Annotated in this window: 231 protein-coding genes and 16 pseudogenes (2 of these 247 only partly in view); 99 read left to right on the top strand and 148 right to left on the bottom strand. The window is 63.1% G+C overall.

Features of this window, described 5'->3' with window-relative positions; genetic code table 11:
• Nucleotides 1–1,304: the 3' portion of a cation:proton antiporter gene (locus H8F26_RS14030; RefSeq protein WP_197154902.1), read on the top strand. Its footprint begins 817 nt before the window's first position; 1,304 of the gene's 2,121 nt are visible here — the last part of the coding sequence; the start codon falls outside the window, past its left edge; the stop codon is at nt 1,302–1,304.
• 88 nt (nt 1,305–1,392) lie between these two features.
• Nucleotides 1,393–1,839, top strand: a complete 447-nt coding sequence (locus H8F26_RS14025) for a universal stress protein (RefSeq protein ID WP_197154896.1) — start codon at nt 1,393–1,395, stop codon at nt 1,837–1,839.
• 29 nt (nt 1,840–1,868) lie between these two features.
• Here H8F26_RS14025 and H8F26_RS14020 read toward each other — a convergent pair whose 3' ends face one another.
• Nucleotides 1,869–2,834, bottom strand: a complete 966-nt coding sequence (locus H8F26_RS14020; protein WP_197154894.1) for a GDP-L-fucose synthase — start codon at nt 2,832–2,834, stop codon at nt 1,869–1,871.
• A 1-nt stretch (nt 2,835) separates the two neighbouring features.
• Nucleotides 2,836–3,996, bottom strand: a complete 1,161-nt coding sequence (gene gmd, locus H8F26_RS14015; RefSeq protein WP_197154887.1) for a GDP-mannose 4,6-dehydratase — start codon at nt 3,994–3,996, stop codon at nt 2,836–2,838.
• Between the two features lie 89 nt (nt 3,997–4,085).
• On the opposite strand from gmd, the gene cysS reads away from it, so the two are divergent.
• From cysS to H8F26_RS14000, 3 genes are all read left to right on the top strand, one after another.
• Nucleotides 4,086–5,570, top strand: coding sequence for a cysteine--tRNA ligase (gene cysS, locus H8F26_RS14010; protein ID WP_197159220.1), 1,485 nt, complete (start codon nt 4,086–4,088; stop codon nt 5,568–5,570).
• Entirely contained in the window at nt 5,570–6,571 is a 1,002-nt protein-coding gene (locus H8F26_RS14005) for an N-acetylmuramoyl-L-alanine amidase (protein WP_197154885.1), read from the top strand. The genes cysS and H8F26_RS14005 overlap by 1 nt, the downstream gene beginning before the upstream one ends.
• 113 nt (nt 6,572–6,684) lie before the next feature.
• Nucleotides 6,685–7,125, top strand: a complete 441-nt coding sequence (locus tag H8F26_RS14000) for a hypothetical protein (protein WP_197154884.1) — start codon at nt 6,685–6,687, stop codon at nt 7,123–7,125.
• A 5-nt stretch (nt 7,126–7,130) separates the two neighbouring features.
• Here H8F26_RS14000 and H8F26_RS13995 read toward each other — a convergent pair whose 3' ends face one another.
• Together H8F26_RS13995 and H8F26_RS13990 are read right to left on the bottom strand one after the other, a co-directional pair.
• A complete protein-coding gene (locus H8F26_RS13995) occupies nt 7,131–7,433 on the bottom strand; it encodes a nucleotidyltransferase domain-containing protein (protein WP_231605224.1) in 303 nt (100 codons plus the stop codon).
• A gap of 35 nt (nt 7,434–7,468) precedes the next feature.
• Complete coding sequence (locus H8F26_RS13990; RefSeq protein ID WP_231597843.1) at nt 7,469–7,771, bottom strand: HEPN domain-containing protein; 303 nt, start codon at nt 7,769–7,771, stop codon at nt 7,469–7,471.
• Between the two features lie 81 nt (nt 7,772–7,852).
• On the opposite strand from H8F26_RS13990, the gene H8F26_RS13985 reads away from it, so the two are divergent.
• On the top strand, nt 7,853–8,053 hold the full coding sequence (locus H8F26_RS13985; RefSeq protein WP_197154882.1) for a hypothetical protein: 201 nt from the start codon (nt 7,853–7,855) through the stop codon (nt 8,051–8,053).
• Between the two features lie 77 nt (nt 8,054–8,130).
• Here the strand turns inward: H8F26_RS13985 and H8F26_RS20245 are convergent.
• The 24 genes and pseudogenes from H8F26_RS20245 to H8F26_RS13870 form a co-directional block, all read right to left on the bottom strand.
• Nucleotides 8,131–8,232, bottom strand: a pseudogene (locus tag H8F26_RS20245) (hypothetical protein); the annotation flags it as partial.
• 38 nt (nt 8,233–8,270) lie between these two features.
• Nucleotides 8,271–8,891: an asparagine synthase C-terminal domain-containing protein gene (locus H8F26_RS13975; protein WP_197154881.1), complete on the bottom strand. Its 621-nt coding sequence runs from the start codon at nt 8,889–8,891 to the stop codon at nt 8,271–8,273.
• A 47-nt stretch (nt 8,892–8,938) separates the two neighbouring features.
• Nucleotides 8,939–8,983: pseudogene (locus tag H8F26_RS19560) on the bottom strand (hypothetical protein); the annotation flags it as partial.
• A gap of 94 nt (nt 8,984–9,077) precedes the next feature.
• Nucleotides 9,078–9,467, bottom strand: coding sequence for a PIN domain-containing protein (locus H8F26_RS13965; protein ID WP_197154880.1), 390 nt, complete (start codon nt 9,465–9,467; stop codon nt 9,078–9,080).
• Nucleotides 9,467–9,724: an AbrB/MazE/SpoVT family DNA-binding domain-containing protein gene (locus H8F26_RS13960; RefSeq protein WP_197154874.1), complete on the bottom strand. Its 258-nt coding sequence runs from the start codon at nt 9,722–9,724 to the stop codon at nt 9,467–9,469. Before H8F26_RS13960 ends, H8F26_RS13965 begins: the two co-directional genes overlap by 1 nt.
• 190 nt (nt 9,725–9,914) lie before the next feature.
• Nucleotides 9,915–11,957 carry a nucleoside-diphosphate sugar epimerase/dehydratase gene (locus H8F26_RS13955; protein WP_197154872.1) on the bottom strand — a complete coding sequence of 681 codons (2,043 nt, stop codon included), beginning with the start codon at nt 11,955–11,957 and terminating at the stop codon, nt 9,915–9,917.
• Nucleotides 11,957–13,018: a glycosyl transferase gene (locus H8F26_RS13950; protein WP_197154870.1), complete on the bottom strand. Its 1,062-nt coding sequence runs from the start codon at nt 13,016–13,018 to the stop codon at nt 11,957–11,959. The genes H8F26_RS13955 and H8F26_RS13950 overlap by 1 nt, the downstream gene beginning before the upstream one ends.
• Complete coding sequence (locus H8F26_RS13945) at nt 13,018–13,950, bottom strand: hypothetical protein (protein ID WP_197154868.1); 933 nt, start codon at nt 13,948–13,950, stop codon at nt 13,018–13,020. The genes H8F26_RS13950 and H8F26_RS13945 overlap by 1 nt, the downstream gene beginning before the upstream one ends.
• Entirely contained in the window at nt 13,950–14,816 is an 867-nt protein-coding gene (locus tag H8F26_RS13940; protein WP_231605221.1) for a glycosyltransferase, read from the bottom strand. The genes H8F26_RS13945 and H8F26_RS13940 overlap by 1 nt, the downstream gene beginning before the upstream one ends.
• Nucleotides 14,817–14,830: 14 nt before the next feature.
• Complete coding sequence (locus H8F26_RS13935; RefSeq protein ID WP_197154866.1) at nt 14,831–15,247, bottom strand: type II toxin-antitoxin system death-on-curing family toxin; 417 nt, start codon at nt 15,245–15,247, stop codon at nt 14,831–14,833.
• On the bottom strand, nt 15,244–15,453 hold the full coding sequence (locus H8F26_RS13930; RefSeq protein WP_197154864.1) for an AbrB/MazE/SpoVT family DNA-binding domain-containing protein: 210 nt from the start codon (nt 15,451–15,453) through the stop codon (nt 15,244–15,246). The genes H8F26_RS13935 and H8F26_RS13930 overlap by 4 nt, the downstream gene beginning before the upstream one ends.
• Before the next feature lie 39 nt (nt 15,454–15,492).
• A complete protein-coding gene (locus H8F26_RS13925; protein ID WP_197154856.1) occupies nt 15,493–16,044 on the bottom strand; it encodes a WcaF family extracellular polysaccharide biosynthesis acetyltransferase in 552 nt (183 codons plus the stop codon).
• Entirely contained in the window at nt 16,041–16,433 is a 393-nt protein-coding gene (locus H8F26_RS13920) for a nucleotidyltransferase domain-containing protein (RefSeq protein WP_197154855.1), read from the bottom strand. Before H8F26_RS13920 ends, H8F26_RS13925 begins: the two co-directional genes overlap by 4 nt.
• A gap of 155 nt (nt 16,434–16,588) precedes the next feature.
• Nucleotides 16,589–17,422 (bottom strand): IS3 family transposase, encoded by an 834-nt coding sequence (locus tag H8F26_RS13915; RefSeq protein WP_231598221.1) that lies wholly within the window; start codon nt 17,420–17,422, stop codon nt 16,589–16,591.
• A 49-nt stretch (nt 17,423–17,471) separates the two neighbouring features.
• Nucleotides 17,472–17,759, bottom strand: coding sequence for a transposase (locus H8F26_RS19555; RefSeq protein ID WP_231597691.1), 288 nt, complete (start codon nt 17,757–17,759; stop codon nt 17,472–17,474).
• A 98-nt stretch (nt 17,760–17,857) separates the two neighbouring features.
• Nucleotides 17,858–19,000: a glycosyltransferase gene (locus H8F26_RS13910; RefSeq protein WP_231605636.1), complete on the bottom strand. Its 1,143-nt coding sequence runs from the start codon at nt 18,998–19,000 to the stop codon at nt 17,858–17,860.
• Nucleotides 19,001–19,005: 5 nt separating this feature from the next.
• Complete coding sequence (locus H8F26_RS13905; RefSeq protein ID WP_197154853.1) at nt 19,006–20,016, bottom strand: acyltransferase; 1,011 nt, start codon at nt 20,014–20,016, stop codon at nt 19,006–19,008.
• A gap of 29 nt (nt 20,017–20,045) precedes the next feature.
• Nucleotides 20,046–20,675, bottom strand: a complete 630-nt coding sequence (locus H8F26_RS13900; protein ID WP_197154852.1) for a GDSL-type esterase/lipase family protein — start codon at nt 20,673–20,675, stop codon at nt 20,046–20,048.
• Between the two features lie 91 nt (nt 20,676–20,766).
• On the bottom strand, nt 20,767–22,140 hold the full coding sequence (locus tag H8F26_RS13895) for a hypothetical protein (protein ID WP_197154851.1): 1,374 nt from the start codon (nt 22,138–22,140) through the stop codon (nt 20,767–20,769).
• The gene (locus tag H8F26_RS13890) at nt 22,140–23,303 is read right to left on the bottom strand and encodes a glycosyltransferase family 4 protein (RefSeq protein ID WP_231605220.1); all 1,164 of its coding nucleotides are present in this window, start codon (nt 23,301–23,303) and stop codon (nt 22,140–22,142) included. The genes H8F26_RS13895 and H8F26_RS13890 overlap by 1 nt, the downstream gene beginning before the upstream one ends.
• 164 nt (nt 23,304–23,467) lie before the next feature.
• Complete coding sequence (locus H8F26_RS13885; RefSeq protein WP_197154850.1) at nt 23,468–25,018, bottom strand: IS5 family transposase; 1,551 nt, start codon at nt 25,016–25,018, stop codon at nt 23,468–23,470.
• Between the two features lie 63 nt (nt 25,019–25,081).
• On the bottom strand, nt 25,082–26,224 hold the full coding sequence (locus tag H8F26_RS13880) for a glycosyltransferase family 4 protein (RefSeq protein WP_197154849.1): 1,143 nt from the start codon (nt 26,222–26,224) through the stop codon (nt 25,082–25,084).
• A 58-nt stretch (nt 26,225–26,282) separates the two neighbouring features.
• A complete protein-coding gene (locus tag H8F26_RS13875) occupies nt 26,283–27,068 on the bottom strand; it encodes a bifunctional 2-polyprenyl-6-hydroxyphenol methylase/3-demethylubiquinol 3-O-methyltransferase UbiG (RefSeq protein ID WP_197154848.1) in 786 nt (261 codons plus the stop codon).
• A gap of 135 nt (nt 27,069–27,203) precedes the next feature.
• Complete coding sequence (locus tag H8F26_RS13870) at nt 27,204–27,404, bottom strand: hypothetical protein (protein WP_197154846.1); 201 nt, start codon at nt 27,402–27,404, stop codon at nt 27,204–27,206.
• A 219-nt stretch (nt 27,405–27,623) separates the two neighbouring features.
• Here H8F26_RS13870 and H8F26_RS13865 point away from each other — a divergent pair, with 219 nt between their 5' ends.
• Both H8F26_RS13865 and H8F26_RS19550 read left to right on the top strand, forming a co-directional pair.
• Entirely contained in the window at nt 27,624–27,797 is a 174-nt protein-coding gene (locus H8F26_RS13865) for a hypothetical protein (protein ID WP_197154844.1), read from the top strand.
• A gap of 145 nt (nt 27,798–27,942) precedes the next feature.
• Nucleotides 27,943–28,017 (top strand): annotated as a pseudogene (locus tag H8F26_RS19550) (type II toxin-antitoxin system VapC family toxin); the annotation flags it as partial.
• A 214-nt stretch (nt 28,018–28,231) separates the two neighbouring features.
• Here the strand turns inward: H8F26_RS19550 and H8F26_RS13855 are convergent.
• Nucleotides 28,232–29,353, bottom strand: coding sequence for a glycosyltransferase family 4 protein (locus tag H8F26_RS13855; protein WP_231605635.1), 1,122 nt, complete (start codon nt 29,351–29,353; stop codon nt 28,232–28,234).
• A gap of 95 nt (nt 29,354–29,448) precedes the next feature.
• On the bottom strand, nt 29,449–30,303 hold the full coding sequence (locus H8F26_RS13850) for an FkbM family methyltransferase (RefSeq protein ID WP_197154840.1): 855 nt from the start codon (nt 30,301–30,303) through the stop codon (nt 29,449–29,451).
• A gap of 105 nt (nt 30,304–30,408) precedes the next feature.
• Between H8F26_RS13850 and H8F26_RS13845 the strand changes: the two are divergent.
• From H8F26_RS13845 to H8F26_RS13835, 3 genes and pseudogenes are all read left to right on the top strand, one after another.
• Nucleotides 30,409–31,524 (top strand): annotated as a pseudogene (locus tag H8F26_RS13845) (IS630 family transposase).
• Nucleotides 31,525–31,580: 56 nt separating this feature from the next.
• On the top strand, nt 31,581–32,717 hold the full coding sequence (locus H8F26_RS13840; RefSeq protein ID WP_197154839.1) for an IS5 family transposase: 1,137 nt from the start codon (nt 31,581–31,583) through the stop codon (nt 32,715–32,717).
• A gap of 237 nt (nt 32,718–32,954) precedes the next feature.
• Nucleotides 32,955–34,091: an IS5 family transposase gene (locus H8F26_RS13835; protein WP_197153730.1), complete on the top strand. Its 1,137-nt coding sequence runs from the start codon at nt 32,955–32,957 to the stop codon at nt 34,089–34,091.
• A gap of 317 nt (nt 34,092–34,408) precedes the next feature.
• Here H8F26_RS13835 and H8F26_RS13830 read toward each other — a convergent pair whose 3' ends face one another.
• The 27 genes from H8F26_RS13830 to ltrA all read right to left on the bottom strand — a co-directional run bounded on the left by H8F26_RS13830 (nt 34,409) and on the right by ltrA (nt 57,640).
• Entirely contained in the window at nt 34,409–35,542 is a 1,134-nt protein-coding gene (locus tag H8F26_RS13830) for a glycosyltransferase family 4 protein (protein WP_231605219.1), read from the bottom strand.
• A complete protein-coding gene (locus tag H8F26_RS13825; protein ID WP_197154838.1) occupies nt 35,530–36,387 on the bottom strand; it encodes an FkbM family methyltransferase in 858 nt (285 codons plus the stop codon). Before H8F26_RS13825 ends, H8F26_RS13830 begins: the two co-directional genes overlap by 13 nt.
• Nucleotides 36,384–37,502, bottom strand: a complete 1,119-nt coding sequence (locus H8F26_RS13820) for a glycosyltransferase (protein WP_197154837.1) — start codon at nt 37,500–37,502, stop codon at nt 36,384–36,386. The genes H8F26_RS13825 and H8F26_RS13820 overlap by 4 nt, the downstream gene beginning before the upstream one ends.
• Before the next feature lie 101 nt (nt 37,503–37,603).
• Entirely contained in the window at nt 37,604–38,275 is a 672-nt protein-coding gene (locus H8F26_RS13815; protein WP_197154836.1) for an FkbM family methyltransferase, read from the bottom strand.
• Entirely contained in the window at nt 38,272–39,414 is a 1,143-nt protein-coding gene (locus H8F26_RS13810) for a glycosyltransferase (RefSeq protein ID WP_231605634.1), read from the bottom strand. The genes H8F26_RS13815 and H8F26_RS13810 overlap by 4 nt, the downstream gene beginning before the upstream one ends.
• Nucleotides 39,411–40,103, bottom strand: coding sequence for a sulfotransferase (locus H8F26_RS19545; protein WP_231605218.1), 693 nt, complete (start codon nt 40,101–40,103; stop codon nt 39,411–39,413). Before H8F26_RS19545 ends, H8F26_RS13810 begins: the two co-directional genes overlap by 4 nt.
• Nucleotides 40,100–41,404, bottom strand: coding sequence for a glycosyltransferase (locus H8F26_RS13805; RefSeq protein ID WP_197154833.1), 1,305 nt, complete (start codon nt 41,402–41,404; stop codon nt 40,100–40,102). Before H8F26_RS13805 ends, H8F26_RS19545 begins: the two co-directional genes overlap by 4 nt.
• Nucleotides 41,401–42,510 carry a hypothetical protein gene (locus H8F26_RS13800; protein WP_197154832.1) on the bottom strand — a complete coding sequence of 370 codons (1,110 nt, stop codon included), beginning with the start codon at nt 42,508–42,510 and terminating at the stop codon, nt 41,401–41,403. Before H8F26_RS13800 ends, H8F26_RS13805 begins: the two co-directional genes overlap by 4 nt.
• Before the next feature lie 17 nt (nt 42,511–42,527).
• A complete protein-coding gene (locus H8F26_RS13795; protein ID WP_197154830.1) occupies nt 42,528–43,418 on the bottom strand; it encodes a sulfotransferase in 891 nt (296 codons plus the stop codon).
• A gap of 118 nt (nt 43,419–43,536) precedes the next feature.
• On the bottom strand, nt 43,537–44,523 hold the full coding sequence (locus tag H8F26_RS13790) for a hypothetical protein (RefSeq protein ID WP_197154828.1): 987 nt from the start codon (nt 44,521–44,523) through the stop codon (nt 43,537–43,539).
• 138 nt (nt 44,524–44,661) lie between these two features.
• A complete protein-coding gene (locus tag H8F26_RS20240; RefSeq protein WP_197154826.1) occupies nt 44,662–44,889 on the bottom strand; it encodes a DapH/DapD/GlmU-related protein in 228 nt (75 codons plus the stop codon).
• A 329-nt stretch (nt 44,890–45,218) separates the two neighbouring features.
• On the bottom strand, nt 45,219–45,992 hold the full coding sequence (locus H8F26_RS20235; protein ID WP_370594710.1) for a DUF5672 family protein: 774 nt from the start codon (nt 45,990–45,992) through the stop codon (nt 45,219–45,221).
• A gap of 209 nt (nt 45,993–46,201) precedes the next feature.
• Nucleotides 46,202–47,284 (bottom strand): glycosyltransferase, encoded by a 1,083-nt coding sequence (locus H8F26_RS13780; RefSeq protein WP_197154824.1) that lies wholly within the window; start codon nt 47,282–47,284, stop codon nt 46,202–46,204.
• A gap of 371 nt (nt 47,285–47,655) precedes the next feature.
• On the bottom strand, nt 47,656–47,922 hold the full coding sequence (locus H8F26_RS13775) for a hypothetical protein (protein WP_197154822.1): 267 nt from the start codon (nt 47,920–47,922) through the stop codon (nt 47,656–47,658).
• Complete coding sequence (locus tag H8F26_RS13770) at nt 47,923–48,249, bottom strand: hypothetical protein (protein WP_197159368.1); 327 nt, start codon at nt 48,247–48,249, stop codon at nt 47,923–47,925.
• Nucleotides 48,250–48,411: 162 nt separating this feature from the next.
• Complete coding sequence (locus H8F26_RS13765; RefSeq protein WP_370594624.1) at nt 48,412–48,681, bottom strand: hypothetical protein; 270 nt, start codon at nt 48,679–48,681, stop codon at nt 48,412–48,414.
• Nucleotides 48,682–48,926: 245 nt separating this feature from the next.
• Entirely contained in the window at nt 48,927–49,079 is a 153-nt protein-coding gene (locus H8F26_RS13760) for a hypothetical protein (protein ID WP_197154821.1), read from the bottom strand.
• Entirely contained in the window at nt 49,076–49,294 is a 219-nt protein-coding gene (locus H8F26_RS13755) for a PIN domain-containing protein (RefSeq protein WP_197154812.1), read from the bottom strand. Before H8F26_RS13755 ends, H8F26_RS13760 begins: the two co-directional genes overlap by 4 nt.
• A complete protein-coding gene (locus tag H8F26_RS13750) occupies nt 49,284–49,511 on the bottom strand; it encodes a type II toxin-antitoxin system Phd/YefM family antitoxin (RefSeq protein ID WP_197154799.1) in 228 nt (75 codons plus the stop codon). Before H8F26_RS13750 ends, H8F26_RS13755 begins: the two co-directional genes overlap by 11 nt.
• 217 nt (nt 49,512–49,728) lie before the next feature.
• Nucleotides 49,729–50,382: a Uma2 family endonuclease gene (locus tag H8F26_RS13745; protein ID WP_197154792.1), complete on the bottom strand. Its 654-nt coding sequence runs from the start codon at nt 50,380–50,382 to the stop codon at nt 49,729–49,731.
• 256 nt (nt 50,383–50,638) lie between these two features.
• Nucleotides 50,639–51,688 carry a UDP-glucose 4-epimerase GalE gene (galE, locus tag H8F26_RS13740; protein WP_197159214.1) on the bottom strand — a complete coding sequence of 350 codons (1,050 nt, stop codon included), beginning with the start codon at nt 51,686–51,688 and terminating at the stop codon, nt 50,639–50,641.
• Entirely contained in the window at nt 51,688–53,010 is a 1,323-nt protein-coding gene (locus H8F26_RS13735) for a glycosyltransferase (RefSeq protein WP_197154790.1), read from the bottom strand. Before H8F26_RS13735 ends, galE begins: the two co-directional genes overlap by 1 nt.
• A complete protein-coding gene (locus H8F26_RS13730; RefSeq protein ID WP_197154788.1) occupies nt 53,007–53,684 on the bottom strand; it encodes a bifunctional 2-polyprenyl-6-hydroxyphenol methylase/3-demethylubiquinol 3-O-methyltransferase UbiG in 678 nt (225 codons plus the stop codon). Before H8F26_RS13730 ends, H8F26_RS13735 begins: the two co-directional genes overlap by 4 nt.
• A 330-nt stretch (nt 53,685–54,014) precedes the next feature.
• Entirely contained in the window at nt 54,015–54,632 is a 618-nt protein-coding gene (locus H8F26_RS13725; RefSeq protein ID WP_197154786.1) for a sulfotransferase family 2 domain-containing protein, read from the bottom strand.
• A 44-nt stretch (nt 54,633–54,676) separates the two neighbouring features.
• Nucleotides 54,677–55,645 carry a glycosyltransferase family 2 protein gene (locus tag H8F26_RS13720; RefSeq protein WP_197154778.1) on the bottom strand — a complete coding sequence of 323 codons (969 nt, stop codon included), beginning with the start codon at nt 55,643–55,645 and terminating at the stop codon, nt 54,677–54,679.
• 136 nt (nt 55,646–55,781) lie between these two features.
• Nucleotides 55,782–56,105 carry a type II toxin-antitoxin system VapC family toxin gene (locus tag H8F26_RS13715; RefSeq protein ID WP_197154776.1) on the bottom strand — a complete coding sequence of 108 codons (324 nt, stop codon included), beginning with the start codon at nt 56,103–56,105 and terminating at the stop codon, nt 55,782–55,784.
• 284 nt (nt 56,106–56,389) lie between these two features.
• Nucleotides 56,390–57,640: a group II intron reverse transcriptase/maturase gene (gene ltrA, locus H8F26_RS13710; RefSeq protein ID WP_231597922.1), complete on the bottom strand. Its 1,251-nt coding sequence runs from the start codon at nt 57,638–57,640 to the stop codon at nt 56,390–56,392.
• Nucleotides 57,641–58,220: 580 nt separating this feature from the next.
• On the opposite strand from ltrA, the gene H8F26_RS13705 reads away from it, so the two are divergent.
• Nucleotides 58,221–59,432 carry an IS256 family transposase gene (locus tag H8F26_RS13705; RefSeq protein WP_197158913.1) on the top strand — a complete coding sequence of 404 codons (1,212 nt, stop codon included), beginning with the start codon at nt 58,221–58,223 and terminating at the stop codon, nt 59,430–59,432.
• Nucleotides 59,433–59,800: 368 nt separating this feature from the next.
• Here H8F26_RS13705 and H8F26_RS13700 read toward each other — a convergent pair whose 3' ends face one another.
• The 6 genes from H8F26_RS13700 to H8F26_RS13675 all read right to left on the bottom strand — a co-directional run bounded on the left by H8F26_RS13700 (nt 59,801) and on the right by H8F26_RS13675 (nt 64,049).
• A complete protein-coding gene (locus H8F26_RS13700) occupies nt 59,801–60,007 on the bottom strand; it encodes a hypothetical protein (protein ID WP_197154775.1) in 207 nt (68 codons plus the stop codon).
• A 48-nt stretch (nt 60,008–60,055) separates the two neighbouring features.
• On the bottom strand, nt 60,056–60,217 hold the full coding sequence (locus tag H8F26_RS13695; RefSeq protein ID WP_197154773.1) for a hypothetical protein: 162 nt from the start codon (nt 60,215–60,217) through the stop codon (nt 60,056–60,058).
• 359 nt (nt 60,218–60,576) lie between these two features.
• A complete protein-coding gene (locus H8F26_RS13690) occupies nt 60,577–61,812 on the bottom strand; it encodes an IS256 family transposase (RefSeq protein WP_197154771.1) in 1,236 nt (411 codons plus the stop codon).
• Nucleotides 61,813–62,243: 431 nt separating this feature from the next.
• Nucleotides 62,244–62,753 (bottom strand): ISAs1 family transposase, encoded by a 510-nt coding sequence (locus tag H8F26_RS19935; protein ID WP_255518229.1) that lies wholly within the window; start codon nt 62,751–62,753, stop codon nt 62,244–62,246.
• Nucleotides 62,753–63,370: an ISAs1 family transposase gene (locus H8F26_RS19930; protein ID WP_197154769.1), complete on the bottom strand. Its 618-nt coding sequence runs from the start codon at nt 63,368–63,370 to the stop codon at nt 62,753–62,755. Before H8F26_RS19930 ends, H8F26_RS19935 begins: the two co-directional genes overlap by 1 nt.
• A gap of 70 nt (nt 63,371–63,440) precedes the next feature.
• Nucleotides 63,441–64,049, bottom strand: coding sequence for a hypothetical protein (locus H8F26_RS13675; protein ID WP_197154767.1), 609 nt, complete (start codon nt 64,047–64,049; stop codon nt 63,441–63,443).
• Nucleotides 64,050–64,189: 140 nt separating this feature from the next.
• On the opposite strand from H8F26_RS13675, the gene H8F26_RS13670 reads away from it, so the two are divergent.
• Entirely contained in the window at nt 64,190–65,224 is a 1,035-nt protein-coding gene (locus H8F26_RS13670; RefSeq protein WP_197154765.1) for an IS5 family transposase, read from the top strand.
• A 119-nt stretch (nt 65,225–65,343) separates the two neighbouring features.
• Here the strand turns inward: H8F26_RS13670 and H8F26_RS13665 are convergent, their stop codons facing one another.
• Nucleotides 65,344–65,934 (bottom strand): hypothetical protein, encoded by a 591-nt coding sequence (locus H8F26_RS13665; protein ID WP_231605217.1) that lies wholly within the window; start codon nt 65,932–65,934, stop codon nt 65,344–65,346.
• Nucleotides 65,935–66,502: 568 nt separating this feature from the next.
• Here H8F26_RS13665 and H8F26_RS19535 point away from each other — a divergent pair.
• Nucleotides 66,503–67,099: a transposase gene (locus tag H8F26_RS19535; RefSeq protein WP_231605216.1), complete on the top strand. Its 597-nt coding sequence runs from the start codon at nt 66,503–66,505 to the stop codon at nt 67,097–67,099.
• 9 nt (nt 67,100–67,108) lie between these two features.
• Entirely contained in the window at nt 67,109–67,537 is a 429-nt protein-coding gene (locus tag H8F26_RS19530) for a transposase (RefSeq protein WP_370594709.1), read from the top strand.
• Between the two features lie 149 nt (nt 67,538–67,686).
• Here the strand turns inward: H8F26_RS19530 and H8F26_RS13655 are convergent, their stop codons facing one another.
• The 14 genes from H8F26_RS13655 to H8F26_RS13595 all read right to left on the bottom strand — a co-directional run bounded on the left by H8F26_RS13655 (nt 67,687) and on the right by H8F26_RS13595 (nt 76,493).
• Complete coding sequence (locus tag H8F26_RS13655; RefSeq protein ID WP_197154761.1) at nt 67,687–68,640, bottom strand: IS1595 family transposase; 954 nt, start codon at nt 68,638–68,640, stop codon at nt 67,687–67,689.
• Between the two features lie 61 nt (nt 68,641–68,701).
• Nucleotides 68,702–69,673 (bottom strand): DUF563 domain-containing protein, encoded by a 972-nt coding sequence (locus H8F26_RS20230; RefSeq protein ID WP_370594708.1) that lies wholly within the window; start codon nt 69,671–69,673, stop codon nt 68,702–68,704.
• A complete protein-coding gene (locus H8F26_RS19525) occupies nt 69,637–69,969 on the bottom strand; it encodes a polysaccharide biosynthesis protein (protein ID WP_231605215.1) in 333 nt (110 codons plus the stop codon). Before H8F26_RS19525 ends, H8F26_RS20230 begins: the two co-directional genes overlap by 37 nt.
• A 6-nt stretch (nt 69,970–69,975) precedes the next feature.
• Complete coding sequence (locus H8F26_RS13640) at nt 69,976–71,877, bottom strand: ABC transporter ATP-binding protein (RefSeq protein ID WP_231605214.1); 1,902 nt, start codon at nt 71,875–71,877, stop codon at nt 69,976–69,978.
• Nucleotides 71,878–72,018: 141 nt separating this feature from the next.
• Nucleotides 72,019–72,147, bottom strand: a complete 129-nt coding sequence (locus H8F26_RS19925) for a hypothetical protein (protein WP_255518572.1) — start codon at nt 72,145–72,147, stop codon at nt 72,019–72,021.
• Nucleotides 72,148–72,176: 29 nt separating this feature from the next.
• The gene (locus H8F26_RS13630) at nt 72,177–72,413 is read right to left on the bottom strand and encodes a hypothetical protein (RefSeq protein ID WP_197154758.1); all 237 of its coding nucleotides are present in this window, start codon (nt 72,411–72,413) and stop codon (nt 72,177–72,179) included.
• Between the two features lie 285 nt (nt 72,414–72,698).
• Nucleotides 72,699–72,794 carry a hypothetical protein gene (locus H8F26_RS20225; RefSeq protein ID WP_370594707.1) on the bottom strand — a complete coding sequence of 32 codons (96 nt, stop codon included), beginning with the start codon at nt 72,792–72,794 and terminating at the stop codon, nt 72,699–72,701.
• A gap of 123 nt (nt 72,795–72,917) precedes the next feature.
• Nucleotides 72,918–73,226 (bottom strand): BrnT family toxin, encoded by a 309-nt coding sequence (locus tag H8F26_RS20220; RefSeq protein ID WP_197159212.1) that lies wholly within the window; start codon nt 73,224–73,226, stop codon nt 72,918–72,920.
• 246 nt (nt 73,227–73,472) lie between these two features.
• The gene (locus H8F26_RS13615) at nt 73,473–73,907 is read right to left on the bottom strand and encodes a type II toxin-antitoxin system VapC family toxin (RefSeq protein ID WP_197154754.1); all 435 of its coding nucleotides are present in this window, start codon (nt 73,905–73,907) and stop codon (nt 73,473–73,475) included.
• Nucleotides 73,904–74,152: a type II toxin-antitoxin system Phd/YefM family antitoxin gene (locus H8F26_RS13610; protein WP_197154750.1), complete on the bottom strand. Its 249-nt coding sequence runs from the start codon at nt 74,150–74,152 to the stop codon at nt 73,904–73,906. Before H8F26_RS13610 ends, H8F26_RS13615 begins: the two co-directional genes overlap by 4 nt.
• A 58-nt stretch (nt 74,153–74,210) precedes the next feature.
• Complete coding sequence (locus tag H8F26_RS19920) at nt 74,211–74,342, bottom strand: hypothetical protein (RefSeq protein ID WP_255518571.1); 132 nt, start codon at nt 74,340–74,342, stop codon at nt 74,211–74,213.
• 30 nt (nt 74,343–74,372) lie between these two features.
• Nucleotides 74,373–74,771: an ABC transporter permease gene (locus tag H8F26_RS13605; RefSeq protein WP_231605211.1), complete on the bottom strand. Its 399-nt coding sequence runs from the start codon at nt 74,769–74,771 to the stop codon at nt 74,373–74,375.
• A gap of 134 nt (nt 74,772–74,905) precedes the next feature.
• Nucleotides 74,906–75,370 carry a dual specificity protein phosphatase family protein gene (locus H8F26_RS13600; protein WP_197154749.1) on the bottom strand — a complete coding sequence of 155 codons (465 nt, stop codon included), beginning with the start codon at nt 75,368–75,370 and terminating at the stop codon, nt 74,906–74,908.
• A 13-nt stretch (nt 75,371–75,383) separates the two neighbouring features.
• Complete coding sequence (locus H8F26_RS13595) at nt 75,384–76,493, bottom strand: polysaccharide biosynthesis/export family protein (protein ID WP_197154748.1); 1,110 nt, start codon at nt 76,491–76,493, stop codon at nt 75,384–75,386.
• Nucleotides 76,494–76,556: 63 nt separating this feature from the next.
• Here H8F26_RS13595 and H8F26_RS19985 point away from each other — a divergent pair, with 63 nt between their 5' ends.
• Both H8F26_RS19985 and H8F26_RS13585 read left to right on the top strand, forming a co-directional pair.
• A complete protein-coding gene (locus tag H8F26_RS19985; protein WP_197154747.1) occupies nt 76,557–79,043 on the top strand; it encodes a polysaccharide biosynthesis tyrosine autokinase in 2,487 nt (828 codons plus the stop codon).
• A 25-nt stretch (nt 79,044–79,068) separates the two neighbouring features.
• A complete protein-coding gene (locus H8F26_RS13585; RefSeq protein ID WP_197154740.1) occupies nt 79,069–80,364 on the top strand; it encodes a hypothetical protein in 1,296 nt (431 codons plus the stop codon).
• Nucleotides 80,365–80,366: 2 nt separating this feature from the next.
• Here the strand turns inward: H8F26_RS13585 and H8F26_RS13580 are convergent, their stop codons facing one another.
• Together H8F26_RS13580 and H8F26_RS13575 are read right to left on the bottom strand one after the other, a co-directional pair.
• A complete protein-coding gene (locus H8F26_RS13580) occupies nt 80,367–83,306 on the bottom strand; it encodes a glycoside hydrolase family 99-like domain-containing protein (protein ID WP_197154739.1) in 2,940 nt (979 codons plus the stop codon).
• Nucleotides 83,303–85,204: a glycosyltransferase gene (locus H8F26_RS13575; RefSeq protein ID WP_197154737.1), complete on the bottom strand. Its 1,902-nt coding sequence runs from the start codon at nt 85,202–85,204 to the stop codon at nt 83,303–83,305. The genes H8F26_RS13580 and H8F26_RS13575 overlap by 4 nt, the downstream gene beginning before the upstream one ends.
• Nucleotides 85,205–85,228: 24 nt before the next feature.
• On the opposite strand from H8F26_RS13575, the gene H8F26_RS13570 reads away from it, so the two are divergent.
• The 4 genes from H8F26_RS13570 to H8F26_RS13555 are packed head-to-tail and all read left to right on the top strand — an operon-like array spanning nt 85,229 to nt 90,924.
• A complete protein-coding gene (locus tag H8F26_RS13570; protein ID WP_197154735.1) occupies nt 85,229–86,143 on the top strand; it encodes a hypothetical protein in 915 nt (304 codons plus the stop codon).
• A 26-nt stretch (nt 86,144–86,169) separates the two neighbouring features.
• Nucleotides 86,170–86,877 carry a hypothetical protein gene (locus H8F26_RS13565; RefSeq protein WP_197154734.1) on the top strand — a complete coding sequence of 236 codons (708 nt, stop codon included), beginning with the start codon at nt 86,170–86,172 and terminating at the stop codon, nt 86,875–86,877.
• A 1-nt stretch (nt 86,878) separates the two neighbouring features.
• Nucleotides 86,879–89,827: a peptidase domain-containing ABC transporter gene (locus tag H8F26_RS13560; RefSeq protein ID WP_197154732.1), complete on the top strand. Its 2,949-nt coding sequence runs from the start codon at nt 86,879–86,881 to the stop codon at nt 89,825–89,827.
• Nucleotides 89,824–90,924 (top strand): HlyD family secretion protein, encoded by a 1,101-nt coding sequence (locus tag H8F26_RS13555; RefSeq protein WP_197154731.1) that lies wholly within the window; start codon nt 89,824–89,826, stop codon nt 90,922–90,924. Before H8F26_RS13560 ends, H8F26_RS13555 begins: the two co-directional genes overlap by 4 nt.
• An 11-nt stretch (nt 90,925–90,935) precedes the next feature.
• Here the strand turns inward: H8F26_RS13555 and H8F26_RS13550 are convergent, their stop codons facing one another.
• A complete protein-coding gene (locus H8F26_RS13550; RefSeq protein ID WP_197154729.1) occupies nt 90,936–92,033 on the bottom strand; it encodes a GNAT family N-acetyltransferase in 1,098 nt (365 codons plus the stop codon).
• Nucleotides 92,034–92,127: 94 nt separating this feature from the next.
• Between H8F26_RS13550 and H8F26_RS13545 the strand changes: the two genes are divergently transcribed.
• Nucleotides 92,128–93,363: a hypothetical protein gene (locus H8F26_RS13545; protein WP_197154727.1), complete on the top strand. Its 1,236-nt coding sequence runs from the start codon at nt 92,128–92,130 to the stop codon at nt 93,361–93,363.
• A 3-nt stretch (nt 93,364–93,366) separates the two neighbouring features.
• Here the strand turns inward: H8F26_RS13545 and H8F26_RS13540 are convergent, their stop codons facing one another.
• Genes H8F26_RS13540 through H8F26_RS13530 form a run of 3 tightly spaced genes read right to left on the bottom strand, consistent with a single transcriptional unit; the run spans nt 93,367 to nt 95,948 of the window.
• Nucleotides 93,367–93,606 carry a hypothetical protein gene (locus H8F26_RS13540; RefSeq protein WP_231605209.1) on the bottom strand — a complete coding sequence of 80 codons (240 nt, stop codon included), beginning with the start codon at nt 93,604–93,606 and terminating at the stop codon, nt 93,367–93,369.
• A complete protein-coding gene (locus H8F26_RS13535; RefSeq protein ID WP_197154726.1) occupies nt 93,606–94,940 on the bottom strand; it encodes a sodium-dependent transporter in 1,335 nt (444 codons plus the stop codon). The genes H8F26_RS13540 and H8F26_RS13535 overlap by 1 nt, the downstream gene beginning before the upstream one ends.
• Before the next feature lie 3 nt (nt 94,941–94,943).
• Nucleotides 94,944–95,948, bottom strand: coding sequence for a DUF368 domain-containing protein (locus tag H8F26_RS13530; RefSeq protein ID WP_231605208.1), 1,005 nt, complete (start codon nt 95,946–95,948; stop codon nt 94,944–94,946).
• Nucleotides 95,949–96,748: 800 nt separating this feature from the next.
• Between H8F26_RS13530 and H8F26_RS13525 the strand changes: the two genes are divergently transcribed.
• Both H8F26_RS13525 and murC read left to right on the top strand, forming a co-directional pair.
• Complete coding sequence (locus H8F26_RS13525) at nt 96,749–97,342, top strand: YdcF family protein (RefSeq protein ID WP_197154724.1); 594 nt, start codon at nt 96,749–96,751, stop codon at nt 97,340–97,342.
• A complete protein-coding gene (gene murC, locus H8F26_RS13520; protein WP_197154722.1) occupies nt 97,335–101,234 on the top strand; it encodes a UDP-N-acetylmuramate--L-alanine ligase in 3,900 nt (1,299 codons plus the stop codon). The genes H8F26_RS13525 and murC overlap by 8 nt, the downstream gene beginning before the upstream one ends.
• 10 nt (nt 101,235–101,244) lie before the next feature.
• Here murC and H8F26_RS13515 read toward each other — a convergent pair whose 3' ends face one another.
• The 5 genes and pseudogenes from H8F26_RS13515 to H8F26_RS13505 all read right to left on the bottom strand — a co-directional run bounded on the left by H8F26_RS13515 (nt 101,245) and on the right by H8F26_RS13505 (nt 104,659).
• Nucleotides 101,245–102,162, bottom strand: a complete 918-nt coding sequence (locus H8F26_RS13515; RefSeq protein WP_197154720.1) for a class I SAM-dependent methyltransferase — start codon at nt 102,160–102,162, stop codon at nt 101,245–101,247.
• Nucleotides 102,163–102,380: 218 nt separating this feature from the next.
• Nucleotides 102,381–103,526, bottom strand: a complete 1,146-nt coding sequence (locus H8F26_RS13510; RefSeq protein ID WP_231605207.1) for an IS3 family transposase — start codon at nt 103,524–103,526, stop codon at nt 102,381–102,383.
• Nucleotides 103,490–103,951, bottom strand: coding sequence for a helix-turn-helix domain-containing protein (locus tag H8F26_RS19510; protein ID WP_231605206.1), 462 nt, complete (start codon nt 103,949–103,951; stop codon nt 103,490–103,492). Before H8F26_RS19510 ends, H8F26_RS13510 begins: the two co-directional genes overlap by 37 nt.
• 196 nt (nt 103,952–104,147) lie before the next feature.
• Nucleotides 104,148–104,288, bottom strand: a pseudogene (locus H8F26_RS19505) (IS5/IS1182 family transposase); the annotation flags it as partial.
• Between the two features lie 179 nt (nt 104,289–104,467).
• Complete coding sequence (locus H8F26_RS13505) at nt 104,468–104,659, bottom strand: hypothetical protein (RefSeq protein WP_197154718.1); 192 nt, start codon at nt 104,657–104,659, stop codon at nt 104,468–104,470.
• Here H8F26_RS13505 and H8F26_RS19500 point away from each other — a divergent pair.
• The 13 genes and pseudogenes from H8F26_RS19500 to H8F26_RS13450 all read left to right on the top strand — a co-directional run.
• A complete protein-coding gene (locus H8F26_RS19500) occupies nt 104,643–104,930 on the top strand; it encodes a transposase (RefSeq protein WP_231597691.1) in 288 nt (95 codons plus the stop codon). The two genes, H8F26_RS13505 and H8F26_RS19500, sit on opposite strands and share 17 nt — an antisense overlap.
• Before the next feature lie 10 nt (nt 104,931–104,940).
• The gene (locus H8F26_RS13500; RefSeq protein ID WP_231598222.1) at nt 104,941–105,813 is read left to right on the top strand and encodes an IS3 family transposase; all 873 of its coding nucleotides are present in this window, start codon (nt 104,941–104,943) and stop codon (nt 105,811–105,813) included.
• Between the two features lie 103 nt (nt 105,814–105,916).
• A complete protein-coding gene (locus tag H8F26_RS13495) occupies nt 105,917–106,177 on the top strand; it encodes a type II toxin-antitoxin system Phd/YefM family antitoxin (RefSeq protein ID WP_197154716.1) in 261 nt (86 codons plus the stop codon).
• Nucleotides 106,168–106,587, top strand: coding sequence for a type II toxin-antitoxin system VapC family toxin (locus H8F26_RS13490; RefSeq protein ID WP_197154714.1), 420 nt, complete (start codon nt 106,168–106,170; stop codon nt 106,585–106,587). The genes H8F26_RS13495 and H8F26_RS13490 overlap by 10 nt, the downstream gene beginning before the upstream one ends.
• Nucleotides 106,587–107,150: a hypothetical protein gene (locus H8F26_RS13485; RefSeq protein WP_197154712.1), complete on the top strand. Its 564-nt coding sequence runs from the start codon at nt 106,587–106,589 to the stop codon at nt 107,148–107,150. Before H8F26_RS13490 ends, H8F26_RS13485 begins: the two co-directional genes overlap by 1 nt.
• 506 nt (nt 107,151–107,656) lie before the next feature.
• Nucleotides 107,657–107,950, top strand: a complete 294-nt coding sequence (locus H8F26_RS20215) for a hypothetical protein (RefSeq protein WP_370594623.1) — start codon at nt 107,657–107,659, stop codon at nt 107,948–107,950.
• Nucleotides 107,923–108,225: a type II toxin-antitoxin system RelE/ParE family toxin gene (locus tag H8F26_RS13475; RefSeq protein WP_231605205.1), complete on the top strand. Its 303-nt coding sequence runs from the start codon at nt 107,923–107,925 to the stop codon at nt 108,223–108,225. Before H8F26_RS20215 ends, H8F26_RS13475 begins: the two co-directional genes overlap by 28 nt.
• A 44-nt stretch (nt 108,226–108,269) precedes the next feature.
• On the top strand, nt 108,270–108,524 hold the full coding sequence (locus tag H8F26_RS13470) for a HigA family addiction module antitoxin (RefSeq protein ID WP_231605204.1): 255 nt from the start codon (nt 108,270–108,272) through the stop codon (nt 108,522–108,524).
• A 396-nt stretch (nt 108,525–108,920) separates the two neighbouring features.
• Nucleotides 108,921–109,052 (top strand): annotated as a pseudogene (locus H8F26_RS13465) (sugar phosphate nucleotidyltransferase); the annotation flags it as partial.
• A gap of 296 nt (nt 109,053–109,348) precedes the next feature.
• Nucleotides 109,349–110,692: an IS110 family transposase gene (locus H8F26_RS13460; protein WP_231597702.1), complete on the top strand. Its 1,344-nt coding sequence runs from the start codon at nt 109,349–109,351 to the stop codon at nt 110,690–110,692.
• A 99-nt stretch (nt 110,693–110,791) separates the two neighbouring features.
• Entirely contained in the window at nt 110,792–111,301 is a 510-nt protein-coding gene (locus tag H8F26_RS19495; RefSeq protein WP_231605203.1) for a transposase, read from the top strand.
• Nucleotides 111,298–112,356 carry an IS3 family transposase gene (locus H8F26_RS13455; RefSeq protein ID WP_231605202.1) on the top strand — a complete coding sequence of 353 codons (1,059 nt, stop codon included), beginning with the start codon at nt 111,298–111,300 and terminating at the stop codon, nt 112,354–112,356. The genes H8F26_RS19495 and H8F26_RS13455 overlap by 4 nt, the downstream gene beginning before the upstream one ends.
• A 202-nt stretch (nt 112,357–112,558) precedes the next feature.
• Nucleotides 112,559–113,060 (top strand): annotated as a pseudogene (locus tag H8F26_RS13450) (sugar phosphate nucleotidyltransferase); the annotation flags it as partial.
• A 150-nt stretch (nt 113,061–113,210) separates the two neighbouring features.
• Here H8F26_RS13450 and H8F26_RS13445 read toward each other — a convergent pair.
• The gene (locus H8F26_RS13445; protein WP_231605201.1) at nt 113,211–113,420 is read right to left on the bottom strand and encodes a type II toxin-antitoxin system HicB family antitoxin; all 210 of its coding nucleotides are present in this window, start codon (nt 113,418–113,420) and stop codon (nt 113,211–113,213) included.
• Nucleotides 113,421–113,502: 82 nt separating this feature from the next.
• Here H8F26_RS13445 and rfbD (H8F26_RS13440) point away from each other — a divergent pair, with 82 nt between their 5' ends.
• The 4 genes and pseudogenes from rfbD (H8F26_RS13440) (at nt 113,503) to H8F26_RS13420 (ending at nt 116,753) form a co-directional block, all read left to right on the top strand.
• Nucleotides 113,503–114,402 carry a dTDP-4-dehydrorhamnose reductase gene (rfbD, locus tag H8F26_RS13440; RefSeq protein WP_197154707.1) on the top strand — a complete coding sequence of 300 codons (900 nt, stop codon included), beginning with the start codon at nt 113,503–113,505 and terminating at the stop codon, nt 114,400–114,402.
• Nucleotides 114,399–114,914, top strand: coding sequence for a hypothetical protein (locus tag H8F26_RS13435; RefSeq protein WP_197154705.1), 516 nt, complete (start codon nt 114,399–114,401; stop codon nt 114,912–114,914). Before rfbD (H8F26_RS13440) ends, H8F26_RS13435 begins: the two co-directional genes overlap by 4 nt.
• A 40-nt stretch (nt 114,915–114,954) precedes the next feature.
• Nucleotides 114,955–116,071, top strand: a pseudogene (gene rfbB, locus H8F26_RS13430) (dTDP-glucose 4,6-dehydratase); the annotation flags it as partial.
• A gap of 379 nt (nt 116,072–116,450) precedes the next feature.
• Nucleotides 116,451–116,753 (top strand): hypothetical protein, encoded by a 303-nt coding sequence (locus H8F26_RS13420; RefSeq protein ID WP_231605200.1) that lies wholly within the window; start codon nt 116,451–116,453, stop codon nt 116,751–116,753.
• 58 nt (nt 116,754–116,811) lie between these two features.
• Here H8F26_RS13420 and H8F26_RS13415 read toward each other — a convergent pair whose 3' ends face one another.
• Together H8F26_RS13415 and H8F26_RS13410 are read right to left on the bottom strand one after the other, a co-directional pair.
• A complete protein-coding gene (locus H8F26_RS13415; RefSeq protein ID WP_231605199.1) occupies nt 116,812–117,216 on the bottom strand; it encodes a type II toxin-antitoxin system VapC family toxin in 405 nt (134 codons plus the stop codon).
• A complete protein-coding gene (locus H8F26_RS13410; RefSeq protein WP_197154703.1) occupies nt 117,213–117,476 on the bottom strand; it encodes a type II toxin-antitoxin system Phd/YefM family antitoxin in 264 nt (87 codons plus the stop codon). Before H8F26_RS13410 ends, H8F26_RS13415 begins: the two co-directional genes overlap by 4 nt.
• Before the next feature lie 276 nt (nt 117,477–117,752).
• On the opposite strand from H8F26_RS13410, the gene H8F26_RS20210 reads away from it, so the two are divergent.
• From H8F26_RS20210 to H8F26_RS13370, 8 genes and pseudogenes are all read left to right on the top strand, one after another.
• Nucleotides 117,753–118,157, top strand: a complete 405-nt coding sequence (locus H8F26_RS20210; protein WP_370594622.1) for a hypothetical protein — start codon at nt 117,753–117,755, stop codon at nt 118,155–118,157.
• Between the two features lie 280 nt (nt 118,158–118,437).
• Nucleotides 118,438–119,328, top strand: coding sequence for a glucose-1-phosphate thymidylyltransferase RfbA (gene rfbA, locus H8F26_RS13400; RefSeq protein ID WP_197159206.1), 891 nt, complete (start codon nt 118,438–118,440; stop codon nt 119,326–119,328).
• The gene (gene rfbC, locus H8F26_RS13395) at nt 119,318–119,908 is read left to right on the top strand and encodes a dTDP-4-dehydrorhamnose 3,5-epimerase (RefSeq protein ID WP_197154701.1); all 591 of its coding nucleotides are present in this window, start codon (nt 119,318–119,320) and stop codon (nt 119,906–119,908) included. The genes rfbA and rfbC overlap by 11 nt, the downstream gene beginning before the upstream one ends.
• Entirely contained in the window at nt 119,905–120,786 is an 882-nt protein-coding gene (gene rfbD, locus H8F26_RS13390; protein ID WP_197154693.1) for a dTDP-4-dehydrorhamnose reductase, read from the top strand. Before rfbC ends, rfbD (H8F26_RS13390) begins: the two co-directional genes overlap by 4 nt.
• Entirely contained in the window at nt 120,783–121,304 is a 522-nt protein-coding gene (locus tag H8F26_RS13385) for a hypothetical protein (protein WP_197154692.1), read from the top strand. The genes rfbD (H8F26_RS13390) and H8F26_RS13385 overlap by 4 nt, the downstream gene beginning before the upstream one ends.
• A 10-nt stretch (nt 121,305–121,314) precedes the next feature.
• A pseudogene (gene rfbB, locus H8F26_RS13380) lies at nt 121,315–122,453 on the top strand (dTDP-glucose 4,6-dehydratase).
• On the top strand, nt 122,450–122,758 hold the full coding sequence (locus tag H8F26_RS13375) for a ribbon-helix-helix protein, CopG family (protein WP_197154690.1): 309 nt from the start codon (nt 122,450–122,452) through the stop codon (nt 122,756–122,758). The pseudogene rfbB (H8F26_RS13380) and the gene H8F26_RS13375 overlap by 4 nt, the downstream one beginning before the upstream one ends.
• Nucleotides 122,755–123,099 (top strand): type II toxin-antitoxin system PemK/MazF family toxin, encoded by a 345-nt coding sequence (locus tag H8F26_RS13370; protein WP_231605198.1) that lies wholly within the window; start codon nt 122,755–122,757, stop codon nt 123,097–123,099. Before H8F26_RS13375 ends, H8F26_RS13370 begins: the two co-directional genes overlap by 4 nt.
• A 180-nt stretch (nt 123,100–123,279) precedes the next feature.
• On the opposite strand, the pseudogene H8F26_RS13365 reads toward H8F26_RS13370, so the two are convergent.
• Nucleotides 123,280–124,395: pseudogene (locus H8F26_RS13365) on the bottom strand (IS630 family transposase).
• A gap of 187 nt (nt 124,396–124,582) precedes the next feature.
• Here H8F26_RS13365 and H8F26_RS13360 point away from each other — a divergent pair.
• The 8 genes from H8F26_RS13360 (at nt 124,583) to H8F26_RS13325 (ending at nt 127,495) form a co-directional block, all read left to right on the top strand.
• On the top strand, nt 124,583–124,924 hold the full coding sequence (locus H8F26_RS13360) for a type II toxin-antitoxin system RelE/ParE family toxin (protein ID WP_304623225.1): 342 nt from the start codon (nt 124,583–124,585) through the stop codon (nt 124,922–124,924).
• Nucleotides 124,925–124,932: 8 nt separating this feature from the next.
• Entirely contained in the window at nt 124,933–125,226 is a 294-nt protein-coding gene (locus H8F26_RS13355; protein ID WP_231605197.1) for a HigA family addiction module antitoxin, read from the top strand.
• Nucleotides 125,227–125,339: 113 nt separating this feature from the next.
• Nucleotides 125,340–125,645 (top strand): hypothetical protein, encoded by a 306-nt coding sequence (locus H8F26_RS13350; protein ID WP_197154686.1) that lies wholly within the window; start codon nt 125,340–125,342, stop codon nt 125,643–125,645.
• Between the two features lie 120 nt (nt 125,646–125,765).
• On the top strand, nt 125,766–126,221 hold the full coding sequence (locus H8F26_RS13345; protein WP_197154684.1) for a nucleotidyltransferase domain-containing protein: 456 nt from the start codon (nt 125,766–125,768) through the stop codon (nt 126,219–126,221).
• Nucleotides 126,175–126,396: a hypothetical protein gene (locus H8F26_RS13340; RefSeq protein ID WP_370594621.1), complete on the top strand. Its 222-nt coding sequence runs from the start codon at nt 126,175–126,177 to the stop codon at nt 126,394–126,396. The genes H8F26_RS13345 and H8F26_RS13340 overlap by 47 nt, the downstream gene beginning before the upstream one ends.
• An 87-nt stretch (nt 126,397–126,483) precedes the next feature.
• On the top strand, nt 126,484–126,762 hold the full coding sequence (locus H8F26_RS13335; protein ID WP_231605196.1) for a hypothetical protein: 279 nt from the start codon (nt 126,484–126,486) through the stop codon (nt 126,760–126,762).
• A gap of 167 nt (nt 126,763–126,929) precedes the next feature.
• Entirely contained in the window at nt 126,930–127,154 is a 225-nt protein-coding gene (locus tag H8F26_RS13330; RefSeq protein WP_197154681.1) for an AbrB/MazE/SpoVT family DNA-binding domain-containing protein, read from the top strand.
• A complete protein-coding gene (locus tag H8F26_RS13325; protein WP_197154680.1) occupies nt 127,151–127,495 on the top strand; it encodes a type II toxin-antitoxin system PemK/MazF family toxin in 345 nt (114 codons plus the stop codon). Before H8F26_RS13330 ends, H8F26_RS13325 begins: the two co-directional genes overlap by 4 nt.
• 4 nt (nt 127,496–127,499) lie before the next feature.
• Here H8F26_RS13325 and H8F26_RS13320 read toward each other — a convergent pair whose 3' ends face one another.
• The 8 genes from H8F26_RS13320 to H8F26_RS13285 all read right to left on the bottom strand — a co-directional run bounded on the left by H8F26_RS13320 (nt 127,500) and on the right by H8F26_RS13285 (nt 133,243).
• Nucleotides 127,500–127,655 carry a hypothetical protein gene (locus H8F26_RS13320; RefSeq protein ID WP_197154679.1) on the bottom strand — a complete coding sequence of 52 codons (156 nt, stop codon included), beginning with the start codon at nt 127,653–127,655 and terminating at the stop codon, nt 127,500–127,502.
• Complete coding sequence (locus H8F26_RS13315) at nt 127,655–127,822, bottom strand: AbrB/MazE/SpoVT family DNA-binding domain-containing protein (protein WP_231605195.1); 168 nt, start codon at nt 127,820–127,822, stop codon at nt 127,655–127,657. Before H8F26_RS13315 ends, H8F26_RS13320 begins: the two co-directional genes overlap by 1 nt.
• Before the next feature lie 144 nt (nt 127,823–127,966).
• Complete coding sequence (locus H8F26_RS13310; RefSeq protein ID WP_197154678.1) at nt 127,967–128,161, bottom strand: PIN domain-containing protein; 195 nt, start codon at nt 128,159–128,161, stop codon at nt 127,967–127,969.
• A complete protein-coding gene (locus tag H8F26_RS13305; protein WP_231605194.1) occupies nt 128,161–128,382 on the bottom strand; it encodes an AbrB/MazE/SpoVT family DNA-binding domain-containing protein in 222 nt (73 codons plus the stop codon). The genes H8F26_RS13310 and H8F26_RS13305 overlap by 1 nt, the downstream gene beginning before the upstream one ends.
• An 11-nt stretch (nt 128,383–128,393) precedes the next feature.
• On the bottom strand, nt 128,394–128,876 hold the full coding sequence (locus H8F26_RS13300; protein ID WP_197154672.1) for a hypothetical protein: 483 nt from the start codon (nt 128,874–128,876) through the stop codon (nt 128,394–128,396).
• 288 nt (nt 128,877–129,164) lie between these two features.
• Nucleotides 129,165–130,322, bottom strand: coding sequence for a glycosyltransferase family 9 protein (locus H8F26_RS13295; protein ID WP_197154671.1), 1,158 nt, complete (start codon nt 130,320–130,322; stop codon nt 129,165–129,167).
• A gap of 24 nt (nt 130,323–130,346) precedes the next feature.
• Nucleotides 130,347–131,717 (bottom strand): WcbI family polysaccharide biosynthesis putative acetyltransferase, encoded by a 1,371-nt coding sequence (locus tag H8F26_RS13290; RefSeq protein WP_231605193.1) that lies wholly within the window; start codon nt 131,715–131,717, stop codon nt 130,347–130,349.
• Between the two features lie 8 nt (nt 131,718–131,725).
• Nucleotides 131,726–133,243: an APC family permease gene (locus H8F26_RS13285; protein ID WP_197159202.1), complete on the bottom strand. Its 1,518-nt coding sequence runs from the start codon at nt 133,241–133,243 to the stop codon at nt 131,726–131,728.
• A 68-nt stretch (nt 133,244–133,311) separates the two neighbouring features.
• Here H8F26_RS13285 and H8F26_RS13280 point away from each other — a divergent pair, with 68 nt between their 5' ends.
• Complete coding sequence (locus tag H8F26_RS13280) at nt 133,312–133,470, top strand: hypothetical protein (RefSeq protein WP_197154667.1); 159 nt, start codon at nt 133,312–133,314, stop codon at nt 133,468–133,470.
• Between the two features lie 282 nt (nt 133,471–133,752).
• Here H8F26_RS13280 and H8F26_RS13275 read toward each other — a convergent pair whose 3' ends face one another.
• The 3 genes from H8F26_RS13275 to H8F26_RS13265 all read right to left on the bottom strand — a co-directional run bounded on the left by H8F26_RS13275 (nt 133,753) and on the right by H8F26_RS13265 (nt 135,880).
• Entirely contained in the window at nt 133,753–134,913 is a 1,161-nt protein-coding gene (locus H8F26_RS13275) for an ATP-binding protein (protein ID WP_197154665.1), read from the bottom strand.
• Between the two features lie 299 nt (nt 134,914–135,212).
• The gene (locus H8F26_RS13270) at nt 135,213–135,611 is read right to left on the bottom strand and encodes a type II toxin-antitoxin system VapC family toxin (protein WP_197154664.1); all 399 of its coding nucleotides are present in this window, start codon (nt 135,609–135,611) and stop codon (nt 135,213–135,215) included.
• The gene (locus tag H8F26_RS13265) at nt 135,611–135,880 is read right to left on the bottom strand and encodes a type II toxin-antitoxin system VapB family antitoxin (RefSeq protein ID WP_197154662.1); all 270 of its coding nucleotides are present in this window, start codon (nt 135,878–135,880) and stop codon (nt 135,611–135,613) included. Before H8F26_RS13265 ends, H8F26_RS13270 begins: the two co-directional genes overlap by 1 nt.
• A gap of 286 nt (nt 135,881–136,166) precedes the next feature.
• Here H8F26_RS13265 and H8F26_RS13260 point away from each other — a divergent pair, with 286 nt between their 5' ends.
• From H8F26_RS13260 to H8F26_RS13250, 3 genes and pseudogenes are all read left to right on the top strand, one after another.
• Nucleotides 136,167–136,331, top strand: a complete 165-nt coding sequence (locus H8F26_RS13260; RefSeq protein WP_197154660.1) for a hypothetical protein — start codon at nt 136,167–136,169, stop codon at nt 136,329–136,331.
• A gap of 91 nt (nt 136,332–136,422) precedes the next feature.
• Nucleotides 136,423–137,505 (top strand): annotated as a pseudogene (locus H8F26_RS13255) (IS630 family transposase); the annotation flags it as partial.
• A 44-nt stretch (nt 137,506–137,549) separates the two neighbouring features.
• Complete coding sequence (locus H8F26_RS13250) at nt 137,550–138,152, top strand: DUF433 domain-containing protein (protein WP_197154658.1); 603 nt, start codon at nt 137,550–137,552, stop codon at nt 138,150–138,152.
• Between the two features lie 161 nt (nt 138,153–138,313).
• Here H8F26_RS13250 and H8F26_RS13245 read toward each other — a convergent pair whose 3' ends face one another.
• From H8F26_RS13245 to H8F26_RS13225, 5 genes and pseudogenes are all read right to left on the bottom strand, one after another.
• Nucleotides 138,314–139,414, bottom strand: a complete 1,101-nt coding sequence (locus H8F26_RS13245; protein WP_197154657.1) for a DUF1501 domain-containing protein — start codon at nt 139,412–139,414, stop codon at nt 138,314–138,316.
• Complete coding sequence (locus tag H8F26_RS13240) at nt 139,411–140,520, bottom strand: DUF1800 family protein (protein ID WP_197154655.1); 1,110 nt, start codon at nt 140,518–140,520, stop codon at nt 139,411–139,413. The genes H8F26_RS13245 and H8F26_RS13240 overlap by 4 nt, the downstream gene beginning before the upstream one ends.
• 11 nt (nt 140,521–140,531) lie before the next feature.
• A pseudogene (locus H8F26_RS19490) lies at nt 140,532–140,773 on the bottom strand (SLC13 family permease); the annotation flags it as partial.
• A 125-nt stretch (nt 140,774–140,898) separates the two neighbouring features.
• Nucleotides 140,899–141,243: a hypothetical protein gene (locus H8F26_RS13230; protein ID WP_197154652.1), complete on the bottom strand. Its 345-nt coding sequence runs from the start codon at nt 141,241–141,243 to the stop codon at nt 140,899–140,901.
• Between the two features lie 10 nt (nt 141,244–141,253).
• Entirely contained in the window at nt 141,254–141,517 is a 264-nt protein-coding gene (locus tag H8F26_RS13225) for a hypothetical protein (RefSeq protein ID WP_197154649.1), read from the bottom strand.
• Nucleotides 141,518–142,225: 708 nt separating this feature from the next.
• On the opposite strand from H8F26_RS13225, the gene H8F26_RS13220 reads away from it, so the two are divergent.
• The 5 genes from H8F26_RS13220 (at nt 142,226) to H8F26_RS13200 (ending at nt 147,156) form a co-directional block, all read left to right on the top strand.
• Entirely contained in the window at nt 142,226–142,492 is a 267-nt protein-coding gene (locus H8F26_RS13220) for an AbrB/MazE/SpoVT family DNA-binding domain-containing protein (RefSeq protein WP_197154647.1), read from the top strand.
• Nucleotides 142,493–142,897: 405 nt separating this feature from the next.
• Nucleotides 142,898–143,665, top strand: a complete 768-nt coding sequence (gene rfbF, locus H8F26_RS13215) for a glucose-1-phosphate cytidylyltransferase (RefSeq protein WP_197154645.1) — start codon at nt 142,898–142,900, stop codon at nt 143,663–143,665.
• Between the two features lie 10 nt (nt 143,666–143,675).
• The gene (gene rfbG, locus H8F26_RS13210) at nt 143,676–144,788 is read left to right on the top strand and encodes a CDP-glucose 4,6-dehydratase (RefSeq protein WP_197154643.1); all 1,113 of its coding nucleotides are present in this window, start codon (nt 143,676–143,678) and stop codon (nt 144,786–144,788) included.
• Entirely contained in the window at nt 144,785–146,299 is a 1,515-nt protein-coding gene (gene rfbH / locus H8F26_RS13205) for a lipopolysaccharide biosynthesis protein RfbH (RefSeq protein WP_197154641.1), read from the top strand. Before rfbG ends, rfbH begins: the two co-directional genes overlap by 4 nt.
• Nucleotides 146,300–146,304: 5 nt before the next feature.
• Entirely contained in the window at nt 146,305–147,156 is an 852-nt protein-coding gene (locus tag H8F26_RS13200; protein WP_197154639.1) for an NAD(P)-dependent oxidoreductase, read from the top strand.
• Nucleotides 147,157–147,365: 209 nt separating this feature from the next.
• On the opposite strand, the pseudogene H8F26_RS13195 reads toward H8F26_RS13200, so the two are convergent.
• Nucleotides 147,366–147,509: pseudogene (locus tag H8F26_RS13195) on the bottom strand (transposase); the annotation flags it as partial.
• Nucleotides 147,510–147,645: 136 nt separating this feature from the next.
• Here H8F26_RS13195 and H8F26_RS20205 point away from each other — a divergent pair.
• Nucleotides 147,646–147,981: pseudogene (locus H8F26_RS20205) on the top strand (transposase); the annotation flags it as partial.
• A 73-nt stretch (nt 147,982–148,054) separates the two neighbouring features.
• Here the strand turns inward: H8F26_RS20205 and H8F26_RS13185 are convergent.
• Together H8F26_RS13185 and H8F26_RS13180 are read right to left on the bottom strand one after the other, a co-directional pair.
• Nucleotides 148,055–148,309 (bottom strand): annotated as a pseudogene (locus tag H8F26_RS13185) (transposase); the annotation flags it as partial.
• 77 nt (nt 148,310–148,386) lie between these two features.
• Nucleotides 148,387–149,214, bottom strand: coding sequence for a hypothetical protein (locus H8F26_RS13180; RefSeq protein ID WP_197154636.1), 828 nt, complete (start codon nt 149,212–149,214; stop codon nt 148,387–148,389).
• A gap of 397 nt (nt 149,215–149,611) precedes the next feature.
• Between H8F26_RS13180 and H8F26_RS13175 the strand changes: the two are divergent.
• The 5 genes and pseudogenes from H8F26_RS13175 to H8F26_RS13155 all read left to right on the top strand — a co-directional run.
• Nucleotides 149,612–150,121: pseudogene (locus tag H8F26_RS13175) on the top strand (IS1595 family transposase); the annotation flags it as partial.
• A 62-nt stretch (nt 150,122–150,183) separates the two neighbouring features.
• Entirely contained in the window at nt 150,184–151,101 is a 918-nt protein-coding gene (locus tag H8F26_RS13170) for a glycosyltransferase family 2 protein (RefSeq protein ID WP_197154634.1), read from the top strand.
• 141 nt (nt 151,102–151,242) lie between these two features.
• On the top strand, nt 151,243–152,109 hold the full coding sequence (locus tag H8F26_RS13165) for a hypothetical protein (RefSeq protein WP_197154632.1): 867 nt from the start codon (nt 151,243–151,245) through the stop codon (nt 152,107–152,109).
• Between the two features lie 112 nt (nt 152,110–152,221).
• Complete coding sequence (locus H8F26_RS13160) at nt 152,222–153,061, top strand: hypothetical protein (RefSeq protein ID WP_197154630.1); 840 nt, start codon at nt 152,222–152,224, stop codon at nt 153,059–153,061.
• Nucleotides 153,062–153,290: 229 nt separating this feature from the next.
• Nucleotides 153,291–154,535 carry a hypothetical protein gene (locus H8F26_RS13155; RefSeq protein ID WP_197154629.1) on the top strand — a complete coding sequence of 415 codons (1,245 nt, stop codon included), beginning with the start codon at nt 153,291–153,293 and terminating at the stop codon, nt 154,533–154,535.
• Here the strand turns inward: H8F26_RS13155 and H8F26_RS20200 are convergent.
• From H8F26_RS20200 to H8F26_RS13110, 9 genes are all read right to left on the bottom strand, one after another.
• On the bottom strand, nt 154,478–155,152 hold the full coding sequence (locus tag H8F26_RS20200; RefSeq protein WP_197154627.1) for an acylneuraminate cytidylyltransferase family protein: 675 nt from the start codon (nt 155,150–155,152) through the stop codon (nt 154,478–154,480). The genes H8F26_RS13155 and H8F26_RS20200 overlap by 58 nt on opposite strands.
• Before the next feature lie 18 nt (nt 155,153–155,170).
• Nucleotides 155,171–157,459: an N-acetylneuraminate synthase family protein gene (locus H8F26_RS13145; RefSeq protein WP_197154626.1), complete on the bottom strand. Its 2,289-nt coding sequence runs from the start codon at nt 157,457–157,459 to the stop codon at nt 155,171–155,173.
• Nucleotides 157,460–157,748: 289 nt separating this feature from the next.
• The gene (locus H8F26_RS13140) at nt 157,749–158,780 is read right to left on the bottom strand and encodes a hypothetical protein (protein WP_197154625.1); all 1,032 of its coding nucleotides are present in this window, start codon (nt 158,778–158,780) and stop codon (nt 157,749–157,751) included.
• 65 nt (nt 158,781–158,845) lie between these two features.
• A complete protein-coding gene (locus tag H8F26_RS13135; RefSeq protein ID WP_197154624.1) occupies nt 158,846–159,922 on the bottom strand; it encodes a hypothetical protein in 1,077 nt (358 codons plus the stop codon).
• Nucleotides 159,919–161,199, bottom strand: a complete 1,281-nt coding sequence (locus H8F26_RS13130) for a glycosyltransferase (protein WP_197154623.1) — start codon at nt 161,197–161,199, stop codon at nt 159,919–159,921. The genes H8F26_RS13135 and H8F26_RS13130 overlap by 4 nt, the downstream gene beginning before the upstream one ends.
• On the bottom strand, nt 161,196–163,214 hold the full coding sequence (locus tag H8F26_RS13125) for a glycosyltransferase family 2 protein (RefSeq protein WP_197154622.1): 2,019 nt from the start codon (nt 163,212–163,214) through the stop codon (nt 161,196–161,198). Before H8F26_RS13125 ends, H8F26_RS13130 begins: the two co-directional genes overlap by 4 nt.
• A 538-nt stretch (nt 163,215–163,752) precedes the next feature.
• Nucleotides 163,753–165,264 (bottom strand): glycosyltransferase family 2 protein, encoded by a 1,512-nt coding sequence (locus H8F26_RS13120; protein WP_197154621.1) that lies wholly within the window; start codon nt 165,262–165,264, stop codon nt 163,753–163,755.
• Between the two features lie 12 nt (nt 165,265–165,276).
• Complete coding sequence (locus H8F26_RS13115) at nt 165,277–166,155, bottom strand: class I SAM-dependent methyltransferase (RefSeq protein ID WP_231605630.1); 879 nt, start codon at nt 166,153–166,155, stop codon at nt 165,277–165,279.
• A gap of 39 nt (nt 166,156–166,194) precedes the next feature.
• Entirely contained in the window at nt 166,195–166,482 is a 288-nt protein-coding gene (locus tag H8F26_RS13110) for a hypothetical protein (RefSeq protein ID WP_197154619.1), read from the bottom strand.
• 255 nt (nt 166,483–166,737) lie between these two features.
• Between H8F26_RS13110 and H8F26_RS13105 the strand changes: the two genes are divergently transcribed.
• Both H8F26_RS13105 and H8F26_RS13100 read left to right on the top strand, forming a co-directional pair.
• A complete protein-coding gene (locus H8F26_RS13105; RefSeq protein WP_197154618.1) occupies nt 166,738–166,992 on the top strand; it encodes an AbrB/MazE/SpoVT family DNA-binding domain-containing protein in 255 nt (84 codons plus the stop codon).
• The gene (locus H8F26_RS13100; RefSeq protein WP_197154617.1) at nt 166,989–167,384 is read left to right on the top strand and encodes a type II toxin-antitoxin system VapC family toxin; all 396 of its coding nucleotides are present in this window, start codon (nt 166,989–166,991) and stop codon (nt 167,382–167,384) included. Before H8F26_RS13105 ends, H8F26_RS13100 begins: the two co-directional genes overlap by 4 nt.
• 54 nt (nt 167,385–167,438) lie before the next feature.
• Here the strand turns inward: H8F26_RS13100 and H8F26_RS13095 are convergent, their stop codons facing one another.
• A complete protein-coding gene (locus H8F26_RS13095) occupies nt 167,439–169,364 on the bottom strand; it encodes a hypothetical protein (RefSeq protein ID WP_197154616.1) in 1,926 nt (641 codons plus the stop codon).
• 100 nt (nt 169,365–169,464) lie between these two features.
• Here H8F26_RS13095 and H8F26_RS13090 point away from each other — a divergent pair, with 100 nt between their 5' ends.
• Genes H8F26_RS13090 through H8F26_RS13070 form a run of 5 tightly spaced genes read left to right on the top strand, consistent with a single transcriptional unit; the run spans nt 169,465 to nt 178,043 of the window.
• The gene (locus H8F26_RS13090) at nt 169,465–172,356 is read left to right on the top strand and encodes a glycosyltransferase (protein ID WP_231605192.1); all 2,892 of its coding nucleotides are present in this window, start codon (nt 169,465–169,467) and stop codon (nt 172,354–172,356) included.
• A complete protein-coding gene (locus H8F26_RS13085) occupies nt 172,353–173,213 on the top strand; it encodes a peptidylprolyl isomerase (RefSeq protein WP_197154614.1) in 861 nt (286 codons plus the stop codon). The genes H8F26_RS13090 and H8F26_RS13085 overlap by 4 nt, the downstream gene beginning before the upstream one ends.
• A 5-nt stretch (nt 173,214–173,218) precedes the next feature.
• Entirely contained in the window at nt 173,219–176,224 is a 3,006-nt protein-coding gene (locus tag H8F26_RS13080; protein WP_197154613.1) for a peptidase domain-containing ABC transporter, read from the top strand.
• Nucleotides 176,224–177,768 (top strand): HlyD family efflux transporter periplasmic adaptor subunit, encoded by a 1,545-nt coding sequence (locus H8F26_RS13075; RefSeq protein ID WP_197154612.1) that lies wholly within the window; start codon nt 176,224–176,226, stop codon nt 177,766–177,768. The genes H8F26_RS13080 and H8F26_RS13075 overlap by 1 nt, the downstream gene beginning before the upstream one ends.
• Complete coding sequence (locus H8F26_RS13070) at nt 177,768–178,043, top strand: hypothetical protein (protein ID WP_197154611.1); 276 nt, start codon at nt 177,768–177,770, stop codon at nt 178,041–178,043. Before H8F26_RS13075 ends, H8F26_RS13070 begins: the two co-directional genes overlap by 1 nt.
• Before the next feature lie 51 nt (nt 178,044–178,094).
• On the opposite strand, the gene H8F26_RS13065 is transcribed toward H8F26_RS13070, so the two are convergent.
• Nucleotides 178,095–178,772 carry a hypothetical protein gene (locus H8F26_RS13065; RefSeq protein ID WP_197154610.1) on the bottom strand — a complete coding sequence of 226 codons (678 nt, stop codon included), beginning with the start codon at nt 178,770–178,772 and terminating at the stop codon, nt 178,095–178,097.
• A gap of 483 nt (nt 178,773–179,255) precedes the next feature.
• Between H8F26_RS13065 and H8F26_RS13060 the strand changes: the two genes are divergently transcribed.
• On the top strand, nt 179,256–180,485 hold the full coding sequence (locus tag H8F26_RS13060; RefSeq protein WP_197154609.1) for a glycosyltransferase: 1,230 nt from the start codon (nt 179,256–179,258) through the stop codon (nt 180,483–180,485).
• On the opposite strand, the gene H8F26_RS13055 is transcribed toward H8F26_RS13060, so the two are convergent.
• The gene (locus tag H8F26_RS13055; protein ID WP_197154608.1) at nt 180,471–181,796 is read right to left on the bottom strand and encodes a hypothetical protein; all 1,326 of its coding nucleotides are present in this window, start codon (nt 181,794–181,796) and stop codon (nt 180,471–180,473) included. The genes H8F26_RS13060 and H8F26_RS13055 overlap by 15 nt on opposite strands.
• 154 nt (nt 181,797–181,950) lie before the next feature.
• Here H8F26_RS13055 and H8F26_RS13050 point away from each other — a divergent pair, with 154 nt between their 5' ends.
• Nucleotides 181,951–182,658 carry a hypothetical protein gene (locus H8F26_RS13050; RefSeq protein WP_197154607.1) on the top strand — a complete coding sequence of 236 codons (708 nt, stop codon included), beginning with the start codon at nt 181,951–181,953 and terminating at the stop codon, nt 182,656–182,658.
• Nucleotides 182,659–182,790: 132 nt separating this feature from the next.
• Nucleotides 182,791–183,792, top strand: a complete 1,002-nt coding sequence (locus H8F26_RS13045; protein ID WP_197154606.1) for a glycosyltransferase family 2 protein — start codon at nt 182,791–182,793, stop codon at nt 183,790–183,792.
• Nucleotides 183,793–183,817: 25 nt separating this feature from the next.
• Here the strand turns inward: H8F26_RS13045 and H8F26_RS13040 are convergent, their stop codons facing one another.
• From H8F26_RS13040 to H8F26_RS13030, 3 genes are read right to left on the bottom strand one after another with little or no spacing between them, the layout of a single operon-like run.
• On the bottom strand, nt 183,818–184,057 hold the full coding sequence (locus H8F26_RS13040; protein WP_231605190.1) for a hypothetical protein: 240 nt from the start codon (nt 184,055–184,057) through the stop codon (nt 183,818–183,820).
• Nucleotides 184,057–185,391 (bottom strand): sodium-dependent transporter, encoded by a 1,335-nt coding sequence (locus H8F26_RS13035; protein WP_197154605.1) that lies wholly within the window; start codon nt 185,389–185,391, stop codon nt 184,057–184,059. The genes H8F26_RS13040 and H8F26_RS13035 overlap by 1 nt, the downstream gene beginning before the upstream one ends.
• A 3-nt stretch (nt 185,392–185,394) precedes the next feature.
• Nucleotides 185,395–186,363 carry a DUF368 domain-containing protein gene (locus tag H8F26_RS13030; protein ID WP_231605188.1) on the bottom strand — a complete coding sequence of 323 codons (969 nt, stop codon included), beginning with the start codon at nt 186,361–186,363 and terminating at the stop codon, nt 185,395–185,397.
• Between the two features lie 114 nt (nt 186,364–186,477).
• Between H8F26_RS13030 and H8F26_RS13025 the strand changes: the two genes are divergently transcribed.
• Both H8F26_RS13025 and H8F26_RS13020 read left to right on the top strand, forming a co-directional pair.
• Entirely contained in the window at nt 186,478–187,728 is a 1,251-nt protein-coding gene (locus tag H8F26_RS13025; protein ID WP_197154604.1) for a 1-deoxy-D-xylulose-5-phosphate reductoisomerase, read from the top strand.
• On the top strand, nt 187,728–188,102 hold the full coding sequence (locus H8F26_RS13020; protein ID WP_231605186.1) for a ferredoxin: 375 nt from the start codon (nt 187,728–187,730) through the stop codon (nt 188,100–188,102). The genes H8F26_RS13025 and H8F26_RS13020 overlap by 1 nt, the downstream gene beginning before the upstream one ends.
• Here the strand turns inward: H8F26_RS13020 and H8F26_RS13015 are convergent.
• The gene (locus tag H8F26_RS13015; protein WP_231605185.1) at nt 188,083–189,228 is read right to left on the bottom strand and encodes an alpha/beta fold hydrolase; all 1,146 of its coding nucleotides are present in this window, start codon (nt 189,226–189,228) and stop codon (nt 188,083–188,085) included. The genes H8F26_RS13020 and H8F26_RS13015 overlap by 20 nt on opposite strands.
• A gap of 53 nt (nt 189,229–189,281) precedes the next feature.
• On the opposite strand from H8F26_RS13015, the gene H8F26_RS13010 reads away from it, so the two are divergent.
• Nucleotides 189,282–189,830, top strand: coding sequence for a hypothetical protein (locus H8F26_RS13010; RefSeq protein ID WP_197154602.1), 549 nt, complete (start codon nt 189,282–189,284; stop codon nt 189,828–189,830).
• On the opposite strand, the gene H8F26_RS13005 is transcribed toward H8F26_RS13010, so the two are convergent.
• The 4 genes from H8F26_RS13005 to H8F26_RS12990 all read right to left on the bottom strand — a co-directional run bounded on the left by H8F26_RS13005 (nt 189,808) and on the right by H8F26_RS12990 (nt 193,107).
• Entirely contained in the window at nt 189,808–191,304 is a 1,497-nt protein-coding gene (locus tag H8F26_RS13005; protein ID WP_197154601.1) for an NAD(P)(+) transhydrogenase (Re/Si-specific) subunit beta, read from the bottom strand. The genes H8F26_RS13010 and H8F26_RS13005 overlap by 23 nt on opposite strands.
• Nucleotides 191,304–191,594 carry an NAD(P) transhydrogenase subunit alpha gene (locus H8F26_RS13000; protein WP_197154600.1) on the bottom strand — a complete coding sequence of 97 codons (291 nt, stop codon included), beginning with the start codon at nt 191,592–191,594 and terminating at the stop codon, nt 191,304–191,306. The genes H8F26_RS13005 and H8F26_RS13000 overlap by 1 nt, the downstream gene beginning before the upstream one ends.
• Entirely contained in the window at nt 191,591–192,847 is a 1,257-nt protein-coding gene (locus tag H8F26_RS12995) for an NAD(P) transhydrogenase subunit alpha (RefSeq protein WP_197154598.1), read from the bottom strand. The genes H8F26_RS13000 and H8F26_RS12995 overlap by 4 nt, the downstream gene beginning before the upstream one ends.
• An 89-nt stretch (nt 192,848–192,936) precedes the next feature.
• A complete protein-coding gene (locus H8F26_RS12990; RefSeq protein ID WP_197154596.1) occupies nt 192,937–193,107 on the bottom strand; it encodes a hypothetical protein in 171 nt (56 codons plus the stop codon).
• Nucleotides 193,108–193,241: 134 nt separating this feature from the next.
• On the opposite strand from H8F26_RS12990, the gene H8F26_RS12985 reads away from it, so the two are divergent.
• From H8F26_RS12985 to H8F26_RS12975, 3 genes are all read left to right on the top strand, one after another.
• Nucleotides 193,242–194,696 (top strand): DEAD/DEAH box helicase, encoded by a 1,455-nt coding sequence (locus H8F26_RS12985; protein WP_197154594.1) that lies wholly within the window; start codon nt 193,242–193,244, stop codon nt 194,694–194,696.
• A 109-nt stretch (nt 194,697–194,805) separates the two neighbouring features.
• A complete protein-coding gene (locus H8F26_RS12980; protein WP_197154592.1) occupies nt 194,806–195,042 on the top strand; it encodes a hypothetical protein in 237 nt (78 codons plus the stop codon).
• Nucleotides 195,043–195,118: 76 nt separating this feature from the next.
• On the top strand, nt 195,119–196,573 hold the full coding sequence (locus tag H8F26_RS12975) for an FAD-dependent oxidoreductase (RefSeq protein WP_197154590.1): 1,455 nt from the start codon (nt 195,119–195,121) through the stop codon (nt 196,571–196,573).
• A 58-nt stretch (nt 196,574–196,631) separates the two neighbouring features.
• Here H8F26_RS12975 and infA read toward each other — a convergent pair whose 3' ends face one another.
• Nucleotides 196,632–196,901: a translation initiation factor IF-1 gene (gene infA, locus H8F26_RS12970; protein ID WP_015108791.1), complete on the bottom strand. Its 270-nt coding sequence runs from the start codon at nt 196,899–196,901 to the stop codon at nt 196,632–196,634.
• Nucleotides 196,902–197,101: 200 nt separating this feature from the next.
• Between infA and H8F26_RS12965 the strand changes: the two genes are divergently transcribed.
• Nucleotides 197,102–197,836, top strand: a complete 735-nt coding sequence (locus H8F26_RS12965) for a pseudouridine synthase (protein ID WP_231605629.1) — start codon at nt 197,102–197,104, stop codon at nt 197,834–197,836.
• Nucleotides 197,837–197,866: 30 nt separating this feature from the next.
• Here H8F26_RS12965 and H8F26_RS12960 read toward each other — a convergent pair whose 3' ends face one another.
• From H8F26_RS12960 to H8F26_RS12925, 8 genes are all read right to left on the bottom strand, one after another.
• Nucleotides 197,867–198,082, bottom strand: coding sequence for a hypothetical protein (locus H8F26_RS12960; RefSeq protein ID WP_197154588.1), 216 nt, complete (start codon nt 198,080–198,082; stop codon nt 197,867–197,869).
• A gap of 70 nt (nt 198,083–198,152) precedes the next feature.
• Entirely contained in the window at nt 198,153–198,482 is a 330-nt protein-coding gene (locus H8F26_RS12955) for a hypothetical protein (protein ID WP_197154586.1), read from the bottom strand.
• Between the two features lie 2 nt (nt 198,483–198,484).
• Nucleotides 198,485–199,318: a fatty acid desaturase gene (locus H8F26_RS12950; RefSeq protein ID WP_197154584.1), complete on the bottom strand. Its 834-nt coding sequence runs from the start codon at nt 199,316–199,318 to the stop codon at nt 198,485–198,487.
• Entirely contained in the window at nt 199,315–200,268 is a 954-nt protein-coding gene (locus H8F26_RS12945) for an orange carotenoid-binding protein (RefSeq protein ID WP_197154583.1), read from the bottom strand. The genes H8F26_RS12950 and H8F26_RS12945 overlap by 4 nt, the downstream gene beginning before the upstream one ends.
• Nucleotides 200,269–200,483: 215 nt before the next feature.
• Nucleotides 200,484–201,446 (bottom strand): NAD(P)H-binding protein, encoded by a 963-nt coding sequence (locus tag H8F26_RS12940; RefSeq protein ID WP_197154581.1) that lies wholly within the window; start codon nt 201,444–201,446, stop codon nt 200,484–200,486.
• A gap of 50 nt (nt 201,447–201,496) precedes the next feature.
• Entirely contained in the window at nt 201,497–201,595 is a 99-nt protein-coding gene (petM, locus tag H8F26_RS12935) for a cytochrome b6-f complex subunit PetM (RefSeq protein ID WP_197154579.1), read from the bottom strand.
• Nucleotides 201,585–202,838, bottom strand: coding sequence for a N2,N2-dimethylguanosine tRNA methyltransferase (locus tag H8F26_RS12930; protein ID WP_197154577.1), 1,254 nt, complete (start codon nt 202,836–202,838; stop codon nt 201,585–201,587). The genes petM and H8F26_RS12930 overlap by 11 nt, the downstream gene beginning before the upstream one ends.
• Before the next feature lie 73 nt (nt 202,839–202,911).
• The gene (locus H8F26_RS12925; RefSeq protein ID WP_197154575.1) at nt 202,912–205,953 is read right to left on the bottom strand and encodes an HD domain-containing phosphohydrolase; all 3,042 of its coding nucleotides are present in this window, start codon (nt 205,951–205,953) and stop codon (nt 202,912–202,914) included.
• Between the two features lie 109 nt (nt 205,954–206,062).
• Here H8F26_RS12925 and H8F26_RS12920 point away from each other — a divergent pair, with 109 nt between their 5' ends.
• Together H8F26_RS12920 and ilvN are read left to right on the top strand one after the other, a co-directional pair.
• Complete coding sequence (locus H8F26_RS12920) at nt 206,063–207,001, top strand: alpha/beta fold hydrolase (protein WP_197154573.1); 939 nt, start codon at nt 206,063–206,065, stop codon at nt 206,999–207,001.
• Between the two features lie 95 nt (nt 207,002–207,096).
• Nucleotides 207,097–207,627, top strand: coding sequence for an acetolactate synthase small subunit (gene ilvN / locus H8F26_RS12915; RefSeq protein WP_197154565.1), 531 nt, complete (start codon nt 207,097–207,099; stop codon nt 207,625–207,627).
• A gap of 16 nt (nt 207,628–207,643) precedes the next feature.
• On the opposite strand, the gene H8F26_RS12910 is transcribed toward ilvN, so the two are convergent.
• Nucleotides 207,644–208,486: a peptidylprolyl isomerase gene (locus H8F26_RS12910; protein WP_197154557.1), complete on the bottom strand. Its 843-nt coding sequence runs from the start codon at nt 208,484–208,486 to the stop codon at nt 207,644–207,646.
• Nucleotides 208,487–208,523: 37 nt separating this feature from the next.
• Nucleotides 208,524–209,078 carry a photosystem I assembly protein Ycf4 gene (locus H8F26_RS12905; RefSeq protein WP_197154555.1) on the bottom strand — a complete coding sequence of 185 codons (555 nt, stop codon included), beginning with the start codon at nt 209,076–209,078 and terminating at the stop codon, nt 208,524–208,526.
• Nucleotides 209,079–209,370: 292 nt separating this feature from the next.
• Here H8F26_RS12905 and psbD point away from each other — a divergent pair, with 292 nt between their 5' ends.
• From psbD to H8F26_RS12890, 3 genes are all read left to right on the top strand, one after another.
• Nucleotides 209,371–210,426: a photosystem II D2 protein (photosystem q(a) protein) gene (gene psbD, locus H8F26_RS12900; RefSeq protein WP_197154553.1), complete on the top strand. Its 1,056-nt coding sequence runs from the start codon at nt 209,371–209,373 to the stop codon at nt 210,424–210,426.
• Nucleotides 210,410–211,798: a photosystem II reaction center protein CP43 gene (psbC, locus tag H8F26_RS12895; protein ID WP_197154551.1), complete on the top strand. Its 1,389-nt coding sequence runs from the start codon at nt 210,410–210,412 to the stop codon at nt 211,796–211,798. Before psbD ends, psbC begins: the two co-directional genes overlap by 17 nt.
• Before the next feature lie 390 nt (nt 211,799–212,188).
• Complete coding sequence (locus tag H8F26_RS12890) at nt 212,189–213,049, top strand: YcgJ family protein (RefSeq protein WP_197154542.1); 861 nt, start codon at nt 212,189–212,191, stop codon at nt 213,047–213,049.
• Here the strand turns inward: H8F26_RS12890 and H8F26_RS12885 are convergent.
• A complete protein-coding gene (locus H8F26_RS12885) occupies nt 213,046–213,708 on the bottom strand; it encodes a nucleoside triphosphate pyrophosphatase (RefSeq protein ID WP_197154540.1) in 663 nt (220 codons plus the stop codon). The genes H8F26_RS12890 and H8F26_RS12885 overlap by 4 nt on opposite strands.
• A gap of 157 nt (nt 213,709–213,865) precedes the next feature.
• On the opposite strand from H8F26_RS12885, the gene H8F26_RS12880 reads away from it, so the two are divergent.
• On the top strand, nt 213,866–214,276 hold the full coding sequence (locus tag H8F26_RS12880; RefSeq protein WP_197154538.1) for an Npun_F0494 family protein: 411 nt from the start codon (nt 213,866–213,868) through the stop codon (nt 214,274–214,276).
• A 59-nt stretch (nt 214,277–214,335) separates the two neighbouring features.
• A complete protein-coding gene (locus tag H8F26_RS12875) occupies nt 214,336–215,847 on the top strand; it encodes a cobyric acid synthase (protein ID WP_197154537.1) in 1,512 nt (503 codons plus the stop codon).
• Here H8F26_RS12875 and H8F26_RS12870 read toward each other — a convergent pair.
• Nucleotides 215,763–217,385 (bottom strand): nitrilase-related carbon-nitrogen hydrolase, encoded by a 1,623-nt coding sequence (locus H8F26_RS12870; protein ID WP_197154535.1) that lies wholly within the window; start codon nt 217,383–217,385, stop codon nt 215,763–215,765. The genes H8F26_RS12875 and H8F26_RS12870 overlap by 85 nt on opposite strands.
• 54 nt (nt 217,386–217,439) lie before the next feature.
• Between H8F26_RS12870 and H8F26_RS12865 the strand changes: the two genes are divergently transcribed.
• From H8F26_RS12865 to H8F26_RS12855, 3 genes are all read left to right on the top strand, one after another.
• Nucleotides 217,440–217,781 carry a phasin family protein gene (locus tag H8F26_RS12865; RefSeq protein ID WP_197154534.1) on the top strand — a complete coding sequence of 114 codons (342 nt, stop codon included), beginning with the start codon at nt 217,440–217,442 and terminating at the stop codon, nt 217,779–217,781.
• Nucleotides 217,782–217,859: 78 nt separating this feature from the next.
• A complete protein-coding gene (locus tag H8F26_RS12860; RefSeq protein ID WP_197154532.1) occupies nt 217,860–218,573 on the top strand; it encodes an FKBP-type peptidyl-prolyl cis-trans isomerase in 714 nt (237 codons plus the stop codon).
• A gap of 199 nt (nt 218,574–218,772) precedes the next feature.
• Nucleotides 218,773–219,372 carry a superoxide dismutase gene (locus tag H8F26_RS12855; RefSeq protein WP_197154530.1) on the top strand — a complete coding sequence of 200 codons (600 nt, stop codon included), beginning with the start codon at nt 218,773–218,775 and terminating at the stop codon, nt 219,370–219,372.
• Between the two features lie 248 nt (nt 219,373–219,620).
• Here H8F26_RS12855 and queA read toward each other — a convergent pair whose 3' ends face one another.
• The 3 genes in view from queA to H8F26_RS12840 are tightly spaced (at most 50 nt apart) and all read right to left on the bottom strand, a layout consistent with a single transcriptional unit that may run on beyond the window.
• Nucleotides 219,621–220,712 carry a tRNA preQ1(34) S-adenosylmethionine ribosyltransferase-isomerase QueA gene (queA, locus tag H8F26_RS12850; RefSeq protein ID WP_197159197.1) on the bottom strand — a complete coding sequence of 364 codons (1,092 nt, stop codon included), beginning with the start codon at nt 220,710–220,712 and terminating at the stop codon, nt 219,621–219,623.
• Between the two features lie 50 nt (nt 220,713–220,762).
• Complete coding sequence (locus tag H8F26_RS12845; RefSeq protein ID WP_197154528.1) at nt 220,763–222,610, bottom strand: APC family permease; 1,848 nt, start codon at nt 222,608–222,610, stop codon at nt 220,763–220,765.
• A gap of 11 nt (nt 222,611–222,621) precedes the next feature.
• Nucleotides 222,622–223,189 carry the final stretch of a dihydrolipoamide acetyltransferase family protein gene (locus H8F26_RS12840; RefSeq protein WP_197154526.1) on the bottom strand. It continues 851 nt past the right edge of the window, so only the last 568 of its 1,419 coding nucleotides appear in the window; the start codon falls outside the window, past its right edge; its stop codon occupies nt 222,622–222,624.

Raw genomic sequence — 223,189 nt, 5'->3', positions numbered from 1 at the left:
TCATCCCGATCTTCTTCATCGATCTGGGGCTGCTGCTCGATGTGCCGGTGTTCCTGCGCACCGTGATGGGCTTCGGCTTTGCGGCCGCCCTGATCGGCGTTCTGGTGGCCAGCAAGGGCCTGGCCGCCTGGCTCTCCGGCCTGATCTACCGCTACAGCGGCGCCGAGATGCTCACCCTCTGGTCGTTGTCGTTGCCCCAGGTGGCCGCCACCCTGGCCGCCACCACGGTGGGATTCCGCGCCGGCCTGCTCAACGAAACGGTGCTGAACAGCGTGCTGGCGCTGATGGTGGTGACGGCCATCCTGGGGCCGGCCCTGACCAGCATGGCGATGGCCCGCCTGCGCGAGGAGCGCACCGCGGCTCTCCAGACCGACGCCTCGACCGGCCAGCTGGCGCTGGTGCACCGGGCCCTGCGGGTGATGGTGCCGATCGCCAATCCCGCCAACGAGCGGGCCCTGCTGGGCATGGCCAGCCAGCTGATCGGCGGGGAAGAGGGCCGCGAGGGGCTGGTGCTGCCTCTGGCGGTGGTGACCCCCTCCCGCTCCGAGGCGGAACGGCAGGGCTCCATGGCCCTCACCACAGACCTGGCCCGGGCCCGCCAGCTGCTGCTCGACACCGAAGCGATCAGTCGCGTCCTCCGCTTCCGCAGCAGCCCCCTGCTGCGGGTGGATCACGAGGTGGCCGGCGGCATCGCCAGGGCGGCCCTGGAGCAGGGGGCCGACCTGCTGGTGGTGGGGGTGGGATCGCCGGCGCGGCTAGGCCGCTGGCTGTTCGGAGATCTGGTGGATGGGCTCTGCCGCCAGGCCCATTGCCCGGTGGTGGTGACCCGCCTGCGGCGCAACCCGCGCGAGCTGCGCCGCCTGCTGGTGCCGATCAAAGACCTCTCGGCCAGTGCCCTGGAGCAGGTGCAACTGGCCGAGCGCATCGCCAACAGCGTCAGCACCACGCCAGGGGGCCCGCCTGGAACGGCAGAAGCGCCATCCGGGCCGGTGCGGATCACCCTGCTGCACCTGCATGATCCCCGCCTGCCGGAGAGCGAACGCCAGCAGATCCGGCAGCAGTTGCAGCACTGGTTGCCCGACCCCGACGCCCGCCGCCCGCGGGTGGCGGTGGATGTGCAGCTGGTGCCCAGCCTGGCGATCGAGGCCGGCATCCTGCGCCAGGCCAGCCTGCACGATCTGGTGATCCTGCGCTCCCAGCGGCGGCTGGTGGGCGGCCTGCCGATCGCCGCCAGCGACCGCGCCAGCTGGCTGCTGCGCCGGCTGAGCTGCTCCACCCTGGTGATCAGCGACCCACTGCACTGATCGACGCAAACCAGATCAGCATGCGTGACAGCCGGGGCGACAGAGTCGGAGCCTCTGTCTAGACCGGGCGTGTGCTGCCGTCGCCACCATGGCCTTCGCCCATCTGCTGGTGCCCACCGATGGCTCTGCCGCGTCCGGGAAGGCGGTGACGCAGGCGGTGGAGCTGGCCCGCAGCCTGGGCAGCCGCATCACCCTGCTGCATGTGCGCGAGAACGTGGCGCTCTCGTTGGTGGGCATGGGCGAAATGGTGGAACCCACCACGATCGAAGCGCTGCTGCAGGCCGCCAAAGACGACTCGAAGCGGATCCTGGCGGACGCCCGGGCGGTGGCCGAGCAGGCCGGCGTGCCGGTGAGCACCGAGAGCAGCAGTGCCGACGGGGTGCACAGCAGCATCCTTGAGGCCGTGGAGCGTCTCGGCTGCGACCTGATCGTGATGGCCTCCCATGGCCGGCGGGGCCTGGTGGGCCTGCTGCTGGGCAGCGAGACCCAGCGGGTGCTGGTGCAGGCGCCCTGTCCGGTGCTGGTGGTGCGCTGATGCGCCGGTGCACGCCTGCGCCGCCGCGATCAGAGACGGGTGCCAGGGGCGAGGAAATCGGCGTAGGTGCTCACCAGCCCTTCGGCCAGAGGGATGCGGGCCTTCCAGCCGGTGGCCTCGATCCGGTTCACATCGAGCTGCTTCCTGGGGGTGCCATCCGGCTTGGTGGTGTCCCAGAGGATCTCGCCCTGGTAGCCCACGGCGCCGGCCACCAACTGGGCCAACTCCCGGATCGGCAGATCAATGCCGGTGCCCACGTTGAGGTGCTGCACCGGATCCGCCGGATCAGGGGCGTAGGTCTCGAGGGCATGCACACAGGCCTCGCCGAGATCATCGGCATGGAGGAATTCCCGCAGCGGTGATCCGGTGCCCCAGCAGGTGACGCTGGGGGCGTGGGCCAGCTTCGCCTCGTGGAAGCGGCGGATCAGGGCGGGCAGCACGTGGCTGTGGGTGGGGTGGTAGTTGTCGCCGGGCCCGTAGAGGTTGGTGGGCATCAGGCTGATCGCGTCGAACCCGTATTGCCGCCGCAGGGCCGCGCACAGCTTGATGCCGGTGATCTTGGCGATCGCATACCACTCATTCGTGGGCTCGAGCGGCCCGGTGAGCAGCGCCTCCTCCCGGATCGGCTGCTGCGCCAGGCGGGGATAGATGCAACTGCTGCCGAGAAACAGCAACCGGCGGGTGCCGCACCGCCAGGCACTCTCGATCACATGGGTCTCGATCTTGAGGTTGTCGAGCAGGAAATCGGCGGGATAGGTGTCGTTGAAGTGGATGCCGCCCACCTTCGCCGCCGCCAGGACCACCACCTGGGGCCGGTTCGCCTCGAACCACTGGCGCACCGCCACCGCATCCTCCAGATCCAGCTCGGCGCGACCGGCGGTGAGCCGATGGGTGTATCCGCGGCGCTGCAGGGCTCGACCGATGGCACCGCCGGCCATGCCGCGGTGGCCGGCCACGAAGATGCGGTCGGAGGGATGGATCAGGTTGGCGCCCATCTCAACCGAGCCCCAGCCCTGCTTTCTCGAGCATGTGGGGGGTCGTGGGAGGGTTCTCCATCGACCCCACCACCTTGAAGCCTTCGCGGCGCAGGGTGGCCTCCTTCGCTGCCTCCTGCTGGTCTTCGGCCACCATCTCGGCCACCAGCTCCTCGAGGGTGGTGGTGGGGGTCCAGCCCAGTTTCTGCTGGGCGCGGCTGGGATCGCCCAGCAGGGTGGCCACCTCGGCGGGGCGGAAGTAGCGCGGATCAATGCGCACCACCACCTGATCGGTGCCGGCGCGCCGGCCCACCTCGTTCACCCCGTCTCCGCTCCAGCGGATGCCACCCCAGCCCAGCTGTTCAGCCGCGAGCTCGATGAAGCGCCGCACACTCTCCTGCCGGCCGGTGGCGATCACGAAGTCTTCCGGCGGACCGTCCTGCTGCAGCATCCGCCACTGCATCTCGACGTAGTCGCGGGCGTGGCCCCAGTCGCGCAGGGAATCGAGGTTGCCCATGAACAGGCACGGCTCCAGCCCCGCATCGATGCGGGCCAGACCGCGGGTGATCTTGCGGGTCACGAAGGTTTCGCCCCGCCGCGGGCTCTCGTGGTTGAACAGGATGCCGTTGCAGGCATACATGCCGTAGGCCTCGCGGTAGTTCACCGTGATCCAGTAGGCATAGAGCTTCGCCACGCCGTAGGGGCTGCGGGGGTAGAAGGGCGTGCTCTCCTTCTGGGGGATCTCCTGCACCAGGCCGTAGAGCTCGCTGGTGCTGGCCTGGTAGATGCGGGTTTTCGCGCTGAGCCCCAGAATCCGCACCGCCTCCAGAATCCGCAGGGTGCCGAGGGCGTCGCAGTTGGCGGTGTATTCCGGGCTCTCGAAACTCACCGCCACGTGGCTCTGGGCGCCGAGGTTGTAGATCTCATCGGGCTGCACCTGCTGCACGATCCGGATCAGGTTGGTGCTGTCGGTGAGGTCGCCGTAGTGGAGCACCAGGGGCGGCGCCGAATCTGCCCGGTCCAGGGCATGGGGATCCTGGTAGAGATGATCGATCCGCTGGGTGTTGAAGCTGCTGGCCCGGCGCTTGATGCCATGCACCGCATAGCCCTTCTCGAGCAGCAGCTCCGCCAGGTAGGAGCCGTCCTGCCCGGAGATGCCGGTGATCAGTGCCGTCTTGCGCATGCTGGGCAGACCGCCATCGCCAATGGCGACGAGGTTAAGCCGTGCTCGCCAGTACGGTGCGATCCAGAGCGATCACCACCGGCCGGCCTGTGACCCTGCGGCTCACCAACACCCTCACCCGTCGCACCGAGCCGTTCGAGCCGCTGGTGCCCGGGCAGGTGAGCCTCTATTGCTGCGGGGTCACGGTGTATGACCTCTGCCATCTGGGCCATGCCCGCAGCTACATCGTCTGGGATGTGCTGCGCCGCTACCTGATCTGGAGCGGCTATGCGGTGACCTTCGTGCAGAACTACACCGACATCGACGACAAGATCCTGCGCCGCGCCGCCGAAGAGGGCAGCTCGATGGAGGCGGTGAGTGAGCGCAACATCGAGGCCTTCCGGGTGGATATGGCCGCCCTGAACATCCTGCCGCCCGACCGGATGCCCCGGGCCACCGGCAGCCTGGATGCGATCCGGGCCCTGATCGGAGAGCTGGAGGCGAAGGGAGCCGCCTACTCCGCCGAGGGGGATGTGTACTTCGCCGTGATGCAGCACGCCGGTTACGGCAAGCTCTCGGGCCGCGATCTGGGCGAGCAGCAGCAGAACGCCGAAGGTCGCGTCAGCCAGGCGGAGGAAGCCCGCAAGCGCCACCCGTTCGATTTCGCGCTGTGGAAGGCCGCCAAACCGGGGGAACCGAGCTTTCCCTCGCCCTGGGGGGCGGGGCGACCGGGCTGGCACATCGAGTGCTCGGCGATGGTGCGCGAGGAACTCGGCGACACGATCGACATTCATCTGGGCGGCGCCGATCTGATCTTTCCGCACCACGAGAACGAGATCGCCCAGTCGGAGGCGGCCACGGGCCAGGCGCTGGCCCGCTACTGGCTGCACAACGGCATGGTGAACGTGGGCGGCGAGAAGATGAGCAAATCGCTCGGCAACTTCACCACGATCCGGGCCCTGCTGGCCAGCGGCGTGAGTGCGATGACCCTGCGGCTGTTCGTGCTGCAGGCCCACTACCGCAAGCCGCTCGATTTCACCGAGCCGGCGCTGGAGGCCGCCGCCACGGGCTGGAAGGGGCTCAATGCCGCCCTGGGGCTGGGGCAGCGGTTCGGCACGGCCCTGGGCTGGATTGCCGCTGCCGCCGCCACCCATCCGCCTGAACACCCCAGCAAGGTCCAGTCGGAAGCCCGGCGGCGCTTCCAGGCCGCGATGGACGATGACCTCAACACCGCGGCGGCCCTGGCGGTGCTGTTCGAGCTGGCCAGGCCGCTGAAGGCCCTGGCCCACCGCCTCGAGCGCGGCGACACCGCCTGCCGCGAGGAGGCCGCAGAGCTGGCCCCGCGCTGGCAGGAGCTGGTGGAGCTGGCCGGTGTGCTGGGCCTGATCGCCGAGACGCAGGCCCGTGACATGGACGAGGCAGCCTCAGGGGAAGACAGCGAGGAAGCCGCGATCCTCGAGCGCATCGCCGAACGGCAGGCCGCCAAGGCCGCCCGTGATTTCGCCACCGCCGACCGGATCCGCGCCGAATTGCAGCAGCAGGGGGTGGAGCTGATCGACAAACCGGGCGGCGTGACCGACTGGATGCGGCGCTGATGGCCGCCACCATCTACCTGCACTGGAGCGCCACCCCCTACACCTGGGTGCGGTCGGGGGCGTATCACACGATCGTGGCCGGCGACGGGCACCTGCACCGGCTGCACTCGTACACGATCGATCTCAACGCCCACACCTGGCGGCGCAACAGCAATGCCGTGGCGATCTCCTGCGCCTGCATGGGCGGCGTGCCCGATCCCTGGACGATCCCACCCACCGACGCCCAGATCGAGGCGATGTGCCGCGAGGCGGCGGCGGTGGCCCGCAGCTGGGGGTGGAGCGCCGACGACATCACGATCCAGCGGGTGATGACCCATGCCGAAGCGGCCTCGAACCGCGATGGCCGGATCCTGCACGACAACTACGGCCCGGTGGCCTGGGGCGGCAGCGGCGAACGCTGGGACTTCATGCAGCTGCGCAAGGGCGGGCCCGACGACGGCGGTGCGGTGCTGCGCCAGAAGATCCGGGCCTACCTGCGGGGAGAGGCGCCGGCCAGCGGCTCCACCGGGTCGAGCAGCGGATCCATGGCGCCGGCGCCCCTGGCCTTCCGGCGCCGCAGCACGATGACGGCCCGCAGCCGCCAACTGGCCGTGGAGATCGACATCCATGGCACCTCCTGGGCCCTGGCCGCCGATCTGCTCAGCCTCTACGACATCCCCTACGAGTGGAATCCGCTGCAGCGGCGCCTGCTGATCGGCAGCAACGATGTGGCGCCCTTCTACCGGGACGATGCGGTGCAGGAGTCGATCGGCCACCCCCTGTTCGAGATGGCCCTGCAGGGGGGCAGCGCCCCGGTGATCCTGCGCGGCATCCTGCGGCCCGATGCAGCCGCAGCTGCGGCCCGAGATGCGGCCGGAGATGCGGCCGGAGATGCGGCCGGAGATGCGACAAGTGGTGCCGCATTCAGCCGCGCCTGGTGCCGCGTGCTCGAATTCGCCGAGGAATTCGGCATCAGCGTGACCTACCAGCCCTTTGCCCTGGGCGAGCGACGGGGCGGCTGAGGGGCTGGAGATGGAGGCACGATGGGGATGCGCGAACCGGGCAGGTGTCTGTGCCCACCGCAACCTTGGCGAAACCGAACCCCTGACTAATGTCACGATAACGGCAGCCTGTTATGTCCTCAAGCGCACCGAAGCGGCGACGCACCCGGCCGCTGCAGCGGCAGCTGTTCTGCCCGGCCCATCCGCAGGAGCGGTTGTTCGGCGTGGGGCGGAAGTATTTCCTGCATCTGCTCACCCCGGAGCAGCTGAAGCAGCGGGGCATGAGCGACAGGAAGGCGAAGCTGGTGATCCAGGCCTATCCGGTGCTGGTGCTGAGCAACGAATGGCTGGAGGAGCTGTTCTGCGGCTGCTGCGGCACCAGCCGCTGGTGCCACGTGACCAAGCACGACCGGGTGCAGCACACGGTGCGCTGGGCTCCGCGGGAGCTCTGGGAGCAGGTGGCCCATGTGGATCCGGTGGTCGCCAACCCCAGCGTGAGCCAATTCAGCCAGCGGGAATCGCGGCGGCACCGCCGGCGCCGGGCCGACGGGGGCCGCTACTGGGATCCGGCGTAGGCCGATCAACCCAGCCAGCGCAGGTCACGCTGCAACTCCTGGGCCATGCGGCTGCCGCTGGCCAGCAACTGCTCCAGCTCTGCGGGGGTGAGCACCAGAGCATCACAGCTCAGGGGCAACTGCTCCAAGGGCCAATGGAGCAGGCGCTGGTATTGAGGGCCGCTGGCGGCTGCATCGACCAGCAGCAGATCCAGGTCGCTGCCCACTCCGGCCGTACCGCGGCCATAACTGCCAAACAGGCCAACCCGTTGCAGCGAGGGGTTCTGGGCACGCTGGGCGGCGACCCAGACCTGAGCGGCTGCAAGCACCTGCTCAGGACGTGGCCATCGCAGCAGCGATTGCGTCAACGAGCGCACGGGCATGGCAGAAAGCGTCCTCGCTTTGGAGGCGGCCGAAGCCGATCTTCCAGATCAGGAACAACCTCAGCCAGGGGCGCAGAGGCCTCGGGGGGAAGATCGCGATAGCAGCGTCCCAGACCATGACCCCAGGCCTGCTGGCCCAGGTGCAGATGCAGGGCCTTGAGCGCTTTCTCCACCGCCTGGTGACAGGCAAAGCAGGCCCATTCGTGGTGACCCGCCCCAGCACTGAGCTGGGCTTGTTCGAGGTCTGCCTGGGCTTGATGCAACCAGTCGCGGGAACGGTTCATCGCCTCATGGTGGCGCGCAGACAGGAGCTCGACCATGGATGGGCTACCTGTCCGATCACTGAAAACGGCGTGATGCGGATCATGGCGCAACCCGCCCATCCCAATCATCGACCTGCGGCGCAGGTGGCTGAGCGTCTGAACGCATCGCCCTTCGCGATTGACGAACAGCTTGAGCTGAAAGAAAAGCTCACCATTGCGGGACCATCCGCTGCCAGCTTGAGCACCGACTCGCGGTTCTCAGTGCACACCAGCTCGAAAGTAAGTGCTCGGGTGTGCGCCTGAGATCACAAGGAAAACGAAGTGGCACCAGCGCATCAACGTGAGAAAGCGCCACACCATCGTTTTCGCCAGCGGGATGATCAGCAGGCCGGGCTGTTGGCGTTGGCGGATGGAGTAGCGGCCAGCCAGGCCGCCAGGTCGGCTGGACCCTGAAAGTCGAGCAACGCTTCCGCCAGGGCACCACATTGCTGCCGGTGAGAAGTGGATCAAAGCCCCATCATCAACTCGCGAATCGCGTTGAGGGGGCACGCCAGAGATGCTGGATGGGCGCGGGCTGGAGATAGCCCTGGCGCTGCAGCAGCTGGGGATCGAGCAGGTCCTCGGCCCAGGGGCGCAAGGGGCCGCGCAGCCAGGCGCCGATCGGCATCGCGAAACCGGCCTTGGGGCGATCGATCAGCTCGGGGGGCACATGGCGATGGAGCAGCTGCCGCAGGGCCCACTTGCCGGTGCCGCCGCGGATCTTGAGGGCCAGGGGCAAACGCCAGGCCACGGCGGCGACGCGGTGATCGAGGAAGGGGGCGCGGGTTTCCAGACCCACTGCCATGGCCGCCCGATCGACCTTCACGAGGATGTCGGCGGGGAGATAGGTGCGGGCATCGGCGAGCATCAACTGCTCGGCGGCGGTGCTCTGCCAGTGGGGCTGCAGCAGCACGGCCGGATCGGCCCACACGCTGGTGAGGGCCGCGTGCAGCTGCTCCAGGGAGCCGGCAGCGCGGATGGCGGCGGCCAGCTTGCGCTGCTTGTCGCGGGCGAGGCCGGCGGCAGACACAGGCAGGAGCGCGAGGCTGCGGGCCAGGGCGCGGCGGGCGAGAGCCGGCAGGCCGCCGAAGCGCCGCTGCACAGACCTGCGGCTTCCAGTTCGCGGCGCAGGGCTTGGTGGTTGTAGATCTCGCCGTTGAAGGCGATCACAAAGCGCTCACTGGCGCTGGCCATCGGCTGGTGGGTCACACCAGAGACCGGAATCGTCGGGGCCAGGCGCGGGCGCAGGTGCGGCTGTGGGCCGCCAGAGGCCTGCGAAACCGCACATTCAGCCAAGCCACTCCTGGGATAAATCGGCGATCGCCCGAAACTCGGGCTCCTTGTGCAGGAGGATGGCCCCCACCTGCTGGGCCGCAGCGGCAATCCAGGAGTCAGCCAGAGACAAGGCGTAGCGGGCCTTGATGCTGGCGGCCTGCTCGAGCAAGGGCTCAGAAGCCTCGATCCAGCGCAGCGGCAGAGCCTTGAGCTGCTCATAGGCCAGGCGTCCGGCGCGCTCGTCTTCGTCTTTCCAGACCCGATAGAGCACCTCCATCCGGCTGAGAAAGCAGGCATAACAGCGGCCTTGGCGCTCGAGCGCCTGTTCGACCCGATCGGCGCCGGGTTCATCGTCGCGCAGGGTGAGCAGGGCCGAGGTATCCAGCAGAAGCAGCGCTGCCATCAGAGGCCGAAGCCCGGCTCTGCCCGCCGCTCGGCTTCACGATCAGCTTCACGATCAGCCAGGAGCCGCTCGGTGGAGCCGCCGCGGCGCCCCACGCCACGAAAGGCCTTGACTGGCGACAGGTCCACCGGCACCACGCGGATGGAGCCATCGGCATCCACAAACCATTCCAGACGCTGGGACGGGCCAAGGGAAAAACGGGCACGAATGGGGGCGGGAATCACCGTTTGACCCCGGGCCGTGATGGTGCTGCGCATGGCTCAGCCCAGCTGACATGAATTACCAGATCTTAGCCAGGATCATTCACGGCAGCCAGATTCAACACCTATGAATCAACGCTTTCACGATAACGGCATATCAAGAGCACAAAAATCTGGGCTGACGAGGCCCTCAGGCCGCAGGTGGCCCCTGTGGATCCGGTGGTCGCCAACCCCAGCGTGAGCCAGTTCAGCCAGCGGGAATCGCGGCGGCATCGCCGGCGTCGGGCCGACGGGGGCCGCTGCTGGGATCCGGCGTCAGCCGATCAGCTCCTGAGCGAGGGGGTGCGGATCGCTGCCACTCGGGCACGAGCCGAGCCAGGAGATCGAGGGCGGTGGACTGGTCGTGGCGGGCCACGGCCCACTCCAGGGCATCGAGCAGGGGCCAGAGCCGGCAGGGCTCGAGGAAGGTCTCCTGGGCCCGGTAGATCAGCGGATGGCTGGTGGGTTGCGATTCAGCATCGATCAGCAGTTCCTCGTAGAGCTTCTCACCGGGGCGCAGGCCCGTGCAGGCGATCGCGATGTCGCCGTTGGGGTGCTGGTCATCGCGCAGGGACAGGCCGCTGAGGGCCACCATCTGGCGGGCCAGATCCAGGATCCGGATGGGTTCGCCCATATCCAGGAGGAAACAATCGCCACCCTGGGCCAGGGCTGAGGCCTGCAGCACCAGCTGCACGGCTTCGGGGATGGTCATGAAATAGCGGATCACATCCGGATGGGTCAGGGTGATCGGCCCTCCGGCATCGATCTGGCGGCGGAACAGGGGCACCACAGAGCCGGAGGAGCCGAGCACATTGCCGAAGCGCACCAGGGCACACACGGTGAGAGAGCCGCGCAGGGCGAGCTCCTGGGCCATGGCCTGGAGGATCTGTTCGGCGAGGCGCTTGGAGGCCCCCATCACGTTGGTGGGACGCACCGCCTTGTCGGTGGAGATGAACACCAGCCGCTCGACGCCGTGGGCGATGGCGGCCTGGAGCAGGGTGCGGGTGCCGGCCACGTTGTTGGCCAGGCCGGCCAGGGGATTGCCCTCCACCAGGGGCACATGTTTGTAGGCGGCGGCGTGGAACACCACCTGAACCGGGTGATCCGCGAAGAGCTGATCGAGCAGGGCCCGGTCGGTCACGGAGCCCAGCAGGGGCACGACCAGCTGATCGGGCCCCTGATCGGGCCCCTGATCGAGATCCAGCTGCTGGATCTGCTGATGACGAAGCTGCTGATGACGGAGCTGCTGCTGCAGCTCCTGATCGATCGTGTAGAGGGCGGGCTCGCTGCGCTCGAGCAGCAACAGGCGGGCAGGGCCCAGGGCCAGGATCTGGCGGCAGAGTTCGGAGCCGATCGAGCCGCCGGCACCGGTCACCAGCACGGAGCGGCCGGCCACGGTGGCCTGCAGCAGCTCGAGATCGGGAGGCACCGGATCGCGACCCAGCAATTCCTCGATGGCGATGGGCCTCAGGGCATCGATGCGGGTGCGGCAGGAGGTGATGTCGTCGACGCTGGGCACCTGCAGCACCGGAAGGCGATAGGGCTGCAGGCCATCGATGATGCGGCGGCGCTCGCTGCGGCTGATCTTCGGCATCGCCAGCAGGATCTGGCTGGGCCTGTGGCGCTCGATCAGGCCGGCGAGCCGCTGGGGGGCGAGAACCGGGATGCCGTTCACGTAGCGATTCCACAGCTGGGGGTCGTCGTCGAGGAAGCCGACCACCCGATGGCTATGGGCGTAGCGCAGGGCGGCGGCCAGCTGCACACCGGCCGAGCCGGCCCCGTAAATCACGGCCCCCACCTGGCGCCGACGACGGGAGCTGGTGTTCACGGTATGGAGCACATCCCGCAGGGCCAGACGCACGAGACCGGTGAGGCCGGTGAGCAGGAACCAGAGCAGAAACCAGCTGCTCTGGGGCGGTGCCGGCCACTGCGCCGTCATCTCGATGGTGTGCAGCACCAACACCACCGCCAGATTGCGGGCCGAAATCGCATAGAGCACCCGGCTACCGGCGTAGCGGGTGATGCCCTTGTACTGGCCCGTGAGCCCATACAGAGGCAGGGCCACCAGCCAGGAGAGGGGAAAGAGCCAGAGACAGGCCTGCAGCTGCTGCGGCCAGAACTCCGACAGGCGCAAGGCGAAGCTGAGCCAGACCACCAGGGGAATCAGCAGGGCATCGGCGCTGATCAGCAACAGCCTGCGCCGGAGGGGCGGCAGGGCGAGCAGACGGGCGCTGAGCTGGAACACAGGCATCACGAAGCCTCCGACCTGGAGATGGCTGGAGAAATGGATCCAGCAGAGGCCTGATCAAAGGACACGGCGACGCGCTGATCGAGCCGGAAGCCGATCAGCAGCTCCAGGGCTGCGAGGGCCACAACCCAGGGCCAGCCACCGATCCACAGGGCTGCCGCCAGGGCGGCGGTGGCGCCGATGTAGAGGAGCGCGACCCTGGCATGGGGCCAGCCGGCCTGATGCAGACGCTGGAACAGATGGAGGCGATGGGCCTGGAACACCCGCTGACCGGCCAGCAGACGGCGCGGCACGCAGAGGCAGGCATCGCCGAGCAGGGGTGTGGCCAGCAGCAGCAGCCCGAGGGCTTCCGGCCAGCTGGTGGCCTGCAGCACCACACCGGCAAAGACGGCACCAAGAAAGGTGCTGCCCACATCGCCCATGAACACCCGCGCCGGGCTCCAGTTCCAGAGCAGAAAGCCGAGCAGGCCCCCCACCAGGGCCCAGAGCGGCAGCAGGGCGACCGGAGCCAGGTCAGGGGCAGCGGCCAGCTCCAGAGCGGCGGCGGCGAGGGCCACGGCAAGGCAACCGGCCACCAGGCCGTCGAGGCCGTCCATGAAGTTGGTGAAGTTGATCACGGCGGTGGCGGCGAGCAGCAGCAGGGGGGCAACCACCACCAGGGCCAGGGGTGACACAGGCAGGGGTGAGACGAGCAGAGTCACCAGGGCCGTGAGCAGCTGAACGCCGTAGCGCAACCCCACCGGAAGACCGTGGCGATCATCGAGCAGACCCACCAGCGCCAGGGGAGTGCAGAGCAGGGGCAAGGCCGCCAGAGCCGACCAGCCGCCCACGCCCAGCGACACCCCACTGGCCAGCAGGGCCACCAGCACAAAAGCCAGGCCGCCGCCGCGGGGGGTCGGCACCCGGTGGGCGCTGCGGGCATTGGGCTGATCGAGCAGCCGGCAGCGCAACTGCGGGATCAGGGCCCGCAGCAGCAGCCAGCTGGCCACCGCACCGGCCAGAAGGGCACTGGCCAGAAGGTACCCGACCAGCGGTGCAGCCAGAGATGACGGGAACGGAGGCATCAGCGGGCTGACCTGCGGGGCTGGGCCTGGACTCCTGCCAGCGGCAACACGGGGAAAGCCTGAGCCGGCTGGCCGAGCAGCTGGTGGCTGGCGGAGAAGCCGGCCAGGTCGGCACCCATGCGCAGCACCGCTTCGAAGGCCTTGGGGGACACCAGCAGCACAGGGGAGGCGAGCAGGAAGAACAGGCGATTGGGGATGGACAGCAGGCGGCAGCGACGGGCGGGATCGGTGGGGGGCAGGGCCTGTTGGAGGGCCTGGAGCATGGAGCGGTAGCTGAGGCTGCTGTCTCCACCGAGGGCGATGCGCTCACCCAGAACCGAATCCACACCGGACCCGGCCAGCTGGCGGGCCAGGTGCAGGGCCACGGCAGCCAGCTGGGTGGCGTGGATCGGCTGGCGCAGGCCGGTGTGCTCAGGAAGAGGCAGCAGAGGCCAACGCCGCATCAGCCCGATCAGACGGCTGAGGTTGTGATCGCCATAGGGGCCCGCCTGGCCGTAGATGAGGGTGGGCCGAAGGATTCGGCAAGGGATTCCGAGGCGGCGGCAGCTGGCGAGCAGCAGATCTTCCGCTGCGGTGAGCCGGTCGACCAGCTCGCGATCCAAGCGATTGGCGGCGAAGCGCTTGGTGAGGGCAGAGGAGGAGGAGCAGGCGATCAGGCCACGCAGGCCGGAGAGCCGCTCGGGGTGGTGGTGGGCCAGGTGCTCCAGGAAGGGAGCCAGCAGCCAGATCGGCCCGAAGCTGATCCAGAGGCCCGGCGCTGCGGCATCCCCAGCGGGATGGAAGGCGTGGGGGGTGCTGAAATCGGCGGGATGAACGCCCCCAATCGCGTTGCGCGAATAGGCGTGCAGCGACCAATCCGGGGTGGCCGCTGCTGCCAGCTGCCGGAAGGCCTCACCGGTGGGGGTGGCGGCACCGAAAAGATGGAGCTGCATCAGCGGGTCGCCTCCAGCAGGCTGAGCAGCCGGCGCAGATAGCGGGCCAGGAACGGAAACCACCACAGCCCGCCGAAGGCGCGCCGGTAAGCGCGGCGCACTTCCTGGAGGCGACGCTGGGTCTGCTGGCCGCTGATGCCGCCGGCGGCCATGTGGACCAGCTCCAGATCGAGGCACTGCACCTGAAGATCGCGGTGGCGGCTGAGCTGCAGGAAGTAGTCGAGGTCGGCGGAGAGGCGGAAGCCGGGGGCGTAGCGGGTCAGGTGGCAGCGGGCGCCGGGGCCGACCAGGGTGGCCTGGTGGGGCGGGGTGGAGCCGAGCCAGAGGGCGCGGCGGTAGGCAGCGGCATCCAGCCGTCCCTGCGAAGGCGAACCTGCCAAGGGCCGAAAGGCCGTGGGCCAAAAGGCAGTTGGACGAAAGGCAGTGGGCCGGCTGAGCTGGCCATCGGCGGCAACGTAGCGGCCGCTGCAGACGAGCAGATCGGGCAGGGGCTCGGGTGGTGCTGTGCCCGAAGCAACCTCTGGCAGCTCCAGAGCCGCCAGGGCCGCGGCGAGCACGGTTGGAGAGGCGGCCCAGTCGTCCGACCCCCAGAACAGCAGCCAGTCGGCGGGGCCGGCGGCGGCGAAGCCCTGGTTCATCGCGCCGAAGATGCCGGGCTCGGCCGGATCCTGCTCCACCCAGCGGCAACGGGGTTCAGCGGCGCAGCAGCGCTGCAGCCACTGGCGGTGCTGCACACCGGAGGGCCCATCGATGAACAGCAGCTGCCAGTGGGGCCAGGTCTGCTGCTGCAGGGAAGCGAGCAGGCGGGGCAGCAGCGGGTGGGAGTTGAGGGTCGGAACGACGATCAGCAAAGACTGCGCCGGCAACAAGGGTGTGGTCGTCAGGACGCCGGCCCAGGGGTGGGGGCATGGGAGCAGGCCTGGTACCAGGCTTCAAGCTCTGCCCAGGGGATGGATCCAGCAGCAAGGCGCTGAATGGTCAGCACCACCGCCTGGTTCGATGCCTCAAAGCGGAAGCCGTTGAGGCCGAGGAACACAAGCGAGACGAGAAACCCAGTGCGCTTGTTGCCATCAACAAAGGGATGTGCCCTGATCAGCGCCTCGGCGTAGGCAGCAGCCAAGGGCACGATGGTGCCCAGTTCGCCATACGACCATCGCTGGCGGGGCCTTGCCATGGCTGCATCCAGCAGAGCGGCATCCCTCAGACCAGACAGGCCCCCGTGCTCGAGACGCTGCTGGTGGTGGATGGCTCTGACCGCCAGATCCGGAACCCAGCGGGGCTCGGCAGGCAGGGTCACTGGGCCAGTTCACGCAGCGCCGGCTGAAAACGCCTGGCCTGCTCCGATGCCAAGGCCAGGGCCTGCTGCAGCTCGGCATCAAAGGGTGACAACAGAATGCCCTGCTCTGTTTCGATCACCTGAACACGGTCGCCAGGAGCGAAATGAAACCGCCGGGCCATTTCGCTGGGGATGGTGGCACTGACGGAGCCTCCAGCACGCCGCAAGGTGACCTCAGCAGACGCACCAAACCCTTCAAGTAGCATTTAAATACTACATCGCTGCCCCACCACCACCGCCGGGTTGCCGCGCACGATCGCGCCCGGTGGCACGCTGCCGCTCACCACGGCGCCGAGGGCCACCACAGCACCGGCGCCGATCTGGGTGCCGGGGCCGAGCACGGCGCGGGCGGCGATCCAGGCGTCGGAACCGATGGTGATCGGGCCGAGGCGCAGATCAAAGCCGGGGGAGCGGAAATCGTGGTTGCCGGTGCAGAGGTAGGCGGCCTGGGAGAGGCAGACCCGATCCGCGAGGGTCACGGGGGCGAGGTTGTCGATCCAGCAGTCTTCCGCCAGCCAGCAGGCCTGGCCCACCACCAGGCGCCAGGGGAACTTGACCCGCAGGCCGGGCTTGATGCGGCAACCGGAGCCGATCCGTGCCCCGAAGAGGCGCAGCAGCCGCACACGCCAGCCAAAACCAGGCAACCAGCGGGCCGCGAGCAGGGGAGAACCCAGACAGAACCAGGCCGTCTGCACCAGGGTGGAGGCACCGGGGTGCCAGTCGGGCGGGGTGCGGTAGCGATCGAGCTGCTGGATCACCGGGGCGCATCACCTGGCGGCCTGAGGGCTGTGGGGCCAAACCAGCGCAGATCACGCTGCAGCTCCAGGGCCATGCGGCTGCCACTGGCCAGGAGGTCGTGATATTCGGCGGGAGTGAGCACCAGAGCATCGCAACTGAGGGGGAGTTGCTCCAGGGGCCACTGGCGGAGGCGCAGGTGCTGCGGTCCGGTGGCGGCAGCATCGATGAGGAGAAGATCAAGATCGCTGCCCACAGCGGCAGTGCCGCGGCCGTAGCTGCCGAACACCCCCACCTGAAGCAAGGAGGGATGCCGGGATCGCTGTTCCAGAGCCCAGGCCTGCGCTTCAGCGAGCACCTGCTCAGGACTGGGCCAGCGCAGCACTGATTGCGTCAACGACCGCACGGGCATGGCTCAGAGCGTCCTGGCTTTGCAAACGAAATAGCGGGTGGGGATGTAGAGAGCATCAAGAATGCGCAGCCTGTCAGCCAGATCGGCCCTGGCCTGATGCAGCCAGTCGGCTGAACGGTTCATGGGCTCACTGTGCAGCCTGAGGTGGGTGCCTTTTATTGGACAGTTCCGGCCCCTGACATCGTTAACCCAGGACGGGTGGAACATGGTTCGGCCTCAGTGTAGACCGCGTGGGGAGTTTTGCCTCCAAGGGAACTGTGAGGTCTTACATGGCAATACCGCCACAGGAAGCGGGCCAGGCTGATTTCAGCGTCCCAGCCATCGCTGTATGCCCGTAGGTAGACCTCCTCGTACTTGACAGTCCTCCACAGCCGTTCAACAAGGATGTTGTCGTAGCACCGCTTTCTGCCGGACCAGCTGATCTGGATCCGCTCCCCTTTGAGTCTGGCCACAAAGTCAGCGGACGTGAACTGACAGCCTTGATCGGAGTGGAAGATCTCTGGCCTACGGCCGCCTCCCAAGGCCATCTCCAGGGCCTCCAGACAGAACTTCGTGTCAAGGCTGTTGGAGAGCCTCCAGCTGAGCACATGCCTGGAATGGAGATCCATGATCGCCACCAGATAGAGGAACCCTTTCTGCAGAGGGATGTAGGTGATGTCGGTCGCCCAGACCTGATCCACCGACGTGACCTGCGTGAGGTCCACCAGGCAGGGGAACCGCACGGACGGATCACCTGGAACCGTCGTCCGGGGCTTCTGGTAGATCGCCCGTAATCCCATGCGCCGCATGAGGTTTCGCACTCGATCTCGGCTGATCGGGATACCATCTTGGGCCAGATAGTCCACCATCCGGCGGCTGCCGCTGCAGGGATCCTCCAGGTAGAGAGCATCGATCCTGGCCATGATCCGCAGCGTCGATACACGGACCGGTGTCGGCCGGTAGTACAGCGTGGATCGAGGCAGCCCCAGCAGCGCACACTGCCTGCTGATGCTGAGCTCGGGGTGGTCGTGATCGACCAGCTTGCGCAGTTCACGGGCATCAGAGCAGTTGAGACTTTTTTTTGAGCCACTCCAGCTCCATCTGCAGCCGTCCGATCTGCTGGAACAGCTCCGCCTCCTTGGCCTGCCCCTCCTCCTTGTCCTTGGTCTTCTTGCCTCGGGTGAAGAGCTCGCTGGCACCGTCCAGGAGCTGCCGCTTCCACTGGCTCACCTGGATCGGGTGGATGGCGTGGTCGGCGGCGATCTCCTGGATCGTCTTGCGGCCACTGATCGCCTCCATGGCGACCCTGGCCTTGAACTCGGGGCTGTGGGTGCGGCGCTTGCTCATCGGTGGGAGCCCCTTTCAGGGGCGGTACCCCGCCTCAGAGGTTAACGATGGGGCCTGTCCAGAAAAGCCAGACCACCTCAGCCGATCCCCGCTTGGATTCAGAGCAACGAAGGCCGCAGCTCCACAAACCCCGGCCGCGCGCCGCCGCCGAGGATCCAGCTGTAGAGCTGCCGCGTCTGCTGCGCCACCTGGAGCCAGCTGTAGCGCTCCGCCACCAGGGCCCGGCAGGCGGCACCCATGGCGGAGCGCTCGGCGACGCTGAGGGCCAACAGCTGCTGCAAGGAGGCGGCGAGGGCGACGGGATCGGGTTCTGCGGGCAGGGCGGCGCCGGCAACGAAGGCTTCCGGCAGGTTGCAGGCGCCGCTGAGCAGGCAGGGCAGCTGGTGGGCCATGGCCTCCAGGGCCGCCATCGGCAGACCCTCGGAAAACGACGGCAGCACGAAACCGGAGGCGGCCGCCAGCACCGAGGCCTTGTCATCCCCGAAGCAGGGACCCTGCACCAGCACCCGGGGCAGCTCGCCACGGAGCTGGGCCGCCGCCACCCGGCTGGCCAGCGCACCGGCATCGCCGTAGCCCACCAGAACCAGCCACCAGCGGCGGCTGGCCGCCTGGGCAGCCACGGCCTGCCAGGCGGCCAGCAGGGGATCCAGTCCCTTCTTGTGGTGAAAGCGGCCGAGAAACAGGAGCACGCGATCACCCGGGGGCACGGCATCAGCCCAGGGCGGCGGTGGCAGGGCCATCCGGGCTACTGGGGCGCGATCAGGCAAAGCCACACCGTTGGGGATCAGGGCGATCGGTGTCTGCGGCACCAGCGCGCGGATGGCGGCCACTTCGGCGGAACACAGGGCCTGCAGGCAGGAAGCAGCGGCCAGGGCCCGGTGTTCCCAGAGGCGCCAGACCAGCCGCTTCTTCCAGCGGGACTGGGCCAGAGCCCAGGGATCGAGCATGCCGTGGGGCGCGATCAGCAGCGGCAGGCCGGCGGCGGCCAGGCGTGGTGCGATGCGGGTGGGGCTGCGCCAGAGGCCGTGCAGGTGAACGAGCTCGGGCGCCGCTGCCAACACGGCGGCACGCAGGGCGCGATCGCGCTGGCGGGGCGGGAAGCGATCGGCGGTGAGCCACGTGGGGTGGAGGCTTGCGTGCTCCTGGGCAGTGCTCAGTTCGGCAACAGCAGAGGCAATGCCGCCATCGGCAGCGTCAGCGGCGTGGGAGAGGTGGAGCGGAAGGTGAAGACTGGCTGACACAGAATTCAACCGGGCAATCCTGCCGGCAGCCATTGCATCAACCAAAGAAAAGATGGCTTCTCAATGTAGCGTCGCATCCATAGACCAGCGAGCACAGTTGTAAGCAGGGAGAGCCCAACAACCGTGAACCAGTACAGCAGATAAGAATTCGATAATGGCAGTCCAGGCGCGAACGCCAGCAGAGCTGCACGGCTCAACTTCAGACAGGCGCTGACGGTGAGCACCTGAACCAAGTAAATCGAGTATGAAGAATCGCCCAATGCCAGAAGAAATTTATTGGGGCGGCGAAAAAGATTTGGCGCGAAGGCGCCACACTCGAGAAGCACCAGACCAACGACAATCCCAAAACATATCAAGCTCAACGGCGAACGAAATCCATTAACAATCACACAGAGGGTCAAAGCAAGCGGCCCGACAGACAAGAGTGAGCGGGATTCAGCACTGCGAAGCAACAGGAAAGCCGCAAGACCCGCGAGAAAATAACCGGGTACCACTAGGCCGCTTACCGCCGCGAAAAGAAGACCCATAGATATGAGATAGTGGAACCAGCTGGCGCAACTAATCTGACGAAATCGAGCAATCACCAGAGAAAAAGCAAGATAGAAGCACACTTCATAAAAAAGAACCCATCCAACATACACATAACCACTGATTTGACCATACTCAAAGAAAAGTGTTTTTGCGATGCCCGCCATGTTAATTGGCAGCGGCTGATTAAATAGAGAACGAGGTAAGACAGCTAGAGCCGTGATGAACAAGCTTGCGACCAAGAGATAAGCTGGATAAAGCCTGGCAAATCGGGAGTAGATAAATACCAAGGCGGGCCGAGGACGTTGATCCCCGGCTAAAGCCACCACAAATCCTGACAACACAAAGAAAAGTGGTACGGCAGCACTGCCCCAGCTAAAGAGCGATAACTGAAAGTCGTTACGGCGATAAACATTAAGGCCTGCCTCGGCGTGGTAGAGCACGATCGAAAGAGATGCAACTCCACGTAAATACTGCAAAGAGTACAAATGTCTCGAAAGAGCCCATATTCCTCGCTTCATGACGACATAGAGCTGGATTCCATTCGAGTGCGGATCTCTTGAAGAATGACTGGGTGAACCAATGAACGCCAGATCCGATAACCTTTTGAATTGAGATGCACTCCGTCATATGTATAGACTGCCCTTAGGCCACTCCCATCAACGAGTCGATGATTAAGATCCAGAAAAGAGCTTGGAGGCAGTTGCGCTTCAAGATAGCCATTGATCTCTCGAATACTCTCAAGTGCATTGACGCCACAAAAATCCAACCTGCACTCCAAGGTCGATTGCACAATCACCCTAGATCTTGGTGCATACTCAAGTAAATTCGTCCGAATAGCGAGAAGATTGTCGGCAATTTGCCTTGGTGTAAGGGGAGTGGCCAGTACATCGTTGACACCCATCATCAAAAGGTATAGGCGTGCATTGGTGGCCGTCAACGACGGAAGTTGATTCAGCACATCCGCCGTTGTGGCCGAGGGGAAGCCACGATTTGCGACACTGAACCCATCTGAAAAATACTCGCTCCAAAGACCTTGAGCCGTGATGGAGTCGCCGATGAAAGTCACATCTGATGGTTGCACATCACGCAAGATATCCTGACGCTGTTGCACCTGAGAAGGCACTCCCTTCAGCAAGGCAATCACGGCATCTGTCGGGGGCCAACGTTTCAACCCAGCCAGCCACGCCAGGAGAAGAGCCCCAGAGCAGACGAGCGCCTTACTGAAGATGCGAGCCTTAGGGGATATGACTAGAAACCGGTGGGGCTGGTCTGACATGACTGGTATCAACAGGCCTTGCGATGCGGCGATAGAGCCAGAACAGTGGGGCTACAGTAAAGACAAATAGAAGAATGACTTGAGGAAGATAGCCGCGGCTGATCACGACATAAAGAAAAGAGCTGGAAATAAGATAAACGCATTGAGCGAATGGTTCATCCTGCCGAAGCAGAAACCAGTTCCAGAGGCGGCGCAACAGCCAGCCCAGCAGGAGACTGAGGCCGACAAGAGAGGGCCAACCTGCGATCAAGTAATACTCAGCATAGTTTAAGAATGCTGAACCCATGGCAAGGTTAGCACCGCCATAAAGTTGCGCTGTAGCATCGGTGATGTACGAAGCATCGGGCTTGCCCGGAAAGAGAGCCCGCGGAATTGGAAACAATATAGTTGCCATCAATGGAGCTGGACCGATAAAAGGTGATCGAACAGGAGCCTGCTCCATCACACCTGCGGTTGTAAAGAACGTTGTAGCCTCCGTAAAACCCTGTTCAAAGTAGTCAACAGTGGCAGTGTCTTCAAGAGCTCCCAGATCAAGTCCGCGACCATAGTTTCTACTGATCCCGATTAAGCCGCCCAGGGTGATCAACCCTGCCGTAAAAAAGGCAAGCAAACCAAGAGATGGTCGCTGTTGGCGCGCCATGAACCAAAGCAAAATCAGTGGGACTAGCAGCAGCACCAAGCGCCAACGAAAACCAAGCGAGGTATAGATCCCAGCAGTCGCAACGATCCAGAGCAGCAACGATGCGGTGCGTTTCCTCCAACGCAACCAAGCCGCCATCATCAGGCAGATGCCAGGGATGAGGAAGTTAATGCCAGAATTGAAGTAATTCACAAAAGCCCCCACATCCAGGCCTTCCTGACCAAAACCGCCTTGTTGGGTGAGCTGGTAGGCAGCCAGGGGATTAATCAATGCAAGAACGCGTGTTCCCGTGACCAGAGAAAACATCAGCAGACCAAGCTGGCAGAGCCGCAAACCCAAGCGATGAAGCTGATCGGGATTGACCTTGAGAATGAGGCGGTGTGGTGTGCACTTCTGTGAGAAAGTATAAAAGCCAATCAGCAGGCAGACATAAAAAACAAATCCTCCAGCCCAGCCCCAGAGGAGCACACCGGAATGATCGAGTCCGCGGAAAACAGCTCCCTCCTCCCCTGCAAGTGCACGCAGCGGGCCCAAGAGACAGTAATACGAAAGGATTACCGCAACAAACAGAGTGGGGCGGTAGGCACTCACCCAGGACCGGGAGCTGAAGGCCTGCCAAGTCTCCCAGCCGATCAGGGCAATCAGGCCAAAGACGAAAGCTGCTTCCCAGAAATCAAGCTGGTCGAAGCCCATCAGCAACAGTGCGTCATCAGCTGGGCAGAGAAAGAAGCACGGTGGGAGAAGCGTGGATGCTGCCCTGCCCACTGCAATGCATGCCGTAAAGCGCGGGCAAAGGCTGAAGGGCTGTACGACTGCAAGAGGGTACGGGCATTGAGAACCATGGCGGCCCGGCTCAGAGGTGATTGAGATTCTGCCTGATGCATCAGCCGGGCCAGCCCCTCGGGGTCGCTCGGGTCAAAACACCAACCGGTGCGGCCGTGCTCAATCAGATCAGCCGTGCAGCCACAGGCTGAGCTCACCAGGCAGGGCAGGCCTGCGGCCATGGCTTCGTTCACCACCAGGCCCCACTGATCGCTGGAACTGGCCAGCACGAAGGCGCTGGCCTGGCCATAGAGGCTCCCCAGCTGGTCCAGTTGGGCAAAGGGCAGCAGCTCAACGCGGCTGGGATCCGGCAGCTGGCGGATCTGCTGACGAATCGCGGCCTCCAGAGGGCCTGAGCCCACGAGCTGCAGCCCCCAGCGGCCGCCCTGGCGCTGGTAGGCGCCATAGGCCTGTAGGAGGAGGCAATGGTTCTTCTTCTCCACCAGACGGCTCACGCAGAGGAACCTGGGTGGGCTCAGGCGGAGCTGGCTGGAAGCTGCGGCCAGGTCGGTAGCTGTGGCAAAAAAGGCGTTGTCCACCACGTCCCAAGGCTGAAAGATGCCAGCGGCGGGAAAGCCCAGCCCTTCCAGATAGGCGCGGCTCTCGTGCCCAGCCACCAGGGCAGCGCTGTAGCCACGCAACAGCTGGCATTTGATCCACTCCCTGGGCCAGCTGCGCGCTTGATCGCGCCAGCGGCTGTCGCTCACGATCAGGATGGGAATGCGGCGCTGCTGGGCAGCGATCAGCAGGCGCTGGTAAGCAGGGTCGGCCCAGCCGACACTCACGATGGCCTCAGGGGTGCAGGCAGCCAGCAGCTGCTGCAGCTGGCGATCCAGCTCTGGTTGCGGCGGATCGGCTTCTGGATGGGGAGCGCCGCGCAGACTTTCAAGCTGATAACAGCCAGCGGGATCAAATTTCCAGGGATATTCCTGGGACTGGGGCCTGGTCTGCAACACCATAAGCCGCAGGCCTGCCTGGGCAGCGGCTTCCAGCCGCACACGGTGGTAAGGGCCAATGCGGTGCAGGGCGAACATCACCTGCATGGTCAGGCCAGCTCCAGAGCATCCAGGAGTCTCTCGCCGTAGAGCGCCCACGTGGGGACTCCTGAAAAAGATTCTCGGCCCATCGGCGCCGGATTCGTCCGTTTGCTTCGCGTTAATCAGGCCGGCAAGCGCGGTGACATCAAGTGGGCCAGATCTCAAAAGGCTGGCTTGCAGATGCCCTCAGGCGCTCTGATCGCTGACCAGGCCATAAGAAAGCTGTAGATCCACCCAAAAAGAACGACAAAAAAGAGGCGCAGCAGCCTCAAGACCTTCTCCGCGCACATCACGACAAAGGCCATCGAGATGGAGGATTCGGCACCAGCTGGTAGACGAGCCTTGATCAGATCCAGCGAATACTTGCGCTTTCCAGAGCCAAAGACGCCTTCCACTTCATTGCGTCGTGCTTGATCAGATCGGAGCTGCTGCTTGTGTGTAGTAGTGACATCAGGATCCTTGGGCGGGCGGCCCAATCGCTTGCCGGAGAGGCGAATGCCGTTCCTCGTGCAGAAATGCCTATTCTTGGCCGTGATGTAAATCCGGTCGGCGCAGATGCGCTCTGGGTATGATCCTGTATCCAGCTTGTATTTTTCCGCCTGAGCGATCAGGTCTTCTCCTTCGTTGTAGGGGTTCCAGCTGATGCGGTGCAAGAACGGAAAGCCGTTTTGAACCGAAACGCTGATCTTGGCACCAAACTCCACCGCAGCACGTGCCTTGCCTCGCACCATTGGGCGGATATGGGTCTGCACAAGATTCACCAGGCGATCTGGAATGCTGTTGGTCCGAGAGTCGAGCAGAAGGCTCTGCTGCCGCTCCAGCTCGCTGCAGGCCAGTAACTTCTGCCACCAATGCCTCTTGAGCTCGGAAAGCCTTGCCCCACAGTCGATCAGAGCGTCAATAGCCTTGAGATTCTGGCGCACATAGCCAAGCTGATGTTTAATGGAAGCCTTCACCTTGCGTCGGCGTGGCCGTTTCTGCTTCGCGACTCTGAGGAAATGAGCACGAGCAAGGCCACGGTCGTAGCGCGGTCGATGTCTCCTGAATCCCGATGACTGACTGCACAGATTATCAATGACTCGCTCGGTCGTTGTGCGAGCCTCGTTGAGGAGCTTGAGGTCTCTGGGATAGGTGATGTCGGCAGGAGTGCAACTGGCATCAATCGTGAGAGTGCCCCAATTCTTTCCTTCTGGCCAGTCAGCAGGCTTGATCAACGCATCAAGTTCTAGCTGAGCGCCTCCTCCACTCGAATCACGATCATCATGGTCGTCATCGTCTGCTGCCTGAGCAAGTGCTTCCAGAAGGATCTCTTTGCCGCGCTGCACTACCAGCTCATTGATACGGCGCAGATCCTCATCAGAAAAGCGTTTGCGAAAGTGCACCATCATCGAGGCATCAAACGGTGCTTTGGCTGTGTAGCCCGCAAAGCCGAGAAAGAACTGCACATAGGCGTTCTCTCTGATCTGATGGACAGTCTCCTCGTCGGTGAGCCCTAACTTCTGCTTGATGTAGAGAGCACCAAAGGCCATCCTCACTGATTTGGCTGGAGCGCCAATTGTGGAGCTGAATTGAGTGGCATAGGTTTCTTCCAGCTCATCCCATGGGATCAGCCCCTCCAGTTGAACCCAGCGGTTCTCGGGATCAAGTGTGCCGCCAAATGGCAGGTGGAACTCCTTGATTGAGATCTGACCGTTATTGTGCCTCCGGTACATTTGGAACGATCAGGAGTAAAGGCAATCACGGATTGCCTGATTCACGGCCACTTTAGCGGTTTCTCATGCTTGAGACAAGCTGCGGCGCAATGGATCTGGATTTTTCAGGAGTCCCCACGTGTAGGTAAGGGCGCGTTGACGCGCGGAAGCCCCCAACCGATCACGCAACGGTCGATCCTCCAGCAGCTGCTGCAGGCGATCAGCCAGAGACTCGGCATCGCGAATCGGCACGATGAAGCCATCGATGCCATCGCGCACTACCGAGCCACAGTGGGGCGTGGTGATCACCGGCACACCGCAGGCCATGGCCTCCAGGTGCACCAGCGCCATCCCTTCGGCCAGGGTGGGCAGCACAAACAGATCGGCCTGGCGAAACTCTTCGCGGACCTGGCTGCGGGGTACCTGGCCGAGATAGGTGGGGCCTTCAAACAGGGGGTGCGTCAGGTCTACCTGAGCAGGTCCAGCGACGCGGCATTCAAAAGCAACACCGCGACGTTGAAGCAGCCGGCAGGCTTCGGCTAACAGGTGATTGCCCTTGCGCAGCCCCACCTGGCCCACAAAAAGAATGCGACCGGGCTTGGGATCAGGTTGCAGATCAAACCAGTGCTCCGGGATGCCATAGGGCACAACGCTGGTCTTGGCCGGATCGCAGCCCAGGGCGATCGAGCTCTGGCGGCAATACTCCGAGGGCACCAACACCTGATCGCTGATGGCCCACTTCAATCGGTCGCGCTCAATGCCAGCTTCCACCACCTCCTCAGGTTCGCCTTCTGCTTCGATGCCGGGATAGCGGCTGCGCTCCTCCAGCAGGATGCGGCCCACATCGGCGCCGATGATCAGCTCATGCACCGCATGCAGCCCCTGCTGCTTGGCCTGGCGCAGGGTCTCCAGGTCATTGTTGATGAAGTTGGTGTAAAGGGCATTGGCACCACCAAAGCGCTCGCGGCAGGCCCGTTGCAGCACCAGGGCATCGCCGCGGGCTCCGCGGGCCCAGCTGAGACTGGCGAGGGGCTGATCACGCACCAGCCGGCGTGGCAGCTCGGCAGGAAGCTGACGACCAAGCAGACGTTTCAGACTCTTGGGTTGGACTGCTTTGGGCCAGAGGCCATCCAGCACCCTCAGGAGCCGATGGCTGCTGTGGAGATCGGTGTAGAAGGCCGCCAGGGCATTGGCACGGGCCAGCAGGGCCGGCACGGCATAGTGCATGCGAGCGCCGGCCTGCAAGACAGCATATTTCCTGTCTGAAAAATCACGTCCTAGCCAATCAATCATGAACTCTAAACCGCGACTTAATTGCTACGGCTGTAATTGAGTAGCCAGGCCATAAGCCTAATGTGAACCGATCAAAGAGAAAGACCAAAGGGCGCAATGGCAGAAGCAGAATCCAGGCGAGTTTGTAGCCAACTTTACGGCTCAGCACTCGCAAAAGCCATGTCGCTTTTTGACTGAGGAAACCTGAAAAGAAGCCAATTTCTTCACAGTGAAGCGAGCAGCATTCAAGAAGATCGCGAACCTCTATCTTGGAATAACCTCTTCTTACGTGCCACCCCGTCTCCTCAAGTGGAAATGGACCATTGTCGCCATCCGAAATCGCTTTATAAAAACGATAGGGGGCCGAGAATATCAGCACTCCCCCGGGTTTTAGTAAATCAGCGATATCGGAAAGAAGCTTTTTATCATTAAGAATATGTTCGGCATTCTCCATGCACAGAGCATAGTCAAAGCGAGCATGCCCAAAACTAAGCTTCGCAAGATGCCTGGCATCACCAATTGGGAATTCGGTCAGACCATCCAGCGCAAGTTGCTTAGCGCGAGACTCAGCTTTAGCCTGATTCGCCTTGTCCCACGAAAGACCTATGGCGCGGTACCCACGCAAAGCAGCCCCAAGCGAGAAAGCCCCAGACCCACAGCCAATATCAATAAGATCCGGAGGCGTTCCAGACGCAACTGGCAGATACCTACAGATAAACTCCCAGAGATCAAGAACAAGCGTATCTCCATAGATCAGATATCTACTGAAGAGGAGGTTTTTATACAGAAGACGGATCATAGAATCGAGAATTGTTTCATTCAGTTAGACTGCGAAGACTTCGTGGTCTATCTACTCCATCCCACACAGCCGTTTCGCCACATCCTCCATCGCACGCAGATGAATCGCCAGCACGTTGTCGTCGTGGCGTGGTGGCTACTGGCCCTGAGCATCGGCGGCCAATGACACGAGGGTGTTGGTGCGAGGGCAGTAGAGGATGGCTGCAAAGTGGCCGGGCAAGGGGAAGCCATCCAGCCGCCTGGCCTGCACCCAGGCTTCGCGAGCGGTTTCAACATCAGACCCATTGGGGGGGCAGATCGAGGCGGTGGAGTCGCCGTCGCTGGGATTGAGCAGCACCCTGAGGTGGAGCAGGGCGACCCGACGGTATCGCTGGGGACCTACGCCGCCATGCTGTTAAGAGTTTGCTGAAAAAGCCCCGAGGCCGTCATGCCTTGAGCCTGACCTTTGGGCGCAGCGCCCGTGAACACTGGGCTCGAAGTCAGGCGTTCCCGGGCTGAATGGCCCTTGACGGGGTTTGTCAGCAAACTCTTAAGCCTGGGTCTGATCGCCCGGCTGGTGGCTGTCGCCGACCCGAGTCTCGATGCCGTGGGTCTGCAGCTGGAGCAGGAACAGCATCCGCAGCGCATCGTGCAGAAGCGCACTCTCCCGAAAGCCGTTGAGCAAACTCTGGCGCTGCCCCAGGACGATGAACGCCTTGAGACAGCTGAGCTGAAGCCGCGCCGCTGGTAGGCCGAACCGGATCGCTGAGGAGGGTTGCCATGCTGCTGCTCGACACAACGGTGCCCGCGGAACTGCGCAAACGCGATCGCGATCCACCTCAACGTGATCAGCGTGGGCAAGAACCAGCGCGGCATCCGCCACAAACACCCCACGAATCCTGCCGATCAACACCGCCATCGCCCGGCGCTGGGGCCAGCTCTCCGCCCACTTCGGCCATCCCGGCGCCGACCTGATGCTGGCGGCCACGGTCTTCGAGCACGGCATGCAGGTGGTCACCCGCAATGAACGGCATTTCCTGCCCAAAGGCGTGGGGGTGGTGAATCCCTTCAGCAGGGATTGATGAGCCGAGAGGAGAACAATGCACCGGCATCAATCGCACCAGTGCCGGGGATCTGAAGCTAAGAGGGGTAAACCGTCGCTGGTCGCAGCATCAATGATTCTGTTCACAGTCCGATGCCAGGCTGCGCGCCTACCGGCCCCGTGACGGCCTGAGCATCGACGCGATCGCGACGCTCTGCAGAGGCAAAGGTTGCGGCTGATCCCCCCAGAATCGCCGCCAGCTGCTCCGCCGCCGTGTCCCAGGTGAACTCGCGCCAGCGGGGTGCCAATGCTGCCCGCCAGGCCAGGTAGCCGGCGTAGGGCGATAGGCGTGTGGCAATCCAATCAGCCACCTCGGCCGCGCTGGGATGGGCCGCAAAAAGCTGGCCGCAGCCGCCATCGGGCAGGGTGGAAGCAATCCCGCCCACGGCATGGGCCAGCACGGGCACCCCCAGGCGCAGGCATTCGCGGTTGGAGATGCCAAAGGCCTCGGCATCGGAAAACAGGGTGCCGAAGTGCCAGCTCTGCAGCTCGGCCACAAAGCGGGCGGTATCGGTCTGCTTATGGATGAAGCCGAGAGGCTGCAGGGATGGATGGGATGGGAGACGGGCGGGATCAGGGCCGATGGAGCGGATCACGGTGGGGATGCCGCGCTGCTGGAGCGCATCGGCCAGCTCCAGCAGAAAGGGGCCACCCTTGCGCTGCCACTCCTTGCCAAGGAAGCCGAGCCGCAGGGGCTGCTCCTGAGACGGAGGGACCGGCGGATCTACCGTTGGTAGAGCTGCCAGCTGCGTCTCATCAAGGTTCGCGCCGCCGGGCACCACGTGCACCTTGGCGGGATCGATGCCGTAGTCGATAACCACCGAATCGGCCGCCCACTGCGATCGACAGACAACAGCACCAGAAGATTCATACGCCCGACGCTCCCACTCAAGTACCAGCTGCTGATAATTGGAGTAAATGCGCTTGCCGATGCCATAGTCGTGAAACAACTGGCGAGAGGTAGCATCAATGTAAAAATCAACTCTCCAGGCATCGGGCCAAGGAAAGGCTGGCAGTAGCGGGAAGTGGCTGAGCAGGGCCAAGGGCTGATCAGCCGGGAGCCTGGCCTGCGCCAGCAGGGCGCGAGTGAAGGCCTGGCTATATTGATAACCACCAGGCTTACCGCTGCGCAGTAGCTGGCACAGATTCCATAAGTGCCGCCGCTGGCGCAGGCGCCGAGGATCAAGAGCCAGGCCACCCTTCAAAAAACCTGATTTCAACCCTGCCTTAAGAAGACGGAATGAAAGGCCACCATGCGTGGCCGGATGAGTGGCGTCGCCGCAGCAGATGAGGTGGCGGTTCAAGACAGGGCACTTCCAGACTCAATACTGAGCAGGCGAACCAACTCTGGCTTACGGCGGCTGGCCATCACCAGATTGGGCCCCATCAAATCATCCAGATCGCACGAGTAGCGGCCGAACCAGCGCACACCTTTCGGGTAAAGCTTACCGATCACGAAATGATCACCATAATCACGCATATAGTCGTGAATAAAGTAACGAGAGAACAGATTGGCCTTGCCGTATTCGATCTGAATACAGTCAATCGACTCATCGAACAGCATTTCACCCCCCCCTGTCATCACCTTAGACTCAAATCCCTCTACATCAATCTTGAGGAGGTCAATATGATTAATACCATTAGAATCACAGAAGTGATCAAGCCGTAGAGCCAAAGCAGTGATCTGCTCTGGAGCTGTCAGACCATGAATAGCTGTTTGCACGCCAACCACAGCACTGGTATTACCGGTTCGAGCTGGATCAAAGAAGAAGCGGATCTCGCCGTTACAATCCGCAAGCGCCAAGTTGTGGAGTTCGGCCCGAGGCTCATGTCCCAAAGAAGCATCCAACTGGGTGAATACAGATGGGATGGGCTCAAAGGCGATCACCCGTGCCTGGGGGGAGATGTGTAGTGCCAGGCGAGAATACTCACCACAGTTGGCGCCTACATCCAGAATCAAGGCAGGGCGAAACCGCGCAATCTGCTGAAGCAGCCACGCTTCTCCGTTGCTGGCAGGATCGTAGTTACCATTTTCATAGAGCCCATGAAAAACGGTGGCGGCACGATCAACCCGAGCCAGCAGTGGATTGCCGTGATGGGAGGGAAGGAATCGCTGCAGGCGGGGGAAGAACCAGCGCCAAGTAGTGCGTAGCATGCTGCCGATTTGATCACAAAGAAATGATTCGCTTTAATTCGCTATCTTCTAGTGTCCCGTCCTGGAAATAACAGCTAAAATCAGGGGTGTCACCCGAGGTGCCCTGTGGCGCTTGGTCGTCCGATGCCTCCGCTGGTCCTCAGCGAGGACGAAGCTCAGCAGTTGCGGGCCCTTGCGAATTCCCGGTCGCTGCCGCATTCGATCGTGCAGCGAGCCCAGATCGTCCTGGCCTGCGGAGCAGGCGAAACCAATACGGCGATCGCCAAACGAATGGGACTGACGGGGATGACCGTTGGCAAATGGCGCAAGCGGTACCGGGACCTTGGACTGGAAGGGCTCCATGACGAGCTGCGGCCCGGCCGGCCCCGCACCTATGAAGACGACAAGGTGGCTGAGGTGATCAACCGGGCCCTGCAGACCAAACCCACCGACGGCAGTACCCAGTGGTCCGCGCGCTCACTCGCGGCTGCCACAGGTATCTCCAAAACAACCGTTCACCGCTGGCTGCAGACCTTCTCCGTCCAGCCGCACCGCCAGAAGACGTTCAAGTTGTCGACGGATCCTTTCTTTGTCGAGAAGGTCAGAGACATCGTCGGCCTCTATCTGAATCCACCTGACAAGGCGATGGTGCTCTGCGTCGACGAGAAGACGCAGATCCAGGCTCTGGACAGGACGCAGCCGCTGCTGCCCATGGGCCTCGGTTACGTCGAGGGCGTCACCCATGACTACATCCGCCACGGCACCACCACCCTGTTCGCCGCCTTGGACGTGGCCACCGGTGAGGTGATCAGCCAGTGCACGCCCCGGCACCGGCATCAGGAGTTCCTGGGCTTCCTGCGGCAGATCGAGACGTCCGTCCCCGAGGACCTTGATGTCCACCTGATCGTGGACAACTACTGCACGCATAAGCACGCCAAGGTGAGGGCCTGGCTGGCACAACGGCCCCGCTTCCACGTTCACTACACACCCACCTACGCCTCCTGGCTGAACCAGGTGGAGCGCTGGTTCGGGATCATCACCCAGCGGGCGATCCGGCGCGGCAGCTTCTCCAGCGTCTAGCCGCAGGCTTCCGCGAAGCGGTAGGAGCTGATCGCCAAGATCGAGCAGTTCGTGGCGGCCTACAACAAGACCAAGGCCCCGTTCAACTGGACGGCAACCGCCGACTCGATCCTGGAGAAGCTCCAGCGACTTTGCTCACAAATCTCCGGGACGGCACACTAAGAGTTCGCTGAAAAACCCGGCCATCTCTGCGAAAATGGGCCAGTTGCCCAGCCCAGATGCGAGGTCAACGGGAGCGCAGCGGCTCCCTGTTCTCCTACGTGTCGATTGAGGATCGGATCCCGGCCGGCCATCCGCTGCGGCGGATCCGCAAGCTGGCCGATCAGGCCCTCGATCGCCTCAATCCCACCTTCTGTGATCTGTACGCCGCAGAAGGCCGGCCATCAGTGCCGCCGGAGCAACTGCTGCTGGCCTCGTTGCTGCAGGCGTTCTACGGCATCCGCTCGGAGCGGTTGCTGCTCGAGCAGCTCCACTACAACCTGCTGTTCCGCTGGTTTGTGGGGCTGAGCCCGGATGATCCGATCTGGCATCCCACCACATTCACAAAAAACCGGGAGCGGCTGCTGAACGAGCAGGTGATGGGGAAGTTCCTGGAGAAGCTGATGGGTGCTCCGGAGGTCAAGCCGCTGCTCAGTGACGAGCACTTCTCGGTGGATGGCACCTTGCTGCAGGCCTGGGCCTCCCATGCCTCGCTGGAGCGGATCGATGGGCAGGACGATCCGCCGCCACCGCCGTCAGGCCCTGGCGAGGGTTTTGGCGCTCCAAAGCTCGGCAAGAAGCGAGCGAAAGGGGATTTCCGCGGCATCAAGCTCAGCAACAAGACCCATCGCTCCAGCGTCGATCCAGACGCGCTGCTGTGCCGGAAGTCCAAGGCCCACCCCGCACTCCCCAGCTACCGGGGGCACGTGCTCATGGACAACCGCCATGCCCTGATCGTCGAATGCCGCGTCACACAAGCGACGGGCACCGGGGAGAGGGATGCCGCCAAAGCGATGGCGGCTGCCGTCCCCGGTGCCCACCAGAAGACCATCGGCGCCGACAAGCACTACGACACCAAGGGCTTTGTCGCCGAGATGCGCCGCATCGCCGTGACACCGCATGTCGCTCAGAACACCAGCCGCCCTGGTGGTTCCGCCATCGATGGCCGCACCACCCGCCACGTGGGCTACGCCAAGTCGATCCATGCCCGCCGCGGCATCGAGAAGGTGTTTGGCTGGATCAAACAGTGGGGAGGTCTGCGCCAGTTCAAGCTGCGCGGCACCGAGAAGGTGAGTGCGGTGTTCGGCCTGAATGTGATCGCCTACAACCTGATCCGCCTGGGCAACCTGCTCAAACCGGCGATGGCGGCGGCGTGAACAGGTGGTTGCCGAGAAGTGTGCCCAGACGGCAGTGATCAGGGTGCCCCAGAGGGGCCAAACACACCGAAACGCGTGCTCTGAACCGCTGAAACCCTGAAAACCAGACCGAAATGAGCTGCAACAGCTCTCAGGAGGGGAAAACGCGACGTCTCAGCTGGTTTTTCCGCAAACTCCTAAGAGTTTGCTGAAAAACCCCGCCGCCTCTGCGAAAATAGGGCAACTGCCCCAGGTTTGATGCGAGGTCAGCAGGAGCGCAGCGGCTCCTTGTTCTCCTACGTCTCGATCGAGGAGCGGATCCCGACCAGCCATCCACTCAGGCGGATTCGCAAGCTGGCGGATCAGGCCCTCGATCGACTCAATCCCACCTTCTGCAGGTTGTATGCCTCAGAAGGGAGACCATCGGTGCCGCCAGAGCAGCTGCTGCTGGCCTCGTTGTTGCAGGCGTTCTACGGCATCCGCTCCGAGAGGCTGCTGCTGGAGCAGGTCCACTACAACCTGCTGTTCCGCTGGTTTGTGGGCTTGAGCCCTGACGATGCGATCTGGCATCCGACCACATTCACCAAGAATCGTGATCGGCTCCTCACTGACGACGTCATGGGGCTGTTCCTGGAGAAGCTGATGGGAGCACCCGAGGTCAAACCGCTGCTCAGTGACGAGCACTTTTCGGTGGACGGCACGTTGCTCCAGGCCTGGGCGTCACACGCTTCCTTGGAGCGGATCGATGGCCAGGAGGATCCTCCGCCTCCGCCCACAGGTCCTGGCGAAGGATTCGGTGCTCCCAAAGAGGGAAAGAAGCGCGCCAAAGGGGACTTTCGCGGCATCAAGCTCAGCAACGAGACCCACCGCTCCAGCACCGATCCTGAGGCACGGCTGGCCCGGAAATCGAATGCCCATCCAGCGCAGCTGAGCTATCGGGGCCATGTCCTCATGGACAACCGCCACGACCTGATCGTCGATTGCCGCGTCACCCAGGCCACGGGCACCGGTGAGCGGGATGCCGCCAAAGAGATGGCAGCAGACCTCACCGGTGCCCACCAGAAGACCGTCGGCGCCGACAAGAACTACGACACCAAAGGGTTTGTCGCTGAGATGCGGCGGATCGGTGTCACGCCCCACGTGGCCCAGAACACGGCCCGCAGCGGTGGCTCAGCCATTGATGGCCGCACCACCCGTCACGTGGGCTACTCCAAATCGATCAACGCCCGCCGGGGGATCGAAAAGGTGTTTGGTTGGATCAAGGCGTTCGGAGGGCTGCGCCAGTTCAAACTGCGCGGTACCGAGAAGGTCGGCGCCGTGTTTGGCCTGCATGTGATCGCCTACAACCTGATCCGCCTGGGCAACCTGCTCAAGCCCGCGATGGAGGCGGCATGAACAGCCCGTTGTCCAGAGGTGTGCCCAATAGGCCTCAACCAATGCCTTGCAGAGAGGCCAACGATGCCGAAATCGGGCTGTTTGCGGCTCTGATAGCCGCCGATCCGTCTTTTTGAGCCGGAAATCCACTGATGCCTGTGGAAAACTGGCTCGTGGGTTGGTTTTTCAGCAAACTCCTAAGAGGGGTAAACCATCGCTGGTCGCCGCATCAATGATTCTGTTCAGAGTCCGATGCCAGGCTGCGCGCCTACCGGCCCCGTGCCGGCCTGAGCACCGACGCGATCGTGTCGCTCTGCAGAGGCAAAGGTTGCGGCTGATCACCCCAGAATCGCCGCCAGCTGCCGCACCGCCGCGTCCCAGGTGAACTCACGCCAGCGGGGTGCCAAGGCGGCCCGCCACTGCAGATAGCCCGCGTAAGAGCTGAGCCGCGCAGCTATCCAGTCGGCCACCTCGTCGGCACCGGGGTGGGCGGCAAACAGCTGGCCGCAGCCATTATCCGGCAGGGTGGAAGCAATGCCGCCGGCGGCATGGGCCAGGACGGGCACCCCTAGGCGCAGGCATTCGCGGTTGGAGATGCCAAACGCTTCGGCTTCGGAAAACAGGGTGCCGAAGTACCAGCTCTGCAGCTCGGCCACAAAACGGGCGGTATCGGTCTGCTTGTGGATGAAGCCGAGAGGCTGCAGGGATGGATGGGAAGGGAGACTGGCGGGATCGGGGCCGATGGCGCGGATCACGGTGGGGATGCCGCGCTGCTGCAGGGCATCGGCCAGCTCCAGCAGAAAGGGGCCGCCCTTGCGCTGCCACTCCTTGCCAAGGAAGCCGAGGCGCAGGGGTTTGTCCCGAGACGGAGGGGGCGGCGGATTTGCGGTTGGTAGACCTGCCACCTGCGTCTCATCGAGGTTGGCGCCGCCCGGCACCACGTGCACCTTGGCGGGGTCGATGCCGTAATCACGGATCACCGAATCGGCGGCCCACTGGGCCATGCAGATCACGGCTCCCGCCTGGCCGTAGGCCTGCCGTTCGCGCTCCAGCACCTGCTGGCGATAAGCAGGTGCCAATCGCTCGCCACTGCCGTAATCGTTGAACACCTGGCGGGTGGTGGCATCGATGTAGAAATCAACGCGCCAGGCAGCGGGCCAGTCCGCGGCGGGCAGTAATGGGAAATGACTGAGCAGATTCAACGGCTGATCGGCCGGCAGCTGAGCCTGCTTGAGCAGGGCACTGACGAAGGTGCGGCTGTATTGAAAGCCACCGGGCTTGCCTTGGCGCAACAGCTGGGCCAGGTTCAAGTGCTGACGCCGCCAGCGAAGGCGCAGCGGATCCAACCGAAGTCCACCCTGCAAGATGCCCTGGCGCTGCCCGGCCTGGAGCAGGAAATAGGGGATGCTGCTCCAAGTAGCCAGATCGGTGGCGTCGCCGCAGCAGAGGAGGTGACGGCTCAGATCGGGCACTGAAGAATCAGGTGGCAGTGTTCTGTTAGGTAATCATTTCGATCACATGCTGCCACGCTATAACCAATTCTCCGAAGTTCTGCTAATACCGGCTTAAAGCTGAGACCTCGCTCACGAAGCATTGGATTATGAACCTCGATGATCAGCGTGGGTCTTGCATCCCTGAGGAAATCAAGCGAGTCAAATATTACTTCATACTCGCCTGACTCGATATCGAGCTTGAGTAGATCAGGCCTGAAGTTTGCGTCGGTTAAAAGATCAACAAGTGTGGATATGTGGGTATTTGCGGGCAGGCTAAATTCGGGAGGCCGCCGGCGATTATCCGTTACAAAAGCCTGCAGCGTATCCCACCGACAAGGGCGGAAAGCGTTGTAATTTATCTCGCGAACAACCTTGGAGTGATAAGGGTTGCACCCTGCCCAGCTGCCGCAGTCAATCGACAGAATTTCGGCATCGACCCCGTGCATCGAAGCGAAGAGTGCACTGTAAAAGCCCTCAGCAGACCCAACGTCGGCAAAACGTCGAGCGGCCCGGGCGAATCTCATAAAGTTGCTAACCTCATCGCGAGCTATCCACGAGTTTGCGAAATTTCTGAATACATTATACGTCCTCAATACACTTCCATGATTTTCCGAAAAGTCATCTGGCAAGAAAACAGGATAGAATTTATCGCCGCCATCAATGTATAGACGATTGGGCTCCCATGGCTCCTTCGCATGCTGAAGCGAGCAGCGTTCTTCTCGCCAAAGGGCGGGCAACTTTCTGATAAATCGCGCAAAGGCAAGGGGACGCTCATCACCAGCAAAAGAAAGCAGCCTTTGTAGGGCTAATTTAACGCTGTTCATGATGAAGAAAAAGGGAGGGAAAATGTTAGGGTCAACAACTTATGCCAGCTGGCTGCAATTAATTTGGCATCATAGATCTGGGAATGAAGTGCGGCATTCCTTCCCAATGCGAGCCGACTGGTCTCTGATATAAAAAGTGATTCCAAGAAAACTGCCCATTTGATTGGGTCGCCCTGCTCGAGTAAAACTCCTCCTACACCATCCAGCAAAACCTCACGGCAGGCCGGCACATCACTGGCGATCACCGGCAGGCCGGCAGCCATGGCTTCAATCAAGGCTATTCCGAAACCTTCTGCGGCGGTCGTGGAGAAGGCAAACAGATCGGCCTGGCCGAGCAGATCGGGAATGTCGGCGCGGCGGCCAAGAAACACGCCGGCAGGATCCAGGCCAAGTTCAGCAGCCAGAGCCTCTAGCCGGGCGCGCTCCGAACCATCACCCACCAGCTGCAATTGCCAGCCGGGCTGACGGACTGCTGCAAAGGCCCGGATCAGGGTCGCCTGATCCTTGATCGGATCCAGCCGGGCAACCATCAACACCCGGAGGGAATCGCCAGGGGGGCGCCGGGCGCGGGCGGCAGCAGCGCGCCCGGCAATGGCGGCGGTGTCGCAGCCGTTCAGCAACGGCCTGCTCCCTTTGGGCAGTGGCTCCAACTGAGCCATCTGGGCATGTACTGCTGCCGAGCAGCTCACAAGGGGAATACCGGCCCAGCGGCAAAGACGAGTCAGCAAACGCCAGCGCTTGCGTTGTCGCCCTGCAGGCGGCGGTGGATTACCGACTCGCATCACCACAGCGGGAACACCACACCAGCGCGCCAGGCAACACAGGGGTAAGGCCTGGATATTGAAGGTGTAAGAAACAAGCGATTGGGGGCGATGGTGCCCCAGCCAACGCCAAAGCTGCCACAGCCTGGAGGGGAAAGGTGGCCAGCCCATCGGTAACGCCTCAACAGCGGCCAAGGCCTGGAACTCAGGTCGCATCGGCCCGTCGCTGTCGCCAATCACGCCCACCACATGGTGCGCGGGCTCCGGCCAGAAACGGATCAACTCCCGAGCCAGCGTTTCATTACCCCCTTCACCCAGGCTCGCCAGTACGTGAACCCTTATGGGAAGCGTCATCGAGCCCATTGGGCTAGAAAGAGCTCATTAGCAAAATACAGATTCGTGCGATCCTCTTCCTGCATCACTGGAAGCATTGAATCGGGAAATGGCAAAATCTCCTAGAAAACAGGCCTTAGCCTGTCTTCAAGGCGTTTCCGATCGCCTGGATCAATTTCAACGCAGAGAGCGATGGGTAGGTTGGCGGAGAGAATCTGTCGCGCCCCTTCAAGCACCTCAAATTCATATCTCTCCACATCGATCTTGATAACAGTCTTGTGGTTTAGGTTAATGAGATATTCGATCAGAAGCTGGTCAAGCAAGAGCTGCGGAGCCCACTGTCGCGGCACTCCTTGGCGCTCACGCGCAGACACTACCTGATTGATGCCACTGCCTGGCAAGGCAGTGATCTCAACGGCTGTGCTAGCGCTTCCCAGTGCAAGATTGAGTGGTGCGACATTGAGGTGGCGATTGTGACTGCAATTACGTACCAGTGCCTGAAAGGTGCTGCGCACGGGCTCAAAGGCCAGAACCTTGGCGCCGGTTTGGGAGGCGATCAGTAGCGAAAAAAGCCCAATGTTGGCGCCAATATCCACAAAGAGGGTTTCCTGATCGCAGAGAGCCAGCAACCTCGCAAGTACCGGCTGAATCGCCAACTGTTTCAGCACACCCCGAAGCTGGTAGTGCTCAGGCTCCACTGAGAATGTCACACCCCCGAAACTGGCCATGGGGGAGGGTAGATGGGGCAGTCTCAACCTGGCCGCCAGCCAGGCGTAGCGGGGGTTGAAGGTCATGGTGTTTCCGGCATTGCCCGGTGCATGAAGGCATCAAACATCCCCAACTCCTCGCCGTAGGCCTGCGCCATCGCCGCCACGCTGAAGAGTCGCAGGGCCCGCTGCCGCGCCGACGCCGATCGCTGCCGGGCAGCCTCAGGAGCCGCCAGCACCTGACGAATGCCATCGGCCAGAGCTTCGGCACTGTTGGGCTTTACGAGCAGGCCGCAGCGGCCATCGTCCAGCACCTCACGGCAGGCACCCACATCGGTGGCCACGATCGGCACGCCGGCAGCCATGGCTTCAGCAAGGGCGATGCCGAAGCCTTCAAGGTGAAAAGCCGGCCAGACAAAGATGTCCAACTGGCTTAGCAGTAGGGGGATGTCACGACGCATGCCAAGCAGATGGACCTGATCTGAAAGATTCAACCTTGAGATCAAGGCTTCCAGCAGGGGCCGTCCACGGCCTTCACCGATGATCTGCACCGAAACGCAAATGCCCTGAACTTGCAAGATCGCAACGGCACGGATAAGTGTGGGGTAGTCGCGATTGTCATCGAGTCGCCCAACAACTCCCAGCCGCGGCAGCTGGGAGTTGTTGGCTGTCTGTTGTACGACGGCAAAACGCTCCAGATCGCAGGCATTGTAGACGGTGCGGGTTTCGCGTTGCGACACGCCGAAATCGCGCACGGTGGCGGCGCGAATGTAGTGAGAGCAGCAGAACAGCCGATCAGTGAACGGCCGCCCCAGCTGCACCAGCAGCTTGAACTTGGCAAAAGCACTGCCGGTCCACACCGGCGGCAGGTTGCCCACATGGGCACACACGCGCCGCACCCCAGCCGCTCGGGCGCCGATGGCGATGCAGGAATGCCAGCCCAGTGGAAAGCTGAGCACAGCCTGGGGCCGCAAACGGCGGCAGAGCCGGTAGCTCAGCCAGGTCAGGCGCGGGTAGCGGAGGAGGCTACTGCCAAGTTCGAAGTTGTGAATCGGGATGCCAAGCGCCTCAAACTCCGGTCGTAAGTCGGTGGGCTGATCTTGCAAACAGAGCAGCTCCACCGACAGCCCCTGCTGCTGCCAGTTGCGGGCCAGCTGCAGGGCGAGCTGGGGGCAGCCTTCGGCGGCGAGGGAGGTGAGGACGATCAGCAGAGGGCGTGAGGTCACATCAGGTGCGTGAAGGCGTTGGTCAAGGTGATCCCAAACAGGCGAATAGAGCGTTTGCCGAGGAGCCGGTATTTGAGCGAACGCGCCAGGCTGACAGCCAGGGCTTTGGGCGATCGACGTTGCACCAGCGAATTCACCTGCCCCCAGATGGATGGACATTCGGGATAGCCGAGAAAGGAACGGAGACGGCTGGAGACAGCCTCAGCGGGCGTACCGTCGTCAATCTTGAGATGCAGATAGCAAGCAGAAGGCTGGGCGGTGAAGAACTCCTGGACCGCCTCGTTGTGGCGTTCGAACACCTCCAGCCATTGTTGGTCGTGACCTACAGGACAGGCGGAGCCAAAGATCCAGGCATGTACGGGATCGTGCAACGCGCCGAAATGGGCAATCACACTCTTGAGCCAGGCCTCGGGATTGCGCGTGGTGTGGATAAACCGAGCTTGCGGGTAGCGATGGTAGAGATCCCGAAAGAGCGCGGGCCAGGGCACATCCTCGAAGGCGACGTAATCGGCGTAGTGTGTTTCGACTAACGCCGCCTTGTTCGGCACAGCTGGAAATAGTTCACGCTCTACCCGATCTGCCAGGCCATCACAGGTACGAATCCCTAGACGCAAGAATGAATGCAACAGACTGGTGGTGCCGGTCTTGTTGAGACCAATGCAAAAGATCAATTGATCGGGCGGTGTCATGAAGGGAAGGCGAGGTAGGCCGTTGCGGAAAGTTCAACCGCCAGATCGACAAAGCGGTGGGGCTTGCGAATGGGCAAGACCAGCTGGCCTGGGTCAGCTAACAAGACCTGAAAGTGAGTAGCCCAGGCCGTGGCATTGAGCGGCAACAGCTCGCACCCCTCCACCCCCTCCAACAACTCCCGAATCCCCCCCAAATCACTGCCGGCCACCGGCAGCTCGGCGGCGAATGCCTCAAGCACCGTGAGCGGTCCGGTTTCCAGCCAGGTGGAGGGCACCACGGCCAGGTCGTAGCTCTGCAGACAGGGCAGCAGCTGGCTTTTGGGCAAGTTGCCGAGCACGCGGAAACGTTGGTCGCCAGCGATGCGGGCCAGCAGCTGCTGGCCGTAGGCGCAATCCCAGTAGGGGCCGTAGCAGTCGAACTTGATCGGTGCCTCCGGCGGCAGGCTCTGGATCGCGTCGATCACCAGATGCAGACCCTTCACCGGATGGCAGCGGCCCCAGTACACCAGCCGCAACACCCCGTCTTGCATGGGGGTGCGCTGGCGCGGTGGCAGCGGTGGCGGGCCGGCCGTGCGGATCAGGTGCACCTTCTCGGCCGGAATGCCCTGGCGCAGCAACACATCGCGGCTCCAGGCCGCCAGCACATGGATGGCATCAGCCAGCTCGGCAAGTTCCAGCCAGGCTGCCTGGAACGCAGCAGTGAGCTGGCGGGCCGTGAGCACATGGGCCAGGGCGCCGGGGCTTTCGCTGCTGAACGGCCATCCCTGTTGCAGTGCCACAACACCAGCCAGCCAGCGGGGCAGGCCACCGTTGTGCAGACGGCAACGGCTGCAGCGCCGCTCGCGCAGCACGCCATCGCAAGTGGAGCCGCTGGCATCGATCAGGTTGCCCTTGATGCAACTGAACCCCGGAGCATGCACCGTGACCACCAGACGTGCACCGGAGGCCTTGACGGCCCGCGCATGGCTGAGGCCGCAGCGTTCGCTGAAGGAATGGAGGTGCACCACCTCAGGCCGAAACTCCGCCAGCAGGTCGCCGAAGCCTGGAATGGAGGCGGCTCTGGCAGCCACCTGATCGCGACGGTTGCCACTGGTGATCGGTTGCAGCAGGCGCTGGTGGCTGGCGAGCGGGGTCTGAGGGGCATGGTCGGGCAAATAGAGGCGGCCCTCATGGGCGGCCCAGATCACCTGGGCACTGGGCTCCAGCTGTTGCTGGGCTTCGACCAGCTGGTGCACAAAGATTTCGGTGCCGCCGGTGACACGGGGGTAGAGGTCGTTGGAGAGATGGAGGATACGAGTCAACGTTCCAAAGTCGCCAGGAATGCAGCTTCAGCGGCCTTAGGCGGTAGAGGTTGGCCAATCACCCGCGGGTGGAGTGGCCAGCTGCGGTTGATCAGCCAGTTGTCTTGAAACAGCAGTTGATCCCCCTTGAGCGCCATGGTGTTACCCACAACTGGGATGCCTGCCAAGGCTGAATCCACCACACGCGTGAGGCGCCCGGATGTGGGCGGGTGTACGATCAACTGTGCAATACAGCGGCATTGCAATTCTGCAAGATCTGAGTGGGATACTTCGCCACGAAAATTGAATGAATCAATAAAATCCGGCGGAATACATTCATTCAAGTGTTCACTCCCGCGACCCACTACTTGAACTGGATAGGGCGGAGCTCCTGCCTGGTACAGATAAGAAACCAATGCACTGACTCCCGCTAGGTTTGCTGGGTTTCTAAAATCAGCAAGCCAGAGAAAACCAAGGTTCGGATCGGGATTCCGCTCTTTGCGGATGGTCTCTAGGAACTGTTGGTGACTTGGCGCAGGGAAATATGGCAGCACCTCTGCTTGGATTCCATGCAAACGCAGCCACCAAGCCTCCTCAAATGAAATGGTGAAGATGAAATCTGCCATGGCCCACCAGCGGCGTTCATCAGCAAAACGATGCTGCACCTGCCGGCCTCGATGTGCCCATGCGTTGAAATTGGGTGCTAGAGACTCGATGTTTGCTGGTACCAACACTGTGGTTAACCCACGGCTACGCCACTCGGCAACGGTGGCTAGCGAGCCATAGCCAGTGCCCTCCTGGATCACGCCCTTGAGCAGAGGAAAGCACTTGTGGAGCTGAGCAACCCGATGTGATGCATGACCCTGACTGCGCAAACTCTCCACACCAAAAGGCTGCAAAGGGCCATGGCGCAGAGCAGCTGCAAGACCCACACCCAAAGTGATGAGCCTGCTGGCTGGAGGAGGAGGCGATTGAATCGGCTGCAACTGCCAACCAGCATTCTCCAGCAGATTCCGTATTTGCATTGAGCGGTGACAGGCTCCAGAAGCTCGAGAAGAATCAACGCAGATCAACGACACCAGCCAAGAGACATTTTCCCTAACAGCAATTAGATTCACACCAACCATCCTTGCATAGCAAAGCCTTAAGAATCAGGCCAAGAGACAGAAATATCGTATTCTTCATGCAGCAAATATGTAATATAAGAAAACTTAGAATAAAGCCTTAATCTTTCATCTGCCGTAAGTAGACGCTTGGGAATGGGTTCCGACATCCCAATTCTAGACAGGCTCGAAAGTAGTAAAGCTTTTAAACTAGGGGAAATCACAGAGGTCAAACTCCTCTTCAGTGAAGGAGGAACAATGGCAAGCAAAGGAAAGGAAGACACATCTTGAGCCGTCTTATTCGCATGCATCCTTTGATCAACCGTTGAATATCCATCCATGCTGATGTTCATCAAGGAACAGATACGTGAAACCACTGAGACACTAGATTCAACAAGGTCTTTGTAATTTACCAACGCTAGCCTTCCTTTCCTGAACTGCCGATGATATGGCATCAGCTGAAGCACGTAATTAGACGTCAACATGGCCTGAAAGCCAACTGGATGATCTAGGATTTGATCAAGACTGGCATTCATAAAAGACTGCCGCAATCCTCCAACATAATTGATGGCGGACTCAAAGCGATCCACCGGATCTCGAAAGATAAAGACAAACTGTGGATCAGCTAGCCTGTCTTGCACTAAAGAGCAGATTGGCTGTTTCTTCGGCCACATTGAATAACTTGACGAAGCATCTAGGGTGATAAATGCCTTGGGGCGTGCGGCAAAAGCAGAGTCAAAGATCCTTAAGTAACCATCAAGTCTAGCACCTGGATGGCAAAGATAATTTGTTTCTTTTAAATTGGCTTCGATGGAGTCATCGCGTCGACGAGCACCAACAATTGAAGGATGCTGGACGAGTTGATAGTATAGCGTGGTTGTAGCGCACTTTTGAGAGCCAACTATGATTAGATTGCGATATTGATGAGTCATGGGAGGAAGTTAACAAGACAAGGGTCACACGGAGATCATCTATGATGCCTTGCATGCATAGCAAGGGAGTTATCAGTCAGGCATCCAGACAAAAAGTTGCATATAATAATTTCAAGGCCTAAAGTCTTGATGAAATCAAGGATTTAATATCAGAAATCAGACTTTGAGGAACTTTGGCATCACGAAGACCACATTCTAACTTTTCCTGGTCGGACAAGTCGGGTCTTCGAGAGAGGTATTTTTCCTTAAATCCAAAGCAGGAAGGTCTTTCAAGGAGCATTCTCCATGCATACGCTCCAATTCTTGAATATCTTACTCTTGCCAGAGCTTGATCATCATAAGGAGCTGGAAGGGGGCTGAATTCGGGATTAGAAGTATTTCCAAAATGAATCGCCACTTGATTTAGGTGAAAGCCAGGAGGATAAGACCTTGGGAAATAGTAGGGGGTACCTTCTTGATACGCTAGCAATGCAGCCGTGGCAAGGGTGTCTGCCCAGCATCCAGCCCTAGGTTCAGGCTTCATATCCTCGCTAAAACCTAAAGACAATAAACATTTACGCGCTTCCGAGGAAAGGGTAGCCCATTGCGTAGGGCACGCGCTGATATGATACTTCGAAAATACCTTACGCATCAAAGGTGGATTAATGCAAACAAGAAAAGTGTGAGGCTTATTTACATGATTTATACTTGTCGGACTTGAGAATAGTGAGGCGGCAACATTCCTTCCATGCAAAAGCTGCCGCTCGGTCTGAAGAAGCAGAGCATTATTTAAGACAAAGCAATCGTGATCAACAGCCCAAAAAACACAAGAGCATGACATGATCAATATATTTAGAACTTTGCAATGCGGAAGGGGCGCTCCATTTAGCCCAGGCCAGGCTTGAAGCTGTATTACGCGAACATTATGTGCAGTCATAGATTGCTTAAACTGCTTAGCCTCCCAAGCCGTAACGCCATTTAAGATTACATATACATTGCAGCCAGGATCTGAACTTTTTAAGAATTCAGTTGATGCTATCGCCATATGGCAGCACCCTGGCATCGCTACCAACACTCTCGAGCCATCATGCTTGATGCAATTCCAAAGCTTCAACTGCAAAGCCATGGAATTAATAAGACGGTTAAGCCATTGATAGAACAATGCCAATCGAAGAACTAAAGATTTTGCCATGACAATCTCACGTTAGCTATCACTCTATCAGAACCAGTCAATAAGAAAGAATGATCATCTAGGGAAGAACTTTCAGTAGATGTCTGTATTGAATAAAGGCTCCCAGTTCAGAGTGTATCGGAGATCGCAGTGGCGATTTCGGATCAATCGAGCAGGATTTCCCGCCACGATCGCCATCGACGGCACGTCTCGACTGACGACGGAACCAGCACCCACAACCGCGCCACGGCCGATCGTTATTCCCGGTAGCACCACAACCCTAACCCCCAACCAAGCATAATCTTCAATGGTGACTGCCATGGATTTACTGGCACCCGCGAAACTGGGGCTATGGGGATCATGGCTGGCAGTGATCAGATAGCACTCTGGCGAGATGCTTACATTAGAGCCAATCGTAAGCCCACCACGCGCATCAAGCCGACAGTTTCGGTTGATCACGCTATGCGCTCCAACGGAGAGCCTGAAGCCGGTCACCCAACAGCCACTATGTATAGCGGCATTTGGAGCGATGCGGTAACGGAGAACGTACACAAGATACCAACGACGCAGACGATAGGAGGGCAGCGCTGATATGGGCCAGCTCCAGGCCGCGAACTGGCATGCCTTGAGAAATTTCCTAATTGGTGCCATCAGCAAGGCTCTATAAAGGCGGATTTGCCACCGCGTCCTTCGCACTTAATCTGCACCACTCTTCTCGACAATAGCAGAAAGAATGTTGTCCTTGTTCCCCTCCTTAAAGTAGAAATCATAATCTTCAAGGAATTCGAATAGCCCCTCCATAAAGAGGGTTGACGAAAGCAATGGCAGGCACTCTGCAAGGCCAATCTGATCGCGATACCATCCATGCAACCCAAATGGTGCTGAGCAGTCAAGCTCCTGGAGCTGCTCGGCAAATAGCCATCAATGCCAAATCTTAGAGCTTCGACCCTGGAGGCAACATGCATACGGTTATGACAGTAGATGCCAAGAATCCAATCTTCATTACAACCCAGAGCGGCTAGACCTGGCACAGCAGAGGGGAATGAGGAGAATGTGTTCACTGCTCGGGCGAGCAGCTGTCGGCAACGCATTCTCACCCTCTCAGATAGGCTATATCGTGCTAAACGGGCTCGGCGGAAGTTGGATTCGTGGCCACGCAGGCCTTTCTTCAATGCAATCTGATGGGCACTGCATCGCCTCAGGGACAATCCACCGACACCAACGCCGATGCATCGTGTGAACTTCATTGTTGGCTGCCGAGGAGATGGAAAAAACCTCGGCGCAATATAGTCAAATCCAAAGAACGATTGAAGGTTATCCGTGAGCATCCAAGCATCAAGCTGAGCTATCAGAATTTGAGAGCTCTCAAATAAGTCATAAAATCGTGGTGACAGCAGAAGATCGCAATAGCTCCTTACAGACATAAAAACGCGATCGGGCATCAAGAAGACGCCGACGCTGCCCAGCCTGCGCGCAAGAGTAAACAGAAAATTCTAGTGGCTTCGCTTGCCAGCAATGACGCAGCGATAACGACCTGACGGCATTTTGATAGTCTGCTAAATGGACAGAAGTTCTTGGAGATCAAGCGACGTTTTGTAGACGGGGATCCAGACCGTAGCCGTATCGACGGCACTCATGGTGATGGGTGACCTTGGGGAATGAGCCTGGCGTGATCGACCATCATGAAATGCAAAGTCTCGTTGAACAGTGCGGAGATGTACTCAGCACTGAGGCCTGAGGCCATCGGGGTATCGACGTCAAGGAGCTGCAAGCTGACATCAGCGGCCTCGAGAAACTGCGGCGCTAAATGGGTGGTGTGACACAACACCCCAGATTGATCTATCGCCCATTGCACAGCACTACTCCACGGCGGACCCCAGATCAGGATCGGTCGACCGCGGTTGGCGTATTCCACCAGCTTGCTGGGGAAGTGGGTAGCCAGATGGCGGCGGTGACGGCGCTCGAAACTCAACACCAGCACCAGGGCATCAGCTTCATCAAACGCCTGTTGCCAGGCCGGTCCATGCAGAAACCCGGAGCGGCGGAGGCGGCTATTGCCATCAGACCAGCGCAGGCCTTCTGATCCAGGGCCGGAGAGATGCAAGCCAAAGCGCGGATCGGCGGCCACTGCATCAATCAGCTGTTGCAGAAGCGGCTTATAGAAGCCCCCGCAAAGGCCGGAGTAGTAGAGCTGCCAAGGCCCGCTGTGGGGCTGTCGCGGTGGACTGGGCTGCAGAGCCGGATCAGGAATCGGTGGAAGCACCTGCAGGTTGGGATGGGGGCCGATCTGGCGAGCCATCCCTTCAGACACGGCAAACACCAGGGCGCTGGAGCGCATCAGCCAGCGGAAGCTGCGCTCCCAGATCCACAGGCCCCAGCGCGGGCAGCCACTGGCATCGGGATACCAGTCGTGCACCACGGTGATCAGTGGCAGGCCAGTCGCATTGGCGGCAGCCATCGCCTGGAGCCAGCCCAGCCCGTGCGCCACGGTGAGAATGGCATCGGCTTGCTGACGCAGGAGGCATAGCTCTCCCGCGCTGAAGCTCAGATCGCGTTGCCACAACCATGGCTGGAGGATCAAGCCCACCCGGCCCAGGCGCAATCGCCGCAAAAGATTCCACACCCGCATCCCCAGGCCAGGCTTGCGGCCAAGCTGCGGATCAGCAGAAGTGATGGAGCCACAACGGAACAATTGCTGGTGGCGCCAGAGCACCACGGAGCCCCCGGACTGGTCTGGTCGGATCGGCACATCGCCGATGTAAAGGAGGCGATAGGCGTGAGTCAGGCCTTCAGGAAGCGGAGGGGTTGTTGGAGTTGTCAGTTGGAGGTGTCAGGCGCAGCACGAGCTTGTCAATCAAAGTCTGCGACCAAGCCCATGATGGTCGCCGGATATCAGAGCCGCTCCGCGCGGGCTGGATCGTCGCTCCCGGCCGATGGAGTCGGCCAGGGAGGCAGTCAAACGGCAGTCACCCCGCCCAGATCTCCGCAAGCTCCAGCCGGAGCCCGGGGAACTCCAGCCCGGCTTCCAAAAGTAGGCCGCCGATGATGTGGGGGGTTGGTCTGAGCTGGTGATGAAAGCCATCTCCGTTAGCCGCGCGTCATCCCCAGGGCAAGAGTTACGAAATCAATCTGCTCGGCTTTCGGCACACGCTGCAGTGCTGCCAGCGCTTGGTTCGCCTCATCAATTCGGGGCGTGGCGCCAACCAGGCGATCGGCAGCCGTTTCAGCGAGCCCATGAAACAACGCGTAGTAGGCGGTGCTCAGCTCACGCCTGAGATCGGCCTGGCGGGGCCGGCGCTCATGCAACTGGGCCAGTTGGCCTGCTGTGGTGAGCAGATCATTGGCGAGGCTCACTCACCAGTCCTCGGTGCCCAGCACCTGCTGGCTGGGCTGGAAAGCGTAGCGCAGATGGGGAAAGCGACGCTCACCGATGGCCCAGAGCGCCTGACGCACGGCTGGGCCCGCCTGGATCAGCACCTTGGGATCCACGCCGGGCTCCACCAGACGGAACTGGAGTTCCACATACAGCACGGGATCGCCGTCGTGGTCGAGGCCGGGGATCACCTGCGTGTGATCGAGGCCCTGACTCTGCAGCAGGGGCTCCACAGCTGTGCGGATGGCCTGATCCACCTCCACTGGCACCGGATGGTCGAGATCGCGCTCGTAGGTGAAGGCCGGCATGGCGAAAAGCAGCCAGGGGCTGTTGTGATCGTAGGGGCTGTCGCAGGCCCGGATGTCACCACGGCCTGCTCGTGGGGCAGCAGCTGCCAGCCGAGCCGAGCACCGTTGGTTTGATAGGCGGCCATCTTTTGCCGCAGCGCAGTCATGCCCAAAGGTCCCTCGTCACAAGGAGGCAGCTGGACTGACGACCGAGCCATCGGGCAGCCGAAATCCTCCTGGGCTTTCAAACACCTTCCAGCTGCCAGTCGGTGCCATCGCGATGACACGACCATCCTTGGCCAACTCAAGCACCGCCTCGCGTTTCTCGGCGCAGACCCGTTCGAACTGCTCCGGTGTGAGACGCAGATCGGCGGGGAGGCGCAAGGGCGCCAAGGCATTAAAACTGGCGGCCGAATCGGCGTGGGCTGGGGCTGGGCTGGAGGTGCGTGTCATCGACCCAGGCCTGCGGTGGCTTCAGCGTAGCGAGGGTGTTCCAGAGCGGTTCTGAAGGCTCCGCTCCAACGCCTGCCCATACACCTCCCCAAACAACCCCGCCACCCGCGCTCGGGCCTGGTCCTGCTTGCAGGGGATTCACACGTTGAGGTCGAGCGGATAGGGGATCACCGTGATCGTCCAATCGCCCATCAAGGTGCGGCGGCGGACGCAGTCGGCCAGCCAGCGGCTGTTGGTTAACGGATTCAGAACCGTTCCACAGCAAACCCCATCAGGCTGGCTGTCTCGGCCATCACGGCATCGGCAGTGGCCAGCATCGGGATTCCTGCCTGGGCAGCCAGGGTGAGATGCAGGGCATCCAGCGTGCGCAGTGGCTGCTCTGGGTAGCGCCCGATCAAAACGCGGCGAACAGCAGCGACTCAAGTTCAACGGAGAGATCTCCCATCCGCCGGCGCCGGCTGAGCAAAGAGCGCATTTCCGTCTGCGTGAGACTGCTGATCACAGCTGAATCCAGGCCCTGCAGAAACGATACAAAAGCTTCCGAACCTGGCTCATTAAGATACCACTTGGCCAGAGCACTAGTGTCGAGATAAGCGCGCGCCTCAGTGAGCATCCCGCTCTTCTCGGATCAGCTCAGCTGAAGTGGTCTGCAACCGAGCCATCCGCTCCCGTAGGTCGGCATGGCTGGGAGCCTGGCGGCGCTGCTCAATCGGCAACACTCGAGCGATCGGCTGCCCGCGCCGGCTGATCACCAATTCCCCCTCCTCTTCCACCAGCTCCGCCAGGCGGCCGATGCTGGCGCGCATCTCACGGACATTGAGCTCCTTCATGCCGACCCCCTATGTGCTGCAAGTTTAGCGGTTGCAGCACATAGGGGGTGCGCAGGCTGGGGACGACGCGGCAGCAGGGCTTGTCGCTGGGGGACCGGGCCTGCCTGAGCCTGGGCCCAGCTGCCGCTGGACCTGGAGGTTCAGCTCCTGCGCTGAGATCCATCGGGGGCCAGCGCCGGGCTGCACAGAAACAGGCGAAAGATCGCACAAGTGGGCTTCACGCCGCCCAGATCTCAGCCAGCTGCAACTGCAGCCCTGGGAACGCAGGTCCAGCATCGAGCACGTCAGTGGCGTCGAGGCGTTGCGGTGCACCGCTGGCGGGCCACACCTCCACGGCCTGGTCGCTGGGAATCAGCAACCAGCCCAGGCGAGCACCATTGGCCTGATAGGCGACCATCTTGCGGCGCAGGGCGGTGAGACCGCGGGGACCTTCATCACTCGGGCTCGCCAACTCAACCACCAGATCGGGGCAGAGGGGCGCAAAACTGCGGCGTTCGTCGACCGTCAAAGCCTGCCAACGCTCCAGGCGAATCAAGGACGCATCAGGGCTGACGACAGAACCATCGGGCAGCCGAAATCCTCCTGAGCTCTCAAACACCTTCCAGCCGCCGCTCGCCTTGGCGAATTGGTGGAGCTGGAACAGAAGCTCACTGTTGCGTCCACTGGTTTCGCTACCAGTCGGCGTCATCGCGATGACACGGCCATCCGCGGCCAATTCGAGCACCGCCTCGCGGTTCTCGGAGCACACCAACTCGAATTGCTCCGGGCTGAGGCGCAGATCCAACGGCAGACGGAGGGGTGCCAGAGCATCGAATGGGGCTGCCGATGCGGTGGGGGCTTGGGCGTGACTTGGGCTGGTGGTGAGGGTCATCTCCCCAGGCCTGCTGTTGCTTCAGCGTAGCGGGGGTGTCGCAGAGCGGTACTGACAGCCCCGCCACCTGCGCCGGATCCCAGAGCCGCTCGGCCAGGGATCGGGTGATCCGGTCGTCGACGATGTCGACCAGGCCGCCGGTGCGGAAGGGGATCACGAACAGATCGGCGGCGGCATAGAGCAGCCGCAGGCTGCGGTCGTCGTGCAGGCGGCCGCTGGAGTGGATGGGGAAGCCTGTGCGGCTGCCAAAGGCCTGTCAGACCCGTGTGCAACTCCTCTGGCACCACCGCCAGGCGTGCTCGATCGTGGTGGCGAGATCAGGGAAGCGAGGCTGCCAGCCCAGCTCTGCGGCTGCTTTTTCGGCAGACGCCACCAGCACCGGTGGATCACCGGGGCGGCGGGGAGCCTGATCAATCTGCAGCTCCAGGCCGGTTACACGGCGAGCCGTGGTGATCACATCCAGCACGGAATGGCCACGGCCGGTGCCGAGGTTGTAGTGATGCAGGCCGCCATGTCGCTGCAGCTGCTGGAGGGCAAGCACATGGGCATCAGCCAGATCGCAGACGTGGATGTAATCACGGATGCAGGTGCCATCCGGCGTGGGGTAGTCGGATCCGTAGATGCAGATGGAGGAGCGGCGGCCGGCCAGGGCCTCGAGCACCAGCGGAATCAAATGGGTTTCGGGTGTGTGGTCTTCATCGAGATCGCTGGCGGGGTCTGCGCCGGCAGCGTTGAAATAGCGCAGGATCGTTGCAGGCAGGCCGTAAGCCAGGTGAAAGTCTGCCAGAAGCTGCTCGATCATCCATTTGCTACGGCCATAGGGATTGATCGGGTTCTGGGGCGTGGTTTCACGGATAGGGATCTGATCCGCAGCCGGAATGCCATAGGTGGCGCAGGTGGAACTGAACACCAGCGGCATGGGCCCAGCGGCAGCACCCGGTGCGGATCGCTGGTGGCGCGGATCAATCAGCGCCTCCAGCAAGGTGAGACTGCCGGCCACATTGTTGCGGTAATAGCGCGCAGGATCCTGCACCGATTCGCCCACGTAGGCGAAGGCCGCGAAGTGCAGCACAGCCCCCACCGAGGCACCAGGTGCGTCGGGATGCTGCCCGGCCAGCAACCGGTCCAGCTGCTGCCGATCGTCCAGCTGCGCCACCACCAGTGGCACTCCCAGCACCTGCTCCACAATCCGGCGGTGGCCAAACACCAGGTTGTCGAGCACCACGGGCTCGAAACCGGCGCGCTGCAGGGCTCTCACGGCATGGCTGCCGATGAGGCCCGCCCCGCCTGTGACCAGAACACGCATCATCGGGTCGTCAAAACCTCCCGATACAGCTCCGCATAGAGCCCCGCCACCCGCGCCGGATTCCAGAGCCGCTCGGCCCGTGCCCTGGCGGCTGCGGCGAGCTGGCGGCGGCGCTGGGGATCCTCCAGCACCCAGCGGATCGAGGCGGCGAGGGAGGCGGGATCAAAAGGATCGGCCATGGATCCGGTGACGTGCTCGTCGACGATGTCGACCAGGCCGCCGGTGCGGAAGGCCACCACGGGGGTGCCGCAGGCGTGGGCTTCCAGACCCGTGTTGGGCAGGTTGTCCTGAAGGGAGGGGATCACGAACAGATCGGCGGCGGCATAGAGCAGCCGCAGGCTGAGGTCGTCGTGGAGGCGGCCGGTGTAGTGGATGGGGAAACCGAGATCAGGCGGCTGGACAGGCCGGCTCTGGCCGAACAGCACCAGCTCGAGCTGCTGCAGTGGCGTGCCCGCCACCTGGGTGCGCAGGCGCTGCAGCGCCTCCAGCAGCAGATCCGCCCCCTTGCGGGGATCGGCGGTGCCGCCCATGGCCCCGAACAACACCAGCGGCCGATCAGCGGGCAGGCCCAGCAGCGCCCGCGCCTGGCCCTGCTCGCAAGGGGTCCAGACGTTCAGGTCGATCGGATTGGGGACCACAGTGATCGGCCACTCACCCATCAGGGTGCTGCGGCTGGCGCAGTGCGCCAGCCAGGTACTGGGGCAGACGATCTGGATCGGTTGGCGACCTGGACGGCACCAGGCGTGGCGCTTGCGCAGCCAGGTGCGGCGGTTGAGGTCGGGACCAGCCTCATGGACGGGGCGGCTGGCGGGGCTGTATCCCTGGGTGAAGCGCTCATCGCTGCTGGCGGTTTCGCTCGGCAGCGGTGGGCTGGTGTAGTGCTCGGCGCCGCAGAAGGCCCACTGGTCGTGCAGGGTCCACACCAGCGGCTGGGGCAGACGGCCGATCTCCTCGATCGAGAGGGTGCCATCACCAAGCCAATGGAGATGCAGCAGATCAGCGCGGCCCAATCGGCGGCGTTGTTGAAGTTCTCGGCCTAAGCCGGTAGCGGGCCAGCCGATCGAATGAAACGTGGGATTAGCGGTGATGAAACCACGGCGGGCCTGTCGATTCAGCCTGGGGTGCAGTCGTTGCCAGAACGCTGATTGGTCCTGCGGGGGGCCACCGATCACGGTGGGATCGTCGCTGAGTTGGCTGATCACCCGCATCTGCGACGCCAACCCAAGAGGTGCGCCGTGATCCACCAGGCTGCGGTGGATTCGGTAAGCGGCGCGAGCTGCACCGCCGCCGATGTCGGAGGCGTTGATGTGGAGGATCTTCAACAGGCGGGCCTCACGGCATTGCGCAGCTTGCGGGGGTAGTGCAAGGGATGTGCAATGGCGACCCGAACCCGATGGCCCCAGGGGCTCAGGTGGCGCGACCGCCACTGCCGCCAGGGAAACAACCGCCTCGAGCGGCGCTCCATCGCTCGAAGGCGGCGCCAATTTGGCTCCAGCACCCGGGTGCGGCGATAGATGGTGGCGTGGCTGCCTTCACAGGGGCCCAGCACCTTCAGACCCAGGGCCCGACAGAACGCATTAAAGCTGAAGCGGAGATGAAAGGTGCAAGGGAGGTGGCAGGCAATCACGGGGAAGAAGCAGTTGGCGATCAGCAGGTGCCCGCCAGGACGCACCGCATCCACCATTGCCGCCAGCAAGGCGATTGGATCCTGGACGTGCTCGAGTACATCAGTGCTCACCAGAACGTCGACACTCTGGCGGTTGAGCTCGGGCACAAAGCTGATGTTCGCAAACGGCTTGCAACTCTCGATGCCGTGGCGCGGGGGATAGGGCTCGCAGATCTCAATAGCTGACTGAGGGAGTGCAGAGGCAAGCAGACGAGCCAGAGTGCCGAAGCCACCGCCGAAGTCCACAACCTTCAGAGGCCTCAGTTCCGCCACGGCAATGGTGATCGCCTGGCGGTGCTCCATTGAAACGGCGTGCTGCTCGATATACATTCCGTTCAGAAGCCAAACCGGATCGCTATAAAACCGAGCCAGTCGATCGGGATCAGGGGCTTGGTTCTCGCAGCCGCAGTGTTCCCATGCCTGATCCATCAGCTGCCAGAGCTGCTCCAAAGAAAGATCAAGACCTACTTCGGAGAGCACCTGATCAACAGCACTGCGCTCAGTTGTCGTTAGATTATAAGTAGCGAGATCAATCATTACACGCTAATCAATCTTTTGCATTGGCAGTTAGTAGAATAGAAATGATGCAGAGATTATTGAGAATAAAGAATGAAATTGGCCGGGAATCAAGGCCAAAACAGGCTCCCAACAAGGTGCGAGCTAGAAATAACCAAAAAGAGTAAAGTCTTTCCAATAGACATTTCGAAGGTTTTCAATGCCATCATTCGAAATATTCTGGGAATTGTGAATGAGGCCTTTCTTGCTACGCACATTAACTTCACCCCTGGCATAGTGCAGGCTGATCCCAATATTATCCGAAATCCAACTAACTGCCTCCTCATACTTTTCGCTCTTGAAAACCCTCGACACCCCTAGTCTTCCACGGACCATCAAGAACTCATGTTGTGGTCGGAACCAGTCCATTGCCAAGATCTCAGGATAACAATGAATGGATTCCGCTAATTCAGTCAAAGAGGAAGCAGCCTTTTCAATTAGTTGTGCTTTTTGTGGCAGATAGGGCCAAAGAGAGCAAGTATGTATATGATTATAAGCCGACCTAAAGCGGTCAATTGGATTTCGTATGAAGGCGCAGGAAAAGGAATCCTGGAAAAGCTTCGGATCCATTGCCGCATAAGCACTAGCAGGTATGTGGCCCAGCTGGTAGCCGAGATAAGAGTCTAGAAAACTTGAACCGGCACACTTCGGAATGTGAATAAAAATAAATTTATCACGCCTGAACTGGCTAGGATAAATATCTTTACCCTCGGGATAAATCATGCCCAAGGCACGACTGCCGAACAAGCGCAAAAGACTTCTCATTATTAACCAGTCCTCGTTCTTGAAGCCCGAAGCCCACTGAGAAGCGAACTCATTATTGCCTTACCTTTTCTAAAGCAAAGACTCCAAGAAGAGGATGCAGAAGAGCTGACATCGCCTCCAAAATGAGTTACATAGGTATATGTATCAGCCATAGAGTCGCGAATCACGAATTGAGGGTGATTGATAATGCCCAAAGCATTGGCATTATAAGGCTGACGGGTAGAGTCGACCGTGTGAGTAGCACCCTCTCCAAACCCTACATTCCGAACAACATTAACATTGGGAAGAGCAGCAAGACCACTATTTGACATGCATGTCATAGCCCATAGATTAGCCCAGCTATCGGGATTGCCAGTTTCAAGAATAGAGTCAATTACATCTGAGCGAAACTTTCTCTCAGACTCATGCTCAAAGATTGTCTGCAATAACCCAGAGGTTTTGAGATTTGGCCAAGAGGTCAGCTCGCTGTCGAAGTGACTCCAGCAGCGGCGCCATGTTGCCCATCCCCAACAGTGTGGATATCGGCTGAAGTAATAACTGCCATCGCCACGCCACTGGCCGTTCTGGAAGTTGTTGCCGCTGATGCACCACACCCGCGTGTCGTGGCGGTAGCGCTCCAGCAGCTCGGTGCAGTAGGGGAAGAAATCGGGATGGGGAACGCAGTCGTCTTCCAGGATGATGCCCTCCTCCACCTGCTCGAAAAACCAGCTGATGGCGCGGCTCACGCCCAAGCGGCAGCCCTGGTTCCCATCGGAGTAGAGCCGCTCGATCTGGCAGGGCCAGTCGATCTCGTGTTCGATCACCGCGCGGGTGGCGGCCACCTTCTCAGCTTCGCCGGGGCGTTCGGGGTTTGGGCCGTCGCAAGCGACGAAGATCCGCGTGGGCGCCACTAGTCGGATGGCGTCGATCACCTGGCGCAGGGTGTTGGGGCGCCGCCAGGCGATCAGGAGGAGGGGGGTGTCCAAGCTCATGGTTGGTGGACGTTCTCCTGAAGCAGGTTCATGAATCAAACGATGTTGGGCTGCAGCCACTGATTCAGGCGCACGCTCACCAGCTCGACCAGCTGGCGGATAGTGCATGCAGAAGGGTTGCCGATGCTGACTGGGATCAGCTGCATTGCACCAGCTCAGCATCCGCGAGACAACCAAGGGAAGCAGCAGCCTTGGCCAATTGTTTGTCTGCCGTGATTAAAAGTGCGTCATGCTTGAGCGCCAGGGCCAGGAAACTAACGTCATACACACTGAGCGAGAGGGCCATAGCCTGCTCAAGCGCTGCTCCAGCCAGTTCGCTGGCACTGGCGGGCCGAAGCGGCAGCTGCAGCAGATCCGCCAGGAGAGCACGACATTCATCCAAGCTGAGCAGCTGGCGCTGCACCTGTTTCAACAGCACTGAAGTGCACTCAAGCAGGCAGAAATCGGGAATCAACAGCAAGGCATCACCACTGCACCCCCGTTGCGTGGCGAATTCCAATGAGGGGGGGCTGGCGTCCCAAGGCTTGGTGTAAATCCCCCGGCACCCCCACCCCGGCGTAGCCGGGGTGGGCCGCGCACCTCAGGTGGCTGGCCCAGCGGCTGGCGTTGCAAGGGGTGGGCAGGCCCGTTTCCCTGGTTCGAGAACCACCTCAACCAGACGAACCATGTCGAGTCACCCCGGGGAACTTCCCCCCGAGGTGCTCACAGAACCGTACGTGACACTCTCGCGTCATACGGCTCCCATCATCCACATGCCACTTCACTGACTCGACGCCAGTGCGCGAACAGATCACGATGTCCAGACCTGATCCTGGCAAGTACTCGCCAGCTTTGGAGCCGACGACCCCGCAGCCTTTTGTACTTCTGCCGTAACCAGGCTGCAATTCTGTCATCCAGGTAGCGATACAACTTCCTGATCAGTTCTGTCCTATAGAAACGACCGTAGTACTGAATCCAGCCACGAATCACTGGATTCAGCACTTTAGCGATCTCCTCAAGCGACAGATACACGAGCGATGGAAGCCCTATCGACCTAATCCTCTCCCGCATACGCTGGAGAGCCTGCGGACTCACTGCCGGCAAAAAGCCTGTGTAGATGACTCCGCGAGAATTGCGAGACACACGTGGCCGAAACGCGAAACCAAGAAACGTGAACGTGACATCAGCAAACGGTGCCCGGCGGTTGCTATCCCTGCAGTAGACCACCTGGGTCTTCTGGGGATGAAGCTGGAGGCCACAGGACGCAAAGCGATCCTGCAATGCCTCCAGCAACCGCCGAGCTTCCTTCTCGCTGTGGCAATGACAGATCACATCATCTGCATAGCGCTCAAAGGCAATGGCCGGGTGGCTCCGGCGCATCCACACATCAAACGCATAGTGCAGGAACAGATTGGCCAGCAGTGGACTGATGACACCACCTTGCGGTGTGCCCCGGTCCCTGGGATGGAGCGTGCCATCCGGCAACAGAACCGGTGCCTGCAGCCATCGTTGCAGGTAGAGCACCACCCAGCGCTCGGAGGTATGGGCCTTGATCGCGCGCATCAACAGGTCGTGATCGATAGCATCGAAAAACCCCTTGATGTCGAGATCGAGAACCCAGTTGGACCTCCAGCAGCGCTGACGGCAGACCTCTACTGCCTGATGCGCTGACTTGCCCGGTCTGTAGCCGTAGGAATCCTGATCAAAGATCAGCTCCAGCTCTGGCTCCAGCACCTGCTTGACCACCATCTGTGCGATGCGATCAGCAACCGTCGGGATACCCAGCGGCCTGACGCCTCCACCGGATTTGGGAATCTCCACACGCCGAACTGGTGGCGGAAGATAACTTCCTGATGCCATCCGATTCCAGAGTTTGTAGAGATTATTCTCCAGATCCTTGTTGAAGTCGTCCAGGCTTTGGCCATCCACACCGGCCGCCTGTCCGTTCCGTTTCACCTGTTGATAGGCCTTCCAGACCATCACCTTGGTAATCGGTAGCGGCTTGTCTGTTGTCATCCCATTCCTCCTGCCGTAGGCAGTTGATGGGAGACTCCAAACGGGATGATGCAACCCCTTGGCTCCGAGTCCGTTACAGACCCATCATCGCTACTACGGGTTGCTCCGCCCCTGCCACAGACATCGGTATTGACCCTCATGGTGGTGACCACTTGGGATGTTCCCTTGGCATTCCATGGCAGGTTCTCACGTTCCGCATCAGGGCCTGCGATGAGCTCGTGCCGTCTATACGCCGGCTGCCGTGTGGTCCATAGACAGGCTCTGTCCACACTGATCCAGGAGATTTGGGCCGCCTCCCGTTTTGGCAGCGTCTGAAATAGATATCGGCGCGTCATCAACGGTTCGCTTGCGCTCACCTTCTCGTCGCACACCTGACGGATCCAGTCCGCCGTTTCCCCGTCGCTCACCACCACGTCTTTTGAACGCAGCAGCACGGGGTGGTTTGGTACCAGCCCCTGCAGGCCGATCCCGGGAGGCCACACTCCCATCCCCGATGCAGTTTCATCAGCCTTGGCTTTCACCTGCTGACTCGTGACACACGCCCAAGACTTACTGTGCCGCACCCGACCTCGCGCCGCTACTGGATGGCAGCACTGCCGGTGAGTTGATCCCCGAGCTGGCCCGTTACGGCCTGCAGCAGCTGATCGAGCTGGAGGTCGCTGCCGTGCTGGGTGCCGACCGCCACGAGCGCACCGAGGAGCGGCTCGGCTATCGCAACGGTTACCGGCCCCGCAGTCTGACCACCCAGGTAGGCGACATCGACCTGCTGATCCCCAAACTGCGGGCTGGCAGCTTCCTGCCCTCGATCCTCGAGCCCCGTCGCCGGGTGGAGCAGGCCCTCTACGGCGTGATCATGGAGGCCTACATCTGTGGGGTCTCCACCCGCAAGGTGGATGCCCTGGTCGCCGCCCTGGGATCCCAGAGCGGTATCTCCAAATCCCAGGTCAGTCGCATCTGCCAGGACATCGACGAGCAGGTTCAGGCGTTTCTGAACCGGCCCCTGCAGGAGTCCGGCTACGCCTACGTCTACCTGGATGCCACCTACCTCCACGGCCGGCTGGGCAAGGCCCTGCAGGTCTGCTCAAGGGCCGTCGTCGTCGCCATGGGGGTCAACGCCGATGGTCGCCGTGAGCTGCTGGGCCTCAAGGTGGGCGACAGCGAGAGCGAGGGCTTCTGGAGTGAGTTCCTCGCCTCGCTCAAAGAGCGCGGCCTGACTGGCGTCAAGCTGGTGATCTCCGACGCCCACGTGGGCCTCACCAAGGCCATCAGGCGCCAGCTGCAGGGCTGTGTGTGGCAGCGCTGCCGCGTCCACTTCGCCCGCAACCTTCTCCAGCGCGTCCCCAAAGCCCACCAGGGCATGGTCACCGCCGCCCTGCGCTCGGTGTTCGCTCAGGAGGATGCCGGAGAGATCCTCAGCCGCTGGGATGACCTGGCCGCCTCGCTGGCGGAGCGCTTCCCCAAGGCCACCGAGCTCATGAACGAGGCCAGAGAGGACGTGCTGGCCTTCCGTCACTTCCCGCAGCCTCACTGGAAGAAGGTCTGGAGCACCAACCTGCTGGAGCGGGTCAACGAGGAGATCAAGCGCCGCACCCGCGTCGTCGGCATCTTCCCCAACGACGCGTCGATCACCCGCCTGGTGGGCGCGGTATTGCTGGAGCAGCACGAGCACTGGCAGCTGGAGGGACGCCGCATGTTCTCAGCCGAGAGCATGGCCGCCATCCCGGAGCTGGAGGATCTGCCGGCCCTGCTCAGCGCCGCCGCCGCAGAGGTGCAAGACGCAGGCCCCAGGTGATTGAGGTGGCAGCGCCCCCACAGGGCGCAGCGGCCTCGATCGCCGCCCGGGGGCCGGCGCTGTAACCCCTGGGCTGCATAGAAGACTCCTGCCGCTCACAACACAGCCGCGATCAGACGAGAGACTTGACAAGTCAATCGCCTCATTTCATCGTGGAAAAACGAGGTGCATCTGCGCCTCAGGAATGACAGCCCGTCATTCCACCCTGTTCACCCTCTGAGTCAGGGCATTCGGGCCTCGGGTTTTACACCACGCAAAGGGACGCGGCCGAGGGGGGCAATGGACCATCGGCCAGATACAGCCTCAGCAGAGCAGAGGAATCGAGCACAAAAGCATCGAGTTGGGTCTGTGCTGATGCGGTCATCGCTTCAGCGGCTGCGGTCGGCCCGAATGTCGGCGGCCAGATCGGGGAAATGGCGCCCAGCCAGCAGCGACCGCCAATGCCGGGCCCGCTCCACCCCACCCACCTGGGCGTAGCGCACCTCCCGTTCAATGAGGAGCCGCACCTGCTCCTGCATGCTGCGGTGGTTGCTGCTGGCGAGCTGCCGCAGGCCCTCATAGGCCTGATCCGACAACCCTCGCAGGCTTAGTGATGGCATTTTACTTCGCAACAACTGATCTCACTATGCCATCACCTCGCGGGTGGCGGGCACCTTCTCAGCTTCGCCGGGGCGCTCGGGGTTGGGGCCGTCGCAGGCGACGAACAGGCACGTGGGCGCAACCGGCCGGATGGCGCCGATCACCTGGCGCAGGGTGTGGGGGCGGCGCCAGGCGATCGTATGCATGGTGGTGGCAACAGCTGGATTCACTACGGTTTATGCATGCTGGCAATGCGAACAAACACCAAAGTGGGGCCGCAGGGCCGCGTCCCTTGGCGTGGTGTAAATCCCGAGGCCCGATTGCCCTGGACTGAGGGAGAACAGGGGTGAATGACGGGCTGTCATTCTCGAGGCGCATGTGCACCTCGTTATTTCACGATGAATCCAGACGATTGACTTGTCAAGTCTTTCGTCTGGATTGCCGATCGGTTGTGGGCTACACCTGCAATCTTGGTCGTGACGTCTGCGGTGCCGGCCCCCGGGCGGTGATCGCCGCCGCTGCGCCCTGTGGGGGCGCTACGGCGCGATCTCCTGGGGCCTGAGGCTCAGGCCGCTGCTTCTTGCAAGGAAGGCTGCGTGGGCAGCTCCGCCAGTGAGGGGATGGCGGCCATGCTCTCGGCGGAGAACATGCGCCGGCCCTCCAGCTGCCAGTGCTCGTCCTGCTCCAGCAGCACAGCCCCCACCAAGCGGGTGATCGAGGCGTCATTCGGGAAGATGCCAACCACCCGAGTGCGGCGTTTGATCTCCTCATTGAGGCGCTCGAGCAGGTTGGTGCTCCAAGTCTTTTTCCAGTGTTGAGGCGGGAAGTGACGGAAGGCGAGCACGTCTTCCCGGGCGTGCAGCATGAGCTCAGCAGCCTTGGGGAAGCGATCCACCAGTGAGCTGGCCAGATCGTCCCAGCGGGCCTCGATTTCGTCCGTTTTCTCCTGGGCGAACACTGAGCGCAAGGCAGCGGTGACCATGCCTTGGTGGGCCTTGGGCACCCGTTGGAGCAGGTTTCTGGCGAAATGGACCCTGCAGCGCTGCCAGCAGCTGCCCTGCAGCATCCGCCGGATCGCCTTGGTGAGGCCCACGTGCGCGTCGCTGATCACGAGCTTGACCCCAGTGAGGCCGCGCTCCTTGAGCGAGCCAATGAACTCGCTCCAGAAGCTCTCGGTTTCGCTGTCGCCCACCTTGATGCCGAGCAGCTCGCGGCGACCATCGGCATTGACGCCCATGGCCACCACCACAGCCCTGGAGCAGACCTGCATCGCCTTGCCGAGACGCCCGTGGAGATAGGTGGCATCGAGGTACAGGTAGGCGTAGCCGGTGGCCTCAAGGGGGCGGTTCAGGAAGGCCTGCACCTGGATGTCGATGTCAGCGCAGATGCGGCTCACCTGAGATTTGGAGATGCCGCTCTGGACTCCCAGGGCGGCCACCAGGGCGTCGACCTTGCGCGTTGAGATGCCGCCGACATAGGCCTCCATCACCACGCCGTAGAGGGCCTGGTCCACACGGCGGCGCGGCTCCAGGATCGAGGGCAGGTGGCTGCCGGAGCGCAGTTTGGGGATGCGGAGATCGATGTCCCCCACCTGGGTGGCCAGGGTGCGCGGCCGGTAGCCGTTGCGGTAGCCGAGCCGCTCCTCGCTGCGCTCATGGCGCTCTGCGCCGAGCACGGCAGCGACCTCCAGCTCGATCAGCTGCTGCAGGCCGTGGCGCACCAGCTCGGGGATCAGCTCACCGGCGCTGCTGCCATCCAGTAGCGGCGCCAGCTCAATTGCGGCACGATTGGACGTGGGCATGGTTCGTCTGGTTGAGGTAGTGCTCAAACCAGGGTCACGGGCCTGCCCACCCCTTGCAACGCTGGCCGCTGAGCGGAACGTCTGAGGTGCGCGCTCAACCCCGGCTACGCCGGGGTTGAGGTCCCCAGGGATTTACACCAACACAGGGGACGCAAGCGGCCGCAGATGGATTGCAACTAATAGCCCCAATCTGACATCGCGGAAACAACAGCTGACTCTTGAGCAATCCAGCTGATTATCTGCCAACTGCTCACCTGGGGCGGCAAAAAGCATTCCAAGGCCACTACATCTGGCTGAAGCAAGGACAGTTGTAAGTCTTGCAAGACCTCGACATCAAGGCCTTCTATATCGAGATTCAACAGCCGCCAAGGTGCTGCAGCCCCAGGGTCTATTAGAAGTCATCCTGATGGCCGTTTCTTCGCGGCTTCCTGTCACCCCAGCAGCCTCAGCAGACCCTTGATGTCGTGCGCGAGGGCAGCGATGGCCTCGGTGATCGACCAGATCCCATCGAGCCGCAGGGCATTGATCGCCAGGCTGCGGAGGGTGGCCAGGATCTGGACGCCGTTGTCCTCCCGGTAGCGGTGGCCGTCTTCCCGTAGCGCCACATCGCGCACCCAGTGCCAGCTGTTCTCAATCGACCACCGGTCTCTGACGTGCCGCAACAGGGCCTTGGCTCCGGTTCGCAGACTCGAGACGTAGTAACGGGTCTCATCCGTCGGCTTGCCATCACGGATGCCGTGGCTGCGCACGGCGATGATCGTGGCGCTGCCCGGCCACTGCTCCACCACCCACTCCGGTGCGGGCATCGCCCGCAGGGTCCAGGTGATGTCACGGCCCCGTTTCACTTCCCGTCTGCTGGTGCGCCACGGGATTCGCCGGCCATAGGTGAGCCGGTCTCTGATCAGCCGAAACCCCTTGCGGCGGCTGTGTTTGACGGCGATCAGGAAGTCGGCGCCGCGCTGGGCGAGATAGAGGAAAAAGGGCGGTTCGCCTGTAGCGCGTCGGCCTGCACCAGCACACCCTCAAGCTCCACCGCCTCCAGCAGCTGGCGCAGCGCCTGGATTTCGCCACCGGTATCGGTGGCGTAGGTGGTCTGGGCGATCGCCACGCCCAGCGTCTGGGAGTACAGGCTCACCTGGGCAATGAACTTCGCTGCGCCAGAGGTGTTTTCAGCGATGGAGCCCCGCAGCGTCTTGCCATCACAGACCAGGGTGTCGAGCCCCTCGGCCACGCCCGGCTGGGCCGCCATCCAGTCACGCAGGAGGGTTTCAAAGCCCGCCACATCCAGCTGGGCCAGCAGCAGCCGAAAGGTGGAGTCAGACGGCGACTTGCCGAAGTCAGTGCCCAACAGCTCGTTGAGCGTCTGCCGGTGGCGCTTTGCAAAACGCTCCATGCCCACCAGCGATCCCTGGCCGCTGAGGATCGCCAGGATGGCCACCAGCAGCATCCACCACTGGGGGAAGCGGATGCCGCGGCGCATCCGGCAGTCCGGCAGCGCCTGGAGAAAGCTGATCAGATCGCCTGCTGCAGCAGGGTTGGCGGCGGGCTCAGAGGCCAAGGGTCAAGAGCGGGTCCCGCGCAGGTCACCGTAGGCGGGGCGCCACCGCCAGACCTATTGGGACAGACTTCTAATAGGCCCTGGCTGCAGCCCACCTACCACCCTCCCAAGCGATAACATCGGCCGCAAGATTACCAGCCCGCAAGGCCGGCACTATTACTGGGTGTGCTTCCGCTTGAGCATGAATCACGCCGTAGCCAGAGACGTGATCTGTGCCTGAACCATAACCAGCATTCAGGTTGAAGGTGACAGTGGGATCAGGCCATGTATCAGGTACCACTGCAGCATTGATGAAACAATCCCTGGGCCGTACCCGACGCCAGAGCTGTTGCTTGCGATCGCCAATGTCAACCGCAATCCCGCGTGAACCTCTTCGGTAAAAGCGAAACGTGTTACTACCACTGGTGGGATGGTGCGCGCCGATGTCCAGATAGAAACCAGGCTGGTGGGCTGGTAGGCCAAGCCAACCCAGGTGGTTGTCAATCACCGCATCTTCCCCAAGCTGGCCGAAACTCCTGGGGATCAGCCGATCGATCCACGCCTGGCGCTTTTCCAGTCGCAAAGGTAGATGATGAATCAACCTACTCAGCATGGCGTTGACATTTTCATAATCTGCAAATGCTGAACGAGTTGAAACTGAAACTGAGGCAACCGATCTAAGATCCTGGACATGGCTCATTTCATACCACAAAAATTAAATAGATTCCGAGCGGATATTGCCAATCCATGCCTTGCTTTAGGGCACCTCGATAAATCAACAAGCCAATGCAATATGCCTAATCTGAGCTAATATTAGATTGATGACATTCTAATTCTGCAGTGGGTCAGAGAGGCTTCTGGGACGAACAGCAAAGAGTCGCAAAGCTCAAGGAGAAGAAGCCGGTTCTTCAGCGACTTTCTGAATCGATCCCTTGGGATTCATTCCGCCCACTGCTTGACAAGGGCTATGTCCATGAGCGCAAGACTAATGCAGGGCGCAAGAGGATTGATCCGCTGATCCTTTTCAAGATGCTCGTTCTCCAGCAGCTTTTCAACCTCAGCGATGAAGAGCTTGAATTTCAGGTGAATGACAGGCGCTCCTTTGAGGAGTTTGTCGGGCTTGGTGTGATGAACAGCATTCCTGATGCCACCACAGTCGCCTTCTTCAGAGAGCGACTGCGCAAGGCGGAAGTTATCGAGGAGCTCTTCGAGATGTTTGAGGCATACCTCCGCTCCCAGGGCCTCCAAGCCCGCGGTGGCCAGATCATCGATGCAACTCTTGTTCCGGTTCCCAAGCAACGCAATACCCGCGAGGAGAACAAAGAAATCAAAGCCGGGAGGCTGCCGGAGGGCTGGGATGAAAACCCAGATCGCTTGCAGCAGAAGGATTTAGATGCTCGCTGGACAAAAAAGAACGGCATCAGTTACTACGGTTACAAGAACAGCATCTGTATCGATGTTGACCATGGATTCATCCGCCGATATGCTGTCACTCCTGCCAACATTCACGACAGCCAGTTGCTCCCACGCTTGCTGGATCCAGAAAACGAACATGACTTTGTTTGGGCAGACTCAGCGTATTCAGGTGAATGCTTTGAGGATCTTCTGAGTCTAGGTGGCTTCGAAAGCCTGATCCATGAAAAAGGTGCTCGCAATCATCCTCTCAGCGACAAAGCCAAGGAACTGAATCGTGTCAAGTCGTCAATCAGAGCTTGTGTGGAGCATGTCTTCGGCTGCATGACTATGTCCATGGGTGGAAAACTGACAAGAAAAATTGGGCTAGAAAGGAATGATGCTTGGTGGGGCCTCAAGAACCTGACCTTCAACTTCCTTCGTTATCTCCAGCGCTCTTCCCATATAGCAACTGTTGCATGAATCTCCCAGAGAAGCTCCCATAGTTCAGGAGATCTCGTCAATAGACGATATAAGGCTCTCATGCTCTGCCGCCTCTTCGGCGGCTTTTTCGTGTCCACAGAGACCTTGCGAATAGCTGATTATTCGAGGTGGCCTTTAGTGATTCCAAAATTAATACGCTCTCTAATGCTGAATTTAAGATATGAAGACAAGTAATTTAATGCTTTCTTGTCCGTTTGAAGGGGGCTCTCCAGCCATTCAAAAGCATCAATTGGAAGCCAACTGCAATTTAAGGTTGCAAAACGGAACTCTAGCTTATCTTCACTCAGTGCACATACTTCCAGATTTTTCCAGTATAAATCCTTAATCTTTCGCCTGGCCTTGTCAGCCCAAGCCATAGAAAAGCCATGAGACTGACAAATGCAGTCATCAAACCAAATTCCTTGATCAGAGAAAAAGGATGAAAGCGACCGGGTTCTCAACTCACTTGCCTGTCTGAACCTAAGAAAAGCCCGCATTTCAGTGAATGCATAACTTGGGCTAATTTCGTCAAACTCTTTTTGTTGATTCAAAAGAAAGCTCTTGTCTCTATAGTCGTTGATCATGCTTTTGGTATATCCAATCAATGCAGTGGACTTGATGAGGCCACTGGGACATGAGTCGTTGCAAAGTGTTGTACAGCCAACGCCTTCTGCCAAGATAGGCTGTGTATACCGAGTCAAATCATGCATGATCATAGTATCTGAATCAAAATGCCAAAAACAAGATATACCCTCTTGCCGAATATATTACTCAACAGCAAAGAATCTTTCCGAGACATACCTCAGCCAATCTCTGCCCCCCTTGACGGGATTATGCTGGTTTCCTTGTACCCAATAGAACAAGGCATTAAATTCATTCCTTTTTGCCGATCGCAAATCACCCAAGTCAACGTGTGACCATCCTGCATTCTTGGCAACTAGCTGATTATACTTATCTCCAATAAGAATTTTCGGAATGCCAGGATTGCTCTTTGTTGCTTGTCTTAGAGTGCGCTGTAAATAGGCAGGATTCCCGTAATTCGTAAATATCAGAACTGTCATTACAAGTCAATGCTAACTAAAATTAGAGCAGATACCAATAAGACGATCAATCTGGCTTGCGTTCAGCACTAGCTCTGCCGCATCAGTATTATCTTGTCCCGAGACGTCTTCAGCTAGGCAATACGAGTATCTAATGTCGGGCACCTCGAAAAATCAGCAAGCTGGTTGATTACGATGAAATAGCGATAGAATCAGGAAGTCAGACTGTATGCCAGCGGTGGGCCAAAGAGGTTTTTGGGACGAACAGCAAAGGGTCGCAAAGCTCCAGGAGAAGAAGCCGGTTCTCAAGCGGCTGTCTGATTCGATCCCATGGGATAAATTCCAGCCGATACTTGACCAAGGATACGCGCAGGATCGCAAGAGCAATGCAGGGCGTAAGCGGATTGATCCGCTGATCCTTTTCAAGATGCTTGTTCTCCAGCAGCTATTTAACCTCAGCGATGACGAGCTTGAGTTCCAGGTGAATGACAGGCGTTCCTTTGAGGAGTTTGTGGGACTGGGTGTGATGAACAACATTCCTGACGCAACCACAGTCGCCTTGTTCAGGGAGAGGCTGCGCAAAGCAGGAGTGATTGAGGAGCTCTTCGAGATGTTCGAGGCATACCTCCGCTCACAGGGACTCCAAGCCCGTGGTGGTCAGATTATTGATGCGACTCTCGTACCTGTTCCCAAACAGCGCAACACCCGTGACGAGAACAAGGAAATCAAAGCTGGTAGGCTGCCGGAAGGCTGGGAAGAAAACCCAGATCGCCTGCGGCAGAAGGATCTAGACGCTCGCTGGGTTAAAAAGAACGGCATCAACTACTTCGGTTAGAAGAACAGCATCTGCATTGACGTCGACCATGGCTTTATCCGCCGATATGCTATTACACCTGCCAATATTCATGACAGTCAGATGCTTCCACGGCTGCTGGATCCGGAGAATGAACATGATTATGTCTGGGCAGACTCAGCTTATTCAGGTGAGTGCTTTGAAGATCTGCTGAGCTTGGGGCGCTTCGAAAGCTTGATCCACGATAAGGGCGCTCGCAATCACCCGCTCAGCGCCGCCGCCAAGGACCTTAATCGCGTCAAGTCAGCCATTAGAGCTTGTGTGGAGCATGTCTTCGGCTGCATGACAATGTCAATGGGTGGGAAGCTGACGCGAAAGATTGGGCTGGCAAGGAACGAGGCATGGTGGGGGCTCAAGAATCTGGCCTTCAACTTCCTTCGCTATCTTCAGCGCATCAGCCATGCACCAGTGGTGGCATGAATCCTCGAAGGAGTATCCGATAGCTCAGTAAAAAGCTCAGTCGCCGATACAAAATTCTGCTGCCTGCCGCCATTGGCGGCTTTTTGCATGCCTGCAGAACACTGGGAAACAGCTAATTTTTCGAGGTGCCCTGTCAAGGGCACTCTTGATTAGGTAGCAAACTCCGCGCTCCTCAGGAGGTGCTCCGGCCGTGCGGTGCAACTGCAGATGGCATGAACCACCCGCTCGGTCATCTCTCCCAAGTCGAAGCGCCGGTTGAAACGGTAATTGAAGGCGCCCAGGTAGCGGTCTGCGTATTTATCGAATCTCAGAGCATGGAATGTTCCGCTGAAACTGGTTTTCAGGTTGCTGAGTACCGTGTTGATCCAGCGGAATTCAGGCAGTTCGTTGGGATGGCGACCCTTGGTGACCACAGCGTGATGAATGCAACCGACTTCTGCCACGGCACGGAAGCAGGCCAGCCCGTCAGAGATCACCTCACATCCAATCGCCAGTGAATCCTGAGCCCAGTCAGCGATGGCAGCAAAGGAGAACGTGGCCACGGTGGCAAGCTTCACGTGCCGGGGATGGCCCGCATCATCGAGAGAGACGGCCGCCACGATCGGCACCTTGTTCTCCGATCCCCTTCCGGCCTTGCCACCACATCGTTCTCCGCCAAGGTAGGCATCATCCACCTGCACCATTCCCCGCAGGACATAGGACTCCTCCCGCTCGCTCATCGCCTGCATGATCTTGTTGTGAACCAGCCATGCTGTTCGGTAGTTCACCCCGAGATGGCGCATCAGAGCGAGGGAAGAAATGCCAGTCTTGGCCTGGCCCACCAAATAGAAAGCGAGGAACCAGGTCGTCAGGGGTAACTTGGTCGCCTCCATGATGGTACCGGCCGTGAGGGTTGCCTGATGGCGGCAGTTCCGGCACTGGTAGCGCTTATGGCGCCGGCCATGGATGATCCCATGCTCCTGAGTGTGACAACGTGGGCAACGAAAGCCATCTGGCCAGCGCGCTTGCTCAAGGGCGGCCTCACACTTCTCCTCTGTGCCGTAGAGCTCTATGAACTGAGGCAGAGAAAGACTCGGCTGGAACTGGATCCGATTCATGGCCATAGCGATCCCGACCGGTACATGCGTATCAGCCTAAGTGCTGGAAGGTCTCTGACGGAGCTTGCTACCTAATTAAGAGGGCACTTGCCATTGAGAAATAGCAATTTCCGATACAGTCTTGATCTCTTCTGATTTCAACCACATCACTGCCTGATGGCATGTAGAGCATGTTAGCGAGACCTGCTCCGTGGAGGCCTACTAATAACGTGCAATGACTAAACATCTCAATTTGCTCCCTAAGGCTAAGCCCTTGCAGGGTGACGAACTCTATCCCATGACATTGAAGCAATGGGATAAGGTCTGCCTCATTCAGCAAAAAACGTTTACTAGCATCCCCTCTGCTTACATAGATCTTGCGCATCTTTGGAGCAGAACTCGGTGCCAATAGTCGCCTTTGTAGCCGTTGCAATAAGTGTTTCCTGTAATTTCCTGTGGGTGCAGTGGTACTGATCACAATAAGCCTGCTAATCTCTAACCGTAGGCTGGTCCAGGCAATCGGTCTAAATCCCAGAATCTGCAAACTGTCTCTCACATAGTGGCGGTTCAGGAGGGCCTGGGGTAAGAGCACAGTTCGGCAGCTCGCTCCGCTCTCCTGCCATGCCTGCAACTTTGGCAATACGTCGGTGAGCCAATGAAAATAATTGCCGCTCCAGTCATCATGAACCCATAGTGCTTCGTCAATCCGCTGGGCTGGGTGGCGCAGCTGGGCCAGATCCTTCAGCCGCCCGCGCTTCCTGCGACGTGGACCGTGGCAGGGCCTGTAGCCATCCACAATCCTGTACCAGCGCCACTGCAGCCAGGTCTCTCCCAAAACTGTGAGGTGATCGAGGGCTACTGCCTCACATGGACCCCATTGGCGCTCAAACTCATGAGCGAATAGTGCTTCGTCACTTTGACACAAGTTACTTGGTGGTTTCCGAACTTCGACATGACCCGTGAGGAGTTCAGTGTGGTAGATCCCAGGCCGAAGCAAACACCAGTGTCTCCCAACTGCTTCGATCACGCTGGTGAGCTCCAAAGACCACCCTTGGGCCATCGCCTTGGACAGATACTGCTCCATGGTTCATTTATTGCGGTCAAATTCTGATAAGTGAACAGTTCGTTCCTTGCTGAATATCTACGGTCACGTACGTCGCCCAGGAACAAGCACGACTGCGGAGATTGCTGTAAAGGATACAGCTTCTGAAGCTCCCATTGCTTGAGCTCGTCGCGGCTATACACCACCAGCCGCTGGATATCGGGGAAGCGGCGCAGGGTTTCGGCGATGAACGCCTTGCCAAAGCTGCCCGTTCCACCGGTGATCAGGATGCGGGAGTTGGAGTTGAAGGGCATCAGAATTCAGGTAAGGGCAGTCTGCGCAGCCTGGGATTGTTGCTGCCACAGATCCCGATAGAGCCCACCCTTGGCCAGCAGACTGGCGTGGCTGCCACGTTCCACCACCTGGCCGTGATCCAGCACCAGGATCTGATCGGCCCGCACGATCGTGCTGAGCCGGTGGGCGATCACCAGCACCGTGTGGCCCCGCTCGAAGCGCTCAAGGGCCTCCTGCACGAGGCGCTCGCTCTGGGAATCCAGCGCGCTGGTGGCTTCATCGAGGATGAGGAGCTCCGGAGAACGAAGAATTGCACGAGCCAGGGAAATTCTCTGCCTCTGGCCTCCGCTGAGCCGGTAGCCACGTTCGCCAACGAGGGTGTCATAGCCCTGGGGCAGGCTTTCAATGAAACCCGCCGCCTGCGCTGCCTGGCAGGCAACTTCAATCTGGCAGCGAGTCGCGCCCGGGGTTCCGAAGGCGATGTTCTCGGCCAAGCTGGCATTGAACAGAAACGTGTCCTGGCTCACCACCCCGAGCCGCTGTTGCCAGCTGGCCAGCTTCAGCTGCTCCAGGGGCGTGTCATCGATCAGGATCTGTCCTGCTGTGGGTGCGTAGAGCCCCACCAGCAGATCGGCAATGGAGCTTTTCCCGGCACCGCTTGGCCCCACCAGCGCCAGCATCTGCCCCTTGGGCAGGCAGAAGCAGACATCCTCAAGGGCGGCGGGGAGCTCTGGGGCATAGCGGAATCCCACCCCCTCGAAACGAATCTCCTGCTCCAGCGAGGCGAACGGCGTGCCGCCCAGGCGGCGGAACTGCTTGCCTTGTGGCGAGAGGATCTGGTTGAGACGTTCCAGTCGCCCACTGTTGTCGGCGAGCTGGTTAGAGGTGCCGGCCAGCCCGCTCAGGCGTGTGTTGAGGCGCTGCAGTGCCAGCACAAAGGTGACCAGGCTGGGCAGCACGCCGGTGCTGCGCCCCCCGAACAGCAGCAGACTGAGGGCAGCGATCAGGGCGATCGCCAGGATCGGCAGAATGGCGGAGAACGGCCCCACCACCGCCAGTCGCCGGGTCTGGCCTCGCAGCTGGCGTTCCAGCTCGCCCATGCAACTACTCAGGCGCTGATCGGCCACCTCAAGTTGGCCACTGCTGTGCAGCAGTCGCAAGCCCTGGAAGTCTTCCGTGATGCGGGTGCTGATTGCCACCTGAGCCTGGGTCACCGCCTTCGAGCCCTGGCGGATGCGCGGCAACAGTTGCTTCTGCAGCAGCGTGATCAGGCCGGCCATCACCACCACCGCAAGCAGCAGCCAGGGGGAGATGCCCACCAGCACCGCCAGATAGGTGGCGATCAGCAGGAATGCCACCACGAAACCGCTGGTCAGCTCGATCTGCAGGCGAATGGCCTCAGGCCCTTGGCCGGCGTAGTCGGTGAGGTCGCCCACCTTGTAGCCGCTGGCGCAGGGAAAGCTGAGGCTCAGCACCTGGCTGTGGATCCGCGCCGTGACCAGTGCCCGGCACCGGGCCGCGAAATAGCCCACGCTCACCAGGTTGAGAAAGCGAGTGAGGCTCTGCAGGGCCTGCAGAAGCACCGCCAGACTCAGCAGGCTCACAAACAACGCCATGGGCGGCAGGCCACTGAGCCATTGCGCCGCTGCCGGCCACCAACTCAGCAGCGGGCTGCTGCTCCAGTTGAACGGCGAACCAGCCGGTGCCGACAGCACCTCCACCGCCAGGAACACCACCCCCAGCGTCGCCCCTTCACTGAAAGCTTCCACCACACTGCTGCCCAGGTTTAGGGCAATCAGCCGCCATTGCTGCCGCGCCGTCTTGCGGATCAGCAGGGCCGCTGGCTCCTGGCTCAGGAAGGGGTCGAGCAGTCTGTGCAGGGGTGCTGGAAGCCGCGAAGGTTGTGGTCTGATGGCGCTGTGGTTCAAGGGGGCGTGGCTGCAGGTCGTGGGGGGCGGGCTGGCGGCGCAGGTCAGAACTCGAAAAGACTGCGGCAGAAACGCTTGGCTGATGTTTCCACTCTCACGATCACGTCGGCCACCAACTCAGGGGAGCACCAGGCCAGCCAGCTACTGCAGGCGTTGATCAGCCGTGAGCAGCACGGCCGCTTCCCGCCGGGCCAGGGCGAGATACAGGCAGTCGTAGACCGGATGGTCGAGGTGGCAGTCCCGCTGCAAGCGCCAGAGAGCAGTCGCCACTTCAGAACGTCTCGCCGTCTGCGAGGGCGTCACGCAAAAGAGTGTCGCCATCCAGCGTCACGGGGTATCGAGTCCGCGTCATGAAGGTCTCCTCGCACCACAGCACTCGCTGCGGGCGAGGTGCCTCGTTTCACGAGCTCTTCCTGCTCCAGATGGAGATGGCGGATGGCCAGCAGACCCTCAAAGGCTGTGATCACGGCCTCACGAGACAGTTTGTAGGCCCCGCGCAGCACCCGTTCTAGCTCCAGAGCCACGGTGATCGGCACAAAACAGGCGGCACTGGCATCGATCAGCGCTGCCGCCTGCTCGGCCTGGGCCGGGCCCGGTCAGCCTGATGGCTCAGGGGGAAGCACCTCCAGGAGGCTACAAAATTTGGGGGTTGGAGACACCAGATCTGGTGTGCTCTTGGCCGGGGGCTGATTGGTCAGTCACCCAGACCCAAAGGACGTTGCTGCTTGAGAGGATGGCGCCTGTCTCGGCATCCACCGACTGGCGCATGCTCCGTAGCTGATCCGGAAGAGTCAAAGGTTCAGAAACAGCCAAAGCAGCGCTTACTGGGCCGCAAACAAGCACGTCAAGCGCTGTTGATGAGCAATCGAGGGCATCACGCGCCCCCGGCGCCAGCGTCTAACGGAGGAGGGACTCACCTGCAGGCGAGCAGCCAAAGCCTTCAAGCTTCCAGCTTCCAGCTCCTGTGCATCCTCCACCAGATCGGCAATCTCCTGTCGCTCAATCTCGGCATCGGTGGTGTGATTGATTCCCAGCTGCCGTCAGGCATCAGACGCATTAGTACGCCGTTGTCTGTGCGCCTGTATCTCCCGAGAGTTGGCTCTTCGCGTCGAGATGATCCTGAGGCGACCTTGCCGCTCGATATAGAAGACAACAACGAACTTCTTCTGGATCTGTCCGTAGAGACGAACCCGATCTTCGCCGTGCTCAAGCCGAGTATCGCGTTCTCTGAAGGCCTCGGGGTCGGAGAAGGCCTGCGACGCGAACCCGAAGTCGAAACCACGATCTTGGAGGGTTCGTTGGCATTTGTTGTCATCCCACTCAAACTCGAATGGAAGTAAAGGGAGCAGACCCGTGAGGGCGGCCTAACACTCCAGCGGTACGACCATCCTGCGCTGAGCGGAGGCCTCAAGCACTCAGCCGTTCGATTCCGCCCACCGCCAGGCTCCACTCACCCAACATCTGAGGCGGCTGGCCGGTGAACCAGGCACTGGCATTGAGGATCAGCGGCGTGAGGAGCGATGGTCAAGGGGTGCAGGGGATGGTGGTTGGGTCGCTTGTAAGGGCAGGAGGCTGAGTGGTTCCTTCGGGCTTGCTCAGATCAGGAGCTGCTCGTGAGCGACCTGGTGATGGGCAGCGGCCTTGCACAGGCCGCGGTCAAAGCTGGCCAGTTGCAGGTTCAGCCGTTGGCAGAGAGCCAGATGCAGGGCATCCCCTGCCCGCAGAGGCGGCGCTTGGGTCAGACAGAGCCGGGCGGCGGCCTCAAAATCCTCGGCTGCCAGCGGCAGGGTGTTTAGGCGTTGCTCACGCAACACCCCAAACCGCTGCCAGGCTTCCTGGGATTCCTGCGGAGTGATCGCGCCACGGCGCACCTGCAAAGCCAAAGCAGATGCCAGTTCCGTGGCCACCCAGGGCGAGATCAGCAACGGCTGCTTGGCGTGGGCTTGCAAAAAACTCACGGCCGTAGCAGTGCCTGCTTCGTGCACCAGAGCCGCCACCAGCAGGGAGGTGTCGAGGTAAAGGCGCCTCAATAGCGAGCCCCCTCCCGCAGCTCCTCCAGCAAGGTCGCCGCATCAATTCCTTTGTGCAGGGGTTGGGCTCTGGTGGCAGCCAAAAAAGCTTCCAGATCAAAGCCCGCCGAAGGCTGATCGGCCGCCCGGGTGAGCCGGGCCACGGGGATCCCTCGCCGGGTGATCTCCACGTCTTCACCTGATTCCACGGCAACTAAGAGGGCCGAAAGCTGCGCTTTGGCCTGCGCCACGTTGAGACTGCGCATCTTGTGGAGGGTTGGTTAGATGACCAACATAGCGGTGGCTGTCTCGGCTGGCTTGGGTTCAAGCACTCATCCGCTCGATCAGGATCGGCACCAATGCCGGCCGCTCCAGCAGGGCGCTCGCGGCACTGGCTTGGTCTGGATCGTCCTGCACCAGCGCGCGTACCAGGACGGCGTCCTGGAGCTCCCGCAAGCTGGCCCGATGGATGATGGTGCAGTCAGATCACATCCGCTTGGCGGGCACGATCGCGCTGGAAAACCCCACCGGGCTCACATACAAGCCGAACTGAACCAGAAACGGCACCGCCGCCGCCGGCACAATCAGCCGTGGGATATACACCTTGGTGAGCAGATTGGCATTGGAGATCAGGCTGTCGGAGCAGCTGCTCAGCGGCGTGCTGAAGAACTGCCAGGGCAACAGCGCTGAGAACACCAGCATCGTGAGGAACGGCCGGATCAGCGCCCAGGCCACCCCGATCACGGTCTGCTTGTAGCGCACGGTGATGTCGCGCCAGGCCAGGATCGCGAACAGCTCCCGGTAGCGCCACAGATCCTTCGAGTGTGATGCTGACCTTCCAGCGTGCTGCTGAATCTCAGAGCTGGAGAGACAAAGATAACGCAAAACCTATGCAGATGACGCAACTATGCATCATCTGCATAATGGGCCGACCTGATTAACACCAGCCGTCTGACCCTTAACCTCCCGGAGGCGGCCATAGAATGAATATACGGCAAACCGCAGGCAAGTGCTAGCGATCACGCCTCAAAAAGGCCGGTGAGGGCCTGCAGCTGCTGCGGCAACGGGCTGGTTCCCGGGTGCACCTGCAGCAGGTAATCCAGCCCCTGCTGCAGGCTCAGGCCCCTGTGCCGCATCAGCCAGGCCAGACACACCAGCGGCGAACGCTCCCGGGCCGCCACACAGTGCACAAACACCGGCCCCAGCGCCGCCAGGTCGGCCAGGGCCGCCAGGGCCTGCTCCAGGTCCTCCGGCCGTGGCCAGCGGCCGGCGCGGTGATCCGGCAGCACCACCCGCCGGGTGTGGAACTGCTCACGCAGCCCGGCCGGCGGCGGCAGCTCCTCCCAGGCGCAGAGGCTGAGCACGCCACGGATCCCCTCCTGCTGCAGCCGCAGCAGATGGCGATCCGCCCAGGGCCCCGGCCCGATCGCCAGCTCCTCACGCAACACCCAGGTGAGCCGAAACCGGCCGGTGATTGGCCCCACTCGGTTGCCCCACTCAGTTGTTGGTATCGGAGATCAGCCGGAACAGGCTCCACACATTCACCAGCCCCGACACCGGCGTGCTCACCGCGCCGATCGCATCGGAGAGCACCGCCAGGGAGCTGCGGCTCACGATCACGGTGTCGTTGTCGCGCAGGGGCGGGTTCTTCGGATTCGAGGCGCCCTGGCTCAGATCCAGGTTGAAACGCTCACGGGTGGCGGTGCCGTTGCGGTTCAGCCGCACCAGCTGGATGTCGCTCTTCTTGCCTCGCCAGGTCTCCAGCCCCCCCGCCGCCAGCACCGCCTGCACCAGGGGGGTGTTGGCCGGCAGCGGGATCCGGCCCGGGCTCTTCACCTCACCGATCACATTCACGTTGATCTGCTGAGGCGACAGGTTGGTGGCCGCCAGCTCGATCGATTCCGGCACCGGCTCCTGCGCCTTCGGCACCCGGATCGTGTCGCCATCGAACAGCAGCGGGTTCTGCAGCAGATCGCCGGCCATCACCAGATCCATCAGGTTCAGCGAGGCCCGCTTGAAGCTGGGTGTCTCCCCCGGCAGCCGCCGCTGCAGCGCCACCTGGCGCAGGTCGGCATGCAGGGTGATGCCGCCGGCCTTCTGGATCGCATCCACCACCGTGGGCAGGCCGCTGATCGCGGCCGGCGCCCCTTCGGTCTGGGAGGTTTCATTGGTGGTGAGGGTGTACACCCCCGGCCGCTCCACCTCACCCACCACCGCAATCCGCAGGGGGCGCGGCCGCACCACCTGCAGCTGCAGCTCCGGCCGCTGCAGCTGGGCCCGGTACAGGGTGAGCAGCCACTGGTGCGCCTGCGACAGGGTGAGCCCCACCACCCGCGCACTGCCCACCAGCGGCAGGCTCACGGTGCCGTCGTTGAGCACATCGAGCGGACCCGACAGATCCGGCACATCGAACAGCTTCAGCTCCAGGCCATCGCCAGGGCCGAGGATGTAGGCGTCGTCTTGCAGATTGGCCTGCGGGGCTGCCTGTTCGAGCCGATCAGCGGCCTGCGCCAGCACAGAGGCAGGGTGACTCAGGCCCATCGCGAGCGCCAGAGCCAGGGCTATGCGGCGCACGGGTCGAGGCAGAAACTGCCGGAAGTGTCCCATGGCCGTCTAGCCGCGGCCAGGGGGGGTCCCTACCCTTCGTCAGACCTGGCCAGGCTGGCTGCCATGACCAACCTGACCTCCCGTGGCACCCCGCCCACCCTCTCCATTCCCCAGGGGTTTCCCCTGGTGCCGCTCGGTGAGAGCCCGGCAGACCAAGACCGGGAGGGGCTCAATCCCCGCGAGATCCTCGCCGCCCTGCGCCGCCGCCACCGCCTGGTGCTGCTCACCAGCGCCGTGGTGTTTCTGATCGCCGCTGGCCTCACGGTGCGGCAGCGGCTGCTGTTCCCGGTGTACCAGGGGTCCTTCGATCTGTTGATCACCGATCCGGTCAGCGGCGAGGGGTCGTCGTCGTCAGGCCAGGGTTCGGGCTCCGCCTCCACGTTTCAGGCCCTCGCCCGCAACACCACCAGCAACGACATCCCCACCCTGATCGAGGTGCTGCGCAGCCCCCTCCTGCTCCAGGGCCTGGCCGAACGCCACGATCTCTCCTCTGACGCCCTGGCGGGTCGCATCAGCATTCGCACCGGCGGCATCGACCGCGACAGCCGTGCCGAGGGGGTGCTCAAGGTGAGCCTCACGGGCCGTGATCCCGTTCAGGACGAGACCCTGCTGAAAGATCTGGCCAACCGTTACCTCCAGTATTCGCTCGAGCAACGCCAGGAACGGCTCCAGGAAGGCCTCCGCTTCCTCGATCGCCAGGCCCCTGCCCTGCAGGACACCGCCAATCGCCTCCAGGCCGAGCGGGCCGCCTTCCGGGTGCGCTACGACCTGCTCGAACCCACCGCCGAAGGCGAGGCGATCAAGCAGGAGATGCTGGCGCTGGAGGTCCAGGCCCGCAGCCTGGAAGATCAGCGCAACCGCCTGCTCAAGACCAGCCAGGCCATCCGCAACGGCACCCTCACCGCCCAGGGCTTTCAGGAGGCGATCGGCGCCGGCGGTTCCGGTGGTTCTGCGGGCGGCAGCAGCGGCGGCGGTTCCGGCAGTGGCCTGTCGGTGGCCGCCAGCAGCCAGCCCTGGCTCGAGCAGCTCCAGCAGCTCGATCAGCAGCTGGCCGAAGCCCGCGCCCGCTTCACCCCCCAATCCGATCGGGTGCAGGGCCTCCAGGCCCGGCGCGAAGGCCTCAACCGCAAGGTGCGCAGCAGCCAGCTGGAGGCCGTGGATGCGGCCCTGGCCCTCAACCGGCAGGCCAGCGTCGCCAACCAGAGCCAGCTGGCGGCCCTCACCAGCAACTTCCGCCGCCAGCCCCAGCTGATCCGCGAGTACGAGGAACTGGAGCAGCGGCTGCAGCTCGCCCTCGACAACCTCACGGGCCTCAGCAGCACCCGCTCCAACTTCCGGCTCGAGCTGGCCCAGCGCACCGTTCCCTGGCGGGTGATCGCTCCGGCCCGCATGAATCCGGTGCCCGTGGAGCCCTCCCTGTCGAAGGGTCTGCTGCAGGCCGCCCTGCTGGCCGCCGCCGCCGGAGCGGGCGTGGGGGTGCTGCGCGATCGCCTCGATCATGTGTACCGCAGCCCGGCCGAGGTGAAGGAGACCCTCCAGGAGCCCCTCCTGGCCCACATCCCCCACATCCCCCTGTTCCGCGGCGTGCGCGAAGACAGCCGCTTCATGCTCGAGGAAATCGTTCCGGCCAGCGCCACGGGCTCCGCCGCCGCCCCATCCGCTGCAGCAGTCCCAGCCGCAAAGGGCGCCGCTGACAGCAAGCAGCTCGGCTATCAGCGCTTCTTCTACCAGGAGGCCTTCCGCAACCTCTTCACCAGCCTCCGCTTCCTCAACACAGACCAACCACTGCGCTCCCTCGCCCTCACCAGTTCCCTGCCGGCCGAAGGCAAGAGCCTGGTGAACGTGCTGCTCGCCAAGACCCTGGCCGAGCTGGGCCAGCGGGTGCTGCTGGTGGATGCCGACCTGCGCAAGCCGCAGCTGCACACCCGCCTCGGGCTCGACAACCTGCTCGGCCTCAGCCACCTGCTCACCGGCGACACCGCCGACTGGAGCTCCCTTCTTCGGCCGGTGCCGGGCCACGACAACTGGCAGGTGATCACGGCGGGCCGCCGCCCCCCCGATCCCGCTCGCCTGCTCAGCTCCGCCCGCATGCGCCAGCTGATCGAAGACCTGGCCGCCTCGGATCGCTTCGATCTGATCCTCTACGACACCCCGCCGGTGCTGGGCCTGGCCGATGCCGCCCTGGTGGCGGAACATCTCGATGGCCTGCTGCTGCTGGTCAGCCTCGAGAAGGTGGATCGCGACCTTCCCCGTGAAGCGATCGCCCGCATCCGCAGTGCCGGTGTGCCCCTGCTGGGCCTGGTGACCAACGCCGTGAAGCAGCGCAGCGAGGCCGGCAGCCGCTACGGCTACGGCTACGGGCGTTACGGCTATGGGCGTTACGGCTATGGCGGCTACGACACCCTCACCGCCGCGGCCTACTACGGCGCCACCGCGTCTGCTGCGGAAGGGGGGGAGGAGGGGACCACGGCGGCCGCTGCGCCGCGCCGAGCCCCTGTCCGCTCCCTGCGCCGCGCCGGCCAGCGGCTGATCAGCTGGATCGATCGCTGAGATGGGGCACCGGTGGGGTACTGAAATGCTGCCATCCCTGCTGCAGCGGGCCCTGCCCCTCGCCTTGCGCGCCCTTGCGCTGGGCGCCGTGGCCCTGGCTCTGCCCTCCCGGGCCCAGCTGGTCTGGCAGCCCATGCCCGGCCCGCCTCCCCCCGTGACCAGCGGCCTGCGCTGGGAAGCCGTGCCGGTGGCGCCTCAGGCAGCGGACACCACAGCGACGGAACCCGCTGCAGCGGCAGCGGCGGCTGCAGCACCCGCCGCTCCGGCCTGGCAGCCGGTGGCGGCTGGCGAGCACATCGAGGTGCTGCCCGATGGCTCGATCGCCGGCGAACCGAAACCGGAGCCCATCCCCGTGGCCGCAGCCCCCACCCTGCCCACCTACGGCGGCTTCCGCGATCTCTACCGCGGGGATCGCTGGTATCCCTCGATCAGCACGATCGTGCCCATGGCCTTCGGGCCCAAGGGGCTGATGGCCGGCGTGGGGTTTTCCGGCTCCGATTGCACGATCGAATCGAAGCAGTGCATCAAGTACCCCACCATCACCCTCGATTCCCTGCGCAACGCCGCCGAAGCCGTGATGGATTCCTACATCGGCTTCGGCGATCCCGATCGGGCCGTGTCGGTGCTGATCACCCAGCTCACCCAGAACACCATCCGCGCCGCCCAGAACGACAATTTCCTCAATGGCAACCAGACCGGTTTCGCCATCAGCCGCAACTTCGGCCCCAACACCGCCCTCAAGCTCGGCGCCGAAGGCCTGATCCGCTGGGGTGGCTCCCGCAACACCTTCGCCGACCGGCCCAAGAGTGCCTTCGGGGTGCTCTCCCATCGCATCCAGCTCAACGCGCCACCCACCGATCCCTTCGATGACTCGGTGCGCTGGTTCCCCGATCTCTACCTCACCGTGGGGGCCGGCAACGGCCAGTTCCGCCCCCTGGATCAGGTGATCAGCGCCCAGATCCAGAGCGCCAAGGATGCCGGCTGCTGGTTCACCGCCTGCTCCCCGGAACGCACCCGCGATGCCTTTCTCAAGGGCACCGAATGGGGCCGGTTCTATCCGATCGGCTCCGTGGCTCTGGCCGTGACCGATCAGCTGAACCTGATCACCGAATGGACCGGCCGCAACCTCAATGTGTCGGTCAGCTGGCAACCGCTGCGCGAGGTGGGCTGGACCATCACCCCCGGCATCGGCAACCTGATCCAGAACAGCGATTACGGCAAGAACGTCAACATCCCTGCCTGCCGCGAGTGCGACATGGGCGACGCCATCACCACCCGGCCCCTGTTCTATCTGCGCTCGATGATCAATATCCGCTTCTGACCCTATGCAGCAGCTCCGGCGCCGCCGAGCGCCAGCCCCAGCCGCTCCACAACAGCCGCCACGCCCTCCCGCCAGGCCTGATCCTCGCGGGCGCTGAACAGACGGGCCTGCTCCGCCAGGGCCTGCCGCAGAGCCCCGGCCGCCGCCCCGGCCGCCGCCAGCTCCAGCAGCAGGGCCACCGCCTCGGCCGGGCCCTGCACCCGGCAGCGCTCGGGATAGCCCGGCAGCCAGTCGCGCAGGCCCAGCGGCTGGCCGAAGCTGATCAGTGGCACCGCCTGCCGCACCGCCGCAGCGGCCACCAGCCCGTAGCTTTCGCCCGCACTGCACAGCAGAAAGGCATCGCTCCGCGCCAGAGCCGCATCGATCGCCAGCTGCGGTCGCCAGTGCAGCCCCTCGATGGCGCCGCCCGGCGCCAGAGGCCCCACCCAGAGGGCCTCGGCCGCCGGCCACTGCTGACGCAGCGGCCGCCACACCGCCAGGAAACGCGCCAGCGCGCCGGCCTCGCGTCCGCAGCCCAGCAGCAGGAACGCCCCCTCCGCCAGGCGGGGAGGGGAGGCCAGGAAGGTCTCGGGCCGCTGCAACCAGCACCGCTGATCGCGGGGAGGCACCACCAGCAGCCGCCGCGGTGCCAGGTCCGCCGGCATCGCCGCGGCCACCAGCGGCGACGGGCACACCACCAGATCGAAGTCTGCAGCCGCCTGGTGCAGGGCCGGCTCCAGCCCCAGAGACGCGATCAGGCCGGGCAGCTCATGCACGAACAGGCCGCGGAACGCCGGCGCCCGCTCCGGCGCCAGCGCCGCCAGGGCCTCCAGCAGCGGCGGCAGGCTCAGCAGCGACTGGGCCAGAACGGCCCAGCCCCGCTGCCGGGCCGCGAAGCTGTCCAGCACCCTGGCCAGGGTCGAAGGCGCCACCACCCGCGTGGGTGCCAGGGCATCGCAGGAGGCCAGCAGCTCGCCGCCCCCCAGGACAAGCACCTGGATCTCCAGCTGCGGCAGCGCCCGCCGCAGTTCCGCCAGCCAGCAGAGCAGGGTGCGCTGGGCGCCGGCATTGCAGGCATCGTGGCCCAGCAGCACCAGCCCCCCCAGCCGGGGCGTCACGGCCCGCTGCACCGCCTCCAGCCAGCCGGAGCCCCAGTGCTGATCCGGCTCCAGGTGGCACCCCTCGCCCCATTCATTCCAGGCATTCACGAACAGGGCCGCCGCCGCCAGCCGACCCTGGCCGGCCTGCTCCTGCATCCGCAGGCGCGCCAGCCGCAGCCAGCGCTCGAAGCGGGCCGGTGTGGCCCCGAGCCACGACACACTGCGGCGCCCCCGGCGAGCCGTGTTGTCCCAGGAGGGACAGGCACCGCCATAGAGAGGAAAGCCCCGCTCCTCCGCCAGTTCGGCCAGATCGTGCCGGATCGCCTCCGGGTAGCCATAGATCCGCAGCTCCTTGTGGAGCTCTTCAACAGACTCCTCAGCCGGCGCCAGCTGCAGCGGCAGCTCCAGCGCCAGGTTCGGGGTGGGGATCTGCAGGGGAGCGAACTGAACCGCGCCATCGAAACCGATCGTGGCGGGATCCTGCCGATCGAAGCTCCACACGCTCAGCAGCTGCAGCGGCTCCAGACCCGCCGCCGCCAGGGCCCGCCGCAGCCGCCGGGCGAAATCGGCCGGGTCGGGCAGATCGCCCGGTCGGTACACCAGCAGCACCGGCGCCCCACCCCAGCGCAGGTAGCGGCGGTCCCGCAGGGCCGGCAGCAGCGATGCCGCCAGGCGCTCCACATAGTCCGGCGGGTAGGTCTGGGCGATCAGCACCTCCTCCGGGCTGCCATCCCAGCGGCGCGACCAGGTTTCATTCGCCCAGCAGAGGCAGAAACCCAGATCCAGCTCGGGATGCTCCAGCCACTGCTGCAGCGGCCGCTCCAGCAGCGGCCGACCATCAAACCAGTAATGGTGAAAGCAGAAGGCGCTGATGCCATAGCGGTGGGCCAACGCCACCTGGCGCGCCATCACGGCCGGATCAGCCAGGTCGTAGGCGCCCAGATCGGCGTGGGGGCGATGGGGCTGCAGCTGGCCCGGGTAGAAGGGCTGCGCCGTCAGGGCGTTGGTCCAGTCGGTGAACCCGTCGCCCCACCAGGCATCGTTCTCCGGGATGCGATGGAACTGGGGCAGGTAGAAGGCGATCACCTGGGCAGCAGCGGCACGGCCAGCTCGGCGGGGCAGCGGCGCCGTCGGCTCCGGCGGCCACTCCTGCTCGAGCTGCTCGAGGTCCAGCAGGCGCACGGGGTCGCGGGCCCGCTGCAGCAGCGGATGGCGGCCCTCGGGATGGGCACGGCCATAGGCGAGCAACTGCCGCTGGCGCGCCTCCGGGCCGGCCGGATCCGGGGGCTCCAGCGGCTGGCTGGGATTGGGCTGCAACGCCTCGCCCGCCCGGTAGCGCCGCAGAAAGTCCGCCAGGGGGATGGCACCAGCCGCCAGGCCCTGGCCGCCCAGAAAGGCGGCATCGATCAGCCAGTGGCAGGGGCGACCCTCACGGCCGCCGCTGAGCAGGTAGTGCAGCAGCGGCGGCATGGCGGCCGCCACCACATCCGGATTGGAGTGGGCATAGTGCTGGCCTGAGAACAACGGATGGGGATCCAGCCCCACCAGGCACCCCAGCCGCAGGGCATGGAGCAGCACCTCCCCCTCCCCGGGGCGATCCTCTGCAGCGAGCTGGTCGGCATACCAGGTCGGCCAGAGGATCTGCTCGAGGGCCTCCAAGGCGGCCGGCGTGTGCTGCACCGTGGCCAGGGCCGGACAGCCTGCCGGCTCGCGGCCCTCCCGCCAGCCGTGCCGAACGTAGTGCTCAGCGGCATCGCGTCCGGTGGCGGCCACATCCGCCTGGCACTCCAGATAGCCGGGTCCGTCGAACCAGGGGGCCTCCCGCAACCGCTCGATCAGGTCGGCAGCAGCCAGCTGCGTCACAGCAGGAACTCAAGCCCCCGGGGCCGGCCATCGGCATGGTCGCGGGAACAGGCCTCCGGCCACCAGGGCGTGGCCACGCCAAGCCGGGCCAGCCAGCGGCCCCGCATCAGGCCATAGGCCGCCTCCGCCGTGGTGCTGGCGTGGGGATCGCGGCTCTGGCTCTCGCTGTGGGTGAGCAGCACCGCCGGGTCGATCACATGCCGGTAGCCCAGCAGGCCCAGCCGCAGGCAGAAGTCCACATCGTTGCCCTCCACCGGCAGCCCCTGGTCAAATCCCCCCACCAGGGCGAACAACTCCCGCCGCACCATCAGACACCCCCCCGTGACGGCCCCCCAGGCCGTGTGGCAGCGGCTGCGGCCCCGGTGCACCGTGTGATCGGGCGGCAGGTAGCGGTAGGCGTGATCCGCCACACCGTGCATGCCCACCACCACGCCGCCGTGCTGCAGGGTGCCGTCGTCGTAGAGCAGCAGGGCACCCACGCCGCCCACCCTGGGCCGCACCGCCTGGGCCGCCATCCGCCCCAGCCAGTCGTCGTTCTGACGGCAGCCCCCCTGCTGGGGGTCGTCAGGGCGGCAGGCCACATCGTTGTTGAGGAACAGCAGCAGCTCGCCCCGGCTCGCGGCGGCGGCGGCGTTGTTGAGGCGGCTCCAGTTGAACGGTTCGTCGATCCGCAGCACCTGGAACCGATCCCCCAGGCGCTGCTGCCACTGCTCCAGCAGCTCGGCGGTGGCCGGTTCGACCGAGCCGTTGTCCACCACCAGGATCTCGCCCTCCAGCCGGCCCGCCTGCCGCTGCAAGGCCCGCTCCACCGAGCGGAGGCACGGCTCCAGCAGGTCGGCGCGATCCCGGCTGGGCACGATCACACTGCAACCCAGACCGGCGGGCACGGGCCATTGCAGCCGGAACGCCCCCGCCAGCTGCGGGTGGGGCTCCACCAGCTCCACCGCTTCCCCCAGGCGCTGCAGGTGGTTCTGCAGCGCCTGGGCCCGCTGCTGCTGCCGCTGCGGCTGGCTGGCTGCCACCGCAGCCTCCGGTGTGCGATGGACCAGCACCTGGGGCACGTGGCCCAGCCTCGGGCTCTGCTCCAGCACCTCCAGCAGCCAGGCGAAGCGCGCCTCAGGATCCAGCGGCGGCAGCGGCAGCCGGCTGTGGCGCAGCCAGGCCAGATTCCAGCAGGAGAAGGTGTCCAGCCACGGGGTGCTCCAGAAGCTGTCTTCCACCCAGGCCGGCTTGAACCAGGGATCGAGGCGCTCCCCGGCCGCATCGAGCCGATCCTCATCGGTGTAGATCCCATGGGGCAGCCGCTCGGCGGGCTGGGTGGACAACCAGTGCTCGAGGCTCTGGAGAGCGCCGCGGCGCAAGCGTGCCTCCGGTGCCAGCAGCACCAACCAGCCCTGGGGCGGCCAGGCGGCCGGATCCTGCACCTGCGGCGCCACCGGCAGAGAGCCCACGGCGGCATGCAGGGCCACCCAGGCCGCTGGGCCATCCCCGGGCGGATGGGGCAGCCACCACTCCTGGTTCAGGGGGATCAGGCTGTCCCCCAACCGCGACTCATGCTGAAGGATCCAGTGGTGATAGCTCGCGCGGCTGAGGCCATGGCGCAGCTGCTGGCCCTGAACAGCCGCCTGATGCTGGGCCTGCCAGGCCAGTCGGGCCGAACCGCCACGCCCCGGCTCCGCGAGCGCCGCCAGCGCGAAACCCTCGGCCGCGCCCCGCCAGCGGCCCTGGGCCGAGAGCAGCCGGCCCAGGGCCGCTGCCAGAACCGCATCCCCGGGGTCCTGCGCCAGGGCCTGCCGCAACAGGCGGTCGGCCTGCTCCGGGGTGCCGGCCATCTGAAGGGCAGACACCTGCGCCAGCAGGGAGCGGCGGCGATCAGAGTCCAGACGCTCAGCCTCCATCGGGTCGGGTGAGGCTCAGCGCCATTGAAAATCAAGGCGCGGCTGGATGGGCCCACCGTTTCGGGACGAACACTGATATTGACATCAGCATTACCACGGCAGAGGATAGGTAACAATGCAGTGTCAGGATCGAAGGTTGTGAGCTTCCCCCCCGCGAACGAACTGGAGGTCATCTCGATCCTCAGCCCCAACGCCCTGCTGCCGGGCCAGGCGATTGCCCAGACCGTGGAGGGGCTCACCTACGACATCACAGTCAATAATCGCATCGATGCCACCGGCGGAAATTTTGCGGTGGTCAGCGTTCTTGATCCCAATGGCAATCCAGTTCCGATCGGCGATTTCATCCTGGCCCTGATCAATCGCCAGGTCGGCGGAATTTTGATCAATTTCTCCAACGCGCCGATCGATCCGGAGGCGCTGATCACCCTGCCGGACATTCCCGAAGAGTTCCAAGCGGATTTTGCACGCTTCTTCCTGGCGGTGCAGGAGGGCAATCCCAATGCCAAGTTGCTGGTGAGTGGATTCACGACCTACACCGAAAGCGAATTCAATTCCAACTACAACCTGTCTCAGGGTGACGATGCCATTCTCACCACTACGCTCAGCAATGTGATCTACGGCAATGACGGCAACGATGCCTTTGTCGTGACGGCCTACTCCGAGAACCCCAATAATATCGCAACCACGTCTTACTTGAGTCTTGGCGAAGGGAACGATGAAGTGTCGATCACCAAGCAGGCCCTGAAGCAAAACGGTTCCAAGATCGAGATCGAGAATTTCAATTCCAACGAGGACACCCTTGCCTTGGACATCAAAGCCAAGAAGGTCAATGGGATCGGCACCGACAGAATCCGGATCAGTGCCAACAAGAAAAGCCGGTTCATTGTCTCAACCTTCGACGGGAGCAAAATCACCAAAGACGCGATCGATTTCATCTGAGAACCCATCGGAGCCAGTCTCACCGCTTGAGCAGCGCCGCCCTCGAAACCGACGCGTCGACCCGGCTGGAGATCACCCTGCCGCCCGCCGCAGCGCTGATCGAACTGCAGCGCACCGGCCTGCTGGAAGACTGGCTGGCCCAACGCATCCGCCAGGAGCTCCAGCAGCTGCATCCCTGCCTCGAAACCCTGCAGCACCGCTGGTTCCACCAGAGCGCCGTGAGCCTCTACCTGCGCGAAGCTCGCCAGAACCTCGATCAGGTGGTGTTCTGCCTGATCCGGCTTGACGACTCGGAACTGGGGTCCGAGCTGGCCCAGGAGATCTATTTCCGCCTCCTGGCCAACGAACTCGATCCGGCCCGGCCGGGCCTCGATGGGTCGCTGTTCGGCCATCCCGCCGCTGCGGTGCGCAGCAGCCGCATCGGACCCACTCCCCTGGGCTCGCTGCAGCCCCAGCTGGCGGATCGGCTCAGAATCAGCCGCCCTGGGGTGCCCCAGAGCCCCTTCTCGATCGCGAAGGGCGAGCTGCTGATCGTGCAGCTGGAGCAACGGCTGCCGGCCTCGCTGGATCCAGCCACCCAGCGCCGCCTGGAACACACCCTGTTCAACGACTGGCTGCAGCAGCGCTGCCGCAGCGCCCTGCCGCAGCTGGAGGCCGCGGCGGCAGCCGGTCCGGAAGTGACCGCACAGCCGAAAGCCGCCGGCCCTGCCATCGCCATTCCCCTGCCGGATTGAGATGTCCCTGCCACCCGCACTCCGGCAGCGGCTGCAGCAAGACACGGAACCGCAGGCCTATCCCACCGGCCGCTTTCTGCTGCGCTGCGACCAGCTGCCCCACCAGGTGCTGCTGATCCTCTCCGGTCGCGCCCGTCTTCTCGCCCACGATCCCCTCGAGGGCTCCTTCACCGTGGATCGCCTCGGCCCCGGCTCCCTGGTGGGCTGGGCCAGCCTGTTGCGGGGGGAACCGTGCGAAACCCTGATCGCCATGGAACCCACCCAGGTGCGAGCCATCCCGGCCCAGCGGTTTCTGCAGCTCCACCATGACCTGCCCGAACTGCAGGAGCACTGCGCCGTGCCCGCCACCGCCGAACTGGCGGAAGCTCTGCTGCGCTGGTGGCACGACCATCCCCGCGGCAACCTCGAGGCGTCCCAGCAGCTGCTGGATCGCCTGCCCACCACCGATCCGCAGCGGGCCCGCCTGGCCAGCGCCCGGGAGATCGCCGATCCGCAGGGCCGCAGCCCGGATCGGCTCTGGATCTGGAGTGGTGCCCCCGATCGGCAGCGGCTGCTCAGCCTGGAGCGCGCCTGGGCGGAGCCCCCAGCCACACCTCCCGAGGCCAGATCGGCAGCAGCGCCTGGATCAAACGGTCGGGGCCACCGCGATCGAGAGCCTGGTGGCGCCACCATTGCGGAAGCCCCGCCCCTGCCCGATCCGCCCGATCCCGCCGCCCTCGGCCTTCCGGTCCGAGACCGCCCCTCTGCCGGTCGTATCGGCCCCCGCGTGCAGGGTCGCCCCGCCACGGCGCTGGTCTGTCTGCGGCGGCTCGGCCAGCTGCAGCGGTTCCCGGTGCCGCTCGACAGCCTCCGCCTCGCCCTCGAAGACTGCGAGCAGCGCCTCGGTGGGGTGACCCTGCAGCACATCGGCCAGCTGGTGGAATCGATCGGCCTGGAGGCCCGGCCCCTGGCCTGCCCCCCCAGCCACTTCCACCGGCTCGAGGCCCCGGCGGTGCTGGAGCGCAACGGACATTTCGCCCTGCTGGAAGCCGCCGGCCCCAAGGGCTGGAGCCTCGCCGATCCCAGCGAAGGGCTGCTGACGCTCTCCCTGCCCGAGCTGCGGCGGCTCTGGCCCGAAGGCCTGGAGCTGATGCTGGTGCGCCAGCCCACCGGCGCCGTGGTCGACGCCCGCGCCAGCCGCTTCGATCTGGCCTGGTTCGCCGAGGCCCTGCGGCCTTACCGCGGCCGCCTCGCGGTGGTGCTGCTCACCGGCTTCACCCAGAAGCTGCTGGAGCTGATCTTTCCGCTCGCCACCCTCCAGATCGTCGATCTGGTGGTGGGCAGCGGCAACAGCTCCCTGCTCGCCCCGATCGCCCTGGTGCTGGGCGTCACCGCCGTGGTGCTGGGGGTGCTGGGGGTGCTGCGCGAGTTGCTGCTGGCCGATCTGGCCGACCGGATCGACACCAACCTCGGCAGCCAGGTGGTGGGCCATCTCTTCCGCCTGCCGCTGCGCTTCTTCGATCGGCGCACCGTGGGCGATCTCGCCAGCCGCCTGCACGATCTCCAGCAGGTGCGTCAGTTCCTCACCGATACCGCCATCGGTTCGGTGATCGATGTGGTGTTCATCCCCATCCTGCTGGCCATCCTGTTTCTGCTGCAACCGGTGCTGGCCTGGGTGGTGCTCGCCCAGGTGCCCCTGCTGATCCTGCTCAACCAGCTCGGCGGCCGGCTCAGCGAACGGCAGCTCACCCGCCGCAATGCCGCCTGGAGCCGCTCCATGGGCTGGCTGGTGGAGGTGCTCAGCGCCATCCGCACCGTCAAGAGCCAGAACTTCGCCTCCGAGGCCCGCTGGGAATGGCTGCAGCGCCAGCGCTCCTACGCCGCCGCCGATTACCAGCTCTCCCGGAACCGTTCGCTGGTCAAGGAGAGCTCCGCCACGGTGCTCAACATCGGCAAGATGACCCTCTTTCTGGTGGCGGCGGTGCTGGCCCTCGACGGCCAGGCGTCGGTCGGCGCGATCTTCGCCGTGTATCTGCTCTCGTCTGGTGTGACCGGGCCCCTGGTGAACCTCTCGCGCCTCTGGGACCAGTACCGCGATGCCAGAGCCGCCATGGCCGCCGTGGCCGATGTGATCGGCCAGCCGCCTGAGGAGGCCGAAGGCATGCAGGAGATGCCCCTGCCCCGGATCGAGGGCGCCATCCGCTTCCGCAAGGTGAGCTTCGGCTACGGCCTCGACAACCGCCGCCAGCTCGACCAGCTCGATCTGGAGATCGAGGCCGGCAGCTTCGTGGGCCTGGTGGGGCTGAGCGGCAGCGGCAAGAGCACGGTGGTGCAGCTGATCGATGCCCTGTACCGGCCGATCGAGGGCCGCATCTTCATCGACGGCATCGACATCGCCCAGGTGCAGCTCGCCAGCCTGCGTCGCCAGATCGGCTTCGTGCCGCAGGATTCGATCCTGTTCGATGGCACCGTGCTCGACAACCTGCGCCTCAACCAGCCCGATGCCCCCCTCGAAGCGGTGATGGAGGCCGCCCAGGTGGCCTGCGCCCATGAGTTCATCAGCGACCTGCCCGGTGGCTACCTCAGCCGCGTGGGGGAGCGGGGCGGCGGCCTCTCCGGCGGCCAGAAGCAGCGCATCGCCATTGCCCGCATGGTGCTGCAGAACCCCAGCCTCGTGATTCTCGATGAGGCCACCAGCGCCCTCGATGCCGACACGGAACAACGGGTGGTGCAGCAGCTGCGGCGCCAGTTCCGCCAGCGCACCCTCCTCTTCGTGACCCACCGGCTCGGCAACCTGCGCCAGGCCGATCGCATCCTGGTGATGGAAAGCGGCCGCATCGTCGAAGACGGCACCTGGAGCGAGCTGGTCGCAGCCCTCGGCAGCTTCGCCGCCCTGGCGCGGCAGCAGCATGAACTGGCCGTTGCCGCCATCCCTGCCGCCGCCGAAGAGCCCGGAAGTCTCCAGGAATGACCCCCCAATCCCCCGCAAGCACCGCCAGCGCCATCAACGCCGATCCGGCCGAAGCCCTGCGGCTCGAGACCCGGCCCACCCCCACCCTCACCCTGATCCTGGCCGGGAGCCTCTCGGTGCTCTGCCTCAGCATCGGCGCGGCGGTGGCGGTGGTGCCGGTGGATCAGGTGCTCAGCGCCAACGGCAGCCTGCGGCCCCAGCGGCAGACCCAGCCCCTGGCCTCGGCCGAGCCCGGCGTGGTGCGCACGGTGCTGGTCAGGGAAGGCCAGCAGGTGAAGGCCGGCCAGATCCTGCTACAACTGGATGGATCTCTGCCCCAGGGCCAGATCCAGAGCCTGCAGCAGCAGTTGCGCAGCAACCGGGATCTGCAGCGCAACGAGGAGGAGCGGCTGCGGGAGCGGATCGACAGCCTCGGCCGCCGCCTCGCCCTGGAGGAACGGGTGCTGCGACCCCTGCAGGCCCTGGCTCGCGAGGGGGGCAGTTCGATGGTGCAGGTGGCCGAACAGGAGCGGCAGGTGGAAACCACCCGCCAGGAGCTGGCCGATGCCCAGCGTGCCCTGGGCAGCCTCGCCTTTCAGTCGGCCGAGAGTCGCTCCCAGCTTCAGCGGGATCTGCAGCTGCAGCGCGACCGGGCCCGCAGGATCAGCCTTCAGGCTCCGGTGGCTGGCACCGTGCTCGATCTCACGGCCCAGAGCGGCCAGGTGGTGACCCCCGGCGAAGCGCTGCTCAAGCTGGTTCCCACCTCCACGCTGCAGGCCGATGTGACCGTCGCCAACAAGGATCTTGCCTACGTGAAGCCCGGCCAGAGGGCCCGCATCAACCTCGAGGCCTACGACCCCTCCCTCTATGGCGTGCTTGAAGGCCAGGTGCTGCGCGTCGGTCAGGACGCCCTGCCCGCCACCCGGGAGATCGACCACCCCCATTTCCCGGTCACCCTGGCGCTGAACAGCCAGACCCTCGAGCGCGAGGGCCAGCGCTTCGAGCTGCAACCCGGCATGGCCGTGGTGGCCCAGATCACCCTGGAACAGCGCACCCTGCTGCAGCTCTTCTTCAGCCAGTTCAACCGCGGCTTCGATGCCGTGCGGCGCGTGCGCTGAAGGGCTCGCGCTCAGAGCCCCAGCAGCGGACTATAGCGCACCAGGCCGCCGCCCGGCGGCAGGGATCCAGGTTGCAGCTCCATGGCCAGGCACTCCTCCCCGAAGCCGTAGGCATCCCGCAGGCCAAAGGCCGAGGCCGGGCCAAAGCCGAAGCGGCCATAGAAGTGCAGGCCGCCGATCAGCACCACCCAGGCCCAGCCCCGATCCCTTGCAGCGGCAAGGCCAGCGGCCACCAGCCGCGAGGCGATCCCCTGGCGCCGCAGCGGCTCCCGCACCGACAGCGGCGCCAGGGCCAGCCCCTGGATCCCACACGGATCAGGCACCCCGGGAGCGGGCGGCAGCAGGGAGGCGGGGCTGAACGCCACATGGCCCACCAGCTCCCCCTCCAGCTCTGCCACCAGCGAGAGGCTGAGCTGGCCAGCGGCACGCAGCACATCCACCTGCCGGGCATCGCGGCGATCGGGAAAGCCCTGCCGATGCAGGGCATGGATCAGGGGCGCCTCGCCATGGCGCTCCGGCCGGATCCGCAGCCTCAGGAGCGGCGAATCGGGCTGCAGGCCCTGGATCCAGGGCTGGTGCGGCTGGAGATCGCGCAGGCCGTTCAGCAGCAGGTCGGCCGCGTCGGGCCACTGCCGGTGGTGACGGCGCTGATCCAGCCAACCGCCCAGTGCCTGCAGCACGTCTTCGATCCGCTCCGCTGAAGGCTCCAGCCGCACCAGCTCCAGCCAGCAGCGTGCGGCGTCGCACGGTTCCCCCGCCTGGCTTTCGGCATCGGCCAGGTGGCGCCAGAACACGGGCAGCAGGGCGGGATCGCCCGATGGATCGCTGGATGGATCGCCGGATGGATCACTGCCGGCGGGCTGCAGAGACGACCGGAAGCGTGGTGCCAGGGGGCGCAGCAGGGGCAGCACCGCCTCCGCCCGGCCCCGGGCTCGATGCGCCGCAGCGGCATTGAGCCGGTGGATCAGGCGTTCCGGCGCCAGGGCGAAGGCCTCGTCGAAACAGGCGAAGGCAGGTTCGCTCTGCCCCTGCACCAGCAGGTCCTTTCCCTTGCGGCGGAGCTGATCGGCTCGGCGATCCGCCTGCCCCTGAGAATCGGTCAGATCCATGGAACTCATGGGCGTTCCCGATCGCAACCGGCTGTTCAAGGTAGAACCAGGGAACGGCAGACCACAACGCTGATCCCCGGCGCGGCCGAAAACGATGCGCGATATCCCGTCTCCGGCCATTCTCCTCTCACCGCAGAATCGCGATCACACCCTGGCCGTCCTGCAGGGCCGGCCGGTGCTGCGGGTGTTCATCCAGGCGACCGCCGCCACGATCGACTCCGAAGCCGGGCCGCTCAGCGCCCTCAGCACCTCCGGCCCGGATCAGGAGGTCATCACCAGCCTCTTCGCTCAGCTCGATCCCCTGATCGCTCTCGACTTCGAGCTGGTGCTGGAGGCCGCCAGCGCCGATCTGGTGATCGTTCAGGTCGATGCCCCCTCCAGCGAAGGAGCCGGGTTCGCCGGCCTGGCCACCCCGCAGGCCCAGGGCTGGATCCTGCAGTGGACAGCCACCAGCCGCCCAGCCGGCAGCGATCCCAACCAGCCCCTCAGCGCCTACGACCGCAACACCCTGGTCCACGAGATCGGCCATGTGCTCGGACTGGCCCATCCCGGCGGTGCGCCCTTCGACCCCCGCTGGGACAGTGCCTCCACCGTGATGAGCTACCTCCCGGCCGAGGCCGGCTGGAGCACAACGTTCAGCCGATCCGATCGGGCCGCACTGCAGCAGATCTGGCAGCCGGAGACCGAAGGGCAACCCGCCTTCGAGGTCGTCACCAGCTCCTGGAGTGGAACGATCCGCCTGGATCGGCGGCTGGAGGCCGAAGCGGCGGGCTCCGACCTGACCGGCGGCAACCGGTCTGGCGGCAACCGCTCTGGCGACATCCGCTCTGGCGGCAACCCTGCGTCCGGCTTCGGCGACGTGCTGATCGGCAACGACGGCCCGGATCGGCTCCGCGGGCGCCGCGGCAACGACTGGCTGATCGGTGGATCCGGCGAGGATCGGCTCGAGGGCGGTGCGGGCTGGGATGTGCTCGACGGCGGCAGCGGCGCCGACCTGCTGATCGGCGGGGGCGGCCGCGACACCTACGTGGGCCAGAAGGATGGATCCCGCGACACCTTCCGCCTCCTTCCGGAATCGAGCCGCTCCCTGGTGGATGTGATCGAAGCCATGGATCCCTTCGATCGGATCGAGCTGGTGGGGGCCGACCCCGACAGCCTCCGGGTGGACAACGACACCCGGTTCCGGGGACTCAGCGGCTGGGGAATCTTCACAGGGAACACCCTCGCCGCCCTCGTGATCGACGACACCCTCAGCCGCAGGGACGTGCTCGCGACCCTGGTGGCCGTGGACGGCCTGGCCGGTGACGCTGTCGACCCATGGGCGAGCTGAACCTCAGGGGCGCTCACGGCCGGCCATCATCGCCTCAATCCTGCGGATCCGTTTCAGGGTGGTCTGCCAGACCTCCAGTTGAAAGGCGCGGCTGGCGTCGCCAGCGGCCACGGCCTGCCCGCACCCCTCGATCAGCGCCTCGAGGTTGTCGCCCCGTTCAAAGGCTTCCCAGAGCTGCCGCTCCAGCCGGGCCCGTTCGATGAAGTTCCAGCGCTGCAACCAGGAGGTCATCGGATCGGGCATCAACCAAGCCACATCTTCGCCAGGTCGAGCACGGACACGCCCAGCCCCACCGCAATCGCCGGCACCGAGATCCAGCGCAGACTGAGCAGGAGCGCGCGGCGCAGGCCCGGCGGCGTGGCGCAGCCCTGGAGATCGGCCAGGAAGCGTGCCGGCGCCTGCCAGCTGAGCAGCAGGGCCACCAACAGGCCGCCGAGGATCAGCAGCACGCCACCGAACAGGGCATCCATCACCTCCAGGGCAGCGGTGTTCAGGGCCGGCGGCAGCCCCAGCACCCCCACCAGGCCCACGCAGCTCCACACCGCCTCGCGGCGCCTCCAGCCCAGCCCATCGATCAGGGAGCTCACCGGCACCTCCAGCAGCGACACGCTCGAGGTGATCGCGGCGATGTAGGCAAGCCCGAAGAACAGCACCGCCACCAGCCGCCCAGCCATTCCAAGCGAAGCCAGACCCGTGGGCAGGGCGATGAACAGGGTGCCCACCGTGCTGCCGCTCACCACCTCGCCCAGCCCGAAGCTCGCCACCAGCGGAAAGGTGACGCATCCGGCCATCAGCCCCACCGCCGTATCCATCCCCACCACGCTCACCGCCTCGATGGCCAGGGCGCTGCGCCGGTTCAGGTAGGCGGCATAGGCCAGGATCGCGCCGATGCCGGTGCCGATCGAGAAGAAGGCCTGGGTGAAGGCATTGCGGATCGTGGTGGGGTCGAGCAGCTTGGCCGGATCCCAGCGCAGCAGGAACTGGTGGTAGCCGGCGCCGGCACCCGGCAGGAAGGCGGCCCAGATCAGCAGGCCCAGCAGCAGCAGGAACAGGGCCGGCATGCCCCAGCGGCTGAGCCGCTCGATGCCGCCCCGCACCCCGGCCGCCACCACGGCGCCGGTGAGGGCCAGGCTCACCAGAAGGCCCAGCACAGCGCCGCCGCCGCTGCTGATCAGCGCGAAGAAGGATTCCGAGGCCGCCATGTCGGCCGGCAGGCCCACCAGCAGGGCATGCAGCAGGGTGCGGCCGGTCCAGCCCATCAGCACCGCGTAGAAGGCCAGGATCCCGATCGCCGCGGCCAGAAACAGCAGGCCCAGGGGGGCCCAGCGGCGGCCTCCGGCGGTGACCGGCGCAATCAGGGGCGCATGGCCGGTGCTGCGGCCCAGCACCATCTCCGCCACCAGCACCGGCAGGCACACCACCAGCACGATCACCAGATAAAGCACCACAAAGGCACCACCGCCCCCCTGAGAGGCGCGGTACGCGAAGCCCCAGAGGTTGCCCAGGCCCACCGCGCTGCCGGCGGCCGCCAGCACAAAGCCAAGCGGCGAACTCCAAGACTCCGAGGCCCTTGCCATCGTTCAGCCCCCCATCTCCTCAACACCCGCCCGCCGCTGCAGCTGCTCGATCCCCACCACCAGGGCCACGCCCAGAGCCGCCAGCAGGGCGGCCACCATCAATGCGGCGGTGCTGGGTGGGGCCGCCAGGGCATCCCGCAGCACGATCAGCTTGCCCTTGGCGTTGTGGGTGGATTCGAGCACCGTGCGGAAGGGCCAGATCTTCCAGAGGGAACCGGCCATGAAACCCACCAGCAGGGCCACCACCTGGCCATGGAAGTGGTGCAGCAGCCAGCGCAGCAGACGCACGAAGCTGATCAGGCCCACGGCGCAACCGAGGGCGAAGGGGATCAGCACCGCCGGATCCAGGCCTTTCACACCCTCCATCACGTGCTGGTACTGGCCCAGCACCAGCAGCAGGAACGAACCGGAAATACCCGGCAGGATCATGGCCATGATCGCCACCGCCCCGCTCCAGAACAGGGTGAAGGGATCGTGGGGCATGGTGACGGGCACGCGGGTGACCAGCAGCAGGGCCAGCGCCACCCCGGCCGCCATCGCCACCAGCCCCTGCCAGCCCCAGTGGGCGTGACGGGCGATCAGCAGGATCGCGCCGATGATCAGCCCGAAGAAGAAGGCGAACAGCAGCACCGGCTGGAACTCGTACAGCCAGGTGATCGGCCGCACCAGCAGCAGCACCGAGGCCGCCAGGCCCGCCAGAAGCGGCACCAGAAAACCCAGATGCACCCGCGCCGCGGCGGCGCTCCAGTCGCCGCGGCGCAGCAGGGCCAGCAGGGCCAGCAGGCCCAGATCGAAGCCGGCGATGGCCTCAAGCAGCTGGCCGTAGATGCCGAGAATGAAGGCCATGCTGCCGCCGGACACGCCCGGTACCACATCGGCGGCGCCCATGGCCAGGCCGCAGAGCACCATGTAGGGCAACGAGGGCTCCCGTGACGCGGCAGGCGCCGCCGGTGCGGTGGGGACCGGCGGGTCAGGGGAATCGGAGGGGGCCGAAGGTGACGCTCTCATGGCGGAAAGAACAACAGGGGCCGGCGGGCCACGGGTGGCGGCATCCTGCCTTGGCCGGTAACGATTCGATGCCGGTGAAGGCCAGGGCGACCTCAACCGCTCACACTCTGGCCTCCTCCTGAAAGCGTCGGCCATGAAGCCTCACCGGATCACCGTCCTGCTCCTGAGTGTCGTGCTCGGCTTCGGCAGTGTCCTGTGGAGCGCCGACCCGGCCCTGGCTCGCAATGGGGCCGACGATGGTCCCGGCCACGACCAGTTCGACGACCGGGGCGGAACCCGGCCTGACGGCGTCAGCGACGATCCTCCGGGCGATGACTCGCGGACCACCTCGCCGACCGGTGACCCTGTGCCGGAAGTCATCCGGTCTGATGACAAAGCAGGCGGTAGGGAAATGCCTGCAGGGCGGGATCCAGGCTCACCAGGGTTGAGACCTCTGAATTTTGCTTGGGCTGCGAGAAGGCGATCGAACGGGTCGCGATGCGGCGTAGACAGTGAGTTACCCCATATCCTCTCCGGTAATTCATGAGATCGGCACTGCGTTGCGGCCTGGGAGGCGACTCCACCCTTAAGCTAGCTGTTGTGTCTCAGCAGGTTGTTCAGCTGACAAGAGGGTGTGAGGTAGCCAGGGTCGGGGCATCACCTCCCGGCCCAAGACCTCACTCCTCATGAATAAGCACCTCAATGCCCGGGCCCACAACTAGCAGGAATTCAACCGCCTCGAAACGAATTCTTCTCCAACCTGACAACGCAGCCATAATTATTACGATTGTTATGGGCACGTAATCGGCAGCCAAGCCATCATGTTCTTTGCCATTCGCTGCAGGTCATCAATGCATTTCCGGGAAACAATTACCGCGATAACTGAGTTCATCTTTTGCGAGGACGAACCTGGACCAGTTGATCTCGCTCTTGTCCTAGGTTCGCCTTCGATTTCCAATGTTGAACCCGCGATTGCATTGTATCGCGCTGGTCTTACGCCGAAAATTCTGATTTCAGGGCATGGTCCAACCAAGGCAGGCCCGGCAGAGTGGCGCGTCTATCGAGATCGGGCGTTGGCTGATGGGGTGGCCGAAAGGGATATTCTTATCGAATCCGAGGCGCAGAATACGCGCGAGAATTTCCTTTTCTCTGAACGGATCATCGCCAATGAGCTGACCTGGGCGGGCATTTCAAGCCTCGCGATCTGCTGTAAGCCAATCCACTCGCGGCGCGCTTTTATGACTGCACGCCACTATTTTCCTAAGTTTGTTCGCCTTGTGATGCTGCCGCCTCGCCACCCCGCGGATATTCAGGCGGACAACTGGTGGACGATGGAACGGGGGAGAGAACGTGTCCTGGGTGAAATCAGCCGGATCGCCGAATACGGGCAAAAGGAGGACATCTCACTTGAATAGCCTATCTGCCAAGATCTCCGATCTTCTGACCTCGACTGACTCTGTACACCTTGTCGGCATTCTTGGTGCCGGGATGAGCTCTTTGGCACGGCTGTTGCTTGAAGGTGGATGGCGGATTACCGGCAGCGATATCGCGGCCAATAACAGGTTTGCAACGCTGAGCGCCCTGGGCGCGCAGATCACGATCGGGGACCAGCCATCGGATCTGAGTGGCGTAGGGCTTGTGGTTTACAGCGCGGCGATTCCGACACATAATCCCGACTTGGTCCATGCAAGAGCTCTTGGGCTTCCAATCGCCAGCCGCGGGCGGACACTCTCAGCGCTGATCGAAGGGCAGGACGTCATCAGTGTTGCTGGAAGCCATGGGAAGAGCACCACAACAGCAATGCTCGCCTTTCTCCTCGAACGCGCAGGGCTACAGCCAGGCTTCATGATCGGCGAAGCCTGCTCATCACTACAAGGGAGGAATGCGTGCTGGTCACCACAGGGCCCTTTCGTGAATGAATCCTGCGAGGCTTTTCGGGCACTGGATTTCTGGAACCCACGCCATTGCATCGTGACCAATATTGATGATGAACACAGCGACGACTATGGCTCGCTGGCGGATCTTAAAGAGGCCTTCACTGATTTTGTAAATCGGGTGCCAGAGGGTGGAAAGATCCTGTTGTGCGCGGATGACTCGGCTCTTCAGACGCTCAGGGAACAGCTAGGTGAGCGAGCGGAGGATTATGGATTCAACAATATGGCAACATGGCGAGCTGAGATTGTTTCCAGACACGAGAGTAGAACAACCTTCAATCTCTTTTATCATGGCCAACACTTGAGCCTGGTTTCACTGCCTCTCGCAGGGCAACATAATGTTCTCAATTCGCTGGCTGCTATCGCGATGGCTTCTGCCTTCGGAGTGGAACCGGCGAGGGCCTCGCAACACATTGGCTTGTTTCAGTCACTGCCACGTCGCTGGCAGCTCGTCGGTGATCGCGCAGGGGTAAGGGTTTACGACGACATTGCCCATCATCCAACCGAGATCGCCGCCACGTTGCGCGTTGCCAGAGACACGGTGGGCACGGGTGGCCGTGTCATCACCGTATGCCAGCCGCAGCTGGCCAGCAGGGTGTCGCGACTGGCATTGGAATACGTGAGAGCCCTCAGCAATGCTGATGAACTCGTGATTCTCCCAATCGACCATGCAGGCCAAATGCCTGTCGTGGCGGATGCCAGGGCACTGCTACTAGATCTCCTGCAGGAAAGTGGCACTCAGGCATGGGCAGCAGAGGGGGTGGAAGAGGGCTGCAGACTGGCCGGTGAATTGGCAGAGCAGGGGGACCTAGTGGTGACTATTGGGCCGGGTCTGGCTCGGCAATGTGCCCATGCCATAGCAAAAGCACTGGAATCTGTCGAAATTCCCAGGGGTGGCTCGGGCACGAGCCGAGTCGCGGATTCCCAGGCGGTCCAACGTCCACCGGCTCGGCGCCTTCAGGATGGATTTGAGCATCAGGTCAGGATTCGTCCCGCAGCCCCTTGCCTGATCGAGGCCGGACGCATCTGGAGCTACGGTGAAATCTTCGAACTTGCTAACAGAGTAGCCCACTGTCTGTTGGAGAGAAGCATAGGGCGGAATAACCTGGTCGTTCTGGCGGTTGCGAAGTCTTCTCGATTCATCGCGCTATTACTTGGAGTATTGAAAGCCGGCTGCGCCTACATTCCTCTTGATCCTGCCATGCGAAGGACCAAGCTGAATGAGATTATGCACCAAGTTGGTATAGCCCTGGTCATTGAGGATCGAGGTACAGATCAATCCCTGTCAACGTCGATGCCAACGATCGACAGCGCCTGCTTTTGGCTGGAGGTTGAACAAGCAAGCCCACCACCCACCCAGCACTTCCCCCGTGTTCGAAGTGACGATTTGGCCTATGCAATCTTTACTTCGGGCTCTTCAGGAATTCCTCGACTCGTCGGGGTTACCCATGAAAACGTCTGTGCGTTGATTAAGTATTCGACACGGGAGCTTTTCCAGCCGAGTGACCTCACACTAACGCCCTTTATTGACTCGATAAGCTTTGATGCCTGTGTTCACCAAATATTCGCTACGCTCAGCATAGGCGGCTGCCTTCTTCTCGAAGCCGATCTGGCGGGGCTGCTGCGCTCCAGGGAGTTTGAGCACATCACCAATTTGGGTGGAACACCCTCGGTCATTGCCCGTCTCGCAGCGTCGCGACCTTTGCCTGAAGCGCTACGTGTGATTTCCCTTGGCGGCGAGGTGATTCCACAGAGTCTGATCGCTCAATTATGCGAGCACAAAGGTTTGCATAAGCTCCTCAATCTTTATGGACCAACTGAAACTACAATCTTTTCCACCGTGGCCGAATTGCTTGGCCCGAGCTTGCTCGATGGGGCGCTCGCACCGGCAGGCAACAACATTGGCTTTCCGATCAGCGGGGCTACGATTTACCTGGTGGACGAGCAAGATAGAATTGTCGCTGATGGAGACGCCGGACAGATCCTCATTGCCGGTGCCGGAGTTACTCAAGGCTATTTAGGTGATCCGGTACGGACATCTGCAAGGTTCACACCAGATCGTTTCAGCAAATCTCCTTCAAGCCGAGTTTTCCGAACCGGTGATATTGGCAGACGAATGACCGATGGTTCTATCGAATATCTCGGGCGCATGGACGATCAGATCAAAGTGAATGGGGTTCGCCTTGACCCCGTCGAGATCGAAGTGGAGCTGGAAGCTTTTCCAGGTATTGAACGCGCCGCTGTTCAGCAGAGGCGAACGGCAGATGGATATATCACGTTGGAAGCATTTGTCATTGCTAGAGATGGAACTGACTTCGATGTAATCCGTCAAAAGCTATCCAGGCGACTGCCGGCAGTTATGGTGCCAAGGATGATCACTAGAGTTAATGAGTTTCCGTTGAGTGATACTGGAAAACTGCTCCGTCAGGAACTGCGTTCGTTGGCTCCCGACAACAGGGCCGGGGAAGACAGGCCAGTGTCACTGGACGGGGTCGAACGCAGGCTTCTATCGATTTGGCAGTCTGCTCTGCAGCGGCCAGACCTCACGCCGCGTGACAACTTCTTTGACTATGGAGGCGATTCGCTCGCCTCAATGCAGATGGTCTTGACAGTAGAGAAGACTTTTGGCCTCAGGCTATCGGCGCAAAGTATCGAGGCAATCTCGACGGTCGAGGGCATGGCCTCGGGGATCCGGCAACAGCTGTCGGATCCGGCATCGATGCGTACAGCCCGGCCTGATGTCACCGCTCGAATACTTGATCGGCAACGAACTTACCTGGCAGCATGGTCTAGCGGGGGCGATCGTCAGACAGGTTTTGTGCGCAGGCTGGGAATGGATAAGGGCAAGCCCGGACTGTTCTGGTGCTTTCAAGGCTATCAAGAGTTTCGCGCTCTTGCGGGTGCTTTGGGCGACGAGCTTCCGGTCTTTGGGATGCGATCCGGCCATCTGATCATGGAATACCTCCCAGAAACCATCGCTGCACTAGCTGAAATCTACAGTGAAGAACTGATCCGATGGCAGCCCGAGGGCTCGTTCCTGCTCGGTGGGAACTGCCAAGGTGCCACGATCGCCCGGGGAACAGCACAGGCTCTGCGCGCACGCGGCCGCGAAGTCCGGTTGCTGCTGTTGATGGAGCAACCTTCGATTTGGCCTTATGATCAAAGAGTGGGCCTTATCTTCGGTCGCGAGAGCAGCCACAATCCTTTCCTGAAGCAGGAAAATCCAGAGCCCACTCTGCGAAGGGCTTACCCGCAAGGCTATGAGCTTCGCTTTATTACTGGCACACATGGTACATTCTTTTCCGATGAAAACATCGCATCGCTTGCAGCAGTGATTAAGTCGCTCCTCGCGATTGGCACCACCAGCTACTGAATCATCCCAGTCAGAGAGGTGTCGCGATTATCCTGGCTCGGGTACAGGTGAGTCCACTGTAATCCACGGCAAGCCCAGCATGGACCACCGTCACATGAAATCCAGCTCTCTCGATCATGGCGATAACTTTGGTTTGAGACTCGAAGAACTCGAACTGACAAGAAGGCTCGGTGATCTGCAGAACGCATCCGTTAATTTCGTCGAGAAACGTCCGACCCGCCAATCGGTTAGCCATATGCTTGAACTCTTGGTCCGACCAGGCCATGTCTGATAACCCCCAAGTTGAATCGCTCCATCGGTTCGGCCAACGCGTCAAGGCCGTGGATAAGCTCTCAAGGGGGGCACTCCTGTTGTTTGTCGCGTCGCACGACACGCTGATCAGGCAGATGCCTTTGGCTCCAAGTAACGCGTGCGCCGCGCGTAGAAGCGAAGGCGCCTGGGATGGCGGCATACAGTTAAGCGTGAAATCCTGTATGACTAGATCAAACCTTCTTTCATCAAGAATGCTCTCTAAAGCGCAGGCATCATGCTGAATAAAGTCCATCTCTGGCATCTCGACACCCAGGTTGCTGTAAATTCTGGGCAAGCAGAGTCGATCGACCGCAAGTATCCGTATCTCCTCAATTCCAAGCCCAGAAAGGGCAACCCGAAGCGAATGTGCGTTTCCAGGTGAGGAGTATCCCTGGAACAGGCATGAGACGCTGCTGCCGAACGACTGAATAGCAGCCTTAAATTCCGGAGTATCACTGAATAAAGCAAGACTAGATGACAGAGTTGGAGCCGTGGTACAGTACTCGCGACACCCGGGAACATAGCGTCCAATCAGCTGCTGGCTTATCTCTATGTCTCGAGTACTTTTCATTAGCGACATCTCTTGATCATGAGACTCCAGCCCAGGATCGCCATATCCGATTGATTTCTTTTGCATATTCTTGGTATCAGTGCGTGAACCAAGTCGATTTTTCGGCTGCAAGGAGTTGAGTGAGACATGCCTCGTTCTCAGCGGATGAACAGGAATAGAGCGAGGGTGTCAACGGTCGTGGGCGCCAACGAGTTCTGCGGGTGTTGAAGCAAACATTTTGATGTAGTGGGCTAATTCTACCGGCGCGGTGACTTTCAGGGAAGGTGTCACTCCTTGGCTGCCACTCAGGCGGCCTGGATCAAAGGTAGCGCGAGGATCGGTTCGGGCTCCTCTGGTGGCTTGTTAATCCAAACTTTTTCGGGTTGACGCCAGCAGCGGGTGCTTCGGCTCCAGCGTGTTGGATTGGCCAGGCAAGCCTTCTCGTAGACCTCGGCTCGCTGCTGGCAAATGGCCTTGGCGGCTCCACTGTGGCGCTGGTGGGGCGTGACGAATTTGATGCCGCTGTGGCGGTGCCGATGGTTGTACCAGTCGACAAATGCCGCTACCCACTCGCACGCCTCCGCTTTGCAGGCAAACGGCCGATTAGGGTAGTCGGGCCGGTACTTGACCGTTCGGAACAGGGATTCCGAGTAGGGGTTGTCGTTGGAAACCCTTGGCCTCGAGAAGGATCTGAGCACGCCCATCTCCTCCAGGCGTGATTCCAGCGTCGCCCCACGCATGGCATTGCCGTTGTCGGCATGGAGGATCAGTGGCGGCTGCTGGCACTGCTGGCTGCCAAAGCCGCTGGGCCGCCGGTAGCGCTCCTTGAGACAGGCCCGCTGCACCAGATCCGCCGCGATCTCAGCCGACTCCACCTCGGCCACATCCCAGGCCACCACCTTGCGGCTCCAGACGTCGACCACCAGATAGAGGTACAGCCACACACCCCGCACCGTGGTCGGCAGGAAGCTGATGTCCCACGACCAGAGCGCATTGGGGCGATCCGCCCGCAGACGCGGCACGGAGCGCGGTTCCTGCGGCAGCCGGGCACGCCCGCGCCGGTGGCACTGCCCTGCCTGGTGCAACACCCGATAGAAACTGCTCTCGGAGCCGATATAGAGGTCCTGATCCGCCAGCGCTGGCACGATCTGCCCCGGCGGCAGCGAGGCGTACTCCGGCTGGTTGCAGGTGAGCAGGATCCGCTGGCGCTCCTCCTCGCTCAGGCGGTGAGCGACATCGCGGGGGCTGCCTTTACGGCGGTCCTTGCCGTCCCCATCACCACCAAAGGCCTTGCGCCAGCGTTTGAGGGTGCGCAGGCAGATGCCGATCTCACCGCAGGCGCTCACCAGGCAGGCGCCAGCGGTATTCGCCTCGCCGATCAGCTCGATCACCTTCCGCCGGTGCGCGGCGCTGGTCAGCCTTCCGCGTCCTCCGAGCAGAAGGCCTCCCACTTTTTTCGCAGCACCAGCAAGGCCGCCATCTCCGCCATGGCCTTTTCCTTGCGCTGCAGCTCCTTTTTGAGGGCCTTGATCTCGCGCTGGTCCTGGGCGCGGAGCTTCTCGAGCTCCTTCTGCTCTTTCAAGGTGAGCACTGGCTTTTCATTGGCATCCTGGGCCGCCTGCCGCCAGCGGCTCACCTGCTCAGGGAACAGGCCCCGCTCACGGCAGTAGGCGCCCAGCTCGGTGGCGTTCAGCCCCGCCGTCTCCAGCACAACCGTGAACTTGTCGGCAGCGCTCCAGCCCTCTGGTTCCTTCTCGGATGCCGGCACCACCTCCCCCTGCAACCGCCAGGTCTTCCTCCATTTGTAGAGGGTGATCACGTGGATGCCCAGCTCCTCTGAAATCCGAGCCACGGACTGCCTGAGCGGCGGGCTCATCCGCCTCCTCACATCAGCCTTGACGGCCTCGCTGTAACGACGCATGGGTCATTTCCTCAAGCCCCCGGATGAACGGATGAAAGGGGTGACATCTTTCCTGAACCGGGGGGGCGAATTGGAAGATTGCAGAATACGATCTCGCAGCACTGGTTTGACATGGGTACACTGTGTGGCAAGATTAGAATTGACCGGATTCATCACTGTCACCGGTGGCTGTGACCTGTGTGACGTTGTAATCGACGATCAATACTTGGCGGTTGTCCATGAGGACATGTCCTCGATGTCTCAGCTAGGCTGGATAAGCATTGGATTTGGGCGCCATCCAAGCAACTCCATCTAAGAGTTTGCTGAAAAACCAACCCACGAGCCAGTTTTCCACAGGCATCAGTGGATTTCCGGCTCAAAAAGACGGATCGGCGGCTATCAGAGCCGCAAACAGCCCGATTTCGGCATCGTTGGCCTCTCTGCAAGGCATTGGTTGAGGCCTATTGGGCACACCTCTGGACAACGGGCTGTTCATGCCGCCTCCATCGCGGGCTTGAGCAGGTTGCCCAGGCGGATCAGGTTGTAGGCGATCACATGCAGGCCAAACACGGCGCCGACCTTCTCGGTGAGGTGGTCTGGCTTTTCTGGACAGGCCCCATCGTTAACCTCTGAGGCGGGGTACCGCCCCTGAAAGGGGCTCCCACCGATGAGCAAGCGCCGCACCCACAGCCCCGAGTTCAAGGCCAGGGTCGCCATGGAGGCGATCAGTGGCCGCAAGACGATCCAGGAGATCGCCGCCGACCACGCCATCCACCCGATCCAGGTGAGCCAGTGGAAGCGGCAGCTCCTGGACGGTGCCAGCGAGCTCTTCACCCGAGGCAAGAAGACCAAGGACAAGGAGGAGGGGCAGGCCAAGGAGGCGGAGCTGTTCCAGCAGATCGGACGGCTGCAGATGGAGCTGGAGTGGCTCAAAAAAAAGTCTCAACTGCTCTGATGCCCGTGAACTGCGCAAGCTGGTCGATCACGACCACCCCGAGCTCAGCATCAGCAGGCAGTGTGCGCTGCTGGGGCTGCCTCGATCCACGCTGTACTACCGGCCGACACCGGTCCGTGTATCGACGCTGCGGATCATGGCCAGGATCGATGCTCTCTACCTGGAGGATCCCTGCAGCGGCAGCCGCCGGATGGTGGACTATCTGGCCCAAGATGGTATCCCGATCAGCCGAGATCGAGTGCGAAACCTCATGCGGCGCATGGGATTACGGGCGATCTACCAGAAGCCCCGGACGACGGTTCCAGGTGATCCGTCCGTGCGGTTCCCCTGCCTGGTGGACCTCACGCAGGTCACGTCGGTGGATCAGGTCTGGGCGACCGACATCACCTACATCCCTCTGCAGAAAGGGTTCCTCTATCTGGTGGCGATCATGGATCTCCATTCCAGGCATGTGCTCAGCTGGAGGCTCTCCAACAGCCTTGACACGAAGTTCTGTCTGGAGGCCCTGGAGATGGCCTTGGGAGGCGGCCGTAGGCCAGAGATCTTCCACTCCGATCAAGGCTGTCAGTTCACGTCCGCTGACTTTGTGGCCAGACTCAAAGGGGAGCGGATCCAGATCAGCTGGTCCGGCAGAAAGCGGTGCTACGACAACATCCTTGTTGAACGGCTGTGGAGGACTGTCAAGTACGAGGAGGTCTACCTACGGGCATACAGCGATGGCTGGGACGCTGAAATCAGCCTGGCCCGCTTCCTGTGGCGGTATTGCCATGTAAGACCTCACAGTTCCCTTGGAGGCAAAACTCCCCACGCGGTCTACACTGAGGCCGAACCATGTTCCACCCGTCCTGGGTTAACGATGTCAGGGGCCGGAACTGTCCAATAAAAGGCACCCACCTCACCCCTGGCGCCAGGCCCTGCGCCAGTTACTAGAGGCGACTGCATGAGCGCCGCCATTAAGCTAGATGGATCAGCTAGCCAGTAAAGCCATGGATGCCGTTTGGACCTTGCAGGACGCCAAAAATCGCTTCAGCGCCGTGGTGGATGCGGCGGCCCGGGGAGAACCCCAGATGGTGACGCGCCGCGGCAAATGGGTGAGCGTGGTGCTCTCCGCAGAGGAGTACGAGCGGTTGCAGCGCCTCGAGCGGGCCAGCGCGCCATCGCTTGCCGAGCTGCTGTTGCAGATGCCGCAAGACGACGAGCCCTTCGAACGGTTGCCCCTGACGCCAAGGGAGTTCCCATGTACCTGATCGACACGATGGTGCTCTCTGAGCTGCGGCTGCGCCAGCGCGATCCAGGCGTGGTGGGGTGGATCAGCAACCAGCGGCAGGAGGATTGTTTTGTAAGCGTGGTGAGCATCGGCGAGATCGAGCGCGGCATCGCCCGCAAGCGTTCGAGCGATGCTGGTTTCGCCACGCAGCTGGCCGAATGGCTGGATCAGCTGTTGCGGCTGTATGGCGATCGGTTGCTGCCGGTGGATGTGGGGGTGGCGCGCCGCTGGGGGCTGCTCTCCGCTGAGATCGGCCATGACAGCGCCGATCTGCTGATTGCTGCCACGGCACTGGAGCGCGGCCTCACGGTGGTGACGCGCAACCTGCGGCATTTCGCGCCAACGGGGGTGCCGACCATGAACCCATGGAGTGGGGAGGGCGGATCCTGATGCGCTCAACCGCAAAAGAGTTCGGTCACCTCAGGGCTACTGAGCAGCGTCAAGAGTCGCTGGAGTTTGCGGCGATTGCCTGGGGAGGGGTCGAGCTGGAAGGCAAGTCGGCCTCGATCAAGTCGATTTCGGAGTGTATCCAACTGAGCAACGCGTTGTCTCTCTCCAGCCGCTCTGTTTCTTTCTTCAGCTGCTCGATTTCGCTCTCGAGCTGCTTCGTTCTCTGCTCTGAGCGCGCGATCTGCATCTCGACGACGGGATCGCGTCGCCAGTTGAGCATCGATAAAAAGGAGCGGAAGCGAGACAGCGATGAGCCAGACGCCCCATTGCTGGGGGAGACGGAGAGTTTGTCCTGGGAGGTTGACGTGGTCATAGGACGAGAAGAGAGCGATCAGGCCAACAACACTGCCAACGACGGCTTCCAGCAGAGCTTTTCCATCAAACCCCAACCGCCACCAGGGCGGCGCTGCATCCAGATCCCGAAAAACCTCTTCCACCCTAAACAGCCCCGCCCGCCTCGAACAGCAACCAGCCTAGTACACCTGTATTGCGGCACCCTGTGACGCCTCCTCCCATGCCCGCCGCCAGCCCGCCGAGCGTCTCCGCCCTGCTCGCCGGCTGCTGGCAGCGAACGAGGCGCTGATGTTCAACCTCGACACGTGCGGCTCGGCCTGCAGGCCTGCTGCACCCTGCCGCGGGTCGGTCTCAGCAATACCCAGGCCATGGCGGACGCGGCTTCGATGCCCGATATCGACGCCGAGAACGATCAGCCCCTGATCGCGGATCGCGCAATCCGCGCGGCGAGGCCCGCCACCCACCACATCTGGTGTGCCGCAACCACCCGGTCTGCACAGTTCCGTCAACGCCCCCATTCGCTGGCCGCGCAACGGGGCTTAGGGGACTCCCCCCTGAGCCGTCAGGCCCAGCAGCCGGAACAAGCCCCGGAGCCGCCGGCAGCCACGCACTCTCGGCCCCACCGATTCCCACACGGGCTGCAGCCCCAAGGCCGTCTCCGTAAGAGCGTGGAGCCGCAACCGCTCCCGGAGGGTATGACCCGCTGAACACGTTGATGCTGGCGAGAATTCGGGATGTGCTGAGCATCACCACGCCCGTGGACCAGCCCGCCTTTCAGCGCCTGCTCGGCGAGGGCAGCGGCTGCGGCCAGGGCGCCACCGTGTATGCCTATCCGGTGCGCGACCCGGAGCGCTGTGGGGTGGCGCTGAGCATCGAGGAGAAGCCTGCCCCCGCCTGGCCCTGCCCCTCAAAACGAGCGGCTATGGAGACGACCTATTGCGGCTACTGGCCGAAGCGTCGCCCGTTGCGCATCGCGCTACGGTGTGTCTGCAGCGGATCGACAGGGTGATTCATGGCTTCCGCCACAAGGGCCTGCGGCTGTTCTTCGAAACGGGCAGCACAGCTGGCATTCAGCCGCCCCTTGCCCGCAAGCTCCGGCTGCAATTGGCGGCCTTGCACTCCGCTGCCCAGATCGAAGATCTGGATCTGCCGGGCTATCGCCTGCACCCACTCAAGGGAGCAGACAAGGGGCGCTGGTCGATCTGGGTGAACGGCAACTGGCGGCTCACGTTTGCCTTCCGCGGCGGCCACGTGTTCGATCTCGATTTCGAGGATTACCACTGATGCACATGCACAATCCGCCCCACCCCGGGGAATTCATCGAAGGGGTGTATCTTGAGCCCTGTGAGCTCTCCATCCGGCAGGTGGCCGAGCGGCTGGGTGTATCGGCTTCGACATTCCAACGGCTGGTAACCGGCAAAAGCCGCGTATCACCGGATATGGCGCTTCGGTTATCGCGGGTGCTGGGGCGCAGTGCCGAAAGCTGGCTTGCCATGCAGGACAGCCACGACCTCTGGCAGGCCCGTCAGCGTCTCGATCTTTCAGGACTGACCCCGATGGAGCTCACGCCTGCAAGTGCCTGAGGGCATCGAGCTGATTGCCACCAGCCGCAGCGGGGGTGATGGGCAGCTTCCCCTCAATCTGGCCTATGCCGACGCCTGCCGGGCGGCGGTGCAATGACTTCAACCGCGAGAGAGATCGGCCATCTCCGGGCTATTGAGCAGGCTCAGCAGTCGCTGGAGTTTGCGGCGGTTGGTAGGGGAGGGGTCGAGCTGGAAGGCAAGTCGGCCTCGATCAAGTCGAGCTCGGAGTGCATCCACTCGAGCAACGCGAGCTCTTTCTCGAGCTGCATCCTGCGCTGTTCGGCGGCGGGATCGCGCCGCCAGTTGAGCATCCGCAACAACGAGCGGAAGGGAGAAAGCGATGAGCCAGACATCCCATTACTGGGGGAGGGGGAGAACTCGGCCCAAGAAGGAGACGTGGTCAGCGGCAGCGGCACGCGGCTGCACCCGATCACCCAGGCGGTGAGCAAACAGCTGCTGCCGGTGTATAACAAACCGATGATCTATTACCCGCTGAGCACGTTGATGCTGGCGGGAATTCGGGAGGTCCCCCAGTGTCAGCAAACGAACCAGTACGCGCGTACGCCCTCGCGCCCGAAACACCCACGGCCAAGCCAGAGCGCCCTTGCCACTCTGGTCATGAGGACATCGGGCCATGGCCGATGACATCTTTGGAGGCCTGACCCCGAAAGCAAACGTGGCCTGGGATTCGAATTGCGCTCCCTGCCCTGGCGACGGCTCGACTGACCAATGAGTTAGTCGGCCGATCCCGATTAGGAATTTGCTGATTTTAGTGCGCGAATCCTGCCTGATGCCCTCCCGATCACCTAGTGAGTCCTTAAGCCATGGGAGAACCAATTTCAGCAGGCAAGCGCCGAGCTCGTCTGAAAGTCATTAACCCTCGTTCCGCTGGAATTGATGTCGGCAGTAGATTCCACGTTGTTGCTGTTCCTGTCGAGCTTGATCCGAATCCCGTCCGCAAGTTTTCAAGCTTCACAAAGGATCTAATCGCACTCGCCGAATGGCTGCTGGCAGTTGGAATTAGCACCATTGCCATGGAGTCCACTGGAATCTACTGGGTTCCGCTTTACGAGATTCTCTCTGGCAAAGGCATTGACGTCTTTCTTGTTAATGCCAGGCACGCCAAGAATGTTCCGGGCCGCAAGACGGATATCAACGATGCACAATGGCTTCAGCAGCTCCACAGCTACGGCCTGGTGAGAGCAAGCTTTCGTCCAGACCAAAAAATCACAGAACTACGCTCATATCTGCGGCAGCGTGATCAACTTGTTCGATACCGCTCGTCTCATCAGCAACACATCCAGAAGGCGCTGATGCTTATGAATCTTCAGCTTCATCATGTTGTCAGAGATATCAGCGGACTAACCGGTAGGCGAATCATCGATGCCATACTTTCAGGTGAGAGGGACCCCGAAAGACTCGCTTCTCTCCGAGACAGACGCTGCAAGGAGAGCGCGGCAACAATTGCGGCTGCTCTTGAGGGGAACTACCAAGACGATCACTTGTTCTCTTTGAAGATCGCAGTTGAGCTCTTTGACACCTATTCAGAGAAGATCAGGGCCTGCGAGCTTGCGGCACAATCATTGATGACAGAGCTTGCCGGCTCGGACTATCAAGATCCAGGCAGTCAACCTGGGGATTGGAAGATATGCGGACATGGCTTTGCATTTAACCCAACCCACCTAATTCAAGCCTTGTCAGGCCACAATCTTCTAAGGCTTCCGGGATTAGGACCAACAACAGTTCTCACGCTCATTAGTGAGTGTGGGTTGGACATGAAGCGCTGGCCCAGTGCCCAGCATTTTGTGTCATGGCTGGGACTCAGTCCTCAGAACAGGATCTCAGGGGGAAAGGTACTTTCTTCACGAACACGACAGGGCACTACGCGAGCAGGTAGTGCCTTTTGGATGGCTGCCGTACCGCTGGGAAGAACGAATACTGCACTGGGTGCTTTTCAACGTCGTCTGGCAGCACGTGCCGGAAAGAGTAAAGCATTAATTGCTACTGCCCGAAAGCTTGCCATTCTTTACTACAAGACGCTCCGTGATGGTTTGGTATATCAGGATCCCGGTGCTGCCGCATATCAGGAGGAATCAAGGGATCGTCAGATTCGTGGTCTCCAGCGACGCGCCATTGCCCTTGGTTTTCAACTTGTTGCCTCTGCTTGAGGTGTGGTCAGTCAGCCGAGATCCCTGTTGGCCGTTGGTGTTTCTTAGGAAGAAGTCCGCTCGGTTTGACCCGTCCACCTGGGGGCCCAACCGACGACTATGCAACCGCCCTATGACGCCGCTCTGCGGGAAGCCGTCCGCCTGCGGATGAGCCCTCCGAACCGTGAGAGCGTGGCTGAGATCGCCCGCGACACCGGGATCACGGCGCAGACCATCTACAACTGGCGGAGCCAGTGGCAGAAGCAGGGCCAGCTGGTGCCTGCCACGAACCGGCCGCCGGAGCAGTGGAGCGCTGCCGACAAGCTGGCAGCCGTGATCCAGGCCGCAGGACTGAACGGAGCCGAGCTCGGGTCGTTCTGCAGGGAGCGGGGGCTGTATCCCAAGCAGGTTGCCCGTTGGCGCCAGGCCGCCGAGGATGCCAATGGCCCCAGCGCGCCGAGCATGGCTGATCAGCGGGAACTGCAACGCAAGAATCAGGAACTGGTCCGGCGGAATCGCCAGCTGGAGCGTGAATTGCAGAAGAAAGAAAAAGCACTGACAGAAGCGGCGACGTTGTTGATGCTCTCAAAAAAGTTCAACCAGATCTTTCAACCGGACGAGGATCCTTGATTCCGTCTGGCGATCGCGGTGCGATCGTCGCGCTTCTGGAGGAGGGCATCAGTCGTGGCGTTTCGGCCAAGGCCATTGCTGATCTTTTCGGCCTGGCGACACGCACGCTGAGGCGATGGGGCTTGATGATTCGGACCCAGGGATTCAGCTGCGATCAACGCAAGGGAGCGTCCAGGCATGTCATGCATCGTTTCAGCGAGGAGGAGCGCCAACAGGTGTTGTCCACTGTCAACGATCCACGCTTTGCCGATCTCACGCCTGGTCAGATCGTGGCGATCCTTGCCGAGGAGGGAGTCTACGTGGGATCGGAGTCAACGATTTACCGCATCATGCGCCAGGAAGGCCTGTTAAATCATCGCGGCAGGAGCCGCCCACCGCGGGAGCCAAGAGAGCCACCCGTGCTGGAGGCAACGGGCATCCATCAAGTGCTGGCCTGGGATATCACCCTGTTGCCGGGGCCTGCGAAGGGTCAGTTCTACTACCTTTATATGGTGATGGATGTGTGGAGCCGGCGCATCCTTGGCGTTGAGGTGCACGATCGTGAATGCGGCGAACTGGCCAAGCACTTCTTTGATCGTGTCTGCCGTGATGAAGGGATCAGCTCAGGGTCGACCACGATCCTGCACGCCGATAACGGAGCACCCATGCGCTCCTACACCTTGGCCGCGAAGCTGGCCGAGCTCGGCATTGCCCTGTCATTCTCGCGGCCGCGGGTGAGCAATGACAACGCCTACGTTGAGTCATGGTTCCGAACCATGAAATATCACCAGAGCTATCCAGTGCGTCGTTTCCGGGATCTTCTCTCAGTGCGTGCCTGGGTCGATGGTTTTGTTGACTGGTACAACGCTGAGCATCGTCACAGCGGCATCAAGTATGTGACGCCCAATCAACGTCACTACGGAGAAGCTGACGCGATCTGCAGAGTCCGTCAGCAGACCTATGAGCAGGCGCGTGCGCAACATCCACGCCGCTGGGCCAGGCCACCTCGCGATTGGGCTCAGCCAACAGTCGTGCGGGTCAACCATCCCAGACCGCAGGACACTGTCGCTGCTTGAAGATCAGAAACCCAGGCCCCAGGGGGTTGTGGTTGGACCGCCCGCAAGAGGCGGGCCGGCCTCAGCCTCCGACCGGGGGCCGGCCGCTCAAGCCTGCGCTCCTGATCAACGCGCGATGACGATCAACATCCGATCTCGAAGCCCATGATCCTCCATCCGGAGTAGGCTTTCTGAGGTACTCAGATCAGTACCCTGAGCGGACATCTTTGCTGATAGGCGCCGGGTGCTGATCATCACCACGCCCGTGGACCAGCCTGCCTTTCAGCGCCTGCTCGGCGATGGCAGCAGCTGGGGCATGGAGATCCGCTATGCGGTGCAACCCAGCGCGGGCGCGGCAGGTGGTGCCATCGGAGCGGGGCGAGCTGGAGATCACCGATCTCAACCGGCTGTATCTGGAGGAGGGGCAGCTGCGGGTGGAGCTGATGGGCCGGGGGATGGCTTGGCTGGACACCGGCACCTGCGACTCGCTGCACGAGGCCAGCAGCACCATCCGCACGCTGGAGCACCGCCAGGGCCTCAAGGTGGGCTGCCCGGAGGAGGTGGCCTGGCGGCAGGGCTGGATCGGCGCCGAGCAGCTGGAACGCCTGGCCCTGCCCCTCAAAAAAAGCGGCTATGGCGACTACTTGTTGCGGCTGCTGCAGGAGGAGGACGCCGCAGCACCAAGCCTGGACCAGGCCGTCGGAGCCGAAGAGATGTTCGCGTGAAAGGATTGCATCAAGGCCGTGGAACACCCAGATCCGAACAGATCTTGCGAACCAGCAGCTCTTTGATTTCTGTGTGCCTGGGATGGTTGCCGCCTTCTCGCAAGAGGATGCAACCGTGCTGGCTGAGATGGCGAAGCAGATCCCTGCGCTTCACAGAGCCAGGGCCAGCTCTTCGTAGGTGCCACCTGCTGCGGCACGGGCTTCGGCGCGGTTCATCTCCAAGGCCTCCCGAAGCACCTCTTTCAGGGAGGCCAACAGGGCTTCGCGGGTGCGTTCCTGGGCATTCACGCCAGGGACCTCTTCCACCCAGCCGAGCCACCAGTCGCCGTCTTGCTTCACAACGGCGGTGTAACGACTCACAGCCCCGTCCTCACTGGATTGGAACATTGCCTTTGCACCCTACCGAGTTCACAGCGGCTCGCTCGCGATGGGGAGGGCAACCATGAAAATCCTGCTCACCGGCGCCGCCGGCCAGCTCGGCCAGGCCCTGCGCCAACAGCTGCCTGAGGGCATCGAGCTGATCGCCACCAGCCGCAGCGGGGGCGATGGGCTGCTTCCCCTCGATCTGGCCGATGCCGGCGCCTGCCGGGCGGCGGTGCTCACCCACCGGCCCGACTGGGTGCTCAATGGCGGCGCCTACACCGCCGTCGATCGGGCCGAGAGCGAACCGGAGCTGGCCCTGGCGGTGAACGGCGGTGCGCCGCGGGCCTTTGCCGAGGCGCTGCTGGAGACCGGCGGCCGCCTGCTGCAGGTGAGCACCGATTTTGTGTTCAACGGCCAGCAGGGCAGCCCCTACCGCCCCGAGCAGAGCCGCGATCCCCTCGGCGCCTATGGCGCCACCAAGGCCGCTGGGGAAGACGCGGTGGAGCAGCTGCTGGCCGCCAGCGGCCAGGGCGTGATCCTGCGCACCAGCTGGGTGATCGGCCCGGTGGGCAAGAACTTCGCCCTCACCATGCTGCGGCTGCACCGCGAGCGCGGCGCCAGCGGCCAGGCCATCGGCGTGGTGGAAGACCAGATGGGCTGCCCCACCAGCACCGCCACCCTGGCTGCGGCCTGCTGGCGGGCGATCACCGCCAACGTGCAGGAGACGGTGCTGCACTGGTGTGATGCCGGTGCCGCCAGCTGGTTCGATGTGGCCGTGGCGGTGGGGGAGCTGGCCCAGGAGCTGGGACTGCTGCTGCAGCCTGCGCCCGTGAACCCGCTCACCACGGCGGAGTACCCGCTGCCGGCGCAGCGGCCCAGCTACTCCCTGCTGGATTGCTCCAGCAGCCGCCGCGCTCTGCAGCTGGAACCCACCCCCTGGCGCAAGGCCCTGCGGCAACTGCTGGAGGCGGTGCCATGAACTCAACCGCGAAAGAGTTCGGTCACCTCAGGGCTACTGAGCAGCGTCAAGAGTCGCTGGAGCTCACGGCGGTTGTTTGCGGAGGGGTCGAGCTGGAAGGCAATCCTGCTTTGATCAAGTCCATTTCGGAGAGCATCCAGTCGAGCAACGCGTTGTCTTTCTTCAGCTGCTCGATTTCGTTCTCGAGCTGCTTCGTTCTCTGCTCTGAGCGCTCGATCTGCATCTCGACGACGGGATCGCGCCGCCAGTTGAGCATCCGCAAAAACGAGCGGAAGGGAGACAACGATGAGCCAGATGCTCCATTGCTGCTGGATCGGGAACTGGCGGTGGGGGAAGGAGACGTGGTCATAGGACGAAAACAGAGCAATCAGGCCAACAACGCTGCCAACGACGGCTTCCAGCAGGGCTTTGCCATCGAACCCCAGCCGCCACCAGGGCGGCGGCGCATCCAGATCCCTAAAAACCTCTTCCACCCTAAGCAACCCCACCGGCCCGATCAGCAACCAATTTAGTACACCCGTACTCCACCGACGCCTTCCGGTGCCTCCTTTGATGCCCAACGCCAGCCAACCCGATGTGTCCGCCCTGCTCGAAGGCCGCCGCCGCATCCTGGTAACCGGCGGCGCTGGCTTCATCGGCGGGGCGGTGGTACGCCGGCTGCTGGCAGGCAGCGAGGCGCTGGTGTTCAACCTGGATAAGTGCGGCTACGCCAGCGACCTCACCAGCATTGAGGCCCTGCCCCAGGCTGCTCAGCGCCACAACCTGCTGCGCGTCGATCTCACCGACGCCGAGGCCACGGCGGACGCGGTGCGCCAGGCCGATCCGGACCTGGTGCTCCACCTGGCGGCCGAGAGCCATGTGGACCGCTCGATCGAGGGTCCGGGGGCGTTCATCGAGAGCAACGTGAGCGGCACGTTCCACCTGCTGCAGGCGGTGCGGGCCCACTGGGAGCAACTCACCACCGAACGGCAAGCCGGTTTCCGCTTCCACCACATCTCCACCGACGAGGTGTTCGGCTCCCTGGGCGCGACGGGCCGGTTCTCAGAGACCACCCCCTACGACCCGCGCAGCCCCTATTCGGCCAGCAAGGCCGCCAGCGATCACCTGGTGAATGCCTGGCACCACACCTACGGCCTGCCGGTGGTGCTCACCAACTGCTCCAACAACTACGGCCCCTGGCAGTTCCCCGAGAAGCTGATCCCGGTGGTGATCCTCAAGGCGGCGGCCGGCTAGCTGATCCCGCTTTATGGCGATGGTCTCAATGTGCGCGACTGGCTCTATGTGGAGGACCATGTGGATGCGTTGCTGCTGGCCGCCTGCCGCGGCACCCCCGGCAGGGCCTGCTGCGTGGGCGGATCTGGTTCAGATGGAACAGCCAGTGAGCGCATCAACAAGCAGGTGGTGGAGGCGATCTGCAGCGCTCTCGATGTGCTCGAGCAGGCTGGCGCCCCCATAGGCGCCTGATCACCCCGGTCAGCGACCGCCCTGGCCACGACCGGTGCTATGCGATCGATCCCAGCTGGATCAGCACGGAGCTGGGCTGGCAGCCGCGCCACAGCTTCCAGGAGGGGTGGCCGCCACCGTGCGCTTGGATCTCGACAACCTCGACTGTTGCTCGGCAGTTCGCGATCAGGGCGGCTATGACGGCGGCCGGCTGGGGGTGCTGGCTGGAGCCTGCAAGACCCGATCTGCTGGCACAGCGAGGCAAAAGGAATCACCTGAAGACATCAGGCACACAATCTGGCTGGGCTTGCTTCATGAAGCCTTTCGCTTGGAGTCCGGAGTGAAGAAGGCACAGCTCATCTCGGATCGAGAGCTTTGCTTCGAGGCGGTTGTGGTTGCCATCGAAGCCGGTGAGCTCTTGGATGTGCTGGAACATCACAAGCAGGATCGGTACCCAGGCCAGCGAATCCTTGTTGTCCGAATCGACGGCTATGTACATCTCGTTCCCTATGTGGAAGCGGACGATCACTTGTTCTTGAAAACCATCATTCCCAGCCGCAAAGCCCAGCGTGACGACGAAACCAACACCAACACGAACCGATCCGATGGTGAAAGCGATGCCTAAAGCTCAAGCGGCAGCTCCACTGGATGCAGACGAACAGCGGCTACTCGACGATTTCGAGCAGGATGAACTAAGGAGTATTGCAATCCCTTCATTGTTGGAGGAGCTGCGTGAAGCCGCCAAGGGAACGGGCCAGAAGGATCAGCGCATCAATATCCGCCTCTCCAGCTATGACCTCCAGGCCATCCGTACGCGGGCACTCCAAGCAGGCATCCCCTATCAGACCTTGATCAGCAATGTCCTGCACCAGTACGTGAACCGCAGCCGCCTGTACCCACTGGAGTGATGCAGGGGCGGCCCAGTTCGTGCGACGTGGCGGTACGCGCCAGGGAGAGCTGAGGGCGCTACCAGAGCAAGCGGCAGGGAAACGCCTGCAACGCAGGATCAAGGCTCACCAGGGTGAGGTCGCTCAGTTCAGCCTGGGCGGCCAGAAGCCGATCGAATGGGTCTCGATGCGCCAAGTTGTAACCGCCGGCATGCAAGCCATGCAGGAGCGTGATCGGCAGCAGCTGAAACCCTTGGCCGGCCAGCAATTCGGGAAGATCCCCAAGCAGTTCGTTGGCTGCAGGCAGTTTGCCCAGGCGCACCTTGGTGGCGATCTCCCAGCCAGACGCCGCACTCACATGCACCCGGTTGCCAGGGTCTTCAATGGCCCCATGGGCTGCTGGGGACAGGCGGTCGGGGTCAGCCAGCCACCACAACAAGGCATGGGTGTCGAGCAACAGCTCGGGTGGATGGATACGGCTCACAGCAAAGGCTGGTCGATCACAGCGAGCTCCTCCTCAGGCAGCGACTCAAGCAGCACCTCGAGAGGCGGCAGATTCACACGGCCCTTCAGGACACCTGGAGCGCGGCGTCCACGGGGTGGTTCAAGCGGCACCAGCCGTGCCCAGGGTTTGCCGCCCTTGGCCACCACGATCGTTTCGCCCGCATGGGCTGCATCGATCAGGCGTGAAAACTGGGTCTTGGCCTCATGCACATTCACGATGCGTTGCGGCACAGCGGTCATGGATAGCGCCATTGACACGTGATGCGATCAGGTTAGTCCGGTTCTGGACCAAGCAGGAGGTCGCCGCTGATGCTTGCCCTGATCACCCCCGCCGACCGCATGGCCGGCAGGGCCATCTGCCACGCCCTGCAACGCGCGGGCTACCCGCAGCTACTCACCGCGCCAGGAGCTCGATCTGCGCGATGGCCCGGAAGTGGAGCGCTGGTTCGCCGAACACAAGCCAACAGCACCGACCCGGCGGACTGTCTGCTCGAAAACCTGTAGGTCCAAACCTATGTGATCGAAACGGCCTGGCGCTCGGGGGTGCGGCTGCTGCTGTTTCTGGGCAGCAGCTGCATCTATCCCAAGTTCGCCGAGCAGCCCTCACGAATGAGTGGTATGCGATCGCCAAGATCACCGGCATGCAAGTCACCGCTGCGGGAATTTCTGCATGTGGACGATCTGGGTGAGGCCTGTGTGTTTGCGCAGGAGCACTGGCAACCCGGCCCCGAGGAGCTGCAGTTCCTCAACGTGGGAACCGGCGTGGATCTCTCGATCCGGGAGCTGGCTGAGGCGGTGGCACAGGCCACGGGGTTCACGGGTGCTATCCACTGGGACACCAGCAAACCCGATGGCACGCCGAAGAAGCAATTGAACGTGAGTCGACGCCGCCCTGGGTTGGAGGCCGCGGATACGGCTTGAGGAGGGTCTTTCCAGCACAAACAACGACTACCAGCACCAGCTCAAGCGTTCAAGTCGGCCATGCACGGATGGCGACCATGAGCCGATGTTTGTGGTGGGCTGGGCGTCAGAGCCCTGATCGCGTTACCAGGCCAGGGCTACACCCCAGGATGGCAAATATGCCATTTCTGCAAAAACCACACCCTGATCCTGGGGCGCCTCCGTTGTACTTGCCAAAGGGCATCATGCCCGCTTAGCAATAGGGAAGCCATGTGTTGACCTGGTGATCGTTGGCGCAGCCATCAGCAACGAGCGCAAGGGCATCATCCTGGCCGGCGGCAGCGGCACACGCCTGCATCCGATCACGCAGGCAGTGAGCAAACAGTTGCTGCCGGTGTACGACAAGCCGATGATTTACTACCCGCTGAGCACGTTGATGCTGGCGGGCATTCGGGAGGTGCTGATCGTCACCACGCCCGTGGACCAGCCGGCGTTTGAGCGTTTGCTGGGCGATGGGAGCAGCTGGGGCATGCAGATCCGTTATGCGATGCAACCAAGCCCCGATGGCCTGGCCCAGGCCTTCCTGATCGGCGCCGACTTTCTGGCGGGATCCCCGGCGGCACTGGTGCTGGGCGACAACCTGTTTCACGGCCATGATCTGGTGCCCCAGCTGGCCGTGAGTAATGGCAGCGCCAGCGGTGCCACGGTGTACGCCTACCCCGTGCGCGATCCGGAGCGCTACGGGGTGGTGGAATTCGCCGCTGACGGCCGGGTGCTGAGCATCGAGGAGAAGCCTGCAAAACCCAGAAGCCGCTATGCGGTGACAGGGCTGTACTTCTACGACGACACCGTGGTGGAGAGGGCGCGGCAGGTGCGCCCTTCTGCCCGGGGCGAGCTGGAGATCACTGATCTCAATCGGCTGTATCTGGAGGAGGGGCAGCTGCGGGTGGAGCTGATGGGCCGGGGCATGGCCTGGCTCGATACTGGCACCTGCGATTCGCTGCACGAGGCCTCGGCCTACATCCGCACGCTGGAGCACCGCCAGAGCTTGAAGGTAGGCTGCCCGGAGGAGGTGGCCTGGCGGCAGGGCTGGATCGGCGCCGAGCAGCTTGAACGCCTGGCCCTGCCCCTGCAGAAGAGCGGCTATGGCAGCTATCTGCTGCGGCTTCTGGAGGATCGCCATGCAGGTTGAGCAGCTCACCACAACAGTCGGCCAGGCGATGGAAGGCCCCCTGCTGGTCACACCAAAGGTGTTTGGCGACGATCGGGGCTTCTTCTTTGAGAGCTGGAACCAGCGCCGCTTTGATGAGGCGGTGGGCGCCCCCACTGTCTTTATGCAGGACAACCACTCCCGCTCCAGCCGCGGCGTGCTGCGCGGATTGCACTATCAGCTGGAGCCGGAACCCCAGGGCAAGTTGGTGCGCTGCACGGCTGGCGCGATCTTTGATGTGGCGGTGGACTTGCGCCGCAGCTCCGCCACCTTTGGCCAGTGGGTGGCCACCACCCTCAGCGCCGAAAACCACCAGCAGCTGTGGGTGCCGGTGGGCTTCGCCCATGGCTTCCTCACCCTCAGCGAGACAGCTGAGGTGCTCTACAAAGCCAGCGGCTTCTGGAGCAAAACCTGCGAGCGCTCGCTCCGCTGGGATGATCCGCAGCTGGCGATCAGCTGGCTCCCCGATCGCATGAACGGCGACGCACCGCTCATGGCCGAGAAAGACTCCGCCGCACCAGGGTTGGCCCAGGCCCTCGCCGCAGGAGATGTGTTCGCATGAAAATCCTGCTCACCGGCTCCGATGGCCAACTCGGCCACGCCGTGCGCCATCAGGTACCGGCCGGGGTGGAGCTGATCGCCACCAGCCGCAGGGAACTGGATCTCGCTGATGCCGACGCCTGCCGTGCTGCGGTGCTCAACCACCGCCCCGACTGGGTGCTGAACGCCGGTGCCTACACCGCGGTAGACAAAGCCGAAAGCGAACCGGAACTGACCCTGGCGGTGAATGGCGGCGCGCCGCGGGCCTTTGCGGAGGCGCTACTGGAGACCGGCGGCCGCCTGCTGCAGCTGAGCACTGATTTTGTGTTCAACGGTCAGCAGGGCACCCCCTATCGGCCTGAGCAGAGCCGCGATCCGCTGGGGGTTTACGGCGCTACGAAAGCGAAGGGAGAAGAAGCAGTGGAGCAGCTGCTGGCCGTCCGCGGCCAGGGCGTGATCCTGCGTACCAGCTGGGTGATGGGGCCGGTGGGCAAGAACTTCGCCCTCACGATGCTGCGGCTGCACCGCGAGCGTGAGCAGATCGACGTGGTGGCCGACCAGGTGGGCTGCCCCACAAGCACCGCCTCCCTGGCTGCGGCCTGCTGGCGGGTGATTGCAGCGATGGATACCCCTGCCGGGCCACCGGCAGTGCTGCACTGGAGTGATGCAGGGGCGGCGAGTTGGTACGACGTGGCCATGGCGGTGGGGGAGCTCGGGCTGGAGCTTGGCTTGCTGGAGCGAATGGCGGCGGTGAACCCGATCACCACAGCCGACTACCCCACCCCAGCGGAGCGGCCCAGTTACTCGCTCTTGGATTGCACAGTCAGCCGCAAGGCTCTGGATCTATCGCCCACCCACTGGCGCCAGACACTGCGGCAGCTGCTGGAGGTGGTGCAATGACCTCAACTGCGAAACAGCTCAGCCATCTCCGGGCTGTTGAGCAGGCTCAGCAGTCGCTGGAGTGTGCGGCGGTTGCCTGTGGAGGGGTCGAGCTGGAAGGCAAGTCGGCCTCGATCGAGTCGAGCTCGGAGTGCATCCAATCGAGCAACGCGATTTCTTTCTCGAGCTGCTTCATTCTCTGCTCTGAGCGCTCGATCTGCATCTCGACGACGGGATCGCGCCGCCAGTTGAGCATCCGCAACAACGAGCGGAAGGGAGACAACGATGAGCCAGACGCCCCATTGCTGCTGGATCGGGAACTGGCGGTGGGGGAAGGAGATGTGGTCATAGGAGGAGAAGAGAGCAATCAGGCCAACAACACTGCCAACGACGGCCTCCAGCAGGGCCTTTCCATCAAACCCCAACCGCCACCAGGGCGGCGCCGCATCCAGATCCCGAAAACCTCCTTCCACCCTAAGCAGCCCAGCCCAACCAAGACACCCATCGCTTTAGTACACGCGTACTCCATCCGAGATTGACCGCTTCCCCATGCCTAACGCCAGCCCACCCGACGTCTCCGCCCTGCTCGCCGGCCGCCGCCGCATCCTGGTGACCGGCGGCGCCGGTTTTATTGGCGGGGCGGTGTTGCGCCGGCTCCTGGCCGAGAGCGAGGCGCTGGTGTTCAACCTCGACAAGTGCGGCTACGCCAGCGACCTCACCAGCATTGAGAAGGTGCTCGCTGAGCTCGGCCCCCGGGCCTCGATGCCGCCGGCCAGGCCCGCCACACCCTGCTGCGCGTCGACCTCAGCGATGCCGAGGCCACCGCCGCAGCGGTTCAACAGGCCGACCCCGATCTAGTGCTCCACCTGGCGGCCGAGAGCCATGTGGACCGCTCGATCGAGGGTCCGGGGGTGTTCATCGAGAGCAATGTGAGCGGCACCTTCCACCTGCTGCAGGCGGTGCGTGCCCACTGGGAGCAACTCCCCGCCGAGCGGCAGGCCGGTTTCCGCTTCCACCACATCTCCACCGACGAGGTGTTCGGCTCCCTGGGCGAAACGGGCCGGTTCTCAGAAACCACCCCCTACGACCCGCGCAGCCCCTATTCGGCCAGCAAGGCCGCCAGCGACCACTTGGTGAACGCCTGGCACCACACCTACGGCCTGCCGGTGGTGCTCACCAACTGCTCCAACAACTACGGCCCTTGGCAGTTCCCCGAGAAGCTGATCCCGGTGGTGATCCTCAAGGCGGCCTCCGGCGAGGCGATCCCGCTTTATGGCGATGGCCTCAATGTGCGCGACTGGCTGTATGTGGAGGACCACGTGGATGCGTTGCTGCTGGCCGCCTGCCAGGGCGAGCTGGGCCGCAGCTACTGCGTGGGGGGCCATGGGGAGCGCACCAACAAGCAGGTGGTGGAGGCGATCTGCAGCGCCCTCGATGCGCTGCTGCCGGCTGGCGCGCCCCACAGCCAGCTGATCACCCCGGTCACCGACCGCCCTGGTCACGACCGGCGCTATGCGATCGACCCCACCCGGATCAGCAGCGAACTCGGCTGGCAGCCGCGCCACAGCTTCCAGGAGGGGCTGGCGGCCACGGTGGCCTGGTACCTGGAGCACCAGGGTTGGTGCGAGCAGGTGAGGCAGCAGGGCGGCTATGGCGGCGGCCGGCTGGGGGTGCTCGCTGGAGCTTGAAAACCCCGCTGGCCTATCAACGCCAGCAAAAGGCTCGCAGACCTCCTAAAATGTTCAACAGAACGTTAAACACTACCGTGGCGATCGGCGTGCGGGTTGATCCTGAATTGGAGCGCCGGCTGGACCAGCTGGCGCTCAGTCTTGGCAAGAGTCGCAGTACCTGTGTGCGGGAAGCGATAGCCCTCTATGTGGAGCGCTTCAGTGGGGGCGAAGAGGCTCGACGTCAGTCGCGGTTGATCCGCCAGCAAGCCGGCTCCACTCACTGGAGTGAGCAGATCCCCGACTGGACTGACTGGACGGCATGAGTGCCAAAGGCTTGCTGCGATCGCAAGTGGTGACGGTGGCCAGTCCGGGGGCCTATTCCGGTAAGCCAAGGCCTGCGGTGTTGGTTCAGGCCAATCGCTGGTTGCAGGATCATCCGAGTGTGATGCTGTGTCCATTGACGGGCACCCTGATTGATGCCCCACTCGTGCGGCTCACCGTGCAGCCAACGCCGGCTAACGGCTTGCGCAGACCCTCTCAGCTGATGATCGACAAGTTGTTCACGGTGCCCATGGCTGCGATCGGTGAGGTGATCGGTGTGCTCGAGCCTGAAGCGATGGCCAACTTGGATCTGGCCCTGCGCGGTTGGTTGGAGCTGGGGTGACCATCCTCAGCCGCGGGAGAAATCGGAAATGGGGCGTGACACCGCTCGCAGCGAGTAGGGGCTAGCCCCTGAAAGGCGACTTGGGGCCGCTTTCGCCATCGACTGCCTGTGCTTATGGATGCCTCACGACCTGCAACCAGGCTCAGACCTTTGGCGTTCTGAGCTTCTCCAATAGCACCGCTAGTGTGCCGTCCCGGAGATTTGCGAGCAAAGTCGCTGGAGCTTCTCCAGGATCGAGTCGGCGGTTGCCGTCCAGTTGAACGGGGCCTTGGTCTTGTTGTAGGCCGCCACGAACTGCTCGATCTTGGCGATCAGCTCCTACCGCTTCGCGGAAGCCTGCGGCTAGACGCTGGAGAAGCTGCCGCGCCGGATCGCCCGCTGGGTGATGATCCCGAACCAGCGCTCCACCTGGTTCAGCCAGGAGGCGTAGGTGGGTGTGTAGTGAACGTGGAAGCGGGGCCGTTGTGCCAGCCAGGCCCTCACCTTGGCGTGCTTATGCGTGCAGTAGTTGTCCACGATCAGGTGGACATCAAGGTCCTCGGGGACGGACGTCTCGATCTGCCGCAGGAAGCCCAGGAACTCCTGATGCCGGTGCCGGGGCGTGCACTGGCTGATCACCTCACCGGTGGCCACGTCCAAGGCGGCGAACAGGGTGGTGGTGCCGTGGCGGATGTAGTCATGGGTGACGCCCTCGACGTAACCGAGGCCCATGGGCAGCAGCGGCTGCGTCCTGTCCAGAGCCTGGATCTGCGTCTTCTCGTCGACGCAGAGCACCATCGCCTTGTCAGGTGGATTCAGATAGAGGCCGACGATGTCTCTGACCTTCTCGACAAAGAAAGGATCCGTCGACAACTTGAACGTCTTCTGGCGGTGCGGCTGGACGGAGAAGGTCTGCAGCCAGCGGTGAACGGTGGTTTTGGAGATACCTGTGGCAGCCGCGAGTGAGCGCGCGGACCACTGGGTACTGCCGTCGGTGGGTTTGGTCTGCAGGGCCCGGTTGATCACCTCAGCCACCTTGTCGTCTTCATAGGTGCGGGGCCGGCCGGGCCGCAGCTCGTCATGGAGCCCTTCCAGTCCAAGGTCCCGGTACCGCTTGCGCCATTTGCCAACGGTCATCCCCGTCAGTCCCATTCGTTTGGCGATCGCCGTATTGGTTTCGCCTGCTCCGCAGGCCAGGACGATCTGGGCTCGCTGCACGATCGAATGCGGCAGCGACCGGGAATTCGCAAGGGCCCGCAACTGCTGAGCTTCGTCCTCGCTGAGGACCAGCGGAGGCATCGGACGACCAAGCGCCACAGGGCACCTCGGGTGACACCCCTGATTTTAGCTGTTATTTCCAGGACGACGCACTAGCCCCCTTGGCCTCCTCGCCCGGATCGATTTGGCACCAAAACGGTTCCAGAATGCCTGCAGCAGCTTCAGGCTGAAGGGTGTGCCCAAATCGTTCACGCTGAAAAATCTGCCCGATGGCCTCCACGCGCGCTTGGCGGCAGCCGCTAAGCGCCATCGGCACAGCCTCAGCAGTGAGGCCATTGTGTGTCTGGAGGCTGGCTTGGGCGATCGGCCCTCCGTAGAAGAGCGGCTGGCCCAAGGGTGGGCGGTGCCTCAGTTCCAGGCTTTTGAGCGGGTGGCACGCCGCAAACTCCGGCAACTGGAGATCGCCGGCCGTCTCGATGACCTGCGCATCCCTCCGGGGAATCGCCTGGAGGCGCTGCGGGGTGATCGCACCGGCCAGCACAGCATCAGCATGAACGACCAGTTCCGACTCTGTTTTGTTTGGACGGAGGCGGGTTCTGAAGCCGTTGAAATCGACGATTACCACTGATGAATTCCATGGAACGCCTCACACCCATCACCCCGGGGGAACTGCTCGATCAGGAGTTCCTCCAGCCACTGGGCATCAGCCAGTACCGGCTGGCCAAGGCCATCGACGTGCCTGCATCGCGGATCAGCGAGATCATTGCGGGTCAACGCGCCGTGACTGCAGACACGGATCTGCGTCTCTGCAGGTTCCTGGGATTGAGCCCTGGCTACTGGCTGCGTGCCCAGGCTGCCCACGACACCGAAGTGGCACGGGCCGAGCTGGCCGAGGAGATTGATCGCATTCAGCCCCTGGTGGAGTGCTGATCATCTGATGCCCCGCGACCCCCGGCCTGGCTGGCGCTGCTGCAGCACCGGACCCGCTGCCTGGGGGAAGGCGGCGAAGTCATCACCCGCCTCGGTGATCGGGCTGGCCGGATGTGCAGCGCAGCCTGCGGCACGACCACGAGGGGGCGTTTCGATTGCTCTATTACGGCCTGGCGCTGCGGGGGCTGGAGGCCTTGCCAGCCCGGGAGCGGCTGGTGCCACCCGAGAGCGAGCAACCACCCCGGATCTCGGTGCTGATCCCGGTGCACAACCACTGGGCGATCACGCTCAATACTGTGAGCGGTTGCGGCCTGGCGATCCGCACCGAGCTCTGGCAGCAGCTGGGGGGCTTTGTTCCCCGTTACCGCCCCGCCTACTCCGAAGACACGGATCTGTGCCTGCACCTGGAGAGGGCCTGAGCCACTCACGCCGCACCGATCAGGGCTTGAAGCAGCACCAAGCGCCGCCCCGATCTGCTTGCGGCCGTTCTGCTCGATGTTTTTGATTGACACCATGGAGTGGTTGCCGGGTGCTCACACATGCCTGGAATCGCCAGCTTTCAGCAGCTGCGCCAACAACGGCATGCCCAGTGGCTTGCGGATCTCAAGCAGCGCATCAACGCCGTGCTGGATGTCGATCCAGGGGATGCTGCGTGGACCGGCCAGACGGCGTCGCCCGACCCAACGGAGCGGCCTGATCAGATCTATCTCTTTGGATCCAGAGCCCGTGGCGACTGGGATGGACTGTCGGACACGGACCTGCTGGTCGTTGCTCGCAGCACCCGCGAAGCCGAGTGCTGGGCGGATCGACTCTTGGATCAAGGCGTGGCTCGGGACGTGATCGGCCTCGATCGGGACGCCTGGCGGCAGCTGCCCCAGCACAGCTCGGTGATCTGGCGGCATGTGGCCCGCGATGCCCAGCCGCTGCTGGACACACAACCATCTGGAGTTGCCGGATCCGCTGTTCGCTCGCCTCAAGGCCCGGGCGGCCCGTGAACGCGTCACCCTCAAGCAGCTGCTGCGCAGTTATGTGGAGCAGGGGTTAAGCGCAACGCCAGCACCGGGGCCTGTGCAACGAAGCGCCGCCACCCTGCCCCGCCTGGAAGGCCCCTTCGCCATCGCGCCCGAGCAACTCAGCAATGCTGAGCTGTTTGCCCTGCTGGAGCCATGACCACAGGCAGGCCCTCCAGTACTGGGAGCGCCAGGCTGCTGAACGGGTGCTGTTCTGCACGGTGACCGCCTTGGTCTGATCCGGTTGGTGTGCCAGCCGAAGCTGATGGGCACGGCTGTGAAGAGCAGTGCGGAAGCCTCTGGCGTGCTGGAGGCGTTCTGCCGGCAGCCTGGCGTGAGCCTGGCTCCACCAGACCACGATGCCTGGCCGGGATTCCATCAGCTGTTGCGCTCCGCTGATCTGCCGCAGCGGCTGTGCACAGATGCCTATCTGGCGGTGTTGGCGATGGCCAATGGCTGGCGCCTGGTGAGCGTCGATCGGAATTGCGAACGGTTTCATGGCCTGCAACGGCTCCTGCTTCCCTGACCACTCCTGCCGTCGATGGCCGTTGACCTGCGGCTCTCCCCTGATCCTGCTGGGCCTGGCCCTGCGCCTCTCCGGGTTGCCGTTGAAGCTGTTCGACCGGACGTAAGGTGCCCTTACGACAAGGAGGCATCAGGCCTAAAGTGGGTCCAGTGCCAGGTTCGGTGCCGATGGACGTCGCCACACTCACTGCCAAGGGGCAGGTCACAGTGCCGAAGGCTGTGCGTGAGGCCCTGGGATTGCGGCGGGGCGATCAGCTCAGTTGGGAGCTGGAGGATGGCTCGGTGCGGGTGCGGGCGGTGACGCCATTGGATCTGGCCTATCTCCACGGGCTGGAGCGGGGCCTGAGCGAATGGAGCAGCCCGGCGGACGAGGAAGCGTTCCGCGATCTGTGAACACCTTCGAGACCTACACGGTGGTCCGGGTGCCGTTTCCGTTCACCGAGCGGCAGGCCCAGAAGCAACGGCCAGCGGTGGTGCTCTCACGGCCCAGCTTTCAGCGAGGCTGTGGCCATCTGCTGCTGGCGATGATCACATCGGCGCGGCAATCCTCGTGGCCCCTCGATTGGCCCCTTGACGATCTCCAGGCTGCAGGCCTGCCTCAACCCTGCCTGGTTCGCTTCAAGTTGTTCACCCTTGATGAGCGACTGGTGTTGGGTGAGCTGGGCGTGCTGGGCGCCGCCGATCGCGCCGGCGTGTCGGCCCATTTGGGCCATCTACTGCCCACCGGGACCTGATCCCTCACGCCAGCCACTCCTGAGCGAGACCCTCGACGGCCAGGCATTCCGGGTTTTTGGACAGCAGGGTGGCGCCGCAGTGGAGAGCAGCCGCGGCGATCACGGCATCCGTATCGCGGAGCGTGAGCAGGGCCGATGTATCGAGGCAGAAGCGGGGCATCAGGCGTCCAGCGAGGCCTCGATGGGCGAGGCGGCCACAGGGATCACCCGGATGGAGCCATCGGCCTCCACCAGCCACTCGAGCCGCTGGGAGGGACCAAGAGCAAAACGCTCGCGGATGGCAGCGGGGATCACGGTCTGCCCTCGGGAGGTGATCGTGCTTCTCATCAGCAGACAGTCATCAGCAGACAGTCATCAGCAGACAGTGAATTACCCCATAGCCTATCTGGTAATTCGTGAGAACGGCGCTGTGTTGCGGCCTTGGCGGTGGCCCCATCCTGAGAACAACAGATCAGCTCAGCGCTGCTCTGATCAGGGGATCACATCGATCCATTCCACGTCGGCGATGCCGCGGAAATCGCTGTCCATGGTGTATATCCTGGCCTGGCGATCCCTGGCCGTGGCCAGGATGATGCTGTCTGCCATTGGCAGCTGCAGGGCATGGCTGAGCTGGGCTGCCGCCAGAGCAAGCCGGCTGTCGAGATCCACCACCACCCGCGTGGGCATCACAGGCGATCTGCCTCGCGCTGAAAGGTGTTGGTGCCCTGCAGAAAACCGCGCAGAGCCGATGGAGGCTGGCTGGGTACCAGCTCGATGCGCCCCGGCAAGGCGATCACCTGAAGGGTCTGCCCAGCCCTGAGGCCGAACTGTTCGCGGACCCGCTTGGGAATCACGACCTGGAACTTGGGGGATACGGTTGTGACATCCATCGCAAGGCTGTTATACACCTGCAGATCGATCATAGTTCGTTTTGCGGCAGCCACCTCACCAAAGCAGGCGGTAGAGAAATGCCTGCAGGGCGGGATCCAGGCTCACCAGAGTTGAGACCCCTGAGTTCTGCCTGGGCCGCGAGAAGGCGATCGAACGGGTCGCGATGCGGCACACGTAAAATCCAAATCCAAGGTGCGGCTCGCCTGACGACACCGCGGATTTCCACCCCATGCTTCGGAACCACGGCCTCGGTTCCATCCGCATCACGCGGGTCGAGGGTTTTACCCATGTCGCTCGTCGGCCGAAGTTCATCGGGCGCAACGCCAGAAAAGACGTCCATGGCGACGTGGCCTCGGAGCCGGTGGTGCGGATCCACACGGACCAGGGGATCGATGGCATCGGCTTCGGGCGGATCACCCCGGCCGAGGCCAACGGCCTCCTGGGCATGACCCTGGGCGAGATCTGGGATCCGGAGCCCCGGATGGTGAGCCCCCTCGGCCGGGCCGACCATGCCCTGTACGACCTCCTGGGGAAGGCGCTGGGGATGCCGGCCTGGCGGCTGCTGGGGGGCCAAGGGCCCGAGTGGGTGCCGGTTTACGACTCCACCCTCTACTTCAGCGACCTGCTCCCCGAGTATTGCGATCGGGGCGTCGATCGGCTGGTGGATGAGCTCGAGGACGGCCTCGCGGCCGGCTTCCGTGCGTTCAAGGTGAAGGTCGGCAGGGGGGGGCGGTGGATGGATCCCGAGGCGGGGCTGGCGCGGGATGTGGCGGTGGTCCGGGCACTCGCCAAGGCCGCCTCAGGATTTCTCTCCTCGGGAGGGGCCGTTGGCCTCTGCAGCCCCTGGCGTGCCGTTGCGGGAGCTGCTCCAGGCTTCCTCCAGCAGGGGCCACACTGCGGTGGGGGTCAGATCGGCCATGCAGAGGTGCTCCGACCGCAGGCAGCTGGCGTTGCGGTAGTGCTCGTCGTGGCAGAGGGTGCAGCGGCTGACGCTGCTGGGGATCCACACGGTTGGACTGCGGGGGGCCCAGAGGCCTTGGGGGCTGGCGCCGATGCCCTCTGGATCGGTGCCGAAGAGGGCCACCGTGGGGCAGCCGGCGGCCGCGGCCAGGTGGAGCGGGCCGGCATCCACGGCGATGCAGAGACGGCTGCGGGCCAGGGCTCCCACCAGCCGCGGCAAGGACAGGTGCCCCCGCAGGTCCCGCAACGGCAGGGCCGCCAGCAGCGCCTGCTCCAGGAGATCCCCAGGCCGGCTGATCTGCCGGGGCGGTGGGCCGCCGATCAGGCCGATCTGCTGAGGGCTCAGGCCAAGCTCCTGTTCCATCAGCGCCAGCAGGGACAGCCAGTGGGAGAGGGGCCAGAGCTTGGCGGGGCGTTCGCCGTTGACAGCGATCAGCACCGCGGGCAGGTCAGGGGGTGGCGCCTCCATGGGCAGCTCAACCCTCTCGAAGTCGGTGTCCACCCAGGCCACGCGGCAGTGCAGTTCCCGGATGCTGTTTCCCGTGATCCACCCGGCATAGCGTCGCTCCAGGTCAGGGCGGGCCCAGTGGGGATCAGCGGCGAGGTGCTGCAGGGGATGGTGGCCGGCGGGGATCGCTGCCGCGCCCACCACGTAGCGGGGCGCCAGGGCCTCCACCCAGCCAGGGGTGTGGGGGGCATGGCCATCGGCATTGATCACAAGATCAATGGGCCCATCGGCCAGGCACTGCCGTAGGGCATCCTGGGCCGCGGCGCCCCGTTCTGCCAGGGGAAGGCAGGCATGCAGCCAGGGGTTGCGCTGTTCGAGCTCCGCGGTGCGGCGGCTGCCTACGTAGGTGAGTTCCAGGCCGTCGTATTTCTCGTGCAGTCCGCGCAGCAGCGGCTGCAGCACCACATAGTTCCCGAGCTTGGCGGCCCCCAGCACCACGATGCGTGGCCGGGGGGAGAGAGGCTGATTCTCGAAGCGCTGAAGACTCACGTCTGGGCCTGTATGTGTCGTTGCTCAGCCGGGAAGCAGATCGAGGCACCGCTGGGCGAAGGCCAGCTTCGGGTGGGTGGCGTTCACGGCTTCGATCCAGGGATGCCTGCGGTAGAACGCGATCGATTCGTCCAGTTGGGTGGCGATCAGGAAGGGAGTGTGGCGCCGCTGGCCCCAGGTGCTGGCCCAGGCGCCGAGATTCAGGGCCTGCTGCACCCAGGGATGGATCGGCAGGCTGAGGCTGCCGAGATGTTCCTGGCGATCGAAGAGGTCTGGACCGAGCTGGTGGGTGGGGTGGAGTTGCGCCAGCAGGCGGCGCAGCAGCGTGTCGAGGCTGGCCTGGGTGGGGTGGTTGATGGTGTGGCCGATCGGCTGCTGGCGATGACGCTCCGCGATCCAGTCGGAGAGGCCCACACTGCAGTCCGCTTCGCGGCTGCGCAGTTCGGCCAGGGAGTGGTGATGGGCCTCGCGAAGGACGGAGGCAACCGCTTCGGGGCAAGGGATCCCGTGCAGCGCGGCGGCATCGAGTCCCCGGCCGGCGGCGGCCATGGCGAGGAAGTCGTGATAGGGGCCGAGGGGCGATTCGGCCTCCAGGGCGGAGAGGCGACCCTCGGGATCCTGCCCGTAGGCGATCCAGGGGAGCTGGCCTTCGTAGTGGAGATTGGGCAGCACCACGCAGCGGGCCCCGGGGGCCAGCAAGGCCTGCAGGGTGGCGGTGTCGAGGCCGATGTTGTTGCGGTAGCCGGTCTGCACCCGATGCATCACCAGCAGATCGGCCTGCGGCAGGGCCTGGTGCAGCTCCGCCACATCCGCGGCCGTGGCCAGGTGCACCGAGGGGCAGAAGGTGATCTGGGCGGTGGGCAGGGCCTGCTGCAGGCCGAGCATCAGGGGGAAGGCCTGGCAGTTGCCCACCACCACCAGCGCGAGGCTGGGCGGCTCGGGTGGGGGGGCCGTGATCCTGCGGCCGAGATCCTGGTGGAGAGCCTGAATCCAGGCGGGCGGCGGGCTGTGCAGTTGCTCGAGCCGCTTCAGCAGCCCCAGGGCCGTGCCGCCCCAGGCGGTGGCCTGGGCGGGATCGCTCTGGTGGTCGCTCTGCTGGAGGGCCTCGTGGATCCAGAGGGCGCCGTAGCGGCAGCACTGCTCTTCATGGACCTGCACCCAGTCGGGTTCCGAGGCGGGGTGCCCCTGCAGAGCCGCCAGCAGGCGGGCGCCGGCGAGGGCGTGCTCGATCGCGAAGGTACGGTGCAGATCGCCCAGCTCGAGCATGCGGCCATGACAGGCCACCGCGAGGGACCGGAGCTGTTCGGGTCCCTGCGGTTGATCGAGAAGCTGGGGGACCAGGCGGAGAAGCTCGTCGGCCTGGCTCAGGAGGGAGGCGCCAGGGTGGGCATCCATGGGGGGGATCATGCGGAGCCGATCCTGGCCCAGGGGGACACCGCCGACAGGCGCGATCGCACCGCCAGCGGGAACACCAGCAGGGCCCAGGCCCCCAGCAGGATCAGCTCGGCGGCCAGCTCCAGCGGCCAGGCGGTGATCGCCACCAGACCACCGAGATAGAGGAACCACCACAGCCCCTGGCGCAGGTTGAGTGGAGCGTGGGGCTCTTCATGTTGCCGGCCCCGGAGAGTCAGCAGCACGAAGCCGATGGCCGGCAGCAGCACGATCAGCACGGCGCCACCCAGAGAGGTGGTGCCGCACCAGCTGATCGCCCAGGTGGCCAGCACGAAGGCCAGCGGACACCAGAGCCTGGCCCAGGGCAGGCGGTAGGGGCGGGGGCTGCTGGGGAGCTGCAGGCGCAGGGCGGCCAGGCTCACCGGACCCATGGCCAGGGCAATCACCAGGGTGGCGGTGAGCAGGCTCACCACGCTCTGCCAACCAGGGCCCAGCAGCAGCAGGCCGATCCCCAGGGCCAGGCTGATCACCAGGGCCACCGACGGCACCGCCTGGCGATTGATCCGGCCGAGCACGTTGGGGAGCAGCCCGCAGCGGCCCATCATCCAGCCCACCCGCGAAGCCGCCCCCATGTAGGCCATGGCGGTGGCCGTGGGTGAGACCACCGCATCCAGGAGCAGCAGCCGGCCGACCCAGCCCAGACCCAACCCCAGGGCCAGGGCCACCAGCGGCCCTCCGTGGGCGCTGAGGCGGAGCGCGGCCCAACCGGCGGAGAGCTGATCGGGCGGCACGGCCACGAGAAAGGCCAGCTGCAGCAACAGGTAGATCAGCAGCGAAATACCCAGGCCCAGGGCCATGGCGATCGGCACGGTGCGCTGCGGTTGGCGGGCTTCTCCAGCCAGGTCCATGGCGGTGCGAAAGCCCAGCAGGGAAAACAGAATGCCGCCGCTGCTGATCGCCCGCACCATGCCCTCCAGGGTTGTCCCCACCGGCTGGGCCAGGGGCACCAGGTTGCCCCAGTGGCCGGACATCAGCATCAGGGTGATCGAAACCACCAGGGGCACCACCAGCTTCCAGCTGGTGAGGCCGTCGATCCAGCGGGCCAGCCAGCCCACGCCGGCCAGGTTGATCCAGGCCAGCACCGCGAGCAGCAGGCTGGCCAGGGCCAGGCCGGCGCCGCTGAGCACCTGGCCGGCGCCCGCATCGGCGGTGAGCCAGGGAACACTGCTGGCCAGGTACTGCATTACCGCCATCACCTCGATGCTGGGCAGGGCCAGGTAGGAGACCCAGGCGCACCAGCCGCCGATGAAGCCGGCGGTGCGGCCGTGGCTGAGCAGGGGGATCTGGGCGAGGGCGCCGGAGCTGGTCACCAGGGCCCCGAGCTCGGCAAACACCAGCGCCAGGGCAAAGGCCAGCAGGCCGCCCAGCAGCCAGGCGCCGAGGGCGGCCGGTCCGGCGAAGCGCGCGGCATAGAACGGAGCGAACAGCCAGCCCGATCCGATCGTGCTGGTCACCACCGCCAGGGTCATCGACCGCAGGCCGAGCTGGCGGGAGAGGCCGGTGTCGCTCCTGCGGTTCAAGGGCTTCAATGGAGGGGATGGATGGAGAATCCGCCCACGATCCCATCGGCGTTCACAGCCGCCGGAGACCAGGCCTGATGGCAGAAGACATCCGCTGGCAGGAGCGTTTCAGCATCGAGCAGGGAGAAGTCTGGATGCTGATGATTCAAGACCGCAATCTCACCAGCCACACCTAATAACCCCTCCACGGCTGATGCCATCGTGGCTCAGATCATCGGCTTCTGGAGGAAGCTCCATGAGCCTCACGGCTGACCGATCCGAGAGCCTCTCCATCCCCGGGATCCCGAAGCCTGCCCAGCATCAGCTGCTGGAGGTGTTGGCCGCGTTGGCCGTGATGCGCACCCGGAGGCGCGCCAGATACGGGGGTGCCCACGTTCAACCCATGGACGGACGAGGCCCCGACGACCTTGCCGCCTGGTTGACCGCCCACGGCGGCAGCCAGCTCACCGGGGGTGTGGCTATCCAGCCACGTGGGCGGCCAGTTCGGCCAAGCCAACAGCATCCACCCCTGGCGCCAGGGGAAAGCGACCCTCGCGGGGAATCACCACGAAACTTTGGCGGGGGTTGAGGTCGGCCTGGGCCTGATGGAAGCCGCGGCTGAGGGTTGGCGTGAGGCTGCGCTTCACCTCAATGGCCCAGCGTTCACCGCCGGGGTGGTCGATCACCAGATCCATTTCGGCCCCGCCTGCGGTGCGATAGAAGAAAGCCTGGCAACGCTGGGGCATCACGGTGAGCAGGGTTTCGATCACAAATCCCTCCCAGCTGGCGCCGGCCACGGGATGGCCGAGCACCGCTTCGGCACTATCGAGCCCCAGCAGGGTGTGCACCAAGCCGCTGTCGCGCACGTAGACCTTCGGAGCTTTCACCAGGCGCTTGCCGGCATTGGCCACAAGCGGCTGAAGCTGCCGCACCAGCAGCAGATCCACCAGCAAATCGAGATAGTGGCGGATCGTCTTGCCATCCACACCGAGGGCACGGCCAAGGGCAGCAGCATTCAACAAGCCTCCCTGGTGATGGGCCAGCATGGTCCAGAAGCGGCGCAGGGTCTCCGCCGGAATGCGTGGTCCCAGCTGGGGAATGTCGCGCTCGAGACAGGTGCGAATGAACTGTTCGCGCCAGATGCTGCTGCTGGCGTCATCGGAGGCCTGCACGCTGTCGGGGAAGCCGCCGCGAATCCAGAGGCGTTCACTGGCTGCAGCGCCCAGCTCCAATACGGAGAGACCACTCAGCTCGAGGTAGCAAATGCGCCCGGCCAGGCTTTCGCTGCTCTGCCGAATCAGCTCCACCGAGGCCGAACCGAGCAGGAAGAACTGGCCACTGCGGCGGCCTCCATAGCGGTTGGCGTCGATCACCCCACGCAACACCTCAAACAGCCCAGGTAGGCGCTGCACCTCATCGAGGATCAGGAGCCGATCCGGATAGCGGCTCAGGAACAACTCAGGCTCCTGCAGCTTGGCTCGGTCAGCTGGTGATTCCAGATCGAGCATGAGGGCCTCATGCTGCAGGGCGATCTGGCGCGCCAGCGTGGATTTGCCAACCTGGCGGGGCCCCAGAAGGGCAACAGCCGGAAATCGATCCAACTGATCCAGCACAAGCGGCTCCAGCCGCCTGGGAATCAAGCCAACCCCGCCATCCAACTCTGCAAATCCGGAATCAAACTCAAGTATTGCAGGGCTGAGTCAGTGTTCCTACCGAGACGCCAGCGCCGGCGCAGTGGGAGTCCCGATTCCATGGACAGGTCGAGAGGAGCCACGCCGGCACTGCCGCAAGCTGCCGGCACCGGTTTTGGAGCGTTCCGAAATCAGGGGGGCAAGGCCCTCGTCGCTGGGGCTGGCCAGTTCAACCACCAGGACGGGGCATAGGGGAGCGAAGAATCATGACCGGGAACTGGTGCACCCAGAAGGTTTCGCCACAGATGTCATGACGCTGGGCAGGCGGGCTGGAGATCGGTGTGGCAGAAGTCGTCACCTTTGAACAGCAACGGTTCAGCGAGACACTTGGCCAGGGCGTAGGAAAAACAATCGCCGAAGTTCAGCCCAGCCCGATGACGTCCTTTGCCATAACGACTGAATGCCTCGCGAGCGAGTTCAGCCTGTTCACGATCCAGGCTGATGATTTCGATCAGAGCCGTGTTCAGAAACAGATCAAGATCTCCCTGCCCATCAGAACCAAAGCGTGCCTCCATCACAATGGAGAGCTCCACCAGGGAAGCAGAGGAGAGAGAGCACTGTTCTGCTGCGGCGATGGCCTCGTTGAAGGCGTGGCGCTCCGGTTCGTTCTGCAGGATGGCCAGAACTGCAGATGAGTCGATCACCATCAGGTGGGCAGGCCCATGGGGTCGTAGCCGAGGATCTCTTCTGCGCTGCGACGATCGCCGATCGGCCGTCCAGCACAACGTAGGGCGATCTGGTCGAGTCGGTTGACGAGTGCGGCTTGCTTGTTCGCTGTGGTGTGGCTCTGGCGCTGCAGGCGCCGCAGACGCTCTTTCAGGGCCAGGATCACGGCGGCGGTTTTGGTTTCGCCCGCGAGGGATGCCACCTCAGCGGCGAGGCGGCTGGCCTCGGCGTTGCGGATGTTGAGGGCCACGGCTGGAGGCGTGTAGACAGCGCTCCATTAGTGTAGACCCATCCACTCGACCTGGCCGAGGAACACCTGCAGCTGGCGGGGCGGCTTGATTTCTTCGATCAACACGGCTAAGGCTTCACTCAGCTGGAGCCGGTTGCGGGCGGTGCCTGAGGGGAGGAATCGGCACTGAGCAACAAGGCAACTCATTCTGACCCGGTTCGGCGCCATCACACTCCTGGCCGATCGCGCTTTCCCCAGCACCGAGCTGCTCGCCTGGTTCAGCGGTCAAACCCGCTGGAGCACTGTGATGCGGTTGCGGGCCGACACCTGGATCCACGGCACCGCTGCGCCGATGGGCTGTGAGGTGCGCCGGCTGCGGCTGCCCCGTGGCCACTGCCGTGGTTTCCGGGACGTGCAGCTCTGGGGCGACGGCAGTCAGCGGGGCAACCTGGTGCTGGCGGCAACAACCTGAACCGACCCGAGGTCGCACGCACGCCAACCCATAACTAGTGTGCCGTCCCGGAAATAACAGCTAGAATCGAGAGTGTCACCCGAGGTGCCTTGTGGCGCTTGGTCGTCCGATGCCTCCGCTGGTCCTCAGCGAGGACGAGGTTCAGCAGTTGCGGGCCCTTGCAAATTCCCGGTCGTTGCCGCATTCGATCGTGCAGCGCGCTCAGATCGTGCTGGCCTGCGGTGCCGGCGAGACCAACACCGCCATCGCCAAACGGATGGGGCTGACGGGGATGACCGTTGGCAAGTGGCGTAAGCGGTACCGGGAGCTGGGCTTGGAAGGCCTCCATGACGAGCTCAGGCCTGGCCGGCCCCGCACTTACGAGGACGACACGGTGGCGGAGGTGATCAACCGGGCACTGCAGACCAAGCCCACCGATGGCAGCACCCAGTGGTCTGCGCGCTCCCTCGCGGCTGCCACCGGCATCTCCAAAACCACCGTTCACCGCTGGCTGCAGACTTTCTCGGTCCAGCCCCACCGGCAGAAGTCGTTCAAGCTCTCCACCGACCCGTTCTTTGTGGAGAAGGTCCGCGACATCGTCGGCCTGTACCTGAACCCTCCGGATAAGGCGATGGTGCTCTGCGTCGACGAGAAGACGCAGATCCAGGCACTGGACCGCACCCAGCCGCTGTTGCCCATGGGCCTGGGTTACGTGGAGGGCGTCACCCACGACTACATCCGCCACGGCACCACCACGCTGTTCGCTGCTCTGGATGTGGCAACAGGCGAGGTGATCACCCAATGCAAGCCCCGCCATAGGCATCAGGAGTTCCTGGGGTTCCTGCGCCAGATCGAGAAGTCGGTCCCCGAGGAGCTTGATGTCCACTTGATCGTCGACAACTACTGCACCCACAAGCACGCCAAGGTGAGGGCCTGGCTGGCGCAGCGGCCCCGCTTCCACGTGCACTACACACCGACCTACGCCTCCTGGATCAACCAGGTGGAGCGTTGGTTTGGGATCATCACCCAGCGGGCGATCCGACGCGGCAGCTTCTCCAGCGTCAAGGAGTTGATCTCCAAGATCGAGCAATTCGTGGCGGCCTACAACAAGACCAAGGCGCCGTTCAACTGGATGGCCACAGCGGATTCAATCCTGGAGAAGCTCCAGCGACTTTGCTCACAGATCTCCGGGACGACACACAAGGCTTCAATGAGAAGTCACCTTTTGGAGTTGCGCTCGTGTCTGCCCGCCTCACCACTGCGGCTGGAGCGGCGTTGATCGGCGCCGATGCCAAGGAACTGCACCAGGAGTTCCGGCGGGTGCTGGCAGCAGTGGCCCCGAAGCCCTTGCGAGGGGGCGAGGCGATGGGGTTTCGCGAGTTGCTGTACTTCCGGGTGGTGGGCTGCCTGAGTGAACAGGGCGTGCGGCTGACACCCGAGCATAAGCGCGAGATCTTCTCGGTGTTTGGCCGCAGCTGCAGGCCGCAGCAGGGCAGCTGGTTGCGCCGGGAAGGCCAGCTGGTGATGCGCGGTGCCGTGCCGTTGAGCATGGATCTCTCCACGGTGAGCCGGGAACTTCGCTACCGGTACCGGTTGCTCCAGCGACCCCAAGGTGTGGTGGTGCGCAACCCTGCGATCTGCTCGGGGCAGCTTGTGTTCAGCGGCACGCGGATTCCCGTGGCCGTGGTGGTGGAGCAGTTGCGTGCTGGCGTTTCCCGCACAGAGCTGGAGGACGACTTCCCTCAGCTCAGCCGCACCGCGCTGGACTACGCCGAGATCCAGGCCCGCCTACCCAAGCCGCCCGGGCGCCCGCGTAAGGCGCTGCTCCTCCAGCGCGGCTGAGCCCCAGCGCCTTGAGCTCTTGATCGATGAAAACCTCAGCCCACGCCTGGCGCGTTGGGCCTGTGAATCTGGCGTATCGGCTGAAGCTGTCGTCCACGTGGGGCTGTCGGGCGCAGGAGTGCCTGTTGCATGCCATCCCGCCAGAACACGTCACCTGATCCTCAAACCCCCACCCTCTGCAACACCTGCCGGTAAAGATCAGGTGGCGAGAGGCTGGGGATCAGGTCGCCGCGCTCATCCAGATCACTGAGGCTGGGGTAGCGACCGATCAGGCGATTGGGCAACTGCTCGCCGAGGAGCAGGGCCACGGAGGCGCTGCCGTGGTCGGTGCCACGGGAGCCGTTTTCGCGAAGGCGACGGCCGAATTCACTCACCGCCAGCAGAGTGACCGCCGGGCGGTTGGGCAGGCGCTCCAGGCCAGTGGTCAAGGCGGCGAGGGCGGTGGCAAGTTCACTAAGCACCCGGCCGTGGCGGACGGCCTGGCCGACATGGGTATCGTAGCCGCCCTGGGCGAGCTGGAGCACGGGCGGACAGGCGCCGCTGCCGATCAGCCGCAGGGCGAGGGCCACCTGCTGGCCGAGCGCCCCGCGGGGGATCGCCAGGCCAGGGGGCAGGGGCGCCAGCTCACGGCGCAGGCGCTGCAGTTGCTGCATGCCGGCCTGCTCGAGGGCGAGCATCTGGCGCAGCACGGCATTGGCGCCGGCTTCCGCCGGATCGAAGCCGGCCCCGGGGCGGCCGCGCAGCTCGGCGGACGAGAGCTGGAGGGCCAGGGCCTTGCCTCCTTCCATGGCCGGGCAGCCGGCGGGGCCAAGGGCCAGCAACGGGCCTGGCTGCTGGCGCTGATCGAGGGCAGCCGCCAGCCAGCCGCTGCCTTCACCCGAGGGGGAAGCGGTGGCCCACTGGTCGGCGGCTTTGAAGTGACTGCGGTTGGGCCGGGGCCAGCCCACCCCGAGGGCAAAGGCCAGCCGCTGGCTCTGCCAGAGGGGCAGCAGCGGCGCCAGGGCGGGATGGAGTGCCAGGCCCGCGACCAGTGGCAGGGCCTCACCCCCATCGAGGGCCAGGGTGGGCCTGGCCTGGCGGTAGAGGGGATCGGCGATCGGGGCGAGGGTGTTGAGGCCGTCGTTGCCGCCGCGCAGCTCCAGGAGCACCAGCACCGAGCGGCTGCGGGGCGAACCAGCTCCACCCGTAGACCAACGCCCACCAGCGAGGGCAGCCCCGGCGGAGCTGGCGAGCAGCAGTGAAAGAAGGGAGCGGCGTTTCATGCCAGTTGCCACACGGGATCGGCAAACAGGGCCGAGAGCGTGGCGCGGCTGGGCGTCGCGGGCAGGGCCAGGCCCAGGGGCGGAATCGGCGTGAGGGTGGGGGGTAGTTCTGGGGGCAGCTGGGCGCTGGCCCACACCTCCTCATCGGCGAGCAGGGCCTGGAGGCTGCGGCGCCGGGCCTGCAGCCAGCGCAGATTCAGCCACTGGGCGTTGTGGGGCCAGCCCTTCACCGAGGGCGGCTCGAAGGGCGCCTGGCCCATGGCGCGCAGGCCGCGCAGGCTGATGGCCAGTGCATCGGGGTGACGGCTGCCGAGCAGATGCAGGCTGCGGGCCACCACCTCCAGAGGATTAGCCAGTCGCTGGCCCTGCTGGCGGCTGCGGATCGCTTCCGGACTGGCCTCGATCGCCTGGAGCAACCAGGGAATGGAGAGCTGCTGCTGGCGCCAGCCATTGGCGAGTGCCTCCAGCCGCTGGGGCGGTGGCGGCGTGCCCACCCGCTGCAGCCAGAGGCGGCTGGTGATGTGGCGGGCGGTGGCGGGATGCTGGGCCAGCCAGGCGGCCAGGCTCTCTCCATCAAAGGCGGCGGTGCGGCCGAGGATGGTTTTGGGGCCGGGATCATGGCGGCGGGGATCGAGCTGCAGCTTCCGATCGGCAGTGAGCCGGTAGCCGGTGAGGGCACGGGCCGCTTCTCGCACATCGCGCTCGCTGTAGTGGCCCTCACCGAGGGAAAAGAGCTCCAGCAGCTCACGGGCCAGGTTTTCGTTGGGGTTGCGGCGGTGGTTGGCAGGGCCGTTGAGCGAAAGCTGAAGGGCCGGATCCAGCACCATCGCGGTGAGCAGGGCGGTGTAGCTGCCGGCCAGGTGCTGGTGGATCGTGGCGATCTGCTGCTCCAGCAAGGTGGCATCGGGCAACTGCTGCCAGCTCACAGGGAAGACGCCAAGCCAGAGCTGGATGCGGGCAGCCTCGGCCGCAGGGATCGTGCCGTTGCCCCAGGCCAGGGAGGCCAGCCACTGGCGTTGCAGCGCCTCAGCACGCTGCCGCCGGCAGGCGCCGCGCTGCTGCGCTGGCAGGGCAGAGCAGGTGATCGCGGCACTCGCGGAAGGCATGACTTTCATGATCACCCCAACCACAGCACCAGCGCGGGCACGGTGAGGGCATAGAGGAGCGAAAGCGGCCAGCCGTAGCGGAACACATCAAGAAAGAGGTAGCGGCCGGGGCCGAAGACCATCATGTTGGTCTGGTTGCCGATGGGGAGAGAAAGCTCTGGCTGGCGGCGAACACCACGGAGGTAATCAACAGCATGGGGGGCAGCTGCAGCCCAGGGGCGAGGTTGGCAGCAATCGGCAGCAGCAGGGCGATGTCCCAGCGGATGGCGCGCAGGACGCTGCCGGCATCGAGGCAGTCGCCGAGCACGAGCATGCACACCGCCAACAGCACAGCGGCCATCACGCAAACCGCAAGGGTGATCCAGGCCGATGGCGTGATCACTGGGTGGGCGGCAAACGCCGCACCACCCGCGCGAAGCGGCGCTGATCGGGGCGGGTGATCACTTTGAAGCTGAGCACGGGGGAGGTGAAGCCCTGGTCTTGTTCGATCAGCTCGGCGAACTGCTGAAGCACCCGATCACACACCTGGCGCACCTGTTCAGGCGGCAGGACGGTGTCGGCCGCGATCAAGGCCAACAGCTCCGAATAGCGGAGCTGGGGCGGCTTGGGCTTGGGTTCGGATGGCGGTGGGGACGACAGCGGCGGCGGAGGTGGCGCTGGCACAGACCCCTGCTGGGGACTGAACCAACGCCGCAGGGCCGCCCAGAGGGCACGCACGGGCATGGCAGAAACCTCAGCCGGCCGCAGGAGCAGCGGGCTTCTTGGGGCGAATGGCCATACGGGCGAACTTTCGCTCGGGTACGGCCGGCTTGCCTTCTGCCGCTGGCTTGGCCGGAGTAGTGACGGCTGTGAGGGTGATCACGGGCGACACGAAATTGGTATGGCTATCGATCAGGCCAGCAAATTTTTCAAGCATCGCCAGGCTCACCTTGCGCACCTGGCCGGCAGGAAGCTCGGTTTCAGCGGCGACAACGTCGACGAGTTCTTTGAAGTTCATGGGATGGGGTTCGCCAACGGCGGAATGGTGGATGGAGGATTGCCCAGGGCTCCGTCAACGACGGCTGATCTCCACTTCCACCTTAACCCCGGAGAATGCCACTGGCCTTTTGATCGGTGTCGCACTTGACCGGCCGTAGGCCCGCTCCCTCAGGCCAGCCACTCCTGGGCGAGGCCGTCGATGGCCTGAAACTTGCAGCCGCGGCGATCCAGGCGACCGCCAGGGCAGGGCATGGTTGGCCTTGATAAGGGCTGCACGGATCAGCAGGGGCTCACTGGCTTCCAGCCAGTCGATCGGAAGCGCCTGCAGCTGCTCGAGGCCGTCGGCCTCCACGAACCACTCCAGCGGCTGGGAAGGCCGAGCGCAAAGCGCTCGCGGAGGCTACCGGGATCACGGTTTCGAGATGTCGCTGCAGTACGGCAACGCGCCGGTGATCCTGCGACATCCTGCTCGACAACCGCGCCTGGTGCCGGGTGCTGGGGTTCGCCGAGGAGTCGGCAACTCGCTTCGCGAGAAGACTGCGGCTACAGCGTTAGCTTCAAGCCGTTCTCGCTGCTGGAGCGGCGGGGTGGAAAAGCAGGTTGCGGTCGATCAGGAGCGCCCAGAGCCAGGTGCGGCGATGTCTGAAGAGCTCCAACTGTCCGAACCATGGCCCATGCCCGTAAGGCGCCCTTACAACAAGGAGGGATCAGATCTAAGGTGAGCTCAGTGAGAGGCTTTCCACCGATTGACGTCTCCACACTCACCGCCAAGGGGCAGGTCACGGTGTTGAAGGCCGCGCGTGAGGCCCTGGGATTACGGCAGGGCGACCAGCTCATTTGGGAGCTGGAGGATGGCTCGGTGCGGGTGCGGGCGGTGTCGCCATCGGATCTGGCCTACCTCCAGGGGCTGGAGCGGGGCCTGAACGAGTGGAGCAACCAGGCCGGACGAGGAAGCGTTCCGCGATCTGTGCACACCCTTCAGCCCAGCTTTTAGCGAGGCTCGGCCATCTGGTGCTGGCGATGATCACATCGGCACGGCAATCCTCGTGGCCCCTCGATTGGCCACTTGAAGATCTCCAGGCCGCAGGCCTGCCCCAACCCTCTGCTCCAGGGCCGATTCATAGGCTCACGATGGGCTCTGCTCTGAACTGGGTGGGCACCTTGGCGGCGGAGCCCACCTACCTCCTGTCAGGTCAAGGACCCTTCGGTTGCCTGAAACGGTTTGATCAAGGGAACGCGTTGCCGACCTTGGGGGTGCTGGAGCGAGCGCAGCATCATCTGATCCACTGCCCCTGCAGAGCATCCATGGGTCTGTCACTACCGCTACTGATCCTGCAGATGCTCACTCTCCAAAGAAACGGCCATCGCTGCTACGCTCCCTCACTCCCTTAAGAGATGCATGAAAGCCGTTCTCCTCGCAGGGGGTTTGGGAACACGCCTTTCCGAGGAAACCCATCTCAAGCCAAAGCCGATGGTGGAAATCGGCGGCAAACCAATTCTCTGGCACATTCTGAAAACTTATAGTCACTATGGGATCAACGAGTTTGTGATCTGCTGTGGCTATAAAGGCTATGTGATCAAGGAATATTTCGCCAATTACTTCCTGCATACCAGTGATGTGACCTTTCATATGGATCTCAACCATATGGAAATTCACCGCAGAAACGCCGAACCCTGGAAGATCACCTTGGTGGATACCGGCGATGCCACGCTGACGGGTGGGAGGTTAGCGCGGGTGCGTGAGTTTCTGGGAGATACGTTCTGTTTTACCTATGGCGATGGCGTGGCCGATGTGAACATCACCGCCCTGGTTGAGCACCATCACCGCCATGGCCGCCAGGCCACGCTCACGGCGGTGCAGCCCCCTGGCCGCTATGGCGCCCTGGGGCTGGAGGGTGATCTGGTGCATCAGTTCCAGGAGAAACCCGATGGGGATGGGTCGTGGATCAATGGCGGTTATTTTGTATTGGAGCCTTCGGTGATTGATCTGATCGATGGCGACGATTGCACCTGGGAGCAGGCGCCGCTGATGCGGCTGGCGGAAAGCGGCGAACTATCGGCCTACAAGCACCACGGCTTCTGGCAGCCGATGGATACTTTGCGCGACCGCCAGAAGTTGGAGGAGCTGTGGGCTGCTGGCCGGGCCCCCTGGAAGGTATGGAGCTGAGGCCGAGGCGATGATTCACCCCGATTTCTGGAAGGGCCGACGGGTGTTGCTGACCGGCCACACCGGTTTCAAGGGCAGCTGGCTGGCGCTGTGGCTAAGTGAACTGGGGGCAGAGGTGACTGGCGTGGGCCTGGCCCCCGATACAGACCCCCATCTGTTCCACCAGCTTGTGTTGGGGCAGCGGCTGACAGGGCATTACCTCGTCGATGTCCGTGACCCTGCCCCCCTTGCTGAGGTTGCGGCCCTGTGCCAGCCGGAGGTGGTGCTGCATCTGGCGGCCCAGCCGCTGGTGCGGCGCAGCTACCGCGATCCCCTGGGCACCTGGGCCACGAATGTGCAGGGCAGTCTCAATTTGCTGGAGGCCCTGAAACCAATCCGGCATCCTTGCGCCGTGGTGATGATCACCACGGACAAGGTGTATGAGAACCGCGAGTGGGACTACGGCTACCGCGAGAACGATCGCCTCGGTGGCCATGATCCCTACAGCGCCAGCAAGGCGGCCGCAGAAATTGCGATCGCCAGCTGGCGAAGCAGTTTCTGCGGGCCAGCCAGCCATCAGACCCCCCATCTGTCGATCGCCACGGCCCGTGCCGGCAATGTGATCGGTGGCGGCGACTGGGCGGAAGATCGGATCGTGCCCGATGCCATGCGTTCCCTGGCACAAGGCGAGGCGATCCCTGTGCGCCGTCCGGAGGCCACCAGGCCCTGGCAGCATGTGCTCGAACCGCTGAGCGGATACCTGTTGCTGGCCCAGAAGCTGGCTGCTGCCCAGGAGGCCGGTGGCGACAATCCCTACGCCTCGCCCTTCAATTTCGGACCGAGCCTGGAGGCCAACCGGCCTGTGCGGGATCTGGTGGAGGAGGCGCTGAAGCACTGGCCGGGGGATTGGCAGGATCTATCGGATCCCGCCGCTCCCCACGAGGCCGGTCGTCTGCATCTGCAGATCGACAAAGCCCATCACCAGCTGGGTTGGCAGCCTCGTTGGCCGTTTGCTACCACCATTGAGCGCACGGTGGGCTGGTACCGCAAGGTGCATGACAGCCCGGAGCAAGCCAGCGCCTGTTGCCTGGCCGATCTGTCTGCCTACGTCCAAGCCATCCCTGCTGCTGCTGAAGCTCCATGAGTGATCTCCAGGCCCTGAAGGACAACATCCTGCGCCTCACCCGCGAGTATTCCAGGCAAGCCCACGCGGCTTTTCGTCCTGGCAACGATCCAGAGCGCAGCCCCTGGCAGGCCGGCAGCACCATTCCCTACGCGGGCAGGGTGTTCGCGGAGGAGGAGGTGGCGGCAGCGGTGGGTGCCACCCTGGATTTCTGGCTCACGCTCGGCTCAGAAGGAGCGGCGATGGAGACGGAGCTGGCGGCTTTTCTGGGGGTACGCCACAGCCTGCTGGTGAACTCCGGCTCCTCCGCCAATCTGGTGGCGATCTCGGCGCTCACCAGCCACAAGCTGCCGGAGGAGAAGCGCATCCGGCCCGGTGATGAGGTGATCACCGTGGCTGCCGGTTTCCCTACCACCGTGGCGCCGATCGTGCAGGTGGGTGCCGTACCGGTGTTCATTGATGCCGATCCGATCACGGGGAATGCCCGCTGCGATCAGCTGGAGCTGGCCTACAGCCCGGGGAAAACCAAGGCTGTGATGATGGCCCATGCCCTGGGCAATCCCTTTGATCTGGGTGTCACCCTGGCCTTCTGCCGCAAGTACAACCTGTGGCTGGTGGAAGACAACTGCGACGCGCTGGGTTGCAGCTACTCGATGCCACGGCAACTGGCCGAGAGCCTGGGTTTCTCGGAGAACAGCCCGGGGCTGGATGAGGGCCCGGATCGGGTGGTGCGCTGGACCGGCACCTGGGGCGATCTCAGCACCCAGAGCTTCTATCCACCCCATCACCTCACCATGGGAGAAGGCGGTGCTGTGAATATCGTGCGCGATCAGAAGCTGAAGGTGGTAGCCGAGAGCTTCCGGGATTGGGGCCGGGATTGCTGGTGCCCGAGTGGGGTGGATAACACCTGTAACAAGCGTTTCGATTGGCAGCTGGGTGAGCTACCGAAGGGATACGACCATAAATATACTTATAGCCATCTGGGATTCAATCTCAAGCCACTGGATCCACAGGCCGCAATCGGCAGGGTTCAGATGCGCCGGCTGCCGGAGTTCATTGAAGCGCGGAAGCAGAACTGGCAAACGCTGCGCACCGGTCTTGCTGATCATGCCGACGTGCTGGAGTTTGCCCTGCCCACCCATGCCACGGCGTGGAACGCCGACGGCAGTTTCGAGTGGGATCAAACGGGGTGCCGCAGCGAGTGTTCCTGGTTTGGATTCAAGATTGCGGTGAAGCCGGAGTCTCCTTTCAGCCGCACAGACCTGGCTCGGGAACTCGACCGGAATCAGATCGGTAATCGCATGTTGTTTGGCGGCAATCTTCTGCGCCAGCCGGCATTTGTGCAGCTCAAGGCTGACAGACCAGAGGCCTTTCGATTGGCTGCTGGGATGGAAGGCTCCGACGAGATGATGAATAGCACATTGTTCTTGGGCACCTATCCGGGGCTCACTTACTCCATGCTCGGGGCGGAGATTGATGTGATCAGCTCCTTCTGTGACCGGAAGGCCGCAGCACCGGCTCCTGCGGGCTGATTTCCATGCGGATCTTTCTCACAGGTGGTACGGGCTTCATCGGCAGCCATGTGCTTAAGCAGGCCTTAGCCGCCGGCCATCAGGTGCTTGCCCTCCGCCGGAGGAAATCAGAGCCACGGATCAGACTTGAGCAGCAACCTCAGTGGTGTGAAGGCGCTTTGACCGATGATTGGAGCGAGGCACTTGCCGGTTGCGACGCCTTCCTTCATCTTGCGGCCTACGGCGTGGCTGCAGGTGCCTATGACTGGGATGGTTGTTTCCAGACCAACGTGATCGATTCCTTGCAGTTGTGGCGGAAGGCAGCAACGGCGGGAATCCGCCGTTTCCTAATCGTGGGCTCTTGTTTCGAATATGGCCGCAGCGGCGAGCGCTATGAGGTCATCCCCCCGTCGGCTCCCTTGGAGCCCACTACTGCCTACGGTGCCTCTAAGGCTGCGGCCTCTATGGCTGCCCTAGCCCTAGCAGTAGATAAGCAGCTACAACTTATTCTAGCTAGGCCATTTCATGTCTATGGAGAAGGCGAAGCTCCGGAACGCTTTTGGCCAATGCTTGTGGCAGCCGCCCTCAGCGGCGACGACTTGCCCATGACGAGTGGAGACCAGATTCGCGATTTCCAGCCAGTGGAGCAGGCTGCTAAGCAGCTACTATCCTGGCTTGAGAGCTCTGAGATTCGTCCGGGTAAGCCACAGGTGGTTAACCTTGGAACTAGTGAATATCGCTCGCTGCTCAGCTTCGCGCAACAGGAATGGTTGCGTTTACATGCCTCTGGCGAACTCAAACCTGGCGCAATACCCCAGCGCCACAACGAGGTCCTGCGCTACGTGCCGCAAGTTTCAACGCCTAATATTCAACACTAAAAGCCTCTATTTGTCGATTAACTACTCTCCCGAGTTCCTTGAGAAGTGCAATGGTTGCTTGATTCTCATGCCTGCAATGAGTTGTTTTCTTTCTTGTCACTACTCTCGGTAGGAGCGTGTCGCACGTTGTGCCGAGGCCATGGCATCGTGATGGAGCCCCTGAGATGCGGGGCTGCCTGATCTCAGGCCGAGCGAACTGAAATTGGCCCTCAGGCCGGGGTGATCGAGACCGGGAACAGCTTCAGCAGGTTGTGGGTGGTGGCCATCAGCGCCCATTCCCCGTTCACCTTCTCCAGGCCCCGCAACCGGAAGCGATCCAGTCCCCTGGCGCCCTTGATCTGGCCGACCGCTGGTGGATCCGCACTGGAAACGTGGGCTGAGCTGAGCTTTGCCCGCATCGGCCTGCACTGGCTGCAGCAGAACGCCCCCAGTGTCAGCAAAGAAGTCCGCTCGGTTTGACCCGTCCACCTGGGGGCCCACCCGACGACCATGCAACCGCCCTATGTCGCCGCTCTGCGGGAGGCCGTCCGCCTGCGGATGAGCCCTCCGAATCGGGAGAGCGTGGCTGAGATCGCCCGCGACACCGGGATCACGGCGCAGACCATCTACAACTGGCGCAGCCAGTGGCAGAAGCAGGGCCAGCCGGTGCCTGCGACGAACCGTCCACCGGAGCAGTGGAGCGCTGCTGACAAGCTGGCAGCCGTGATCCAGACCGCAGGACTGAGCGGAACGGAACTGGGGAGCTTCTGCCGCGAGCGAGGTCTCTATCCGAAACAGGTTGCCCGTTGGCGCCAGGCCGCTGAGGATGCGAATGGCCCCAGCGCTCCGAGCATGGCTGATCAACGAGAACTGCAACGTAAGAATCAGGAGCTGATTCGGCAGAATCGGAAGCTTGAGCGTGGAGCTGCTCCAGCAACAGCCGCTCCGAGCGGATTCCATAGAAATCCTGCAGCAGCGAGGCCAACAGCAACTGCTCCGGCGGCACGGAAGGGCGGCCTTCTGAGGCATAGAGCTGACAGAAGGTGGGATTCAGGCGATCGAGGGCTTGGTCCGCCAGCTTGCGAATCCGCCGCAGCGGATGAGTAGCCGGGATCCGATCCTCGATCGAGACGTAGGAGAACAGTGAGCCGCTGCGCTCCTGTTGACCTCGCATCAAAGGGTGAGCAGTTGCCCCATTGTCGCAGGGATGGCCGGGTTTTTCAGCAAACTCTTAATACGACAGTAGAATCATCAAGGCGTTTTTCGAACAGGCATAGGCTTCGGGGAAACAGAAGGCAATAGACCAAGTGCAAGCGCATGAAAAGCGAAATCGAGCAGGTTCTCTAGCCGCACTTCCGAAGCATCATTCACAAAGCCTGTCGGAATCACCTCAAGCTGCTGTTCAAGGGATGAGCTCCACCGAGAGTTGATATATGCAAACGCTTTGGCATGACGCCTCTCGAAGGAATCCAAGCTGGCCGATCCTATTTTAAAAGAACGAGGGCCTTTAATCGCGGCATCGCAAGGAGTCGCGGCTACCAATAGAGATCCAAGATAAGCAATCTGTGAAGGACTAAGAACACCATGTGCAAGCTCCATAAACCTCGATTCGACCACAGTCAGAGATCGGTTGACAACCGCTCCATCATTCCTTGTGCTGCTAGCTGCCCCAGAAAAACCGTGTACGCCCATGATCTCCAAGAAATTAGTCAGCAGATCGGTCTTCGCATAATCGTAAGATTTTACGATGACAGAGGAGTCGGAGAGTGCTTGAGAATAAACATTGAGCGTATGCGCAAAGGGAACCACATTCTTCGTAAGCCAATTGTCTAAATTCACCGGCTCATTCGTCTCGCTCATGCCAAGCAATCCACGCTGCAAGTGCTCACGATAATTCGATATAGCGTGATCAAGCGCATGGCGACCATAGAAGACAACGAGCACTTCGTATCCACGTCTCGTGACCAAATCCGCAAAGATACTGACTCTGTTGGGATCGGCAAACTGCAAAGTCTCACTGGACAATAAGATATTGCGTCCATCAGCAATAGTAACTTGCTCCTCAATCCATCTGCTCACTTGCTCAGGCGTAATGGATATGCCCTGCGTTCGAACCTTGCTATGCTGGGGACAGAACCAGGACAAAAGCGTTACAGTATTTCCGCTAGTTACCTTGCGGGCCCTAACTCGACGGAGCAGCTGATCCGTGATGGGGTACCATAGACCATTCTCAGCAAGCTTCTCATGTTGAAGAGTGCATTGGGCTTGAAGATAGGAAGTGCCTGTCTTGCCAGCGCCAACATGGAGATAAAGCTTAGGCACTGATTTTGAAAAAGCTGGGTCTTAGCTTACTTGCCTCGGTTACACAGAAAGTGGCTGTGAAGAATTTTGGCGGGCAAGCGGGGACTTGATTACCCAGCTGGCTCCGCAGACGGCTGGAGCGCCACTAGAGTGGTATGCAAGTACTGGTTTAGGCATGGCGCGCAACGACATCCAGTTCCAGAAGGGGCTCTCGCTGCCTGAGTTCCTGAAGCAGTACGGCTCTGAGGAGCAATGCGAGGCCGCCTTGGAGAAGGCGCACTGGCCTGATGGCTTCCGCTGTCCACGCTGCAACGGCCAGGAGCATGTACTGGTCTATGGCAGGCGGCTCAAGCACTATCAGTGCCGATCTTGCAGCCATCAGGCGACGCTTACCGCGGGCACGATCATGCAGGCGACCAAGCTGCCCCTGACGACCTGGTTTCTCGCGTTTTATCTGATCGGCCAGGCCAAGACGGGGATTTCTTCTCTGGAGCTGAGCCGCCATCTGGGCGTCAAGTACGACACCGCCTGGCTGCTGCACAACAAGATCCTCAGGGCCATGAGTGAGCGGGAGGAGTCCTACGTTCTGCGGGGAAAGATCCAGCTGGATGATGCCTACCTCGGCAGAGAGTGCACGGGCGGCAAGGCCGGTCGAGGATCTGAGAATAAGATTCCAATCGTTGCCGTCTGCGGAGCCAGCTGGGTAATCAAGAACCACGATAATATAAAATCCGTAGGTGCACCTCGATGAACACGACAGTTTGCGTACCAACCTTCAATAGAAAAGATCAAATATGTAAAACCATAGAAGACTTTGAAGTGGTTTTGAAAAATGGTGAGATTAACCTACTCGTTTCGGACAACAGCTCCTGCGATGGAACCCATGAAGCGATAACTTCATATGAATACCCTGGCTACACATGCCGGATTAATAATACGCCAACGTTTTATTCAAACGTAACCAATACACTCCTCGCCTGTGAGACAGAGTGGGGTTTACTTATGAGTGACGAAGATAGCATAAACTTCGAGGAACTGGACACGCTTAATAGAAGTCTTCAGCTGAATGAGACTCACGCTATTATCACCTCAACATCGAATTCCGGAACGAGACGAATGCCGCAACGAGACACCAAAGATGGAAAGCTCAATTTCGGTGCCATAAGGGCTGCTACGTATATGAGTGGCATATGCTATAGAATTAATAGTGTTCGACCAATAATCCACCTCATGAATGAGTATTCAGAAGCGGATCCAGGAAACTTGTTTGTCCATCTATACCCTCATCAAGCTCTACTTTGGGCAATCTACGTCGAATATCCTGTCAATGGCTGCTCGTCGAGAGTAATTAATCGCGGGAATCCTGTCTTTCGTATAAAAGAAGAATCTAAAAAGGACCGATGGGGCATGGAAGAATCAATCTCCTCTGTTACGGTGAGGTGGAAAACCTGGGAAGGAGGCTACAAGTGGCTAACCTTCTTGCAGAAAATATATGCCAACAAACTTGAGCCCTCTAATGCACTAGAAAAAATGATTCAGATTCATTCTAATCAGTTAATGTGGACATTGCGTGCCGGCATATTGACCGCCGGCAAGGAATATATCAGAATCTTCAATGAATCAGCAATTTCTTTTGCAGACACACTCCAGCGGAAAAGAGTATAATCACACTTCTTGTTTAATCCCTCAACAAGCACCATGATTAAGCCAGCACACAGGTCCAATGTCTTAGTAACTGGAGCCGGTCAACTTGGCTCGAGATACATTCAAGGCCTGGCCAAATGCAATAAACTCCTAAATATATATGTGCATGACGTATCGGTTCAATCACTAGCGACCGCTCAGACAAGATGGTCAGAGGTTGCCGATGCTGAATGTAACCATAACATAGTATTTTCCCAATATATTGAAGACTTCCCTCATGATATAGACTTGGCAATAATTTCAACTACTGCTGAATTTCGTCCAGAGGTCGTCAATTTGATTTCCAGTAAATTCAGGCCAAGATACTGGATACTAGAAAAAGTGTTAGCACAAAGCATAGATGGCCTTAAGCGCATAAAAGACAGTGTTTCTGGCGACTCTCAATGTTGGGTCAATACACATCGTCGTGCAGTTCCTTGGCATCAAAACTTTAAGCAACACATATTCACTGGTAGCCCACTGACTCTTGAAGTTGAAGGTGGCCCCTGGGGCCTAGCATGCAATACAATCCATTTTCTAGACTTGTTAAGTTGGCTCTCATCAGAAGAGCTGATTTCTTTGGATACTTCTGGTCTATCCGATGAATGGCATTCTGCCAAACGAAAGGGAAACTGGGAAATTTTCGGCACCATTCAAGCCATATTTGCAAGGGGCTCAAGAGCCATAATTACCTCCTCTGCCAATGGCCGTCCAATGTACACATATCAAATAACCGATAAAATGACCTGCTGGAGAGTAGACGAAGAAAATGGTAGCATTTCTAATGCTTTAGGATTTTCTCTCCCTGGCAAGATGCCCCTACAAAGTGAAATGACCTCAAGTCTCGTTGACAATATACTAGTACATGGCATTTGCGAATTACCTACGCTTGAGGTATCAGTTGACCTTCATACTGTATTCTTGAAAAGCATGATCACTCATTGGAACGCATCCCACCGATCCCAAGATCAAATCGTTCCCATCACCTAAGCTTTTTCAATCAATGCAAACATTACTAATAGGCTCTGGCCCGCATGCTCTCGCTCACGCAAATGTACTTCTGGATTTAGATTGCGACTTTGATATTGTAGGCCGTAATCCCGTGTCTTGCGCCCTCATCCAGTCAGAAGTAGGCAAAAAGGTTTACTCGAGAGGAATTGAGGATTATCTTGGGAAATGCGGAACACCAGCAAATGCAATAGTGGCAGTCAGCTTTGAAAACCTTTCCAAAGTAAGTATATCCCTCATAAATGCAGGTACACGCAATATTCTACTCGAAAAACCAGGTGCTCTTTCTGCTTCTGAAATATCAGACTTACTCAATACCGCTGAAAGCAAAGGGTGTCAAGTATGGATTGCATATAATCGTAGATTCTATGAATCTGTTCAATATGCTAGAGCAATGATAGCAGCCGATGGAGGGGCGCTAAGCTGTACGTTTGAGTTTACTGAATGGCCTCATAAAATCGTGCCTTGGACAGCATCCGACGAAGCCAAGGAAAGGCTGGTTATTTCCAATTCATCTCACGTAATTGATCTTGCATTTTATTTGTGTGGCAATCCATCTCAATGGACAACATATCATAGTGGTGGATTGCCATGGCATCCAACTTCCTCTGCTTTCGTAGGGGCTGGCATAACTGATAGCGGAGTTTTATTTAGCTACCATGCTAATTGGGAGTCGCAAGGACGATGGGGGGTCGAAGTTTGTTCGCCTAAAAAGCGCTACATATTAAGGCCACTTGAAACGCTTGCAACCTCAAGCATTGGGTCCATTGATGTCAATCCTGTACCTTTGAATAGCATGTATGATGCCACCTATAAGCCTGGTCTTTATCTGCAGACAGCAGCATTTCTTAGGGGAGACGAGACTATGCTATGCAGCCTTGAGCACCAAGTCAAGATGATGCCTATATATGAAAAGCTTGCTGGCTATGCATAAATAGCTAATGATCACATGAACCCATTGCCTCCAGCTCATGCTTTCTATTTTCAATAACCTATTTCAGACTTTCAATCCATCATCGCCCAATACCCTAAAATCGGATTTACAAGAGCATATTAGTGCATCAGTTTCATTATATATAACTAAGTCGGAGACTTATGAGCAAAATCCGATTAGCCTTCACCCCTCAATACTGAGATGGATTTTCGCTCTGACTTCAAACCAGTTGTATCTTGATCTCGCAGCATCAGCTGCCAACAATCCAGTGATGAGTGCATCTGGGTTTGAATGTTGCCATAGTCTTACTACAGCTGATAGTACATGGTTGCTTGGCAAGCACTTAGAATTTGGCGAGATCGCGATATTACAGCGAAATTTCTCATTAGAAGCGGTATTTTTTGACGACCTTAGTTTGTTGGTACTCATTGATGGGAGACTACAGGTTCAAATGTTTACCAATATGATTCATATTGTTTTTCGGAATTTTGCAGATATCGAGAATTACCTCATGTCTGTCCCAACTTTTGGGGGCTTAAACTTTACCTTTCCCAACCCGTTGCATACGATTTGCTTCGGGCACTCTGCCCTCCTTGCAATACAGAATAATGGCATTGCTCTTGGTACTACAGCTTGGTGTAAAGAATCCTCTCTTTGGTTTAATCCTTCAAATGCCTTCCCTTCAGTTGTAAGAAATATTAATTTGGTTTCTACAATGAAGTCTCCCTTTTTAGAGCTTACCACCGGTAATCCAATCTTTCTCCTTAAAGCTGCTCATAAGTATAATCCTTTCGATGATGATCTTAATCGCAAACTAGATCTTGAATTGTTAGGTAGTAGCTGCCGTTCCAAGGTGGTTCCATCTGCAGGGAATTTTAAAATATGGCTAGGGCTAACATCAGGAAAGCGATCGCTTGTAAATGAGCTAGATGTAATGCTTGTTCTTGCAGGCTTGCTAATTGATAAGTTTAGTCTCAGCGAAATAGTTGTAGACGGGTGGACCTCCTCCTCTGACTCGGATTCAAAAGCAAGAGAAGTAAATGAGCCATCAGTATATAAGTCTCATTCATCTGAGTATGAAGCGATAATGAAAGCGATAAGAAAAGCTTATCCCGACTGTCTAGTACGAAGTCTTATTGGTATATCTTATGAGGAAAAAGTCTTGGAAGCCTTAGGCTGTTCATTCTCTTTTACAAGTGGATTTACGGCTTCTATTGTGCCTTCTAGGATCTGTGCTTTGCCAGGGATAGTACATTGTAGTAATCGTGGCAAAGGTTTGCTGAAGACTCATATTCATAGAAAATCATTAATGGTGCCATCACACATCATTGAAGATCAGCCTCATGACTCATCAGTGCATCCAGCGGATACGTCATACAAAATTAAATTAGATGATTTTGTGCAGTGGACAATGGATCATGTTTTTCCTTGTATTGCGTTGGCTACCGTCTCTAGTAATCGCCAATCAAACTGAGTATCTATCTCAATAGAGTGTATAGCCTCCATTTCGAAAAGAGTGCAGGGTGGTGCACATCGACTTTGGTTAGCTTTAAAATCGTTCCGTGAAAATATATAGAATGCTCCATTTTCGATAAATGTTCCATTCCAATCTTGTCTACGTGGTCGAGACCTTGGGTCATAGTTTATTGGATTACCGTCTTCACTCCAATGAAAAGTGTGCTGCCTAGTGCCACTTACTAGAGGCTTGCAGCCCTCTTTTAGATAAAGAGTCATGGCATCAGTCAAATGTGATGATAATGTCATTGGCGAAGTGGCTTGAAGTAGTATGATATGATCACATTCTGTATTGTCTAGAAAATGACTGATAACACTTTCTGTACTTGCGATGTTGGTGGCTAACTCTGTTGGTCTGTCTAGCACTCTCGCAGTGGGAGTATATTTCTTAATATAGCTCTTGATCTCACTGTCATCAGTTGAAATAACAAGTGAAATTCCTGCAGAAATGGCTGCATTGGCTGACCAAGTAAACAATGGTTTTTCCCTAAAAGGTAGAATGTTTTTTCTAGGTATTCCTTGTGAGCCTCCGCGAAGCGGGAGAAGAGCAATGAAACTAGGTGGATTGGATGGCATTAGGAAGAGGGTTGATGGTTAGCGACTAATTTGTTCGTAGAAACGGACAAGTGAACTATAGAATTTATAGCCATTATCTAAATGACCTTGCCATATCTCGGGAATTAGAAAGAGGTTGATATCTGATTTGGTAATATACTCATGTAGGCTCTTGAAGTCTATAGAGCCTTCTCCGACTTCTAATCCCTCTGCATTGACTCCCTGAGCATCGGAAAGGTGAATATGTGATATGCGACCTTCCATGACGGACAAATGATCTTCAATGGTTTCATTAAAGTATGCACAAGAGAGGGCTGTGTGCGAAACATCAAAACATATATTGGTTGTTGATGCCTTTAAGAAGTCGGCAACTCGCTGGCGACTTGTGAGTAGATTATGAAAGCTACGACCGCCTTGATGCCAAGGGAAAGGTGGCATCGTCTGAGGTAAAAAACTATAAGTTGGGTGCTCCAAAGATATTCGTTCAATAGACATGGATGCACGTCTTAGGGCTTCCTCGTACTCTGCCAAGGAGAGAAAACCATCCTGGGTAAAACCACCCATATTGAGTACTACTTGTACCTTTTCACACGGTAAGAAATATTTCCGGAGTTTGTCGACGTGGAGACAGAGACGCGTAATTTCATTGAATGAGCGGTCTAATATCTTGGGATCATCACTTGCTAAGTCAAGAATAAAGCCATCTTCGTACTGCTCAACAGCATGTACAATAAGGTGGGTTTTCTCATGGCTATGATCAACATAGTCAGCGGGATTGAGGGCTAAATCACGATCAGACATGTGAAATTCAAGCATGGGTACATTAAAGATTTTTTGCATAACCTTAACGTCATGATATCTAACGGGAATGCCGGGAATGTAGCCTCTAGCAATAAGACCTGAGATTATGGGTCTCAGATCTTCTGTGAATAATTGATCTTCTTCGTTGACGAAGTCGGAGGTTGTAAGAAGCTTATTTGCAGCTGTATCCTGTTTTAGCTCCTTACCAAGTATCTGAGTTATTTGGTCACTTGCCAATCCTGAACCAGGAGATATCAGATGAAGATCATTAGCTGTAACACAGTAGCCAGATGGTTTATCTTCACGCAGGGCAAGGCTCTTGCCAAGCGACTGTCGATTTGCTAGCTCGCCTTGAGAAGGAGTACGAGGATTAGGTAAACCTAGCGATTGATATACAAGTGAACAATTATCGACAAACTCGGGGAGATCTTCAACTTCAATAGAAGCTTTGTGATCGGTTCCCTTTGAATCTCTGGATCGGGTAATATGAAATTCAAGAATGCTTGCTCCGCACAATACGGCGCTTATGGGTATTATCGGATTTCCATCATGTGACGAGTACCCTACTATTGTTCTTGTAATATCTTTGAGGCGAGGTATATAAGAAAGGTTCGAGTCCTGAGGTGGGGACGGATATGTTGAATTGCAATGAAGAAATGCATGTTCTACCATGAGAGCTTGCAGATATTGGCTTGTGCTTCGGATTTCGCGCTCATAACTCATTCCTGTTGAAAGCAAGAGTGGCTTATCGGTTTCTGCACAAGCTTTAATAAGACCTCGATTCGTCAAGTCGCAGGAAGCAATCTTTAGAGCCGACGGATTGCATTCGAATTCTAATATGTCATTGAGTGCAATTTCATCAAAAGGCGTGACAATGGCTTCTAAGCCTAAATCCCTTGCAAAATTGCAGCTATCCGAAAGTTCTGAAATGGAAAGGCGTGTACGCTCAATCTCGGCAATAATATATTGAGTCCCAAGATCATAGCTATTTATATAGTCTAGATTATATAGATGTAGACTTCTATGTTGAAACTTGACTGCATGGCACCCAGCCTTGGCGGCTGCCTCAATTAAGAAGTAAGCTTCGTTGATGTCGCCATTGTGATTAACGCCAACTTCCGCGATAAGAAAAGGTCGCTTGGATGTGCAAATGCGATGTGCCCCTATTTCTAAAAATGGCAGCTGATCTGTTACCACTCTTACCACACGCCTTGATGAGTCAACAACTGGAAGCGCCCTAATACTCGGGGAGAAGTGACCTTCTATTGTTTCGACGCTGTCTTGAATGTGACCAATGATAGGTGTTTTATTTGCAACATCTTGAGCGGAGATATTGCTTAATGCAATTTCTGAATTGCGAGCGAGATGTTTAGCGATATCTCCACTAGAGACAACTCCATAGAGGCTGCCGTCATTATTCAAAAGAACAATGGGGAGACCATCGTTTTTGGAAATATATTCAAGTGTCTTCGCCAATGGAATGCTTCGTGATGCTGCATAAGGCGGCTCAGGAAGGTGAAACTGCATTGCCGTACTCCTTAGACTCGTTGATACTAGCGCAGCCTTCACGCCAACTGAAGGCTGCTACTAAACCGGTTCTTGGCTCGCTGAAGCTGCGCTTCATTGAGGATGATGAAAGAGTGATACTAGCTTCCTTGTCTGCAGCCATGTATAACTAGGCATCTTAAAATAAGGGCACCTCGAAACATGGATCCTACCAAGCCCGAGCACTCAAGCTTGGCCTGTCGGGGAAATAAATCTAAATTGCCGGATCCCGCAGATTCCGAATTTTGAGGTGCCCATAAGTAGTCTCGAATCAACATGAGAGTGGTTTGCTGCGAATTTCTTCAAGAAAAGCCTCATAGGGTGGCCTTCCATAGGAAAGTATCGCAGACAGGGCATATGCCGTTTCCGAGTCAACTACATATTCGTTTTGCTTTAAGAATGGATATAGGAAGAACACGGGCCGAGCCTCATCCGAAGACACTCCAGAAAGATAGCGTTCGGCATTCTGCGTAAACACCACATCAGGCTTCATAGCATCCACCAGTTCCACATGGAGGAATGGGGTGCGCACAAACAGTACTTCCTGGCTGATCAGGGAAAGGGTGCGTGCAATGTCTCTTCCGAAGCTGTCGCCACTAACCAGAACCCTCCCTAAACCAGCAGGTTTAGCATCTGCAGTGATGAAGTTGCGATTGATGTATAAGTCAATGATGCCGTTGTTGCCGCCGGCCAATCTATTGGAATAGCAGCTGATTGATCTGGGAAGAACAATTCGTTCACAGTCTTCGTAACGAGCAGGGGAGAGCTTGGAGCCGAGATCGCCAGACCAATTGCTCTGGTATTTAAATTGTAAATGATCAGCATTCGGAGTCAAGTTGATTCCCTCTTCGCCGAAAGTGGTTACCAGCAATTCCCTTGTCATCAAGAGGGTGCCTGAGGGTCGGTAATGAGTGTCAACTCGATAGCAGTTTTGCCTGTAATTGTCGGCCAACAGCTGGCGCGGATATACCACCCAGCTTCTAAGTGCCTCAACTGGGGCTGCTTGAAGATATTCATCACCAAGGTATGCTTGCACCTCCACGGGAAACACCTCTTGACACACTGAATGTTTATCCGGAGCGATCAGGTGGGCATAGCGGATGCCTCGGCGCGTTAACTGTGCCTGGCGCCGTTGAATATTGGCCCAGAAGTGTCGCAAGGATTCCGGTTTTACCGCAGCACTAGCTTGGGCGAATCGGAGAGGACTGTGGCGGCCGCCGCTCAGGAAGAGAAATCCATCTTTCCCTTCAAGAACCAAATCATTGTCAGTTCCCCTGAGGATGGACGAAGCTAATTCACTCATTGGTGGCCACTAGGTAGGGATGGGTCGAAATACTGATTATAATCTTGTTTGGCTTGGTTTGTATCTTATTTCTCATGGTCGTGATTCCTGCGCTGATTGGCGCGTTCGAGGAGGACCACTCGATCGGCTAAGACCTGTACTTGCTTGTCAATCTTTATGGTCAATTCCAGCAGGATTGAGGCAATTGTTTTCAAGACATCAAGCTCAGAGGGCGAGCTAACCGCTAGTGAGGCAGTTGGATCCTGAAGCATAGGCTGGCCCTTGCTATCAAGAATCTCATTGACTAGGTTCATGTCTTCCGAGAAGATTCTGACGATTTGTGAGACTTCCTCTGGGGATGGATAAAGTCCAGACAGTGACAATGCTTGTAGTCGACTATTTTCTAGCTCGTACTTGCTGAGCAGTGCTGAGACGGCATCCGGGAGTGCCGGCTCAATGAACTGGTTGTTGTACAGCGCATAAAGAGCGAGGGAAGCTTCGGTGGGTGAAACATTCTCTCTTTGCTTTCTGGGTCCAGGGAGATGGGGCTTGGAGCCGGGAATGTGAACGAGAAAATGCTCTACAACATCATCTATGCAATCGTAATTGTAAAGGCTGAAAAAATCACCAAAGGCTGTGAGCCAAATGCTCATTTTCTTGCCGTATTCAAGAAAGCTTTTCCGTGTGCGCACCCATTCTGAAAATCCCATGATTGGCCCCTTATTGGTCTTGTGCCGGATTCCCCACTGCTTGTATGCAGCTAAAATGTAGGCCTGCATGTTGCGCGCATAGGCTATCACTCGAACTCTTGACATGCCTTTGGATTCAAGCCCTTGGAGCAACGGAATATACAGCTCTGGTCGCTCGTAAATTGATTCGTTGCTCCAAACGGCTGTGCTTGACTGGCCCAATTGAGCTAGCTTCTCGGTTAGTACCTGTTCAAGTTCTGCTCTGGCTTTCTCGGTAGGCATTCGTTGCAGGATGCCTATTCCACCTGGCTGTTGCCATGGGAATGCAGCCTTTAACGGTATGTGTTCGAGGTTTAGGCCAAAGTAGTGAATATCATCCTTGACGAGGTTGTTCTTGATCTTCGAGAGATGCTTTTGAATCGCTGTCGATCCAGTCTTCCCGGTGCCAATATGTACAATTAATGTTTTCGTCATCTGGCGGTTGCAAAAGGAGCTTCAGCCTCTGCGAGGAGCCGGCGATAAAGGGTACTGTGTATGTCTGCGCAATCTGAAGCAGTAATGGGTTGGGGGATCTCAAGCCTCAAGGCTTGATGCAACGACGTATTCCCCATCGCCTTTTCGAGCACGCCAGCCAAGGCGCCTTCGCTGCGGGCCGTGAAGGTGAGGCCGCCGTGGCCATTCACCTTTTCGGCGGTTCCGCCGATGTTGCTGCCGATCACCGGTCTGCCGTAGTACATCGCTTCCTGGATCACCACGGGGGAATTCTCCCACCAGATGGAGGGAACCACAACCCAGTCGTTCTCCTGCATCAGGGTTTCGAGCTCAGATTGCCGGTAGCTGCCCTTGAGCAGAACCCGATCGCGAACCTTGTCGTGAAAGAGCTTGAATTCCTCCTGGAATTCCTCTGGCTGCTGTTCCAGGTTGGCGCCATAGATGTTCACCGTGAAGTTCTGAATGCCCTGTTCCTGCAGGAGGTACACGGCTTTCAGCAGCAGAAGCGGGCCTTTGTAGAGATTCAGCTGGCCAAAATAGGCAAACCGATTCAGCTTGTCTGAGAACGTGCTGCAGACCCGATCTCTCGTGCTCAAGTTGAAATGGTTGGGGAGGCCGTTTTCGATCATCAGGAAGTTGGGATGATCGATGCCACAGTTGCGGTAGCGATCGATCAGAAATGTGCTCGGGCTGATCAGCGCATCGCAGCTCTCGAGAATGGTTCGGATGTAGTGATGCCGCAGAAAGAAATCGCTGGTGCTGTTTTCCGGGTAGCACATCGAGCAGGCCAGTGGTGTGGCCTTCTCGCAGAGTTTCAAGGTGTGGGTGGCCACCATCTGGCCGTTGTGCCGGCATAGGGAAAGGTATTCGTGCAGAGTTACCACAATCTTTGCCTTGGGGCAGAGGGTTTGCAGCAGGGGGATGATGTCGATCCCGAAATGCACGTAGTGCTGCAGGTGAATCACATCAGGGTTGATATGCCCCAGCAGCCTCTGCAGGCTTCGCCGGATGCTGGAGATGTGGGCATTGGTGAAGCGAAACCACTCACAGCTGGTGCCGATCAGATATTCCCGGTCTGTGCCTTCCACGCTGCGCAGCTCACCATGGGCCAGCACTTCCTTGCTGGTGTGCACGGCTGCCAGGATCCAGGCATTGATTCCATCCCTGCCTTGGATCTCGCGGAAGAGGGAGAACGCGGCATTTTCGGCTCCTCCCACGGAAAAGTTTTCGTGGCCGTGGATCAGGTACAGAACATTCATGGGGTTGTGATCCCTGCGCGCTTCATGCGCTCGATCGCACTGCACCAGCGCTGGTGATGGGTGATCGCATTGGCGGTCATCACCTTGGCCTTGAGGCTGTGATTCTCATCTCCTATCCCCACGCTCTGCCGCTCCAGGTGATGGAACACGGCCGCGAGGTCCACCAGGATCGGTAGCCCCATGCTGCGAATCTTGAGGCAGAGATCGGAATCCTCAAAATCTCCCACAACATAGTGGCTGCTAAAACCCCGCAGTTCGCGGTAGAGATCCGTGCGCAGCATCAGGCAGGCGGCCGTGGCGGCCTCCACTTCCTGGAGCTCCAGCTGTTGTTGGTGGCCATACCCCGTATTGACCCCCTTGAGCGGATGTTCGTTGAGCCAAAGCCAGCTCAGATCGCCATCGAGATCGGGCTCGGTCACGAATTCCATGCCGCAGTGCTGAATCGCCCCGTTGTCGAACAGCAGGCGAGCTCCAAGGGCGCCAATGGCTTCGCCGTGTTGCTGCATGGCACGAAGCATCAACTCAAGGCTGTCATCCTTGGCCGGCAGCACATCGGAATTGAGCAACAGCAGCAGTGGAGCCTTGGCCAGTTGGACGCCGCTATTGTTTGCGCCCGCAAAACCCAGATTCGCTTGATTCTTGATTGTTTCAAACGGCACGCTGTAAAGCGTTTGGCAGCGCTTTGTGAGGGCATCAAACTCCTGGTTCAGCCGGGGATCATCCAAGACATAGATCAATTGGATCGCCGGAATCTGGTTCCCTTTCCGCCTGCGCCAGGCGTTGAACCAATTGAGTTGATACTCCATGAAGTCCAACCGGCCGTACAGGGGCACAACCACACTCAGCTCTGGATCCTCAGGGGAGCCAACGCTGAAGGATTGGTGTTCACCCGGCTGTTCGAGCTTGGCCAGAAGCTGCTGGCTCCATGCTTCTCGAGCCCGATGCAACAGCATCGGCGCCTGCAACCGGGTGGGCTGGGCGATGGCCGTATCCAGCACCTGCTTGAGCTGCTCTGTGCCCAGCGTGGTGCTCTGCAGGCCGCGCCGCAGGCAGAACTGCATGCCACTTCTGAGCACCACGAAGAGCTCAGCTGCCTCGCCGGGTTGATAGCTCAGCCTTTCTTCCGGCATGGCCAGAAGCTGCAGGCGCAGCCCTGGATGGAGATCGCTGCTGGCGTGGCAGCGCTGGAGAACCTCGTGCAGGTCTGGCCGGCTGAAGTAGCTGGCTTCGCCGAGATTCAACCGCCATACACGCTCTCCCCGCACCAGGCACAACTCCCGCAACTGGTTGCTGGGGTCCACCACCCATCCCTCCAACTGCAGGAGCGTGCCGCATGGGCTGATCCGAAGGGCATCGATGGCAGCCACAATGCCGGCGTCCTGGGCTCGGTCTACCGTGTGCTTCAGCTCCTCGCGGGGGTTGCTTTCCAGCCACTCCAGCGTAGAGATCACCCGGCCCAGCAGATCCACCTCGTGCAGGTTCTCGGAGCAGAGGGGAGACTGCCTTAGGGATTGGAGGCATTCCCCTGCTGTGGATCGATTCCCTTCGCCGAGGTGGATCCAGCAGAGCGCCAGGCCGGCCTGGAATCTGGTGACAGGCGAGATGGCTCCCTGTTCTGCCTGCTCTGCTTCCACGATCTCGATCAGCCGGATCTTCGCCTCTCCCAGCTGGCCCAATGCCCGCAGGCTGAGCGCAGCAAACAACTGGGCCCAAGGCAGCAGATCCCCTGCCTTCTCCCCAGCGGCCACGGCTGCCGCCAGCAGTGGGTGGGCCAGGTCGTGCCGATGGCTTTCGTAGGCAGCATGGCCCAGGGCATAGAGATCCTGGGGGTCCAGCTTCTCGATCAGCGTGGGCAGGATGTCGTATCCGATCCTCCGAAGGATCGCCTGGGGATCAGCGCCGCTCGCCACCTGCTTGCGCAGTTCTTCGCACTGCTGCTCTCGCAACGAGACGGCCAGTTCGCTTCCTTCGGGATGGAAACGGCGCTTGAGCGGGCGGGGATCGGAGGGTTGCACCGAAGACAATGCCGGCACAGCGGCAGAGGGTGGCTGCCTCAGTGCAGGTTTAGTTCGCTTGGCAACCTGTGGCTTTGCAGCAGGTTGTCTGGCGGGCGGTGATTCCTTGATCATCCTGTCCGCCCGACCGGGAGTGCCTTCGCTGATGCGGACCCACTCGGTCCAGAGATCCGGCTGTTCTGGGGAATCGAGAAGCTGCCGTTGCAGCGTGGATCGATCGAACACCCGGGGCCCCTGCATCGTGTGAATCCAGCTCTCGCTCGCGCTGCGCACCGGCGCTAGGAGCTTATCCTCGATCACTGGGAATGGGAATCTGCTGCTGCAACTTCACCGCTTTTCCAGTCCAGCCGGGCGAGGATCGCCAGCAGGGCGCGGTGATCAGAGGGATTGTCTCCTGTCCACGAGGCTTCGCCCTGAAGTTGCAGGATGGTTGTTCTTGATACCGGATCACAGCTCCAGGGCAGGCAGATCGCATTGATCCCTGGATGCAGCAACACTTGCAGGCTCCTGCATCCCCTGTTGCTCGCCAGGTGGAGCCTCACCTGCTGGGTGGCCTCTCGATCCTCCCCCTCAGGAAGGTATAGATCAAGCTCCAGCACCCCCTGATCGCCAGTTGAGTGGTCGAGATCGAGCAGCAGCCGATTCCCGGCAACGATCCAGCCGTCCGCTTCGAGCCCCTTGCTGTTGGCCAGCACACGCACGCCCAGCCTGTCCCAGCCGGGTAGGCAAGGCACGGGCTGGGGCCGTCTGGGAAGGGAAGCTTCGCTTCGTCTCCGGGGCCCACGGCCTCCAGGTTCAACTGATCCGCGATCCAGCGGTCCAGGCCCGGCCACTCCGCCGGCAGGCAGCACACTCCTTGCTCCTGCCAGTGGGTGTGTTCCTGCCAGGCCATGGGTTGAAACCCCCTCTGCCTGCAGAGCTCCAGCTTCTGCTCATCTGGCTCACACAGCAGGGCGGGAGGCCGGCTCTGGAGCGATCGATCCGCCGCCACAAACCAGGGCGTGCCAGGGGAGGGTTGGCGAACCTCGATCCACTGCTGCCACTCCCTTCGGAGCCGCTCGAGATTGCTGTTCTGGTGCTGCTTGAGGCCGGTGTCCGTTCGGCGCGAATGGCTCAGCCCCTCCAGATGCAGGATCCGGGCCTGCGGTTGCACCAGCACCGTATGGCCTGCCTGCCACACCCGCAGGCAGAGGTCGGTGTCTTCGCAGTAGGCCGGTCGGTAGCGCGGATCGAAGCCCTGCAGCTCCTCCCACAGGGAGCGGCGGATCGCCAGGGCGCAGCCACTCACGTAGTCGCACTGGCGTTCATAGGCCAGGGCGAACCAGTGCTCCGGCGGAAAGCCGCGCCCGTGATTCCACACCTCCCCATCGCTCCACACGATGCCGCCCACCTCCAGCGGGCCGCCGTTGGCCCCCCACACCGCCGCGCCCACCACGCCGGCCTCGGGGTGTCGCTCCAGGCTTCCCCACAACCCCTCGAGGCAGTGGTCCCCCACCAGGGTGTCGTTGTTGAGCAACAGCAGCACCTCGCCGCGGGCCAGGGCAGCGGCTGCGTTGCAGGTGTCGAGAAAGCCCTGGTTCCGCTCGGAGCGGCACACCCGCAGCCAGGGCACCTGGCGCCCCAGCTCGGTGGTGGCATCGCTGGAGGCATCATCGGCCAGGATCACCTCGAAGCGCACGGTGTTGGCCGCCGCCACCAGGCTGCGCAGGCAGTTGAGCGTGAGCGGCCAGTGGTTGTGCGCCGGGATCAGCACCGAGATCTGCGGCGGATCGGCGCTGCCTTCCGCCACCCATTGATCCGGCGCCGGCAGGGTTTCCAGCCCCCGCAGCGCCAGGGCGTAATACAGCAGCCGGAATGCACCTTCTGGATCGTGCCGCAGGCAGCGCTGCAGATCACTCCAGCCGGGCCCTCCCGGCAGCAGGGCGGCGAGGTTCAGATCCGGCAGGGCCGAGAGATCGCCCATCTGAGCGATCCGCTCCGGGGCTCCACCACCCAGGCAGTGGGTCCAGTGGCGCAGCAGCGGCAGCCAGGCCAGGGGGTCGCGGGCCATGGGCTGCTCCGCTCAGCGCACGGCTTCGATCACCAGCACGCCCGGCAGATCACTGCCGAGCACTCCGTGCTTCCAGCTGGCGATGTGGTGCACCGCCACCTCCTGGAAACCTGATGCCTGCAGCTGATGGGTGAGTTCCCAGCCGGGAATCCGGTACACCAGTGAGCCTGTCTCGGGGCGGATCGGATCCCCGTGGAACTCGGCGGAAGTCAGCAGCGCCGTTCTGCCGCTGCGGGGGTTGTGTTTCGCCTTCACGATTGATTCCTGCTGCCCGAAAGCCATCGGGCAGGTGGCCACAAGGTGTCCGCCTGGCCTCAGCACTCGGGCGATTTCACGGAAGCCCAGATCCAGATCCCGCACATGCTCGAACAGTTCGTTGCAGAGCACCAGATCGAAACTGGCATCCGCAAAGCTGAGGGCGCAGAGGTCCTGGTGGTCGATGTCCTGGCGTTGCAGTTCCGCATCCTCCAGGAATTCACTGCACACCATTCGCTCGTTCCCCAGTTTCCGCCGTAGCCACAGGGCAAAGCCGCTGAGGGCCTCCACCAGGTAAACATCCTTCTGGGCCAGTGCCTCCAGCGAGCCGTAGCTCTGCTCCAGCACCTTCAGCACAGCCCGGTTGCGGCTCAGCAGGCCATTGCCGATGATCGATTCGCGGTAGTTCGGCCCCTGGATCTGGAGCGCCTCCGGTGGGATGTGCTCCCCGCTGAAGGGTTCCAGGATCCCCAGCGCCTGGGTCACCTGGATGCAGTCGGCCAGCAGGGCCCCCTGTTGCAGCAGCTCCGCCAGAACCGGCTGGAAGGCCTCAAAGCTTGCGTAGCTGTGTTGGCTGTCGTGCAGGGCGAGCACGCCCTCACTCGGCATCAACTGGGGACGCTCCGGGGCCTGCACCAACGGTTGATCGTCAATCTCACCTCACCTTAGGAAGGCTCAGCCAGGCTGGTGGAGTAGCGCCGCATGGCGCAGAGCCTCGATCAGATTCAGCCGCACCGCCTGCTGCTGGGCCGCGTCCACCACCTCCGCCGAAGCTCCCTCCTTCTGCGCCTGCAGAAACGCCAGTGCCGCCTGCTGCTGCTGTTTGGCCTGGTCAGCTCCCGGCTCGATCGTGTGCAGCAGCGCCGCCCCGTAGCGCAGCCATTCGGCCGGATCGTGGCTTTCCAGCGGATGGGCCTCGATCACCGCCTGCCAGTCGCCCCGCTCGAAGGCCTGCTGGGTCATGGAGGTGCTGGGGGGGTGTGGCTTTCAGGCTATGCGCTCTTTTGTCGAGCGACGCGCGCGCTTTTCAGTCGCTCCCCACGAATTCTGGTGATGAAAACCTCTTCCTCTTCGGTAGTGCAAGCGGGAATTCCGATCCCGGCCACTGCCGATGCCGTGATCGCCAGCGCCGGCACGAGCATGGGGTGGGAGGTTATGCGGTTTTGACATGGTAAGGCTGTTTTGCATTACCTTGGGAGCCTGCTGAGGGGGCAAGCGATGTCTGCTGCGTCGTTGACGGTGACCCGTAAGGGGCAGCTCACCCTGCGTAAGGAGCTTCTGCAGCATCTCGGCATTCAGCCTGGCCAGCGGGTTGATGTGGAAGTGCTTCCCGGCGGCCGTCTCGAGCTTCACGCGGAGCGTGCCACCGGCGAGATCAGCGGCTTTATTGGTCTGCTGGCTGGTCGCACAACGCGGCGGGCCACCCTGGATGAGCTCAAGGGTGCGGTCGCCGAAGGCTGGGCTGGCTTGTGAAGCTCACTGCCGACACCAACGTGTTGGTCCGTGCCCTGGTTCAGGACGATCCAGATCAGGCCCGCGCAGCCTCCGCTGTTCTCGAACAAGCTGAGTTGATCGCTGTGCCGCTGCCGGTGCTGTGTGAGCTCGTCTGGGTGCTGCGACGCGTGTATCGGTTCAGCGGTGCAGACTGTGTGTTGGCGATCGAGACGCTGATGCGATCGCGCTCCGTTGTGGTCGATCGCCCGGCGGTTGAGCTCGGCCTGCGCCTGTTGGCGGCTGGGGGCGACTTTGCCGATGGGGTGATTGCCACGGCCGGCCAGGCCCTCGGGGCTGATCTGTTGGTCACGTTTGATCGACAGGCCGCCTTGCTGTTGCACGATTGCGGTGAGCCTGTTCTCGCCTTGTGATTCATTCGATCTGAGCCCATGGCTTCAGTTCGGTGGTCATGGCCAACATCGGTTTCACGCCTGGGGCGACCCCAGCGCATCGAGGCCGCCAGCGCTCTCCATGCAACGCCCCTGCAACCAATCGGCCACGCTTCCCCCGCCGCACACCGTGCGCACCCCGAAGCGTTGCTGCATCGCCAGGGCCAGCGGGAGCCGGTAGGCGCCGCACTCCGCCAGCAGCACGTCGAACGGGCGTTGCTGGTGCAGCTGCTCCACGGCACTCCCGCAGTCCGCCAGGCTGTCTTCAAAGCCGGCGGCGGGCCGCATCGGATGGCAGCTGCTCGGCCCCGGCAGGCAGCGCAGGCCGAAGGCCTCCCCCACGAACGGTTGCCCGTCGCGATGGGCCCGTTGCACCGCCTCCCAGCGCGCCCCCACATACACCACCTCCAGCCCCCCCAGGCTCTCAGCCAGGGAGCCCTCGCCCGGGGTGGCCACAATGCCGCCCGCCTCGAGCAAGGGCAGCGCCAGGGCCTGGCTGCTCGCCTCGGCACTCCAGCCCTGGGCCTGCTGCAGTGCCGCCAGGGCCGGCTGAGCCCAGCGCAGCAGGCTTTCGATCGGGGCATGGGAACTGGCGTAGAAGCCCCCGGCCCGATGCCACTCCCGCAGCACCGCCTCGGCAGACCACAGCGCCATCGGCCCCTCCGGATTGGCCTCCTGCCAGAAGGCTGTGTCGTGATGGCGGCGGCGCATCGCCACCAGGGCTTCCTCCAGAGCCGGCCGCCGTTGCTGCAACTGCAGCAGCAGCACCAGTTCGATCGGCTCCAGCTCCACCACCATGCCCTGCCTCCACGCCACCGCCGGCAGCGGCTGGCAGCGGGTCTCCAGGGCCTTCTGCCACTGCTGGGCTGCCTGGCTCAGCACGGCCACGCCGGTCAGCCTCAGCGTCGCGTCCCCCTGCTGCAGGCAGCGCTGCAGGCTGAGAGCCGCGCGTTGGGCCGGTTGGCTGGCCCGCCGCTGGTCCTCCAGGAAGGCCTCCAGTGCCGCAGCGGCTCCCTCCAGGTCGCCATCCACAAAAGGGGCCAGATCAAAGCTGTGCTGCTCTGAGTCAGCCTGGCTGCCCCACAGCACCAGCTCCAGCGGCAGGGATGCTTCGGGGCGACCTGGCGGATCCACGTCGGCATCCAGCCACTCGGCCTCCACCAGCTCCAGCCCGTCCTGCCGGCCCGTCCCCCGCTGGATCTGGATCAGCTCCAGCGCCAGCTTCGCGCGCAGCACCGCGGCGGCAAAGGCCTCCTGCCGTTCGGGCAGCACCCGCAGCCGAGCCAGCCGCTCCAGCACCGGGCCGAGGGCTTCGCCATCCAGCTCCGCCTCCTGCAGCAGGGGCTCGAGGCGGGCCTGGAGCAGGTCGCGGCAGGCCAGGGTCACCCATTCCGGCGCTGGATCCAGCAGCTCCGCCAGCCGCAGAAACAGGTCGAGGCTGCGTTCCCCGGCCTCCGCCTCGCTCCGATCGCGCCAGGCCAGGGCCCCTTCCTGCACCAGTTGCTGCTCATACACAGGCAGCCACTCGGGTGGCACCAGCGGCAGGGAGGCCGCTGCCTCGAGGGCCTGGCTCACGTCCCAGCAGATCCCAGCCCTTCGTTCGCCTTCCAGGGCCGCCTCGCCATCCGTTCCGAACACGGCCCCATGCACGCGAACCGCCACCTGAGCCAGCAGCTCGCCATAGCGGCTCCAGAACGGCTCCGCCTTCTCCGGCTGGGCGGCCACCAGAGCCTTCACATGCTGCCGCAGGGCCTCCAGAGCCTCCAGGGCCTGCTCCAGCTCCCGCTCGTCCAGGGCCCGGCGCAGCTGTTGGGTGGTGAGGTTGGCGATCTCCAGCAGCAGCTCCTCCGCTGTGGCGATCGGGCCGCTCCTCTGCGGAGTCCGCTGCAGGTCGTTCAGCAGGGCCAGCAGGGCCCCGGGGGACAGGGGCAGCGCCCGCAGCTGGGCCAGGGGCAGCCACACGCCAGACCCAACCCTGCGGGCAGCCGGTGGGTTCCGGGGCGCGCTCGACACGGTGTCTGCAGGGCATAGGGTCATGCCAGCCGATTCCAGCACGGGTTCCATGCCCCCCGCGTTGCCCATGGGCCTGGCCGAGTGGCGCCGGGGCGCCTTCCTTGGCCACCTCGAAGGCTGGGATGCGACCCATGGGCTGCACGGCTGGGCCAGCCGTTGGCCGCCGGCGCCCGAGGCTCCTCCGCTCGTGCTGCAGCTGGTGCTGGAAGACCTGCTCCAGCCCGGCGCCTTCCGCACCTTGGCCGAACTGGTGGCGCAGCAGCCGCGCCCCGATCTGCAGGACCAGGGCCTGGCCGCCCCCTGCGGCTTCCGCTTCTGGTGGACTTCGGCCCATCCCCTGCCGCCCTATTCCCAGGGTCTGGTGGTGCGCCTGTTCTTCGACGCCGAGCGGCGCTGGGAGCTGTCGGGCAGTCCGCTGCGGCTCGATGCCGGGCTCTACCGCCTCATCGCCCAGCAGCGCCACCAGGGGGCGGCCCGCGGCGGTGGCCTCAGTGGTCGCCAGGGGGGGCTGCTGGCCGGCTGGGGCCAGGGCCCCGAGCCCCTGCAGCTGCGCCTCGATGGCGCCATCGGCCTGCCCCTGCCTGCACCGGAAACCCCCACCGCCGCAGCCTGGCCCTTCCAGCTGGAGCTGCCTCGCCATGTCTGCGATGGTCGCGTCCATCACCTGCAGCTCGAGAACGCGGCCGGCGAGGTGCTGGATCAGCGCTTCGAACTCCTGCCCTTCCAGCTCACCTCCTGGGATGCCCTGCAGGTCCACTGCCGCCCCCCCTTCCCCGATCAGCTCGCCCCCCTGGCCCGTGAGCGCTACCGCAGCCTCCACACCTGGCTGGCCTGGGCCGATGCCGATGCCACCCCCCTGCCCGCCGATCTGCCCCTGCTGCAACGCCTGCTCGAGCATCCTCTCCGCCGCGAGGCCGCCGGCCCCACCGAACCCGGGCCCGATGGCAGCCCCGTGCCCCGCCGGCCCCTCTCCCTTCCCCTCGCCGCTGAGCCCCTGGTGAGCGTGGTGGTGCCGGTGCACAACCACTACCCCGTGACCCGCCGCTGCCTCGCGGCCCTGGCCTATGCCCCCACCCGCGTGCCTTTCGAGGTGGTCGTGGTCGACGACGGCTCCACCGATGGCACCGCCGAGGCCCTGGCCGCTGAAGCTCCGGGGGTGCGGCTGGTGCGCCATGGCTTCGCCCGCGGCTTCAACCAGGCCTGCTGCAGCGGCGTGGCCGAGGCCCGCGGCAGCCTCGTGGTGCTGCTCAACAACGACACCGAACCCTGCGCCGCCTGGCTGGAGGAGCTGCTCGACCCCTTCCAGCGCTGGCCCGATACCGGTGTGGTGGGCGCCCAGCTGATCCTGGCCGATGGCACCCTGCAGGAGGCCGGCGGCATCGTGTGGGGCAACGGCGAACCCTGGAACTACGGCCGCGGCGGCAACCCCTGCGACCCCCGCTACGCCTACGCCCGCCAGGTGGATTACGTGAGCGGCGCCGCCCTCGCCATCCGCCGCGAGCTCTGGAACCAGCTCGGCGGCTTCAGTCCCGAATTCTCCCCCGCCTACTACGAAGACACCGACCTGGCCTTCAAGGTGCGCCAGGCCGGCTTCAGCGTGCGCTACGCCCCCCTCTCCCGGGTGATTCATCACGAGGGCGTCAGCAACGGCACCGATCCCACCACCGCCTCGGGCCTGAAGCGCTACCAGGAGCTCCACGGGCCCCTGTTCCGCCGGAAGTGGGCCGCGGCCTTTGACGGGCCCGAGGAGCCCAGCCGCCAGGAGGCCGATCGGATCAAGGATCGAGGCATCGTGGGCCGTGCCCTCTTTCTTGATGCCGAAACCCCCCGCCCCGATCTGGATGCCGGCAGCCACGCCGCCCTGGTGGAGATGGAGCTGGTGCAGGCCCTCGGCTGGAAGGTCTCCTTCCTGCCCCTCAACCTCGCCTGGCTGGGCAACTACAGCGAAGACCTGCAGCGCCGCGGCATCGAGCTGCTCCATGCCCCCTTCGTGCTCTCGCTCGAGCGCTTCCTGCAGGAGCGCGGCCAGGAGTTCGAGCTGGTGTATCTCACCCGCTACACCGTGGCCCTCACCGCCCTGCCCCTGCTGCAGCGCCATGCCCCCCAGGCGAAGCTGCTCTTCTGCAATGCCGATCTCCATTACCTCCGCCAGCTGCGGGCCGCCCGGGCCGAGCAGCTCAGCGGCGAGGCCGCCCGAGTGGCCCTCGCCGCCGTGGAGGAGGTGAAGCAGCAGGAACTCGCGGTGATCCGCCAGGTGCACCTCACCTTCAGCTACTCCGAGGTGGAGCGCGGCGTGCTCGAGGCTGAGACCCTCGGCGAAGCCGCCACCGCGGCCTGTCCCTGGGTGGTGCAGGCGCCGTCCCAGCCGGCCCCCCTGGAGGGGCGCCAGGGCCTCGCCTTCCTCGGCAGCTACGGCCATCCCCCCAACCGCGATGCCGTGCAGGCCTTCCTCGAGGAGGTCTGGCCCCTGCTGCTGCAGCAGGATCCTTCCCTCACGTTGCACCTGTATGGCAGCAGCCTCTCCCCCGAGCTGGCCGGCTGCTGGGGCGCGCATCCCGGCGTGGTGGCGGCCGGCTGGATCGCCGAGGCCGCCCAGGTGTACGAGCGCCACCGCATCTTCATCGCGCCGCTGCGCTCCGGCGCCGGCATCAAGGGCAAGGTGGTGGCCGCCGCCGCCCACGGCATTCCCCAGGTGCTCAGTCCCCTGGCGGCCGAGGCCACCGGCCTGCGCCATGGCCAGGAGGTGTTCCTGGCCCGCACCCCGGCAGAGTGGTGCGAGGCGGTGCGGCAACTCCACACCTGTGCAACCACCTGGGAGGCCATGAGCGCCGCCTCCTTCCGCTACGCCCGCTCCACCTGGAGCCGCGAGCGGGGCCTGGCCCTGATGGCCGACGCCCTTGGGCGCCTGCAGCTGCCCAGGCGGGACCCTGTGGCGTCATGACCACCTCTTCCCAGCCCCTGCCCATTCCCCATCGGGCCATGCCCGAACCCCTCTCCGGCCTGCCCGAACCGGCCGTGGTGGAACTCGCCCCCGGGCGCCCCTTCCTCTCCCTCAGCGAAACCAATCGCCTGCTGCGCCGCCAGGGTCTGGGGCCATCCCTGGCCCGGGCCTGGGTGCTCGAGGAGCTGGTGGAAGCGATCCCGCTGGCCCCAGACCAGGAGAAGGCCCTGATCCGCACCTATCTGGAAGCGCGGCAGGTGAGCAATGAGGAAGCCCTGCAGCAGTGGCTGGAGCAGCACCAGCTCAGCCTGGCCGATCTCTCCTTTCTGGCCACCCGCGAGCATCGGCTGCAGGTCTTCCGCCAGCGGCGCTGGGGCGAGGAAGTGGAAACCCGTTTCCTGCAGCGCAAGCTGGAGCTCGATCAGGTGGTCTATTCCCTGCTGCGGGTGCAGAGCCGCGAGCTGGCGGAAGAGCTGCACCATCGCCTCCTGGCCGGCGAAGCCGAGTTCGCCAGCCTGGCCGCCGAGTTTTCCACCGGTTCCGAGCGCCACAGCGGTGGCCGCCTCGGCCCCCTGCCCCTGGCCGCGGGGCACGCCAGCCTGGTGCGCCGCCTGCGGGTGGGGCGGCCGGGTCAGGTCTGGCCCCCCTTTCAGGCCGGCGCTGTCTGGGTGGTGCTGCGGCTGGATGAACTCCAGCCCGCCCGCTTGAACGACGATCTGCGCTCCCGCATCATTGGGGAGCTGTTCGAGGAATGGCTTCAGGATCGGGTGCGTCAGCTGCTGGCGGGAGAACCCTTGCCTCCCCTGGCTCCGTTACTGGCCCTGCTCGAGCCCCAGGATCTGCAGCCAGGTGGATAACTCCGATGCCTGAATCGTCCCCAGCCCTGTCTTCCGATTCCTTTGGAGCCGCCGCCGGTTCGCCGGGCTCCTCAGCCCGCTATGGGCTGTTGCGGGAGTTTGAACCCTTCGATCAGCTTCCCCAGGCCCAGGCCGACGCCCTCGATCCCCTGCTGGAGCCGAAGCGCTATCGCCTCGGGCAGACACTCCTGCGCCCCGATGTGCTGCCCGAAGGGGTGCTGCTGATCTGCAGCGGCCAGATCCGCAGCCTCGGCCCCACGGCCGAAGGGCGTGGGCTGCGCACCCTGGAGCGGCTCGGACCCGGCTCCCTGGTGGGCTGGGCGGGCCTGTTGCGCCGCGAATCCTGTGAGCATCTCCGGGCGGCCACGGAAGTGGAGGCCCTGCTGCTGCCCGCGGCCGCCTTCCGCGATCTTCTCTCCGCCCAGCCGGCCTGCCAGGCCTGGTTCCAGACCCACACCTGTGCCGCCGAGCTGTACAGGCTGCTGCGGGCCCTGGCGGCGCGCGACGGCCTCGGTGAAGCCCTGCTCGACGACTGGCCCCTGCCGCCGGAGCAGGTGCGGCTGCGCAGCCTCGTGCCCAGCGGCGGCACCGAATTCAACCTGCCCCCCGGCTTCCGCTGGTACGCCAGCAGTGGCCTGCCCCTGGCCGAGCCCTGGAGCGAGAGGCCCCTGGCGCCCCTGCGGCCTGATGCCCCCTGGCTGCGCCTGGTGGGTCTCGCCATCCCGCCGGAGGCCCAGGCACCGATTACCCTCGGGGCCGAACCCCTGCGCCCAACCGTGCTGGCGGAGGTGCTCGACCCTTCGGACTACAGCGCTTCCCCCGAAGAGCCCATGCGCCGCGCCGGCGACCGCACCGGCATCCTCGCCCTGGCTCGGGCCAGCGGCCCCCGCGAGATCCCGATCGCCATCTGCCAGGCCCTGGCCGAGTTCTTCGGGATTCCCCTCAATCGCGACGCCCTCGCCGATCAGGTGGACGCGATCCTGCAGCGCCAGGCCCAGCTCAACCTGGTCAACATCGGCCAGATCCTCGATACGGCCGGGCTGCGGGTGGTGCTCAGCCGCATCCCGGCCGATCGGCTCTGGCGGGTTCCCACCCCGGCCCTGCTCTGGCAGAACGGCCACTTCGGCCTGCTCGATGGTGTGGACCCCGATGGCCAGGCCCGCCTGCTGGAGGCCTCCCTGGGCACCCTGCGGGTGCCGGTGCAGGAACTGATCAGCCACGAAGGCGGCGAGATCGAGCTGCTCCTCTTCGATCGCAAGCCCGAAGCCAAGCAGCAGAACTTCAGCTGGAGCTGGTACTGGCCCTTCCTGAGCCCCCACAAGCGCGAGCTGGTGGAGGTGCTGGTGCTCTCGGTGATCGCCAATCTGCTCAAGCTGGTGCTGCCGCTGGGGCTGATGGTGATGCTGCGCTCCGTGCGCTCCAGCCGTGAGCTGAGCGTGCTCTTCAGTCTCGCTAGTGTGATGCTGCTGGCGGTGATTGCCGAAAGCCTGCTCAAAACGTTGCGCACCTATATCTTCACCCAACTGGCCAATCGGGTCGATCAGGAATCCAAGATCACGATTCTCGATCATCTGGTGCGCCTTCCCCAGGGCTTCTTTGACAGCAGACCCGTCGGCAGGATCACTTATTACTTCGCCATGCTGGATCGCCTGCGCGAATTCCTGCTCGGCAAGACCCTGCCGTCTGTGATTGATCTGGCCTTCAGCCTTTTTTACATCATTGTTCTGTATCTGATCAGCCCCCTGCTCACCATGGTGATGCTGTCCACCCTGCCGCTCACCATCGGCCTCGCCCTGGTGGCCAATCCCGTGGTGCGACAGCAGATCAAGCGGGTCCAGGGATTCTCTGTGCAGGCGATGAGTTTCCTCAACGAGGCGATCACCGGCATCCAGACAATCAAATCCCAGAACGCCGAGCTGCGCACCCGCTGGGAGTTCCAGAACCGTTACTCCGCCTATATTGGTGAGGATTTCAAACTGGTGCTCACCCGTGAGAGCATCAAGAATCTGTCTTCTTTGCTCGACAAGCTCAACCAGCTCCTCATCCTGGTGGTCGCAGTCTGGATGACCATTCAAGGTGAGCTCACAATCGGTGGGCTGATCGCATTTCGCATCATCTCGGGCTATATCACTGGTCCAATCAGCCAGTCGATCTCCCTCTGGCAGGATCTGCAGTTCAATACCCAGGCGCTCCAGCTCGTGGCCGATGTGGTGGATCGGCCCACCGAGCAATCGGAGCAGGAGAGCCAGGCCATTCCCTTGCCACCGATTCAGGGGCGGATTCAGTTTGTCGATGTGGCCTTCCGCTTCCGCGACGATGGCCCCCTTGTTCTTGAAGGAATCAGTCTTGAGATCCCGGCCGGCTCCTTCGTGGGCCTGGTGGGAGGTTCCGGCAGCGGTAAATCCACCCTGCTCAAGCTCCTGCCCCGCTTCTACAAACCCCTGCAGGGGCAGGTGTTGATCGATGGCTTCGATATCACCAAGGTGGAGCTCTATTCACTTCGCCGCCAGATCGGAGTGGTGCCGCAGGATTCCCTCCTCTTCGATGGCACGGTGAAAGACAATCTGCTCATGGTGAAACCTGATGCCACCGCCGCCGAGATGATCCGCGCAGCCCGCATCGCCTGCGCCCATGACTTCATCATGGCCATGCCTAAAGGCTACAACTCCAGTGTGGGTGAACGCGGCGCTGGCCTCTCCGGCGGTCAGCGCCAGCGCCTCGCCCTGGCCCGTGCCGTGTTGCAGAACCCCCACCTGCTCATCCTCGATGAGGCCACCAGTGCCCTCGATGCCAACACCGAGCGGCAGGTGTGCATCAATCTGTTCGAGGCCTTCCGCGGCCGCACCGTGTTCTTCATCACCCACCGCCTCTCCACGGTGAAGCCGGCCGATACAATTGTTCTCATGGATCAAGGTGCCGTGATGGAAGTGGGCAGCCACCGGCAGCTCATGCAGCTGCGTGGCTGGTACTACGCCCTCTGCCAAAGCCAGAGTCAGGAGGGTGTCAGCTGATGGCGTCTCCCGCACCACGCTCTCCCCGTTCGGCTCCAGAGCGACTCGAGAATCTGATCGAGCGCTCCATCGCCTGGCTGCGCTCACCCCGCTCCCGCCGCCCTGCCAGCCGCAGTGGCTCCAGCCCGGATCCCCAGACGGTGATCCCTGTGCGGGTCGATCTGGTGGGCGGCGATGGCGATGCTGGCGGTGGTCAAGGTCGTGGCAAGTCGCCTCCCATCACCACGCAGGCGTCTGCCCATCCCTTCGCTTCGGAGCTGTCGACCACCTCCAGAGGGGCCGCCACGCAGGAGTGGCGCTTCAGCCAGCCTGTGATGTTGCGCAAGTCGCGGCGCCCCTCCACCGTTCTGGTCTGGACGGCCGTGGGCACCCTCACGGCCGTGGCGGTGTGGGTCACCGTGGCGCCCCTGTCCGAAACGATCGCGGTGCAGGGAAAGCTCGAGCCCACCAGCAATGTCAAGGAGGTGAAGTCTCCGGTGGCTGGCCAGGTGGAAGCCGTGCTGGTCAAGGAGGGGCAGACGGTCCGCCAGGGTCAGGCTCTGCTGCGCTTCGATCTGCGTCAGGCCCGCAGTCGCCTTGCTTCTGCGGAGAGCATCCGCCAGCGCCTGCTCAATGAAATCAGCGTGGCCCGCGCCACCCTCGGGGAGGAATCCGCTCGCGCCTCCCTCAGCCAGAACCAGCGCCGCCAGATTGATGATCGGGGCCTGGAGTTGCAGAGCCGCCTGGATGCTGCCCGCCAGGAGCTGCGCAAGAGCGAAACGCGCCTGGCCGGCTATCGCGAGTCGCTGATCACCTATGCCGATATCGCCCAAAGGTATCAGCAACTGGTCACCACCGGGGCCGTAAGCGAGCTGCAGCTTCTGGAAGCCCGCAACAAGGCCCAGGAGCTGCGCTCCCAGGTGGCTCAAGAAGAGGAGGAGATCTCCCGCCTCCGCTCCCAGCTGGTCAATACCGGGTCCGGCACCGACGTGGAGCTGCGCACCAGCATCGAGGCGAACCTGCGTCAGATCAGCGAGCTGGAGGGCCAGATCCGCGAAGCCAAGCTGCAGATTCAGTACGGAACCCTGGTCGCCCCCAGTGATGGCCTCGTCTTCGATATCTCCGTAGGTCGGGGCAGTGTGGTGGGGGCCGGTGATCCCGATCCCGTCGTCAAGGTGGTGCCGCAGGATGCGCTTCAGGCACGGGTGTATCTCCCCAACACCAGCATCGGCTTCGTGCGGGTGGGGCAAGCGGCCGAACTCTCGATCAGCACCTACCCCGCTGCAGACTTTGGCTACGTTCCCGCCGAGGTGGTGCGGATTGGCTCGGATGCCCTCACCGCCGAGGAGCAGACGCGGGTGCTTGGCACCAAGGCCGAAGGCCTTTACTTCCCCGCCGTTCTCCGGCTCAAACGGCAGACCATCCCCCTGCGCGAAAGTTCCGTTCCCCTCCAGGCCGGCATGACTCTCACGGCCGATCTGCATCTGCGCGAGCGCCGCGTGATCAGTCTGCTCACCGGGCTCTTCGAAGATCAACGTCGTAACCTTGAACGGCTCCGGCTCTGATGTCCGAAGGCGAGTCTCACTCCTGGTGGAGGTTCGTTCCACCCAGCGAGCAGGCCGAGAGAAAGGCGATCCTGTGGCGGCTGCGGCTGCGCAACCGGCTCAACTCCCGTGCCTTCTGGCTGCTGCTGCTGCTGGGGTTCTACGCCGCGGTCTACCTGGCCTTGGTGCGCCTCCTGTCTCCCCCGATCGTGGTGTTGGCTCTAGCGCCGATGGTGTTGCTGCCCATGCTCGGCTACCTGGCCTACTGGCTCACCTGGAAGGAGTTTCATGAGTGATGACCAGGATTGCGGCACTGAGACATGAAGTCATCCCAATCGTTGATTTCCTCAAGGCTTCACGTATAAACTCGGCAGGGCGCCGAGCAGCCAGCTCGGCATGAATTTCTCGCCACCGGCAAATTGAATCTTGCCTGGCTGATAATATGGTAAAACCGCCAGCACAACCTGCACAGCTTTGGGGCGATTCATATTGCGCACATAGCGACCCAGGTTCAGCCGGATCTGCTGATCTTCACTGGAGAGTGGGCTGCTGCAGAACCCACTCTGCAACAACCTGCGGTAGCTGGTTCCGAAGCTGCTGCGGAACAGTGGTTCCATGTCTTCCGATGGCGTGTCCAGCCAGATCTGGCCAACCTGCCGCCTGAATCCGGCCAGCTCCTCGCGAAGTTCGCTGTCACTGGGATCAATCGAGTAGAGGTTGATCAGTCCGGTCAGACGGTTGAGAAATCCCTCATTCCGGGTCAGGGCCAGAGCCTGGGCGCCGGTGTATTGCGAGAGGCGTGGCAGGGGCGGAGCATCGCTTGCCGCCCTGGCCTCCGGTTCTCGTTGCTCCGCTTCACGCTTGGTATATCCGGCTGGAGTCAGGACGGCGCGGGGAGGGTCTGGCCGCCGCAGTCTGGGCAGGAGTTCCGGCTCGAAAAGACTGGCATAGTCTTCCAGCAGCCAGCGAGGCAGCACCTGTTCGGCCTGGTTGACCTTCATCTTGCCCGGGGGCACATAGGGCATCAACGCCAGCAGGATGTTGGCGGTTTCGGGCCTCTGAAAGCCGCTGGCACAGATAATCCTTCCATTCTTCTTCCTCTCGCAGCAGAGACTGCTTCGCCAGATCAGTGCTGATCATCTGCCGGAAGCAGCGGCCGATCGAGCAGCCATACAGCAGCTCCAGCTCATCAATCGGTGCACTCAGCCAGAACTGCGACAGACAGTGCCGCGCCAGGCGCGCCTCCGCTAACCGTCCAGTGTTCGGGCTATGGCTGTAATCCTGGAAAATTGTGTTGAGCCGTCCCGCAGACCAGGGCTGGATCTGAGGCCGGCTGCCGATCTCGATCCTGGGCGTGGTCGGGTCGGCAAGCAGGACGTCTGGGCTCAGGCCCTGTGCGGCGCGAACGGGCTCCCCCCAGGTGATTTTCTCAGGGCGACCGAACAGGCGGCTCCAGAGCGACATGACGGGCAGAACAGAGCTTGGCGTGATCGTAATAGGCTGCCTCCATGGAGTTGTTGCTGATCCACCAGAACTATCCGGGTCAGTTTCGTTACCTTGCCCCGGCTCTGGGTCGGTTGGGCCACAACGTGTCGGCCCTTGGCGCGTCTCCTGCCAAGCCAGCCCAGCGAGCCAGCCATCTCCACTACCCCTGGACAACCCCCAGCCTTCCCGCCGATCTGGTCGATCCGGCCCTGGAGACCTCCCTCCTGCGCGGTGAACGGGTCGCCGAGCGTTGCCTGCGGCTTCGGGATGAGGGCTATCGTCCCGCCGCGATCCTGGTGCACAGCGGTTGGGGAGAAGCCCTTTATCTCAGGGAGATCTGGCCCCAGGCCCGGCTGTTGATCTACCCCGAGCTCTATGCCTCGCCCCGCCTGCTGGGCTACGGATTTGACGCCGACCTGGGCTCGCCACCCTTTGCCCTCCGGGCCCAGTGGCGCCGGCGCAACCTCATGAACCTCGCCGCGATCGCCGATGCCGATGTGGCCGTGGTCCCCACGCTGTTTCAACGCGACACCTTCCCTCCCCACCTGCGCAGCCGTTTCCATGTGATCCATGAGGGCGTGGATCTTGAGCAGGTCAGACCCAACCGCGCTTGCCGCCTGCAGATCCGTTCCGGGCTGGTTCTGCGGCGGGGTGATCCGGTGATCACCTTCGCCAGCCGCTACCTGGAACCACTGCGCGGTTTTCGCACCTTCATGCGTTGCCTGCCTGCCCTGATGGCGACCCATCCCACACTCCAGGTGCTGGTGGTGGGCTCCACCGCCTCGGGCTATGGAGCGGTGTCCGCCCACCCACAGGGGTACAAGGCAGAGATGCTGGCGCTGCTCGGAGACCAGCTGCCCCTGGATCGCCTTCATTTTCTGGGGCGTCTCGGGCTGGAGAAGCTGCATTCCCTGTTTCAGATCACGGTGGCCCACGTGCATTTCTCCTATCCCTATGCCCTCTCCTGGAGCCTGATCGAAGCCATGGCCTGCGGTGCCCTGATCGTGGGATCCGATAACCCTCCCCTCAGCGAGGTGCTGCACCATGGGCACAACGGCCTGCTGGTGCCGTTCAACGATCCCGAAGCGCTGGGCTCCTGGCTGTCCGCCATCCTCCGCCAGCCCGAGGCCTTTGCCCCCATGGCCCTCGAAGCCCGCCGCACAGTCGAAACCCGCTACAACCTTTCCGCCGCCGCTGCCGCCTACGACAACCTGCTGCGCAGCCTGGTGGCTCTGCCTTCAGACCAGGCCTGAGTCAGCCATCGGTTTCAGCGCGAAGGTCTGCCGTACCGCCTGGATCACGGTGTCGACCACCGAGCTCCACAGTCCGGGATCGCCCTGGCGAAACAGCGTCAGACTCGGATACCAGGGGCTGTCCGAGCGACGGCGCAGCCAGCGGGGATCGGCGCTCCAGGGCAGAAGCACCCAGGTCGGATGGCCGAGCGCCCCGCTCAGATGGGCGACAGACGTATCCACCGAGAGCATCAGATCCGTGGTCTGGATCACCGCCGCGGTGTGGGCGAAATCCCCCTGGGGATCGATGGCGTCATCGAATCGATCCGCCAGGGGGCCGAGGGTCTCGCGATCCGCTCCCTGCTGGATCAGCACCAGGGTGCAGCCGAGGTCGAGCAGGCCCTGGGTGAGAAGCTCCAGGCTGGCCCGATCAAGGCTGCGCTTGCGATACTCCCGCCACTGAAAGGCGGAATCCCCTTTCCGGCCGCTGGCCCAGGTGATCCCGATCCGGACACCGCCTTCCCAGGCTGACCGTTGGGTCCAATCGCTGGGGCGCAGATAGCTGCCCTGGTCTGGGAGGCCTTCGGGCTGGGGAGCTCCACCCAGGCGATCCGGCAGGCTGAGCAGGCCCAGGCCGGTGGCCCCCCGGGGCAGCGGACCCGGCGGTTCCCGCAGCGGCACCACGTCTGGCTCGGGATCCAGGCCGGAGAAGGCCCGCTGCACCAAGGTCACCAGGGGGGCGTCCACCTCCAGCACCAGCCGGATTCCCCTGCCGGAGATCCTTTGGTGCAGCAGGGGAAGCCAGCGGAGATACTGCAGGGTGTCGCCCAGGCCCTGTTCACTCCAGACATGCAGGGCTTCACCGTGGACTGGCAGGCCTGGGGAGGAGCTGCGGCCGTGGGCGTAGCCGTCGATCTCAAAGCGACGCTCTGCCAGGCGGTAACTCTCGTCGTAGCGCTCCAGGCCCAGCAGCAGGGAGGCGTGGTTGCAGGCGGCCTGGGGGCTGTCACTCAGGCTGCGACACATCTGGAACGCCTGATCCGCTTCCTCAAAGCGATTCAGATCCCGCAGGGCGTTGGCGATTCCCAGGTAGGGGCCGCTCTGTTGCGGTGCCGCAAGGGCTGCGTCCTGGTACAGCCTCAGGGCCTGGTGGGGCTGGTCGCTGAACCAGAAGGCATTCGCGGCCCTGATCCGAAGATGATGATCATCGGGGACCAGCGTCTGTGCTTCCTGTAACAAGCAGGCGGTCAGATCCCAGTCTTGGCTGGCTTCTGCCTGGGAAGCTTCCAGCAGTAGATCAGCCAGCTCATTCTTGGAAGGGGAAGGGCGCATTCAGGCGGGCCCGTGCCAGGGTTGAGCCAGAAGAATGTAGGCTTCACCTTCCAGCCTGAGGGCGCCCCTCCCATCTGTCAGGATTTGAAAATCTTGGTTATTGAACAAAGGAGGGTTGTGTTAAATAGGTATATACTACGAGGCTTAAGCCGAAATGGCTACCACCATCGACCAATTCGCCCCAACGGCGGATGGGGAGTCATTCGACTTTTTTTCGCCTGATGGTACGAATGTATCCGGAAGTTTTGATGCTGATACGAATACTCAAACTGCTACGATCTCCAATCCTTCAGGCGTTCTAAACGAAGTAGGCGTTCAAATCGTTGAAGGAACCCAGTCAACGACCATCTTTGATGGTAAGACGGTAAATTCCACGTTTAATGGGAATGACGAAAGTAACACTGTTACGTTTACTGGTAAAGTAAAAGATTCTTCCGTTGTTACAGGTGATGGAAATGATATTATCCAATTTGATAAAAGTGTTGGTGGAGACTTTGAAGCAGGTGAAGGTGATGATACGTTAGAATCTGATTCCAAGGTTAAAAATACAAATATTGACATGGGTAATGGCGATGATTCACTCGTTTTTGGGGGAACAGTTAGAGGCGCAAGTATATCCGGCGGTGACGGTGCTGATAGCTTTGAATTTTTTGGAAAAATCAAAAATACTACGGTCGATCTTGGAGGTAACGATGGCAGTGTTGATACCATTAGAATTTCAAATCTTGACGATATTAAGGATGGATTTATAATTACTGGTGCCGAAGAAGGCGATCTTTTGATTATTGGAGATCAAACATATAATTATGATCCGACTACCGATAGTTGGACATCTCCTGATGATACTTTGCGGTTCAACTGACGATGTTACCTGTTTTCAAATGACAATGTTACCTGTTTTCAAATGATAATAACTTGTCCGTGGCTTGGCCTACTTGCATTAAAATAAATCAGTTTGAACCGCTTTATCTGTTGATGCTCTTTGCCACCAATAATGTATCTCGAAGATCATTATCTTAGGCTTTGCAATAAGTATATTCAATCAAGGGACTTTGCTTCTGCGAAGTCCCTTCTTTCTGTTTGGATGCAGGAATTCTTTGCCTCTTGCGACGCGCTAACTGCGCTTCCTCCTCCCAAGGTTCTCCAGAATCCTTCGCTGTGGTGGTGCCTGTCTCGCTACGCCTCCCTTTCGGGGGACTCGGCTCCGGTGAATTCCTTCCTCGATTGGTTGGAATCCGTGCCGATCGAGCCGCCGGTTTCCTCTGATGTGCGGGCCTGGCCCGTAATCGGAATCCCGATTCTAAATCGGCCTGATTTGCTGCAACGATTGCTGGAAAGTATTGATGTTCCGGTGGGCAATCTGGCCATTGTTGACAATGGTTCCAAGGCTGGTCTGCCCGGTTCGGATCAGCTTAAATCGTTTTTATTCGAGCTGGAGAGTGGTGGCTGGCCTGGTATTGAGAGCATCTGTGTAGCGCGCCCCTTCGCCAATCAGGGTGTTGCCGCGAGTTGGAATCACATCCTCACGTCATTTGTGAAAGCTCCACTGGTCTTGTTGGCCAATAATGATGTGATCTTTGCTCCGGGAGTGCTGGCTGAGGCCCTTGCCGCACTCGACCCGCGTCGGCCTCAATTCATGCCCCTTCTTCCTGCGCCGCAGGAATTTTCGGCCTTTGCTCTCACGGCGCTGGCCTGGGATCGGGTCGGTTTGTTTGATGAAAACTTCTATCCGGCCTACTGCGAAGACCTCGACTACGCCGAGCGGCTGAAGGCCTGCCCTGAAGTGGAGTGGCTCATCCCACACGACCTTCAGGAACGGATGCAGGCCCTCAACCACGAGCACAGCGCCACGATCCGCAGCGATGCCGTGCTGGAGGGCTACAACCGCTCGTCCTATCCCCTCAACTGCCTCTGGTTGTTCAGCGACCGCCGCCTGCGTGGGGAGCGTCGTGGCATCTGGAGACGCCGCTGGCTGGCGCAGTGGTCATCCGACTGAGCGAACCTCTGCATGGGCCAGCAGATCAGGGCCGTTCCCGCCCCGCCATCATCACCTCGATCTTGCGGATGCGCTGCAGGGTGGTCTGCCACACCTCCAGTTGAAAGGCACGGCTGCTCTCACCACCGGCCACGGCCTGGCTGCACGCTTCAACCAGCTGTTCCAGGTTTTCGCGGCGCTCGAACGCTTCCCAGAGCTGGCGTTCCAGCCGCGCCCGTTCGATGAAATTCCAGCGCTGCAACCAGGAGGCCATCGGATCGAGCATCAACCAAACCACATCTTCGCCAGATCCAGCACCGACACGCTCAACCCCACCGCAATCGCCGGCACCGAGATCCAGCGCAGACTGAGCAGGAGCGCGCGGCGCAGGCCCGGCGGCGTGGCGCAGCCCTGGAGATCGGCCAGGAAGCGTGCCGGCGCCTGCCAGCTGAGCAGCAGGGCCACCAACAGGCCGCCGAGGATCAGCAGCACGCCACCGAACAGGGCATCCATCACCTCCAGGGCAGCGGTGTTCAGGGCCGGCGGCAGCCCCAGCACCCCCACCAGGCCCACGCAGCTCCACACCGCCTCGCGGCGCCTCCAGCCCAGCCCATCGATCAGGGAGCTCACCGGCACCTCCAGCAGCGACACGCTCGAGGTGATCGCGGCGATGTAGGCAAGCCCGAAGAACAGCACCGCCACCAACCGCCCAGCCATCCCAAGCGAAGCCAGACCCGTGGGCAGGGCGATGAACAGGGTGCCCACCGTGCTGCCGCTCACCACCTCGCCCAGCCCGAAGCTCGCCACCAGCGGAAAGGTGACGCACCCGGCCATCAGGCCCACCGCCGTGTCCATCCCCACCACGCTCACCGCCTCGCTCGCCAGGGCGCTGTGGCGGTTCAGATAGGCGGCATAGGCCAGGATCGCGCCGATGCCGGTGCCGATCGAGAAGAAGGCCTGGGTGAAGGCATTGCGGATCGTGGTGGGGTCGAGCAGCTTGGCCGGATCCCAGCGCAGCAGGAACTGGTGGTAGCCGGCGCCGGCACCCGGCAGGAAGGCGGCCCAGATCAGCAGGCCCAGCAGCAGCAGGAACAGGGCCGGCATGCCCCAGCGGCTGAGCCGCTCAATGCCGCCCCGCACCCCGGCCGCCACCACGGCGCCGGTGAGGGCCAGGCTCACCAGAAGGCCCAGCACAGCGCCGCCGCCGCTGCTGATCAGCGCGAAGAAGGATTCCGAGGCCGCCATGTCGGCCGGCAGGCCCACCAGCAGGGCATGCAGCAGGGTGCGGCCGGTCCAGCCCATCAGCACCGCGTAGAAGGCCAGGATCCCGATCGCCGCGGCCAGAAACAGCAGGCCCAGGGGGGCCCAGCGGCGGCCTCCGGCGGTGACCGGCGCAATCAGGGGCGCATGGCCGGTGCTGCGGCCCAGCACCATCTCCGCCACCAGCACCGGCAGGCACACCACCAGCACGATCACCAGATAAAGCACTACAAAGGCACCACCGCCCCCCTGGGAGGCGCGGTAAGCGAAGCCCCAGAGGTTGCCCAGGCCCACCGCGCTGCCGGCGGCCGCCAGCACAAAGCCAAGCGGCGAACTCCAAGACTCCGAGGCCCTTGCCATCGTTCAGCCCCCCATCTCCTCAACACCCGCCCGCCGTTGCAGCTGCTCGATCCCCACCACCAAGGCCACGCCCAGAGCCGCCAGCAGGGCGGCCACCAGCAAGGCGGCGGTGCTGGGTGGGGCCGCCAGGGCATCCCGCAGCACGATCAGCTTGCCCTTGGCGTTGTGGGTGGATTCGAGCACCGTGCGGAAGGGCCAGATCTTCCAGAGAGAACCGGCCATGAACCCCACCAGCAGGGCCACCACCTGGCCATGGAAGTTGTGCAGGAGCCAGCGCAGCAGCCGCACGAAGCTGATCAGCCCCACGGCGCAGCCGAGGGCGAAGGGGATCAGCACCGCCGGATCCAGGCCTTTCACACCCTCCATCACGTGCTGGTACTGGCCCAGCACCAGCAGCAGGAACGAACCGGAAATGCCCGGCAGGATCATGGCCATGATTGCCACCGCCCCGCTCCAGAACAGGGTGAAGGGATCGTGGGGCATGGTGACGGGCACGCGGGTGACCAGCAGCAGGGCCAGCGCCACCCCGGCCGCCATCGCCACCAGCCCCTGCCAGCCCCAGTGGGCGTGACGGGCGATCAGCAGGATCGCGCCGATGATCAGCCCAAAGAAGAAGGCGAACAGCAGCACCGGCTGGAACTCGTACAGCCAGGTGATCGGCCGCACCAGCAGCAGCACCGAGGCCGCCAGGCCCGCCAGAAGCGGCACCAGAAAGCCCAGATGCACCCGCGCCGCGGCGGCGCTCCAGTCGCCCCGGCGCAGCAGGGCCAGCAGGCCCAGATCGAAGCCGGCGATGGCCTCGAGCAGCTGGCCGTAGATGCCGAGAATGAAGGCCATGCTGCCGCCGGACACGCCCGGTACCACATCGGCGGCGCCCATGGCCAGGCCGCAGAGCACCATGTAGGGCAACGAGGGCTCCCGTGACGCGGCAGGCGCCGCCGGTGCGGTGGAGACCGGCGGGTCGGGTGTCATCGACAAGAGAAGCGCTGCGGCGAATGATCGCCGCATCCTGCCGCGGGATCCCCGGCCGCCTAGCCCCCACACCGATCCAATGGGAGACTGGCCGCGCCCCACGCCGATCCGCCTGTGAAAGCCCTCAGCGTGCTGGGATCCACGGGTTCGATCGGCACCCAGACCCTCGAGATCGTTGAGGAGTTTCCCGATCGCTTCCGGGTGGTGGCCCTCACGGCCGGCCGCAACCTCGACCTGCTGATCGACCAGATCCAGCGTCACGCCCCGGAGGTGGTGGCCCTGGCCGATGCGGAGCTGGTGGTGGTGCTGCGCGAGCGGCTGCAGGCCCTGGAGCCCGGCGCCCGGCCCGCCCGCCTGCCGGAACTGCTGGGCGGCCCCGACGGCCTCTGCGCCGCCGCCGCCTGGCCCAGCGCCGACCTGGTGGTGACCGGCATCGTGGGATGCGCCGGCCTGCTGCCCACCCTGGCGGCGGTGCGGGCCGGCAAAGACCTGGCCCTGGCCAACAAGGAAACCCTGATCGCCGCCGGCCCGGTGGTGCTGCCGGAGCTCGCCAGGAGCGGCTCGCGACTGTTGCCGGCCGATTCGGAGCACTCCGCCATCTTCCAGTGCCTGCAGGGCACCCCCTGGGCCGACACGGCCCGGCTCAGCACGGGTGTGCCCACCCCCGGCCTGCGCCGCATCCAGCTCACCGCCAGCGGCGGCGCCTTCCGCGACTGGGACGCCGCCGATCTGGCCAGGGCCACCGTGGCCGATGCCACCAGCCATCCCAACTGGAGCATGGGGCGCAAGATCACGGTGGATTCGGCCTCGCTGATGAACAAGGGCCTCGAGGTGATCGAAGCCCACTACCTGTTCGGGCTGGATTACGACCGGATCGAGATCGTGATCCACCCGCAGTCGATCATCCATTCGATGGTGGAGCTCGCCGATTCCTCGGTGCTGGCCCAGCTGGGCTGGCCCGATATGAAGCTGCCGATCCTCTACTGCCTCAGCTGGCCGGAGCGGCTCGAGACCCCCTGGCGCCGGCTCGATCTCACCGCGGTGGGCCAACTCACGTTCCGTGCCCCCGATCCGGCCAAATACCCCTGCATGGAGCTGGCCTACGCGGCCGGCCGCGCCGGCGGCACCATGCCGGCGGTGCTGAACGCCGCCAACGAGCAGGCGGTGGCCCTCTTCCTCGACGAGCAGATCCCCTTCCTCGAGATTCCACAACTGATCGACGTGGTGTGTGATCGCCACCGGGCCGACCTCAGGGCCGATCCCTCCCTCGACGACGTGCTCGCCGTGGACGCCTGGTCGCGCCAGGCGGTGCGTGAGGCTGCAGCCCGGCGGAGCGCCAAGGCCCCGGCGGCGCTGCCGGCGTGATGGCTGCCCCGACCGTGATGGCTGCCCCTCTGCCGCAGGTCGCCCACCACCTGCTGCTCTGCGCCACCCCCACCAAGGCGCTCTGCTGCGACCCGGCCGTGGGCGCCGCCAGCTGGGACACCCTCAAGCGCCTGGTGCGGGAGCTCGGCCTGGAATCACCTGAACGCCCTGAGGGGATCGTGCTGCGCACCAAGGCCGATTGCCTGCGCATCTGCAGCGACGGGCCGATCCTGCTGCTCTGGCCGGAAGGGATCGTCTATGGCGGCGTGACGCCCGAGCGGATCGAGCGGATCGTGCACGAGCATGTGATCGGCGGGCGACCGATCGAGGCGTGGATCCTGCAGCGGCAGACGTTCAGCCCTGCGCTGCGCTGAAGTCGAGCAGCCAGCGGGCCGTGAGCCAGTCGCCCCAGCAGCCGGGTGGCCGGCGGTGATCCCCGCAGCCATGGAAACCGTTGTGGCCGCCCCCTGAAGTGAGCGTCACCTCGATCCCCTCGGAAGCCCGACTGGCAAGCCGGCGGGTGGCCTCCACCGGCACCCAGGGATCATCCAGCGCGTGCAGCAGTCGCGTCGGCGGCAGGGGTTCCCCCGCCAGCAGGCGCGGCAGGGGGCTGGCGGCGGCGTAGTAGTGATCCACTGAGGTGTAACCCCAGCGGGGCGCGGTGATTGCCGCATCGAAGCGGCGGATGGTGCAGGGCCGCTCTGCCCCCTCGAGAGCCTGGCGCTCCTGGGGCGTCACCCCGAAGGGATCCTCGAGGGTCTGGCGGCAGAGACGCTCCAGCAGCCAGTTCTGGTACACGCGGTTGCGGGGCCGCTCGATCTGGCGGGAGCAGGCATCCAGGTCCAGCGGGCTGCTGATGCAGACCAGGCCATCCAGCACAGGTTGCCTCCCAGAGCCAGATCCAGAGGCCTGGGCCGCGCCATCGAGGCAGGCATTGAGCAGCATCGTGCCGCCCAGGGAAATCCCCGCCCCCAGCAGGGGCAGGGGCCGGCCGGCCAGGGGCCCGGCCTTGGTGGCCTGACCCAGCTCCTCGGCCAGCCGGCGCGCCTGGGCGATCACCGGCAGCAGATCACTGCTGCAGCGGCCCGCGTAGGTGCCGCCGGCGAGTTGGCGGCCGGCGCCGGCACCGCGCAGGTTGAGCCGCACCACGGCAAAGCCGGCCGCCTGCAGGGTCTGCCCCATCCGCCGCAGGCCCTCGCGATCGCTCGATCCCCCCAGGCCATGGAGCAGCAGCACCAGACCACGGGCGTCTGCCGCGGATGGGGCCCCATCAAGCAGCGCCAGCAGGCGGTCGCCGGATCCGGATCCGGAGCGACCTGGAGACAGGGAAGCGGATCGGCAGGGCAGCACTCCCACCGGCCACTCCAGCGGCAAGCCCCGATCCAGCGGCAGTTTCGGTGGGTGAAGCGTGTCCCGCAGCGTCTGCAGATCCCCGCCAATCCAGGGGAACCGCTGGCGGAAGGGCGGCAGCGACAGATCGGCAGGCAAAACAGGAGCCACGAACCACGGCGAGGAGCACCTGCCGATCATGGAGGCCTGCGCTGGCCACCCCCATGACTCAAGCCCCCGGTCCAACCCGCCACCCAGACCGGCTCCCGCCGCACTGGCAGCAGCTCTGCCTGATCTGGCGCTGGCCACTGGCGCTGGTGCTCTGCAGCCTGGTGCTGGCCCAGGCCGCCCAGCAGCTGCTCAGCCGCCCTCTTCCTGTGGGGGTGAACACCCGGAGCCCCCTGCCGGTGAAGCTGGAAGGCTCGATCCCGATCACCGTGCGGGTGGAGTCTGCGTTGCCGGTCGCGGTGCGGGCCCAGGGGCCGGAGGGCTTGCAGACCCGGGTGGTGGCCGAGGTGAGCCGCCTGAACCTGCCACCGGTGGCCGTGCAGCCGCTGAGCCTGCGGCCCGTGGATCTGCAGCCTGTCACCGTCAGGCCGGTGAGCGTCACCCCGGTCACGGTGGAGCCCCTGCAGGCCACGGTGCGGGCCGATCAGCCCCTGCCGGTGAGCGGCAAGGTGGCCGTGCAGGAGCTGCCCAACCCACTGAAAGTGGAGATCCAGCGCGATAGCTCGGTGCTGGATGTCGATGTCAAAGGGATACCGTTTCCTTGACTTTCCCCACCCCCAGGGCCCGCAGCTCGGTGAGCAGGCCATTGAGCACCGCCTTGGCATCGCCGAACACCATGGCCGTCTGCGGCAGCTCGAACAGGGCGTTGGCGATGCCGGCATAGCCGGCGCCGAGGCTGCGCTTCACCACGAACACCTGGCGGGCCTGATCCACCTCCAGCACGGGCATGCCGAACAGGGGGCTGCTGGGATCGGTCTTGGCCTGGGGGTTCACCACGTCGTTGGCGCCGAGCACGATCACCACATCGGTGGCGGGAAACTCGGGATTGATCAGATCCATCTCCACCAGCTGCTCGTAGGGCACATCGGCCTCCGCCAGCAGCACATTCATGTGGCCCGGCATGCGGCCCGCCACCGGGTGGATCGCGTAGCTCACCGAGACGCCATGGGCCTCCAGCAGTTTGGACAGCTCCCGCAGGGCGTGTTGCGCCTGGGCCACGGCCAGGCCGTAGCCCGGCACGAACACCACGCGCTCGGCGTTCTCCAGAGCCATGGCGCATTCCTCAGGGCTGCAGCTCACGATGCGGCTGTAGCTGGTGGCCTCTCCCCCACCGCCACCACCAGTCGGCGCTGCGGCCCCCAGGGCCCCGCCGAACAGCACCGAGACCAGCGAACGGTTCATCGCCGTGCACATCACCTGGGTGAGGATCAGGCCGGCGGCGCCCACCATGGCGCCGGCCACGATCAGCAGCTGGCTGCCCACCACGAAACCGGCGGCAGCGGCGGCCACACCGGAATAGGAGTTGAGCAGGGAGATCACCACCGGCATGTCGGCGCCGCCGATCGGCAGGGTCACCCCGATGCCCAGCAGGCTCGAGGCCAGCACCAGCAGCAGCAACGGCCAGCCGCCGGGATCGGAGCTCAGGGTCAGGGCCCCCACCAGGCAGAGCAGGGCCAGGCCGATGTTCACGCCATGGCGCAGGCTGCTCTGGGTCCAGGCGGGGGTATCGAGCCAGCCCCGCAGCTTGGCCATCGCCACCAGGGAGCCACTGAAGGTGATCGCTCCCACCAGCAGCGACACCACGATCGAGGCGGCCGCCACCCAGCCCCCGTCGTCGAGGCCCTCATAGCGGGACACACCGAAGGCGACCAGCAGCGAGGCCATGCCGCCGCAGCCGTTGAACAGCGCCACGGTTTCGGGCATGGCCGTCATCGGCACCCGTTGGGCCATCACCAGCCCCAGCAGGCCACCGGCCGCACTGCCGGCGGCGATCCACAGCCAGGCGGTGACATCGGGCTGCAGCTGGATCAGCAGGCCCAGAACGGCCAGGCCGAGGGCCAGGGCCGCCAGACCATTGGCAAAGCGGGCCGAGCGCACCTTGGACAGGCCCTTGATGCCCAGGGCCAGCAGCAGCACCGACACCAGGTCAATGGCATCGCCCAGCACCTGCGGCGGCAGCTGCCGCAGGGAGTCCAGGCCGGAGGAGAGCAACGAGGCAAGCGAATGAAGCGTGGCCATCAGCGGTCTCCCCGGCGGCGGAACATGGCGAGCATGCGATCGGTGACCAGAAAGCCCCCGATCACGTTGAACAGAGCGAAACCGAGCGAGAGCGAGCCCAGCAGCAGCAGGGCCGGCTGATCCCCGGCGCGGACGATCAGGGTGAGGGAGGCCAGCACCGTGATGCCGCTGATGGCGTTGGCGCCACTCATCAACGGCGTGTGCAGGGTGGGCGGCACCTTGCCGATCAGCTCCAGTCCCAGCAGGCTGCCGAGCAGCAGCACCCAGAGGGCGTTGGTGATGTCGATCATCGGGAGGCTCCCACGGTGACGGATTCAGCGGCCGCCACGGGCACCGCGGTTGTGGCCTGGGCCGCGGTGCCGCTGCGCAACACCTCCGGATGCAGGCAATCTCCCCGGCTGATGAACAGGCAGCCGGCCAGGATCGGATCCTGCGGATCGAGCTGCTGACGGCGTTGCTCTGCGGCCTCCCCAGGGGCGGCGGGCTCAGCCAGATACTCGATCAGCGCCAGCAGGTTGCGGGCGAAGAGCGCGCTGGCGTGGTTGGCCACGCTGCTGGGCAGGGCATCGGCACCGATCAGCCGCACACCGTTGCGGATCACCGTTTCCCCAGCCACGGTGGCGGCGCAGTTGCCCCCCTGGGCCACCGCCAGATCGACCACCACAGCTCCGGGGCGCATGCCATCCAGCATGGCTTCGCTGATCAGCCGCGGTGCCGGGCGGCCAGGCACCTGGGCCGTGCAGACCACCAGATCGGAGACGGCCAGCTGTTCGGCCAGCTGCTGGCGCTGGGCCTCGAGAAACGCCTCGCTGGCCGCCTGGGCATAGCCTCCGGCTTCAGCGGGACGCTCCTGCTGCGCCGGAGGCTCGAGGAAGCGGCCCCCCAGGGATTCCACCTGTTCCTTGGCGGCGGGCCGCACATCGCTCACCGTCACCACGGCACCGAGACGGCGTGCTGTGGCCAGGGCCTGCAGGCCGGCCACGCCGGCCCCCAGGATCAGGGCCCGGGCGGGCTGAATCGTGCCGGCGGCCGTCATCAGCATCGGCATGTAGCGATCCAGCTGGCTGGCCGCCAGCAGCACCGCCTTGTAGCCGGCGATGTTCGCCTGGGAGGAGAGCACGTCCATCGACTGGGCGCGGCTGATGCGGGGCAGCAGTTCCAGGGCGATGGCCGAAGCCCCCCGCTCGGCCAGCAGCGCCGCCAGAGCATCGGCGCCGTAGGGAGCCAGCAGGCCGATCAACAGGGCCTCGGACTTGAGGCGAGCCAAGGACTCCAGCGGCGGCGGCTGCACGCAGAGCACGATCTCCGCCGCCTCCCAGGGAAGGGCCTCCGGCGCGCAGAGCTCGGCCCCGGCCTCCTGGTAGGCCGTATCGCCGTAGCCGGAGGCCTCTCCAGCCCCGGCCTCCACGCTCACGGCCAGTCCCAGTCCACACAGCCGGCGGACGGTCTCCGGCGTTGCCGCCACCCGACACTCACCGGCCTGCCGCTCACGCGGCACCAACAACCTCGTCAATGGAGCCTCAGCAAAGGCCTGCCCTTCCATTAAGGAGACCCAGGTGCTGTGATGGCAGCCCGCTGTGTGGAGTCGCCCACCAACGGGGTCCACAATCGCGCCACACGCGACGCAGGGGCTCAGAAGAGCGGAAGCAGCTCCTGTTCCAGGCAGAGCGCCTGGCACGGCCAGCCCTGGTGCCGCAGCATGCGGGCCCGCAGGATCATCGGATCGATGTCGCACTCGAGCCGCCAGCAGCGCTCCAGCACGGCCTTCTGCTCGGCGGGGAAGAAAGGCGAGGGTTCAGGCATGACGCCAGGACAGAACGGAGACGAGCGACTCGAAGCAGACCAGAGCCCCGCCTGGCCGGAACATAGGCAGATCTGACCGGAAACCTATAGGAACCATTGCTCAAGATCCAGCGCGACGGCAGCAGAATCGGGCGATGAATTCGCCGTCGTTCGATCTGGGGCCGGAACCGGGCAGCCTGGCCGGCTCTGCGGTGCAGCCCCGCCAGTGGCAGGTGCTGTTGCTGCAGCTGCTGCGTCGCCGCCTGCTGCAGCCTCACCCCAACGGCCACGACGTGCTGATCAACGCCGGTCCCGGCGCCGGCAAGACGCTGGGTGCCCTGCTCGGCTTTCAGCGGCTGCACCGGGACGGCCACCTGAGCCGCTTCGTGGTGTTCTGCCACCGCAGTTCCATCGGCGGCCAGTGGCAGGCCTCCTCGGCCCGTCTGGGGCTGCGCCTGGCCCTCTGGGAACCCGAGCAGCCGCAGCGGAGCGCCGACAGCCACGGTCTGCTGATCACCTATCAGAGCGCAAGTCGCCACAGCGAACGGCTGGCGGCTCTGCTGGCGGATCCAGGCCTGGGAGCCTGGATGGCGATCGCCGATGAGGTGCACCATCTCGGGCTCGATCCAGACGAGCCGGAGGCCAGCGCCTGGGGTCATGCCTTCAGCCGGCTCACCGCCACAGCCGGCCTGCGGCTGGGGCTCACCGGTACTCCGTTCCGGGCCGACAACCTCGCCTTCTGTGCCGCCCGCCGGGTGCAGGCCACCGAAGGTGACACGACGGTGGAACGGATCGTGCCCGACCTCAGCGTCGAACCACAGGAGCTGATCGCGGCCGGTGATGTGCGCCCCCTCGAGTTCCGCTTCCAGGACGGCTGCGTGGATCACGGCCGCCGCCCCGATGATCCCGATGGCGAAACCTCACCCCTCTCGGCTGAAGAACGGGAGAGCTGGCGGGCCCGCAACCTGCGGCGCGCCATCCAACTGGGGGATTCCAGCAGTATTGCCATGCATCTGCTGATCCGGGCCCGGCGCAAACTGGAGGAGGTGCGTCAGGAGCATCCCGAGGCGGGCGGCCTGGTGATCGCCCGCGACATCGCCCACGCCCGCCGGATCACCGGGTTGCTGGAGGAGGAGGGCGACCGGGTGCAGCTGGTGCACTCGCAGGATCCCGAGGCCAACGATCGCCTGCAGGCTTTTCAGCGCGGCGAGGGCCGCTGGCTGGTGAGCATCGATATGTGCGCCGAGGGTTTTGATGCGCCGCGGCTGCGGGTGGTGGCCTACCTCACCACGGTGGTGACCCGCACCCGTTTCCTGCAGGGGATCACCCGGGCGGTGCGCATGGATGGCAGCCGTGCCGCCCTGGAGCCGGTGCCGCGCCAGTGCTCCTACGTGTTCGCGCCGGCCGACCCCCTGCTGATGCGCTACGCCCGCAGCTGGTCGCTGAGCGAGCCCTATCTGATCCGCAGCCGCAGCAGCGAACAGGCTCCGGAATCCGCCGGCTCGATGCCCTCAACCGGTCTGCCGCTGCAGGCCCTGCGCGACCGGGCTGGGGACGTGATCCGGCTGGGTGCCCCCCAGCTTCCCGATTTTTTGCGTCGCAGTGCTTGACATGCAGTTTTGTGATAGAGCTGGTGTGGCTTGATCTACAACGTTGTGTCAACCGACACCACGAACCAGCCGATGGACCGGCAGCGTGTGCGCATCCGCCCATCAATCCATGGACGCCTCGGTGCATCGACGCCTAACGGTGGCCGTCTGCTGGGCCCTCGCGCGACGGGCCACGCTTGACGCCCTTGAACAGTACGAAGACAGTTTTGCCCTGAACGAGGAGTTCCGCGAGTGGCTCCTCTGCCTCGAGGAACATCCTGAAATGCTCGAGGCCAATGTGCTGATGGTGCCGCGCCGGCTGGGTGAAGGTCAGCACCCCGAAACCGACGGCCTGCTCGAGATCTGATCGGTCTTTGGCCAGCATCGCCACGACCCGCTCAGCCATCCCCTAGGCTCAACTCATAGTCATTCCGCCTAAGCCGATGGGAACGCCGCCGTCCGTGGACGCACCGTCTCCAGGGGCAGAGTCGTCGCTGAGTCCCTCTCCGGAGAACCTCGTGATCGTGGGCTCCGGGCCCGCCGGTTACACCGCAGCCATCTATGCCGCTCGCGCCAACCTCAGCCCGGTGCTGATCACCGGCTTCCAGGACGGCGGCATTCCCGGTGGTCAGCTGATGACCACCACCCACGTGGAAAACTTCCCAGGCTTTCCGGACGGCATCCTCGGCCCGGACCTGATGGACCGCATGAAGGCCCAGGCTGTGCGGTGGGGTACCCGGTTGGTGGAAGCCGATGCCAGCGCCATCGACCTCTCCCGCCGTCCCTACCGGATCACCGCCGAAGACCGGGTGATCGAAACCCAGTCCGTGATCCTGGCGACCGGGGCCAGCGCCAACCGCCTGGGCCTGCCGGAGGAGGAGACCTTCTGGAGCCATGGCATCAGCGCCTGTGCCATCTGTGATGGCGCCACGCCCCAATACCGCGACGCTGAGCTGGCCGTGGTGGGAGGCGGTGATTCCGCCTGCGAAGAGGCCGTGTACCTCACCAAATACGGCAGCCGTGTCCACCTGATCGTGCGCACCCACAAACTGCGCGCCAGCGCCGCCATGGCCGATCGGGTGCTGGCCAACCCCGCCATCACCGTGCACTGGAACCGTCAGGTCGTGGGGGCCAGCGGCAACGGCTGGCTGGAGAGCCTCACCCTGAGCGACACGAGCGCGGCGGCCACCGATTCAGGCAGCACAGGCCAGGGCGCCACGGAGGAGCTGGCCGTGCGCGGCCTCTTCTATGCGATCGGTCATACCCCCAACACCCGTCTGGTGCGCGGCCAGCTGGAACTCGATTCGCTCGGCTACCTCGTGACCCGGCCGGGCCGACCCGAAACCAGCCTGGAGGGCGTGTTCGCCGCCGGTGACGTGGCCGATGCGGAATGGCGCCAGGGCATCACCGCCGCCGGCAGCGGCTGCCAGGCCGCCCTGGCTGCCGAACGCTGGCTCACCCATCACGATCTGGCGGTGACCGTGAGCCACGATCCGGTGGATCCGGCCCCGGCCGGTGAACCGGTGCGAACCGTCACCAGCGATGGCGACAATTTCGATCCTGATGCCCTCTGGCAGAAAGGGGGCTATGCCTTGCGCAAGCTGTACCACGACAGCAGCAAGCCCTTGCTGGTGGTCTACACCTCACCCACCTGTGGCCCCTGCCACGTGCTCAAGCCCCAGCTGAAGCGGGTGCTGGAGGAACTCGGCGGGCGTGCCCAGGGTGTCGAGATCGACATCGATGCCGATCAGGAGATTGCCGTTCAGGCTGGCGTCAGCGGCACCCCAACGGTGCAGCTGTTCTTCGGCAAGGAGCTCAAACAGCAATTCCGCGGCGTCAAGCAACGCAGCGAATTCAAGGCCGCGATCGAATCCCTGCTGGGTGCGCCGGTGGGCTGAGACAACAGGAGGTCAGAGCTGGGCCTGATCTGGATCGGCTCAGCTCTGAACCATCGCCTCAGCGGCGACGGGGGCCGCCGGGGCGGTTGCCGCCCGGCCGGGGGCCAGTGGCTCCGGCGTTGCGCTCGCGGTAGGTGATGCGGCCGCGGGTGAGGTCGTAGGGGCTGATCTCCACCAGCACCTTGTCGCCGGCGAGGAGCTTGATGCGGAACTTGGTGAGCTTGCCGGCCGCACGGCACAGACACTGGTGCCCAGCGGGCTGCTCCAGGGTCACCAGATAGAAGCCGTTGCCCTGTTCCTTCTCAATCACTCCCGAGGTTTCAATCATGCGGCGGTGGCGGGGCAGACGAAGATCACTGCCCTCAGTCTAGATCTCGCCCTTCCGGCCCGCTCCGCTCCCACCGGGTGGCCGGTCGAGGGCCCTAGGGTCGCTGCGCTTTCACCCGGATCACCGCTGCGCCCCATGGTTCTGCCTCCTCTGTCGATGGATCTCGGACTGCTGCTGATCGCGATCGGCGTGGTGAACCTCTGGCAGGCCCGCCTCTGACCCATCTGCTCTTCCACAAGCCCTATGGGGTCCTGAGCCAGTTCACGCCGGAACCTGAAAGTCGCTGGGATTGCCTGGCCTCCTTCATTCCAGTGCCTGGCGTCTATGCCGCCGGCCGCCTGGATGCAGACAGCGAGGGCCTGCTGCTGCTCACCGACCACGGCCCTCTGCAACATCGCCTCACCGATCCAGCCTGGGGCCACTGGCGCACCTACTGGGTCCAGGTGGAAGGCGAACCCAGTGCCGAGGCCCTGCAGCGGCTGGCTGAAGGGGTGATGGTGCAGGGAGAGCGCACCCTGCCGGCCCGCGCTCGTGCCCTGCCTGCGCCGCAACTGCCGGAGCGGGTGCCGCCGATCCGCCATCGCCTCACCATTCCCACCGCCTGGCTGGAGCTGCAATTGCGGGAGGGTCGCAACCGCCAGGTACGCCGGATGACTGCTGCAGTGGGCCATCCCACCCTGCGGCTGGTGCGCGCCTCCATCGACCTGATGGATGGAGAGCCTCCCCTGAACCTGAGCGGCCTGGATCCAGGCCGCTGGCGTGCGCTGACCCCCGAAGAGGATCGCCGTGTGCAGGAGCTGTTGCGTCAACCCGCAAGTGGGCAGCCATCGCTCCGTACGCTGTCGGCAGGCAGGAGCCCCTCCGGCCGGCGCTCCCCGGGTCGGGGCGGACGGGCCGGCGGTGGGAAATCGGGGCGGGCCGGCGGCGGCGGATAGGGAGGCCTGGCCGTGGTCCGTGCGGCTCGCTCAGCTGATGACGTCGCGCAGTTCACGCACCGTTTGCAGCTGGCCGTAGTAATAGTTCGCCCGCGAGCGACGATCCGGATCCTCAAGTGTATCGAGAGCATCGAAACCAAGGCTCTGCCAGAGCTCATGGCCGCAGGCCCGGTTGATCTCCTCGATCGCTTCCTGCTCAAGATTGGCGAGGCGGCGCTGCAGGTTCTTGATCTGCGCAATCGACATCCGTCCAGCAGCACAATCTAAGAGTTTACCCGGCCAGCCGCGACGCTTCTGGAGAGATCGCAACGAGAGTTCAGAACAGGGACATGGCCTTGATTTTGGCCAGCTTCTCGTCTCCGAGACCCTCAAGTTCTTCGAGAGAAAGCAATTTCTCCTTCACCAGACTGGCGAAAACAAACAGAATTCCATCGAGACGAAAATCGAAACGCCCCTCGATCTGGTAGCGCTGTGTGCTGAGAAAATCATGCAGATTCCAGACCGAATCAATCGAATCCAGGCGGCCAGACTGCACCCTGATCGCCTCAATCAGGACGTGCACAGCCCGCCGCTGGGCACGATCGAACGCCCCGCGAGCAATGGCCTCTTCCTGTTCACTCCAGCCGGTCACAATAGAATCGTTCATGTTCATGATCTTGAAGAGGCTGTCGGCTGGGGTCTGCTCAGCTTCATACACCTTGGTAACAAGCGTAACGGATGGGCGGTTGGCAGCGCGCTGGATCTCCGCTCAGGAAGTTGAAACCAGGCCAGATCCGGCCACTGGTGGTGTTCTCGGTGATAGCCGAAGTGATAGCAGGCCAGCAGGGACAGCGGCGCTGAAAGATTCAGGCTTTCAATCGCACCCAGGCCCTGGCTGTGACGCTGCTGTCGGTGGGGGAGATAGGTCCCGAAGGCAAACATCTGCAGAGAGCTCAACAGCAGCGGCAGGCTGTAGAACAGCAAGACATTGCTGATGGCGGATACAGCACTGCTGCCAGCGCCCGTGTTGACCAGAGCCACGGACAACACCTGGGCCACCAGAGCCAGAAGGAGCCAGCCGCCGAGCAAGCGCATCATCTGGAGCCAGGACAGATACCCCGCCATGAAGCGGATGTACCAGCTCACCACACCACTGCCGGGATGGGGAGGACCATCCGGATCGAGAGCACTGACCGGCGCCCGATGATGCCGGTGGTGATTGCGGCGGCAGGCGCGGTAGGGCAGGGCGGCGTACAGCTGCAGGGCCAGGGCGCCGATCCTGTGGTTCCAGCGCTTCCGCTCTGGCCAGAGGGTGCCGTGCATCGCGTCGTGGCCGACGATGAAGAGGCCTGTCTGCAGAAAGGTCCGTCCGAGCACGGCCAGCAGCACCAGCTGCCAGGGCAGCCGAGACGGATCAACGATCACCAGGCTGGCCAGGCTGATCAGCCAGGCCAGCAGGATCGTGCATGCCAGCAGAAGACCGGTTCGGGTGGCAGGCCTCAACGAGCGAACTTGAGGAGTTCGGCGGGGGAAGCCAACAGATCGATGGCCACGAAGTAGATCTTGCCTTCCGGGTTGAGCAGGAAGCGCCAGGCGACGTTCATGCCCACGTTGGCCCCGAACCAGGGGGTCTGAACCTTGCCGGTCACCTTGATCTGGGTGAAATCCCCATCGGTGGGTTCGGCATAGCCCCGCTCGGGCAGCAGGCGCAGGTTCTGGCACTCTTCCCGGAAGAAGCTCAGAATGGCATCGGTGCCCACGATCGGCTTCTGGAAGGGGGGCTGGAGCGCTCCATCCGGCAGAAAGAGCTTGATGAGATTGTCGAAATCGTTGGCGTTGAGCAGATCCATATAGGAGTTCACCGTGGGATTGATCACCCCTTCGATGAACACCTTCTGGCGCTGGTCTTCCGGCGTGGGAGCCACGATTGGCTCCATCACCCGCTGACCCTCTCCTTTCTGGGGATCAAAACCCATGTCCACCACGAAGTTGCGCAGCAGGGTGATCTGCTGACCCTGCTCCACCCCCTTGAGGGCGGTGAGCACAGCCGAGGCATTGGCGGAGAGCTGGTAATCCTTGGGAATCGGGGCCACCAGACCGGCGGCCATCCACTCACCAAGCTGATACCAGAAGCCCAGTTTGATATTCACCGACCAGTTGGAATAGGCGCGGCAGATGGTGGTGTCGCTGCGGTTGGCCAGATCACACATCACCTGGGTCTGCTCCGCCGCCCCCATGGCTTTGATCTGGTTGAGCACCGGCTCCGCGAACTGCATGCGTGCGGCGCCAGGGGCGGCCACCGTGATCGTGGTTCCCATCTCGAGGTAGGCGTACCAGATCAGGGCCAGCTGATCCTCTGCACTCAACAGGCGGAAGCGGGCCGTGATGGCCGGAACCACATCGGCGGAGAGGGTTTCGGGGAAGATCTGGGTGGCTCTTTGAAGAGTAAACATCGGCGATTTATCGGGTTAACTGCACATCCGCCAGTCTAGACCATGGCCCAGCTCTGAGAAGTATCTTCCCAGAAAAGCAAGAAATCCAATGACAACGTTACGCGAAATCCCCAGGCCCCGCCGGACGCACCCTCTGCTTGTGACCAACAGGGGGCGATGCCGCTGATCACCAGGGCGTGAATCAGGTCCAGGGCACTCTGTCAGGCCAGGCTTGTTCAGAACGGCAGCTTCTTCTTGGCATCCTTATCGAGATCGGCCTCCATGTCGCGCAGGCGTTTGAGGATGGTGTCGTAGTACTCCTTCAGGTAATCCTCCAGTTTGGTGGTAGCAGCTGGATCGAGGCCGAAGGCGGCATAGCTCTCCTCCATCGGCGCATCCAACGGACGGCCGCCGCCGGTCACTTCGGCGAAGGCGAGCCGCTCGGCCACGTTGAGGCTGGCTTCAAAGAAACTGGCCACAGCCTGCATCCCCTTCAACAGCAGCGGCGGCACCCGGAACACCCGTGCCTCACGGCCGCTGTAGCGCTCACACAGTTGGGTGATCTCACCGGTGTTCCAGGCCCTCGGCCCCACCACCGGGAATGCCTTCCGCACGGTCTGAGGCCGTTCCAGGGCGGCCACGGCGAAGGCGGCCAGGTCCTGCGTGTTCATGTAGGCGATCGGCGTGGGAACCCCACTCACCCAAACCGTCTGGCTCTCGAGCACCGGGATCGCGAACTGACTGATCAGACCCTGCATGAAGGCCACGCCCCGCAGGATCGTGTAGTCGAACTCGGAAGCCTCCAGCCAGGCCTCGGTGCAGGCCTTGATCTCCATCAGCGGCACGCTGCGGTGCAGGGCCGCATCCAGCAACGACAGAAACACCAACCGCTTGACGCCGGCGCGGCTGCAGGCGGCGAACAGGTTCTGCTTGCCGGTCCAGTCGATGTCGTAAGCGCTGCCCGGATCGGTGGCTCGGGCCGTGGCGGCGTCGATCACCGCCTCCTGGCCTTCGAGGGCGTAATCGAGACTCTCAGGATCCATCAGATCCCCCCGGGTGAGCTCACAGCCCCACTCCTGCAGGAAGGAGGCCTTGCGGGGGGAACGCACCATGCAGCGCACCTGATGGCCGGCATCCAGGGCCCGCCTGGCGATCTGCCGGCCAAGTGTGCCCGTTCCACCAACAACCAGAACCTGCATGGAGGATGCGCTACCAGGCTGAGCCTACGAGCGCATCGGTAGCCGATGCGTCAGTCGTTCAGCAGCTTCAGCAGCAACACCCCACCGGCCAGCCCTACAGGGATGAGCACCCAGAACAGGGCAGCGGTGCCAAAGATTTCAGAGGCCATGACCGGGGCTGGAACGCAAGCCGAATCTATTTAGCAGTGTCCCGGCCTGAGCCGCACGGGCCACCTCCAGCAGCACGGGCCAGGGGGCATCGCTGCGGAGCTGGGCCGCCATCACTCCACTGGCCCAGGCACCGTGGCCCCGTTGGCGCAGATGCTGGATCATCGCCTCCAGCCGGGGCGGACCTCCTCCCAGCCGGCGAGCGATCTCCGCGGTGGGCCAGCAACGCGCCACGGCGGCGGGATCGGCCTGCAGGCGCCGCAGCAGCTTCAGACTGGCGGGCTCCAGAACACCTTCCAGCGCAGGCGTCTCCGCCCCCGGGGCCATGGCACCGAGCGCTGCCGGATCCTGCAGCGGGCCGATCCAGAGGGGGCCGCTGATCGCCAGTGGGGTGGGTTCTCCTGTCGGGGCCTGGTGGCAGAGGCAGGCAGCCCAGCGACGCAGCTGCAGCAGGCTCTGCACCTGCTGGTCGCCGCAGCCGTGGCAGAGGGCGAGCAGGCCCAGCCGGCTTTCCTCCCCGGGGGCCGCCCGGCGCCGCAGCCGCACCGCCGTGCGGAAGGTGCGGCCCTCGCTGAAGCTGAACAGGGGCTGCACGCCACGGCCCAGGGCCCAGGCGGCGCGCGCAATCACCCCCAGCTGCAGCCGCAGGGCCAGCTCCCAGCTGGACGGATGGGCCCGGGCTGCCGCCCCGAGCCGTCGCACGGCGGCGGGCCGGTCGTGGCCGGTGGGGGAGCGGCCATCGGTGCTGGCCAGATAGAGCACGCCATCGAAGGCCACCGCCTCCAGGGCGAGTGGCACCAGGGCCGCCGGACAGCCGAAGGCATCGAGATCGATCAGATCGAAGCGCTCCTGCCGGATCAGGGCCTCCGCCAGCAGGGCCTGGACGGTGCGGATCGAGATCGTCAGCTCCACACCACGGGCCGAGAGATCCGCCAGGTTGCGCTCCAGCAGAGGCCGGCGATCGGGGTCGGCATCGTTGGCCCACACCGATGTGGCCCCGGCTTCAGTGCCGTAGCGCAGGGCCCGGATGCCGGAGCCGGCCATGCCATCGAGCACCCGCAGGGTTCCCGTTCCCCGCCGCGCCAGCCAGGCCGCCAGCAGCACACCCAGATCGCGGGAGGGGCGCGACTCGGGCCGGAAGAAGCCGCCGCCCGGATCCAGCTCCACCGCCCCTTCCCGGTGGAGCTGGGGGCCATGACGCTGGGGGGACTCGGCCGTGGGATCGCAGGCGTGCGATCTGCTCATGGGCATGGTGCTGTCATGGCGTCAACCACGGGAAGACATCAGCCATGGCGAAGACAGCAGCCATGGGAAGGCCTCAACCGGCCAACAGGGCCTCCTCGTCGACGGCATCGATCTGTTCGGGCCTGAGGAACTGCTCGGCGTAGCGCTTGTAGACCCCGGAGCGGATGAACAGGGCGAAGAGCTCAGGATCGATGTGCTGATCCTTGCGCATGAAGGTCATGATCTTCAGCGCCTGCGACAGCGTCTTCATCGGTTTGTAGGGCCGATCCGCCGCCGTGAGGGCCTCGAAGATGTCGGCGATGGCCATCATCCGTGCCACATCACTCATCTCCTCCTTCTTCAGGCCCTTGGGATAGCCGGTGCCGATCAGGGTTTCGTGGTGGCCGCCCGCCAGCTCGGGCACATCCTTCATGTGCCGCGGGAACGGCAGGGCCGAAAGCATGCGGATGGTGTGGATGATGTGCTCGTTGATCTTGTAGCGATCCTCTTCGGTGAGGGTGCCGCGCGAAATCGAAAGATTCTTCAGTTCGCCCCGGTCGTAAAGCAGCTCCGGCGGCTGCAGCTTGAATCCCCAGGGGTTGTCCGGATCCAACCGATCGCTCGGCAGCCGTTCGATGCGGTGATCGGGCCGGTCGGCCAGCAGCGGCTCCTCCACCGGCAGAGTGGGGGCGGCCAGCAGCTGCTTACGCCGCAGTTCCTCGTCGGAGATGCCGAGCCGGTCATCCAGGGTGCGCAACCAGGTGCGTTGCGCAATGGAGTGCAGCCGCTCGATCCGATCAGGCGCCAGAAACTCTCCGCCCTGATTGCACGCCGCCACGAAGGCGAAATCCTGATCGAGGTGCTGGAGGTCGCTATCGCGCTCGACGGCCAGCTCGTCGGCCCTGCCGCCCTCCAGCAGGCCCTGGTAGTAGCGGATCCAGGCATCGCACTTGAGCACCTCGAAGCGCATCCGCACCTCATGGATGCGGTCGTAAAGGGTCTCGAGCTTGGTGGCCTTGTCCACCACGTACTCAGGGGTGACCACCTTGCCGCAGTCATGCAGCCAGGAGGCCACGTGCACCGCCTCCCAGCGATCCTCCGAGAGGGAGAACGCAGCGAAGGGACCCTCGGTCTCCTCGCAGGCGGCCTGGGCGAGCATCTTGGTGAGTTCCGGCACCCGCTTGCAGTGGCCGCCGGTGTAGGGACTCTTGGCATCGATCGAGCCGGCGATCAACTCGATGAAAGCCTGGAACAGAGCCTTCTGGGCCCGGATCAGCTGGCGGGTCTCCAGGGTGGTGGCCACGGTGCTGGAGAAGGCCTCCATGAAGGCCACCCGCTGGTCCGAGGGGGGAACCCTGAACCACAGCAGCAGCATGCCGAGCAGGTCGCCCGAACGGCTCTGCAGCGGCAGGCTCACGTAGGGCACGTTGTCCACAGCCATCGCCCCCGCCAACCTGCGCTCCATCGCGGAGCCTTCGGCAGAAATCCGGCCGGTGGTGGCCCGGCGGCCACTGGCCTTGCCCACCAAAAGCCGCCGGATGTCGGCCAGGGGAAAACGCGGCAGCGTATTGGGCAGGGTCTCGCCGGCCGCATTGCGCAGCAGCTCCGGATCGAGCTGCTTGTCGTCATCGAGGTTGAGGAACAGGGCGCCGCCCTGGGCGCGGCTGTTGGCGATCGATTCGTCGAGCACCCGGACCAGAAGCCGCTCGAAATCCGGTTCCGCCGCAATGGCGGCACTCACCCCGAGGAAGCGGCGGATCGTGCCCTTCATCGCCTCGAAGCTGGTGGCGAGCTCATCGATTTCAGTCACCACCGACTCCACCGTGCGGGGCGCATCGAACTCGAAGTTCTGCACTGCCTGGGCCTCCAGCGCCAGGCGTCGCAGCTGTCGGGTCACCAGCCGGGCAATCAGCCAGACCAGCGGAGAGGCCACCAGCAACACCAGGAAGGCTGTGAGCACGGCGGTCTGCTGCAGGCGCCGCGCGCCGGCGAACAACTGCTCTGTGGGGATGGCGATGGCCAGGTAGGTCTGGGTCTGATCCACCTGCACAGCCCGGGCCAGGGCCACCTCCCACCCTTCGCCATCGACGCGCAGGGTGGTGGTGAGGAGCTGATCGCCGTAGCCGAGGGACTGACGCAGGGCGGGGAACTGCTCACCGATCCGAGCGAACACCGGGGTTGTGGCATCCGCCAGGCGGTTCATGCCCTCAAGGGTGCTGGGCGTTCCCGCCCGGAACGCTCCGTAGCCCGCCTCGTTGAGGGCCACCACATTGCCCTGGGGGCCCACCAGGGCCAGCTTCACCTGCTTGAGATGCCCCAGGGATCGGCCCAGCTCCAGCAGCGCATCGCTGGCCTGGTCGATCGGCAGATCCGCCCCCACCACCGTGGCGCTGCCTGGCACCCGTTCCGCCAGGCTGATGCCCAGTCGGCCGGTGGTAGCAAACCGATACACCGGGGTGGCCACTGGGCCGGAGCTGTCGAGGGCGGCGCGGTACCAGGGCCGCTGCCGGGGATCGAAGCTGGCGGAGAGCGGATCGGGGCGGATCTCCAGCTGGCGGAAGGCACCATCCAGCACCACCTGCTGGGTGCGGATCCGGCCGTTCGACTCCCGACTGCCGATCTGGGCCAGAAAAGCAGCCTCGGCAGGGAGCCGGAAGTCGGTGCGGTCGACCTCGGAGCGGATGCGCCGCAACTGCAGCCGCTCCCCATTGCCGTAGCCCAGGTAATACGACGAGATTGCCGGGGTGGCCTCCAGGGCCTGGCGCAGCACCTTGAGCCGCTGCAGCTGCCTCGGGAAGGGCTGCGGATCCTCCAGATCCATCAGCGCCACAATCTGGCGCTTGGCCACGGGGATGCTCAGCTTCTCCTGCAGCTGCCAGTCCATGGCACGGGCCAGGCCGGCCATCCGCGCATGGTTCAGATCCGTGACCAATCGGCGGGCGTGCTGGTACGACACCACGGCCACCGTGATGCCGGTGAACATCACCACCGGCAGGAAGAGGATCGACAGACCCACGTTGAACCGCACCCTGCGACGCGGCTGGCGCCAGGCCTGCCAGGAAACGCCTGGATGAGACTGGGTCATCGGCACCCCGAACGGAAAGGCAGGACTGGTGCTCCGCGGTGGAACAGCCATGGCGTTGCGTCCCGTCAAGGTAGGGGTGATCGCCGCCTCCCAGCCAGATACTCGGGCACCTCGACGACCCCTGAAGATGGGGTGATTCCGCTCGCCCACAGGACCCGTCATGGGAAGGTCGCGGCCATCGACGACGACGGGCCCGTCGACCGACTGGGGCGAAGCCGCCGTGTGGCGCTGGCAGGGGCTGGTGGTGCACTGGCGCTGGCTCGGCGATCGGCGGCATCCGCCCCTGCTGCTGGTGCATGGCTTCGCAGCCGGCAGCGGCCACTGGCGGCATAACGCCCCTGCGCTGGCAGACGCGGGCTGGTGCGTCTACGCCCTCGACCTTGTGGGCTTCGGTGCGTCCAGTCAGCCCGCAGCCGCCCCTGGACGGACCCTGGACAATCGCCTCTGGGCCCGACAGCTGCAGGCCTTCCTGGAGCAGGTGGTGCAGGCCCCGGCGGTTCTGATCGGCCACTCTCTCGGTGGTCTGGTGGCCCTCAGCTGCGCGGTGTACTTCCCCACCTGGGTGCGGGGCGTGGTGGCAGCGCCCCTGCCTGATCCGGCCCTGCTGGCCGCGTCGGCAGCCATCCGACGGGAGACACCCTGCTGGCGCCGCCTGAAGCGCTGGACGGTACGCCTGCTCTGCCGTCTGCTGCCTCTGGAGCTGATCGTGCCCCTGCTGGCCCACTCCCCCCTGCTGGGGCTGGGGATCCAGAGCGCCTACCTGCTGCCGGTGCTCGACGACCTTGCCCTGCATCGGCTGATCGCGCTGCCGGCCCGCCGCCCCGGTGCCGCCCGGGCCCTGCGGGCGATGAGCGTGGGCATGGCCCTGCGGCCCCACGGCGCCACCGCTCCGGCCCTGCTGCAGCGCCTGCGGCAACCCCTGCTGCTGCTCTGGGGCCGCGACGATCGCCTCGTGCCGGCCCGGGTGGCGGAGCAGTGCCGGGCGGTCCGGCCCGAGCTGCCGCTGGTGCTGCTCGAGCAGGCGGGCCACTGCCCCCACGACGAACAGCCCGAGGCCTTTCATGAGGCGGTGCTCCCCTGGCTGGCTGCCCTGAGGTGATGCCCTGAGGTGATGCCCGGGGGTGCAGCCCTCGCCAGTGCCGGGAGGTGGACACGTAACTTGAGGCCAGCCTGCGGCCCTCGGCGCGCCCCGTGATGAAACACACCCTGTCGGTGTTGGTGGAAGACGAGTCCGGTGCGCTCAGCCGGATCTCCGGCCTGTTCGCCCGCCGGGGCTTCAACATCGAGAGCCTGGCGGTGGGACCCGCCGAAAAAGGTGGCGTCTCGCGTCTCACCATGGTGGTGGAGGGCGACAGCCGCACGGTGGAACAGATGACCAAGCAGCTCAACAAGCTGGTCAACGTGCTGGCCGTGACTGACCTCTCCACCATCCCATCGGTGGAGCGGGAACTGATGCTGCTCAAGGTGGCGGCCCCACCGGAGCAGCGCGCCGCCATCCTCGATCTGGTGCAGGTGTTCCGAGCCAACGTGATCGACGTGGGCGAAACCGCCCTCACCCTGGAAGTGGTGGGAGACCCGGGCAAGCTCGTGGCGATCGAGCAGATCCTCGAGACCTACGGCATTCTCGAAATCGCCCGCACCGGCAAGGTGGCCCTGGAGCGGGCCTCCGGCGTGAACACCGCCTACCTGAAGGTGACGGCCTCAGCCAAACGGGTGCCGGCCTGAGCATTCAGGCCCTCTCTCAGGGTTTGTCCGTCACCAGGGTGCCGCCCTCCACGAGCGTGGCTTTCACCAGCCGGTCGCCCTGCTGGATCTTGTCCACCACCTCCATCCCCTTCGTCACCCGACCGAACACCGCGTAGCGGCCATCCAGTTCCGGCAGAGCCTCCAGGGCCACATAGAACTGGGCGCTGGCGGAATTGGGGTCGTTGGAGCGGGCCATGGCCACGGCTCCTCGCTGGTGCACCAGGGCCAGCTGGCGCGTCAGGCTGGGGTTGGTGATCGGCTCGCCGTAGCGGGGTTCGGATTCGCCCTTGACCGTCAGCTCCAGGGGGATCAGCCTTGCCTCGCCGCTGCTGGGCTCGATGAAACTACCGGTGCCGTACTGGCTGGCCGGCACTTTCGGATTGGCGCTGAGCGGATCGCCCCCTTGCACCACGAAGGGCACGGGCTCCCGCACCACCCGGTGGAAGACGGTGTTGTTGTAGGCGCCCCGCTTCACCAGGTCCACGAAGTTGCCGGCGGTGAGGGGAGCGGCAGCGCCATCGAGGCTGATCTCCACCTCTCCCTTGGCGGTCTGCAGCCTCACCAGGGCAGTCCCACTCAGGCAAGCCGCACCCGAAACGCCGCAGCCCAGGGTCTGGGCGCGGGGCTCAGCGCCACAGGCCGACAGGACCCAGGGCAGCAGCAACAGCAGACCGGCGCAGAGGGAGCGACCCAGAACGCCCCTGAGGCGATCCCGCGTGCTGCCCTGCGGGCCACGGGTCACGACGGGGTGCCCCGATTCGGCAGCGAACCGATCACGGGAGAGAAGAACGGACGGATCAGCGGACGGATCCGAGCAAGGGGGGGAGAAATCCGGCATCAGCGAAGCAGCACAGCACAGGGGGTGGAAGCCTGGATCACTGCCCTTCGAGGGCTACCCCGAGGAAGCGGGCCAGCTGGGCACCCGACAATTCCAGGTCGGCCAGGGGGATGGGTTCACCCACGCGGGTGAGCGGCAGATCGCGTCGGCCCTGCACCTTCAGGGCCAGGCGGCGGCGGGGGTTGAGACCATCGCGCACATCGATCTTCACCGCCTGGATCTCCCGCAGAGGGATCTCGACGCGGATCATCTGGCGGAAACCGCGGCGCTCGATCGTGGCGGTGCCGGCACGGCGGTCGAAGCGGTTGACGCCAGCGCCCACGTCGATGCCGATCACCGACCAGAGGTAGGTGGCGAGCAACACGGCGGCGATGCCATACAGACCCATCACCAGACCCTGGGGCACCCACTCGAGCTCCGCCGGGTGGCCGATCGGCAGCAGGTCGATCCCCCAACGGCTGGAGGCACTAGTGAGCAGGAAACCGACACCGCCGGTGGTCACCACAGCCGCCACAAGAAGATTGGACCAACGCCTTGAGCCCAGCACCGGTTGCTCCAGCAGATCGGTGGGGCTGGTGGCGGGGTTGGACATCGCGATGTGCGGGGCTTCGAAAGCCGCCATGCAGGAGCCAGGGTTCGGAGAGGCCATCTTGGCCCGCGGGCGGCAAGCCTGACGAACACGGTCTGCATCCGCCACACCGACGGACGCATAGGCCCAACCCCAGATCGAGATCGACCGAAAGCAGAAATACCTAGGCCCTCAGAACCCTGCTCCGCCAAGGCATGTCAGCCCATTGCAGCCTGTCTCGCGCTGGCTGGGAACATTGTTACCATCGCCCGGTATCCCACACAGCTTCCGCGGGTTTCCCGCACCGTTTCTTCCCATGACGATTGCTGTTGGACGCGCGCCGCAGCGGGGATGGTTCGACGTCCTCGATGACTGGCTCAAGCGCGACCGCTTCGTATTCGTGGGGTGGTCCGGTCTGCTGCTGTTCCCCACCGCCTACCTGGCGCTGGGCGGCTGGCTCACCGGCACCACCTTCGCCACCTCCTGGTACACCCACGGCATCGCCAGCTCCTATCTGGAGGGCTGCAACTTCCTCACCGCCGCCGTCAGCACCCCCGCTGACGCCATGGGCCACAGCCTGCTGCTGCTCTGGGGCCCCGAGGCGCAGGGCGACTTCGTGCGCTGGGTGCAGCTGGGCGGCCTCTGGCCTTTCGTGGCCCTGCACGGCGCCTTTGCCCTGATCGGCTTCATGCTGCGTCAGTTCGAGATCGCCCGCCTGGTGGGCATCCGTCCCTACAACGCCATCGCCTTCTCCGGTCCGATCGCGGTGTTCGTCAGTGTCTTCCTGATGTACCCGCTGGGCCAGAGCAGCTGGTTCTTCGCCCCCTCCTTCGGGGTGGCGGCGATCTTCCGCTTCCTGCTGTTCCTGCAGGGCTTCCACAACTGGACCCTGAATCCCTTCCACATGATGGGAGTGGCCGGCATCCTCGGCGGTGCTCTGCTCTGTGCCATCCACGGCGCCACGGTGGAGAACACCCTGTTTGAGGATTCCGAGCAGGCGAACACCTTCAAGGCGTTCGAGCCCACCCAGGAAGAGGAGACCTACTCGATGGTCACCGCCAACCGCTTCTGGAGCCAGATCTTCGGGATCGCCTTCTCCAACAAGCGCTGGCTGCACTTCTTCATGCTGTTCGTGCCGGTGATGGGTCTGTGGACCAGCAGCATCGGCATCATCGGCCTGGCCCTCAACCTGCGTGCCTACGACTTCGTGTCGCAGGAGATCCGCGCCGCTGAGGACCCCGAATTCGAGACCTTCTACACGAAGAACATCCTTCTGAATGAAGGTCTGCGGGCCTGGATGGCCCCGGCCGACCAGCCGCACGAAAACTTCGTCTTCCCTGAAGAGGTTCTGCCCCGTGGTAACGCTCTCTAATCCCAACCTCAGTTCGGTCGGGGGCAAGGACCTCGATTCGACTGGTTACGCCTGGTGGGCGGGCAATGCCCGCCTGATCAACCTGTCCGGTCGCCTGCTCGGCGCCCATGTGGCCCACGCTGGCCTGATGGTGTTCTGGGCCGGCGCCATGATGCTCTTCGAGGTGAGTCACTTCACCTTCGACAAGCCCATGTACGAGCAGGGTCTGATCCTGTTCCCCCACGTCGCCACCCTTGGTTACGGCGTTGGTCCCGGCGGTGAAGTCACCGATCTCTACCCCTTCTTTGTGGTGGGGGTGCTGCACCTGATCAGCTCCGCCGTTCTTGGCCTAGGCGGCCTGTATCACGCCCTGCGTGGTCCGGAAATTCTGGAGAACTATTCCGCCTTCTTCTCCCAGGATTGGCGTGATAAGAACCAGATGACCAACATCATCGGCTACCACCTCATCCTTCTCGGTGTGGGCGCCCTGCTGCTGGTGTTCAAGGCCATGTTCTTCGGCGGTGTCTATGACACCTGGGCCCCCGGCGGCGGCGATGTACGCATCATCACCAACCCCACCCTCAGCCCTGGTGTGATCTTCGGTTATCTCACCCGAGCCCCCTTCGGCGGCGAGGGCTGGATCATCGGGGTCAACTCGATGGAAGACATCATCGGTGGCCACATCTGGATCGGTCTGATCTGCATCTTCGGTGGCATCTGGCACGTCATCACCAAGCCCTTCGGCTGGGTGCGTCGCGCCTTCATCTGGAATGGTGAGGCCTATCTCAGCTACAGCCTTGGCGCCCTGAGCTTCATGAGCTTCATCGCCTCGGCCTACATCTGGTTCAACAACACCGCCTATCCTTCCGAGTTCTACGGCCCCACCAACGCCGAGTCCTCCCAGGCCCAGAGCTTCACCTTCCTGGTTCGTGACCAGCGCCTCGGCGCCAACATCGGTTCGGCCATGGGCCCCACCGGTCTGGGTAAGTACCTGATGCGCTCCCCCACCGGCGAGATCATCTTCGGTGGTGAAACCATGCGCTTCTGGGACTTCCGCGGCCCCTGGCTGGAGCCCCTGCGTGGCCCGAACGGTCTGAGCCTCGACAAGCTGCAGAACGACATTCAGCCCTGGCAAGTGCGCCGCGCGGCTGAATACATGACCCACGCGCCGAACGCCTCCCTCAACTCCGTGGGCGGCATCATCACCGAGCCCAACTCGGTGAACTTCGTGAATATCCGCCAGTGGCTGGCCTCCACCCAATTCGTGCTGGCCTTCTTCTTCCTGGTGGGTCACCTCTGGCACGCCGGTCGCGCCCGCGCCGCTGCCGCCGGTTTCGAGAAGGGAATCGACCGTCAGGCCGAGCCCACCCTGTCGATGCCGGATCTCGACTGATTCAACCCAGGGCTTTCCCTGCGAATCAACCACGACTGGTGCCTGATCTGCCCTCACCTCGCGGTGGGGGTTTTTTATGGTTTCTGCGTCTGTGACTTCTTCCCAGATCCACAACCGCCGGATCAGCAGCCGGGAAGGATCAGATGAACAGGAATGAATAATTTCGGCGCCTGCCTGCCTACGGCACCGCGATTCGCAGCATGATTGCCAGGGACGTGCAAGAAGACGCCATCAACGCGCCATCAACGCCATCAGAATAAATAGGAATAGTTGCACCTAAGACAAGAAATGACTGTCAAACCGTCTACAGTTGCTTCTAGGAACGCCTGTTCAAAGACAGAATTCACTCCACTGCCACCTCGACCCAGGCACGGCAGCGCAAGCCAACCGATGACTGCACAGCCCATCCGCCTCAACGCCATGCATCGCACCTCCAGTGTCTATCCCCTTCTGATTGCAGCCCTGGTCGCTCCGCTGATCGCCCTGGAGCCGGCCCATGCTGACACCAAGACGCTCGATCTCTCTCGCAACGGCTTTGTCTGTGATCGGAGCCAGAAAATCTGCTACGACAGCAGAGGACCCTCCACCGAGGCCACCCGCAACGAATTCGGCAGCAAAGCGGAGCGTGATCTTGTGAATCGGCTCTCCGGTAAGCCGCGCCAGGAGGAGATCCGATTCAGCACCGGAGCGGAGTGCGACCTGCGGCAGCAGATCTGCTGGGAAGATGGTCGCAAGCGAAAGAATGTGAGCCAGCAGCTCAACAAGCAGCTGTTCGGCAACAGCAGTGGTGGATCCACCCAAAGCTGGCGCAATCCGGCTGACGATACCGCCACTTGCCAACTGAGTGATCGGAACCGGCGCATCTTCAGCGGTCGATGCGATCTGCAACGGCGTGCCACCAGCAGTGGCACCTCCTATGTGGTGGATCTGCGAGACGGTCGCCGCTACACCTTCTACAACCGCATGGGCCGGCTGGTGATGAGTGATGCGACCGGAACCTATCCCGTGACCTACAGCACCCGCGGGCGTTCAACCGTCTTCCGCTGGGCCAATATGGAATTGGAGACCTACCGCAATGACAGTGGCAGCAATTCCAGTGGCCGCTATCCCGACAACCGCTATCCGGACAACCGTTACCCGAACAACAGTTATCCCGATAATCGCTACCCCAGCAACCAGTATCCTGGTTACGGCAATCCTTCCAGCGGTGGGTCGGGCTTGCAGAACCTGATCGAGAACCTGTTTCGCTAAGGACGCCTCAGCCAGTTGTTCAGCAGCGGCAGGCTCAGACCGATCACGTTGCTGAAGCAGCCTTGGATCTGCTCCACCAACAGCCCGCCACGACCCTCCAAGGCAAAGCCACCGGCACAGCGCAACGGTTCGCCGGTGGCGACATAGGCGGCGATCTCCGCCTCGTTCAAGCAGGCAAACTTCACGCGAGTGGTGACGGTGGCCAGCTGCACAGCCGCTGCCAGCACTGACGGTGGGGAAACGCAGGAATCAGTCGGAGGGTCAACGGGCTGGCTGGCCCCGCTGAGCCGAATCAGGCAATGGCCTGTATGCAACTCGGCCCAACCTCCGGCCATGCGGCGCCAGCGTTGGCAGGCCTCGTCTGCATCGACAGGCTTGCCATAGACGTCGCCATCCATGCTGAGCACGGAGTCGCAGCCCAGCACCGCCGAGGTCTTCATGGCCTCCGTTGCCTCCAGCACCGACGCAGGGTTGCGTGCATCTGGCAACTGAGCCAGCACCGCCTCGGCTTTCGCCTGGGCCAGCCTCTGGACCAGCTGTTCAGGATTGGGGTGATGAATCGCCTCCTCATCGACCCCACTCACCTGGACCCGATGGGGAATACAGGCCTGCTCCAGGAGGCGGCGGCGGGCAGGAGAGGCGGAGGCCAGCAACAACATGGGGCGCGGCGGAAAGGGCAGTGAGGATCAGTCCGGTGCAGACGATTCCGGTGCCGCGGCCAGGCGCGGGATCTCCAGGACGTCGTCCAATTGAATCAAAGACCCTGCGGATTCAAGGGTGTGGTCTGTGGGGAGGACAAGCGGCCACAATCGCCTGATGCATCCACAGCCGACGAACGACACGGCTCCTCAAGGAGACGCCGAGGAACGCGACCAGCGCTCCTGGAAGCGGGCCGAGCGGGCCGTCTGCTCCCTCCCCTACCGGCGTACGTTCTATGGGCTGGTCAGCGATCAGGCGATCAGCAGCGCCGGCTTCTGCCAGCGGACCGACCTCGATCGCCTCTTCCGGGGCAGGGTTGCTGCGCCCGACTCGGTCGAGAACGACTGGATCTGGTTGATCCGGCTCGGCGTCCTGCGGCGCGAGGTGGATGGGCAGGGCCTGACGGAGCGGGTCCGGCTGACCCCGATGGGACGCCAGCTGCTGGCCACCTGGCCCGCAGAGATCCCCACAGCCACTCCCCTGCAACGCCTGCAGCACTGGGTCAGCCGGTACCGGCCACGGCGATGACCGAATGCGTCGATCCACGATCCAGCTGCCAACCTCCGTCAGCCTCCCTGCCGCCGCTGATGGTGCTGGGCACCAGCAGCGGGGCCGGCAAGTCGCTGATGACCACCGCCCTCTGCCGGGTACTGAAGCGTCGCGGTGAAACGCCCGTGCCCTTCAAGGGGCAGAACATGAGCAACAACGCCTGGGTGGATCCGGCCGGCGGCGAGATGGCCTACTCCCAGGCCCTGCAGTCCTGGGCCGCGGGGCTGGAGCCCCTGGCGGCCATGAACCCGGTGTTGCTCAAGCCGCGGGGCGACAGCACCAGCGAGGTGATCCACATGGGCCGCTCGGTGGGCACCGCCCGGGCCGAGCACTACTACCGCGATTGGTTCCGGCCCGGTTGGCGGGCGATCCGCCAGGGCCTGGCGGAGCTTCAGCAGCAGCACCCTGGCGGCCGGCTGGTGCTGGAGGGAGCCGGCAGCCCGGTGGAGGTGAACCTGCAGGCCCGCGATCTCACCAACCTGCGCCTGGCCCAGTTCCTGCGGGCCCGTTGCCTGCTGGTGGCCGACATCGAGCGTGGTGGTGTCTTCGCCCAGATCGTCGGCACCCTGGCATTGCTGCGTCCGGTGGAGCGCCCGCTGATCCGGGGTCTGTTGATCAATCGCTTCCGGGGACGGCGGGAGCTGTTCGATGCCGGTCGGAGCTGGCTGGAGGCCCAGACCGGGCTGCCCGTGCTGGGGGTGATGCCCTGGCTGGAGGAGCTGTTTCCACCGGAAGACTCGCTCGATCTGCTGGAGCGGCGCGGCCGCAAGAGCGGTGCCGAGCTGGAGATCGCCGTGCTGCGGCTGCCATCGCTGAGCAACTTCTCCGATCTCGATCCGCTCGAAGCCGAACCCAGCGTGCAGCTGCGCTGGGTCCGGCCCGGCGAGGCGCTCGGCCGGCCCGATGCCCTGATCCTGCCGGGCAGCAAGCAGACCCTGCGCGATCTGGCCGGCCTGCAGGCGGCTGGCCTGAGCGAGGAGATCGCCGCCTACCTGGCCGGCGGCGGCCAGGTGTTCGGCCTCTGCGGCGGGCTGCAGATGCTGGGCCAGCGGCTGCAGGATCCCGAGGGTCTCGAAGGCGCCACGCCAGGGGTCTCGACCAGCACACTGCCAGGCCTCGGCCTGTTGCCGCTGGCCACCACGTTCAGCCCCGCCAAGACCCTGCGCCAGCGCCACAGCACCGCGCTCTGGCCACCGGGAGACCCGCTGCGGCTGGAGGGCTTCGAGCTGCACCACGGCCGCACGGAACTCCTGCAATCGGGCCCTGGCCCTGGCCCCTGCGCCCCCCTGGCGGCAGAGGCAGGGCTGGGCTGGTGGCGTTCGGCTGGTGAGCAGGGCGGCGAAGTGGCGGGCACCTACCTGCACGGCGTCTTCGAGAACGGACCCTGGCGGCGGCGCTGGCTGAACCAGCTGCGCCGGCGCCGCGGTCTTCCCCCCCTGAGCGAGCACCAGCCCCACCACGGCCGTCAGCGCGACGCGCTGCTGGATCGCCTCGCCGATGCCTTCGAAGCCCACGTGGACCTGGACCCGTTGCTCGGAACCACCCGGTAGCCAAGCGTGCCCCAGGCCCCTCCAGCCAGGGCGAGCCCCAGCAACGGCAGCTCCCCGAACCGGTCATAGGGGGTCATGGCGTCACGCGGCTCCAGGCCGAGCACCGTCGTGACCGGCCTGCCCGGGGGGAGGGCGGTGCGCAGGCGACCGGAGCTGTCGACCACCAGGCTGGGTCCGGTGTTGGCCGCACTCACCAGCCAGCGACCTGTTTCCAGGGCCCGCAGCTGGGCCAGGGCCTGGAACTGGCCCTGGAGCTGGGCGGGGTAGGGGTCGAGATTGGCGCTGGCCAGCAGCCACTGTGCCCCGGCGGCCACCGCGGCTCGCTGACCGACACCGTCGGCGATCTCGTAGCAGATCGCCACCCCGATCGCCCCGCCGGGCCTCTCCAGCAGCCGCGACGGCGCCCCCGGTGTGATCCCCCCCACCGCCGAGAGGCCACTCCAGCGCCACAGGTGGGCCAGGGGGACCCATTCCCCCAGCGGCACGACCCGGGCCTTATCGATCCAGCCGCTGGGCCGAGCCTGATCGCCAGGCGCAAAGCGCAGCACGCTGCTGCGCACCTCCGCGTCCTGGCGACGAAAGCCGCCGCTGAGCACTTCGCTCGGTGCTGGATCAGGCAGGGGCTGATCCAGCGGCAGGGCACCCTCGGGCAACAGCAGCGCATCGATCGGCTCCCCGGCTGCCCCTGCCGCCACGGCCAGCTGTTGTGCTGCCGCCAGCCTCTGCAGCAGCTGCTGCTGCTGGGCTGCTTCGAATTTCTGCCGGGTGGGAATCGCCGGCTGGACCACCAGAAGCCGCTGGCCATGGGCCGGTGCCGGCAATGCCGATGGGGACTGGGTGGCATTCGCTGCCTGGGCAGCTGGGGCCTGCTCGGAAGCCCGCAGCAGGGCGGCTCCCACACCATGCAGCAGAAGGACGGCCAGGAGCCAGCTCAGCAGCGCAGCGATCCCTTCAGACCAAAGCCGGCGGACCAACAGCAGCAGAACGCGCCACAGCAGCCAGGCGATCAGGAGCTGCAACGCCGCCACGAGGCCGGCGCCGCCGAGGCTCGCCCAGGCCGCCAGGGCGCGATCACCCGGCAGGGCTGAAGCCCCCAGGCCGATCCAGAAGAGCGGGCCGCGGGCCAGTTGCACCTCGGCCAGTCCCCAGAGCGCCGCGGCGGTGATCGCGGCCGCGAGACCACCGCCTCCCCACCAGCCCTCCAGACGCATCAAGACAGCCAGCCACAGGGCCACCAGCAGGGCCCCAGCCAGGCCGCACAACCCCCAGAGCAGCAGGCAGAGGGGCAGGCTGAGGGGCAGGGGCACCCCCACCCAGTCGAGGGGATGGAGCCAGAGCAGCCAGCGGTGGCTCACCAGCACCGCCGCCGCGCCCCAGGCCCAGCCGCCGCGCCAGCCAAGCGGCGAACGCGGCAGGGCCCAGAGCAGCGCCAGGGCCGGCCACAGCAGCCAGGCAGCTCCCCAGGGCGGCAGAGCCAACCCTGCCCCGGCACCGGCGACAGCCGCTCCGATCCACCAGCGACACCGGTCTGCTCCCATGGCGGTGGAGCCTAGGAACGGCCAATCTGTTCAGAACAAGAAAGCAGCCGATCCATGGACCAGGGCAACCTGCTGCAGATGCTGCTGTTGCGCGGCCTCGGCACCACATCGCTGGTGGGAGACAGGCTGCGCCTGGTGAGTCAGGACTGGGTCCGCAGCGGTCGGCTCGATCCCGGCCAGGCCTCCGCGTTGGTGGAGGACGTGCTCAAGGCCCTGCGCGGCGAAACTCCGGAGCTGGAGCAACAGGCGGAGCGGCAGCTGGAGCGCAACCGCGATCAATTGCTTGAGGATCTGGGCCTGGCACGGCAGCGGGAGCTGGATGAGCTGCGGGGACGCATCGACCGGCTGGAGCAGGCCCTGCGGCAGCGCCAGATCAGTGCCGACACCCCAGACTGAGCCAGCCGGCACCGCCTGGGGGCGAACGGTTCAGGAGGCAGAATCGGCGCAGCCCACCTGTTCCTTGCCAGCTGCCCCATGCGCGACATCCTGATCAGCTCGGCGGTGTTCGTGGCCTGCCTGATGGTGGCCTTCGTGAGCCAGTTGGTGGCCCCCTCCACCGTGATCGGCGCGGCCAGTGCCGAGTCTTCCGTGGCCGAAGCATCAGCCAGTCCGGCAGTGGCCGTGACCAACGCGGCAGCAGCCAGCACCGGTCTGGCGGCTCAGGCCCTCAACGCCCCAGAGGTGAGCCGGACCGCTCGGGCCGTTGTGCAGGCACCGCTGGAACTCGACCCCAACGATCCCAACCCCACCCTGTTTGCCATGGCTTCTGATTCGCCGATCTCCAGCTCCTCCGATGCGGCCCTGGCCCAGGGAGCGTCTTCCCTCGGAGGTCCCATGGACGCTGCCAAGGAGCGGGTCACCCCCAGTGGCCTGCGCATCACCGACCTGGTGATCGGTGATGGCCCCGAGGCTCAGAGCGGTCAGACGGTCGTGGTCAATTACCGCGGCACCCTGGAAAGCGGCAAGGAGTTCGACTCCAGCTACGGTCGCGGCCCCTTCTCCTTTCCCCTCGGCGCCGGCCGGGTGATCCGCGGCTGGGACGAAGGCGTGGCCGGCATGCAGGTGGGTGGCAAGCGCAAGCTGGTGATTCCCGCTGATCTGGCCTACGGCGAACGGGGCGCCGGTGGTGTGATTCCCCCCAACGCCACCCTGATCTTCGAGGTGGAACTGCTGCGGATCGGCAGCTGAGGCCTTGGTTGCTGGACACTGAACGCCAAGGCCTTTGCCGGAGAGGCGCCTGACATCGAAAACCTGTAGCAATCGTTAGGATGCCTCTGACAAGGCTCCATCGAGCCTGAATCCCGTCCTGCCCTGGCGGCACCGAGCCCACAACTGACCGGCCCGGCCCTCCTGCGGCAGGCTTTTCCCAAGCCCTTTCCCTTCCCCCATGGCTCACACGCTGCCCGCGCTGCCCTATGGACTCGATGCGCTCGAGCCCCATATCAGCAGCCGGACCCTGGAGTTTCACCACGGCAAGCACCACAATGCCTACGTCACCAACCTCAACAACCTGGTGGCCGGCACTGATCTGGAAGGCAAGAGCCTGGACGACGTGATCACGGCCGTGGCCGGTGATGCCAGCAAGGCCGGTGTGTTCAACAACGCCGCCCAGGTGTGGAACCACAGCTTCTACTGGCAGTGCATGAAGCCCGGCGGTGGCGGTGCTCCCAGCGGCGCCCTGGCCGACAAGATCGCCGCTGATTTCGGCAGCTTCGAGGCCTTTGTCGAGGCCTTCAAGGCTGCCGGCGCCACCCAGTTCGGCAGTGGCTGGGCCTGGCTGGTGCTGGATGGCGGCACCCTCAAGGTGACCAAGACCGCCAATGCCGATCTGCCCCTGGCCCACGGTCAGAAGGCGCTGCTGACCATGGACGTGTGGGAGCACGCCTACTACCTCGATTATCAGAACCGTCGCCCTGATTACATCACCACCTTCCTCGACAAGCTGGTGAATTGGGACTTCGTGGCGGCCAACCTGGCAGCGGCCTGATCCCTCTTCCCGAGAAAACTTGGCCGAAGGAAATTCAGCGAAAGTTTTCCCGACTCAAGACTATTTTGCTAAAACGATTGCTGCGAAAGCAGTCTTCAGTGAGCCCCCGAGTCTTTCGGGGGCTTTTTTGTTGGCTCAGTCTGTTTTCAGTTCAGTCTCTGCCTTGATCCAACCAAGCTGTGTTGGCTGTGCCTCAAGGCTTTCCATGTCTTGATTCGTCGTGCGTCTGACCTTGAGTGCCGCCTCGATCAGACCTTGAGCACCGCCTCCGGCGGAATCCACATGGCGTCGCCATAGGAAAAGAAGCGATAGTTCTGTTCAATCGCCTCGCCATACAGATCCAGCAACCGCTGCCGGCCGATCAAGGCACTCACCAGCAGCAGCAGCGAACTCCTGGGCAGATGGAAATTGGTGAGCAGACCCTCCACCACCGCGAAGCGGAAACCGGGTTGGATCACCAGGTTCACCGGGCCGGCATGGGGACGGAGCTCGCCGCCATGCAGGGCGGCCACCCCCTCGAGGCTGCGCACGCTGGTGGTGCCCACGGCGATCACCCGCCCGCCGCGCTCGCGGCAGGCCCGCACCGCCTCCACCAATTCCGGGCTCACCTCCACCCATTCGCTGTGCAGTTCCAGCTGGCTGAGGTCTTCGTCTTCCAGGGGCCGGAAGGTGCCCAGCCCCACATGCAGGGTCACGGTGGCTCGCTGCACGCCGCGGCTCTCCAATGCAGCCAGCAACTCATCGCTGAGGTGCAGACCCGCCGTTGGGGCCGCCACGGCACCGGGCCGTGCCGCGTAGCGGGTCTGGTAGCGCTCGTTATCGCTGGCGTCGTGTTCGTGGATGTAGGGCGGCAGTGGGATCGCGCCGTAGGCCAGCAGCAGCGGCTCGAGGCCGGCGGCATCGGTGCACTCCGGCGGAAACTGCACGATGCGGCCACCGGTGTCGGGATCGCTGTCCAGCACCTCCACAGCCAGGGGCGGCTGCCCTTCGGCCAGCAGCTCCAGCTGGTCACCGGGGCGCAGGCGCTTGGCCGGACAGGCCAGGCAGAGCCAGCGGGCCTCCCCCCGCGGTTCGAGCACCAGCAGTTCCACGGCGCCGCCGCTGCCGGCCCGGCGGGCCTGCAGCCGCGCCCGCAGCACCCGGGTGTCATTCACCACCAGCAGATCACCGGGCCGCAGCTCCTCCTGCAGATCCCAGACCGTGCGGTGGCGACAGCCCGCATCGGCTTCCACTGCCAGCAGGCGGGCCGCATGGCGGGGCTCCACGGGGCGCTGGGCAATGCGCTCGGGCGGCAGCTCGAACCCATAGCTGGACAGGGCGCGATCTTCGGGACCTCCCAGGGGGGACACCGCAGAACGAGAGGAGAGGGGCTGCAACCGCCGATCGGGAATCAGGCCGGCAAGTAATAGCGCACCACGGTGAAGACTCGGTTGTGCTGGGCATCGAGCGCCTGGCGCATGTTGATGGCGCGCTGGTTGAGCAGCAGGCTGTCGAAGCGGTAGCGGGGAATCGCCATCGGCATCACGATCGTGAGGCTGGAGGCGGGGTAGCGGTTCTCCTCGGCTTCCACCACGGCCACAAAGGGTTGGATCAAGGAGGCAAAGGGGCTGTCCACCAGCCGCAGTTCCACCTGGGGTTCGTCCCCCACCAGGCGCAGCCAGTCGGCCTGGATGGCGGCTGGATCATCGTCTTCCGAAAGCACCCACACCGCCACCACCTGATCAGAGACCCGGGCGGCGTAGTGGAGGGCATCGAGGCTGGGGCGGCTGAATCCGGTGAGCCAGACGATGCTGCGGTTCCCGATCGGTTCATGGCGTTGCGGCAGCCGCACCGGCTGGACCTGATCGGGCTGCACGGCGATTTCGGCGTAGACCCGCCGGTAGCGCCGCCGGATCCGGGCCAGCAGCGCCACCAGCAGCGGGATGGCGATGACCACGGTCCAGGCTCCTTCGCTGAACTTGCTCAGCACGATCACCACCAGCACCACGCAGGTGGTGATGGCCCCCAGGGCATTCATCAGCAGCCGGCCGTGCCAGCCGGGGCCGCGCTGGCGCCACCACAGCACCACCATGCCCGTCTGGGACAGGGTGAAGGCCATGAACACCCCCAGGGCATAGAGGTTCACCGCCACGGTGGTGTCACCCCGGCAGACCACGATGATCACGGCGGTGGCCAGCACCAGGGTGGTGATGCCGTTCTGGAACACCAGCCGATCCCCCAGCCAGCCCATCTGACGGGGCAGGAAGCGGTCCTGGGCGAGCATCGCGGCCAGGCGTGGGAAGCCGGCGAAGGCGGTGTTGGCCGCCAGCACCAGGATCAGCAGGGTGGTGATCTGCAGAGCCCAGAGCAGTGGACTGCCGGCCCCGAACACCCGCAGGCCGATCTGGGCCAGCACGGTGCGATTCGGATCGGGGGCCACGCCGTAGAGGAAGCCGAGGCCGCTCACGCAGAAGAACATCGCGGCGAGCATCAGCCCCATCACCAGCATCGTGGCCCGCGCCCGGGTCGCCGCCGGCTGGCGGAACAGCTTCACCCCGTTGGCGATCGCCTCGATGCCGGTCATGGCGGAACAACCGGAACTGAAGGCCCGCAGGATCAGAAACAGCCCCAGCGGCTCCACCGCCTGAATCAGCGGGGGGGGATCGGGCTGGAAGCCATGGTGGAAGACCAGGTCCTGCAGTCCGCCGAGGGCCAGAAGCGCCACCATCAGCACAAACGCGTAGGTGGGGAGAGCGAAGGCCTGTCCCGCCTCCCGGACACCACGCAGGTTCGCCCAGCCCACCAGCAGCAACAGCAGCAGGGCGAAGGCCACCTCGTGGCGCAGCAGGCCCGGCAGCAGTGAGGAGAGCGCCTGGGTTCCCGCCATCAGGCTCACCGCCGCTGTGAGGGTGTAATCCACCAGCAGGGAAGCGGCCGCCACCAGGCTGGCGGCGGTGCCGAGGTTTTCGCGGGCCACCACATAGGAGCCGCCGCCCTGGGGGTAGGCCTCGATCGTCTGGCGGAAGGAGAAGACCACCACGGCGATCAGGGCGATGATCGCCAGGGTGATCGGCAGTGACAGCTCCAGGGCGCGGCTGCCGGCCAGGATCAGAACCCCCAGAGCGGCCTCGGTGGCATAGGCCACGGAGGAGAGGGCATCGGACGACAGGATCGGCAGGGCTTCGTAGCTGGGCAGCCGTTCAGCTTCCGCCTCGCTGCGTGGCAGAGGCTTGCCGAACAGCCGCCGGATCAGGTCCATGGAGCCATCGCTCAGAAGGCCAGGCTTTCGGGGTTGGTCTCGATCAGCTGGGCCAGGTCCTTGAGGAAGGCGGCGGCGTGGGCGCCATAGATGGTGCGGTGATCACAGGTGAGGTTCACCTGCATCTGGTTCTTCACACGGATCGCGCCATCCTTGCCGGCCACCACCGTGGGACGCGACGCCGCCACAGCCAGGATGGCGCCGGTGCCGGGGGGAAGGATCGCATCGAAGCGATCCACTCCGAACATGCCCAGGTTGGAAAGCGTGAAGGTGCCGGTGCTGTATTCCTCCGGCTTGAGCTGCTTGGTGCGGGACCGGGCCACCAGATCGGCCCAGTTGCGGGCGAGAGAATAGAGGTCGGTCTTGTCGGCGGAGGCCAGCACCGGGGTGATCAGGCCGCCGTCTTCCATGGCCACGGCCACGGCCACATTCACGGAGCCGGGGTAGGTCATGCCGGCCTCGGTGGTGGCGGCATTCACCTGGGGATGGCGGGCCAGCACCACACCCACGGCCTTGGCCAGCAGGGCCGTCATGGTGACGCCCTTGCTCTTCACCTGCTTGTAGAAGGCATCGAGCTTG

Source organism: Synechococcus sp. CBW1006, assembly GCF_015840525.1.
GTDB lineage: Bacteria > Cyanobacteriota > Cyanobacteriia > PCC-6307 > Cyanobiaceae > CBW1002.
Note: the sequence above shows the minus strand (reverse complement) of the source record. Positions and strands in the feature narration are given on the sequence as shown.

Bases quoted from the DNA above. Each gene is read 5' to 3' on its own strand.
- H8F26_RS14025 (WP_197154896.1), top strand. From the start codon at position 1,393: ATGGCCTTCGCCCATCTGCTGGTGCCCACCGATGGCTCTGCCGCGTCC.
- H8F26_RS14020 (WP_197154894.1), bottom strand. From the start codon at position 2,834: ATGGGCGCCAACCTGATCCATCCCTCCGACCGCATCTTCGTGGCCGGC.
- gmd (WP_197154887.1), bottom strand. From the start codon at position 3,996: ATGCGCAAGACGGCACTGATCACCGGCATCTCCGGGCAGGACGGCTCC.
- H8F26_RS14005 (WP_197154885.1), top strand. From the start codon at position 5,570: ATGGCCGCCACCATCTACCTGCACTGGAGCGCCACCCCCTACACCTGG.
- H8F26_RS14000 (WP_197154884.1), top strand. From the start codon at position 6,685: ATGTCCTCAAGCGCACCGAAGCGGCGACGCACCCGGCCGCTGCAGCGG.
- H8F26_RS13990 (WP_231597843.1), bottom strand. From the start codon at position 7,771: ATGAACCGTTCCCGCGACTGGTTGCATCAAGCCCAGGCAGACCTCGAA.
- H8F26_RS13985 (WP_197154882.1), top strand. From the start codon at position 7,853: ATGGCGCAACCCGCCCATCCCAATCATCGACCTGCGGCGCAGGTGGCT.
- H8F26_RS13965 (WP_197154880.1), bottom strand. From the start codon at position 9,467: ATGGCAGCGCTGCTTCTGCTGGATACCTCGGCCCTGCTCACCCTGCGC.
- H8F26_RS13960 (WP_197154874.1), bottom strand. From the start codon at position 9,724: ATGCGCAGCACCATCACGGCCCGGGGTCAAACGGTGATTCCCGCCCCC.
- H8F26_RS13955 (WP_197154872.1), bottom strand. From the start codon at position 11,957: ATGCCTGTGTTCCAGCTCAGCGCCCGTCTGCTCGCCCTGCCGCCCCTC.
- H8F26_RS13950 (WP_197154870.1), bottom strand. From the start codon at position 13,018: ATGCCTCCGTTCCCGTCATCTCTGGCTGCACCGCTGGTCGGGTACCTT.
- H8F26_RS13945 (WP_197154868.1), bottom strand. From the start codon at position 13,950: ATGCAGCTCCATCTTTTCGGTGCCGCCACCCCCACCGGTGAGGCCTTC.
- H8F26_RS13920 (WP_197154855.1), bottom strand. From the start codon at position 16,433: ATGCCCGTGCGGTCGTTGACGCAATCAGTGCTGCGCTGGCCCAGTCCT.
- H8F26_RS19555 (WP_231597691.1), bottom strand. From the start codon at position 17,759: ATGAGCAAGCGCCGCACCCACAGCCCCGAGTTCAAGGCCAGGGTCGCC.
- H8F26_RS13895 (WP_197154851.1), bottom strand. From the start codon at position 22,140: ATGGGCTTCGACCAGCTTGATTTCTGGGAAGCAGCTTTCGTCTTTGGC.
- H8F26_RS13890 (WP_231605220.1), bottom strand. From the start codon at position 23,303: ATGTTCGCCCTGCACCGCATTGGCCCTTACCACCGTGTGCGGCTGGAA.
- H8F26_RS13885 (WP_197154850.1), bottom strand. From the start codon at position 25,018: ATGTACCGGAGGCACAATAACGGTCAGATCTCAATCAAGGAGTTCCAC.
- H8F26_RS13880 (WP_197154849.1), bottom strand. From the start codon at position 26,224: ATGCACTATGCCGTGCCGGCCCTGCTGGCCCGTGCCAATGCCCTGGCG.
- H8F26_RS13875 (WP_197154848.1), bottom strand. From the start codon at position 27,068: ATGATCCGTCTTCTGTATAAAAACCTCCTCTTCAGTAGATATCTGATC.
- H8F26_RS13850 (WP_197154840.1), bottom strand. From the start codon at position 30,303: ATGCTACGCACTACTTGGCGCTGGTTCTTCCCCCGCCTGCAGCGATTC.
- H8F26_RS13840 (WP_197154839.1), top strand. From the start codon at position 31,581: ATGCGAGGTCAACGGGAGCGCAGCGGCTCCCTGTTCTCCTACGTGTCG.
- H8F26_RS13835 (WP_197153730.1), top strand. From the start codon at position 32,955: ATGCGAGGTCAGCAGGAGCGCAGCGGCTCCTTGTTCTCCTACGTCTCG.
- H8F26_RS13825 (WP_197154838.1), bottom strand. From the start codon at position 36,387: ATGAACAGCGTTAAATTAGCCCTACAAAGGCTGCTTTCTTTTGCTGGT.
- H8F26_RS13820 (WP_197154837.1), bottom strand. From the start codon at position 37,502: ATGACGCTTCCCATAAGGGTTCACGTACTGGCGAGCCTGGGTGAAGGG.
- H8F26_RS13815 (WP_197154836.1), bottom strand. From the start codon at position 38,275: ATGACCTTCAACCCCCGCTACGCCTGGCTGGCGGCCAGGTTGAGACTG.
- H8F26_RS19545 (WP_231605218.1), bottom strand. From the start codon at position 40,103: ATGACACCGCCCGATCAATTGATCTTTTGCATTGGTCTCAACAAGACC.
- H8F26_RS13800 (WP_197154832.1), bottom strand. From the start codon at position 42,510: ATGGTTGGTGTGAATCTAATTGCTGTTAGGGAAAATGTCTCTTGGCTG.
- H8F26_RS13795 (WP_197154830.1), bottom strand. From the start codon at position 43,418: ATGACTCATCAATATCGCAATCTAATCATAGTTGGCTCTCAAAAGTGC.
- H8F26_RS13790 (WP_197154828.1), bottom strand. From the start codon at position 44,523: ATGGCTTTGCAGTTGAAGCTTTGGAATTGCATCAAGCATGATGGCTCG.
- H8F26_RS20240 (WP_197154826.1), bottom strand. From the start codon at position 44,889: ATGGCAGTCACCATTGAAGATTATGCTTGGTTGGGGGTTAGGGTTGTG.
- H8F26_RS20235 (WP_370594710.1), bottom strand. From the start codon at position 45,992: ATGTCTGTAAGGAGCTATTGCGATCTTCTGCTGTCACCACGATTTTAT.
- H8F26_RS13770 (WP_197159368.1), bottom strand. From the start codon at position 48,249: ATGCCGGCCTTCACCTACGAGCGCGATCTCGACCATCCGGTGCCAGTG.
- H8F26_RS13765 (WP_370594624.1), bottom strand. From the start codon at position 48,681: ATGACACGCACCTCCAGCCCAGCCCCAGCCCACGCCGATTCGGCCGCC.
- H8F26_RS13755 (WP_197154812.1), bottom strand. From the start codon at position 49,294: ATGCTCACTGAGGCGCGCGCTTATCTCGACACTAGTGCTCTGGCCAAG.
- H8F26_RS13750 (WP_197154799.1), bottom strand. From the start codon at position 49,511: ATGAAGGAGCTCAATGTCCGTGAGATGCGCGCCAGCATCGGCCGCCTG.
- H8F26_RS13745 (WP_197154792.1), bottom strand. From the start codon at position 50,382: ATGACCCTCACCACCAGCCCAAGTCACGCCCAAGCCCCCACCGCATCG.
- galE (WP_197159214.1), bottom strand. From the start codon at position 51,688: ATGCGTGTTCTGGTCACAGGCGGGGCGGGCCTCATCGGCAGCCATGCC.
- H8F26_RS13730 (WP_197154788.1), bottom strand. From the start codon at position 53,684: ATGTATATCGAGCAGCACGCCGTTTCAATGGAGCACCGCCAGGCGATC.
- H8F26_RS13725 (WP_197154786.1), bottom strand. From the start codon at position 54,632: ATGATTTATCCCGAGGGTAAAGATATTTATCCTAGCCAGTTCAGGCGT.
- H8F26_RS13720 (WP_197154778.1), bottom strand. From the start codon at position 55,645: ATGAGCTTGGACACCCCCCTCCTCCTGATCGCCTGGCGGCGCCCCAAC.
- ltrA (WP_231597922.1), bottom strand. From the start codon at position 57,640: ATGACAACAGACAAGCCGCTACCGATTACCAAGGTGATGGTCTGGAAG.
- H8F26_RS13695 (WP_197154773.1), bottom strand. From the start codon at position 60,217: ATGCATACGATCGCCTGGCGCCGCCCCCACACCCTGCGCCAGGTGATC.
- H8F26_RS13690 (WP_197154771.1), bottom strand. From the start codon at position 61,812: ATGCCCACGTCCAATCGTGCCGCAATTGAGCTGGCGCCGCTACTGGAT.
- H8F26_RS13675 (WP_197154767.1), bottom strand. From the start codon at position 64,049: ATGAGCCATGTCCAGGATCTTAGATCGGTTGCCTCAGTTTCAGTTTCA.
- H8F26_RS13665 (WP_231605217.1), bottom strand. From the start codon at position 65,934: ATGCATGATTTGACTCGGTATACACAGCCTATCTTGGCAGAAGGCGTT.
- H8F26_RS13655 (WP_197154761.1), bottom strand. From the start codon at position 68,640: ATGGCCATGAATCGGATCCAGTTCCAGCCGAGTCTTTCTCTGCCTCAG.
- H8F26_RS20230 (WP_370594708.1), bottom strand. From the start codon at position 69,673: ATGGCCCAAGGGTGGTCTTTGGAGCTCACCAGCGTGATCGAAGCAGTT.
- H8F26_RS19525 (WP_231605215.1), bottom strand. From the start codon at position 69,969: ATGCCCTTCAACTCCAACTCCCGCATCCTGATCACCGGTGGAACGGGC.
- H8F26_RS13610 (WP_197154750.1), bottom strand. From the start codon at position 74,152: ATGCGCAGTCTCAACGTGGCGCAGGCCAAAGCGCAGCTTTCGGCCCTC.
- H8F26_RS13595 (WP_197154748.1), bottom strand. From the start codon at position 76,493: ATGGGACACTTCCGGCAGTTTCTGCCTCGACCCGTGCGCCGCATAGCC.
- H8F26_RS19985 (WP_197154747.1), top strand. From the start codon at position 76,557: ATGACCAACCTGACCTCCCGTGGCACCCCGCCCACCCTCTCCATTCCC.
- H8F26_RS13585 (WP_197154740.1), top strand. From the start codon at position 79,069: ATGCTGCCATCCCTGCTGCAGCGGGCCCTGCCCCTCGCCTTGCGCGCC.
- H8F26_RS13575 (WP_197154737.1), bottom strand. From the start codon at position 85,204: ATGGAGGCTGAGCGTCTGGACTCTGATCGCCGCCGCTCCCTGCTGGCG.
- H8F26_RS13560 (WP_197154732.1), top strand. From the start codon at position 86,879: ATGTCCCTGCCACCCGCACTCCGGCAGCGGCTGCAGCAAGACACGGAA.
- H8F26_RS13555 (WP_197154731.1), top strand. From the start codon at position 89,824: ATGACCCCCCAATCCCCCGCAAGCACCGCCAGCGCCATCAACGCCGAT.
- H8F26_RS13550 (WP_197154729.1), bottom strand. From the start codon at position 92,033: ATGGATCTGACCGATTCTCAGGGGCAGGCGGATCGCCGAGCCGATCAG.
- H8F26_RS13545 (WP_197154727.1), top strand. From the start codon at position 92,128: ATGCGCGATATCCCGTCTCCGGCCATTCTCCTCTCACCGCAGAATCGC.
- H8F26_RS13540 (WP_231605209.1), bottom strand. From the start codon at position 93,606: ATGCCCGATCCGATGACCTCCTGGTTGCAGCGCTGGAACTTCATCGAA.
- H8F26_RS13535 (WP_197154726.1), bottom strand. From the start codon at position 94,940: ATGGCAAGGGCCTCGGAGTCTTGGAGTTCGCCGCTTGGCTTTGTGCTG.
- H8F26_RS13530 (WP_231605208.1), bottom strand. From the start codon at position 95,948: ATGAGAGCGTCACCTTCGGCCCCCTCCGATTCCCCTGACCCGCCGGTC.
- H8F26_RS13525 (WP_197154724.1), top strand. From the start codon at position 96,749: ATGTTCTTTGCCATTCGCTGCAGGTCATCAATGCATTTCCGGGAAACA.
- H8F26_RS13515 (WP_197154720.1), bottom strand. From the start codon at position 102,162: ATGCAAAAGAAATCAATCGGATATGGCGATCCTGGGCTGGAGTCTCAT.
- H8F26_RS19510 (WP_231605206.1), bottom strand. From the start codon at position 103,951: ATGAGCCCGCCGCTCAGGCAGTCCGTGGCTCGGATTTCAGAGGAGCTG.
- H8F26_RS19500 (WP_231597691.1), top strand. From the start codon at position 104,643: ATGAGCAAGCGCCGCACCCACAGCCCCGAGTTCAAGGCCAGGGTCGCC.
- H8F26_RS13495 (WP_197154716.1), top strand. From the start codon at position 105,917: ATGGATGCCGTTTGGACCTTGCAGGACGCCAAAAATCGCTTCAGCGCC.
- H8F26_RS13490 (WP_197154714.1), top strand. From the start codon at position 106,168: ATGTACCTGATCGACACGATGGTGCTCTCTGAGCTGCGGCTGCGCCAG.
- H8F26_RS13485 (WP_197154712.1), top strand. From the start codon at position 106,587: ATGCGCTCAACCGCAAAAGAGTTCGGTCACCTCAGGGCTACTGAGCAG.
- H8F26_RS20215 (WP_370594623.1), top strand. From the start codon at position 107,657: ATGCTGGCGAGAATTCGGGATGTGCTGAGCATCACCACGCCCGTGGAC.
- H8F26_RS13460 (WP_231597702.1), top strand. From the start codon at position 109,349: ATGGGAGAACCAATTTCAGCAGGCAAGCGCCGAGCTCGTCTGAAAGTC.
- H8F26_RS19495 (WP_231605203.1), top strand. From the start codon at position 110,792: ATGCAACCGCCCTATGACGCCGCTCTGCGGGAAGCCGTCCGCCTGCGG.
- rfbD (WP_197154707.1), top strand. From the start codon at position 113,503: ATGAAAATCCTGCTCACCGGCGCCGCCGGCCAGCTCGGCCAGGCCCTG.
- H8F26_RS13435 (WP_197154705.1), top strand. From the start codon at position 114,399: ATGAACTCAACCGCGAAAGAGTTCGGTCACCTCAGGGCTACTGAGCAG.
- H8F26_RS13420 (WP_231605200.1), top strand. From the start codon at position 116,451: ATGGTGAAAGCGATGCCTAAAGCTCAAGCGGCAGCTCCACTGGATGCA.
- H8F26_RS13410 (WP_197154703.1), bottom strand. From the start codon at position 117,476: ATGACCGCTGTGCCGCAACGCATCGTGAATGTGCATGAGGCCAAGACC.
- rfbC (WP_197154701.1), top strand. From the start codon at position 119,318: ATGCAGGTTGAGCAGCTCACCACAACAGTCGGCCAGGCGATGGAAGGC.
- rfbD (WP_197154693.1), top strand. From the start codon at position 119,905: ATGAAAATCCTGCTCACCGGCTCCGATGGCCAACTCGGCCACGCCGTG.
- H8F26_RS13385 (WP_197154692.1), top strand. From the start codon at position 120,783: ATGACCTCAACTGCGAAACAGCTCAGCCATCTCCGGGCTGTTGAGCAG.
- H8F26_RS13370 (WP_231605198.1), top strand. From the start codon at position 122,755: ATGAGTGCCAAAGGCTTGCTGCGATCGCAAGTGGTGACGGTGGCCAGT.
- H8F26_RS13355 (WP_231605197.1), top strand. From the start codon at position 124,933: ATGGAACGCCTCACACCCATCACCCCGGGGGAACTGCTCGATCAGGAG.
- H8F26_RS13345 (WP_197154684.1), top strand. From the start codon at position 125,766: ATGCCTGGAATCGCCAGCTTTCAGCAGCTGCGCCAACAACGGCATGCC.
- H8F26_RS13330 (WP_197154681.1), top strand. From the start codon at position 126,930: ATGGACGTCGCCACACTCACTGCCAAGGGGCAGGTCACAGTGCCGAAG.
- H8F26_RS13320 (WP_197154679.1), bottom strand. From the start codon at position 127,655: ATGCCCCGCTTCTGCCTCGATACATCGGCCCTGCTCACGCTCCGCGAT.
- H8F26_RS13315 (WP_231605195.1), bottom strand. From the start codon at position 127,822: ATGAGAAGCACGATCACCTCCCGAGGGCAGACCGTGATCCCCGCTGCC.
- H8F26_RS13310 (WP_197154678.1), bottom strand. From the start codon at position 128,161: ATGCCCACGCGGGTGGTGGTGGATCTCGACAGCCGGCTTGCTCTGGCG.
- H8F26_RS13300 (WP_197154672.1), bottom strand. From the start codon at position 128,876: ATGGTCGGCCCGGCCGAGGGGGCTCACCATCCGGGGCTCCGGATCCCA.
- H8F26_RS13290 (WP_231605193.1), bottom strand. From the start codon at position 131,717: ATGGATGCCCACCCTGGCGCCTCCCTCCTGAGCCAGGCCGACGAGCTT.
- H8F26_RS13285 (WP_197159202.1), bottom strand. From the start codon at position 133,243: ATGACCCTGGCGGTGGTGACCAGCACGATCGGATCGGGCTGGCTGTTC.
- H8F26_RS13280 (WP_197154667.1), top strand. From the start codon at position 133,312: ATGGATGGAGAATCCGCCCACGATCCCATCGGCGTTCACAGCCGCCGG.
- H8F26_RS13270 (WP_197154664.1), bottom strand. From the start codon at position 135,611: ATGGTGATCGACTCATCTGCAGTTCTGGCCATCCTGCAGAACGAACCG.
- H8F26_RS13260 (WP_197154660.1), top strand. From the start codon at position 136,167: ATGCGGTTGCGGGCCGACACCTGGATCCACGGCACCGCTGCGCCGATG.
- H8F26_RS13245 (WP_197154657.1), bottom strand. From the start codon at position 139,414: ATGAAACGCCGCTCCCTTCTTTCACTGCTGCTCGCCAGCTCCGCCGGG.
- H8F26_RS13240 (WP_197154655.1), bottom strand. From the start codon at position 140,520: ATGCCTTCCGCGAGTGCCGCGATCACCTGCTCTGCCCTGCCAGCGCAG.
- H8F26_RS13230 (WP_197154652.1), bottom strand. From the start codon at position 141,243: ATGCCCGTGCGTGCCCTCTGGGCGGCCCTGCGGCGTTGGTTCAGTCCC.
- H8F26_RS13225 (WP_197154649.1), bottom strand. From the start codon at position 141,517: ATGAACTTCAAAGAACTCGTCGACGTTGTCGCCGCTGAAACCGAGCTT.
- rfbF (WP_197154645.1), top strand. From the start codon at position 142,898: ATGAAAGCCGTTCTCCTCGCAGGGGGTTTGGGAACACGCCTTTCCGAG.
- rfbG (WP_197154643.1), top strand. From the start codon at position 143,676: ATGATTCACCCCGATTTCTGGAAGGGCCGACGGGTGTTGCTGACCGGC.
- rfbH (WP_197154641.1), top strand. From the start codon at position 144,785: ATGAGTGATCTCCAGGCCCTGAAGGACAACATCCTGCGCCTCACCCGC.
- H8F26_RS13200 (WP_197154639.1), top strand. From the start codon at position 146,305: ATGCGGATCTTTCTCACAGGTGGTACGGGCTTCATCGGCAGCCATGTG.
- H8F26_RS13170 (WP_197154634.1), top strand. From the start codon at position 150,184: ATGAACACGACAGTTTGCGTACCAACCTTCAATAGAAAAGATCAAATA.
- H8F26_RS20200 (WP_197154627.1), bottom strand. From the start codon at position 155,152: ATGCCATCCAATCCACCTAGTTTCATTGCTCTTCTCCCGCTTCGCGGA.
- H8F26_RS13145 (WP_197154626.1), bottom strand. From the start codon at position 157,459: ATGCAGTTTCACCTTCCTGAGCCGCCTTATGCAGCATCACGAAGCATT.
- H8F26_RS13140 (WP_197154625.1), bottom strand. From the start codon at position 158,780: ATGAGTGAATTAGCTTCGTCCATCCTCAGGGGAACTGACAATGATTTG.
- H8F26_RS13135 (WP_197154624.1), bottom strand. From the start codon at position 159,922: ATGACGAAAACATTAATTGTACATATTGGCACCGGGAAGACTGGATCG.
- H8F26_RS13130 (WP_197154623.1), bottom strand. From the start codon at position 161,199: ATGAATGTTCTGTACCTGATCCACGGCCACGAAAACTTTTCCGTGGGA.
- H8F26_RS13120 (WP_197154621.1), bottom strand. From the start codon at position 165,264: ATGGCCCGCGACCCCCTGGCCTGGCTGCCGCTGCTGCGCCACTGGACC.
- H8F26_RS13110 (WP_197154619.1), bottom strand. From the start codon at position 166,482: ATGACCCAGCAGGCCTTCGAGCGGGGCGACTGGCAGGCGGTGATCGAG.
- H8F26_RS13105 (WP_197154618.1), top strand. From the start codon at position 166,738: ATGTCTGCTGCGTCGTTGACGGTGACCCGTAAGGGGCAGCTCACCCTG.
- H8F26_RS13090 (WP_231605192.1), top strand. From the start codon at position 169,465: ATGCCCCCCGCGTTGCCCATGGGCCTGGCCGAGTGGCGCCGGGGCGCC.
- H8F26_RS13085 (WP_197154614.1), top strand. From the start codon at position 172,353: ATGACCACCTCTTCCCAGCCCCTGCCCATTCCCCATCGGGCCATGCCC.
- H8F26_RS13080 (WP_197154613.1), top strand. From the start codon at position 173,219: ATGCCTGAATCGTCCCCAGCCCTGTCTTCCGATTCCTTTGGAGCCGCC.
- H8F26_RS13075 (WP_197154612.1), top strand. From the start codon at position 176,224: ATGGCGTCTCCCGCACCACGCTCTCCCCGTTCGGCTCCAGAGCGACTC.
- H8F26_RS13070 (WP_197154611.1), top strand. From the start codon at position 177,768: ATGTCCGAAGGCGAGTCTCACTCCTGGTGGAGGTTCGTTCCACCCAGC.
- H8F26_RS13065 (WP_197154610.1), bottom strand. From the start codon at position 178,772: ATGCCCTATGTGCCCCCGGGCAAGATGAAGGTCAACCAGGCCGAACAG.
- H8F26_RS13060 (WP_197154609.1), top strand. From the start codon at position 179,256: ATGGAGTTGTTGCTGATCCACCAGAACTATCCGGGTCAGTTTCGTTAC.
- H8F26_RS13055 (WP_197154608.1), bottom strand. From the start codon at position 181,796: ATGCGCCCTTCCCCTTCCAAGAATGAGCTGGCTGATCTACTGCTGGAA.
- H8F26_RS13050 (WP_197154607.1), top strand. From the start codon at position 181,951: ATGGCTACCACCATCGACCAATTCGCCCCAACGGCGGATGGGGAGTCA.
- H8F26_RS13045 (WP_197154606.1), top strand. From the start codon at position 182,791: ATGTATCTCGAAGATCATTATCTTAGGCTTTGCAATAAGTATATTCAA.
- H8F26_RS13040 (WP_231605190.1), bottom strand. From the start codon at position 184,057: ATGCTCGATCCGATGGCCTCCTGGTTGCAGCGCTGGAATTTCATCGAA.
- H8F26_RS13035 (WP_197154605.1), bottom strand. From the start codon at position 185,391: ATGGCAAGGGCCTCGGAGTCTTGGAGTTCGCCGCTTGGCTTTGTGCTG.
- H8F26_RS13030 (WP_231605188.1), bottom strand. From the start codon at position 186,363: ATGACACCCGACCCGCCGGTCTCCACCGCACCGGCGGCGCCTGCCGCG.
- H8F26_RS13020 (WP_231605186.1), top strand. From the start codon at position 187,728: ATGGCTGCCCCGACCGTGATGGCTGCCCCTCTGCCGCAGGTCGCCCAC.
- H8F26_RS13010 (WP_197154602.1), top strand. From the start codon at position 189,282: ATGACTCAAGCCCCCGGTCCAACCCGCCACCCAGACCGGCTCCCGCCG.
- H8F26_RS13005 (WP_197154601.1), bottom strand. From the start codon at position 191,304: ATGGCCACGCTTCATTCGCTTGCCTCGTTGCTCTCCTCCGGCCTGGAC.
- H8F26_RS13000 (WP_197154600.1), bottom strand. From the start codon at position 191,594: ATGATCGACATCACCAACGCCCTCTGGGTGCTGCTGCTCGGCAGCCTG.
- H8F26_RS12995 (WP_197154598.1), bottom strand. From the start codon at position 192,847: ATGGAAGGGCAGGCCTTTGCTGAGGCTCCATTGACGAGGTTGTTGGTG.
- H8F26_RS12990 (WP_197154596.1), bottom strand. From the start codon at position 193,107: ATGCCTGAACCCTCGCCTTTCTTCCCCGCCGAGCAGAAGGCCGTGCTG.
- H8F26_RS12985 (WP_197154594.1), top strand. From the start codon at position 193,242: ATGAATTCGCCGTCGTTCGATCTGGGGCCGGAACCGGGCAGCCTGGCC.
- H8F26_RS12980 (WP_197154592.1), top strand. From the start codon at position 194,806: ATGGACGCCTCGGTGCATCGACGCCTAACGGTGGCCGTCTGCTGGGCC.
- H8F26_RS12975 (WP_197154590.1), top strand. From the start codon at position 195,119: ATGGGAACGCCGCCGTCCGTGGACGCACCGTCTCCAGGGGCAGAGTCG.
- infA (WP_015108791.1), bottom strand. From the start codon at position 196,901: ATGATTGAAACCTCGGGAGTGATTGAGAAGGAACAGGGCAACGGCTTC.
- H8F26_RS12960 (WP_197154588.1), bottom strand. From the start codon at position 198,082: ATGTCGATTGCGCAGATCAAGAACCTGCAGCGCCGCCTCGCCAATCTT.
- H8F26_RS12955 (WP_197154586.1), bottom strand. From the start codon at position 198,482: ATGAACGATTCTATTGTGACCGGCTGGAGTGAACAGGAAGAGGCCATT.
- H8F26_RS12945 (WP_197154583.1), bottom strand. From the start codon at position 200,268: ATGTTTACTCTTCAAAGAGCCACCCAGATCTTCCCCGAAACCCTCTCC.
- H8F26_RS12940 (WP_197154581.1), bottom strand. From the start codon at position 201,446: ATGCAGGTTCTGGTTGTTGGTGGAACGGGCACACTTGGCCGGCAGATC.
- petM (WP_197154579.1), bottom strand. From the start codon at position 201,595: ATGGCCTCTGAAATCTTTGGCACCGCTGCCCTGTTCTGGGTGCTCATC.
- H8F26_RS12930 (WP_197154577.1), bottom strand. From the start codon at position 202,838: ATGAGCAGATCGCACGCCTGCGATCCCACGGCCGAGTCCCCCCAGCGT.
- H8F26_RS12925 (WP_197154575.1), bottom strand. From the start codon at position 205,953: ATGGCTGTTCCACCGCGGAGCACCAGTCCTGCCTTTCCGTTCGGGGTG.
- H8F26_RS12920 (WP_197154573.1), top strand. From the start codon at position 206,063: ATGGGAAGGTCGCGGCCATCGACGACGACGGGCCCGTCGACCGACTGG.
- ilvN (WP_197154565.1), top strand. From the start codon at position 207,097: ATGAAACACACCCTGTCGGTGTTGGTGGAAGACGAGTCCGGTGCGCTC.
- H8F26_RS12910 (WP_197154557.1), bottom strand. From the start codon at position 208,486: ATGCCGGATTTCTCCCCCCCTTGCTCGGATCCGTCCGCTGATCCGTCC.
- H8F26_RS12905 (WP_197154555.1), bottom strand. From the start codon at position 209,078: ATGTCCAACCCCGCCACCAGCCCCACCGATCTGCTGGAGCAACCGGTG.
- psbD (WP_197154553.1), top strand. From the start codon at position 209,371: ATGACGATTGCTGTTGGACGCGCGCCGCAGCGGGGATGGTTCGACGTC.
- H8F26_RS12890 (WP_197154542.1), top strand. From the start codon at position 212,189: ATGACTGCACAGCCCATCCGCCTCAACGCCATGCATCGCACCTCCAGT.
- H8F26_RS12885 (WP_197154540.1), bottom strand. From the start codon at position 213,708: ATGTTGTTGCTGGCCTCCGCCTCTCCTGCCCGCCGCCGCCTCCTGGAG.
- H8F26_RS12880 (WP_197154538.1), top strand. From the start codon at position 213,866: ATGCATCCACAGCCGACGAACGACACGGCTCCTCAAGGAGACGCCGAG.
- H8F26_RS12875 (WP_197154537.1), top strand. From the start codon at position 214,336: ATGGTGCTGGGCACCAGCAGCGGGGCCGGCAAGTCGCTGATGACCACC.
- H8F26_RS12870 (WP_197154535.1), bottom strand. From the start codon at position 217,385: ATGGGAGCAGACCGGTGTCGCTGGTGGATCGGAGCGGCTGTCGCCGGT.
- H8F26_RS12865 (WP_197154534.1), top strand. From the start codon at position 217,440: ATGGACCAGGGCAACCTGCTGCAGATGCTGCTGTTGCGCGGCCTCGGC.
- H8F26_RS12860 (WP_197154532.1), top strand. From the start codon at position 217,860: ATGCGCGACATCCTGATCAGCTCGGCGGTGTTCGTGGCCTGCCTGATG.
- H8F26_RS12855 (WP_197154530.1), top strand. From the start codon at position 218,773: ATGGCTCACACGCTGCCCGCGCTGCCCTATGGACTCGATGCGCTCGAG.
- H8F26_RS12845 (WP_197154528.1), bottom strand. From the start codon at position 222,610: ATGGACCTGATCCGGCGGCTGTTCGGCAAGCCTCTGCCACGCAGCGAG.